The sequence below is a fragment of the Pseudobdellovibrionaceae bacterium genome, assembly GCA_023898385.1.
Classification (GTDB): Bacteria; Bdellovibrionota; Bdellovibrionia; order Bdellovibrionales; family UBA1609.
Genome location: CP060220.1, coordinates 1,557,129 through 1,787,814 on the forward strand (window position 1 = coordinate 1,557,129; position 230,686 = coordinate 1,787,814).

The 230,686-nt window shown below is 46.5% G+C and carries 212 protein-coding genes and 5 tRNA genes (1 of these 217 running past the window's edge); 92 read left to right on the forward strand and 125 right to left on the reverse strand.

From position 1 onward, the window contains the following. Window positions 1-454 precede the first annotated feature (454 nt). A complete protein-coding gene (locus H6626_06900) occupies window positions 455-2,050 on the forward strand; it encodes a hypothetical protein (protein ID USN48811.1) in 1,596 nt (531 codons plus the stop codon). 36 nt (window positions 2,051-2,086) lie between these two features. On the opposite strand, the gene H6626_06905 is transcribed toward H6626_06900, so the two are convergent. Next, window positions 2,087-2,422: a hypothetical protein gene (locus tag H6626_06905; protein USN48812.1), complete on the reverse strand. Its 336-nt coding sequence runs from the start codon at window positions 2,420-2,422 to the stop codon at window positions 2,087-2,089. Continuing rightward, a complete protein-coding gene (locus H6626_06910; GenBank protein USN48813.1) occupies window positions 2,412-3,401 on the reverse strand; it encodes a hypothetical protein in 990 nt (329 codons plus the stop codon). Before H6626_06910 ends, H6626_06905 begins: the two co-directional genes overlap by 11 nt. A gap of 151 nt (window positions 3,402-3,552) precedes the next feature. Here H6626_06910 and H6626_06915 point away from each other — a divergent pair, with 151 nt between their 5' ends. From H6626_06915 to H6626_06935, 5 genes are read left to right on the forward strand one after another with little or no spacing between them, the layout of a single operon-like run. Continuing rightward, complete coding sequence (locus tag H6626_06915; protein USN48814.1) at window positions 3,553-4,137, forward strand: hypothetical protein; 585 nt, start codon at window positions 3,553-3,555, stop codon at window positions 4,135-4,137. 12 nt (window positions 4,138-4,149) lie between these two features. After that, window positions 4,150-4,809, forward strand: a complete 660-nt coding sequence (locus tag H6626_06920) for a hypothetical protein (protein ID USN48815.1) — start codon at window positions 4,150-4,152, stop codon at window positions 4,807-4,809. Window positions 4,810-4,811: 2 nt separating this feature from the next. Continuing rightward, complete coding sequence (locus H6626_06925; protein ID USN48816.1) at window positions 4,812-5,786, forward strand: hypothetical protein; 975 nt, start codon at window positions 4,812-4,814, stop codon at window positions 5,784-5,786. After that, window positions 5,780-6,649 (forward strand): hypothetical protein, encoded by an 870-nt coding sequence (locus H6626_06930; protein USN48817.1) that lies wholly within the window; start codon window positions 5,780-5,782, stop codon window positions 6,647-6,649. Before H6626_06925 ends, H6626_06930 begins: the two co-directional genes overlap by 7 nt. Beyond that, on the forward strand, window positions 6,649-7,893 hold the full coding sequence (locus H6626_06935; protein USN48818.1) for a hypothetical protein: 1,245 nt from the start codon (window positions 6,649-6,651) through the stop codon (window positions 7,891-7,893). Before H6626_06930 ends, H6626_06935 begins: the two co-directional genes overlap by 1 nt. 62 nt (window positions 7,894-7,955) lie before the next feature. On the opposite strand, the gene H6626_06940 is transcribed toward H6626_06935, so the two are convergent. Next, window positions 7,956-8,032 (reverse strand) — tRNA-Met (locus H6626_06940). Window positions 8,033-8,203: 171 nt separating this feature from the next. Here H6626_06940 and H6626_06945 point away from each other — a divergent pair. Further along, entirely contained in the window at window positions 8,204-9,778 is a 1,575-nt protein-coding gene (locus H6626_06945) for a hypothetical protein (GenBank protein USN48819.1), read from the forward strand. After that, window positions 9,717-10,247: a hypothetical protein gene (locus tag H6626_06950; protein USN48820.1), complete on the forward strand. Its 531-nt coding sequence runs from the start codon at window positions 9,717-9,719 to the stop codon at window positions 10,245-10,247. The genes H6626_06945 and H6626_06950 overlap by 62 nt, the downstream gene beginning before the upstream one ends. 55 nt (window positions 10,248-10,302) lie before the next feature. Here H6626_06950 and H6626_06955 read toward each other — a convergent pair whose 3' ends face one another. Both H6626_06955 and H6626_06960 read right to left on the reverse strand, forming a co-directional pair. Further along, the gene (locus H6626_06955; GenBank protein ID USN48821.1) at window positions 10,303-11,007 is read right to left on the reverse strand and encodes a HEAT repeat domain-containing protein; all 705 of its coding nucleotides are present in this window, start codon (window positions 11,005-11,007) and stop codon (window positions 10,303-10,305) included. A gap of 40 nt (window positions 11,008-11,047) precedes the next feature. Beyond that, entirely contained in the window at window positions 11,048-12,328 is a 1,281-nt protein-coding gene (locus H6626_06960; protein ID USN48822.1) for a hypothetical protein, read from the reverse strand. Window positions 12,329-12,466: 138 nt separating this feature from the next. On the opposite strand from H6626_06960, the gene H6626_06965 reads away from it, so the two are divergent. Beyond that, window positions 12,467-13,831, forward strand: coding sequence for a dihydroorotase (locus H6626_06965; GenBank protein ID USN48823.1), 1,365 nt, complete (start codon window positions 12,467-12,469; stop codon window positions 13,829-13,831). Here H6626_06965 and H6626_06970 read toward each other — a convergent pair. The 3 genes from H6626_06970 to H6626_06980 form a co-directional block, all read right to left on the reverse strand. Then, window positions 13,809-14,273 (reverse strand): hypothetical protein, encoded by a 465-nt coding sequence (locus H6626_06970; GenBank protein USN48824.1) that lies wholly within the window; start codon window positions 14,271-14,273, stop codon window positions 13,809-13,811. The genes H6626_06965 and H6626_06970 overlap by 23 nt on opposite strands. 336 nt (window positions 14,274-14,609) lie before the next feature. Then, a complete protein-coding gene (locus H6626_06975; protein ID USN48825.1) occupies window positions 14,610-15,695 on the reverse strand; it encodes a hypothetical protein in 1,086 nt (361 codons plus the stop codon). Between the two features lie 576 nt (window positions 15,696-16,271). After that, window positions 16,272-17,429: an ATP-binding protein gene (locus H6626_06980; protein USN48826.1), complete on the reverse strand. Its 1,158-nt coding sequence runs from the start codon at window positions 17,427-17,429 to the stop codon at window positions 16,272-16,274. A gap of 231 nt (window positions 17,430-17,660) precedes the next feature. Here H6626_06980 and H6626_06985 point away from each other — a divergent pair, with 231 nt between their 5' ends. Beyond that, window positions 17,661-19,172 carry a hypothetical protein gene (locus H6626_06985; protein USN48827.1) on the forward strand — a complete coding sequence of 504 codons (1,512 nt, stop codon included), beginning with the start codon at window positions 17,661-17,663 and terminating at the stop codon, window positions 19,170-19,172. A gap of 47 nt (window positions 19,173-19,219) precedes the next feature. Further along, on the forward strand, window positions 19,220-19,705 hold the full coding sequence (locus H6626_06990; protein ID USN48828.1) for a hypothetical protein: 486 nt from the start codon (window positions 19,220-19,222) through the stop codon (window positions 19,703-19,705). Between the two features lie 599 nt (window positions 19,706-20,304). Here H6626_06990 and H6626_06995 read toward each other — a convergent pair. Next, a complete protein-coding gene (locus tag H6626_06995; protein ID USN48829.1) occupies window positions 20,305-21,519 on the reverse strand; it encodes an RsmB/NOP family class I SAM-dependent RNA methyltransferase in 1,215 nt (404 codons plus the stop codon). Window positions 21,520-21,537: 18 nt separating this feature from the next. After that, window positions 21,538-22,197, reverse strand: a complete 660-nt coding sequence (locus H6626_07000; GenBank protein USN48830.1) for a hypothetical protein — start codon at window positions 22,195-22,197, stop codon at window positions 21,538-21,540. Between the two features lie 215 nt (window positions 22,198-22,412). Between H6626_07000 and nrdR the strand changes: the two genes are divergently transcribed. The 4 genes from nrdR (at window position 22,413) to H6626_07020 (ending at window position 24,831) form a co-directional block, all read left to right on the forward strand. After that, window positions 22,413-22,868, forward strand: a complete 456-nt coding sequence (gene nrdR / locus H6626_07005; GenBank protein USN48831.1) for a transcriptional repressor NrdR — start codon at window positions 22,413-22,415, stop codon at window positions 22,866-22,868. 15 nt (window positions 22,869-22,883) lie between these two features. Continuing rightward, window positions 22,884-23,306 carry a transcription antitermination factor NusB gene (nusB, locus tag H6626_07010; protein USN48832.1) on the forward strand — a complete coding sequence of 141 codons (423 nt, stop codon included), beginning with the start codon at window positions 22,884-22,886 and terminating at the stop codon, window positions 23,304-23,306. A 104-nt stretch (window positions 23,307-23,410) separates the two neighbouring features. Then, a complete protein-coding gene (locus tag H6626_07015) occupies window positions 23,411-23,992 on the forward strand; it encodes a hypothetical protein (protein USN48833.1) in 582 nt (193 codons plus the stop codon). Continuing rightward, window positions 23,989-24,831 (forward strand): kinase/pyrophosphorylase, encoded by an 843-nt coding sequence (locus tag H6626_07020; GenBank protein USN48834.1) that lies wholly within the window; start codon window positions 23,989-23,991, stop codon window positions 24,829-24,831. The genes H6626_07015 and H6626_07020 overlap by 4 nt, the downstream gene beginning before the upstream one ends. Here H6626_07020 and H6626_07025 read toward each other — a convergent pair. Next, window positions 24,828-25,685, reverse strand: coding sequence for a LysR family transcriptional regulator (locus H6626_07025; protein ID USN48972.1), 858 nt, complete (start codon window positions 25,683-25,685; stop codon window positions 24,828-24,830). The two genes, H6626_07020 and H6626_07025, sit on opposite strands and share 4 nt — an antisense overlap. A 395-nt stretch (window positions 25,686-26,080) precedes the next feature. On the opposite strand from H6626_07025, the gene H6626_07030 reads away from it, so the two are divergent. From H6626_07030 to H6626_07040, 3 genes are all read left to right on the forward strand, one after another. Continuing rightward, entirely contained in the window at window positions 26,081-27,841 is a 1,761-nt protein-coding gene (locus H6626_07030; protein ID USN48835.1) for a S8 family serine peptidase, read from the forward strand. 286 nt (window positions 27,842-28,127) lie between these two features. Next, a complete protein-coding gene (locus H6626_07035) occupies window positions 28,128-28,898 on the forward strand; it encodes a hypothetical protein (protein USN48836.1) in 771 nt (256 codons plus the stop codon). A gap of 169 nt (window positions 28,899-29,067) precedes the next feature. Continuing rightward, a complete protein-coding gene (locus H6626_07040; GenBank protein ID USN48837.1) occupies window positions 29,068-30,396 on the forward strand; it encodes a dicarboxylate/amino acid:cation symporter in 1,329 nt (442 codons plus the stop codon). A 548-nt stretch (window positions 30,397-30,944) separates the two neighbouring features. On the opposite strand, the gene H6626_07045 is transcribed toward H6626_07040, so the two are convergent. The 4 genes from H6626_07045 to H6626_07060 form a co-directional block, all read right to left on the reverse strand. Continuing rightward, window positions 30,945-31,580: a transposase gene (locus tag H6626_07045; protein ID USN48838.1), complete on the reverse strand. Its 636-nt coding sequence runs from the start codon at window positions 31,578-31,580 to the stop codon at window positions 30,945-30,947. A 383-nt stretch (window positions 31,581-31,963) separates the two neighbouring features. Next, window positions 31,964-33,355: an insulinase family protein gene (locus H6626_07050; GenBank protein USN48839.1), complete on the reverse strand. Its 1,392-nt coding sequence runs from the start codon at window positions 33,353-33,355 to the stop codon at window positions 31,964-31,966. A gap of 13 nt (window positions 33,356-33,368) precedes the next feature. Further along, window positions 33,369-34,676, reverse strand: coding sequence for an insulinase family protein (locus H6626_07055; protein USN48840.1), 1,308 nt, complete (start codon window positions 34,674-34,676; stop codon window positions 33,369-33,371). Window positions 34,677-34,829: 153 nt separating this feature from the next. Continuing rightward, window positions 34,830-35,327, reverse strand: a complete 498-nt coding sequence (locus tag H6626_07060; protein USN48841.1) for a flagellar basal body-associated FliL family protein — start codon at window positions 35,325-35,327, stop codon at window positions 34,830-34,832. Window positions 35,328-35,509: 182 nt separating this feature from the next. Between H6626_07060 and H6626_07065 the strand changes: the two genes are divergently transcribed. Then, window positions 35,510-36,568: a L,D-transpeptidase family protein gene (locus H6626_07065; protein ID USN48842.1), complete on the forward strand. Its 1,059-nt coding sequence runs from the start codon at window positions 35,510-35,512 to the stop codon at window positions 36,566-36,568. A 14-nt stretch (window positions 36,569-36,582) separates the two neighbouring features. Here the strand turns inward: H6626_07065 and H6626_07070 are convergent, their stop codons facing one another. The 7 genes from H6626_07070 to cmk all read right to left on the reverse strand — a co-directional run bounded on the left by H6626_07070 (window position 36,583) and on the right by cmk (window position 42,328). Continuing rightward, window positions 36,583-36,789 (reverse strand): hypothetical protein, encoded by a 207-nt coding sequence (locus H6626_07070; protein USN48843.1) that lies wholly within the window; start codon window positions 36,787-36,789, stop codon window positions 36,583-36,585. Between the two features lie 18 nt (window positions 36,790-36,807). Further along, entirely contained in the window at window positions 36,808-37,566 is a 759-nt protein-coding gene (locus tag H6626_07075; protein USN48973.1) for a rhomboid family intramembrane serine protease, read from the reverse strand. A gap of 7 nt (window positions 37,567-37,573) precedes the next feature. Further along, window positions 37,574-38,008: a methylmalonyl-CoA epimerase gene (gene mce, locus H6626_07080; GenBank protein ID USN48844.1), complete on the reverse strand. Its 435-nt coding sequence runs from the start codon at window positions 38,006-38,008 to the stop codon at window positions 37,574-37,576. Then, entirely contained in the window at window positions 38,008-38,580 is a 573-nt protein-coding gene (locus H6626_07085) for an HIT domain-containing protein (GenBank protein ID USN48845.1), read from the reverse strand. Before H6626_07085 ends, mce begins: the two co-directional genes overlap by 1 nt. Window positions 38,581-38,590: 10 nt before the next feature. After that, entirely contained in the window at window positions 38,591-39,511 is a 921-nt protein-coding gene (gene sppA, locus H6626_07090) for a signal peptide peptidase SppA (protein USN48846.1), read from the reverse strand. Between the two features lie 152 nt (window positions 39,512-39,663). Beyond that, a complete protein-coding gene (locus tag H6626_07095; GenBank protein ID USN48974.1) occupies window positions 39,664-41,493 on the reverse strand; it encodes a 30S ribosomal protein S1 in 1,830 nt (609 codons plus the stop codon). Window positions 41,494-41,647: 154 nt separating this feature from the next. Next, entirely contained in the window at window positions 41,648-42,328 is a 681-nt protein-coding gene (gene cmk, locus H6626_07100) for a (d)CMP kinase (GenBank protein ID USN48847.1), read from the reverse strand. A gap of 1,109 nt (window positions 42,329-43,437) precedes the next feature. Here cmk and H6626_07105 point away from each other — a divergent pair. Then, on the forward strand, window positions 43,438-43,974 hold the full coding sequence (locus tag H6626_07105; protein ID USN48848.1) for a hypothetical protein: 537 nt from the start codon (window positions 43,438-43,440) through the stop codon (window positions 43,972-43,974). A gap of 6 nt (window positions 43,975-43,980) precedes the next feature. On the opposite strand, the gene H6626_07110 is transcribed toward H6626_07105, so the two are convergent. Further along, window positions 43,981-45,069 (reverse strand): histidinol-phosphate transaminase, encoded by a 1,089-nt coding sequence (locus H6626_07110; protein ID USN48849.1) that lies wholly within the window; start codon window positions 45,067-45,069, stop codon window positions 43,981-43,983. Between the two features lie 63 nt (window positions 45,070-45,132). Between H6626_07110 and H6626_07115 the strand changes: the two genes are divergently transcribed. Both H6626_07115 and H6626_07120 read left to right on the forward strand, forming a co-directional pair. Then, on the forward strand, window positions 45,133-46,548 hold the full coding sequence (locus H6626_07115; protein ID USN48850.1) for a hypothetical protein: 1,416 nt from the start codon (window positions 45,133-45,135) through the stop codon (window positions 46,546-46,548). After that, entirely contained in the window at window positions 46,545-48,041 is a 1,497-nt protein-coding gene (locus H6626_07120) for a hydantoinase B/oxoprolinase family protein (protein ID USN48851.1), read from the forward strand. The genes H6626_07115 and H6626_07120 overlap by 4 nt, the downstream gene beginning before the upstream one ends. 61 nt (window positions 48,042-48,102) lie before the next feature. Here the strand turns inward: H6626_07120 and H6626_07125 are convergent, their stop codons facing one another. The 4 genes from H6626_07125 to H6626_07140 all read right to left on the reverse strand — a co-directional run bounded on the left by H6626_07125 (window position 48,103) and on the right by H6626_07140 (window position 51,349). Continuing rightward, window positions 48,103-49,305, reverse strand: a complete 1,203-nt coding sequence (locus H6626_07125; protein USN48852.1) for a threonine ammonia-lyase — start codon at window positions 49,303-49,305, stop codon at window positions 48,103-48,105. An 8-nt stretch (window positions 49,306-49,313) separates the two neighbouring features. Then, on the reverse strand, window positions 49,314-49,595 hold the full coding sequence (locus H6626_07130; protein ID USN48853.1) for a hypothetical protein: 282 nt from the start codon (window positions 49,593-49,595) through the stop codon (window positions 49,314-49,316). Between the two features lie 350 nt (window positions 49,596-49,945). Continuing rightward, the gene (locus H6626_07135; protein ID USN48854.1) at window positions 49,946-50,695 is read right to left on the reverse strand and encodes a triose-phosphate isomerase; all 750 of its coding nucleotides are present in this window, start codon (window positions 50,693-50,695) and stop codon (window positions 49,946-49,948) included. A 297-nt stretch (window positions 50,696-50,992) separates the two neighbouring features. Continuing rightward, a complete protein-coding gene (locus H6626_07140; protein ID USN48855.1) occupies window positions 50,993-51,349 on the reverse strand; it encodes a hypothetical protein in 357 nt (118 codons plus the stop codon). A 122-nt stretch (window positions 51,350-51,471) separates the two neighbouring features. On the opposite strand from H6626_07140, the gene H6626_07145 reads away from it, so the two are divergent. Beyond that, a complete protein-coding gene (locus tag H6626_07145; GenBank protein ID USN48856.1) occupies window positions 51,472-52,485 on the forward strand; it encodes a hypothetical protein in 1,014 nt (337 codons plus the stop codon). 16 nt (window positions 52,486-52,501) lie between these two features. Here H6626_07145 and H6626_07150 read toward each other — a convergent pair whose 3' ends face one another. Genes H6626_07150 through tmk form a run of 5 tightly spaced genes read right to left on the reverse strand, consistent with a single transcriptional unit; the run spans window position 52,502 to window position 57,112 of the window. Then, window positions 52,502-53,743: a phosphoglycerate kinase gene (locus H6626_07150; protein USN48857.1), complete on the reverse strand. Its 1,242-nt coding sequence runs from the start codon at window positions 53,741-53,743 to the stop codon at window positions 52,502-52,504. Next, entirely contained in the window at window positions 53,743-54,750 is a 1,008-nt protein-coding gene (gene gap / locus H6626_07155) for a type I glyceraldehyde-3-phosphate dehydrogenase (protein USN48858.1), read from the reverse strand. Before gap ends, H6626_07150 begins: the two co-directional genes overlap by 1 nt. A gap of 18 nt (window positions 54,751-54,768) precedes the next feature. Further along, a complete protein-coding gene (locus tag H6626_07160) occupies window positions 54,769-55,548 on the reverse strand; it encodes a TatD family hydrolase (GenBank protein ID USN48859.1) in 780 nt (259 codons plus the stop codon). Then, window positions 55,545-56,489, reverse strand: coding sequence for an AAA family ATPase (locus H6626_07165; protein ID USN48860.1), 945 nt, complete (start codon window positions 56,487-56,489; stop codon window positions 55,545-55,547). Before H6626_07165 ends, H6626_07160 begins: the two co-directional genes overlap by 4 nt. Then, on the reverse strand, window positions 56,474-57,112 hold the full coding sequence (tmk, locus tag H6626_07170) for a dTMP kinase (protein USN48861.1): 639 nt from the start codon (window positions 57,110-57,112) through the stop codon (window positions 56,474-56,476). The genes H6626_07165 and tmk overlap by 16 nt, the downstream gene beginning before the upstream one ends. Window positions 57,113-57,214: 102 nt before the next feature. Here tmk and H6626_07175 point away from each other — a divergent pair, with 102 nt between their 5' ends. From H6626_07175 to H6626_07185, 3 genes are all read left to right on the forward strand, one after another. Continuing rightward, on the forward strand, window positions 57,215-58,213 hold the full coding sequence (locus H6626_07175; protein ID USN48862.1) for a response regulator: 999 nt from the start codon (window positions 57,215-57,217) through the stop codon (window positions 58,211-58,213). Window positions 58,214-58,319: 106 nt separating this feature from the next. After that, window positions 58,320-58,742: a preprotein translocase subunit SecG gene (secG, locus tag H6626_07180; protein USN48863.1), complete on the forward strand. Its 423-nt coding sequence runs from the start codon at window positions 58,320-58,322 to the stop codon at window positions 58,740-58,742. Window positions 58,743-58,750: 8 nt separating this feature from the next. Beyond that, a complete protein-coding gene (locus H6626_07185; protein USN48864.1) occupies window positions 58,751-59,653 on the forward strand; it encodes an AgmX/PglI C-terminal domain-containing protein in 903 nt (300 codons plus the stop codon). Window positions 59,654-59,671: 18 nt separating this feature from the next. Here the strand turns inward: H6626_07185 and H6626_07190 are convergent, their stop codons facing one another. Next, window positions 59,672-60,748 (reverse strand): hypothetical protein, encoded by a 1,077-nt coding sequence (locus tag H6626_07190; GenBank protein ID USN48865.1) that lies wholly within the window; start codon window positions 60,746-60,748, stop codon window positions 59,672-59,674. Between the two features lie 81 nt (window positions 60,749-60,829). Between H6626_07190 and H6626_07195 the strand changes: the two genes are divergently transcribed. Both H6626_07195 and H6626_07200 read left to right on the forward strand, forming a co-directional pair. Further along, window positions 60,830-61,669 (forward strand): hypothetical protein, encoded by an 840-nt coding sequence (locus tag H6626_07195; GenBank protein USN48866.1) that lies wholly within the window; start codon window positions 60,830-60,832, stop codon window positions 61,667-61,669. After that, the gene (locus H6626_07200) at window positions 61,657-62,790 is read left to right on the forward strand and encodes a radical SAM protein (protein ID USN48867.1); all 1,134 of its coding nucleotides are present in this window, start codon (window positions 61,657-61,659) and stop codon (window positions 62,788-62,790) included. Before H6626_07195 ends, H6626_07200 begins: the two co-directional genes overlap by 13 nt. Here H6626_07200 and H6626_07205 read toward each other — a convergent pair. The 8 genes from H6626_07205 to H6626_07240 form a co-directional block, all read right to left on the reverse strand. Next, on the reverse strand, window positions 62,750-63,700 hold the full coding sequence (locus H6626_07205; GenBank protein ID USN48868.1) for a hypothetical protein: 951 nt from the start codon (window positions 63,698-63,700) through the stop codon (window positions 62,750-62,752). The two genes, H6626_07200 and H6626_07205, sit on opposite strands and share 41 nt — an antisense overlap. Window positions 63,701-63,713: 13 nt before the next feature. Further along, a complete protein-coding gene (locus H6626_07210; protein USN48869.1) occupies window positions 63,714-64,730 on the reverse strand; it encodes a DUF429 domain-containing protein in 1,017 nt (338 codons plus the stop codon). Then, complete coding sequence (locus H6626_07215) at window positions 64,670-65,668, reverse strand: galactokinase (GenBank protein ID USN48870.1); 999 nt, start codon at window positions 65,666-65,668, stop codon at window positions 64,670-64,672. The genes H6626_07210 and H6626_07215 overlap by 61 nt, the downstream gene beginning before the upstream one ends. 3 nt (window positions 65,669-65,671) lie before the next feature. Further along, complete coding sequence (locus tag H6626_07220; GenBank protein ID USN48871.1) at window positions 65,672-67,111, reverse strand: DUF4340 domain-containing protein; 1,440 nt, start codon at window positions 67,109-67,111, stop codon at window positions 65,672-65,674. Further along, window positions 67,108-68,703, reverse strand: a complete 1,596-nt coding sequence (locus H6626_07225) for a GldG family protein (protein USN48872.1) — start codon at window positions 68,701-68,703, stop codon at window positions 67,108-67,110. The genes H6626_07220 and H6626_07225 overlap by 4 nt, the downstream gene beginning before the upstream one ends. A gap of 5 nt (window positions 68,704-68,708) precedes the next feature. Further along, window positions 68,709-69,479 carry an ABC transporter permease subunit gene (locus H6626_07230; protein USN48873.1) on the reverse strand — a complete coding sequence of 257 codons (771 nt, stop codon included), beginning with the start codon at window positions 69,477-69,479 and terminating at the stop codon, window positions 68,709-68,711. A 1-nt stretch (window position 69,480) separates the two neighbouring features. Next, window positions 69,481-70,425 (reverse strand): ATP-binding cassette domain-containing protein, encoded by a 945-nt coding sequence (locus H6626_07235; protein ID USN48874.1) that lies wholly within the window; start codon window positions 70,423-70,425, stop codon window positions 69,481-69,483. Window positions 70,426-70,596: 171 nt separating this feature from the next. After that, window positions 70,597-71,892: an NFACT family protein gene (locus tag H6626_07240; protein USN48875.1), complete on the reverse strand. Its 1,296-nt coding sequence runs from the start codon at window positions 71,890-71,892 to the stop codon at window positions 70,597-70,599. Window positions 71,893-71,973: 81 nt separating this feature from the next. Between H6626_07240 and H6626_07245 the strand changes: the two genes are divergently transcribed. Continuing rightward, on the forward strand, window positions 71,974-72,249 hold the full coding sequence (locus tag H6626_07245; GenBank protein ID USN48876.1) for a hypothetical protein: 276 nt from the start codon (window positions 71,974-71,976) through the stop codon (window positions 72,247-72,249). A gap of 24 nt (window positions 72,250-72,273) precedes the next feature. On the opposite strand, the gene H6626_07250 is transcribed toward H6626_07245, so the two are convergent. The 3 genes from H6626_07250 to H6626_07260 all read right to left on the reverse strand — a co-directional run bounded on the left by H6626_07250 (window position 72,274) and on the right by H6626_07260 (window position 75,536). Then, window positions 72,274-73,506, reverse strand: a complete 1,233-nt coding sequence (locus H6626_07250) for a hypothetical protein (GenBank protein ID USN48877.1) — start codon at window positions 73,504-73,506, stop codon at window positions 72,274-72,276. A gap of 164 nt (window positions 73,507-73,670) precedes the next feature. After that, a complete protein-coding gene (locus tag H6626_07255) occupies window positions 73,671-74,828 on the reverse strand; it encodes an ATP-binding protein (GenBank protein ID USN48878.1) in 1,158 nt (385 codons plus the stop codon). A gap of 234 nt (window positions 74,829-75,062) precedes the next feature. Beyond that, a complete protein-coding gene (locus H6626_07260) occupies window positions 75,063-75,536 on the reverse strand; it encodes a hypothetical protein (protein ID USN48879.1) in 474 nt (157 codons plus the stop codon). A gap of 144 nt (window positions 75,537-75,680) precedes the next feature. Between H6626_07260 and H6626_07265 the strand changes: the two genes are divergently transcribed. Next, window positions 75,681-75,757, forward strand: a tRNA-Arg gene (locus tag H6626_07265). Between the two features lie 154 nt (window positions 75,758-75,911). On the opposite strand, the gene H6626_07270 is transcribed toward H6626_07265, so the two are convergent. From H6626_07270 to H6626_07305, 8 genes are all read right to left on the reverse strand, one after another. Continuing rightward, window positions 75,912-76,445 (reverse strand): hypothetical protein, encoded by a 534-nt coding sequence (locus H6626_07270; protein ID USN48880.1) that lies wholly within the window; start codon window positions 76,443-76,445, stop codon window positions 75,912-75,914. Window positions 76,446-76,785: 340 nt separating this feature from the next. Next, window positions 76,786-78,189 (reverse strand): sigma-54-dependent Fis family transcriptional regulator, encoded by a 1,404-nt coding sequence (locus H6626_07275; GenBank protein USN48881.1) that lies wholly within the window; start codon window positions 78,187-78,189, stop codon window positions 76,786-76,788. 42 nt (window positions 78,190-78,231) lie between these two features. Next, window positions 78,232-79,911, reverse strand: coding sequence for an ATP-binding protein (locus H6626_07280; GenBank protein ID USN48882.1), 1,680 nt, complete (start codon window positions 79,909-79,911; stop codon window positions 78,232-78,234). A 6-nt stretch (window positions 79,912-79,917) separates the two neighbouring features. Further along, window positions 79,918-81,141, reverse strand: a complete 1,224-nt coding sequence (locus tag H6626_07285; GenBank protein ID USN48883.1) for a type II secretion system F family protein — start codon at window positions 81,139-81,141, stop codon at window positions 79,918-79,920. A 15-nt stretch (window positions 81,142-81,156) separates the two neighbouring features. Then, a complete protein-coding gene (locus H6626_07290) occupies window positions 81,157-82,227 on the reverse strand; it encodes a type IV pilus twitching motility protein PilT (GenBank protein ID USN48884.1) in 1,071 nt (356 codons plus the stop codon). Continuing rightward, complete coding sequence (gene pilB, locus H6626_07295; protein USN48885.1) at window positions 82,224-83,945, reverse strand: type IV-A pilus assembly ATPase PilB; 1,722 nt, start codon at window positions 83,943-83,945, stop codon at window positions 82,224-82,226. Before pilB ends, H6626_07290 begins: the two co-directional genes overlap by 4 nt. A gap of 109 nt (window positions 83,946-84,054) precedes the next feature. Then, entirely contained in the window at window positions 84,055-84,882 is an 828-nt protein-coding gene (locus H6626_07300; protein USN48886.1) for a hypothetical protein, read from the reverse strand. Beyond that, window positions 84,879-85,820, reverse strand: a complete 942-nt coding sequence (locus tag H6626_07305) for a bifunctional riboflavin kinase/FAD synthetase (protein ID USN48887.1) — start codon at window positions 85,818-85,820, stop codon at window positions 84,879-84,881. The genes H6626_07300 and H6626_07305 overlap by 4 nt, the downstream gene beginning before the upstream one ends. Before the next feature lie 71 nt (window positions 85,821-85,891). On the opposite strand from H6626_07305, the gene H6626_07310 reads away from it, so the two are divergent. From H6626_07310 to H6626_07320, 3 genes are all read left to right on the forward strand, one after another. Then, a complete protein-coding gene (locus H6626_07310; GenBank protein ID USN48888.1) occupies window positions 85,892-87,778 on the forward strand; it encodes a CHASE2 domain-containing protein in 1,887 nt (628 codons plus the stop codon). Beyond that, entirely contained in the window at window positions 87,768-89,183 is a 1,416-nt protein-coding gene (locus tag H6626_07315; GenBank protein USN48889.1) for a sigma-54-dependent Fis family transcriptional regulator, read from the forward strand. The genes H6626_07310 and H6626_07315 overlap by 11 nt, the downstream gene beginning before the upstream one ends. A gap of 118 nt (window positions 89,184-89,301) precedes the next feature. After that, a complete protein-coding gene (locus tag H6626_07320) occupies window positions 89,302-89,715 on the forward strand; it encodes a response regulator (protein ID USN48890.1) in 414 nt (137 codons plus the stop codon). On the opposite strand, the gene H6626_07325 is transcribed toward H6626_07320, so the two are convergent. The 16 genes from H6626_07325 to H6626_07400 all read right to left on the reverse strand — a co-directional run bounded on the left by H6626_07325 (window position 89,704) and on the right by H6626_07400 (window position 107,410). Then, window positions 89,704-90,750, reverse strand: coding sequence for a glycosyltransferase family 9 protein (locus H6626_07325; GenBank protein ID USN48891.1), 1,047 nt, complete (start codon window positions 90,748-90,750; stop codon window positions 89,704-89,706). The genes H6626_07320 and H6626_07325 overlap by 12 nt on opposite strands. Beyond that, entirely contained in the window at window positions 90,690-91,844 is a 1,155-nt protein-coding gene (locus tag H6626_07330; GenBank protein USN48975.1) for a glycosyltransferase family 9 protein, read from the reverse strand. Before H6626_07330 ends, H6626_07325 begins: the two co-directional genes overlap by 61 nt. Before the next feature lie 95 nt (window positions 91,845-91,939). Continuing rightward, a complete protein-coding gene (locus tag H6626_07335) occupies window positions 91,940-93,070 on the reverse strand; it encodes a DUF3108 domain-containing protein (protein USN48892.1) in 1,131 nt (376 codons plus the stop codon). Next, window positions 93,054-93,971: a lysophospholipid acyltransferase family protein gene (locus tag H6626_07340; GenBank protein USN48893.1), complete on the reverse strand. Its 918-nt coding sequence runs from the start codon at window positions 93,969-93,971 to the stop codon at window positions 93,054-93,056. Before H6626_07340 ends, H6626_07335 begins: the two co-directional genes overlap by 17 nt. Then, a complete protein-coding gene (gene lpxK / locus H6626_07345) occupies window positions 93,943-94,941 on the reverse strand; it encodes a tetraacyldisaccharide 4'-kinase (GenBank protein ID USN48894.1) in 999 nt (332 codons plus the stop codon). The genes H6626_07340 and lpxK overlap by 29 nt, the downstream gene beginning before the upstream one ends. Next, window positions 94,938-96,140 (reverse strand): lipid-A-disaccharide synthase, encoded by a 1,203-nt coding sequence (gene lpxB, locus H6626_07350; GenBank protein ID USN48895.1) that lies wholly within the window; start codon window positions 96,138-96,140, stop codon window positions 94,938-94,940. Before lpxB ends, lpxK begins: the two co-directional genes overlap by 4 nt. Then, window positions 96,076-97,020 (reverse strand): Gfo/Idh/MocA family oxidoreductase, encoded by a 945-nt coding sequence (locus H6626_07355; GenBank protein USN48896.1) that lies wholly within the window; start codon window positions 97,018-97,020, stop codon window positions 96,076-96,078. The genes lpxB and H6626_07355 overlap by 65 nt, the downstream gene beginning before the upstream one ends. Then, entirely contained in the window at window positions 97,017-97,799 is a 783-nt protein-coding gene (gene lpxA / locus H6626_07360; GenBank protein ID USN48897.1) for an acyl-ACP--UDP-N-acetylglucosamine O-acyltransferase, read from the reverse strand. Before lpxA ends, H6626_07355 begins: the two co-directional genes overlap by 4 nt. Next, complete coding sequence (fabZ, locus tag H6626_07365) at window positions 97,799-98,230, reverse strand: 3-hydroxyacyl-ACP dehydratase FabZ (protein USN48976.1); 432 nt, start codon at window positions 98,228-98,230, stop codon at window positions 97,799-97,801. Before fabZ ends, lpxA begins: the two co-directional genes overlap by 1 nt. 68 nt (window positions 98,231-98,298) lie before the next feature. Next, window positions 98,299-98,814, reverse strand: a complete 516-nt coding sequence (locus H6626_07370) for an OmpH family outer membrane protein (GenBank protein ID USN48898.1) — start codon at window positions 98,812-98,814, stop codon at window positions 98,299-98,301. A 43-nt stretch (window positions 98,815-98,857) separates the two neighbouring features. Then, window positions 98,858-101,311, reverse strand: a complete 2,454-nt coding sequence (bamA, locus tag H6626_07375) for an outer membrane protein assembly factor BamA (GenBank protein USN48899.1) — start codon at window positions 101,309-101,311, stop codon at window positions 98,858-98,860. Window positions 101,312-101,388: 77 nt separating this feature from the next. Continuing rightward, a complete protein-coding gene (locus H6626_07380) occupies window positions 101,389-102,066 on the reverse strand; it encodes an ABC transporter ATP-binding protein (protein USN48900.1) in 678 nt (225 codons plus the stop codon). Next, complete coding sequence (locus H6626_07385; protein ID USN48901.1) at window positions 102,059-103,282, reverse strand: ABC transporter permease; 1,224 nt, start codon at window positions 103,280-103,282, stop codon at window positions 102,059-102,061. The genes H6626_07380 and H6626_07385 overlap by 8 nt, the downstream gene beginning before the upstream one ends. Before the next feature lies 1 nt (window position 103,283). Beyond that, on the reverse strand, window positions 103,284-104,363 hold the full coding sequence (gene prfB, locus H6626_07390; protein USN48902.1) for a peptide chain release factor 2: 1,080 nt from the start codon (window positions 104,361-104,363) through the stop codon (window positions 103,284-103,286). A 162-nt stretch (window positions 104,364-104,525) separates the two neighbouring features. Next, window positions 104,526-104,954, reverse strand: coding sequence for an rRNA maturation RNase YbeY (gene ybeY / locus H6626_07395; GenBank protein ID USN48903.1), 429 nt, complete (start codon window positions 104,952-104,954; stop codon window positions 104,526-104,528). Continuing rightward, window positions 104,951-107,410 carry an HDIG domain-containing protein gene (locus H6626_07400; protein ID USN48904.1) on the reverse strand — a complete coding sequence of 820 codons (2,460 nt, stop codon included), beginning with the start codon at window positions 107,408-107,410 and terminating at the stop codon, window positions 104,951-104,953. Before H6626_07400 ends, ybeY begins: the two co-directional genes overlap by 4 nt. Before the next feature lie 161 nt (window positions 107,411-107,571). On the opposite strand from H6626_07400, the gene mazG reads away from it, so the two are divergent. Next, complete coding sequence (gene mazG, locus H6626_07405) at window positions 107,572-108,375, forward strand: nucleoside triphosphate pyrophosphohydrolase (protein ID USN48905.1); 804 nt, start codon at window positions 107,572-107,574, stop codon at window positions 108,373-108,375. Window positions 108,376-108,553: 178 nt separating this feature from the next. Here the strand turns inward: mazG and H6626_07410 are convergent, their stop codons facing one another. Beyond that, complete coding sequence (locus tag H6626_07410; GenBank protein USN46057.1) at window positions 108,554-109,813, reverse strand: HNH endonuclease; 1,260 nt, start codon at window positions 109,811-109,813, stop codon at window positions 108,554-108,556. Between the two features lie 1,049 nt (window positions 109,814-110,862). Here H6626_07410 and H6626_07415 point away from each other — a divergent pair. Then, window positions 110,863-112,623: a hypothetical protein gene (locus H6626_07415; protein USN46058.1), complete on the forward strand. Its 1,761-nt coding sequence runs from the start codon at window positions 110,863-110,865 to the stop codon at window positions 112,621-112,623. A 107-nt stretch (window positions 112,624-112,730) separates the two neighbouring features. On the opposite strand, the gene H6626_07420 is transcribed toward H6626_07415, so the two are convergent. Then, window positions 112,731-113,054, reverse strand: coding sequence for a hypothetical protein (locus tag H6626_07420; GenBank protein ID USN46059.1), 324 nt, complete (start codon window positions 113,052-113,054; stop codon window positions 112,731-112,733). 190 nt (window positions 113,055-113,244) lie between these two features. Here H6626_07420 and H6626_07425 point away from each other — a divergent pair, with 190 nt between their 5' ends. The 3 genes from H6626_07425 (at window position 113,245) to H6626_07435 (ending at window position 115,953) form a co-directional block, all read left to right on the forward strand. After that, window positions 113,245-113,448, forward strand: coding sequence for a hypothetical protein (locus H6626_07425; GenBank protein ID USN46060.1), 204 nt, complete (start codon window positions 113,245-113,247; stop codon window positions 113,446-113,448). Between the two features lie 147 nt (window positions 113,449-113,595). Then, on the forward strand, window positions 113,596-114,165 hold the full coding sequence (locus tag H6626_07430; GenBank protein USN46061.1) for a 4-phosphopantetheinyl transferase family protein: 570 nt from the start codon (window positions 113,596-113,598) through the stop codon (window positions 114,163-114,165). A gap of 18 nt (window positions 114,166-114,183) precedes the next feature. Beyond that, the gene (locus H6626_07435) at window positions 114,184-115,953 is read left to right on the forward strand and encodes a SulP family inorganic anion transporter (GenBank protein ID USN46062.1); all 1,770 of its coding nucleotides are present in this window, start codon (window positions 114,184-114,186) and stop codon (window positions 115,951-115,953) included. Here the strand turns inward: H6626_07435 and H6626_07440 are convergent. From H6626_07440 to H6626_07450, 3 genes are all read right to left on the reverse strand, one after another. Beyond that, window positions 115,945-116,727 carry a hypothetical protein gene (locus H6626_07440; protein ID USN46063.1) on the reverse strand — a complete coding sequence of 261 codons (783 nt, stop codon included), beginning with the start codon at window positions 116,725-116,727 and terminating at the stop codon, window positions 115,945-115,947. The two genes, H6626_07435 and H6626_07440, sit on opposite strands and share 9 nt — an antisense overlap. A gap of 157 nt (window positions 116,728-116,884) precedes the next feature. Continuing rightward, the gene (locus H6626_07445) at window positions 116,885-117,070 is read right to left on the reverse strand and encodes a hypothetical protein (protein USN46064.1); all 186 of its coding nucleotides are present in this window, start codon (window positions 117,068-117,070) and stop codon (window positions 116,885-116,887) included. A gap of 3 nt (window positions 117,071-117,073) precedes the next feature. Beyond that, window positions 117,074-118,531, reverse strand: a complete 1,458-nt coding sequence (locus H6626_07450) for an NAD(P)/FAD-dependent oxidoreductase (GenBank protein USN46065.1) — start codon at window positions 118,529-118,531, stop codon at window positions 117,074-117,076. Between the two features lie 511 nt (window positions 118,532-119,042). Here H6626_07450 and H6626_07455 point away from each other — a divergent pair. Next, window positions 119,043-120,416: an ATP-binding protein gene (locus H6626_07455; protein USN46066.1), complete on the forward strand. Its 1,374-nt coding sequence runs from the start codon at window positions 119,043-119,045 to the stop codon at window positions 120,414-120,416. Window positions 120,417-120,682: 266 nt separating this feature from the next. Here the strand turns inward: H6626_07455 and H6626_07460 are convergent. From H6626_07460 to H6626_07480, 5 genes are all read right to left on the reverse strand, one after another. Continuing rightward, window positions 120,683-120,758, reverse strand: a tRNA-Glu gene (locus tag H6626_07460). Window positions 120,759-120,767: 9 nt separating this feature from the next. After that, window positions 120,768-120,843: transfer RNA gene (locus H6626_07465), tRNA-Lys, on the reverse strand. An 81-nt stretch (window positions 120,844-120,924) separates the two neighbouring features. Further along, on the reverse strand, window positions 120,925-122,223 hold the full coding sequence (locus tag H6626_07470; GenBank protein ID USN46067.1) for an adenylosuccinate synthase: 1,299 nt from the start codon (window positions 122,221-122,223) through the stop codon (window positions 120,925-120,927). A gap of 12 nt (window positions 122,224-122,235) precedes the next feature. Then, complete coding sequence (locus H6626_07475; protein USN46068.1) at window positions 122,236-123,201, reverse strand: phosphoglycerate dehydrogenase; 966 nt, start codon at window positions 123,199-123,201, stop codon at window positions 122,236-122,238. Beyond that, a complete protein-coding gene (locus H6626_07480; protein USN46069.1) occupies window positions 123,202-124,374 on the reverse strand; it encodes an alanine--glyoxylate aminotransferase family protein in 1,173 nt (390 codons plus the stop codon). 133 nt (window positions 124,375-124,507) lie between these two features. On the opposite strand from H6626_07480, the gene H6626_07485 reads away from it, so the two are divergent. The 3 genes from H6626_07485 to H6626_07495 all read left to right on the forward strand — a co-directional run bounded on the left by H6626_07485 (window position 124,508) and on the right by H6626_07495 (window position 126,611). Further along, window positions 124,508-125,080, forward strand: a complete 573-nt coding sequence (locus H6626_07485) for an LptE family protein (protein ID USN46070.1) — start codon at window positions 124,508-124,510, stop codon at window positions 125,078-125,080. Next, window positions 125,080-126,078, forward strand: a complete 999-nt coding sequence (holA, locus tag H6626_07490; protein ID USN46071.1) for a DNA polymerase III subunit delta — start codon at window positions 125,080-125,082, stop codon at window positions 126,076-126,078. The genes H6626_07485 and holA overlap by 1 nt, the downstream gene beginning before the upstream one ends. A 176-nt stretch (window positions 126,079-126,254) precedes the next feature. Further along, complete coding sequence (locus tag H6626_07495; GenBank protein USN46072.1) at window positions 126,255-126,611, forward strand: PilZ domain-containing protein; 357 nt, start codon at window positions 126,255-126,257, stop codon at window positions 126,609-126,611. Window positions 126,612-126,619: 8 nt separating this feature from the next. Here H6626_07495 and H6626_07500 read toward each other — a convergent pair whose 3' ends face one another. After that, a complete protein-coding gene (locus H6626_07500; GenBank protein ID USN46073.1) occupies window positions 126,620-126,886 on the reverse strand; it encodes a 30S ribosomal protein S20 in 267 nt (88 codons plus the stop codon). 115 nt (window positions 126,887-127,001) lie between these two features. On the opposite strand from H6626_07500, the gene murJ reads away from it, so the two are divergent. Both murJ and H6626_07510 read left to right on the forward strand, forming a co-directional pair. Next, window positions 127,002-128,612, forward strand: a complete 1,611-nt coding sequence (gene murJ / locus H6626_07505; protein USN46074.1) for a murein biosynthesis integral membrane protein MurJ — start codon at window positions 127,002-127,004, stop codon at window positions 128,610-128,612. After that, on the forward strand, window positions 128,612-129,040 hold the full coding sequence (locus H6626_07510; GenBank protein USN46075.1) for a hypothetical protein: 429 nt from the start codon (window positions 128,612-128,614) through the stop codon (window positions 129,038-129,040). Before murJ ends, H6626_07510 begins: the two co-directional genes overlap by 1 nt. 420 nt (window positions 129,041-129,460) lie before the next feature. Here H6626_07510 and H6626_07515 read toward each other — a convergent pair whose 3' ends face one another. Continuing rightward, window positions 129,461-130,822 carry an ATP-binding protein gene (locus H6626_07515; GenBank protein ID USN46076.1) on the reverse strand — a complete coding sequence of 454 codons (1,362 nt, stop codon included), beginning with the start codon at window positions 130,820-130,822 and terminating at the stop codon, window positions 129,461-129,463. Window positions 130,823-131,502: 680 nt separating this feature from the next. Here H6626_07515 and H6626_07520 point away from each other — a divergent pair. From H6626_07520 to H6626_07550, 7 genes are all read left to right on the forward strand, one after another. Beyond that, complete coding sequence (locus tag H6626_07520; protein ID USN46077.1) at window positions 131,503-134,322, forward strand: VCBS repeat-containing protein; 2,820 nt, start codon at window positions 131,503-131,505, stop codon at window positions 134,320-134,322. Window positions 134,323-134,841: 519 nt separating this feature from the next. Further along, window positions 134,842-136,494: a hypothetical protein gene (locus tag H6626_07525; GenBank protein USN46078.1), complete on the forward strand. Its 1,653-nt coding sequence runs from the start codon at window positions 134,842-134,844 to the stop codon at window positions 136,492-136,494. Window positions 136,495-136,886: 392 nt separating this feature from the next. Then, on the forward strand, window positions 136,887-137,861 hold the full coding sequence (locus H6626_07530; protein USN46079.1) for a hypothetical protein: 975 nt from the start codon (window positions 136,887-136,889) through the stop codon (window positions 137,859-137,861). Next, window positions 137,851-138,999 carry a hypothetical protein gene (locus tag H6626_07535; protein USN46080.1) on the forward strand — a complete coding sequence of 383 codons (1,149 nt, stop codon included), beginning with the start codon at window positions 137,851-137,853 and terminating at the stop codon, window positions 138,997-138,999. Before H6626_07530 ends, H6626_07535 begins: the two co-directional genes overlap by 11 nt. A gap of 362 nt (window positions 139,000-139,361) precedes the next feature. Continuing rightward, a complete protein-coding gene (locus H6626_07540) occupies window positions 139,362-141,062 on the forward strand; it encodes a hypothetical protein (GenBank protein ID USN46081.1) in 1,701 nt (566 codons plus the stop codon). Window positions 141,063-141,073: 11 nt separating this feature from the next. Further along, window positions 141,074-142,228, forward strand: coding sequence for a hypothetical protein (locus tag H6626_07545; protein USN46082.1), 1,155 nt, complete (start codon window positions 141,074-141,076; stop codon window positions 142,226-142,228). Window positions 142,229-142,569: 341 nt separating this feature from the next. Further along, the gene (locus H6626_07550) at window positions 142,570-144,441 is read left to right on the forward strand and encodes a hypothetical protein (GenBank protein ID USN48977.1); all 1,872 of its coding nucleotides are present in this window, start codon (window positions 142,570-142,572) and stop codon (window positions 144,439-144,441) included. Window positions 144,442-144,529: 88 nt separating this feature from the next. Here H6626_07550 and H6626_07555 read toward each other — a convergent pair whose 3' ends face one another. From H6626_07555 to H6626_07565, 3 genes are all read right to left on the reverse strand, one after another. Beyond that, on the reverse strand, window positions 144,530-145,801 hold the full coding sequence (locus H6626_07555; protein ID USN46083.1) for a S8 family serine peptidase: 1,272 nt from the start codon (window positions 145,799-145,801) through the stop codon (window positions 144,530-144,532). Window positions 145,802-145,815: 14 nt separating this feature from the next. Continuing rightward, on the reverse strand, window positions 145,816-146,826 hold the full coding sequence (locus H6626_07560) for a hypothetical protein (GenBank protein USN46084.1): 1,011 nt from the start codon (window positions 146,824-146,826) through the stop codon (window positions 145,816-145,818). 285 nt (window positions 146,827-147,111) lie between these two features. Next, window positions 147,112-148,221, reverse strand: a complete 1,110-nt coding sequence (locus tag H6626_07565; protein USN46085.1) for a GGDEF domain-containing protein — start codon at window positions 148,219-148,221, stop codon at window positions 147,112-147,114. Window positions 148,222-148,483: 262 nt separating this feature from the next. On the opposite strand from H6626_07565, the gene H6626_07570 reads away from it, so the two are divergent. Further along, window positions 148,484-149,449, forward strand: a complete 966-nt coding sequence (locus H6626_07570; protein ID USN46086.1) for a deoxyhypusine synthase family protein — start codon at window positions 148,484-148,486, stop codon at window positions 149,447-149,449. 71 nt (window positions 149,450-149,520) lie between these two features. Here H6626_07570 and H6626_07575 read toward each other — a convergent pair whose 3' ends face one another. Then, complete coding sequence (locus H6626_07575) at window positions 149,521-149,934, reverse strand: YjbQ family protein (GenBank protein USN46087.1); 414 nt, start codon at window positions 149,932-149,934, stop codon at window positions 149,521-149,523. A gap of 145 nt (window positions 149,935-150,079) precedes the next feature. Between H6626_07575 and H6626_07580 the strand changes: the two genes are divergently transcribed. The 8 genes from H6626_07580 (at window position 150,080) to H6626_07615 (ending at window position 155,925) form a co-directional block, all read left to right on the forward strand. Further along, entirely contained in the window at window positions 150,080-150,640 is a 561-nt protein-coding gene (locus H6626_07580; GenBank protein ID USN46088.1) for a redoxin domain-containing protein, read from the forward strand. 8 nt (window positions 150,641-150,648) lie between these two features. Continuing rightward, window positions 150,649-151,098, forward strand: a complete 450-nt coding sequence (locus tag H6626_07585) for a FixH family protein (GenBank protein ID USN46089.1) — start codon at window positions 150,649-150,651, stop codon at window positions 151,096-151,098. Further along, window positions 151,082-151,975 (forward strand): hypothetical protein, encoded by an 894-nt coding sequence (locus tag H6626_07590; protein ID USN46090.1) that lies wholly within the window; start codon window positions 151,082-151,084, stop codon window positions 151,973-151,975. Before H6626_07585 ends, H6626_07590 begins: the two co-directional genes overlap by 17 nt. 104 nt (window positions 151,976-152,079) lie before the next feature. Continuing rightward, window positions 152,080-152,715, forward strand: a complete 636-nt coding sequence (locus tag H6626_07595; protein USN46091.1) for a hypothetical protein — start codon at window positions 152,080-152,082, stop codon at window positions 152,713-152,715. Beyond that, window positions 152,715-154,319 (forward strand): DUF2341 domain-containing protein, encoded by a 1,605-nt coding sequence (locus H6626_07600; GenBank protein ID USN46092.1) that lies wholly within the window; start codon window positions 152,715-152,717, stop codon window positions 154,317-154,319. The genes H6626_07595 and H6626_07600 overlap by 1 nt, the downstream gene beginning before the upstream one ends. Window positions 154,320-154,447: 128 nt before the next feature. Next, window positions 154,448-154,987 (forward strand): biotin transporter BioY, encoded by a 540-nt coding sequence (locus H6626_07605; GenBank protein USN46093.1) that lies wholly within the window; start codon window positions 154,448-154,450, stop codon window positions 154,985-154,987. A 105-nt stretch (window positions 154,988-155,092) separates the two neighbouring features. Beyond that, on the forward strand, window positions 155,093-155,638 hold the full coding sequence (locus tag H6626_07610; protein USN46094.1) for a hypothetical protein: 546 nt from the start codon (window positions 155,093-155,095) through the stop codon (window positions 155,636-155,638). Continuing rightward, a complete protein-coding gene (locus H6626_07615; GenBank protein ID USN46095.1) occupies window positions 155,635-155,925 on the forward strand; it encodes a hypothetical protein in 291 nt (96 codons plus the stop codon). The genes H6626_07610 and H6626_07615 overlap by 4 nt, the downstream gene beginning before the upstream one ends. A 111-nt stretch (window positions 155,926-156,036) precedes the next feature. On the opposite strand, the gene H6626_07620 is transcribed toward H6626_07615, so the two are convergent. Genes H6626_07620 through H6626_07630 form a run of 3 tightly spaced genes read right to left on the reverse strand, consistent with a single transcriptional unit; the run spans window position 156,037 to window position 157,531 of the window. Beyond that, window positions 156,037-156,282: a DUF1543 domain-containing protein gene (locus H6626_07620; GenBank protein ID USN46096.1), complete on the reverse strand. Its 246-nt coding sequence runs from the start codon at window positions 156,280-156,282 to the stop codon at window positions 156,037-156,039. 45 nt (window positions 156,283-156,327) lie between these two features. Next, window positions 156,328-156,726 (reverse strand): hypothetical protein, encoded by a 399-nt coding sequence (locus H6626_07625; GenBank protein ID USN46097.1) that lies wholly within the window; start codon window positions 156,724-156,726, stop codon window positions 156,328-156,330. A 55-nt stretch (window positions 156,727-156,781) separates the two neighbouring features. Then, window positions 156,782-157,531, reverse strand: a complete 750-nt coding sequence (locus H6626_07630; GenBank protein ID USN46098.1) for a Type 1 glutamine amidotransferase-like domain-containing protein — start codon at window positions 157,529-157,531, stop codon at window positions 156,782-156,784. A gap of 23 nt (window positions 157,532-157,554) precedes the next feature. Between H6626_07630 and H6626_07635 the strand changes: the two genes are divergently transcribed. Continuing rightward, complete coding sequence (locus H6626_07635) at window positions 157,555-158,160, forward strand: PilZ domain-containing protein (protein USN46099.1); 606 nt, start codon at window positions 157,555-157,557, stop codon at window positions 158,158-158,160. 12 nt (window positions 158,161-158,172) lie between these two features. Here H6626_07635 and H6626_07640 read toward each other — a convergent pair whose 3' ends face one another. The 4 genes from H6626_07640 to H6626_07655 are packed head-to-tail and all read right to left on the reverse strand — an operon-like array spanning window position 158,173 to window position 161,594. Beyond that, a complete protein-coding gene (locus H6626_07640; GenBank protein USN46100.1) occupies window positions 158,173-158,772 on the reverse strand; it encodes a YceI family protein in 600 nt (199 codons plus the stop codon). Then, window positions 158,769-159,461: a rhomboid family intramembrane serine protease gene (locus H6626_07645; protein ID USN46101.1), complete on the reverse strand. Its 693-nt coding sequence runs from the start codon at window positions 159,459-159,461 to the stop codon at window positions 158,769-158,771. Before H6626_07645 ends, H6626_07640 begins: the two co-directional genes overlap by 4 nt. A gap of 1 nt (window position 159,462) precedes the next feature. After that, window positions 159,463-160,134 carry a leucyl/phenylalanyl-tRNA--protein transferase gene (locus H6626_07650; GenBank protein ID USN46102.1) on the reverse strand — a complete coding sequence of 224 codons (672 nt, stop codon included), beginning with the start codon at window positions 160,132-160,134 and terminating at the stop codon, window positions 159,463-159,465. Continuing rightward, a complete protein-coding gene (locus H6626_07655; GenBank protein USN46103.1) occupies window positions 160,131-161,594 on the reverse strand; it encodes an ATP-dependent DNA helicase RecQ in 1,464 nt (487 codons plus the stop codon). Before H6626_07655 ends, H6626_07650 begins: the two co-directional genes overlap by 4 nt. A 182-nt stretch (window positions 161,595-161,776) precedes the next feature. On the opposite strand from H6626_07655, the gene H6626_07660 reads away from it, so the two are divergent. From H6626_07660 to H6626_07675, 4 genes are all read left to right on the forward strand, one after another. Further along, on the forward strand, window positions 161,777-163,885 hold the full coding sequence (locus tag H6626_07660; protein ID USN46104.1) for an elongation factor G: 2,109 nt from the start codon (window positions 161,777-161,779) through the stop codon (window positions 163,883-163,885). A gap of 5 nt (window positions 163,886-163,890) precedes the next feature. Then, entirely contained in the window at window positions 163,891-164,430 is a 540-nt protein-coding gene (dcd, locus tag H6626_07665; GenBank protein USN46105.1) for a dCTP deaminase, read from the forward strand. A gap of 134 nt (window positions 164,431-164,564) precedes the next feature. Beyond that, the gene (locus tag H6626_07670; GenBank protein ID USN46106.1) at window positions 164,565-165,590 is read left to right on the forward strand and encodes an HlyC/CorC family transporter; all 1,026 of its coding nucleotides are present in this window, start codon (window positions 164,565-164,567) and stop codon (window positions 165,588-165,590) included. Between the two features lie 2 nt (window positions 165,591-165,592). After that, window positions 165,593-165,925: a divalent-cation tolerance protein CutA gene (locus H6626_07675; GenBank protein ID USN46107.1), complete on the forward strand. Its 333-nt coding sequence runs from the start codon at window positions 165,593-165,595 to the stop codon at window positions 165,923-165,925. A gap of 8 nt (window positions 165,926-165,933) precedes the next feature. On the opposite strand, the gene H6626_07680 is transcribed toward H6626_07675, so the two are convergent. Beyond that, complete coding sequence (locus H6626_07680; protein USN46108.1) at window positions 165,934-166,098, reverse strand: hypothetical protein; 165 nt, start codon at window positions 166,096-166,098, stop codon at window positions 165,934-165,936. A gap of 182 nt (window positions 166,099-166,280) precedes the next feature. On the opposite strand from H6626_07680, the gene pyrE reads away from it, so the two are divergent. Then, window positions 166,281-166,805, forward strand: a complete 525-nt coding sequence (gene pyrE, locus H6626_07685; protein ID USN46109.1) for an orotate phosphoribosyltransferase — start codon at window positions 166,281-166,283, stop codon at window positions 166,803-166,805. Window positions 166,806-166,955: 150 nt separating this feature from the next. Here the strand turns inward: pyrE and H6626_07690 are convergent, their stop codons facing one another. From H6626_07690 to topA, 5 genes are all read right to left on the reverse strand, one after another. Beyond that, window positions 166,956-167,783 (reverse strand): class I SAM-dependent methyltransferase, encoded by an 828-nt coding sequence (locus H6626_07690; GenBank protein USN48978.1) that lies wholly within the window; start codon window positions 167,781-167,783, stop codon window positions 166,956-166,958. A 50-nt stretch (window positions 167,784-167,833) separates the two neighbouring features. Next, window positions 167,834-168,889 carry an alpha-ketoacid dehydrogenase subunit beta gene (locus H6626_07695; GenBank protein USN46110.1) on the reverse strand — a complete coding sequence of 352 codons (1,056 nt, stop codon included), beginning with the start codon at window positions 168,887-168,889 and terminating at the stop codon, window positions 167,834-167,836. Next, window positions 168,889-169,962 (reverse strand): thiamine pyrophosphate-dependent dehydrogenase E1 component subunit alpha, encoded by a 1,074-nt coding sequence (locus tag H6626_07700; GenBank protein USN46111.1) that lies wholly within the window; start codon window positions 169,960-169,962, stop codon window positions 168,889-168,891. The genes H6626_07695 and H6626_07700 overlap by 1 nt, the downstream gene beginning before the upstream one ends. Before the next feature lie 109 nt (window positions 169,963-170,071). After that, window positions 170,072-172,120 (reverse strand): carboxy terminal-processing peptidase, encoded by a 2,049-nt coding sequence (locus tag H6626_07705; GenBank protein USN46112.1) that lies wholly within the window; start codon window positions 172,118-172,120, stop codon window positions 170,072-170,074. A 95-nt stretch (window positions 172,121-172,215) separates the two neighbouring features. Next, window positions 172,216-174,978: a type I DNA topoisomerase gene (gene topA / locus H6626_07710; GenBank protein USN46113.1), complete on the reverse strand. Its 2,763-nt coding sequence runs from the start codon at window positions 174,976-174,978 to the stop codon at window positions 172,216-172,218. An 81-nt stretch (window positions 174,979-175,059) separates the two neighbouring features. On the opposite strand from topA, the gene H6626_07715 reads away from it, so the two are divergent. The 3 genes from H6626_07715 to H6626_07725 all read left to right on the forward strand — a co-directional run bounded on the left by H6626_07715 (window position 175,060) and on the right by H6626_07725 (window position 177,928). Further along, complete coding sequence (locus tag H6626_07715; GenBank protein USN46114.1) at window positions 175,060-175,830, forward strand: HAD-IIB family hydrolase; 771 nt, start codon at window positions 175,060-175,062, stop codon at window positions 175,828-175,830. A gap of 246 nt (window positions 175,831-176,076) precedes the next feature. Further along, window positions 176,077-176,940 (forward strand): TIGR02147 family protein, encoded by an 864-nt coding sequence (locus H6626_07720; protein USN46115.1) that lies wholly within the window; start codon window positions 176,077-176,079, stop codon window positions 176,938-176,940. Continuing rightward, the gene (locus tag H6626_07725) at window positions 176,924-177,928 is read left to right on the forward strand and encodes a hypothetical protein (protein USN46116.1); all 1,005 of its coding nucleotides are present in this window, start codon (window positions 176,924-176,926) and stop codon (window positions 177,926-177,928) included. The genes H6626_07720 and H6626_07725 overlap by 17 nt, the downstream gene beginning before the upstream one ends. Here the strand turns inward: H6626_07725 and H6626_07730 are convergent. From H6626_07730 to H6626_07745, 4 genes are all read right to left on the reverse strand, one after another. Further along, window positions 177,903-178,550, reverse strand: coding sequence for an acyltransferase (locus H6626_07730; GenBank protein USN48979.1), 648 nt, complete (start codon window positions 178,548-178,550; stop codon window positions 177,903-177,905). The two genes, H6626_07725 and H6626_07730, sit on opposite strands and share 26 nt — an antisense overlap. A 145-nt stretch (window positions 178,551-178,695) precedes the next feature. Then, window positions 178,696-181,083 (reverse strand): RNA-binding transcriptional accessory protein, encoded by a 2,388-nt coding sequence (locus tag H6626_07735; GenBank protein ID USN46117.1) that lies wholly within the window; start codon window positions 181,081-181,083, stop codon window positions 178,696-178,698. An 18-nt stretch (window positions 181,084-181,101) separates the two neighbouring features. Further along, the gene (infA, locus tag H6626_07740; protein ID USN46118.1) at window positions 181,102-181,320 is read right to left on the reverse strand and encodes a translation initiation factor IF-1; all 219 of its coding nucleotides are present in this window, start codon (window positions 181,318-181,320) and stop codon (window positions 181,102-181,104) included. Window positions 181,321-181,343: 23 nt separating this feature from the next. Continuing rightward, window positions 181,344-181,874: a hypothetical protein gene (locus H6626_07745; protein USN46119.1), complete on the reverse strand. Its 531-nt coding sequence runs from the start codon at window positions 181,872-181,874 to the stop codon at window positions 181,344-181,346. 91 nt (window positions 181,875-181,965) lie between these two features. Here H6626_07745 and lpxD point away from each other — a divergent pair, with 91 nt between their 5' ends. Together lpxD and metG are read left to right on the forward strand one after the other, a co-directional pair. Continuing rightward, complete coding sequence (gene lpxD / locus H6626_07750; protein ID USN46120.1) at window positions 181,966-183,057, forward strand: UDP-3-O-(3-hydroxymyristoyl)glucosamine N-acyltransferase; 1,092 nt, start codon at window positions 181,966-181,968, stop codon at window positions 183,055-183,057. Beyond that, on the forward strand, window positions 183,054-184,583 hold the full coding sequence (gene metG / locus H6626_07755; protein USN46121.1) for a methionine--tRNA ligase: 1,530 nt from the start codon (window positions 183,054-183,056) through the stop codon (window positions 184,581-184,583). Before lpxD ends, metG begins: the two co-directional genes overlap by 4 nt. Here the strand turns inward: metG and H6626_07760 are convergent. Next, window positions 184,477-185,577: a DUF2156 domain-containing protein gene (locus H6626_07760; protein USN46122.1), complete on the reverse strand. Its 1,101-nt coding sequence runs from the start codon at window positions 185,575-185,577 to the stop codon at window positions 184,477-184,479. The genes metG and H6626_07760 overlap by 107 nt on opposite strands. 130 nt (window positions 185,578-185,707) lie before the next feature. Continuing rightward, the gene (locus tag H6626_07765; protein ID USN46123.1) at window positions 185,708-187,747 is read right to left on the reverse strand and encodes a sodium-translocating pyrophosphatase; all 2,040 of its coding nucleotides are present in this window, start codon (window positions 187,745-187,747) and stop codon (window positions 185,708-185,710) included. A 295-nt stretch (window positions 187,748-188,042) separates the two neighbouring features. Here H6626_07765 and H6626_07770 point away from each other — a divergent pair, with 295 nt between their 5' ends. Beyond that, window positions 188,043-188,471 carry a hypothetical protein gene (locus H6626_07770; GenBank protein ID USN46124.1) on the forward strand — a complete coding sequence of 143 codons (429 nt, stop codon included), beginning with the start codon at window positions 188,043-188,045 and terminating at the stop codon, window positions 188,469-188,471. Between the two features lie 256 nt (window positions 188,472-188,727). Here the strand turns inward: H6626_07770 and H6626_07775 are convergent, their stop codons facing one another. The 6 genes from H6626_07775 to rpmB all read right to left on the reverse strand — a co-directional run bounded on the left by H6626_07775 (window position 188,728) and on the right by rpmB (window position 192,129). Continuing rightward, complete coding sequence (locus H6626_07775) at window positions 188,728-189,858, reverse strand: RNA methyltransferase (protein ID USN46125.1); 1,131 nt, start codon at window positions 189,856-189,858, stop codon at window positions 188,728-188,730. Window positions 189,859-189,909: 51 nt separating this feature from the next. Then, entirely contained in the window at window positions 189,910-190,179 is a 270-nt protein-coding gene (locus tag H6626_07780) for a hypothetical protein (protein ID USN46126.1), read from the reverse strand. A 67-nt stretch (window positions 190,180-190,246) separates the two neighbouring features. Beyond that, a complete protein-coding gene (locus tag H6626_07785) occupies window positions 190,247-191,083 on the reverse strand; it encodes a carbon-nitrogen hydrolase family protein (protein ID USN46127.1) in 837 nt (278 codons plus the stop codon). Window positions 191,084-191,107: 24 nt separating this feature from the next. Beyond that, a complete protein-coding gene (locus H6626_07790; protein USN46128.1) occupies window positions 191,108-191,506 on the reverse strand; it encodes a hypothetical protein in 399 nt (132 codons plus the stop codon). A gap of 42 nt (window positions 191,507-191,548) precedes the next feature. Then, complete coding sequence (locus H6626_07795) at window positions 191,549-191,821, reverse strand: KOW motif-containing protein (GenBank protein USN48980.1); 273 nt, start codon at window positions 191,819-191,821, stop codon at window positions 191,549-191,551. Further along, a complete protein-coding gene (rpmB, locus tag H6626_07800; protein ID USN46129.1) occupies window positions 191,821-192,129 on the reverse strand; it encodes a 50S ribosomal protein L28 in 309 nt (102 codons plus the stop codon). The genes H6626_07795 and rpmB overlap by 1 nt, the downstream gene beginning before the upstream one ends. A gap of 182 nt (window positions 192,130-192,311) precedes the next feature. On the opposite strand from rpmB, the gene rpsR reads away from it, so the two are divergent. Beyond that, window positions 192,312-192,584, forward strand: coding sequence for a 30S ribosomal protein S18 (gene rpsR / locus H6626_07805; GenBank protein USN46130.1), 273 nt, complete (start codon window positions 192,312-192,314; stop codon window positions 192,582-192,584). 17 nt (window positions 192,585-192,601) lie between these two features. Here the strand turns inward: rpsR and H6626_07810 are convergent, their stop codons facing one another. The 4 genes from H6626_07810 to H6626_07825 form a co-directional block, all read right to left on the reverse strand. After that, a complete protein-coding gene (locus H6626_07810) occupies window positions 192,602-193,003 on the reverse strand; it encodes a hypothetical protein (protein ID USN46131.1) in 402 nt (133 codons plus the stop codon). After that, a complete protein-coding gene (locus H6626_07815) occupies window positions 193,003-193,611 on the reverse strand; it encodes a hypothetical protein (GenBank protein USN46132.1) in 609 nt (202 codons plus the stop codon). The genes H6626_07810 and H6626_07815 overlap by 1 nt, the downstream gene beginning before the upstream one ends. Window positions 193,612-193,631: 20 nt before the next feature. Beyond that, the gene (locus H6626_07820) at window positions 193,632-194,147 is read right to left on the reverse strand and encodes a hypothetical protein (GenBank protein ID USN46133.1); all 516 of its coding nucleotides are present in this window, start codon (window positions 194,145-194,147) and stop codon (window positions 193,632-193,634) included. A gap of 76 nt (window positions 194,148-194,223) precedes the next feature. Beyond that, window positions 194,224-195,495 (reverse strand): alginate export family protein, encoded by a 1,272-nt coding sequence (locus H6626_07825; GenBank protein USN46134.1) that lies wholly within the window; start codon window positions 195,493-195,495, stop codon window positions 194,224-194,226. Between the two features lie 893 nt (window positions 195,496-196,388). On the opposite strand from H6626_07825, the gene H6626_07830 reads away from it, so the two are divergent. Together H6626_07830 and ltrA are read left to right on the forward strand one after the other, a co-directional pair. Continuing rightward, window positions 196,389-196,465 (forward strand) — tRNA-Pro (locus H6626_07830). A gap of 764 nt (window positions 196,466-197,229) precedes the next feature. Beyond that, complete coding sequence (gene ltrA / locus H6626_07835; GenBank protein ID USN46135.1) at window positions 197,230-198,585, forward strand: group II intron reverse transcriptase/maturase; 1,356 nt, start codon at window positions 197,230-197,232, stop codon at window positions 198,583-198,585. A 201-nt stretch (window positions 198,586-198,786) separates the two neighbouring features. On the opposite strand, the gene H6626_07840 is transcribed toward ltrA, so the two are convergent. Beyond that, on the reverse strand, window positions 198,787-199,302 hold the full coding sequence (locus H6626_07840; GenBank protein ID USN46136.1) for a hypothetical protein: 516 nt from the start codon (window positions 199,300-199,302) through the stop codon (window positions 198,787-198,789). A gap of 280 nt (window positions 199,303-199,582) precedes the next feature. Here H6626_07840 and H6626_07845 point away from each other — a divergent pair, with 280 nt between their 5' ends. Both H6626_07845 and H6626_07850 read left to right on the forward strand, forming a co-directional pair. After that, on the forward strand, window positions 199,583-200,002 hold the full coding sequence (locus H6626_07845; GenBank protein USN46137.1) for a TM2 domain-containing protein: 420 nt from the start codon (window positions 199,583-199,585) through the stop codon (window positions 200,000-200,002). A 90-nt stretch (window positions 200,003-200,092) separates the two neighbouring features. Further along, the gene (locus H6626_07850; protein ID USN46138.1) at window positions 200,093-201,823 is read left to right on the forward strand and encodes a hypothetical protein; all 1,731 of its coding nucleotides are present in this window, start codon (window positions 200,093-200,095) and stop codon (window positions 201,821-201,823) included. Between the two features lie 270 nt (window positions 201,824-202,093). On the opposite strand, the gene H6626_07855 is transcribed toward H6626_07850, so the two are convergent. Then, entirely contained in the window at window positions 202,094-203,632 is a 1,539-nt protein-coding gene (locus H6626_07855; protein ID USN48981.1) for an ATP-dependent DNA helicase RecQ, read from the reverse strand. A gap of 216 nt (window positions 203,633-203,848) precedes the next feature. Between H6626_07855 and H6626_07860 the strand changes: the two genes are divergently transcribed. Beyond that, a complete protein-coding gene (locus H6626_07860) occupies window positions 203,849-204,772 on the forward strand; it encodes a PAS domain S-box protein (GenBank protein USN46139.1) in 924 nt (307 codons plus the stop codon). A 19-nt stretch (window positions 204,773-204,791) separates the two neighbouring features. On the opposite strand, the gene H6626_07865 is transcribed toward H6626_07860, so the two are convergent. Beyond that, window positions 204,792-205,784: a hypothetical protein gene (locus H6626_07865; GenBank protein USN46140.1), complete on the reverse strand. Its 993-nt coding sequence runs from the start codon at window positions 205,782-205,784 to the stop codon at window positions 204,792-204,794. 279 nt (window positions 205,785-206,063) lie between these two features. Between H6626_07865 and H6626_07870 the strand changes: the two genes are divergently transcribed. The 5 genes from H6626_07870 (at window position 206,064) to H6626_07890 (ending at window position 211,373) form a co-directional block, all read left to right on the forward strand. Beyond that, window positions 206,064-207,725 carry a hypothetical protein gene (locus tag H6626_07870; protein USN46141.1) on the forward strand — a complete coding sequence of 554 codons (1,662 nt, stop codon included), beginning with the start codon at window positions 206,064-206,066 and terminating at the stop codon, window positions 207,723-207,725. A 103-nt stretch (window positions 207,726-207,828) separates the two neighbouring features. Beyond that, a complete protein-coding gene (locus H6626_07875; GenBank protein USN46142.1) occupies window positions 207,829-209,271 on the forward strand; it encodes an undecaprenyl/decaprenyl-phosphate alpha-N-acetylglucosaminyl 1-phosphate transferase in 1,443 nt (480 codons plus the stop codon). A gap of 106 nt (window positions 209,272-209,377) precedes the next feature. Beyond that, the gene (locus H6626_07880) at window positions 209,378-209,962 is read left to right on the forward strand and encodes a LemA family protein (GenBank protein ID USN46143.1); all 585 of its coding nucleotides are present in this window, start codon (window positions 209,378-209,380) and stop codon (window positions 209,960-209,962) included. After that, window positions 209,962-210,717 carry a TPM domain-containing protein gene (locus tag H6626_07885; protein ID USN46144.1) on the forward strand — a complete coding sequence of 252 codons (756 nt, stop codon included), beginning with the start codon at window positions 209,962-209,964 and terminating at the stop codon, window positions 210,715-210,717. Before H6626_07880 ends, H6626_07885 begins: the two co-directional genes overlap by 1 nt. Before the next feature lie 2 nt (window positions 210,718-210,719). Continuing rightward, window positions 210,720-211,373, forward strand: coding sequence for a hypothetical protein (locus tag H6626_07890; GenBank protein USN46145.1), 654 nt, complete (start codon window positions 210,720-210,722; stop codon window positions 211,371-211,373). Here the strand turns inward: H6626_07890 and H6626_07895 are convergent. Next, entirely contained in the window at window positions 211,356-212,018 is a 663-nt protein-coding gene (locus H6626_07895; protein USN46146.1) for a hypothetical protein, read from the reverse strand. The genes H6626_07890 and H6626_07895 overlap by 18 nt on opposite strands. 69 nt (window positions 212,019-212,087) lie before the next feature. On the opposite strand from H6626_07895, the gene H6626_07900 reads away from it, so the two are divergent. Both H6626_07900 and H6626_07905 read left to right on the forward strand, forming a co-directional pair. Continuing rightward, window positions 212,088-212,759 (forward strand): hypothetical protein, encoded by a 672-nt coding sequence (locus tag H6626_07900; GenBank protein USN46147.1) that lies wholly within the window; start codon window positions 212,088-212,090, stop codon window positions 212,757-212,759. Between the two features lie 30 nt (window positions 212,760-212,789). After that, window positions 212,790-214,403 carry a mechanosensitive ion channel family protein gene (locus H6626_07905; protein ID USN46148.1) on the forward strand — a complete coding sequence of 538 codons (1,614 nt, stop codon included), beginning with the start codon at window positions 212,790-212,792 and terminating at the stop codon, window positions 214,401-214,403. On the opposite strand, the gene H6626_07910 is transcribed toward H6626_07905, so the two are convergent. Further along, a complete protein-coding gene (locus tag H6626_07910; GenBank protein USN46149.1) occupies window positions 214,400-214,984 on the reverse strand; it encodes a PilZ domain-containing protein in 585 nt (194 codons plus the stop codon). The genes H6626_07905 and H6626_07910 overlap by 4 nt on opposite strands. Before the next feature lie 174 nt (window positions 214,985-215,158). Further along, window positions 215,159-216,343, reverse strand: coding sequence for a hypothetical protein (locus tag H6626_07915; GenBank protein USN46150.1), 1,185 nt, complete (start codon window positions 216,341-216,343; stop codon window positions 215,159-215,161). Window positions 216,344-216,992: 649 nt separating this feature from the next. Between H6626_07915 and H6626_07920 the strand changes: the two genes are divergently transcribed. The 3 genes from H6626_07920 to rdgB are packed head-to-tail and all read left to right on the forward strand — an operon-like array spanning window position 216,993 to window position 219,075. Further along, a complete protein-coding gene (locus H6626_07920; GenBank protein ID USN46151.1) occupies window positions 216,993-217,706 on the forward strand; it encodes an N-acetylmuramoyl-L-alanine amidase in 714 nt (237 codons plus the stop codon). Window positions 217,707-217,730: 24 nt separating this feature from the next. Then, window positions 217,731-218,468 (forward strand): ribonuclease PH, encoded by a 738-nt coding sequence (gene rph / locus H6626_07925; protein ID USN46152.1) that lies wholly within the window; start codon window positions 217,731-217,733, stop codon window positions 218,466-218,468. Between the two features lie 10 nt (window positions 218,469-218,478). After that, window positions 218,479-219,075: an RdgB/HAM1 family non-canonical purine NTP pyrophosphatase gene (gene rdgB / locus H6626_07930; protein USN46153.1), complete on the forward strand. Its 597-nt coding sequence runs from the start codon at window positions 218,479-218,481 to the stop codon at window positions 219,073-219,075. On the opposite strand, the gene H6626_07935 is transcribed toward rdgB, so the two are convergent. Beyond that, on the reverse strand, window positions 219,064-219,444 hold the full coding sequence (locus tag H6626_07935; protein USN46154.1) for an STAS domain-containing protein: 381 nt from the start codon (window positions 219,442-219,444) through the stop codon (window positions 219,064-219,066). The genes rdgB and H6626_07935 overlap by 12 nt on opposite strands. A 42-nt stretch (window positions 219,445-219,486) precedes the next feature. Between H6626_07935 and H6626_07940 the strand changes: the two genes are divergently transcribed. Genes H6626_07940 through ychF form a run of 4 tightly spaced genes read left to right on the forward strand, consistent with a single transcriptional unit; the run spans window position 219,487 to window position 222,858 of the window. Beyond that, a complete protein-coding gene (locus tag H6626_07940; protein ID USN46155.1) occupies window positions 219,487-220,431 on the forward strand; it encodes a ribose-phosphate pyrophosphokinase in 945 nt (314 codons plus the stop codon). 39 nt (window positions 220,432-220,470) lie between these two features. Next, on the forward strand, window positions 220,471-221,106 hold the full coding sequence (locus tag H6626_07945; protein ID USN46156.1) for a 50S ribosomal protein L25: 636 nt from the start codon (window positions 220,471-220,473) through the stop codon (window positions 221,104-221,106). Between the two features lie 30 nt (window positions 221,107-221,136). Further along, on the forward strand, window positions 221,137-221,724 hold the full coding sequence (locus H6626_07950; GenBank protein ID USN46157.1) for an aminoacyl-tRNA hydrolase: 588 nt from the start codon (window positions 221,137-221,139) through the stop codon (window positions 221,722-221,724). Window positions 221,725-221,754: 30 nt separating this feature from the next. Beyond that, the gene (gene ychF, locus H6626_07955; GenBank protein USN46158.1) at window positions 221,755-222,858 is read left to right on the forward strand and encodes a redox-regulated ATPase YchF; all 1,104 of its coding nucleotides are present in this window, start codon (window positions 221,755-221,757) and stop codon (window positions 222,856-222,858) included. A gap of 113 nt (window positions 222,859-222,971) precedes the next feature. On the opposite strand, the gene H6626_07960 is transcribed toward ychF, so the two are convergent. The 5 genes from H6626_07960 to H6626_07980 form a co-directional block, all read right to left on the reverse strand. Continuing rightward, window positions 222,972-225,806: a hypothetical protein gene (locus H6626_07960; GenBank protein ID USN46159.1), complete on the reverse strand. Its 2,835-nt coding sequence runs from the start codon at window positions 225,804-225,806 to the stop codon at window positions 222,972-222,974. A 526-nt stretch (window positions 225,807-226,332) separates the two neighbouring features. Continuing rightward, window positions 226,333-227,265 carry an ABC transporter permease gene (locus H6626_07965; GenBank protein ID USN46160.1) on the reverse strand — a complete coding sequence of 311 codons (933 nt, stop codon included), beginning with the start codon at window positions 227,263-227,265 and terminating at the stop codon, window positions 226,333-226,335. Between the two features lie 8 nt (window positions 227,266-227,273). Then, window positions 227,274-228,248, reverse strand: coding sequence for an ABC transporter permease (locus tag H6626_07970; protein ID USN48982.1), 975 nt, complete (start codon window positions 228,246-228,248; stop codon window positions 227,274-227,276). Window positions 228,249-228,358: 110 nt separating this feature from the next. Further along, window positions 228,359-229,948 (reverse strand): peptide ABC transporter substrate-binding protein, encoded by a 1,590-nt coding sequence (locus H6626_07975; protein USN46161.1) that lies wholly within the window; start codon window positions 229,946-229,948, stop codon window positions 228,359-228,361. A gap of 131 nt (window positions 229,949-230,079) precedes the next feature. Beyond that, window positions 230,080-230,686, reverse strand: the final stretch of a protein-coding gene (locus H6626_07980) for a DUF3857 domain-containing transglutaminase family protein (protein ID USN46162.1). 1,286 nt of this gene lie beyond the right edge of the window; only the last 607 of its 1,893 coding nucleotides appear in the window; its start codon lies off the right edge, out of view; the stop codon is at window positions 230,080-230,082.

The following is a 230,686-nucleotide window of genomic DNA, read 5'->3' on the forward strand; positions in this document are numbered from 1 at the left end:
GCCATTCATATCTAATTGCTCGGATTCCCACCCAATATTTCGCTCTATCGTCATTTGTAGTCGAAAAATGAACTCTAACTGCTTTTTTTCGGAGTTTAGTAAATGGTTTGACGTATGAACAGCAAAATCGGCCTTATGAAAATACGCCATCAACTTCTCATGTCGGCTCGCGACTAAAATAAAACAAATTCTTTTGGGGATTAGGCTCCTCACTTTTCTTTCGAAATCACTTTAAATCTGCATCAATTTGAGAAATATGAAACGACATACGAACCCCCTGTTGTCGTTTGTGTTTTTTGGATGAAAACAGTTCTAATAACGATACTTGGGGTTAGTAACCTTTTATTCTCGCTTAACTCCGAGCAATAACCGGACATTCATTCTCAAACTCCGTAAAATACGCCATTGGAACCAAACCACTAAAGTTTTTCATGATTTTGCCGAAGAAACTTACATGATTAGACGTAGAATAATACTTTGTCTTATTTTGAGACTAGCGCTCATTGGGTTGGTTTCTGGCTGCCAACTGGCAGACAACCGCATAAAAGGTCAGTTTGCCAGAACGCTACCTCTAGCTGTGACACTGCAATTTTCAAGTGGCCTCAATGATAAAACATATCTTTCGTCTTTTACTGCTGAAGTGGAGTTCAACCAAGATGTCGATTCCGTTCAGGCCGAAGACTTTTCTGTTACAAATGGCCTCATCACCCACATCAGTGGTACCGGCCGGCAATATATTATTGAAATCACACCCTCTTCCTACGGCCCGGTGACCGTGTCCTATGTGGGCACAGGCAATCGTCTGCCAGCATCACCCGTGCCCCCTATAAACATTGAATTCACCCGCTACCCCTACCCGATTCGCACACTCACTTTGGGCATAATAAGCTCCACCGTTTCATCGGTGAGTGCCATACCCGGATCATCTGACCAAATAGTGGCGGGACATTATTCGGATTCGTTAGGTTCAGGAATTTACTTGAGACGAGAGTCTCTTGAAGGCGAAGTCGTTTGGGAAAAGGCCGTTGAAGCGTTGGCATTAGATATTCAAGTAATGTTTATAGAAGACGGAGTCATCTACACAGCGGGCGCGACAGCGGCTTTTACAGGATCTATCTTTGCGTATGATGTCGATACGGGTACACCACTATGGGGTCGAGCCATCGGGAACAGTGCGGGCGGCACACAAGACAACGCCACTGGCCTTATTCGGTTAGACAACGGCGAGTTTATGTATTTTGAGTATTCGCAAAACGTCACTATGGGAAATCGGGGCGGCACCGTGGTAAAAACAGATTCAAGCGGAGTAGTAATTTGGCACAAACGCTTTGATGGGGATACGGCCAATAGTTATATTTGGCATGCCACAAAAAGCCCCACAAATGAGGGCGTGGCCATTGGTGAAAGCCAGGGGCACTTGTGGTTTCTGAAAATCGACGATTCAGGCAGTGTCCTGCAAAACAAAATACTGACACCTAGCTCTGGCGGCCTGCTAGGTCTTGCCACGACAAACGCTGCAGGGGGCGGATATTTTGTCAGCGTAGGAACGGGCCTCCCTTTTGGAATTGTGAAACTCGACGAAACCGGTGAAGTGGTTTGGTCATGGGTTTCTAATGGGAGTTTTGGAGGAAGCCTTCGGAGCATCACCCAATTGGATAATGGCACCGTGGTCGCGGCAGGCACTGTTACCGGAGGACCTGGCTACGGACTCGTGATTGCGATTAGCCCCGCTGGCCAGTTTCTTTGGGGCAAAACCCTCAATCAGACAACCGTGATCGAAAGCGTGAAAGAAACCCAAAATGGGGCCCTTATCTTGGGGGCCACGAAAGGTATCGTGACCCAAATTAATATTGATGGTTCCCCCATCCAGTATGATTGCACCGAGTGGAGTGATTGGACCCCTAGCGAAGTGGCCATCACTTTCACAAGCTCCGCAGGTCCATCAGAAACCACATCAAATATCAACTCAAACTACTTAATAGACCAAGCCTCGATTCAATCCTTTGAAAAGACGCCTACCTACACGGACACAGTAACTTGTGAACCTTAGGCGTTCTCCAACATCGTGATTAGAGCGAACGTTTAGCTAGTTGACGGGAACCATTCGATCGATAATTTCTTTTCGAATACAGTCTCGATAGATTTTTTGAGTGTCAGCAACCGACATCGATGCCAATCGACCTTCTTTGTTTTCAATTTGAATCGCCAAGATGTAATCTTTGACTTTCTGACCTTCAATTGACGCTGGCATTTTAATTGTCGCCCCTTCACAGGCTAAATCTTTAGTTGATACAGCATTCAGGCTTCGATCTAGATATCGTGGACTTTGTTTCTCTTTTGGCGTGTCAACGTCTGGACCACATGCCGACAACAGGCCACTGGCGATCGCTATTACAGCTACTAATGACTTATTAAAGATCATAATCTTTTACCTCAAGTTTTCTAACAATCAAATAATCGTTTGCGGGCTGAGCTGCACTCATATCTTTTTTCAAGAACTCGATCTCAGGTCGCCCCTCGATTCGATCCACCACAAATTTAACCAAGTAAAAGACAAAATCTATGATTGAATCTTCGGATACCGAAGAAAAGTGCTTTTCAAGGTCTGGATCAACATGGATAGCCGATGAGGCCAAAAACCAAACCTCATCGTCTGTTCTAATGTCTGTGGTTGGACTTGAAAAATAATCTATAAAAGGTCTGGCAATGGGTTCGTAGGGCTTTATGATACCTTTAGACTCAGCCACCCGCAGAGTTTTCACCCCAATGGTTGAAGCTTTCGGGTCAGCTAGCACTGCCAATATGTTAACATCCGTTCGTGATATCGCCTGCAACCGAATACTGCAGATCTTATCTGAAACCACTGATTCTAAATAATCTCCAATATTCAACAAATCAGCGACCTCTGGAGGTGGCATAGTTGATTCAATTGGAAATCGATCAGAGTGTTTTGTCACCACTACATCTTTCACATCTACGCCACGTGCTTTCAAATAAGGCACATCCACACTGCAATTCACGGGGAAGTGTCCATGGGGCACAAGGCTATCTAATTGATCAGGCCTTAGCTCCATTTTACTTTCATCACTTGATATGGTCGACTCTTCCATGTATTTGGCCTCGGCCAAATGAATAGTATAGGTGCTGTACCCCGATGACGATGATTCCGAGGCCTTCTCCGCTGTTCTTATCACCTTCGGCAAAAATACTGTTCTAAGACCAGGGCGAAGGGATTTTGCATTAGACCAATCAAACAATATTCCGTTGTTAAATACTTCTATGGGAGAAGTGGTCTCAACATAAAGGGTTTGTTGATCCCCTTGGGCATCTGCAACGGCCTGAACGCTAGAACCTAAAAACATACTAACAATTATAGTGAATGAACTTACACGCATCGACATATGTCCTCCTGGGCCCATACCCTTTGCAATCCGTGTACCCATCTCTTTTGTCACTATTTTTACTCTCAGGTCAAAATTGTCCGAGTTCTACCACGGTAAGTTCTCCAATCTCGGACTCTGCCCTTAAAAAGGAGCTTAAACGCCCATTGTTTTGATATACAGCAGCTTCGAAAAAGACCTGATCATTGCACGGGCTGCGAACTATGTGGCGGCCACTCAATGCGCCACAGTAATTGATGACGAGTCCCCTCATGTGGATACCGACGAATACTGTGCCAGCCTTAACTCAATGCATGGATTGTCTGTAAACTCTGTCATCAAGAGCTTTTCAGGTGGACTCAAAGAAAAAATTGCCGAACAAGAACAACAACTTCAAGCCAAGGAGTATATTCAGGCTTCAAATGTTTTCTTGGAACTTTTCGATCAATTTGTAAAAGCAAAGCTCAGTTCGTCCATTTTATACCAAATCGAGCAACCCGATAAACTCTTATTAGATCTCTACCAAAGTTACAAGAGAATACTCAGAATACCCAAGCAGCTCATTGATTCAGAAACGTCACAACAAGTGGATGTCTACAACCTGCGACGTCACCTTCGCACGGTGGATCAATTGTCGGTACCCAATGATGACGTTCAAAATTATTTTGACCTGCCTGCTGACAGCAGTTTCTCGAAGATAATGAGCCAGGCCATTTCGCAAATTGAGAACAAATTATTCTTAAGATCACTAAATTAAAAGGAGAACGAAATGAAATTTATTGCACTCATTGCCCTAACCCTACAGCTAAGCGCAACAGCCCAAGCGGAATCTCTTGCTAATAGCGCGTTTGAGTTTATGACCTCACGATACAGGGATGCCAAACTTGATGCCTCGACAAACAACGGTGAGATTCGACTGGCTTGCTTAGGCGAAGTTTTCAAAGGTTGGGTCCGAAAATACGACCAAGTCGTTGAAACAGAGCGCCTAAACAAATCAAAAATCACTAACTACGACGAAACACTTAAGTTGGTCGAGTTACACAGCCTCGACGTTGATAACATCTACCACATGCTTCGATCCAATATGATCGATGTGTTGCGTGATTCACTTCGAGAAATGCGGGCGTCAAAACAAATTCCAGATATTCCTAATATGACCGTCCAGCAGTACCACTTAGAAAAATACGACCACAATCTTTCCATTTGCAATGATGAAAGATTTGTTCAGAAAGTGGCCATGGCCGCTCCTATTTCAAACGGGCTCGACACAGTGGTTGAATCCACCACTGTGATTGCTATGGATGACGACTTCAGCGACTTCGACGGTATTTTGAGCGGCGAAAGTCCAACGACTACTGGCCCAGGGGTTGAGTATAAACAAGTATCTAAGACCCTTGAAGAGTGGCTATTTGAGATTTCTAAGAGATAAAAATGAAACACTATTTACTTGCAATACTCATGTTTTATTCAATTTGCCTTGGGCATTGGGCCCAGGGCAGCTCCCGAGACGGAAAACCCAAAGGTAGTTCTCCGGCAAATCCGTCAGTTTCGTCATTTGCACAGGCGAACTACCTGAGGCTGAAGGCTAAACTTTACTCCTATGACACTATTCAAAATACCACAGGTAGGACCTCAGAGTTCAGTGTGACCGAAGTTTTAGGCGAATTGCACCCTTGGTTTAAAACCCATTTATCGCTTAAAAACTTTGATAAGGACCGGCCCATTTATCTCGTGTCGCCAATCCCAGAAACTGTGATTCAAGACCTCGCCCACCTACAAGGTCGATTTAAAAGCGGGATTGGAATCTTAAATGCAGACTTCTGGAAACAAGTGGGTCAAATTCAAAGTACTGGTTTGAATGTCGGTTTTTTTGTACATGAAAAAGGTTGGGAATACGGTGGGTTTTTCTCTTCCGAACACAACCTTATTGCTTTTGATATTTTCGCAAACCCTGGCACACCTAAACATGAATGGCGCCATTACTACCAACATATTTACAGCGTCACCCCCTATTTTTTTGAACTCTATAAAAATGGGTTTTACACAAAGTCCTGCTACGAACAATTCAGCAGTCACCTTAAAGAACTCGACGCCAACACTCACCAAATGGACTCATGGGTAGGCAGCTTTGAATTCACGGCCGAACTGAGCCAAGTCCCCATGAATCGAAGACTGTATTTACCACAACTCATTAATTTGAAGGGATTTTTTGAGTATCCCAAAGCGGCAACCACGAGAATTCCGCATCAAGGGTGTCCTGACGAAGTCTATAACCTTGTTAGCGCGATCACTAACTCCGTCGATGCGTTCATTCAGCCGACCGTGCGTCTGGTCAGTCAGTTGCGGCAAGGTCTTCGACGCACTCAAAAGTATTCGCAAACTTTGATGACGCTACTGGTTTGCTAACTTCAAAATACAACTACGAAAAACTGAATGAAACACTCGAAGGGAAATTTCAGTATTCTGAAAAAACCAAGGATGGCGGTAGCAACCATGCTGTTGCCGTTGTTGGATTTGACGATGATCTCTATAAAGATCATGGCTATGAAGTTGGACCTGGTGCATTTATTGTTAAAAATTCATGGAATGAAAATGACGAAATCCATAAGCTTCGGCAGGAATGGCCATTGAGTAAACGTGATCAAGAGAGCTTCAACAAATTTCGAGCCAAAATAAATCCCCATTCTAACGAAGTGGGTTATTACGCAATACCCTATCAATATATTTATGACCTCATCCATAGGCATCAACCCAATAGATCAAATGTGGCCGGCACTGGCGGGATTTCTATCTACAACATCAACTACAATGCGTTCTATCATTTTTACACTGAGTATGAGCAAAAATATGAAACTGTAAGAGTACCTTTCACCTGCAATAACGAGGGCACCAAGGAGTTTATAAAACGACTTTACCCATCCCTTGCAACAAAGCTCGACTCGGGCGATGAAAAAGAGAAAGCCAACGCTGTCAGTGCCTTGATGAAACTGGTGCGGCCGGTGACCTTGGGCCAACAGAGATCACCCTTTTACTTTGCGTATGTCTCAAATCATCGGGGCATATCTGAAAATCGGGTTCAAAACCTTTATGAGGGAGATTTTTTTAAATATTACTGTGGTGACAGATATACTACTGCAGGCCCCCCTGCCGACATACTTGTTCATCCAGACTTTGACATGGTTACAGACAGAGCCACCCTCGACCCCTATGGACTCGGCACAGGGTTATATTTTTTAAGAATGTTATTTGACTACTACGGAGGTCACTAATGAAATTAAGATACTTACTCGCAGTAAGCCTGGTATTTCCAGCTATCGCGCACGCAACTATTCTAGACGTTCATGATCGCAGCGAACTGCGACTGGGATACGGCGTAGACCCGTTAACAGAACAAATTTTTGATCAATGCATCGAATTCACCAGTGCCGACGTCAAACCTGAATCCGGCATCTTTGAATCCGAAAAGTTTTCTTCGGTCAACACACCGGTGACTGTGGAACACATTACTAGCATGGATCAAATGTCGAAGTACTCTTCCTCTTCTATGAGCGGAAGTGTTTCATACACTTTTGTGTCAGCGAGCATGTCTGAATCAAAAACCAATGCGAGCTCCATGTTTTCTGACAGAGCGTCAGTGGGCCTGGACATGTCCGCTGATTACGGCCGCCGGTATATTACTAATGTTAACGTCAAACCCTATTACGAAGAGCTCTTTAAGACAGATAAAGAAAAGTTTTACGAACTCTGTGGAAGAGAATACGTGGCCGGTTACAAACTGGGTCAAGGCCTTCGGGTGCTTATGAGTGTTTCTGCATCGAGTGCCAGCAGTTACGCCACGTTGAATCGATCAATTGGCGCTGCCGTCCAATATGGCGGACTGGGCGCCGGAATATCAGGAGCATTTTCAAACGCCTCAAGTAGCTTAATGACATCATCAGCTCTTGAAGTCAGCCTCTACGCCTACGGAGCTGGGCCATTGAAGTCTGTGAGTCAAATTGTCAAAACTGAAAGTGACGCCAACCAATTTAGGGCTCTGCTTTCGAGCTATGTCGATCTAATGACGCCTGATTTGGCCGTTAAAACTCACTACATAACCATGCCTTACTTCTTAGATGAAAGCGGAGGAGGCCCGATACTGCGAGAAACCCAACGACGGGTGGTACGGTCACTCTATTCGGATTTCTTACTCCTAAATGACCACTTAAAAAGATTAGACAATTCACTCAGGTCTAACAGCTTAAGAAGCTACATTGGGAACAAAGTGTGCGACAAGTACTCTGATCAATGTGACAACTATATTGCAAGCATCAAGCTGTATCGGGATGAAACCGAATCAGCCATACAGGAAGTTGAAACCTTGTTTCACCAATGCAAAAACGCAGAGAAGGTGTCTGACTGTAAAACATTTAGCGAGATCCACACTATGAATGACATGTTAATGAAAATCATCTGGCCCAATCATTTTCGCTACAAAATGCTGCAAACGTACCTAGAGGAAATAAAAAATCGGTAAAACCGTAGAGTCGGAAAAGCTCTCAAACTGTAGAACCCCAAATCTGCAAGGAAGCAGAAATTTGGTAGCGGGAGAGGGACTTGAACCCCCGACACCCGGATTATGATTCCGGTGCTCTAACCAGCTGAGCTACCCCGCCATGGTTCTTTGAAAAGAGGCGTCATTTCTACCGACTAAGGCGGTTCTTTGTCAACTCCTGGGCGCTCTGTGGTGAAATTCGCGGCCGCACAGCGGCGCATCAGACGGGCACCTTGACCCCCATCTATCAATGCCATTGAATTGATAAAAACCTTTCGGGGAGGGGATAAATATGAAACATCTCATGCGGATTTTGTCGTTAGGGACATTCTTTGCCCTGGGCCTTGCCTCAGCTCATGCCGGGCCCATCAAACACCAGGCCAACAGCCTCACCATTGTTGATATTCACCAAGAACCCATTGCCAATGCGCAAGTGCTCATTGGGCGTGCCGTCGACAACCCTTTTCCTGGCAATCTCCTCGTATCTGACGACAAAGGTGAAATCAGCTTGCCGCTAAATTGGAAAACACCTCTACCCGTCACAGTAATGGTCAACGGCTTTGTAAAGACCACATTTTTGGAGGTCAGCCCCGAACAAACACTCCTTGAAGTGAACTCGGGCGACGGCCAAGATCGCATCGAAGTGAAAGGGATCACAAAAGACTACGGCCGACTCCGTCGCGACGGAAAAGTGGATTTTGGCCTCGTCATTCCAGCACTTTCAAGACGAACCATGCTGAATTTTGACGTATCCTCTGTGATCAGCCCCGAGGCCGATGTAATTAAGGTCATCACTAAGCGCATGAATGTACCAAGTAACATTTCTCTGCCAAATCAAAAAGAGTCTTATATTCTGCCCATCACCCTCGATAAACCACAATATCGCATGTATTTTAGGCAGCCGGGTGAATACACAATGACGGCCACACATGGGCAATTTCCGCTTGAAAAGGTTGTCGATCGCTTGCGAGCTGGCGATTCATTTTTTGATGTACTCAATGAATTTCAATTTTTTGGCGGCGGAGAGCTTGATGTCTCTGCAGGCAGCTCTCTTGCTGGGCAAGACATTTCTGTGAATCAATACCAGTTTGCGGGCGTTACAAAACTGCAAGGCCCCTCTTACACCAACGACAAGGTGATGCTCACGCTCGCATTAATGAATGAAAATGGTCTCATGAAACCTTCGGACCTAAAAAAGGTGGGACCTGGCGAAACCGTCGAGCTAAAGACCCATCCTAAAGGAGGCGATCGCCTTTTGCTTTCAGCCCTGTTGCCACGACCGGCCTCTGTGGTAAATAAAGTAAAAACATTTCTAGACGAGCTTTTTGCCGTGCCCGATCCTATTAACCCCGACAATGTTCTAAGCCTATCTCCATTTGGCGACTACGACCATTTGTTGCCTTCTGATGGCGAAGAAGATGATATTGAGTTGGACCTCACTGTCGCTCTAGAGCGGGCCGGCCAAGTCAGCCTAGTCATGCAATCGGATATCGGCGTAAACGGACCACCCCAATTTTTGCCATTGGTTGATCGACCACTGGTTGGAAACAATGTCGTATCAGTGACACCACCGACAATTCCTGAAGGACTATACCAAGTGGGCACCTATGTGACACTTTCGCAAATTGAGTCCACAGAAAAAGACGGCTTTGTCAGCGAAAAGAAAACTCGTCTTTGGGAGTTTGTTGCCAACTCTTGGGTGGACCAAATAGTCGTGCCCGATACAGGCAACACCCTGGGCAGCACGGTAACTCGGCGCTGGGAAGTGATGTTCCTGGCATCACCAGAAGGACAACTCAAATTGCATGATGGTTCAGTTGCCATTGATTCAATCACCCATGTCACCCGTAATTCAATTGATCTTTAAGATCATACCCTTATTGATTTTCGTTGGCTGTGCGAGCGTGGATTCCACGCCGCACGCCAAAGTTAAATCTCCATTGACTAAAGTTTACGTGGGCCCCTTCGAAAAGGTCTGGCAAAGCGCCCAGCTTGTAATGGCCCAATACCCCATGCGAGTGAACAATATCGACCTGGGCCTGATTGAAACCGATGTGATCACTGGGGAGTCCACATTCACAGCCCCTGAACAAGAAAACCGACGTCCGGGTGGCTATCGTTACAATATTCGCTTACACCTTGTAAAAGGGCGCACACAGGGGCAACCCTCAGTGAAAGTTAGCGTGAAAAAGTCCATTTCTTTGCAAAGAGACTTTTTTTCAGCTGAAGAAGATCTGCCCACTGACGGGCTCGAAGAGACTGTCATTTTGTATCGCATTCAACGTGAACTTGATATTTCTGCAGCTCTTGATAAAGCCCATTCGGCGTCCAATTGAATATTTGAGACGCATATAAACGAGCACTCGGGTATAAAACAAAGGCCGGTAGGCCTTAGCTGTATCTCGACCACCAGGCCAACCACACTCGCCGCTTTTCTTTTAAATCTTTAGCCCGCGTTTTGTGCTTCATGATCTTCTCTAAGCCTTGTATGGCTAGAGCATGAAGAGATTCATCTTTATCTTTTAAAAGGCCAATAAACTTTGGCTCATCGCCAGCTCCACCCATCTCTACCAACGCTTTTGCAATATGACGACGCACCCAAAGACTTTTTCCATTTCTGTAGTTTTCAGCACTATAAAGTTTATGCCATAAAAATGGTGATAGTTCGCTACCGTTGTGCTTAGAAATTGCATTCACGGCAGCGGTTCTCACAACCAAAGCAGGGTCGTCTAACAACACCTTTGCCTTTTTTAGCGCCCATGAACGATCTGAATGAACCAATGCCACTGTGGCGGCATTTCTCATAAACCACTGTTTGCTTTCAAGAGCTTTTGCCAGAATGGGCTGTGATTGCTTTGGACCAAATTGACCTATGGCGGTGATGGCTCTCCAACGAGACTGCAAATTTTGGTTTGGAGAAAAGGCGATCTCTTCAAGGTTTTTAATTGCGCCGCCGCCTTGTTGTTTCAAGGCCGACATACGATTCTCAAAGGGTAGCTTTAAAGCCATTGCTACTGTCGACTTTGATGCCGGAACTGCCGCCATCGCAGCGACGGGGGTTATGGCAACGACCAATGCAGGTAGAATTTTTATCATAGCCCACTCCCTAATATTGAAGTTTTGGGTTTATTTTAAATCAGTCAGAAACTAGCTTTGTGGCCTCGGCAGCCATTTTATCCACATCGAAATCTTCTTCGAGCGCGTTGCCGGCGTCGTCTAATGGTTCTTCGGCAAGGCCGGCCACCTCTGACAGCATCTTGTCAGTATCGATTGCTGGCGCTGCAACTTTCTCTTCCATCGCTGGAGCTTTTGCTGTGACTGCCCCTTCGATCTCTTCCATCACGGCCCGAGTCAATGCTTCCGTATCGTCATCATCTTCAGATGTAAATTCCGCCAAAATATCATCTTGAACCGCATCGTCATCATCTGAAGCTCTGCCGTCTTGATCTTTACCGCCAGCGTCTCCAGAGATTTTTTCGTCCCCTTCCATGATCGCGCGTAGCAAGTCGGCAGGATCACCTTCGTCAGAAAGATCTTCATCATCATCTCCGGCCCCAGACACGGCCTGCTGAAACTCACTGACAAGTTGATCATCGTCGGCGGAAGGAGCTGCCTCCTCATCGTCATCATCAGTATCAACTTCATCCACACCATCGATGGATTGATCGGCTTCTGCAATAGCACTGGCAAAAAGATCATCCACTTCATCTTGCGCCAATGATGCTGGCTGCGGTTTTTCTGCAACGATATCGTCTTCTGCCTCGTCCACCACCTCTGAATCTGGCTCAGCTGTTCGAGGTGGTGCGGGTTTTTCGCCCGATCCCGCGCCAAGATTTTCAAGCTCTGCTTTCAGTCGGGCGTTTTCTTCTTTGTACCTAGACAGGTCAGCGATGTCGTCTTCGATGATTTCATATTCGAGCAGCTTAGATTCTAGATCATGCAGCTTTGTCATTAAAACTGTGCGTTCTTCGGCGACTTTTTTGTCGACACTGTCGTGAAGGGATTTAATTTCTTCGTCGCGCTTTTTTAGTTCGGCTTTAAGTTCTGTGACCTGTTTTTGGGCTTCAGCTACCTGTTCGGCCGTGAGTCCAGAGGACGCTGCCGCAGGAGCCACACCCTCGCCGGCATCAGCTGCCGCCACCGAGCCCTCGGCCTGAGACTGTGCAGCCACCGCGTCGCCGGCTTGGGCTTCAGGCGCCGCCATGGTTGGCCTTTGCTTAGTTTGCGAAAGGACTTTTCTGAGCGTCTGTTCGAGTTCAATCAACCCAGCTCGTGTGTTTAAATCAGGTTCGTCACTGGATTTAAAATACCGCTGAAAAATGTAGTAGGCGGCAACTAGCAACAAGCCAATGACAGAAACCAGTATGGCTGTCTCATGCGAGCTATCTATAAAATGAACGACCTGACCCGTATCCATCCTTTTTATTGTCGGCTAGCCCAGCAAAAAAGGTCAAGAAATCCATAGCCTTACAAAGAACCCTGGCCTTCCGCCTAGCCAATGCTTTAGACCTGTGTTATCGCTCAGTGCACTAATAGCTCAACCGGGGAGCCGTTTATGTCAGACACATGGGATTTACTCATTAAGGGCGGAACTTGCGTGATGCGCGGTCCAAACGGCCACTGGCAAGAGGTTGAGATCGATGTGGCCATTCTTAACAGGCAAATTGTAGCCCTCGGGCATCTCGATGAGAAAAAATCGCAAAAAGTTATGCCAGCCAAAGGGCTACATGTATTACCTGGCCTTATTGACACTCAAGTTCACTTTCGAGAGCCCGGCCTTGAACACAAAGAAACACTCTCGTCAGGGTCAGCCGGCGCTGTCAAAGGCGGTATCACCGGTGTTTTTGAAATGCCCAACACCAATCCGTCTACAACATCGGCCATCGCCATACATGATAAACTAACTCGGGCCAACGGCCACATGTGGTGCCATCACGCATTTTATGTGGGGGCAACGGCTGAAAATGCAGAACAACTTGGTGGCCTCGAAAAATTACCTGGCGTTTGCGGTGTGAAAATATTTATGGGAAGCTCCACTGGCACACTGCTTATGGCAGACGAGGTTCACCTTAAAAGAGTACTCTCAAATGGACGCCGGCGCGTGGCCGTTCATTGTGAAGACGAAGAACGCCTTAAGGAGCGCCGCCATCTCGTTGATGAAAACCCTGGTCAAGTGGCCCTGCACCCCGTTTGGCGAGATGAAGAAACAGCCCTTCTCGCCACTCAAAAGATCACCCGACTCTCTCAAGAAACCGAGCGACCCGTTCATGTATTGCACGTCACTACAAAACAAGAAATGCAGTATCTCAAACAGCTAAAGCCATCGCTGCCCCATCTTTCTGTTGAATGCACGCCCCAACATTTAACCCTTGCCGCTCCAGAATGCTATGAAACTCTTGGAACTTATGCGCAAATGAATCCGCCCATTCGAGACAAATACCACCAAGAGGCCATTTGGCAGGCGTTGAATGATGGTACGGTGGATATTCTTGGCTCTGACCACGCGCCACACACCAAAGAAGAAAAACAAAAGCCCTATCCTCTGAGCCCCTCAGGAATGCCTGGCGTGCAGACCACGCTTCCACTCATGCTCGACCACATTCATCACGGGCGATTAACACTTTTCCGGCTTTTAGAGTTGATGGTGGAAAACCCTGTTCGACTGTTTGGAATAAAAGATCGAGGCGCCATTGCCGTCGGTAAGTGCGCCGACCTCACTATCGTTGATTTAAAAGCACAACGAGAAATCACCAACCAATGGATGGAGACCCGAAGTGGTTGGACTCCCTTTGCCGGAATGAAAGTACACGGATGGCCCATTGCTACCATAATCGATGGCCAGATTGTTATGCGAGATGATCAGATTTTAGGAAAACCGCTTGGACAGCCCTATGAGTTCACCGAGACTGAGCGGTCTTGATCGGGTCACAACCTCGGCGCAGTGTGGCCTCGGCCTGACCTTCAAGGCCCTCGGCTTGAAGCAAATACATATGGTTGCAACTTAGGCCTTGAATGTTTTCAAGTTCAACTGCAAAGCCCCCGCGCTCACACAAGGCCTCACCAGAGGCCACGACTTGGCCGTCTGTATCTAAAAGGTGCCAATCGATAAACTGATTGTAATTCGAACGCGCACACCAACCAGCAACCACAGCATCGTTACCTTGTTCTGGCAAAGACATTTCTGATTGTACAAAGAGAACTTTTTGCTCGCTCCATTGGTCAACAAGGCGAACTTCTGTGGAAGCAGCCTCACCTGGCAAAGATGCCACATCCGCCTGCCCACAATTTTGAAATTGGGTCAAGGCCAATGTCAATGATGCAATGATCACGGACACTCGCATTTGACGGCTGAGCTTAATCACATTCTACTCCTGCTTGTAGTATTCAAAAAAATTATCGGTCGCGATGCGTATTCTTATGCTGCGGCCAATTCTTCTTCAGAACACGGACAAACTGAGCCTGTTTGTTGTTGAGGCTCATAAGCATAATTCCTACGCCTACAGAACCTACTAAAATTGCACTTATTAACTCCATGCCCCTTAGTATACGCCCGCCAAAAGCAAACCAACGTAGTCTTTCTAGACCGCGTCTCAGCTTGAGACAGAGATTCTCAACTTTTTATCGGCATTTATTGTGGTCGTTCTCACTGTTGCGGCTGGCAACATTCGCGGCGCGGCAGTTTTCAATAGGAATACTATTTATAGGTACGACTCCACTCGCGGAGTCCAGCGCGGCAATGTGGCTGGGGCACCCGTCACCGTTAAAACTCGATCATGCCACTGGGCTAAGCGCAACAGGTGAGGGAGAATATCATCGAACGCCTGAAAACCATTGGCCTCTTTGTCGAGCGACAATTGAGCCTGTTGATTGAAATCATCCAACACCCTTTGTCCCTCCTCAACCAGCGCCAATTGTTTCAAGCTCATTGCAGCACCGCTAGTATCTGTATGACCCACTGGGGGGCGAGCTAACTCCAATCGTAAATCCATGGGCAACGGCTTTATCGAAATCGTCGGAGCCTGGGTACGACCGCGCTGTTTTGCCAATTGAACACGATCCATACTTAGCATGATCGAAGTGAAGGAGTTTCCAAAGCGATGCCTTAAATTTTCTATAAAACGATCATCGCTCAGAATGTTGGGCCGATCATTTAGGCCCGTTTCATTGTTCCGTGTGGCCTCCGCCCGCAAAGCCGTACGTGATTGAACAAGCTTCGCATAGAGACTGCTACGATGGACCTGACCAAACACTAAAACTTCATCGTGATACCGGCCCAAAGCTATAACCACTGGCCAAAGCGCATTGTAATACTCAGTTTCACCTGCGGTCGAAGACGTTAGTCCCTCCACCACTTGGTTGTATCGGTGGATTAAATGTTGTCCTCGTCTAATGAAGTTTAATTCGTCGTTTGTGAGTGGTCCTTCGTCAGCTCCTCGAGCCGCTATACCCATACGGACTGTCTTCAACAAGTCGATGTCTGCGAAAACGATATCATCAACGGGCATTATTTGACGGCTCGGAAAACTCAAGGTGGCCTGCAACCCAGCCAAGTGCCCCAATTGATCTAGTAAATCCATAGCTACCAGGTTTCGATTTATTATTTTTGGAGTCGCCAACACGGACCGACATTCATTGAGCAGATTTGCAGGATCCGCCTGGGCCGGCCCCAGATAGGGAGGATTTGCCAACGCCCCCTGCCCAAACATTAATGACAACACAAGACCTAACGCAGAAAACACGTTGATACAAAATCTCACTTTGCGGGTCTTTAGGGTCAAATACATTTCTTCGCCTCCACAGCCAAAACTGAGCAAAATCAATGCCGTACAAGCTATAATACAAAACGTCCCCAGCCCACCCGAGGCAGGTCAGAGAGCTGAAAATTGTCATTTTTTTAGAAATTTACTCGCTGAAATTGCCAAACCCTAGGTGGCCATGAGCTACTTCGGCCCGACTTATCTGATGCGGGACTTAACACTTTTGCTCTTGGTTTATCATAGCAGATCTCAACTCTGCTGGCGGGAGCGTTCAGCTAGGGACTTCTGGGACACGGCATGTGAAGCTGTACAGCTGCAGCATGTGGCCGTCCTTCGTTTTAGACCCTAGTGCTCGTTAATATACCTCTCATGTCCTTGAAATCTACCGCTGGCCCCGAGGCTCGCCGACTCTCGTGCTGGAGTGGGCACTTTCTCCTTTCTTAATTCAGCACCGCTTTATTTCACTGTTTCCCGAAGGCACCTTAGCATGTTGTGTGCTATTAGATTGACTGCCAAAACTGGGGTTGAACAGAAAAAAGGCCTGAATTAGAGCCTCAAAGAATCTCTTTGTTTGAAACGCAGGTCGAGCGAGTAAATTTCTAGCTAAGAAAAAAAGATTTCGTCGATTCCCTGTTGCCAGTGAAGACAGCGAACACCATCGACTTCTCGGGCGGTTGGGTCATTTGACAACAAGTAAGCCACTTCAGATTTGAATTCTTTAGAAATCCGAAAATAAGATTCGACCTTTTCACGATCAAACTTTGAGAAAGATTTGATTTCTACCAGGACTTTTTTGCCCCGAGGCTTTTCGATAATAAGATCCACTTCAACATCATTACTTGTGCGATAGTAGGAGAACTGCCAGCGTTTATTTAATGCCTTTGCGCTCTTAACAAACTCGTTGACAACAAAAGTTTCAAATAAATCGCCGTACTCGAAGGTGGACGCAATGAGTGACTCTCCAGCCAACTGGTTCAAGGCTCGGATAACGCCCGTATCGAAAAAATAGAACTTCGACTTAAGCGTTTGTCGTTTTCTGATTGAGGTATCGAAGGGCTCCAAGTAAAAGCCCATCAGCGTATCTACAAGTATTTCGAAATGCCGCTGAGACTGCTTGCTGGAAACACCGGAATCTCTTTCAATCTTTGAATGATTGATAATTTTGCCATTACTCTGCGCTGCTGCCACTAAAAACCGGCGAAATGGATCAAGGTTTCGAACTAATTGCTCAGCAGCAATTTCTTCTTTCAAGTATGTGTTCACGTAGCTGTACAGGAAGTCGGTTTTTTCCTCACGATTCCAATTGCTATCCCATATTGTAGGTAACAGGCCAAACTCAAGTGCCTTCTGTAATTCGAATTGATCTCCAAGTTCAATTGACGAAAAAGGATAGAGATGTTTTTCAACCGCTCGTCCGGCCAACAAATTGGCCCCGCCCCTTTTTAGCTTTCGTGCGCTTGATCCAGTGAGTGCGAACTTGATTTTGTGTTCCTCTATGGCTTTGTGTACCAGGTCCAACAACTGCGGTTGCTTTTGAACCTCATCGATGACAATCCATGGGCTTCTTTTGCCCTTCCACAACTCGAGAATTTCGTTGGGATTTTGGGCAATACGAAACTCAAGTCCTGGATCCAAAAGATCAATCCAAAGCGGGTCCTTTCCTGCAAAATGCTGCCTAAGGAGAGTAGACTTACCGCTGCCACGCGGGCCGAAAAGAAAAAAGCTTTGTGATTCTGGTAACTTAATGGATCTCTGTATCATATGTCTAAAATACTATGCAAAATAGACATAAATGTCAAGATTTTGCGTTAGGGTGAAAATAACCTAGCCCAGTCGGTGGTTCTGAAAAGAGTACTTTGTTTGTCTAGAACTCGCCAGATAACCCAGAGCATTCAATATGACCAATGCATTTGCCTTTTGCTTTGCGAATAGGTTGACTGAACAATCTGAAACGTTGTTGACGCGTCGAGGGCAGAACCATACTGTTTGTTAATGACCAGACTATTTTTGTTGTCGTTTGCTGCGCTATTGTCTATCGGTTGCCAATCTTTGGAGTTAGAAAAAGTACCCACATCGCGATCGCTTGAGGTCTTGACCAACCAAACCACAAACACCATTGAGATAAAGCCTTTCCGTAAAGAAAAAGTAAAAGAATTGTTGCGAGACTTCAAGGTCACTCTGGCGAATAAGAAAAAACTGAGTCGAGAAGATTGGAGTGTTCACGATAGGCTATTAAGTGCCTATATTTCAATGAAGTACACTGGCCGAGCGAGCGTATTAGCAATTCCGCCAAAAAGTCGAGTGGTTTTGTATGCAGACTCGTATTGCCTCAACCCAACAAAAGGTGTCCCCACAGAAAATGAACATTATTTCTTCTCAAAGAAACAAGTTGTTCCGTTTCAAAAGGATTTGCTTAATTATTCAAGGTCGAATCCAGGGGACTGGGAAACGGTACAAGAAATAATATGGAATCTTCACAATGGTGTAAGATGGGAAAGCCTACCAGAAAAACATAAGAATATTCTAAAGGGAATTGATCCAAGGGCTCCAATTATACTCCCGTCTAAGATTAAGGATTTGATCGGTGAAAACCTGGGCCTCTCCAAGGTTGAAGACCTTGTGCCAGAGGAGTTTTATGATTTTGAAGAATTTGCTTCAAGACTGAAGCGTCCTTCAGGCAATAAATCCGCTTTGAAAAGCGAACCTTTTTCAGTGGCTGATTCATCGATATTTAGCTCATCAACAAGTGATGGGTTCGAGAGCCAAAGGATTACTTTTTTTAACCCGACCTCAGAAACTGTCGAAATTGATACCACAGACTATGTCCTTGCCCCAGTGAGGAAGGAATATCAGTATGTAGGGTTTTATCACTCTGTGCCCTATGACAATAAGCTGTTTAAAGAACTTGAGGAGGCTCTTTTTACAGAGATGTTGCGAGTTGGTTTGGGAACAACGCCGGTTATCGGTGACCTCATTGACCTCTATGAGGCCATGGCAAGTAAAGATTTCTTTACCGGGCGAAAGCTGACAGCAGAAGAGCGGCTTCTGTCGACCTGGGGGCTTCTAGTTGGCAGTGGACAACTATACCGTTCTGCTAAGAAGGGACTTTCCGCGCCTGGTTACTATGTGCGCGAGATGAGTAAGCGCTATAAGGTGCCAGCAGATCCCGAGCAGGCACGGGCGCTTAAAGAGTTGGCGGATAAACTACCTGGCAAGGTGCCAGACGATTGGCCGATGGTGCCTGGTAAAGTCAAAGTTAGACATGGCAATAAGAAATCGCAAGGGTTGGTTTTTCGAGATCCTGAAAATAGTAGTAATTCTGTACGTTTTATGCCGGGTGACCCGAATGCAAAGTATGCCCACCAGAGGCAACCATATGTGGTGGCACGCAAAGGCGGGAGGGCTATGGACAAGAATGGGAGGCAATTGGATAGTGCGGAAACTCCAGATGCACACATTCCACTCGGGGGCTTTGATTTCGATAAAGTGTGGGGTAAAAAGTAGTGAGCCAATCGGAAGGAGAAAGGCTGTGCGTTCAAACTAGATTTGTAATGAGCGCTATTAAAGATTGCAGGGCTATCTTGGACGTGGAGTATCAAGAGCGAGTGTGGATACGTCAAGAGGGGCCGGAATGGGACACCTTTTACGAAAAATCCATATTCTTGGGTGAAACGCTGGATGTGCTTTTGCAGGAGCCGGAAATTGCATGGTTTTCTGAGCAGCAAATTCACCTTATGAAATACGTCAATTCTCTTCTGGATGAAACCGAGGTGGAATTTGCCGATGGTACATCCCGAGGGGGATCTAACGATAGAGCACCTGACTGGTTGAAGTTACAAAAGGCAGCAAAAGATCTTATTCGCGCGCTCAGCCCGTACTTTTTAGATCGTAGGGTAGAAGAAAACTTCAAGGTCTACGCCGACGGCCCCATCGACGTAAAACATTGGATGGACACGGCAAACAATCCCTTTTGCGGATTCAGTGCCGCCGAAAAAGCCTCCCTGATGTCCACTTTTTCAAATGAGGCATCACTGTAAACGCCTTTCCAAACTAGAGCCGACTCAATTGTTATCAGACCTTGCTTTTTCTTTGCAATCAGCCAGTTCGCCGCTAGCAGATTTTATTCCCGCTTTCAGGCGGCCATGAGCTACTTCGGCCCGACTTATCTGATGCGGGACTTAACACTTTTGCTCATGGTTTATCATAGCAGATCTCAACTCTGCTGGCGGGAGCGTTCAGCTAGGGACTTCTGGGACACGGCATGCGAAGCTGTACAGATGCAGCATGTGGCCGTCCTTCGTTTTAAACCCTAGTGTTCGCTAATATACGTCTCATGCCCTTGAAATCTACCGCTGGCCCCGAGGCTCGCCGACTCTCGTGCTGGAGAGGGCACTTTCTCCTTTCTTAATTCAGCACCGCTTTATTTCACTGTCTCCCGCAAACACCATAGCATATTGTGTGCTATAAGATTGACTGCCAAAACTGGGGTTGAATAGAAAAAAGGCCAGAATTAGAGCCTCAAAGGATCTCTTTGTTTGAAACGCAGGTCGAGCGAGTAAATTTCTAGTTATTTTTAGACGCCTTGAGCGCCCCCTCGATATCGAAGGACTCTAACCGAATAGATAGAGATAAATGATCAATTGCGCTCCAACCGAGCGGCATAAAAACCATCAAAATCGGTCTGATGTGGCCAAACTCTTATCTCTTCTGCGAGTTTCCAGCGGCCGTCAGATCTCTTTAAAAAGCTCGCCACCTGCTCTTCATTCTCTGAGGGCAAAACACTGCAAGTGGCATATACGAGAGCCTTTCCCGCCTCGTCTTTGACCATCTTGCTGTAATTATCGAGAAGTTGCATTTGCAATCCCCGAACTCGCTGAATCTCGTCCATAGTCAGCTTCCACTTTAGGTCGGGCTTTCTCCTCATCGTGCCTGTGCCCGAACAAGGTACATCAAGCAGCACCACATCGGCTGTTCCATGTAGGCGCTTGATCACTTTTGTGCTATCTATGGTGCGAGTTTCCACGATATCTACCCCAGCGCGGGCCGCCCGCTTTTTTAGCTCCTTAAGCTTCCACTCATGAACATCCAATGCCACTATTCGACCCTTGTTCTTCATTAAGGCCGCCAAATGCAGTGTCTTTCCGCCGGCCCCCGCACAAGCATCGATGACGCGATCACCACTTTTGACCGCGGTCAGCGGTGCAATCAGCTGCGAGCCCGCATCTTGCATTTCAAAATAACCCTTCTTGTAGGCCTGGGTAATAAACACGTTTTTTCGTTGCACGAGCTTCAAAGCATCGGAAACATCCGGCACAAGGTCCACTTCCACATCCTCTTTGGCCAATTCTTGTATTAATCCCTGTGGATGAATTTTCAGCGTGTTTACTCTTAAATAAGGTGAGGCCTGAATATTGAGGTGATGTAAAACGGGCTCCCAGACATCGCCAAGCTCCCGCGCCCCCATCTCATCCAATGCATCAGGAATGGACTCCCGAACCGCTCGTTCATTTGCGGTATCCCAGCGAGCGAGGTCATAATTTACTTTTAAACTGGGCTCTATACCCTGCAGAGAATAACCCTTCTGCTCCGCCCACAGACTCACTATTGCTTTAAAGTGGTCTGTTGAAATTGATTTTGAACCGAAAACATTTTCATCAAGACAAAAACACAAACGCCGCCACCACCTAACAATATCATACAAAGCCTCAGCAAATTGCCGGCGATCCCGGGCTCCCCACCGTGATTTTTCTTTACCGATTTGCTCAACAATCTTGTCGGCATACAACCCTTGATTGAAACACTGATCGAGGGCCTCAACCAAGGCTTCATAAATTGGACGATGGATTTTCACAAACTGGGTCCCTTTATCCTAAAACGTAAACACCGACCCCACGGCCATAAAATAACCATTGGATTGACCATCGCTAAGAAAGTGCACATGGTTTTTTAACCCGCCCTCGATGGTCAAGCCCACACGATCAATCACATCAAAAAAGCGAGCTCCTGCAATAATCTGATAATCTAGTGACAAGTCGCTCTCATCGGGAATTTGCTTAAAGAATATACCAAGCCCCAGCCCGCCACCAAAATAGAGGGGAAACCCACTTTTTGCGTCTGGAAAAACAATCATGGGCATGAGACTCATCTTAAATGGCCGACCTTCGTTCAACTCATAGGAAATAAAATCAGCCCGAAACATTAAGTCCATGGATTGAGACCATTCTCCAATACGGTAGGTCACGCCGGTGGTTAAATTACCATGCCGACCGGAGTTATTTTGACCCCAAAAATACACATCGCCAGCCACAAAGCTGCCCAAATGCAGAGCCAAATACCTTGGAGCATTTGAATAGCCAGGATTGTTGGCCACTTGCCGATCTGTAGTGGTCGTTTGAGTTTTCTGACGAGCCGAAAAATATTTTCGGGCGGCGGCCTTCCCGGTCACGCCATTAGCCTGAGCCGGATGAGCCACCGGCCCCACCAGCACCCACAAAAAAGCAAACCGTGCCAGGAATCGGAAATGATCCATTCACTATCTCCCTGTTCAAAAAAGTTGAAGCCCTCGAATATTGCATTGTGACAATGAGATTTTCAAGAAAATTGCCCCGATGATACGGTGAGATACCAGTCTTCCTGCCGCAGTGCCCACTGATGTTACAGTTGTGCACACATTAAAAACCCACCAGTAGCCAATGGTCTCCTTTTTTGGCATAAACACATGATCAAAGGTAGGTTTTAAGAAATATGCTTTGCCCCCATTGTGCCTCAGAAAATAACCGGGTTCTCGAAACTCGAATGCAAAAAGAAGGCTCCATTCGGCGCCGCCGTGCTTGTAACGACTGCCAAGAGCGATTTACCACCCTAGAGACTGTTATTCGACAAATGCCCTATGTGGCCAAAAAAGATGGTCGCAGGGAGCCCTTTGACATCGAAAAATTACGAAAGAGTCTGCGCTTAGCCTGCATGAAGCGGCCCGTGAGCGTGAAACAAATCGACGACATTGTGGAGAAAATCACTCGACAAGTGCTCAGTAATAACGATAAAGAAATCGGCACAATGACAGTAGGACAAGCCGTAATGCGGGCGTTACGAGAGCTCGACGATGTGGCCTATGTCCGCTTTGCGAGCGTGTATCGCAACTTCAAAGATGTGAATGAGTTCTTGAAAGTTCTCGAACAAGATAAAGACGTAACCCTTTAGTTGGAGCCTGTGAATATGCCTGCCACAAATGTGAGAAGAAAATCTCGCGAACTTGCCCTGCAGGTAGAATTCCAACGGGAATTTGTTAGCGACGTCGATGTAAAAACCAGCCTTGAATATTTTAAAAAAAGTTTTTCAGCCCCCATGGAAGTGTGGTCGTATGCCGAAGAACTTTTACAAGGAATTTATCAGCACAAAGAAGAAATCGACAATCTCATTCAAAGCCACAGCTCAAATTGGAAAATGGAACGAATGGCAATGGTAGATCGAAATCTTTTGCGGATTGCTGTTTTTGAAATCTGCTTCAGCCAAGGCCAAATTCCTCCCAATGCAGCCATTAACGAGGCGATTGAGATTGCAAAAAAATATGGAACCACAGAGTCGGCGGCCTTTCTCAACGGCATTTTAGATGAAATCGCCAAAGGTTGCGTCTCATAAATCAATTAACGATCACTAACATCTACCTCGATTTGAAATAACAACGTTTATTAAAGCGGCCGCAATAATTTTAACCGAAATTCGTTATTGGTTTATGATGCTTTTTGTTTACGGCTTCTGCACCTGATGCGGCAAAGAGTTCTCGCCACTCCGTCTTTAAAAACCTAGCCGACAATAATGACTTGACCGCGGAAGCTTTTAAGAATTTCATAGCCCCTATGGCTTACAAAACTCTATACAAAGGCGGCTCCCTAGGCGCCGGGTCGCATCTATGGATTGTGCCCGCTTTAGGTGAGTCCAAATGGTCACGAAATCTGGATTGGTACTGTAACTTTCAAATGCACCGGGCCCACCACTACCAGCCAAAGACCATCAGCGAAGAACTTGCAACTATCATTAAAGACGAAGAAATACCTGTCGAAAATTTTGTACAATCCAGCAAAGTACCGCTGCTTATTTCTTGCGCCCATTTGTTACCGACAAAGATGCTGGTAGAGCTTCCTGATACGGAAAATTGTGACGATTGGTGCGAGAGCGCTCATCGGGCCTGGACCCAACTAGGACAACCCAGTTTACGGATATTTTTACCTAAAAATATTTCTGTGAATGAGTTCGCTGACCTCTGGCCTGGCAAAGACTCGGACCGGTTTGACATCACTCTGGTTCCGTCCCACGAGGACTTATGAGCGAACGAAAATTTACAGTTTACATCATTTCGGACGGCACCGGCGAAACGGCCAGTAGCATTGTAAAGGCCGCGCTGGTTCAGTACTCTGAAAAAGACATCAATATCGTTAAGTGCAAAAATGTTCGTCGCACCGAGCAGGTGGAAAACCTCGTTGATGAGGCTCATCAAAGACATGGAATCATTGTTTTTACACTTGTCAGTGAAGATTTGCGGCAAAAAATACGTGAATCGGCATCCAGTAAAGGGCTGCCATGCGTAGATTTACTTGGCCCCTTGCTTGAAGGTTTTGATAGCTATTTCGGAGGAGCTGGCAGCACATCACAGGCCGGTCTGTTGCGAATGGTTGATGAACGATATTTCAAGCGCATCGAAGCTATTGAATACACGGTCAAACACGATGACGGAAAACTACCTGCTGATTTAAACCAAGCCGACATCGTGCTTGTTGGCATTAGCCGCACCAGTAAAACTCCACTTTCTATTTTTTTGAGTCACAAAGGATGGAAGGTGGCCAATGTGCCCTTGGTCCTAGATCAACCACCACCAAAAGAGCTTTTTGAAGTGGACCAGCGAAAGATTGTCGGCCTTATTATTGACAGTGACAGTCTTTATCACATTCGCCGAACTCGACTTGAGAAATTCAATCAAGATCCGGGCGGACATTACGCCAGTCGCGAGTACATCCAAAAAGAAATTGATTACGCCATGGATCTTTACAAAAAAAATAAGCGATGGCCGGTGTTTAATATCACACACCGTGCTCTTGAAGAAACAGCTGGAGAGATCATTCGGGTGGTGGCCTCTCGAATGGATCTCCCCTACGAAGCTCTGCTTTAGTTGGCCGTCAGGGCTTGTTGTTGAATCGCCCGATAGAACACTTCTACCATCTGCGATAATCCTTCGGCCCGACGAGCATACATGTTCACGTTCACCGAGTAGTTCATTTCATCCACCCGTATATGGGTCATCCTTCGAGCCCGCACCTGCTTTTTAATACTGTGCGAAGGTAAAAATCCCCAGCCCAGACCAGATTCTACAACACGCTTTAAGGTACCCACGTTGTCTGATTCAAAAACCGGTTTATAGGGCACTTTTAATTCTTCTAAGCGGCGATAAAGTTTTTTACCAAATCCAGGGTAATAATCCGTCTGGCCAACTATGGGCATTGAGGCAAATTGATCCATAGTGATTGACGGTGGTATGGTCGCATCTTTTCCCGAAGCCACAAGCCACATTTCATCTTTCAATACAAATCGGCCTTCGAAATCATCTAACTCTATGCCGTACTCGTTTTTCAAATCCGGCAAAACAGCCACATCCACCCGGTTGTGGCGCATGTCTTCGATAATATCTCGTGCGGTTCCGTAAGTGAGCTTCATGTTAAGGCTCGTGTTGTGTTTTAAAAACAACCCCACAATAGGTCCAATTAAATAAAGACCAAACGAATTTGTCGTGGCAATTCTTAAATCACCAGAAATATCTTGTGATATTGTTTGAATGGCAATTTCGGCTTGTTGGGTGAGGTGTAAAATGCGCTTGGCATAATCGTAGAGGAGTTGCCCCTGCATAGTGGGCTTAACCTGCCGCACTCCTCGCACAAGCAATGACACACCCATTTCATCTTCCAGGGCTCTGATTTGTTGGCTCACTGCTGGTTGAGTCAAAAAAAGTTTTTCTGCTGCGGCAGTCATACTGCCTTCGCTCAAGACCTTACAAAAAGTAGTTAATTGTTGAAGATTCACCGTATTGTCTCCTTATATCCCCTAAACATAAGGGCTACTTATACAAGAGGACCCCCACGTCTGTAAAGCGGCTCGTTGCATCATTTTGTGTTAACACCCGGTGACCCCTGAATTTTTTTTCCAACTCAAGCTTCTCGGCTAAATTATCTATTGCAGACTTTTGAAAATAATTTATGAAAAATGACCGTGGATTATCAGGCTCGCCTCCTCCCCACACTTAAGTGGTTGATTTAAAACAACAATTTGCGCGTCATAATGATCATTTATGGATCAAGTTAGATTCCTTGAATTGATTACAGGGTAAAAAATGTAAAAGTGGTTGCTGTCTCTGGGGGGGACTCAATATGAATACAACTAGCCATCACAATCCGTTGCGGATTTGGATCGCGGCCAGCATAGCCGTTATCTCAACCGCCTGCTCACAAGCCATTGTTCCATCACACCAAATACAAAAGGTCGCGCCGCTATCGGCTGACGGCGTTGGTTACATTGTTTCCAATGCTGATGAAGGTGATATCGCGCTAGTCCTTATTACCTATCCGGAGGCGAAGGTTCGCTTTATCAGTGCACAACACGATACTTATGAATTATTCAATGTGGCGCGCGAGGAAATCAAATCTCTTTTGCCAGATTCAACTGTTCAAAAGAACCGATTCTTTAAGCCGACCACGATTAATGATCACAAAGACCCAAAAAGTGTTTATAGCCTGCTTTCCACCCAATTGTTGAGTAGCGAGACGGGGCTCCCTGATATCAACAACTGCAAAGAGAGCAACAAAACACCAATCATATCTGTTGATACAAGCGCCACATTGGCTGACCTTTCTTCCGGCACACTAGAGCTAGGCGAGACACTTCACATTTCCACAGCGGCAAGTGCTCCGCACTCTGATATTGCTGGCGCTTTACGTTCGGCTTGGGTGGTTCTACCTCCGGAAGATTCCGAACAACAAGACTCTATTTTAGTGGGATCAGACCTTCACTATAAACCTGACTCCTATGGGCTCTACATTTTTGCCGCCATTGTGCAGGATCAAGCAGGGGTCTGTAATGACTTTGCTATTCCGCTTGTGGTGACCGGCAACGACCCGTACTTGCAAACCGCGCCTTCGTTGCCAAGCACCCCGGAATGGTCGCTGTTCACACATCTTCCTTTGATCCAAGCCGAGGCGTCCTGGAAACTTGGACAGGGTGAAGGTACAATTATTGCGATTATTGATTCTGGTGTGAATTACAACCACGAAGCCATCAATTCAAATGTTCACGTAAACACACTTGAGATATCCGGCAATGGCATCGATGACGACAACAACGGTGTTGTAGATGATATTGTGGGATATGATTTTGCCAATGGCGACAACTGGCCTTTTGATGATCAAGGTCACGGAAGCCATGTCGCCGCATTGGCCGCATCTCCCCTTTTTGGCACAGCTCGAGAAGCAAAAATTATGAGTCTAAAAGCACTCAGTCCATTGGGCGGTGATATTGCCAGTATTGTGGGAGCCATTTACTATGCCGTGGATAACGGAGCCTCTGTCATCAACATGTCGTTTGGCGCCTACGATGAGTTGATCGATCCAGATATGCAAAAAGCTATGGACTATGCTATGAGCCGAGATGTGTTACTTGTGGCCGCTGCGGGCAACGGACACCCTGAATTCGGCTACGGGCTAGATACGGACACTAGACCCAATTACCCATCAGCCATGGCCAATGAAAACATTCTCGCTGTTGCGGCAACGACAAAAAAAGATCGCCTTACGTTTTACTCCAACTATGGGCAAAAAACAGTGGACCTCGGAGCCCCAGGCGGTGCCGGTGGAGATGAGTTGATCTATTCGGCCTACTACAAAAACGCCAAGGGCATACTTTATAAAGGTATGGCAGGCACATCAATGGCCTCTCCCATTGTGGCCGGGGTGGCTGCGCAAGTGCGAAGTGCTAACCCAAAACTGTCAGCCCTTGAAGTGAAGCAGATTTTGATGGAAACAGGAAAGCCCGCGCCAGGCCTTGAGACAACCACGGTCTCTGGCCGAAGGCTCGATGCTCTAGCGGCTATGAAAAAAGCCACAAGTTGGACCTCAAAATTGTGGACCGCTTTGTAATTGCCTTTCAATAAGGCACCCAAAGGTCTCCGTCGAAGCAACCTTTGCACCCATCGGCGGAGATCTCGTTTTGGCAGACTAAATAGAAGTCACCAATATCCTAGATATAGATAACGTAGCCAAAAAAACCGTAAATTTTTTCTTTCGCTGTAAACCAGATTTTAAAGGGGTGCCTTCGCCCCGCCTCACCCAGACCTTGGCCTCGATCCAATCCTAAACACTCCACCTTCTGTATTGTTTTACGTAAACTGATACACATAATAATGTCTGAAAGTGGAGCCCCCCTATGACCCTTCGAATTTTAATTTTGTTGTCTGCGCTAATGGCTTTTGGTTCTCTTGCCCATGCCGAGAAATTTCGAAATGCCTATGTTAGTTTCGATTTGCCAGACAACTGGTCTTGCCAGCACGAAGAAGTCACTTGGGTGTGTGTCAGTAACGCCAATCAACCTCGCGGCAAAGAAGCTGTGATCGTACTAACCGCAAAAGAAGCGGGCCCTAGCGATACAATCGCCGCTTACGCTGCTAATCTAAAATCTCCGCGGACTATTCCTGGCCCAAATGGCCCCCTTCGTTCTGAAGTGAAACACTTTGGCGAACAGAAGTTCAATGGGCAACCTTGGCTAGACAGTATGCACCTGCATGGAGAACTTCCTAATCACTACACTAGGTATCTGGCCACCGTTAAAGACCGCCTCGGAATTTTAGTCACTTTCACAGCCCATCGAAAATTCTATACTAAATACAGCCATCAATTTGCCCGAGCGATAAAAAGTTTAGCCGTGGTGGCACCCAAAGACATGCTATCTGGTCAACCCAATCTCGGAGTGCAAGGCCCCACCGGCACCATCTCTGGACCTATCGGAACAGCACTTCCTGCAGATATGTACCAAGACGAGTACCCCGCAGAACCAGGCAGCGGCGGCAGTTCCTTTGGTAGCGGGGCCCAGTACCTTGGGCTTTTGCTCATTTTATTGGCCATTGTTTTGTATTTTGTTTTGGTGAAAAAGAAAAAAAGCAAAAAAAAGAAATCAAAAAAGCCCAGTAAAAAATTGTAATTTATCCCTATCTATGGGGGCGATCACGATCCAGGTCCCCCATAAATCGGGCAAAATAGCCCGTGCTCGCCTTGCGCAGAGTTTCAATTTTTCTCGCCACTTGCGGTTGCCCCTCATCTTATCCTAATAATGACCTCTGTTTTTCTACTTCACCTCAGGGGTCTTATTCATGCCGTGGTATCGAAAGCTACATTGGAGAATCATTTTAGGTCTAGTGTTCGGCCTATTGTTTGGAGTGATCGCCGCTGCTAGTGGCTGGGGCTCATTCACCGCCAATTGGATTGCGCCTCTTGGCACTATATTTATTAATCTTTTAAAACTCATCGCTGTCCCATTGGTGATTGCTTCTTTGGTGACCGGTGTGGCGTCGCTATCTGATATCGGCAAACTCTCTCGTATTGGTGGCAAGACCATCTCCATTTATATACTGACAACGGCGGTGGCCGTGACTATCGGGCTTGTGGTCGTCAATATCTTTGAACCTGGGTACAGTGTGCCGGCAGACCTTCGCGATAGCTTGCAGGCGTCCTATGAGGGTGCGGCCACATCAAAGTTTGCGGCTGCAGAATCTGCAAAACAGCGCGGGCCGCTGCAACCTATTGTGGATATGGTGCCAAGTAACTTTTTTGAATCAGCGGCAGATAATCGCAATATGTTGCAAGTGGTGTTTGTTGCCATACTTCTAGGGATTGGTTTAATTCAGGTCAGTGAAAAGCGGGCTCAACCAGTGGTAGATGTGTTTCATGGCCTCAACGATGTGGTGATTCGAATTGTGGACATTATCATGCTTATGGCGCCAGTGGGGGTATTTGCTCTGATCGCCGACACAATCACTTCAGTAGCTGGCGACGACTTAGGAAATGTTCTCGCGCTGCTGCAGGCGCTTGGCTACTATTGCTTCGTCGTGATTATCGGACTAGCCATTCACACTTTTGGTGTTATCCCTGCCGTGTTGAAATTATTTTCACCGATGAAAGTCTCCACTTTTTTTAAAGGCATTGCCCCGGCCCAAATGCTGGCATTCTCCACGAGCTCAAGTGGAGCCACTCTCCCCTTAACCATGGAGCGCTGTGAAGAAAAATTGGGCGTTTCCGAAGAAGTGTCATCCTTTGTGCTGCCTTTGGGTGCGACGATCAATATGGATGGCACAGCCTTGTATCAAGCTGTAGCCGCGGTGTTCATTGCACAAGCCTTGGGAATAGACTTAACTCTTGGCAATCAGCTCACCATTGTCTTAACGACGGTGCTCGCTTCCATCGGCACAGCCGCAGTGCCTGGCGCCGGTATTGTGATGTTAATTATAATCCTGGAATCCGTCGGTGTCCCCAGTACAGGTATCGCACTCATACTCGGCGTTGACAGAATACTCGATATGCTTCGAACAACCACCAACATCACGGGTGATGCCATGGTTGCAACCATTGTGGCTGCCAGCGAAAATCAACTAGGTACTCCAAGCCTCGATGAAAAAGAAGACGAAGTGCGCCTGCACCGATAACCAAAAGGTATCGGATTACTTTTGGTAGCGCTCCCGCGTTAACACCGAAAGGTATCAGACTCCATGCGGTAGGTGAGGTCAGTCGAACCTAGCGTTACCACCAAAAGGTATCGGATTACTTTTGGTAGCGCATCCGCGTCACCCTTTCTTGGCGCATAGGACACCTACTGAGCCGGCAATTGCGGCACTTTTTTCTCTCCACTTACCCTTTATAGTATCTAAATTTATTGGTCGAAAATCTGCGGCACCATTTGCCTCGCCGCTAACCCTATTTATTCTGGTCCCTTATTGATGGAAATTCCAAAAAATCAACAAATGGCTAATGCGCTCATAATTGAATTTTTCTCAACTAAAGAAACAACGGTCGTCACCAGGGTGCTTCACTCTAGGCGAATTCCTATACCAAATCAGGCAACAAAATCAGGAGTTTTCCGATCGCCTACAGGTATGAAATTGACTGTCCAGCGGTTGAGGACCGTCCATGCCTAAGTCACATTTAAATCGTTTTTCTATTTATTGGTCACTTGATCTCACGCCATCAAAAATCACTAATATCTAACAATCTCCAGAGGGTTACTTTCTCGGGTGCTTCTGATTTTGGATAACTTAAACACTGGACGCGATAAGGCTGTTTTCACAAATTGATAACTCTCTATATCCGGTTTTTCATTCAGCCAATCTAAGGTGCATTCAACATTTTCAAAAAGTATTTCATCATCAACTACAGGAATAACGATTTGTCGCATCCCTAATAACCCAGACAAAGTCGAAAATTCATATTCTTCAACATAACGACAGCACCCTGCCTCCACAGGATTTCGATACACGTATTTGTAAGCATGAGTGAGGTAGTGAAATGAAGTTAAACATGACCTAAAATATCTGCTGCTATAGACCTGATTGATTCGACCAGCATCTTTGGCTATTTGGCGACTTGTTTCTCGTAGAAAGTATTGCATCGCTGGAGCCATGTTGGATCCTGGAAATCTGGCGATCAAATGAAAATGGTTTGCCATCAACACGAAGCTGTATATTTCTATGTCAAACTGCCTACTGATTAGATACAGGAAATCCTGCATTATGGCCCAAGTGTGATCAAGCCGCAAAAACCACTCTCGGTTTATGCATCTCGCAGATAAATGAAAAGGATAATCTGGGTTTTCAATGTGTTTTTTTCTTGCCATAGGGCCCAGTAGTGCAAACTGGAGACCTAACCTCTTTGGCAATAAAAGCCAATCACAGAATAATTAAACGTCCGAGTGGTACCTCAATATTCCGATGCCACGGACATAACAAAACACCACATCCATGCCAATAATCTATTGTCACCAATGATAACTGGCCGTCTAACATTGAGCTTGCAAGGTCTTACCTACCGAAGGGAATCTGATACCTTTCGGTGTTAACGCGGCAGCGCTACCAAAGGTGATCCGATACCTTTTGGTTGGCCTCACCTACCGCAGGGAATCCAGCACCTTTCGGTGTTAACGCGGCAGCGCTACCAAAGGTAACCCGATACCTTTTGGTGACGCGGGAGCGCTACCAAAAGTAATCCGATACCTTTTGGTTATTGCATTACTGAGTCGTATGAAATGGAGCTTGCTTCGCCTAAGGGGTTTAGCTGGTCTGTCACTTTTTCTTTTGGCGCATGCACGACGATTTTCATTTTATCGGGATGAAAATAAGCTTGAATCACTCGATTCACATCACTTCTTGAGATGTTGTCGATGTCTTCTAGAAAATTTGACAAGTACGAATCCGGTACCCCGTAATACCTAAGCTGTAGCAGGTTGCTTGCCGTGAGTTCTGCTGTTTCAAGGGCCCTTGGAAATTGGCCTTTGATTAATGCTTTGGCATTTTCCACTTCTTCTTTGGTGACGCCATCTTTTTTAAATTTATCGATGACTGCCAAGCTCTCTTTCACCGTGTCCCCCACCTTATCAACACGAGTGAATGTGGACACAATAAATGGCCCCTGGTCCCTTCTTGCATCAAACTCTGATGAAACTCCGTAGGTCAGTCCCCGCTTAATCCTTATCTCATCCATGAGTCGGCTAGCAAAACCTCCGCCGAGGATGGTGTTGGCCACTTTTAGAGCCAAATAATCAGGATGTTTTCTTGGAATACCAATGTGCGCCAATCGAATCTGGGCCTGCCCCAGATCTCCTTTGTCCACTATTTGAATTTGGATTTTGTCGATCTGCGGGATGCTCGACAACACGGGACCCGACACAGGAGCTTGATCCCAGCCATCAAAATACCCCTCTAGTCGCATCATGATGTCATCATCAAAATCACCAACCACCGCAAGATCCACATTGTTCGGCCGAATGAATTTTTGATAATGGTTAACAATGTCCTGGCGCTTAATGGCGACTACACCATCTTTTGTTCCTGATGAAGAATAGCTGTAAGGGTGGGTCTCATAGAGGTATTTCTCTATGGCCAAGCTCGCCACAGAAGAGGGGTCATCTAAAATCGATGCAAAGGCTGAAAGAGTTTGTTTTTTATATCGATCCACTTCTGTTTGCGTAAACACTGGACGAACGATCACTTCAGAAAAGTTTTTGAGAAGTTCAGACTGATGGGATGACAGCGTGGAGGCTTGAAACAGCGTAAAATCACTTGTTACTGATGCCGAAAATTCACTTCCAATTTGACCAAAGGACTCGGCCACTTCTGTGGCTGACATGCTCTTCGTCCCTTTACTCATTAATCCCGCCACCATACTGGTCAAACCTTTTTTATCTTTAGGGTCAGACACGCTACCGGTCCTCACGAGCATCATCATTGTAAAGTACGGCAATCCACTATCTTTAATGAGTAGAACCCTCATTCCATTTTTGGTGGTCAAATCTTTGTACGAACGAAGCTTAAAATCCTTGTGAGATTTTGAACCCGAGGCACATCCTTGAAGCAAAACAGAAAATGCAAAAATAATACTAACAACTACTTTCATCGCCCGGTTCCCCTTATTTTTTTGGTAATACTTGAATCACTGATTGTTTCTTTGGAACCAAATACTTATTTGCTACTCGCATAATATCTTGCTTAGACACGGCATTGTACCGGTCAATGTCCTTAAACATCTCTGAATAGTCGCTAAACAAAATTTCGTTTAAAGCCATCAACCGAGCCTTGCCCGCCACTGTTTTCATAGAGTCCACATATCCCTTAATGACCATGGTCTTTGCTTTCTCTAGCTCTTTATCTGACACCGGGGTGGTTCTGAGTTTCGACAGCTGGTTCTGATAGTGCCGGAGCGCCGTGGTGGAGCTTTTGCCTGGCTTTAGCGACAAAATGGATGCACACACACCCTCCTCGGCCATACTGTAAGCAAAGGAACTGGTCGAAGAAGCCAATTGTTTTTCATAGACTAAATCTTTATAAAGTCGGCTCGACGAACCTTCTCCGAGAATACTTGACATTAAGTCAAGGGCAAAAACGTCATCCTCGCCAGACTTCGGACACAAATAGCTCACGGCCACAGTGGCATTTTGAACATCTTTGCGAATTGTGGTTTTTCTTGGGGCACCCTGCTCTGGTTCTTTAACGAACTTGGGGGCTGGTATGGACTGCGCGGGGATCTTTGAATAGTATTCTGTGATTAATTTTTTGGCCTCTTTTGTGTCTACCGCACCTGCAACCACAACTACAGAATTATTAGGAGCATAATAAATACGATAAAAGTCTTTCATATCTTGCATGGATGCCGCATTGAGGTCTTTCATTGAACCCACCACGGGCCAACGATAAGGATGAACTTTATAAACCGTAGAAAATAATGATTCCCAGATCGTGCCCATGACATTATTTTCTGTTCGAAAACGTCGCTCTTCTTTAACAACTTCTCGCTCGCTATTGATTTCAGACTGTACAAAATTCAGGTTAACTAAACGATCCGACTCGATATCTACTACCAGGGGGAGCTTGCCAGAGGGGAGATTGGTGTAATACCCCGTATAGTCTCGATTGGTGAATGCGTTGTTTGACCCCCCATTGCCTTGAATTAGTTTTTCGTAGTCTTTTCCGGGATGCTTGTCGGTACCCTTGAACATAAGGTGCTCAAAAAAATGGGCTAAGCCCGTGCGACCTGGTTGTTCATGCCTTGATCCCACCCGAAACCACTGGTGATAACTAAAAATGGGCGACGAATGATCTTCGTGAATCAAAACAGTCAGGCCATTGTTCAATTTAAATTTTTCTACAGGAAATCGAATTTGATCTGCCACTGAAACCGTATGGCTAGACTCTATATCAGCCCAAGTTGGTAATCCCAAGAAAACACCAACCCCAAGTACGAATAGGCACGTAAAAGCTCGTTTCACCCTCTCCCCCGTTCCTTAAAAAAACAACACAAGTCAAACCGTTGCATTAAGCCACTGAATAGAGCCAACACATTAATGTTTTAATATTGTACTTTTTTTTATTTGTTATTGTATCACAAAGTCAGAAAAATAGACGTTCTTCACCACACCCCGGTCTAACATACTGTTGACCTGTGTGATGATTTGATTTTTCAAACGCAATTTACCCTGAACTGACTCAAGGTCTGTTAGCTTTTTACCATTAAGAATTCGAACCACTGAATCCTGTGATTCTGAAGCTTTGCCCATAGCCTCTTCAAACCCTTCGGCGTCGAGCATTTCAAGGTTCACTTCAACCCGCACAATTCTACGCGGCAAGCCGTCAAGGTTGGTTGTGAACGAGCCTAAGTTATACATCACCGGTGTTCCTTGCAGACTCTCCCTGAACGAGGCCAATTCTCGGTTCAAATCGCCTTCTGACACTTCAGGTGTTTTGTAACCCAGCGTTGATGAGTAAACCATAAATCCACCCGCACCCATTACGGCCAGATTAAGGGCTAAAAAGGCAAAACTCAGGATTTTAGCCATGTTTCGTGGTTTTGCTTGTTTTTCTTCTTCAGCCATAGGTCACCTCTAGAGTATTTATCGGACCTACGCCCTAGGACTTAAGCACATCTAAAGGTTTTTTTTACTTTTCTTTGGTCTGTTTTGTTCAACTTATGGCCAGTTTAAGTGAATTGTCTCAAACCGACACGTGACGGGCCTACTTCTTGACTTCTACCATCCCCTCTCATTTAAATGGTCCTATGGGTTTATTATTTGGCCAATTATTGATTTATGCACTATTAGCTGCGCAAGGGATGGGGCTTTCGCAAGCCTTGGCCGAAGACCCGCCATCTCAAGCGGCCGAGGCACCCCTCTCAATAGAGTCAGACCCTGAAGCTGTGATACCACCCAAGGGACTGGTCCCTACAAGTTTATTGCGGCTTGGCAACAAACAATATGCCTCCCGCTTTGCTTTACTTGCAGACAAAAGCCAACGCACACTGTCTGTGTGGGAACAGCAAGAGGACAAGCTTCATTTTGTATCAGCCTACCCCATGGATTTTGGAAGATCTGAAGGCGACAAACTCGTCTCTGGCGACAAAAAAACCCCTGAGGGAATCTACTTCTTTGAAGAGATGCTTGAGGGTGAGTCCCTTAATTTTGATGAGTACGGCAAGCGGGCTTTCACCATGAACTACCCGAACTTTTTTGACTTACTTCAGGGCAAATCAGGGTCTGGAATATGGTTGCACGCGATTCCTGAGTCAAAGTCATTAAACCGAGGCTCAAGAGGCTGTTTGGTCGTAAGGAACGCCGTCATCGATACTGTTGGCAAGTACATTGATCTTTCGAATACTCCCATAGTTGTCCAGCACAATGTCACTTATGTGTTCCCTGAAGAAAGAATTCAAAAGCAACAAACCCTGCAAAGTTGGCTCGACCGATGGCGCCTCAGTTGGCAAAGCCAAGACCTAGATAGCTATATGACTTTCTATAGTGAGAAGTTTCGGGGCAATAATATGTCAAAGGCTCAATGGCGCCGCTACAAAAAATCTCTCAACGAAAAATACAGTTCTATAGAGGTCAAAGTCGAACATCCCATAATATTGGCCAATGACTCTGAAGTTTTCTTTCGGTTTTTGCAGAAATACAAATCTGATCGGCTCAATGACACCGGAGAAAAACAACTTTTCGTGACAGGCCCTAACCAACAGAGTCTCGAAATTCTTGGCGAGATCTGGTCACCTGTGAAAATCAAAAATGATGAAGTTGTAGCCCATCAGCAATCTGCAACTAGCAGCACGGCTGAAAATCTGTAAAAAAAATATCAAATTTAGTTCATGGATTCGGGCTCTCGGTATGATCCCATAAATGGAGAGTCTGTGAACTCAATGGCCATTTTCTCAACACGGTCAGAAAGATCCGTAAGACTCTCTTTGTGTTTTTTGTAATCGCCATCGGTGATATGACCCTGTCGGACATTGAAGGCAATGAGTCTCTTATCAAATTTTAGTTTATCCAAATGTTTGCGTAGGCTCATAGGTCTCCTCACCTCGTTTTAATTCCAGTACCTCGGAGGACGATCGCCTTGATCATCGCCCAAGCGATCATTGTCTACCACCAATCGAAGCTTCCGTCCATACTTGCGCTTGGGCTTTTTGCGACCCGCACTGCCACCGCCCCGCCTTTGCGCCAAATACAGTAAATACAAAAAACCCGTGGCCAGGCCGCCCAAGTGACAAAGGGTGGCTACTGGCCCCGTGGGCCCCGATGACAACAGGGTCACAAGCTCTATGCCCCCCAATATCATAACCAAATGCTTGGCCTTCATGGGGAACATCATCATAAAATACATGACTCGATCCCCGAAGATCATCCCGTAGGCCAACAATAACCCGTAAACCGCTCCAGAGGCCCCAACTACAGGAACCCCAAGCACATAGGCCTGATTGGTTAACCAGAAGTAGAGAATGGCTCCCACGGTATAAATCACTGCAGCACCCACTCCACAGACGAGGTAGTAGGTCAGAAAAAAGCGAGAACCCCATCGAAGCTCGAGCTCAGCCCCCAGCCACCAAAGTAGCAGCATATTAAACAAGATATGAAAAATCTCTGATCCCGAATGCAAAAACATGTAAGTAAATGGCTGCCATAAATAAAAGCGAAACACTGTCGAGTCTGGAATAAGGCCAAAATACTCAAACACCACCCTAGAATGTAAAACCAGCTCCTGCAGACCAATTACAAGCAACAGCCAAATACCCACGTTTAATATCAGCAGTTTTTTGACCATTGGAGTGACCGGCGCCGGTTGCATTGCATAATTACGCAAGACCTTCTCCCTTCGGAGGCTGGCTCAACTCGACCAAGACACCGCCTGCCGCTGACGGGTGAACAAATGCCACTTGGCAACCATGGGCCCCTGGGCGCGGAATATCATTTATCAAACGAATATTTGATGCCACTAACTTTGAAATGGCCTCATTGATATCAGCCACTCGCAAACAAAAGTGATGAACCCCTGGGCCTCGCTTAGCCAAAAATTTTGCCACGGGACTGTCTTCTGACATTGGCTCTAAAAGCTCAATGCGGGCCTGATTGGCCAGCTCAAACATGCCCACTCGAACTTTTTCGGTGACCACTTCCTCCACGTGCATTTCTTTAAAACCTAAAGCTTCATAAAACTTTTTGCCTTCAGCCAATGAGGCTACAGCAATTCCCACGTGATCAAAGGCGTATTGTATCGGCAGATCAAACATTACAAATGGACCTCTCTAAAAGAGTCTTTCAAACGTTCATAAGTTTGTTCCAATGTTTCTGGCAGCACTTTGGTTTCTGCAATCACTGGAAAAAAATTAGTATCTCCGTGCCAACGGGGAATCACATGCCAATGAAGATGCTCGGGGATTCCAGCTCCGGCCACAGAACCATGATTCAATCCCACATTGAACCCTGGACATTCAAAAATGTTCTCTACCGTTTTCACAGTAAACAGCAATAACCGACTCAAATGGTCGTATTCCTCAGCCGACAGATCCGCCAGCCGACCGCAATGTCGATGGGGCAACACCAACAGATGCCCTGAGTTGTAGGGAAACTTATTAAGAATCACCATGGCCTGATCGTCGAGGTACAGACACAAACTCTCAAAGGAGACTCCTGCCTCGCGGGCATTGCAAAAAACGCAACCGTCTGGCTTCAACAGCTTTCGAACGTACTTGAATCGATCAGGTCGAGTCATATAGTCTCGCTCCTGCGGCCAAATGTCTTTGGTGGACACATTGGGCGACCCGCTAATTTCACCAGTGGTCTTTGTTTTTTTAGAACCCATATGTTTTACTCTAATTCCCTAAGCTTCCTGGGAGCAAGTACAGAGGTTTACCCACCAAATTTAAACTGAGCCATCCCTCCACGCGATTGGCCAAACTTCCTTGAAACTGGCCTTCAACCATTGTTTCAAAAAAACTCGCGTGCTTCTCTGGTGGTTCAAATATCTCAGGATCGTCACCCAACCCTGATAGCTCACCAGCCACCCGTACGCCATCCAAATAGGTGCCCACTTTATCAGCAAAACCCAACTTGACTGCCGCCTCTCCCGTAAACACCCGGCCATCGGCATATTTATCGACCAAATCCGCAGGAAGGTTTCGCCCTGAAGCCACGGCTTGCTTGAACTGCACCTGCACTTCGTCAATTAAATCTTGGAAGAGCTCTTTTTCATCTTCACGCATGGGCCGATAGCTCGCACCAGAATCTTTATAGGCTCCGGTTTTAACCACATACCGTCCCACCTTCGCCCATTCATAGAGTTTTTCAAGATTAGCAAACTGCATGATCACACCAATAGAACCCAACATAGTTCCTGGGTTAGTTACGATGCGATCGGCGGCGACGGCGGCATAGTAGGCTCCGCTTGCGGCCACCGCTGAACATACAGCCACCACGGGCTTTTGAAATTCATCGCGCGTTCTTTTGATCTCGGCATAGATTTCTTGGCTTGGCCCCACAACTCCACCTGGTGAGTTGATGTGAATCACAATGCCCTTTACGTTTTCGTCTTTTCGAAAATATCGCAAGTCTTCTAAAAACCGACTGGGCTCACCAATGATCCCCTCAAGCTTTAAAGACAATATTGATGGCTCAGGAACTTTGATTTTATGTTCAAACTGAAGCTTTCCGATGATGGACCCCATGGCCAACAAAAAAGCCCCAAATGAGATAATCGCAAATATCATAACGGTATTGAGCAAAAATTTTTTCATGATCGACACTCTCCATCTTCGTCACCACGTCAACCGCTGATTATAACTATGATTTTACTCCCGTGTCTAAGTACGGTTGATTTTCGCAACCCCGTGGCAAAAAAAAAGGGAGTCCTTAAGACTCCCTTTTCCAACTTAAATTCGATTGGAGATTAGTCCTCTGTGGATTTTGCCTCAGCTGGTTGTGCCGCAGCATCCTTTAGAGCATCGCCGAAAAGCTCACCCAAGCTTGTTTTAGAAGTGCTTGTGGCCTTTTTCACATAATCATCCACATCCGCCTTTTGCTCACGCAATGTCACAAGTTTCGCGCTGAGGCCAATCTTGCGGGCATCTTTGTCGATGGTCATGATTTCGGCTTTAATGGTGTCACCCACTTTAACCACTTCTTCTGGCTTTTCTACGCGCTTCGTAGAGAGCTCGCTAATATGGATAAGACCTTCTATGTCTTGATCCAACTCAACAAACACACCAAAGTCAGCTGTCTTTGTAACCTTCACTTCATGCTGAGAGCCAATGGGGAAACGATCTTCAATGTTTGCCCACGGGTCATCTTCTAGCTGCTTCAAGCCCAAGCTGAACCGCTCATTTTCGATATCCACGCCCAATACAACGGCTCTCACTTTGTCGCCTTTATTGAACATTTCTGAAGGATGGTTCACGCGCTTAGTCCAAGAGAAGTCAGAAATATGGATCAATCCATCAATACCCTCTTCGATACCGATAAACACACCAAAGTCAGTGATCGATTTCACTTCACCTTCAATGATGGTTCCTGGAGGATAAGTGCCTTTCAGTTCAACCCATGGGTTTGGCTGAAGCTGCTTCATACCAAGGCTAATACGTCGGTTTTCAGCATCCACTTCTAGCACGATGACATTCACTTCGTCGCCCACATTGACCACTTGAGACGGGTGCTTCACTCGCTTCGTCCAGCTCATTTCACTCACGTGAATTAAACCTTCGATTCCATCTTCAAGCTCAACGAAGGCACCGTAATCAGCCAACGTCACTATCTTGCCGCTCATTTTGCGGCCCACAGGGTATTTCTCGATCACGATATTCCATGGATCATCTGAAAGCTGCTTCAAGCCAAGACTGACGCGTTCTTTGTTTTCATCAAACTTAAGAACCTTCACTTCAACTTCGTCACCCACGTTGAGAACTTCTGACGGATGCTTCACTCGGCCCCAGCTCATATCAGTGATATGCAGAAGACCGTCCATACCGCCAAGATCAACGAATGCACCGTAGTCGGTGATATTCTTCACAAGACCGCGAACGATAGAGCCTTCTTTCATTGTGTCGAGTGTTTGACTTCGAAGAGCTTCGCGCTCCTCTTCAAGAAGGGCTCTACGAGAAAGAACGATATTTCCTCGTCGCTTGTTGAACTTAATCACTTTGAACTTCAATGTTTTACCAATAAAGTTGTCCATGTTCCGCACGGGACGGAGGTCAATTTGGCTTCCCGGCAAAAATGCCTTCACTCCAATATCAACACTCAAGCCACCTTTAACTTTTGCAATCACTGTTCCTTCAATGACTTCCTCGTTCTCAGCAGCTCTTGAGATGTCGTCCCAAGCGCGTAGCATATCGGCTTTGTCTTTTGACAACACGACCATGCCGTTTTCATTTTCAATTCTATCAATATATACCTGAACTTCTTGCCCAGCTCTGATGTCGCGCTGGCCTTCTACCAGTCTAAATTCACCGATCGGGATCAGACCTTCACTTTTATAGTTGATGTCTACAAGCACAAAGTCTTCTTGCACATCAACCACTCGGCCGGAGACCACATCACCGACGTTAAAATCACGTTCGCCAACAGATTGAGCAAATAGTCTAGCGAAATCTTCACCGGCTGCGGTGTCATTCACCTGGCCTGGATTATCTGGAACTTCCTTATCGGCCTCGTCTAAAATCGCGAGAACCTGCTCACGCGCGATCTGCGCTTTTGATTTTTGCGAACGGTTACTGTCTACCATGTTCAATCAATACCTCCTTGGGGAAAGCGCACGTCAGCCTGCACTTTCCGATGAATTCCTCACTTGTTGGTAAGGTTGAATCTGTTTATAGAAGCTAGAGAAACATTGTCAAAGGTAATTTACACTTTGAGCCATAACGAGAAACCCTGACAGATCAAGGATTAAGCGTTTTTTCAACGATTTCACGAACCGCGGCCACCACCTGCTCCAGGGTGAGCTCGCTGGTATCCACCACCGTTGCACCTGCCGGCACCTGCAGCGGCGCCGCTTGGCGTTGACTGTCTTGGGCGTCGCGCTGCACCTGGGCTTCTAATGTGGCGCCAAGGGACTCCCCCTTCTCTTCAGCCCGCCGCTGAGCCCGACTTTCTTGGTGGGCGGTCAGGTAAATTTTCACCGGCGCTTGCGGAAAAACCACAGTGCCGCAATCTCGCCCCTCTGCCACAAGGCCTCGAACGCCAACAGCGCATTGCCTTTGCGCCTCAAGCAGGCTCGATCGGACCAACGGGTACTGGCTTACTTTGCTGGCATAAGCCCCCACGTCTTCACCATAAATGGCCGAGGACACATCTTCTTTGCCCAAAAAAACCCTGGTCTTATCGGCACCCAATTGCACACTCCAGCGGTCTGACTCGGCCAGCTCCGCCAAGGCCCGCTCATCATCCAGGACCACGCCAAGGCGCTGAGCTACATAAGCCAGACCCCGATAAAATGCGCCGGTAGACACCCACTCCCAACCGAATTGGGCTGCGATCTGGCGGCTGACGGTGGATTTACCTGAGGCTGCGGGGCCATCAATCGTCACCAAATAGGATGTGTATTTTGATTTCTGAACCATGATGCCAAACCTTAGCCGTTAGGAGTTTGGGCCTTAACTTAATTCGCCAGCGGGATTGTTGTCAAAGCCTGGGGCTCCAGAAAGCATTAGTGTTGAGGGACGGGCCGACCCGTTGCCCCGGAGTTGCAGATTGGTCGCTAAGAACCGACAGGATTCGGGTGACACGGAATTCCCATCACACAGCGGATGATTGCAACTTGGAACCCCTCAAAATTATTTAATCTGACTTAAATCATGACGTGGTGGCTAAGCAATAAGTCTATCTAAAGTCTCCACGTGAGAAATAGAGTCCCACAACCTGTAGACAGTGGCCTTCGAGCAAGACAAAACCTTTAAAGCTTCAGCAGGAGTTTCAACCCGACCAGAGAACTTGAGATAAATTAAGTCCGCCCTATAGTTGGCGCCAACGAGAGCTCGCACTTTTAACCAGGGGTTTGCGTCGAGTATTCCCTTGAGGCTGTAAAATTTTTTTTCGGGCTGCTCGAAATACTTAGGTACTTCGATCTTAAACTTAAGAAAGTTCGGATCTAGACCTCATTTTTTTATAAAATAGGGCTGAGAGTGGATCTCCGGAATGGAGGAAACTTGCTGACGTCTTTGTTTTAATTTTTTTATCAATAAATTAAATCTTCTATCGCCAAGTTCAACCATCTTGTCCGCTATAACCATCAAGACAATTTTTTCATCATCCGAAATATTTTCCGCAAAAGATAGCAGCCTTTCAACGTGAACCAATGAATGGATACGGTGAACAAGAACTGACAATAACATCGTAAATAATTTGTGGTCAGTCCAATGCTGGCACAGTCTCTGGCAACTACGGTAAGGGTTGTGTGGTTGCATTCAAGATCGGTACGCTAATTTTAAATGACGTTTACTTTGACTCAACAACCTGCACTCACAACGCAGTCGACTCGGGTCCTTTTACCGGCGCAACGGGGCAAAACACAACGCTGATGCAATCCAATTCGCCGTTTACCAATTGGAGCTCCGGCATAACGACAAAAAATGACACCCTTGGAAAATCTTTTCATTTCTGGCCCGGCCTTATTCAACGATGGAATGGCATGGATTTGCATGCCTGATGGTGAAGATATCAAGGAGAGCTCATGTTTACACGATCATTTCGGCAAATCCGACTTCAGATATTAATCGCTGCGATAAGCTTGATTACCTTTAGCGGGCCGGTTTTGGCGCAGACCCTTGTGGTGCGGCCCTCACCGACAAGCGATCAGAACCAAATTTTGGTCACTATTTATGAGCCTGGAGGCTCTGCAAAAACCATTGAATTTGTTGAACTGGACTCTGTTGGGCGGGAAACAAAAAAGTTTGCACTCCCCTTTGATGAGCTCTGGCGCCGAATTTCTAACCAAGATCTAATTGCTGCCGCCTCTGTGCCACTGACCCCTTTGATCCTCCTCGTTGACGGTATTGGCAATCTTGTCTCGGACAACGAAGACCAGATTTTTTTGGGGTTGCATGGCCAAAGAGATTTTCGAGCCGTACGGGTTCTTGCCATTTTGGCAAAAGAGGCCTTTGATCGTGAGGAAATTACTGAGCAATACTATACACCAGAGTATTTTGCGGAGTTGCCGGATCTGATAAACTCCTACTCAGAAAAACTTTTAAACGAATTATCTGATTAAGGAAACCTACAAAACTTTCTTTAAGGCTTCAATGGCCGCGTGGTTTTCTTCTGGCAAACCCACACTCATGCGCATGTGCGTGGGAAGTCCGTAGCCTTTAACAGGACGCAAGATCACACCTTGTTGTAGCAATTGCTCGTGTAACTCCGAAGAATCAAGTTTTGAATCTAACAACACAAAGTTGCCCTGCGATGGCCAGTGCTCTAGCCCCATTTTTGACAACTCGTCATAAAAGTAATCTAGCCCCTGCCAGTTCACTTTTTGCGCCTCAGTTAAAAACTGCGCATCCGTCACTGCCGCTATGGCTGCCACTTGCGCCAGAGAATTCACATTAAATGGATTTCTGACTCGATCTACAAAATCAATCACTTCCGGATGGGCCACCATGGTGCCCACGCGAAGTGCCGCAAGTCCATATACTTTGCTCAGCGTTCGCAGAACAATCACGTTGGAATGGCGTTTTACAATGTTGATGCTATCTGGGTAATCAGCGGCCCGCACAAACTCACAGTAAGCTTCATCTAAAACCACAAGTGGCGGATCCTCCTTGGGCAACGACATCAAAAACTCATCGAGCTCTTTTGCCGTTACATAGGTGCCCGTGGGATTGTTCGGATTGGCAATAAAAATCAATCGCACACCACTCTGCACTTTTTCTGACATTGCTTTAAGATCAAACCGCATCCCTGTTGTCAGTGGAGTTTCTATGGTGTTCACGCGAGCCGCTTGCGCACAGATCTTATAGGCAATAAATGCAGCCTGCGAAGTCAAGATCGATTCACCCGGCTCACAAAAAATTCGAATGAGCAAATCAATCAATTCGTTGGACCCATTGCCGAAAGTCAAAAATTCAGGGGCCACGTCGTAGTACTTCGACATGGTTTGACGCAAATCGAAAAAAGCGGCGTCTGGGTACCTATGAAGTTCGGATAGGGCCATTTTAACAGCTTCAACGGCTTTTGGACTTGGACCCAAGGGGTTTTCATTACTGGCTAATTTATACACCTTGTTTAAACCATACTCGCGCATAGTCTCGCCAATGGGTTTTCCGGGAATATATGGCTTTAGGCTTTGGATCTCTGCTGAGACTTTCACCACATGCGTCCTTTCCTTAAACGGGAAATTGAGTTAGACTGGCTTTTCATATTAGGACTTAGAATGACGTGGTCAATTGGTTTAAATCTTGGAGACTCTTTTGCGGAAGTGGCGGCCACGCAAGACGGTCATACTGTATCCCAGCGCTGGTATTTGCCGCAATGCCCACTCCCCCAACAGCTTGCCAGCTTTTTGACGCAGAATAAAATCGACGAGGTTGTCAGTTTTCGTGTGGCCACCAAACTGGCCGGTCAAATACTTAATCGACGTCTCGGCACTCCGCCGGCCTTTTTAACCACCGCTGGCTTTGAGTCTTGGCTCGACATGACGCTCCCTGTGCAGCCTTCCTATTTTAGTATAAGCGCAAAACGGGTTCGCTCACCCTTAAATCAGGATCTGGTTTTTGGGCTCTCTGAACGCTTAAGCCCCAAAGGTGAAGTGGTTAAACCGCTTGATGCCGCGGAAGTGGAGTTTATAGCCAGCAAATTGAAAATGAGCGAGGTTAAACATGTGGCGGTGGGCCTCCTTCACTCCAACAAGAATCCAGATCATGAGAAACAAGTGGCTGAAATCCTTCGAAACGAAGGGTTTATTGTTCACACCAGCTTTGACAGCCTGGTGGATCGCGATGAAAAGGCAAGATGGTGGGCGGCCATTCTCGATGCATATGTAGCCCCCGCCTTTTACGACTATTTTTCTAATCTGCGTGAATCGCTTTCGACTCAGATGCCACAATTGCCGGATTTTATTGTTCATCGGGGCTACGATGATACGACCCTAACTGCCGATACTGAGGTGCTCTCCACATTGATGGGTCAAACCAGTTGTCTTGCCAAACACTTTCAAATGAGTTCAAAACGCAAGGGGTCCACACTCTTATACTGCGGCCTTGAAGACTTCATTCTAGTGGATAATTCAGGCGAGATGAGTTCCGTTTGGACCAATGCCCTCGGTCCCATCGCACTAAAGGGGCCCTTGCACAAAAGAATGGGCGTGCAGCCCACTCAAGTTATAGGCAAAAGCTTTTGGGGGAGCGCCAACTACAAATCTGAAGAAAGTGGTTATAAGCCTGGCCCCATGTGTTTTGGGCGCGGTTTAAATCCAACGCTGATTGATATTTTAAATGCTCAAAGTCGACTGCCTGATGTTGAAGGGTTTACTCGACACATTAAAGACGGCATGAGAGGCCGACTGATCGAGACTCTATTCACGCTTTCACGCCAGGCCAACGAGATAGAATCTTTTGACCAAACGGATATGCCCGAATGGTTTGAAACCTGTGCGGCCAATAAATTGTTTTTCGAACTCAATTCGTTGGGAGTGGAAGATCTGACTGTCTCCGGTCCGCTGGCGCCCACCGTTTTTGCCTTATTGAAGTCCCGCCTACCTAAAGTGCGCCAGGCGAAATCAGGACATCTCGCCATTGCTGAGTGCCTCTCGCACTCAGTGGACACCCCGCGCCCAGGTGATTCCCTATGAATAAGTGTTTTCGCTACTGCCAATACCCGTGTTTTTTTGAAAATCTGCTAAAGGATTTTCCCGCTGCAGCCGTAGTGACTCCCGAAGGTGAAAGTTTATTTATTAAATATGAAACGCTGGCTGATATCGGGACATTGCCAGTCGTTGCACAAATAGCCCATCAGTATTTGCAACTTAAAGACGGCGAGATTGTGATTGCCAACGATCCTTATAGCGGCGGCACCATTCTCTCTTCCTACACATTGATCATGGGGCTGTCGGTTAATGAAAAAAAATATCGAGCAAACAATCCGCAAGGTGCCCCGGCGGATCTGCTTGTGGTCTACCGCATTGCTATGAAACCTCGAGTGATCATGGCACAATCCGTTGATGATGAGGGCATTCGTATACCGCCCACGCCCTTGTATCAGCCCCTTGCACCTCCTCACGAGCGTTTGAACCAACATATTTTAAGTGCCCTTTGCGAACACCCGCTATCACACCCAGAACTGGAAACTGTTTTGGGCAAAGCCATTGAGCAGCTCTCTCGTTGTGGTGAGCAGTTTAAGGTTATGAGTGAAGCTCTGGGGTTCAATTGGAGCAAGACGACACTGAAGGACTATTTTAAAACTTCCCATCGATTGATGCAGGATAAGATCCATGAAATGGCTCTGGGTGAATGTCAAATTGACCTTCCCTATGATGCCACAACCACAATTAAACTGCGTCTGGAAGTGACCGACGGCAAAGTTCTATTTGATTTTAATGGCACAGACCCCTCAAGTATACTGAACCTCACCGATACAGCCACATATGGGGCCTGTGTGGGTGCATTTTTATCATCGCTGGATGAAAAAGTGCCCCTCAACTCTGGTGTCTTTCAGGTGTTTGATATTTCGGCTCCCACAGGGGCTTGCGTAAATGCAGCCTATCCTAAGGCGGTGAACTTAGGCATGACTGACGGAGCGAGCCTCATCGGTAACCTTGTGCTTCGAGCGCTAAGCCAAGTGGACCGCTCTCATGACGTGGCTCTTCCAGGAATTTCTCAGTGTTCATTTGAAATGGAGTTTGCCTACGATCGTCGGTTTTATGAAACACTCTCTCCAGGTTCGCCGGCCACGAAAGATCATAAAGGAACAAAAGGCTTAAGCATGTGGCGCCGCTACCATCTTGATCGGCGCATTGAAATGATGGAAGCTCTCTACCCGATTACGGCGTTGAATTATTCTTTTCGTCCTCAGTCGGGCGGAGGCGGAAAATACTCCGGCGGAGATGGTGAAATTAAATCGCTTCAGGTTACAGAACCCGCAGTGTTGCGTTGGCAGCTGACAATGCCCCTGCATGGAGCCGAGGGAGCCTATGGTGGCAAAAACGGAAATCCTGCAGAAATTACTGTTCAACGAGTGGGGAAAAAACCTGAAAAACTCTCAGCCCATGGGGAACTCAACTTAGAGCCCGGCGATGTGGTATCTGTGAAGTCTGCTGGTGGTGGTGGGTTCGGAGCCGATGCCTAGCCTGAATGCCGACTTGACTCCAACGGCTATCGATCACCAGACAAGCTCAACCGCTATAAGATTAGCGAACAATTGCTCCCACGGTTTTTAACGCGGCAACAATAGATGCCACATGCTGATCATCTTTTGTTTCTAATAAGAAGTCGATAGCCGTTTGTCTGATCTCAACATGAGGACTCAGTCGGTCATGCCGAACCTCGAGGACATTCGCTTCTTGTTCGGCAATAATATCAGTAAGTTCATTTAGTGTGCCCGGGCGATCACTGACGATAACTTCGATTCTTGCAATTCTTCCTGATTTGGAAAGCCCTTTTTCAATTACCTGAGCCAACAAATTAAGGTCAATATTCCCGCCAGAAAGTATCAGGCAAGATTTTTTACCCAAGTCCCAGCCCGCCTTGCTGGCCGCAGCCAGGCCCACCGCACCTGAGCCCTCTACCATGGTCTTTGTACGTTCCAATAAAAATGTGATGGCTTCAGCGATTTCAGCTTCATTCACCGAAACAATGTCATCCACCATATGTTTGATGTAGTGATCAAAAAGCTCTTGGCTTGGATTTTTTACGGCTATCCCGTCAGCAATGGATGGCCTTGCCATTTTTCGATCGTAGGGTTCACCTCTGTACAACAACTTCATACCTGGAGCATTTTCTGCCACCACGCCATACACTTTGCATTTCGGCAATAGAGATTTAATTGCCGTGGCCACGCCCGAGATCAATCCACCACCGCCAATGGGAACAATAACAGAATCTAAATCTTTTAAATCTTCAACGACCTCCAGCCCCAATGTTCCCTGACCGGCAATAATATTAGGGTCCGAAAATGCCGGCACAAAGATGTAGCCATTTTCTTTAGCCAGTTCCTGAGCATAGGCGTAGCTTTCATCAAAGTAGTTTCCTGCCAAAATGACATTGGCACCGTAATTTTGTGTGGCCTGTATTTTAACAATGGGTGAGCCCTCTGGCATGACAATATGAGATGTGGCTCCCACATGTCGGGCACTAAACGCTACCCCTTGGGCATGGTTTCCGGCCGATGCGGCGATGATTCCTTGGGCGCGTTCTTTTTCAGTAAGTTGCAGTATTTTATTTAAGGCCCCGCGAATCTTAAAGCTACCAGTAGGTTGCTTGTTTTCATACTTCAAATAGACTTCAGCACCTAACCGCTGACTCACGCCTGAGGAAAACTCCAGCGGAGTTCTATTAGCGATATTGGCAATTCTCTTCTGGGCTTCTTGAATCTTATCTAAGGTGATTTTCATAGCCCTATTCAGTAGTTTTCCCAATAAACGGTCAAGCCCTGAATGGGGGTAAAGTGATTTTTCATTTGAGGGGGCCTTAAATGACGGTCGCTGACCGTGGGCACCAGGCGTTCATCGAAATAATGAAAGGCCGCCAGTGTTCGTCCGCACTGCTGACACTTTTCTACCTTATCTGCTTCATTTTGATTGAGTGTGCCGCAGTGGTGACAACGACGAAAGTGCACAGAAAAAGGAATTGTTTCGCCCGCGACGGACCACTTACTCTTAGGGGCTCGGCCAGATTCATCCATTTTTCACCTCTTAATAGAAAAATTGGTATTTTCAACTCTGCCCGTTGCCGGTCCCGCTTCCCTCAGGCTCGACATTCTCTTAAGCTTTCTTTTATAGAATACCATCACAGACCTTCATCCAGCAATACACAAAATTGATACAAGTGCCCGATTTAACAAGGCTTTCTGTATAATGACTTTACGCATTAAGGGTGCTGACTAAAAAGACCCGTTGTATCTCAGGGGGTTAACGCAATTGCCCTAAATTAAAAGGTACCTGCTTCCTTTTGTGGCGACAATGCGTTAGGCAAGGTGCCTCAAGCGGGCACCTTGCCTAACGCATTGTCGCCACAAAAGGAAGCAGGTACCTTTTAATAGGCTGAGCGCAGAATCTTGAGAAAACTGCCCACTTCTAGACTTGCTCCCCCCACTAAGAAACCGTCCACATCGAGCATTTTTGAAAGCTGGGCCGCATTGTCGGGCTTCACACTGCCACCATACAATATTTGAATTTTTTCAGCTGTTTTAGAGCCCTGCCACGATTCAATAAATTGGCGAATATGTTTGTGAACTTCATTGGCCTGCTCCGGTGTGGCCACCTTACCTGTGCCAATGGCCCAAACCGGTTCGTAAGCCAATAAAACGGATTTATCAAAATTGACTAGGGCCAAACTTTCTTTCACCTGAGTTAACACCACGTCCATCGTTTGACCGTTTTCTCGCTCACTCAGTGACTCACCCACACACACAACAGGTGTCATACCTAACCCCTGTACCAACGAAGCCTTGTTTGCCACTTGCTCACTTGTTTCCGCAAACAGCGAACGCCTCTCACTGTGTCCCAGCAACACATGCGTTGCACCCATTTCATGCACCACTTGTGCAGAGATTTCTCCAGTGAACGCACCGGAAGTTTCCCAAAATACGTTTTGTGGTCCCCAACCCACGCTAGTGTCACCCAAAAGTTCTGAGGCCACATACAGATTTGTCGCTGGCAAAAAAAGCGCGAGCTGGGCCAAATCACTGGGCGTGGCCGTTGAGTTCAATTCCCCAAAAAAGGCCCGAGTGGCTTCTGGGTTTTTGTTTAATTTCCAATTTCCGGCACACAAAAATTCTCGCACAATGAATCCCCTAGGGTTGACAGCCTCATCTCTAATTCACTGGATTCTGCCCTATGGCGCACTGCAAACTCAAAGTTAAATCCAAGAAAATTTTCAGATTGAAACAAAAAATTCACCCATTTTTAAAAACCCCGTGTCCTTTTCAAGGGGGGCATGTTAACCGCATGACAGGCTTATGGCTGGTCTTTGGTGGTGTTGGTAGTACTTTTGAAGTCAATACTAAGCACTGACTAGATTGAAGCTTGAGGCCTACGTTCAGCATGGCCTACCCTGGACACGGGGTAGGTTTTTTTTAATTTACAATATTAAGCACAAAAGAATCCCACTTGGTCTTGCTATTCGCCGGAGGAGCCCCTCTGTGAACTGGCGGCGAGTTCCGCGAAGCGGATGTTTGAGTCCGCCCACCCACAGAGGGGCTCCTCCGGCGAATAGCAAGACCAACTGGGATTCTCCACGAAGCTGATGTTTAAATCCACCCGCCCACAGAGGGGCTCCTCCGGCGAACAGCAAGACCAACTGGGATTCTCCACGAAGCTGATGTTTAAATCCACCCGCCCACAGAGGGGCTCCTCCGGCGAACAGCAAGACCAACTGGAATTCTCCACGAACCGGCTGAATGGGCCCCCGATAGAAACGAGTACTACCTAGCGCCACAGCATCGCTGCTATGCAACGCAAAAAGGAAAGGGATACCTTTTTACGGCTGCAGGATGAAAGGCCTGCCTGGTTACAGTTTTTTTGAACCCCTGCCGATCTATATGCCTGGAGAACAGACTTATGGGTGAACCCGCAGAAAAAAATGACCTGATAGCAGGTGGTATTGAATTTCGCCTGTTTGATGCCGTCTTAGACGTGGTCTTGGTCGTCGATTCGACTCGGTCTGTGGTTTACTGCAACCCGTGGGCTGCCCATTTTTTTTCTGTGTCAGAAAAGCGGATTCTATCGGGAATACCGTTTGATCAAATTCTTAGAATTGATGATGTGGATATTTTTTCGAACACTGAAAATCTAAAACCCTTTGAATTCACACCGTACACCGAAATCACCTATAAAGCGCTAACTAACGATCTCGATGGCCGAATGCAAGTTTGCGTACAAAAACTGCAAGCAGAAAATGGACACATTTTTTGGGGTGTGTTCGGTCGAGATATTTCTACGGAGGTCTCGCTTCATATCAAATATCAAGAAAAAATCCGCGAAGCTCAAAACCTGTATGAAGAATTAGAAATAACTCAACGTACGCTACTGAGTGAAATTTTAAAAAACGAAACCAATGAATCCATGCCACCCGCTCCCACGTCTCAGCCCGCAGTGCCAACACCGCCTCCCACACCTGTATCACCACCACCAAATCTTGTTAGCGACAGCAGTGACGGCCCTGCTGGGTTGAATCTGCAAATCGCAAAAGATCCCAATGCAGGATTTGTTCAAGCGGAAAAGGTTCTTTCTCAAAATCCAAACAGTCAAAATGAAAGACCCCTCCCCTATTCTGTAGCGGCGACACTCCATACCTCAAATCGGCAAGTGTTTAAAATTAAGACGCTAAAAATATTTAAGACTTTCATTGAAGTGTCGGGAAATGATCTGCCCATAAATCAAAACGACCCCGTGGTCATTGAAGTCCTCGGCACCCCGCAACTGAAGCCATTCACAGCTCAGTGCCAAGTATCGATGGTCATGAGTGGGAACCCGCGACTAGGAATTTACAACAACTCCTACCGCCTCAAATTTATTAAACTCAGTGCGCTCTCGCAAAAGTTGATCGACGAGTTTGTGGACCAACATAAGTAGGCCGGAATCCCGATAACTACAAATACGGGTTACCCTTTTCTTTTTCAGAGGTTTTTCGATTGGGCCGCAAAACTTCTATTCCAGGCAAATGGTCCCCTTGCAGAAATTCTAAGCTGGCTCCGCCACCCGTGGAGATGTGGGTCATCTTGTCGGCATATCCCGCAGCCTGAGCGGCTGCCGCTGAATCTCCTCCGCCCACGACGGTGAAAGCTGATGACTCGGCCACAGCCTTGGCAATAGCAAAAGTTCCGCTGCTGTATTCAGGTGTTTCAAACACACCCATAGGGCCATTCCAAAAAATGGTTTTTGCAGAGCCAATAACTTTTCTGTATTCCTCTACAGTTTTTGGCCCAATATCCACGCCCATAAACCCTTCAGGTATGGCCTCACTTTTTGTCGTTTGCAGGCTCTCGATCTGAGTCAAACCGGAGACCACAATGTGGTCCACGGGCAGTAGCACCGACTTCTTACGGGCCTCTAAGCGATCCATCAATTGCGCTGCAAACCTAATACGAACCCTTTCTACCAATGAACTTCCAACGGGAATATTTTTTGCGGCCAAAAAAGTATAAGCCATGGCACCACCGATAATAAATAAATCCACTCGGTCGATCAGATTCTCGATCACACCAATTTTATCGCTAACCTTTGCTCCACCTAAAATAGTCACAAAAGGTTTTGCCGGCGGCTCCAGCAGCTGTCCCAAAACGGAAAGCTCTTTTTCCATAAGAAAGCCAACACCCCGCTGCTCAACCAGACTCGGCAATTTCACCACACTCGAGTGGGCTCGATGACTGGCGCCGAAGGCGTCGTTAATATAAATATCAACATATTTTGAAATCTCGTGGGCCAGGCCTTCTCCATTTTTAGTCTCATCACTATCAAAGCGAAGATTCTCAAGCATAATTACTTGCTTGTCTTTCAGACCACCCAAAAGAGCTTTCGGCGCATCACTTCTCGGATCATCAACAAGTATGACCTCTAGACCCAGTTGCTGATTCAGTGCCTGCGCCACCGGCTCCAGTGACATAGTTTCTCGATCCTCTGGTCCTTTCGGTCGACCAAGGTGAGAGGCAATCACCAGGTGCGCACCCTGCTCCAATGCATATTTAATCGTCGGCAGCGCAGCTTGAATACGAGTGTCATCAGTGATCTTGCCATCCCTCATAGGGACATTAAGATCTAACCTCAAAAACACTCGCTTTTCTTTTAACGAAAAATCTTTAATGGACTTGATGCCCGTCAGCGCTTTTACCATTAATCCATTCCTTTATCTGCCATATAAAGCGCAAGATCGATCATCCGTCGGGAGAATCCCATCTCATTGTCGTACCACGAAAACACTTTCGCCATTCGATCACCCATGACCATGGTGGAAGCTACATCAACAATTGAGCTTGACGTATCACCTACAAAATCAATGCTTACAAGCGGCTTATTTTCACATCTTAAAATCCCTTTAAGCTGACCAGACGCTGCTTCGGCAAAAGCCTCGTTTAAAGATTCTTTAGTTAAGGATTTTTTTGTTTCTACGACTAAATCCACCAGGCTCACATCGGCTGTGGGAACCCGCACAGCAATCCCGTCAATTTTACCCTTCAAGTCAGGAAGAACCAATCCCACGGCCTTTGCCGCACCCGTTGTGGTGGGGATCATGCTCATGGCCGCCGCACGGGCCCGCCGCAAATCCTTATGAGGAGCATCAAGAATCATTTGATCGTTGGTATAAGAATGAACCGTGGTCATCATTCCCTTTTCTATCCCAAAGGTGTCATTAATCACTTTGGCAATGGGAGCGAGGCAATTGGTTGTGCAAGAGGCATTACTAATCACATCATGGGCTTTAGAATTGTAAAGTTCGTGGTTGATCCCATAAACCACAGTCAAATCGGCATCGGGAGATGGCGCCGACACCATCACTTTTTTTGCCCCACCTGATTTGTGCTTCAGAGCATCGGCTTTTTTTGTAAATACTCCCGTACATTCAAAAACGATATCTGCACCCCAATCACCCCAAGGAATTTCTTCTGGATTTCTGAAGCTCGAATAATGAATGGACTTTCCATCCACCACCAGTTCAGTTTCAGAACACTCCACTATTTTTGTATACTGGCCATGGGTGCTGTCATATTTCAAAAGGTGGGCTGCTGTTTCGCTGCCACCTAAATTGTTAATACCGACAATTTCAACGTCATCAAACCCCGCCCGAAAAGCCAGGCGACCAATTCGACCAAATCCGTTAATTCCAATTTTTAAGCGACTCATTTATGACTCCTTTAATATTCAGCTATCCCATTTGATCTTCGGAAACATTTTTTTTGCATTAGCCTTTGTCTGAGCGGCCAACTCCGCCATTGTCACGCCCTTAATCTCTGCGACCTTCTCTGCCACATGCACCACATACTCTGGGCTGTTTTTTTTGCCACGAAAGGGCACGGGTGTCAAAAATGGAGCGTCAGTTTCTACATGCAATCGATCTAGCGGCACCGACTTCACAACTTTGCGCAATTCGTCTGCATTTTTAAAAGTGACAATTCCAGAAAACGAAATATCAAACCCCAGGGAAAGAGCGTGATCCGCCAGCCACTGGGTGCCGGTAAAACAATGAATCAGACCGCTCACCTGACCTGCAAAGGGTTTCAAAATATCTATGGTATCAGGCTCCGCGTCCCGAGTGTGTATCTCCACCGGCAGCCCAAACTCTCTCGCTAACTCTAGCTGTCGACGAAAAATTTGCTTTTGCTGATCGCGCGGAGAGTGATCGTAATAATAATCCAACCCGATTTCGGCCACGGCCACCACTTCTGGGTCATTCAAATGGCTTCGCATAAATGTCTCGACGGCATCGGTATAGTCAGCCGCATCGTGGGGATGCACACCGAGAGTGCAGTAAACATGGGGTTGAAGTTTTTTTGCTAGCTCCACAACCACAGGATGGTCGTCTGCACAGGTGCCAATTGTCACCACACGTTCCACACCACTGGCCAAACATGCCTGCAGCGTTTCTTCAGGCGGGGCCTCTAGCATATTCAAGTGGGCATGCACATCAATCCACTGATTCAATTTGCCGTTCCTTCTAGTTGAATAAAAAAGTCTTCAAAAGCCAAGCTGCGCTCGGCATTAGACAAAATACTCTTTTCTAAATCGAGCACCAACTGCCCCACCCAGCCCACTCGACCATCAAGAGCTTCACCCAATTCACGAATAAGACCCAAATGATCACCATGGATAAAACCGCTTTGACCTTTTTTCATAAAATGCACATCTCGAATCAATTGCTGCCATAGTCGTGTCAGCATCAATGTTTTTTCTTTATCTTTCAGAGGATCATTCAATGCATTTACCACACTGTGGTTTCGCTGCACCAACCACTGACGCCAAACACCCAATGCCTGGTCTCTAAATTCAGTCATCTGCTCCAACTGCATAGCCACATCCGCCCGACCCTGGGCGGCTTCAATGATCCAGTCATCCGCTGATGAAACTCTTCTCAGCTGTGATGTGGACAAGGCCCCAAAGCGCAATACCTGGGAGCGGGATCGAATGGTTGGAAGTATTCCTGACACGCTGTTGGCGATTAAAATGAAATAAGTGTCTTCAGGCGGTTCTTCAAGAGATTTTAACAGCGAGTTGGCAGCCTGCGGGTTCATCAAATCGGCTCGATCGATAATCACCACGCGAGCCTGCCCCAAGCCGCGAACAGAAATAAAGCGAATGATCTGACGGGCTTGCTCCATTTTTATTTGTAGGCCCTCAGGCTCAACATACAAAACACTCTCGCTTTGATTTTGTTCGATCCGCCGGCAGCTCGCACACTGACCACAACCCAAAGGGTTCTCTGTACAGATCAATGCCTGTGCCACGCCTTGGGCACATAGTTTTTTTCCAACACCTGATGGCCCCACAAATAACAACGTCATGGCAAGCCGCTGCCGCTTCAACGCACTTTCTAACTGCGCCACTTGTTTGTCGTGTCCTACTAACCGATCTAAACAACGAGCCACTTTCGCCTCTTTAACTCACTCAGCAGCTCCTGCAACAGCTCCTCTGGCGATTGCGTTGCTGAAAGCACAAACCACCTATCCGGTGTCTTTTGTGCCTGCTGTATATAACTCATTCTCACTCTCTCATGAAAGTCTTTTGCCTCTTGTTCAAAACGATCCGGGCTGTCGCCTTGAATGCTTTCGCGCATTCGCATTCGCTGGGCAGAATCCTCTACCGAAAGATCCAATAACACAAAAAGATCGGGCTTCAGCCCCCCGGTGGCATAATCATTGAGTTGATCAATGGAATCAATGTTCAGCTGCCGCCCACCAGACTGAAACGCCACCGTGCTGGCCGTAAAGCGATCACACAACACCCACTGTCCCTTTTCCAAAGCCGGCGCAATAATTTTTTCGACATGTTGGGCCCGATCGGCCAAATACAATAGCAGTTCGGCTTTCGCAGTTGGCGGCTCGCCTTCCAGCCGTAACAAAAGTTGTCGAAGCTCGCCGCCGAGGGCTGACCCTCCCGGCTCCCGGGTCATCACACAAGAAATATTATGTTTCTCAAGTACTTGACGAAGGCCCTGGGCCAAAGTGGATTTTCCGGAGCCATCCAGCCCCTCAAAGACAATAAAAGACATGGGTTGTTTTTCACTCGACCACAGGACAGTGTCACTGCATTTTCCGCCCAAAAACGCACTGCATTGTTAAACCTTTTTCTAAACTCTGCCGATCGAGTTTTCATGAGCAAAAAAACGCCAAACCCAAAAATGCGCGTGGAGAAAATTAAAGTTCTGGTTGCCGATGATGACCGGCAAATGGGCCGTCGACTCACCTCTGAACTGCGCTCCAACGACTTTGCGGCGGAGTTTGTCGACAACGGGCTCGATGCCAAACAAATGATTCTCGCCTGGTACCCTCGGATTGTGCTCATCGACCTAATGCTTCGCGATGGCAATGCCTTTCAGGTTTTAAAATTCATCAAAAGCCAGCCCGCCCTCAATCATCACAAAGTGGATGTTTGCGTTCTCTCCGGTCACAATGACCATGACAATGTTCGTCGCGCCTTTCAACTAGGGGCTAAAGATTACGTGGTGAAGCCCATCACCATCGACGAGCTCATCGCGCGACTTGTATTTATAGCTCGTGACCACAGACACATTGAAAAAATCATGGCGCCGGACTCCCCATCGGAAGAGGGCACCGCCACCAAGAAGAAAGGCCCCAATTATTGGCTGCAACTTTCTGATTTGCTTTTGACACAAGGACTCTCACAGACGGACATCATCGAGCGACTCTTCAACCTGACACGTATGACAGCCATTAAGGTTGGTGGCGTACGATGCTCGGTGGTTCGTTTTGTGGACCAAAACTCTGGCGTCGTCATCGCGTCAAGTGACGATCGAAGCGTTTCGGGACTCAACCTCGATCTCAACCGTTACCCTGAAATTCGCCTGGTGGTGAACACCAATTCAATGGTGGCCGTGGAAAATATAACCAAACACCGCCAACTCAAGTACATTCAACAACACTTTGAAAAGATCAACTTTAACTCTCTCATTGTGGCCCCCATCATGCACAAAGACCAAGTCTTTGGAGTCCTCTCCGTGCGCATGCCCACCAAAAAGACCACGCTGACAGATAATGAGATTCTGTTTGTGGAAGTTGTGGCCAAGGTTATCTCCTTGACCCTCAACGGAGAAGACACCTCGGCCCTAGAAAAAATCATTCGCGCCGCCTAATTGCTGCACCACGCTATAAATTTCACTGATCGGAAAAACAGTATGGAATTGATGGTGGACTCATCGCCCCTATTACCCTATATTGTCGGGCCGCGAGGTAATTTACATGTTTACATTTATTACAGTTATCCACGTCATTGTGGCTTTGTTTTTAATTCTTTTCGTGCTTTTGCAAGACTCCAAAGGCGGTGCCATGGGCTCGCTTGGCGGAGGTGCTAGCGGCTCCAGCTCTGTATTTGGCTCAACTGGCGCTTCAAGCTTTCTGGTGAAAGCCACGCGGTGGGTAGCCATTTTGTTTGCCATCACTTGCATTTTACTGACCATGAAGACGGTGCAGTTGGCTGGAAAAACTGGAACCAGCGTTGTGGATGATGTGGCTCCCTCACAAGAAGACGCCGCGGCCATGGCGCCCCTACAAAACGACAGTGCTGATACAGCTCCGGCAGCCAATTCAGAAGCTGTATCTGAAAAAGCCCCTGAAAGTGGTGAAAACTCCGCCCTTCCTGAATCCACGCCTGAGGCAGAATAGTATTTAGAATGTCATCACGATGGACATGGATTTTTGGTATTACCCTTGCCTTTGCCGGTTTGATCGTTGTGTTTTTTTCCCATGAAATTTCGTTGTGGATCAGTCCCCCGAAAAACGAGGTGGCTGTGGGACCTGTGGTGGCCAAGGTGACTCGCGCCGAGGGCCCCGTCTCAGTCCTTCACAGAGGCAAACTTGCCGCTGAAACAGGGCTCACCGGCCAACCCTTGCACCACCGCGACCGCGTTGTGGTGGATCGCCGGGGCGTATTGAGCCTCTCTTTTGATTCTGGTTATGAAATTGAGATTTTGCCCCAAAGTGAGTTTGTCATTGAGCTGTGGTCAGAGACCCACTCCAGCTCACCGATTTATATCAACATGGTCCAAGGTGACTACAGAGTCATTAGTAACGGGATCTTGGGTCAGCTTTATATGGTCATGAACCGGCAAATCTTTGTGCCCTCACGAAGACCAAAGACGCCGCCCCTCCCCTTAGTGATTTCTCAAACCACAGGCAGCCCATCTTCTGATGTAAAAACAGAAACCTCTCCTGAGCCCGAACCGATCAAAGGATCTTTTGTAGAAGATCTGGCCACGGAAGATCAAATTAAAGATGTCCCAGCCACATTAGATACGCTTTCTGATAAATACATTTCAGAGGTGATTGCGGCCCAACGAGAAGCCTTTAGCCGGTGCCAGGCCAACGCCGTTAGAGATAACCGCAATGCCAAAGGTAATTTGCTGTTTGGGGTGACCATCGATCCTCGCGGGGTTATTGAAGACGTCAAAGTACTTCAATCTGATATTGATAACCCTGAGCTGGTTGAATGCGCTCGAATGGTTTTCACGCGGGCCCGATTTCCCAGTTTTTCTGGTCCTCCCATAAAGCGGAGCTTTCCGTTAAATTACGAATAAGCACCAGGGATTTCGCTGTCAGCGATAGTCATGCATATAATCAATGCGTTCAGGCACCCAAGGTTCGAAACTGCCTTCCAGCTCATACACCCTATCTCCTACTTTTTGTGTGATTTCACGGGGCTCAACGGAGGGCTTATAATCTTCACGCAATAAATTTTTGGCAATGAGACTGGGAACCAACTCTGCCACAGTGGGAGCTCCCAAGGCGCGCCGCCGAACCAAGTCGTCAAAGCTTCGCTCAATTTGCTCAGGTGTGAACCCGTAGTTGGCCACCATATCTTGAGCCACATCTACTACTTGATTTACACCCAGTCGACCGTCTTGAAACAAATCAGCCGCCATCTGCAAGCTATTAAAACTCGGCATGGTTCGACGACCAAACTTTATATAGTATTCAGAGTCCGTATCGTCTTCGAGATTGATATAGATCTTTTCCACAGGATCATTGTTCGGAACCCGAGCCTGAAGATCAAGAATGGCATCCATTTGCTGACCCACAACCCGAAAGCTTTTCATAATATTGCGAACCTCTGACCGCTCTAATCGGCGCGCACAGATATCAGAGTACAACGAGTAAATCACAGCATCAGACTCACTGTCGTCGCCAAAAAGCACTTGGCGCACGTCTTCTGCGAGTAAAAGTCGCATCTGCAAAAGGGCTTGTAACTTGTAACCCACCTGCTGAGTTAATCTCCAGAGCCTTTTCGGCCGAAGGTTTTGAAGATTGTCCTTACAAAAAATGGCATAGGGTTGAATGCCGTCAAGATTCAATTTTTCAAGTACACGCCCGGCGATTTGCGGCGGTGAGGCGGTGATAAAAAATATAGGAAAGTCTGTCGAGGGGTGTTGCTGCAGCCAATGATCGCGAAGACTTCGCACCAAAGTCGCTGTCCCCGGCAAATTGCGCTTTTCGATGGGCTTTTCAAATGCCGTTCGCACCAGCCCTTTTAATGTCTCAAACTTCGTATCGAGGTAGGTTTTATCCAAATCCCAGACGTAGACCTCTTTGGCCATTTTCACTTTTTCCGTGGCCTTATAAGGGAAATGCACCACATCGGCCGTGATCTTTGCTGTTTTTCTCCAATCCGTCATAAATCTCTCCCTGAAACTGAGCTATTCTAACAACGCTCCTGCAAAAAAACCAACCTCGGCGTTGCCCTCAAATTGAAGCCTATGGTAAACGGCTACTTGATGACCACGCACGTTAAAAAACCGAGTCCAACGAGCTTGGATTTCAAGCCTGTGGGCGGCTGGCCGGCGCCCTTACCCACTATGAGCTGGGGCCGCTGGCAACTAACACACTTTCAGAATTTAGCTCGGCACAATTACGACCTGAGCCAGGGCGGCTTTTCATTTGAAGAAGTTTTCTTTTCGCTCTACCCCCGCCTCACTCTCTCGGAGCTGGCTCGCATTTACACTGGATGGCCGGAATCATTTAAAAGTGAAGTGGGAATCAACTGGACCCTGTTTTTTGAAAATTACCGATTAAATTATAATTCCACGCTAATTCACACACTAGAAACCCTCGCCTCCACCCCGGAAGATTTTCAAAACTGGGTGAGCCTAAAAGGGTTGTCCATTGGCGACTTGGCACCCCTATTGAGCGTTCCCAATGATTTGGATTTGACAGCCCTTTACTCTCGACTGTCGGTAGCAAATCCCAGTAAATCCATTGGTGTGCAGATTCTGGAGTGGATGATTGAGCTGTCTCTCATGGGGCATGAAATACCACATATTAGCCCGTCCCCAATGGATGCCAATGAATGGTGGCAGCTCTTAAAATCACTTCGATATAATAACACCGTTTTGCTAGATAATACTCGATCTCACGCCACCAAGTCCCTACCGTGGCCTTCGCACACTCAGGCCCAATGGCAACGACGCGGTGACGAGGGAGGCATCGATGTTCGCTTTTTTGTCACCTCTGAAAAAGATCTGGAACAAAAAATAAAGGGCCTAATGAAAGTTCAAGAAAAAATCCAAACAAACAGTGACGGCCTGTGGAAGTCTTAGAGCAGATCAAAACTTTTTTTATTCATAATGATAGTGCAAACTCCACGCTTGCCAAGCGCATTGTTGACATAGTGCCCGCTGAAAAAATTCAGTGGGTAAACACCAGGCCCTTTGCCGATCGAGACGGACGACTTTCTTCAAAAGAATTTTCTGAAAGCAAACAACATTTATTCGTTGCCCCCTTCCGTGGAAAGTTCTTTAAACGTTGCCCTGGCTCACGCCCAGGGCTCACCTGTTGCAACTATTTTGTGCTTAACCTGGGTCTGCAATGTAATATGAACTGCTCTTATTGCTACTTGCAGAGCTTTATTAATACCCCCGTGATGACAGCCTATTCAAATTTACAGGATGCGCTTTGCGAGCTAGAGGATATTGGTCGATCCATGGCCGACCATATGGTTCGCATCGGAACCGGAGAGGTTATAGACAGTCTCAGCCTTGACCCGATCACGCTCTTCTCTCACGACTTGATTCATTTTTTTCGCCGTTATCCGAAATGGCGCTTGGAGTTTAAAACCAAATCCGATGCTGTGGATCAGTTTTTAGATGTGCCTCATGCCGGCAATATCATTGTCAGCTGGTCAATCAACCCGCAAAATATCATCGACAAAGAAGAACATGGGACTGCCAGCTTAGATCGTCGACTTAGAGCGGCCGTAAAATGTCGCGACAAAGGCTTTCTGATATCTTTTCACATTGACCCAATGATTTGGCACAAAGGCTGGGAAAAGAATTATTCTGAGCTTGTTGAGAAAATCACAACGCTGTTTCGCCCCGAAGAAATCCCGGCCATTTCGGTGGGCGCGCTGCGGTTTCAACCGGAGCAACGCCATATGATGCGGGAGCGGTTTGGCATGGATAGCTTGGTCAATAGTGCTGAAACATTCAAATGCAGTGACGGAAAACTTCGCTATGACGGCCAACTCCGGCGACGGATGTACGAACATGTGGTCAACGCGTTTAAAAACAAAGATTCCAAATGGAATATATTCTTGTGTATGGAGACTCCCGAAACCTGGCTTCAGTCCATGCCCTCACTTCCGGGCACAGACCCTGGGCTTAAGGATTTATTTTACAATATTAAAATGCCAAAACCAGCATCAGAGCTAGGTTGCCAATAAACGCCAATGCCGTGTAGAGGGGGCGTTTCTCGCGCTGCTTTTCTTGAACTTCTACCATTTTTGCCGACAAGTACTCGCCCCCAAGCCCCCCGTAGATTTTTTGTTCCGTTGCAAACTGTTCGCGAAGGCGTTTGAATTCATTTGGAAATCTAACTAGCGAGTAAGCTTTGATTTTCTTAAAATCCTCGGCTCGAGTGATCGTCACCACCACTTGACCCGACTCTTTTGTTATCACGGTTCCTTCAGCAAAAACTTCCATGGTCATACCATCGGGCAATTGAGGTTTGAGACTCTCACTGTGCAATCGAATGAGCTGCACCGGATCGCCTACCTCTATTTGCGAGACTTGACCTACTTTTATTTTCACTACCTTTTTGGCGTTTTCTTCGTAAACAGGTCGACCCTTTAGAGGATCCACGACCACGTAACCCTGATAAGGCAGTGAGGCCACAAAGTCTTGCATAAGTTTTTTACCGGTGGCCTCTATTTGCTCAGATACAGGTAGGGATTTTTGAAGGCTGATTTCGTGTTGCCAAAGCACTCGACCAAATTCACCTTCATAAACATTCATTTTCATTGTGTTTGCATGCACCTCAGTTGTGACCAACGCATGGGCATCCAAAAGTTTTGCCAAAATCAAAGCATCGGCGGGCTGCAGCTCTCCCCGCGCCTGATAGAGATCTTTTTGCTGGAGAAAACTCTTACTGGCCACCAAAAATCGATCGGATTCGGTAAGGGCCTCGCGCATTGACCACCAGGTGTTTTCTGCCGATTTCTTTAGCTGCCGCTCCACTTTTACCGGAAACACCGCCACTCGATGAATCAACTGATGTTCAACCTGGGCAAAGGACACCAATGGAAATACAAACATCAAAAAGACAATTCCCAAAAACCGAAGATTTCTGCTCATAACTTTGCCCCCTCTATTTGCCTTTCACACCTTTTCGAGATTTCGAACCAAAAGACCAATCGATTTGTTCTTTTGGAAACGATAGCCAATTTTCTTGTTTAGGAAAATCAGCAGGACGAGGTTCACACTGTCCCAGGTGTTGTAATACGGCTGTTATGCCTGACAAAAAAGCATCAAATGCATAGCCATTTTCAATCATAGCTCTCACATCCTGATCGTAAATAAACGCTATGTCCTTTTCAATCAGCCGGCTCACAATGGCCTCTCTGGCCTCTTCGCCATGCGTCGAATGCTTGTGATACCGTAAATGACTTTTCTGGATACCGAGTGAACGCCCCACTCGCCAAAGACTTAACTTAGGAAACACTTCCAAAGTGGGCACACTGATCCGACGTTGAATAAATTGAGCTCTGGCCATAACTGGTGCCGCATTGGCTCCCATGGCATGCGACGGATGAAAAGGTTCTTCCAGTTGACTTGAAATATGCAATTCGGCGCAACGTTCGGTGTAGGGCGTGAATAGCTTTTGCACCTTTCGACGTTTAGACTTTTGCTGACGAAAATGGTTCCACATCCACCGAATGTGGGGCTCTTCACAGTTTTCATAGCCAGGGCAATCCAACTGGCAATTGAGGCATAAAGGCGCACTCAAAGGTGCATTGATGGCCACCGAATGTAGGTTGCTGCGAAATTGATTGATTAAATAATGCAGCTGAAGGTCGGCAGAAATTTCACCTTCTGATTTGATTCGCTCCACGAGTCGAGCCAAAAAAACTTTATGTTGAAAGGGGTAGTATTCTACCACGGCCAAACAAGAGCGGTCCGTTTTGCCGCCGGTCAGACACAAGCCAAGAAACACGTGCCGCTTGAGGGCGCGGTCCGTAGGCATTTCTAGCGGAGCTTTCTTTGCCCCAGCTACGGTTTTTTTGGCTTTCTTCTTGCTGACCTTCTTCTTTGACGAGTTCTTCTTTACTCTTGTGGACGAACCACTGGCTTTGCGTCGAGAACTTGAAAGTTGTTTTTCTGACATGCTTGCAAAACCTCACTTCGTCGATCTGGCTCCGTCCAAATCATCACACAACCGCCGCCACCAGCTCCACAAATTTTAACAGCCTTGGCGCCGGCCTGCAAAACATGCCCTCTTAATTGCTCAATTTCTGGGCTAGAAAACCCTGCACTGAGGCGAACTCGCGCTTGAAACTCCCTTTCAAAAAGGGGCGCCAACTCATTCCATTGCCCCTGCCGACATACTTGAGCCACCTGATCGGCGATGTCAGCCACTTCTTCCAGGGCCGAAAGAGTGTTTTGGTTTCGGGCTATGGACTCTTTTATTACCTGCCAGTTGTTAATGCCTGAATGATGCGGCACTCCCGTGTAAACTAAAACCATTCGCTCCTGAAGGTAGGTGGCGTCAGGCTTGAGGATTTCAGACTCGGGGCCCTCCACTGAATAGTCAATAATATGTAGTCCGGGTTCTGCCGCGGGGAAATAATCCTGTGTACCGGTGGGTGTTTGCAACACTCGGGCTTCAATGTTGTGAGCAAGATAAACCAACTTATTGATTTCAAGTGGCCGCTCTTGCCATTTTGAAAAAGCCTTCAGCAAACTAATAGACAAACTGGAGCTTCCGCCCAAACCTCCACCCACGGGACTTTGCGATTGAGTGGTCAGGGTAAAACCTGTTTGAGGCATCCAAAAAGCCACATGCTCCTTAATAAGGACTAGGGCTTTATCATTGCACTGAAGCAACTCATCCAAGTTATTAAATGTTTTCGAGTAATTGTAATCCGAAATCGCCACATGTACGACTGAGTCTTTGCCAGGCACAAGCTCTACATTAGTGTTTATATCAATCGACAGGTTTACAGTCTGACAACGTCTTCGTGGCAACAGCAAAAATAAAGGCCAGCAATCAAGAGTACCACCAGCCAAATCCACCCGCGTGGGTGATGTAATGGAGATTTTCAATGGTTACTTTCCGGTTTGTGAAACTTCTGTTGATTGCTTTTGATCGGTTTTCTTTTCTGGCTCTTTTTTATCTTCTATCACTTCCTTCACCGGAAGGTCCTTGATACGAAACCCACTTAAGCTAAACAGTTCAGGTGACAAAGAGCTTTTTGCATAAAACTCATCCTGGTCTGTGCTCTTCTTTTTTTTCAGTTTATCACCCCAAACCAACCGCATCAATGAAGTGCCCGTTTCGTCGGAGAACTCAATAAACTTGTCTTCTTTGGCAATTGCTTTATTTTTGTCTTTGCTAAAATATTCTTCCACCCGAAATTGATTGACCGTTCGAATCATCTTCTTAACGCGATCTTGATTCACTTGCTTTTTCGCATCCTGCTCAGCCAGCTCCCAGTGATCACTGATTTTCTTCAAGTGAAATTTTTGATCACCATCGGCATAGCGAATTTCAGCCACCTTTTCTTTATCAAATGAAAACGGATACTTCTTGTCACGGAACTCAGCTAATCCCTTGTCAAACAAGTTCAACTTGGTACCGGCCACTTCATAGATCACAGGGGACACACTGGCCTTCACATAAACCTTGCTATCCATAGCCGGACTCATCACCACGTCAGCAGTTGAAGAGCTTTCACCTCCCTCAAGGTTGAGAGATAGAACTACACTGGGCTTGTCGAGTCCAAATTTCTTGGCCTGAGCTTTATCAAATGATTCTGAGGCAAAATCATTAGCTTCAAGATCCTGCAAGTTTCGCACATAACTGTTCACCAGGGCTTGTTCAATGATGAGATCTTTTGAAGAACCCAGCGACCACTGCCCCTCTTTGTCTTTCTCAAAGGTGATTGTGCCACCGGCCAATTTGGGCGCTGATTTGACTGTGAACGACGAGATTTTTAACTCATCTCGAAACACTTTTCGAGAGCGAAGGTTTTTAACTTCTTTTTGCGAGTGGGTTTTCCAGGAGTTTTCGCCCAAATACAGTTTTTCAGAATCCCCTTTTTTAAGAAAAATCTTTCCATCAAAAGATTCTTTCGATCCCACTTTTATTTTATGAGTGACTCCATCTTTTGTTGAAAGCTCTACTGTCGATTGGGGCTTATCTAGGCCATAGGCTTCCCATTTTATTTGACCTTCCACGGGAAGCTCGGTGGCTTTTTCTCGCAATATGGCCGTAATTAAGCCTTCCACTCGATCATTGTCAGCCGAATCATTCACTGGCTCCTCAAGGCCCCACTGACCTTCGGCATTTTTCTTTAAAGCTAAGGTCTTTCCATCGACCTCAAGCTTCAATTGAACAACGTCGTTATAGTCCAAACTCCCAAACACTTGGGCGGCCGCTTCTTCTTGAGCCTTTTCTGTTTCGGCCTTTTCCGAATCAAAATAAGCAAAGTAAGCGAGCCCAATAACAACAATCGCAAAAACCAAAGTGGATCGAAATGGCTTCACGCGCTCCTCCTCCGCTGCCAGGCAAAACCGCTAGCAATGAGCAACAACAAGGGCAAACTTAAACCCGCTATCACGGCCACACGCTGGCTAGACGACGTTAACTTCAACGTGGTGCCCTTAGGAACTTTTGGTCGAATACTAATCAAATCACTTTCTTCGCCCAAGAAGGCAATAGAGTTCATCGCGATATCTCTATTGTAACCGACAAAGATATTTCGTGAGTTCAAAAAGTCACTATCACCAAAAACCACGGCCGCTGTTTTGATCACTTCCGTGGGTTTTTCCTTGGCCTCTTCGGCATCTTTTGCTGCTTCAGCCGTGTCCCACTCAACGGCCATACCTAACACAAAAGACTCCCTCTCCACCTTGGTCCCCGGCTGCGGCCGAAGATCTGGTGATGAAAAGGTACTCGGTGAAGTTTTCACAAGTTCTACGACTTTTTGCCCGGGCGTTGAGTCACCCGCAGACTTCGTGAGAGAAGATGCCACATCAAATAAAGTGATCTGATCTTCAAACGGTCGAAAGGGGTTCATTTGAAGTTTGTCAGTAATGGGGTGAGCTTTGTCATAGATGGTCCCCAGCACAGTCGCTGGGCTACCGCCGGCCACGACGGTTCGAACATTCAAAATATACTTGTCGTCAAAATGAACGCCCAAATTTTCGGTTAACCGATTTATGCCATGACGCAAACCCGGATCCGCAGCGATAAACAACTTGCCGCCTTTTTTCGCCCAACTCGTTAAAGCCGCAATCTCACTGTCAAGAATCTGCCCATCCGGGCCGACAATGGCAATGATTGAGGCATCTTCAGGAATGTCCTCACCCTTAAGCAGATTTAACTTAGCCACTTCAAAACTTGCATCCTCTAGCAAGGTCTTAAACTCTTGCATTCCTTGAGTGTCTTGCGAGTCGTATGAGCGCTCTCCGTGTCCTGTTAAAAAGTAAACCTTTTTCACTTTGTCACGAGTGGCCTTGACGATGGCTGATGTGAACTTTTCTTCGGCTCGCTCGGAGTTGGGCTCTTCCACCCGGACTTTACGGCCTTTGTACTCAACAAATACAGCAAACCGATCGCCTCGCTTGAGATACTCTTGTGCTTCAGCCTGGTTCACATAGGCGTTAACAAACTGAATTTTTACCTTGTTGCTGTTTTCTTGGTACTGCTCCACCAAACCTTTAACGGCCTGCTTGTTTTGCTGATCTTTCTCATCAAGATAAAACACCTTAACGGTTAGATCTTCCTTAAGACCTTTTAGTACTGACAGTGTCTGATCGGCCAATGAATTGATTTTTTCTTCTGTCATATCAAATGTTTTATTGTGACGAAGACTCAACACATTCACTGACACAATCAACACCAGGGCCAAGACAATCATCAAGCCCATATTCATGCCACTTTTTGTGGTTCGCATTGTGAGAAATTCAAGATAAAATCTGAAGTCCACCACAAACGCCGCAATAAAAGTGAGCAACCCGATCACCAAGGGCGCCCATAAAAAATCATGCCAGCCACCCAAGATATAGCGAGCCACCACGACGATAACCAACGAGAGTCCACACACTAGCCAACTGATTGTTCCCCATCGACTCATATCTGTTACCTCCAGCGAGACGCTTCAACCACTCTTTGAGTGAGAAACACGAAAAGTCCAATAACACTGACAAAGAAAACTATCGAGCTGACTCGAAAGCCGCCCTTTAAAAAGCTAAAAAAGTGCTGACCAATTGATAGGTGCTCTAATACAGCCATTACCGTGGCGTTATCGGACATATCTGATCCTTGTCCCAAAAACCACATGATCAGATTAAATATCACTCCCATCACCACACTCAAAACCACTGACTGGGTGAGAGATGAGGCAAACAGTCCGGCAGCCACATAAGCCCCCGTCATTAGCGCCAACCCCGTGAAAGATGTCACAAGTGGCCCCACGGGAAAGTCTGAAATAAACGTGGTCGCCAACGGATAAAGCAGGGCCACAGCCATGAGTGCCATAGCTCCTCCGAACCCGGCTAAGAATTTACCTACAGCAATGTCAGTGGCGGTAATGGGTGACGTGAGCAGCAAATTAAATGTGCTCAGTTTTTTCTCCTCAGCAATTAACCGCATGGTCAGGGCTGGAATAGCAAAAATAAAAATAATGTTCACATAAGAAATATGCTGAACAAACAAACTAAAGTGAATGTTCATGCTTCCTTGCATGCCATGGGCCCCAGCCATTTGCGACGACCGCTGAGCAAACATAACTAAATTTCGAAGGTAACTGTAACTCCAGATGACCGAACATAATCCGGCGATCATAAAAAACATGGGACTTGTCACCATCAGGCGAAAGTCTTTCCAGGCTATGGTAGTGATGGCGCGCATATTACACCTCCCCGCGGGCGTCCATCGCCCCTTCTGATGACGTCAATTTAATAAAGATATCTTCAAGGCCCATGGTATCTGAACGAAGTTCTAACAGCCCCGCTCGTTTTTGTACCACGTGATCCGCAATGGCCTCGATGGTGTCTTCGTTTTGATCTATATCAATATGAATACCGTCCTGATCTCGACCAATGTTGCTGACTCCAGATACCTGCTGCAAAGTATTGACAAGTTCATCAGCAGATCGCCGCACTCGCACAGTCACACGCCGGTTACCCGAGAGCCGGTTAGACAAACCTTGAAGAGAATCTTCAGCAACAATTTTTCCTTTGTTGATAATGATGATGCGTTCACAGTTGGCCTGGACCTCAGGCAAAATGTGAGTGGACAAAATAATTGTGTGTTGACCCTTTAGGTTCTGGATGAGTTTTCTGATCTCAGCCATTTGCTTGGGGTCAAGGCCCACCGTGGGTTCATCCAAAATGAGAATATCTGGATCCGATACCAGAGCTTGGGCAAGACCCACTCTCTGCCGATACCCTTTGGACAAATTTTGAATCAGCCTCTTGTGTACGTCTTGCAAACCCGTTTTTTCAAGAGCTGCATCCACTAATGAGTTCACCTTTTTTCGTGGCACTCGCTTGAGTAACGCCGCAAACTTTAAATAGTCGCGCACATACATATCGCCATACACAGGCGGCAACTCGGGCAAGTACCCGATACGCTGTTTTACCTCTATGGGGTTTTCAAATACATCAAAGCCGGCCACTTTTACGGACCCAGAAGACGGGGCCATAAATCCGGTGATGATTTTCATGGTTGTGGATTTTCCCGCACCGTTTGGACCCAAGAAGCCGACCACTTCCCCCTTACGCACGGAAAAATTAAGACGATCAATAGCCAGGCGATCGCCATAACTCTTTGATAAATCACTGACTTGAATCATAGGCTCTCCCATCAGCATAGGACTAAACTGAGAAACTTTCTCAGAACTTTGAAATATCAAAAAATTTACTGCCATGAAAAAGTTAGTCAAGGTCCTAAAACGATATGATGGTTTTGGATACCGCTGCGCAGTATGCGGCGCCTCTGTCAAAATCCACAAAATGATGGTGGGCTATAGTTTTATCTGAAGCGTTCGCTCATTGCGGTAAGTGACTCTCCCGGCCTTTTCCCCTTTGATAGGTGTCACATACCGCCGTTCTGTGACAACAACAGCAAAGGTCTGCCCCCGATAGAGGTCGGTTTTTTCTTGGAACTGCAGCTCCAAAAGCCAATGTGCCACTTCATTAAGCACTTTTTCGGGCACTTTTTGGGACTTGTTGCGCCGAAGGATGCCATGCCGGCCGGGAATGTCCTTCACGTGAAACCAAAGATCCCAAGCCCGGGCCGCGCGCAAAAGCTTGAGGTTCTCTGGACCTGATCGCCCAGAGTAGGCTTCAAAGTTCTCGTCAAATGTACGAGTGCGGCCTTTTGTCTGGGCCGCCCGCAATAAATTGGTGCCAGTTTGTAGCGCACTCCCGACTTGCGCCAACTTTTTGATTTGATCGGAGGTTGCTGTTTTCCATGTCTCCAGCTCTTCACGCAACGACCAAAGTCGCTGCTCTTGCCCACCTTGTTTTCTTTCGTTCTTTTTCGCCCGCTCAAAACAATGCTCAATGTTTTCAGCTAACGACATATTTGGGTCGATATAGCCCGACCACGCCTCAGGAACGTTAAGTGACTGGTGCACTTTCACCCACTCTCCCACCTCACGCCAAGGGGTCTCCTGTTTTTCCGTCAGCCCCTGCTCCACTCGACCAATGGCTTTTTCTAGCTTTTTAATTTTCTGATGGCGAAGGGCCTCAAGATTTTTCGGACTATCCACTTTGGTATTTATTGACGGTTTTTGTGAACCACGCTCTTGCCACTGCTTGAAGATTTCGGCAACGGACCGGGCCTGAGGGTCGTCGGAGGCCTCGGTGGTCTCCAACAGGGGCTGCAGATCGCGAGGCTTAGCCCAAGCCATTTTTTTTTGACCTGCTGAAACGATGACATTCTGACCGTGGGGAAATAGCCGCACATTAAGTTCACACTCAGCCCCGTCAAAACCTTCAAATTGCAAGCTAACCACCCGCCCATAGGTAACATCTCGCTCCACATGTACAAGGCGTTGACCCTGAAGGTGCGCGCGAAGAAATAATACAATGGGCTTGGTGGCCTTGCCTAGGGCATAGGACAAGGCCTTTGCGAACACTATTGCGGGGGCGTGGGCATTCATGTCGATAACCAGCCATGCCTTGCCTGTGGCCGTTGTGAAAACCCCTAAAACAAGCGCGTCACCGGCAAGCTTGATTTCCTGCACCTGAGCACCGATTAAGGTCTTAAGCATTTCTACAAGAGCGTCGATCTCTAAGACAGTTAAGGGTTTCATAATGAGAAGTTTTATCCAACAGTCTAAATCTTTACTTGGCCTCTTCATTTCTTAACTGAAGCTGCCGATCTACACTGTACTATGAAAGTTGTAGATCAATCACTCTATAAATGTTTTACTCGGCATCTTTATCGATTAGATATCGATCAAGAGTCTGACCAGGCATTTGTGCGGCAAGTGGCCACCACTTACCTGCGTGAGCTCGTTAAAGACGGAGCTCACATTAGTCTAAAACATGTAGATGAAGTCATTTTAGATGTGGAAGAGGAGATCACTCACATGTTGCGAGTGAAGCTCTATGGGTATTTTGATCTCAATGCTTTTCGACGCAATGAACGCAGTCGCAAGGACTGCTAAAGTCCATTTTTAAACCACACTCGATTAGTAATTGGTTTCTAAGCCCCAATTTTCAACTGTGGGAGTAACGTTTTCTAACTCACCTTCACCATCACTTGAGTCTGCACCTGACTCCGTTGTTGATGGAGTATTCGCCTCATCGGCGCTGTCGCCAGCCACAGGCGCATCCACCGAAGATGCAGCTTGAGCGTCTGCCGTGGCACTGCCTACTGCACCTGAATCCGCGTCACTTGTTTCTGCGCCATCTGCCGCAACGGGTGCCGCAGACACCTCGCCTGTGCCACTCACATCGGCCGCGCCCGTGTCAGTCGCAGCCGCCTCGCCCTGAGTGTCTCCAACGACTGCAGAGCTTTCATCGGCAGCCGGAGCCTGAGCGGATTGCTCGATCGCCTGAGCCGCATCAACGGACTCGGTAGCTTGAGCGGCGTCTGCACCTTCTGTCATTTCTCCACTTGCATCGCCAACGGGGGTCACTTTACCTGAACGTCGATCACTTTCTTTAAATAGAGCTTCAAGAATATCTACGCTCATAGCCACTTGCGGCTTACTTGCGACAAAGGGAAGTCTTCCCGTCTCTTTATCCGCTTGCATAGAAAACACATAACCGCCAGCGGCTTGCGGAAACCCACAATATCCTTCTGCAATTACAATAAGAGCTGTGATCGTAGAACATTGACCTTTTGCATCTGTGGCCGAGCAAAAAATATTTGTAATCACCGAGGGCATTTGGACAGCCGCATTTTCATCATCTGTCACTTCGGTGATCTGATAATTTTTAGATTCAACATATTGAGATTTTTCGGTGATTTTAGAAACTTCAATTTCAGAACGAACTTCATACAGTTTTCGACCACTAAGAAGGGCTTGCAACATCAGCTTAGGGGCACCGCCATTTTCGCTGTAGATTCCAGCATCCACCTGCAAAAGTGTGCGAGGAGTGATGGCATTTGAGCTTTCTGAATTAACAAGGCCTTCAAATTCATTACTCATAAATTGTTGCCCATTCACTTGTTGGCAGCTGCTATCTGAAGGGATCTGGATATTCTGACCGCGCACGATGTTCTCAATCACCACACCATTTATAGGATTTCCGCCCGCATTCGGTGATGATGGGATTTCCGGAATCGGCTTGCGATGTGCTTGGGGTTTTAATAGCCCATCCACAGGCTCAAAACCTTTTTGATCACAGGCTACAGCGCCAATAATAACGCCAACAATAGTGGCACTTACTAATAAACGGTCTTTCCATTGTTTCATTCTCTTCCTCGCTTAAGAAAAATATCCGATCCCCAACGGAGCAAGCTCGGTGCCAGGCTTAGATCACACAAGGGCCTCAAATTGATTAAAAGAGTGCCCATTGAGGCGATGAAGGGCCGATTTTTGTCACTTTTTGCCAAAAGGTATCGGATTCCCTTTGGAGATCACCGCTCGAGAAAGGCCAAAGGGTCCTTTTCAAACTGTATATAGTTATCTTTGGTGATGATTACGGGGCTTGCTTGGGGGAACTCAGTTTTGAATTTCATTAAGCCTTTGGCCGACTTTTTTCGACCACTTTTTACTTCAATCGCCCACAGGCGCCGACCTTTTTTCAATACGAAATCCACTTCATCCTTGCCCTGCCGCCAGTAGTAGAGGGGCCAACCTGTTCGCACAAGTTGTGCGCCAACGAGAAGCTCGAAAGCCCTCCCCTGCTCATCGCTCTGATAATCGTCAATTACGGTGAGGTAATACAGGCAGGGTGCCAAAGGCAGAATTTTGGGCGAGGAGGTTTTTGTTTTCACGATTTTGTTAGAGTATTTCTCAATGGTCTTAATGAGGAACGCCCCTTCATAGAGGCGAAGGTAGTGTTTTACGAGCTCCACATTACCGCGGTCCTGAATCTGACCAAGTAGTTTAGTATAAGATATTTCTTGGGCCGGATAGCCCACAATGATCTCAAAAGCTTGCCGAAACAAAGCCGGGCTGCGCACGCTCTGGTATTGCAGAATATCTTTTTCGACCACAGTACCAACTATTGAATTTTTCAAGTACTCGACCCAACTATCGTGCTGCTCAATGAGCGGATAAGAGCCCGGGTAGCCACCAAACTTAAGACACTCATCAAGGCTCAGTTTGTATCCCCTATTTGACTCATCAAAGTTCCAGTGATGGGCTTGGATCAACTGAAATCGCCCAGTGAGACTTTCTGTAAGGCCTTTTTGAATTTCCAGTGAACTTGAACCCAGCAACACCACACGGGTCTTGATGCCGAGACGTTTATTTTCGTCGTACAAAAATTTAATAGTTTCTGACCAGCTCTCACATTTTTGGATTTCATCAATAACAAGAATCTTTTTGTCCTTGTGAGCCCGGCTCCAGTTTTCAACGATAAACTCTGGACCAGGATTAAACACCTTCTCAAGGCTTATGTAGTCTGAGGTGGCCTTGAAGTGCTGCGAAAGTAGATGCAATGTTGAAGTGGTCTTTCCCACCTGTCGCGGGCCCAGAAGCACCTGAATAAAGCCATTGTCGGCCTCCATATGACCGTGTAACTTCTTAATATAACTTAATTTTACTAGCTTTTTCACATTTGATAGCATAACCTATCATATTTGATAGGTCAACCTATCAAATATCCAGTCCCAGGGGCAACCCATTCAAAGGGGCTTTGGCCCATCGGCGATTTACCAACTGGACTAGCTGGGCTTCTAATATCAGACCTACGCCACACCTAACCCGCCGATGTGACTATGAAACAGCCAGGGTCCGAATCAGCTCCGTTTTGAGGGCTGGATGCCCGCAGTGGCGTATCCAACACTCAACCGATCCGACTTTCAGTGTCTGCTCAACTCATCAATCTGATAATAGTCATCAGTGATCACAAACCGCTTAACGAGTCCGAACGGTACATCGCCGGCATACCAAGAAGTCTCACTTCCATCACCACTTTGGACTTTGCAAGTCTTGAACCGCCCCGCTCTAATCACTAACTCTTCAAGGTTGGCGGCCTCACCCTGAGGCCGAAGGTTTTTGCAGAAAACTTCAATGTCGTCGATATAGCCCAACTGATCTAGTGGCACCCACGCCTGAGAGAATTCACCGTGATTATTTTCAAGCTGAACTAGGGCCTGATTATCATCACTTGCGACCGCCAAAATTTCTTTGGCCCACCTCGTTCTGCTTATGATCTGTTCGGAATTGTCCTTGGCCATATTAAGCGACAAATAGATCACTCGATCACCCACGGCCACGTCGGCCATCGCCAAACCGCTATACACCAATGCCATTGCGATAAATATAACCTTCATAGATTACCCCACAAACAATATCCCCAATGAAGTCCGCACACTATCGATGCCGGCCAAAATTTCAAGTTCTTCATTAAATATGACAGGATCGAGCTTGAAATATGCGTCAAATCGAGGGAAAAGGGCCCTAATCAAATCTCAGTGGACCACGTAGCTCAGTTGGATAGAGCGGTAGATTCCTAATCTGCAGGTCGCAAGTTCAATCCTTGCCGTGGTCACCAAAGGTACCCGGTTCATTTTTGATTTGCACAGCGTTAATTCTCGCCTCACCATAAATAGGGCGTCCGGATCTAGCCCCGAAAAACCGTTACTCAGATGAGACCAGACCTAAATTGTAACTCTAAACCGCAACCGGAAGTGAACGGTGTTCACCCCTCACATCTCGATCACTTCCACGGAAGAAAACACGGCATTGATTTCTAGGTGAAGCACATCCTTGGCCGACTTGGCTTGATCTGACTCATAGCTGAACTTACCAAGGGAACTTGTGTTTTTGTCAGGCAACTCGATACTGCTAAAAACAGAATTGGTTGAAATGCGTACGGGCAATCCTTTTGCCAAGCGAATCACCGTATTTCCAAAAACAGTGTCAGATTTCACCCGCTGAGAAGCTTTTGTGAGGTCTACCTCTCGCAAATCCAACTGGCCTTGCCCAAACACAACTACATATTCGGGGATTTCGCCTTTAACTTTAGACGGAGGAAACGAAAACTCTGACTCACCAAATACGGCATTACTATCATCGATTTTTTTTGTAAATTGAAAGTGAGAAGATCCAAAGATCATCTTCACTCCAAAGTAAACAACAATCAGCCCCAAAATTGTGCGGCCAATAGGGATGCTAAAATGAAATGCGTCTTCTACGATTAAAGAAATCCCAATAACGGTAAATATTAAACCCCAGAACATGATACCCCCCAGTGATGTAAGTTAATCATCTATCAGGGGCGGACTGGGAGTGCACCCCGAAAGGTATCCCTTTCCTTTTTGCGTTGCAGATCGTCATTAGCATGGTGCAAAACCTTGAATTCATGCCATTACTATCGGGTACATATTCATGTGAGCGTCGGACATCCACCGTTCCGATCTGCCAAGAAATAATGAACCCAGCTATTAGTGACCTATGAAATGATATTTTCCGACGACGGCATGCAACGCAAAAAGGAAAGGGATACCTTTGGGGCGTGGTGCGCTGCAAATCAATGAACCGGGTACCTTATTCGAAAATGAACCGGGTACCTTATTCGCCTTATTCGTCGAGGTCGTCGTCGTTGGGTGAGCCTAGACCGTACTTTTCTACTCGGTAGCGCATAGATCTAAAGCTTATGTGCAACAACTTGGCGGCCTTTTTTTTGATACCGCTGGAGGCGTGGATGGCTTTCACCAATAGTTCTTTTTCAATCTGGCCCATCACCTTATCGAGGTCTATTCCCTCTTCAGTGATTTCGATTTCGTGACTGGAAGCCAACTTTCTACCAGAACTTGTATTGACCAGAGGTGGCAAACTTTCTGGCAAGATGGTGGCTCCCCCCTCTAAGGCAACCGTTCGCTCGATAATGTTCTCTAGCTCTCTCACGTTACCGGGATAAGAGTAGTTCTTAATGATGGCCATGGCCTCATCGCTTATTCCGCCAATGGCTTTATTCAGGCGCTCGTTGTATTTCTTTAGAAAGTGGTTGGCCAGAATGGGAATATCTTCTTTTCGATCTCGAAGCGGCGGAGCTTTTAGATAAATCACATTCAATCGATAGAAAAGATCTTGGCGAAACGTACCATCTTCGACCATCTCGTGGAGGTTTCTATTGGTGGCAGCAATAATTCGCGCATCAATCTTTGTGTCATCCACAGCTCCCACACGACGAATCACCTTTTCTTGTAGGGCTCGCAACAACTTCACTTGCATGCTCAGCGGCAACTCGCCCACCTCGTCTAAAAATAGAGTTCCGCCGTTGGCCGCTTCAAAGAGACCCGCTTTATCCGCAACAGCACCGGTAAATGAGCCTTTTTTGTGACCGAAAATCTCTGACTCTATGAGGTTCTCTGGGATGGCTCCGCAGTTAACGGGAATAAATGCCTTATCTTTTAGTGGTCCATTAAAATGAATCGCCTTGGCAATCATTTCTTTACCCGTTCCACTTTCGCCGGTGATCAATACATTTGTTGGTGTCTGAGCCACTCGCTGAATCATTTCAAACAGCTGGTGCATGGAATCGGTATTTCCGACCAGGTTCGAATAACTATTCTCTTTAACCAAGACTTTCTTAAGTTGTCGGTTTTCAACTTCAAGATTTTTACTCTTTAGCGCGTGGGCAATGTTGATTCGCACTTCATCAATTTTGAACGGCTTAGTAATATAGTCATAGGCACCCAACTTCATCGCCTCTACGGCTGTTTCTGTAGTGCCAAAAGCAGTGATCATCATAAACAAAATATCTGGGTTTTGCTCACTCACATGCCGGAGCAGTTCAATCCCCGTCACGTTAGGCATCTGCAAATCAGAAATGACCATATCAAATGTTTTTTTCTTGAGAGTATCAATGGCCTCTTGGCCATCTTCGACGCAAGTGACGTCATAGCCCTCTTTTCGCAACATGATATCTAGAAACTCGCGTATAGACTCTTCATCATCTACGACCAGAATACGTGGTTTCATTACGCTCTCCTCACAGTTGTTGTTTCTCGATGCCCATTAAAATTACGCCTGTTTTCGCAAAGCCATTTCATCAGGGTGCGGTTTTGTCTCAATAGGAAATTCTATCGTAAACGTCGTTCCTGAATCCACTTCACTATCTACTAAAATTATGGCCCCATGGGCCTCGAGTATCTTGTTTGTAATAGCCAATCCCAAACCCGTACCCTTAGGCTTTGTTGTATGAAAAGGTTCGTACATTCGCCGAATGGTCCCTTCACTCATACCACAACCATTGTCTCTAATGGATACAATCACTCCGTGTGAACGATCATAGGAGTGAACAGAGACCCTTGGTTCCTCTGCATGAGCCACCGCCTGGTAGGCATTAATTAGAATATTCAATAAGGCCTGTTTAAGTTTGTCTTTATTGCCAAGAATCAACTTTTTTGACTCCAACCGGAGATCCAGCTCCACCGCCTGTGGCAGTGATTTATTGAGCTTTACTATTTCAACCACATCCGTGAGAACCGAGTTTACACTGATAGGATCTTCAACAATATCACTTGGCCTGACGTAATCTAAAAATTCAGCGATAAGATTGTTTAGCCTGTCGATTTCACGAACAGTAATGGCCAACAATTTTTGATCTTCTTCACTTTGAGCTGAAACCGAAGTAGCCAGCATTTGAATGCTTCCACTAATACTGGCCAAAGGATTTCGAATCTCATGAGCAATGCCCGCTGCCAGTTGCCCGACCGCAGCTAATTTGTCTTTTTCCATCAACTTTTGCTGCATACGCTTGATCTCAGTAAGATCTTGAACCAAAAGAATATGGCCTTGATCGCCAGATTCCCTCTCTCTCAGAGGCGATATCAGTACCTCTAACACCATCCGCTCTTGATCTTTATTCACGTAGTTCACTTCTAAGCGCTGCGCTTGCCTGTCAGAACCTGAAAGATCACCTGCCTTTAACATCGCCGCAACTTCAGGAATCACCCGATCAAGAAAAAACCCATTTAAATCGTCTTCTTGAAACAAATCTAATGAAGGCTGATTTGAAAATGTAATTTCTCTTTTTGAGTCAATCATCAATAGACCTGTAGAAATGTTTTTAACAATAAGCTGATTCAAATGCTGAAGGGCTTTTACATCTTCTTCTTGTTCTTTTACCCGCTCACCGAGTAAATTCAGCTGCTCGCTGAGCTGACCGCTCAAAAGAGCCACCGCAAAAAAAGCCAAATTGTTCAACACTACAGTGAGGTAAATATTCTCTCCCTGAAGCTCCGGATTAGCTAACAGAAGCACGCTGTATACTACAGACGTCCATAGAGCGACCCACAAGCCACCCACCCGCTTAAGCATGAGGCCGGCCATAACGATATTGCCCATGAATACAAAAAGAAAAATAGGCTGCAGCAATCCGATAAAATAATAAAGGCCGGCAAAAACCAAAGTATCTACTGCAAATACGGCGTACTCGGCAGAGGCACTGTGTGCCCTTTCACCACTTCGACTTAAATACAATAGATGCGATAAAAACCCCAGCGACAAGATGGCCAGCAGAGAGGTCCAGATCTCAAAATTTACAAATTCCGTGGCTCCCATGAGAACCAGAAAAAAAGTCAACAGGGCCAAAGCCAAAATGCAAACCCGCACGGCCTCAACAAGTGGCCCTATCACCACTGGGTCCACAGATCTTTTCTGCCTACCCTGTCGTACTGCTAACAAATCAATCACTTCCATCTACGATCAGCCTCCCGCAGCACCGGCGAGTTTGAAAATGGGTAGATACATTGCCAATACAAGTACGGCAATAATGCCGCCGAGAACCACCATCATTAATGGTTCAATTAGGCTGGTCATGGCATCAGCAGTGGCTTCCACTTCGTCTTCGTAAAAATCGGCTACTTTTTCAAGCATCTGATCCATGTTACCAGTTTGCTCACCGATAAAAATCATCTGCGCCACCATGTCTGGGATATACTTTGATTTTCGAAGCGGCTCAGCCACAGTTCTACCACTGCTAATTGACTCTTTTGCGCCAAGAATTGTTGATTCAATCACATAGTTTTTTGCTGTGGAGGCAGCAATATCCAAAGAGTCAATGATTCGAACACCCGCCCGTAACATGGTTGCTAGAGTTCTCGAAAACCGAGCAATAGCACCTTTTTGCACTAGCGCTCCCATTATAGGCATATCGATAAGCACTTTATCCAAAGTTTTTCGTCCGTCTTCTGTTTGGTAGTACTGCTTTAGTGCTATGGGGATAGCAATCATCACGGCAAGGTACAAATACCAATTCGACCGAAAGTTATCACTGAGATCAATAACCATCTGGGTGAGCGCCGGCAACTCGCCACCGCTTGATTGAAACATCTGAACGAAGTTCGGAATCACAAACGTGAGAATCGCACCAATCACTATGATAGCCACCACAATAATCACCGCCGGATACATCATTGCACCCTTCACTTTGCCGCGAATTTTCACAGATTTTTCAATATAAGTGGCCAGACGGTTTAAAATAGTATCCAGCACACCGCCTTCTTCCCCGGCTCGCACCAGGTTAACATACATACGGTCAAAAATCTTAGGATGCAGCGTGAGTGCATCGGCAAGGCGACGTCCCTTTTCAACTTCCCCCAGAATATCTTTTAATGCTGAATTCATTGCTGGGGTTCGACCAGGGCCAATCATCGCCTCAAGACTTTGCACAACTGGCACACCGGCACTAATCAAAACCGCGAACTGCCGGGTGAAAACCTGCAGCTCCTTTGGTGTGACGCCTTTGCCGCCAGTCTTTTTCCGCGAAGCAGCTGATATACCGACGGCCGTACCCTTTGGTATGATTTTTAATGGCACCAACTTCTGGGCACGAATCTTGACCTTTGCTTCCGCTTCATTGGCAGCTACAACCTCGCCCTTAACGAACTTTCCGTTTGCGGCCTTAGCTTGAAAAAGAAATGACGCCACTTATTGCCCCCTCAATTAAACGCCGGCCTTTTTCATTAACCCATCAAGCTCTTCCGGATCTGGTGAAAATGAAAATGCATCTTTAATTGTAATTCGCCTTTTTAAAGTAAGATTCAATAGCGATTGATTCAGGGTCTGCATGTGGCTTTTATTTTGCCCGACTTGCATCATACCGTAAACTTGATGCAGTTTATTTTCTCGAATGAGGTTTCGAATACTTGGATTCATTACAAGAAGCTCACAAGCCACGGCTATTTGCGAATCCATTGAAGGAACAAGGCGTTGACTAATAATCGCATTGAGCACAAAACTCATTTGCACGCGAATTCTTTCTTGCTGGCCGGCCGGAAACGCGCTGACAATACGGCTGATCGTCTGCACAGCTGAATTCGTATGAAGCGTTCCAAAAACGAGATGTCCTGTTTCTGCAATAGTTAAAGCAGACTCTATGGTCTCAAGATCTCGTAGCTCTCCTATGAGACAAACATCTGGATCTTGTCGTAAAATATATTTCAGGGCATCTTTAAAATTTTCAGTATCGGCACCAATTTCACGCTGGTTGATTATGCAGCTTTTATGTTCATGCACATATTCAATGGGGTCTTCAAGAGTAATAATATGGCCCCGCGTTTCTCGATTGATCTTGTCAATAATGGACGCAATAGTTGTGGACTTTCCGCTTCCGGTGGGGCCGGTGACCAAAACCAAACCGTGAGGAAAGTTAGCGATATCTCGCACAGCCTTGGGCAGACCCAGTTCATCAATATTCGGAACCTGAAAGGGCACTCGCCTAAAGGCGCCTGAAACCTCTCCTCGCTTTTGAAAAAACAAGTTGGCTCGAAAACGGGCCATGTTTTTTACTTCAAAACTAAAATCTAACTCTTTTCGCTCTTCAAAGCGACTTCTCTGAGCATCTGTAAGTACCGAATAGCAAAGCCGTCGAACATCTTCGCCCGTTAAATCTGCAGACTTTACGCGCACCAATCGCCCGCCAACTCTAAGCGCCGGAGCAGAGCCCGCCACCAAATGCAAATCCGTTGCACCTTGCTTGACAGTTGCTTTCAACAACTGGTGCAAATTTATCATTTCTCATCCCCGATGGTTACGTTCAACACTTCTTCAACACTCGTCATGCCCGCTTTCAACTTCAACAACGCTGATCCTCGTAGTGTCACCATATTATCGTGAGCTACAGCATGACGCTTCAGTTCTAGGGGCGAAAGACCTTTAAAAATACCCTCTTTTACCGGAGTTGTTACTTTCAAAACTTCAAAAATCGCCATTCGACCTGCCAGACCCGTACCGTTACAATTGGGGCAACCTTCGCCGCGCTTTAGATCGTTATACTCATCCAGCTCGCTTTCCGGGACACCCATATCTAACAATACTTCAGGCGTCACAGAGTGATCAACAATACAGTATCCACATATTTTCTTAATGAGGCGCTGAGCTATAACAACCTTTGTCGCTTCGGCCACCATATAGTTGGGCACTCCCATATCAATGAGACGTGTCACCGTTGAAGTGGAATCATTCGTGTGTAATGTGCTCACCACTAAGTGACCCGTTGAGGCCGCCTTAAAGGCAATAAGGGCTGTTTCAAGATCCCGAATCTCCCCCACCATAATCACCTCGGGGTCTTGCCGCAAAAACGCTCTTAATGCCTCAGGAAACCCAAATCCAATGTCTGCATTGACCTGCACTTGGTTGATTCCATCCAAGTTAAACTCCACCGGATCTTCTGCTGTTTGGATGTTTTTTTCTGGCTTATTTAACTCAGCCAATCCTGAATAAATAGTTGTTGTTTTACCACTTCCCGTGGGGCCGGTAATTAACAACAATCCCTGCGGCATTTTTAATGCACTTTGAAAAACCTTAAGCTGTTCTTGCTCAAAACCAAGTTTAGTCAAGTCCACCTGCAAATTTGATTTATCTAAAATCCGAAGTACGATTTTCTCACCAAATAAAACAGGCAAACTGTTCACACGAAAATCCACATCTTGACCATTTTTAAGACGTACTTTTAGGCGTCCATCCTGCGGGCGACGACGTTCTGCAATGTCCATTTTACTTAAAATTTTGATCCGACTAGAAATGGCATTAGCAATACCCGGAGGGGGTTGAGTTCGCTCTGTTAATACACCATCAATTCGATACCGAATTCTAAATCTTTTCTCGTAGGGCTCAATGTGAATATCCGATGCCCGCATTTTAATGGCTTCAGCCAACATGGCATTTACAAAACTGACAATGGGGCTATTGTCACCCGTTTGGTCATCTATGAGTTCGGCCTGCGCCGATACCGAGGGCCCTGAAGCATCCGCTTCTTCAGATCCCACAAAGTCTGACATGATGTCATCGACAGTGGCCGTCGTGCTACCGTAGTATCTATTGATTGCATTTTTAATCGAAGTTTCTGAGGCGACGACCACTTCAATTTTTAATCGAGTTAGTAAACTTAAATCGTCTTTTACAAAAATATTGCTGGGATCGGCAAACGCCACAACTAAACTTCGCCCCGATCGCTGTACGGGTATCACCGTATTTTTTTTGCAAACATGTGCCGGAACTAAATTGATAACATCAGTGTCGATTTCAAAGTTATCAATATCGATGGTCGGTAAATTGTATTGCTGCCCCATGAAGGCTGCGAGATCTTTTTCTTTGACATATCCAAGTTGCACGAGCGAAGTGCTCAATCGCCCACCGTGCTTTTTTTGCTCTTTACGAGCTTGTTCAAGCTGATCAATAGAAATTAAATTTTCTCGAACTAAGAGTTCGCCAAGGCCCTTCCTTGCTGCCACGGTCTCCCCTTTTTATCTTAGTTATTTAAAATACTTGGAGATCAGTCTCCACCCCACTAGATTACCCTTGGGTGACATTTTTTGTAACTAGACTTCGGTCGCGGTTTATTCAAATTAATGCTTGTTTCAGAAGTTCTTCATACTCGGTATGGTCCAGCTTCAGGTCCAAGTACCAATCCGCCCACAAGACATCTGCCCAGCTCGCCACCTGATACCCACAAACCACCGTGGCTTGAATGCCGAGAGCTTCTTTTATCAAAGGTGTTTCTGGCGGTGAAAGCACCAAGTCCATCGCTACTCCCGGCCTCTGTAGAAAATTAAAGTAATACAATTCGTTCAGCACATCGTTCTCTGGAGAAAACGGCGTGGTATTAATCACTATTCCATTGGTACCGGGTAATAAAATGAGCTGATCTTTGGGCACAAAATTAAATTTTACATCAAAGTACTTGCGCTTTACGTCTCCAATTAAATCCTGCGCCTGTTCATCAAACTGATTTGATATATTAACGGTTTTAAAACCCATTTTTACAATAGCGCCAACTGCCGCTCGCGCACTGGCACCCGCGCCCACAATTAACGCTTCACTTGAAATATTAAGCTTAGTACCAATTTCACTGAGTTCCCTTTGCAGTGCCGGAAAGGTCACATTGGCCAGCCACCACTCGCCGTCCACTTTAACAATGGTATCCGCCGCCCCTAAATGCCTGACATCAGCGGTATTTTTTTTAAAGTACTGCATCACAACGCTTCCAAGTCCACGCCCAATTCGTATGATGTCATAGGTTTGCATGGCACTAGTCAGTTCGTCTTCGAATCCTGCGGGGGTCGTATCGACAAATGCGAGGCTATTTTCAAACCCCTTAGCATTGAGGTGGTCGCTAAGAAACTGAAGCCGTTTTGTTGAAGGATAGGCAGAAATTTCAACCCATTTCATAGTGTCTTTAACAACTCCCTGGCCACCTCAATGTCGCCTTCAATTTGTTGCATAAGCGCTTCCACAGAGGAAAATTTTTTTTCTTCTCTTAAGAAAGAGTAAAACATGATCTTCACAGTTTTCCCATAAAGATTCATATCTTTATCTAAAATATGAGTCTCAATAGACAATGGTTGCAAATTTTCAGACGTCTGAAAGGTGGGATTGATTCCGATGTTGGTCACTGACGGATAGCACTGATCACCGAAGCAAAGTTTCGTGGCATACACGCCCGAACGCGGTGACAATGTATGATTTGACGGAACAATATTGGCCGTAGGAAACCCGAGTGATCGCCCTCTTTGAGCACCGGATGTCACATCGCCCACCACATAAAAAGGCCGCCCCAACAATCTGGATGCCTCCGCCACTTCGCCTCTCACTAGGGCCTGCCGAATTCGGCTGCTTGAAACAGCCTCACCATCTAACGTCACAGAAGGCACAACCCGCACATCTACCCCCAATGGGGTCCCAAATTTGGTCAGGGCACCGACGTCACCCGAACGATCTCGGCCGAAGGCAAAATCCGGCCCCACGACGATTTGTTTTGGCTGAAGCTTTGCCCAAAGAGACTCTTCAAAAAACCTCTCGGCGGCCTGTCGCGCAAACTCATGGGTGAACGGCTCAACAACCAAAACGTCCACCCCCAATTCGGGCAACACATTTTTTAGATCATCTATGGCAAAAAGCCTGCGAAAGGGCCTATCCGGCGCCAAAACCTGAATAGGATGGGGGTCAAAGGTAAAAACCACCGCCGGCACTCCAAGGCTTCTGGCCGAAGCCACAGCCTTTGAAATAAGCTCCCGGTGCCCCAAATGAACCCCATCAAAATTGCCAAGGGTGACCACTGACCCCGGAATCGGGGTTTTTATGCTTTGAGTTCCATTAAATGTTTGCATGTGGCGGTAAAATACCAAGTTTTTCGCTCTAACCAATTGAATTCTTTATGACTTTTTGATACGTAGCGTTAGTGAAAACTCTCAAACAACAGCTTCTACGCTCGATCGAGCAACTCAAGGCCCTTGTTGGCAGAAAAAAAGACCTTTGGCTTCGTGCCGGTCTTTGCTTGGCCACGGGCTTAGCGCTCGTCATGGCCGAACACGATGACGGTTATGATTTGCGCTTTCAACTGCGCGGACCACAAAAAATAGATAACAACATTTTATTAATTTCAGTGCCGCAGGATGATTGGCTCAACTTACTTGGCCGCAAACAATCTTGGATTCGACCGCTTCGTGAATTGGTTCAGTTGAGCGATAGCTTTTATTGGGAGCCCGATCTTTGGCACCATTTTTTAGAAACTTTGCTCGCACAAGACCCAAAAGCCATTGGGATATCTTTTTACTTTGGCAATGAGACCCGCGAAACTTACACAGAAACCTATCACAGTGAGGTCTTCGATAACCCCCGAGTGATTTGGGCCTCCCGCCTAGATCGCGACGGCCGCCTTTTGTATTCAGCGTTTTCAGGATCCCTCGGACAGGGCACGGGCCTCAATGAGTTGATGACTGATAACGATGGCGTATTTCGACGGTTTGTCTCTCCCCTGGTGCAAATCAGACACTTAGCTCTTCGCCTCACCGATTTAGTTAGCCCCGCCCAAGACTCTACTACGCCATGGCTTGCGGGCGTGGAGCGGGTTATAAACTTTCGTGGCCCGCGCGGAACCTACCCCCAACTCACCATTCAGCAGATCATTGACGGCGACTTCTCCGTTGAACAACTGCGCGGAAAAATCATTCTCATTGGGGGCACAAATGATGAAGATCACCAGCTTCTTACCCCACTAGGAAAAATGTCTGACACCGAAGCCTTAGCCAATATAGTCGATAGCTTAAAAAATGACCGATGGATTGAACGCCTGCCCCTTGAGTGGTCGTTGATTTTGTTGTTTGCCATTCTTTTGCTCAGTATTCGCATTATGAACTCTTATCCGCAGTCAGTGGCACTGGTGCTGTTTTTTTGGCTGGGCATGGCTTTTACGGTTTTTTCAGTTTGGCTTTTTGACACTTATAATTTCTGGATCCCAACCACCCCGGTGCTGGTTCAATTGGGTGTGACTTATATTGTGTTTTTGAGCTACCAATTGACTGTTTCTGACTATGAAAAATGGCAATTGGAACTGGAGACGAACAAGCTTCTCGAAGTGGAACAATTAAAACAAAACTTTGTTAGCCTCTTTAGCCATGACCTAAAGACGCCCCTTGCAAAAATTCAAGCCATTTGTGACCGCCTCCTCTCGCAGCCCCTAGATACAAAAATTGGCCAAGACATTCAGAGTTTGAGAGACGAAAGCGTTGAACTACACCACTATATTCAGAATATTTTGAAGCTCAGTCGTGTTGAAGCCCGGGAATTTCGCCTCAATCGTAACGCAGAAGACCTTAACGAGATTGTCGAAACGGTCAGCCAAAAGCTTGCGCCGCTTGCTGCTGCAAAGTCGATTACCCTGCAACTTCGCCTGGAGCCCTTATTTCTCATTGATATTGATGGGCAATTATTGCTAGAGGTCATCTTGAATCTTGTTGAGAATGCGATTAAGTACACGCCTGAAGATGGTCATGTGATTATTTCAACTTCAGAGGTGGATCAGCAAGTGGTCCTTGTGGTTGAAGACGACGGCCCAGGAATCCCAGAAAGGGAGCAAAACCGAGTCTTTGAAAAATTCTATCGAACATCCCGCGAGGTGGATACCACAAAGGGTTCGGGATTGGGCTTATACCTAGTTAAATTTTTTGTAGAATTGCATGGTGGATCTGTGTTTTTAGAATGCCCCGAAACAGGTGGCACAAAAATTGGCTTTAGCTTACCCGTAGATGTGGAAGCTGAAGAAAAGGAGCAGTTTGATGAGCAATAAGCTTAGTGTGTTAATCGTGGATGATGAAGAGCAACTTCGAAAGAGCGTGGCTTCAATCTTGATTTCCACACTGCCAGAATATGAATTTGAAATTGTTGAGGCCGAAAATGGACGTAGAGCCCTTGAGGCCACTCAACAGAAAAGTTTTGATTTGGTTCTAATGGACGTCAGAATGCCCGAAATGAGCGGCCTTGAGGCCCTTGAGAAAATTAAAGAAACAGATCCAAGAATCTTTGTGGTGATAATGACCGCGCACAGTAACCTCAATGATGCTGTGACAGCCATTAAATATGGCGCCTATGACTATCTTGAAAAGCCGGTTGAACCAGAGAAGCTCACAGAATTAGTAAAGCGGGCCCTTGAGACTCGGCAAATGGTGTCTGATCTTGCGATATCAAACCCGATTTTTGATGACGACATTGACAGTGAATTTGTCGGTTCATCGCAAAAAATGCGCGACATTTTCCAGCTCATCAATAAACTTTCACAAGTAGATACCACAGTTTTAATTCGCGGTGAAAATGGTACTGGCAAGGAGCTAGTTGCAAAAGCGATTCACTACAATAGCCCGAGAAAACATGGAAAATTTGTCGCCATCAACTGTGGAGCAATTCCAGAAAATCTGCTTGAAAGTGAACTCTTTGGACACGAAAAAGGAGCTTTTACGGGTGCTCATGAACGAAAAATTGGTAAATTTCAGCTGGCAAATAATGGAACTATTTTTCTGGACGAAGTGGGCGAACTTCGACCGGAGATGCAGGTAAAACTACTCAGAGTTCTGCAAGAACGAAAGTTTATGCCTGTAGGAAGTAATCGAGAAGTCAAAACCAACGCTCGCGTTGTGGCGGCAACTAATCAAAATTTGGAGAAAATGATTGAAGAGGGAACTTTTCGAGAAGACTTCTTCTATCGCCTTAATGTGATGCCTATTTTTATGCCGCCCCTTCGAGACCGCCTGGATGACCTCGATGGTTTGGCACAATATTTTGTAAAGAAATTTGCCAAACTACAGACTTCTGTCATTCGGGGAATCGACTCCGATGCCCTAGATGCTCTTAAACGCTACGATTGGCCTGGAAACATTCGCGAGCTTGAAAACACCATCGAACGAGCCTTTATTATGGAATCATCGTCGAGCATAACCCTCTCTAGCCTGCCAGAGGCCATTCAAGATAAAGCCAAAGACAAGGTGAAAATAGATATTCCAAAAGAATATTCAGGTCCCATGGATTTTGATCGATTTAAGGAAGTCACAGAAAAAGAATTTATTGAAAATGCTTTGCGGGCCAATCAGGGTCGAATCAATAAGACCGTGGCCCATGCCAATATCCCAAAAAACACATTGCTTCGTAAGATTAAAAAATACGGCATCGATGTGAAGCAGTTTGTTACTGGACGAGAGTAGAGGCTCCAACGATCCCACCCGACCGCCCCTGCGGCCAAACACGATCCAAATGAAATTTCTCATTGGCAGGAATTTCATTTGGATTGTATGATGATCAGATAGACCCGGGGGGGAGATAATGTTTCCACAAGATTCTAAAATATTGGTTGTTGAAGACTCTGAGTCACTCCTTCGACTGATCGGCGAAATTTTAAACGCAGAAGGCTATGGCAATGTACACTTGGCTAAAGACGGCAGCGAAGCCATTGGCCAACTGACTATGGCGGCCAAGGTTGGCGAGCCATTTAACCTGGTTATTACTGATATCACCATGCCCAACTTAGGCGGTATGGAACTCTTGGACGCTTGTCGAGAATCTAATAATCTTAAAAACACACCCTTTATGATGATCACCTCAGACAATTCAAAAAACACCGTGGTTCAAGCCGTCATCAAAGGCGTGATTGGCTACATCGTGAAACCCATTGAGCGTGAAGACTTTATGAACAAAATGCGAGAAGCCTATGAACGCCTGATGGGTTCAGTGGGATAAGGTCTTTGCCGCATCCAATACACTGTCCACAGAGATTTGCTTCATACAATCATGGGTACCAATAGGACATTTCTTACTGCCATGCCGGCCACAGGGGCGACAGCTTAAATCTTTCTGAACAACAATGGCCTGCTCTTGCCACGGACGATAACCCAAACTTAACGTGGTCGGCCCAAACACCGAAACCACTGGCAAACCCACGCAGGCTGCCATGTGCATGGCACCACTGTCATTTGTCACCATCAGGCTGCCAAACCGAAATTCCTGCAATGACTCAAGTAAAGATTTTTCACCGGCCCAAAGCAGGGCTCCTGGGATCTGTTTTTGAACGCTCTCGCAAAGGGCCCGCTCATCCCGGCCACCGGTCACAATGATTTGACGACCTTCTTCTGAAAGGCGCTTCCCCAATTCTACAAATTTATTAAACCCCCAACGTTTTGTGGGCCACACACTGCCAGGAGATAAAAACGTGGCTCCGGCGTGCGCCGATTGAAACTCGGGCAAAAGATGATCAATGCGCATTTGGCTCCAGGTCGGCACACTTCCCGACGGCCACGGCCCGACGGTGTTGTTGTCGGTGATATTTAAAACACTGACCTCACCTAATATCTCATTCCAGTTTGAATTCAATGGAGCCAACAGCTGCAACTGCCTTAGGGCATCAGGCCGCTGCATGGGACGCTCCACACGAGAGTCGAAAATCCATGCATTCCACCATTTTTTAAAGCCTACCTTTTTGTTAGCCTTCAGTGACTGCACCAGCAAACCGGAGCGCATACTTTCGTGGGGACTGAGCACCACATCATACTCGTATTTTAACAGTTTTTTACGAAATGCCCGCACCGATGGCGAATTGGTTTTGTTGACTGAAATCACTTCATCAACAAGCCCCGCTGCAAGAAACGGCTCTTCAAAACCGGCACGACAGCCTAATATTAATTTATGATCTGGATATAGTTTTCGAAACTCACGCATCAAAGGGATGCTGAGAAGGAGGTCTCCGAGATAGGCTGTTTGTAAGATGAGGTTAACCACTGAATTCCCTCTTCAACGGCGTGCACAAGATGGTCAAAATCGACCCGATCGTAACACATTACTGATTTTTGACAAGCCCGCTTCCAGCAAGGGCTACAACTCACTTGAGAAAGCACTCTTCTGCCGCGGCCATAGAGATCAATCTCATGGGCACAGGTGGGTCCAAACCAGGCCACCACCCATTTTTTTAACGCGATCCCCATGTGCATTCCCAAACTGTCCCCGCTAATCACAATATCACAAGCCGCAATACTGATGGCGCCATCACGTAAACCCGCCTCGGTCGGCGATGTGATCACATCCAATCCTGCGGCTATTCTCAAGTTAGATGCGGTCTCACTGCCGCCCCCCAACAACACAACCCTAACCTCATCCAAGGACAACATTTTTCTGACTAGCTGCTGATGGCCCTCTTCAGTGAACTTTTTGTATGGAATTGTGGGGCTGCATCCGGTGTTGATACCAACTAACAATTTTTTACCATTTAACCAATGTTGGCGTCGCTCGCGCATCTGATGTTTTTCGTTCTCAGTTAGGGAAAGTACGTACTCGTCTCTTTTAAATGGCCCCAACTCAAAGGCCTCTATCATCAACTGAGTCTCAGGTTTATTATTTTCAAAAAACTTTTTTTCATTTGAAAGGCCCAGTTGCCAAAGTTCATCAGCTGCATTTGTTTCTGGTAAAATGACCCCCGTTTTTGAATCAACCCCAAAACCAAATCGCTCTTTAATAAATTTTGGTTTGTTTAGAACCCCACCGGCGGCGAGCGATTTATCAATGCAATAGCTCACATCAAAAGAAAGTGTAGATAGCGCCAGCAAATCCTCTTCTTTAATAGTCAAAATGCGATCAATGAACGGGTTGTTTTCAAGAAGCGGTTTGGCACTTCCCTTTGTCACCCAAGTCACATGCGCGTCGGGGTACTTTCTGTGAATGGCTGGTAACAAGCTCGTGGCTCGGAGCACAGCCCCTAAAGCCTCGAGGTGGACCACCAAGATGCGAGTTTTCGGCACCGACAACTGGGGACATTTCTCATCACAGTTTTCTGATCGATCACATGGTTTGTAGCCGCTGAAAAAGCGGCACTGAGTCATTGCCATGATTTTATTTTAGCGAATCCCGCTTAAGGGCAATAACACAAACTCATAATAGCCCAGCGTTTAAGACTATAGAACGGGCCAGTTAAAGGCTAAAGGCCAGGGCGCTCAATCTTTGTGGCCTCGGCTATAATTGTGCCTATTTTTATTTTTGATTCGAGCCGAACCATCGTTCGATATTTGTCGTCTGTGATCCACAAATAAACATCTCCCACCGGCTTAAATACACCATCCAACTTCAACTCAGGCTTAATAACAAAACAATTAAATGTGCCGGCCTCCGTGGTTAAAACTTCTTTTCGCAACACTTTGCCCGAAAATACAAAATTCTTACCATCATCAGAAACTGGAAAAGCTATGGTTTTACCCACTCGAAGATTAAAATTTCTTAAATAAAAAATGGCGCTCACCACATTCTGAGAATAGGGAGCGAGCTTCCAAACTTGTTTTTTCTCTTCTTCCCCTTTTTCTTTGGTGACTTTTTTCTCCCAGAATGTGGCCTCCAGTTTTTTCCAATCAAAATACGAGCGAATGTCACGCGCCTGCTTGCTTTCATTCACATGTATTCCCATGGTCAAAGGGACCAACTCTTCATAATCTAAAAATGTTTCGGCCCAATCGTCCACTTTATAGAACATGGAAAATACGCTGCTCGATTTAATAATCACAGCAAAGTGATAGGCCAAACGATCATTGACCTCTGCCATTGGTCTCACTTCAAAGGTCATATAACCAGCAGCCACTTTGAAGTACTTTACCGCCATCGTCACCCGCTCCCCCAAAACATAAGGGTCGACTTCTGGTCTTCGCCCAACAAAACCCTCGCTGTCTTCAACTGGAGGCAAACGTTTTTTAGCTGTTTTCTGTTCAGCCTTGGGCTCAGTGGTTTCTTTCACTTTTTCGCTCTTCTTGTCCGGCACTTGTTTTTTTGACAAAGGGTCATGCACTCCATCTGCTTTAGACACATTCTCTTTTTGTTTTTTAATTTCTGATTTTTTCTCTGCACGTTTTACTTGATTGGCCGCCTCCGGCGAGACGATCTGCGCCTTTTCAGAATCAGTGGCAGGTAATTCTTTCACCTTTACCAGATTTTCAAACTCTTTGTTCTGATGAAAGGTCTCTTGTTTTTCTTCTTCAAGAATTTTTGACGCACAAGAAATCAACAAAAATAAAGCTGCAGCCGCAGTTACAGATTTTTTTATTTTGTTAAACTTCGTTGTCACGCTCTAGCTCTCGATGATCAATAAATGGTTTCCACCGGCGGTGCACCCACATCCATTGCCCAGGGTACTGACGCACAATCTCCTCAATCTTATCAGTGTAAACCTGAGTCATAAAGGCCACAGTTTCATCTTTATCTTCTTTCGAAACATATTCTATTTCAGGACCAAATTGGACTGTGGTCGTGCCGTCAATTTCTCGAAGAGTGTAAACGGGAACCACTGGACACATCGCTCTCCCTGCTAAAACTGCTAGACCCATAGCTGTACCAGTTTCATGCCCGAAAAATTGAGTTCTCACTCCAATGGGTGGACCCATAAATTGGTCCAAAACAAAGGCCACAATGCCACCCTTTTTTAGCTCTTTTAATACCGCATAAGAGCTGTTCCTTGGTGGAATAAATCGAGTGCCCAGCCGCTGCCTCAGCCCAAACCAAAGATCATTCAACCATTTCGCTTTAAACTCTTTCGATATAATAGACATGGGGACGTCATGGAGTGCCAATCCCACTGTACCAAGGTCGCCGTTTCCCAGGTGAAGGGTCAGTAGGCACACTCCCCGGCCTCGCTGCACAGCTATATCCAGGTATTCGCGACCTTTTATCTGGAATTCATCTCGATGTTTCTGTTTTGAATAGAAGGGAAACCGACAAAACTCCACAGCGCTACGACCCAAATTAAAACAGGATTCACGGCCCACCTTCATCCGCTGACTTTCTGTCCATTGGGGGAATGCCAATTTGAGGTTGCCTAAAATAACATTTCGTCGAATGCGAAATACATCAAACCATAAAATGCCAATGCCGTCGCCGATCAGTCGCTGCCACGACCAGGGCAAAAGCGTCACCACCCAACAGGCGCCTACGGCCACAATTTTAAAGAGTTTTTGAGCTAATTTCTTCATGCAAAATCTCGACGTCCGATGAAAATCCCAATTGCAGGGAAACCACCTGAACAAAGTCTTTCAAATTTTTATGCCTATCTAATTTTACAAAGTCTTTTTCCGTGGTCAAAATCACCGATGCACCCAATTTTTTCATTTCAGACACAATGCGAACAGCATCAGTTTCTGAATAAGCATGGTGATCCGGAAACAACAAACTTCCCACCACATTGAAGCCCTTCATTTGAAGGCTCGCCAAAAAGGCTTCTGGCCGCCCCAGGCCACACACCACAAAACAACATGCTGACAAATCATTCAACTCAGAGGTCACAAGGTAATCTGCACGTATGGTCTTAAAATCACCGTTCACAGCAGATAGTTTATTCTCAATAAATTTCAAGTTATCACTAGAAGCCAGGTTCACTTTTGTTAGAATCACAAATTGAGCTCTGCGAAGACTCTCAAATGACTCCCGGGCCATGCCCCACGGCAAGGGGTGATAGTCGCTGGTTGGCGCCGTGGCGTCGATCAATACAATATCAATGTCTCGTTTAAGTTTTCGATGTTGAAAGGCATCATCGGCAAAGATGAGATTCACAGGATGTTCCGACACTAACTGCATAGCCGCCTGCACTCGATCAGCCCCAACATAGATCGGCACATTAACAAACTGCTTTTTTAACATGGTTGGCTCATCCCCAAACCGCTCTGCGGATTCATCATCTGCATGCACAGCTTGTACGCCATAACTTTGTCGACCATATCCTCGCGAAACAACTCCAGGTCGATATCCGCTTTGAATGGCCCATTCAATGAGTGCGGCAATAACTGGTGTCTTGCCGGTCCCCCCCACTGTGAGGTTGCCCACACTCACCACCGGAACGCCTACGGACTCTGCAGGTTTCACTTTCCAATCATAGAGCCGCCCACGGGCCCCACTCAGAAAAGAAAACAATAACCCCAAAGGAGCCAACATATCTCTTTTTTTCATGAAAAATAGCCATCCAAGGCTTTGGCAACTCTCGTTGTCGCCCCCTCACTGCCCAATCTCACTTTGGCCTGTTTCAGGTCACAAGCCATCTCTTCGGCCGCCGTGGGTTCATTGATCAACCTTCGAAGTGCCCCCGCGAGACCCTCTACACTTGCTGCCTCTTGAAAAAATTCGGGCGCCACCATTTTGCCAAGAACCAAGTTAATCATTCCAAAAAAGGGCGTGTCTTTAACAAAGGTTTTCGCAATCCACGCTGTCATGGCATTCATTTTGTACATAATAACCATGGGCTTTTCGAGGAGACCCACCAACAAAGTGGCCGTCCCTGAGGCACACAAAACTACATCCGCAAGACGAATCATACGAAAAGGCTCATCCTGCAAAACAATCAGTGGAAACTGAAGCGGCGGCATATTGCTTTTGAAGGTCTCTAGATCAAAAGTGGGCGCCACAAACAACGCCACTTGCAGGTCTTCATTTTCTCCATGCAAGCGTTCAGCTACAGCCAACTGAGTTTCTAAATGGTTTTTAATCTCTGAGTGCCGACTCCCTGGCATCAAAGCCAAAAGCGTTTCGTTGTCTTTTATGCCATATCGCTGCCGATCCTTTTTGATCTCGTTTTGATCAAACAGGTCAGATTTAAGTTCATCCAACAGCGGGTGCCCAACAAACTCCGCCGACACACCATTTTTGTCATAAAAATCTTTTTCAAACGGAAACAACACCAGCATCTTATCTACTAAGCGCCTAATTATTTTCACCCGTGACCGTCGCCAAGCCCAAACTTGAGGTGAAATGTAATAGACAACGGGTATTCCCAGTTTTTTAAGTTTCTTTGCCAATCGCAAATTGAAATCGGGGTAATCTAGAAGCAAGGCCACTTTCGGTTTGCGCTCTTTTGCAGCTTCGACTAATCGATCAAACGCCCCTTTAATATCACCCCAATGAGCCATGACTTCTTGAAACCCAACCACTGCCAATTCTTCAGAGCGACCTAAGATTTCAAACCCCATGGCTTCCATGGACCGACTGCCAATACCAAAACTTGCAATAGACTGATTCTGTTGTCGCCAGTATTCAAGCAAACGTTGAGCATAAAGTGTACTCGAGGCCTCAGCAGCAACGATTAAGATCTCATTTGAGGCGGGATTGGATTTCGCCAATGATCTTCTCCGCCAATCGAAGTGCAACAAGCCCATCTCGGCCAGACACACGACAGGGTTTGTTTTCAAGAACTGAATTTACAAACGACTGAGTTTCAGCCAGTAGTGCATCACCTTTTTCAAGGTTCCATGATTCGTGCTCTATGGGTAACTCCGCATCGGGCTGCCACTGCCCTGTCTTCGTCAACAAGTTCACATCTCCAGATCCAAAATCCAAAGACAGGTATTGATCTCGCTGAAAAACTCGGAACTTTCGCTGAGCACTTGTTGATACCCTCGAGGACGTTACATTTGCCACCGCACCACTTTTAAACTCGATGCGAGCATTGGCAATATCAATGGTATCGGTAATCACCGGAGTCCCAACGGCTGCGATGTTCACAGGCTCGCTGTCAACAAGACTGAGAATGACATCCAAGTCGTGTATCATTAAATCAAGCACAACATTGACGTCCACACCTCTTGGCTTAAATGGAGCCAATCGGTGGCACTCAATAAACCAAGGAACCATCATTTTTTTATGAGCAGCCTCAAAAGCAGGATTAAACCGCTCGACGTGTCCCACCTGCAGTTTAAGCCCGTTCTTTTCGGCTAAACTACATAACTCCTCACCCTGCTGGCTGGTGGTAGTAATTGGCTTTTCAACGTTAACGTGGATTCCATTTTCTAAAAATGTTTTGGCAATTTCATAGTGGGTGGGAGTAGATGAAGCTACAGTGACCAGGTCCACTTTACCTATCAAATTTCGGTAGTCCGTTTCAGCAGCACACTCTAACTCTTGAGCCACCTCAGCCGCCCGCGCCGCACTGGCATCACAGACGGCGACCAAATCGACATCGGCAATGGCTTTGTATTTTTGTGCATGAAATCGACCTAAGTAACCCACACCTACGACGGCGGCTCTCAGCTTACTCATCTTGCCAACCCTCTCTTTGAGGAATGCATAAAATCTAAAAGATATTGAACGCTTTCAGGTAAATGGGACTGAGCTTTCAACTCTGCCATAATCTCTTCAATGGTCCCCGCGCCTTTTAAAACCATTCTTATGCATTTATGAATAGCAGCAATATCGTCTTTACTAAAGCCCGCCCGCTCAAGGCCCACTTTATTAGTGGCCCGCATGGTGGCCCAATTGCCTTGGGCAATCGTAAAGGGCAATACATCTTTGTTTACCGATGAGTCGCCACCGATATAACAATATTTGCCGAGCCTGCAAAACTGAGTGATTCCACAAAGCCCACCAATTTTAACGTGATCTTCTACCTTAACATGACCCGCAAACTGGGTGGTGTTGGCAATAACTATGTGGTCACCCAGCTCACAATCATGGGCAATGTGTACGTAGGCCATCAAAAGGTTGTGGTCGCCAATACGGGTGACACCGCCACCTTGAGCCGTGCCCAAGTTAAGAGTCACAAACTCTCGAATCACGTTATTATCACCCAATATTAACTCGGTTTTTTCACCGTCATACTTGAGATCCTGAGGAGGGCCACCAAGCACGGCCCCTGGCAAAATATGATTGTTCCTGCCAATTGTGACTTTGCCAAAGGGGCTACCGATACACACATGGCTATCAATTCGTGATCCGCTGCCAATAGTGACATCACCTTCAATCACTGAAAAGGGACCGACAATCACGTCATCGGCTAGCTTAGCCTGAGGTGATACGACCGCAGATTCATGTATATTCATTATTGCTCCCGCGGAGTGAACCAGGCCAGAATTTCGCTTTCAGCCACGATTTCGCCACCCACCTCGGCACGGCCAGAGATCAGCACCATGTTGCCTCGATCTTTTTTCACTTCACAACACAACTCTAGAACATCTCCGGGAACCACTGGCTTTCGAAAGCGGGTTTCTTTTACCGACCCAATGGTCATATCCATAGGCGGATCTTCCGGCCGAAAACACGACAATCCACCGGCTTGAGCTAGAGCCTCGATGATTAATACACCTGGCATAATGGGTCGGCCTGGAAAGTGGCCGTTAAAAAAGGGTTCGTTAATACTGACATTCTTAATCGCACGAATGGTGCTGCCCACACGATTCTTCCCTGAAGACAAGGTACGCTCCACCACCCTATCCACAAGTAAGAATGGATAGCGATGAGGGAGGATTTTCATCACATCAAGTATATCGTGAATGGTTTGCTCAGCCACTCTGGGCCTCCACAACAAAAAGAAATGTTTCCTTATTTGCCTTTGTCATAGCGCTTGATGACCTCATCTGTCAGATCAAGTTCTTCATTGGCCCAAAGTACACTTTGCTCGGCTTTTTCAAGCACCATAGTGTAGCCCTTTTCTTTAGCTACATCTTGAATCACATCGCGCAAGCGCCCCAATATGGGCATCATCAAATCGCGTTCTTTTTGGCTGATGTCCACCTGACTTTCACCCAACATTTTTTGATACTTCAAAACTTCTTCCTGAAGACTTTGTTGCTTTTTTATCCTCACATCTTCTGATAACACCATGCTCTTTTTCTCAAAGTCTTGTGTCATCTTCTCAATGTCGGCTTTTCGCTTCTCAAGCGCCGTCTTCTTTTTTGCAAACTCTTTTTCAAGAGTCTCGCGGGCTGACTTACCCGCCTTGGTGGATTCTACGGCTTTTTTCATATCCACGTAACCAATCTTCGTATTGGCAATAGCTGAAAGTGGCAGCATTAAAAGAGTGCACGTAACCACAAGGCGACTTAAAGGATTCATCATAAAATCTTCTCCTCATTAAACATTGGCAGAATTAAACCATAATTTAAAACGGTGAGCCAATGGCAAATTCAAATTTGTAAGGGGGATCATCAAACTCTTCTCTGCGATCCAAAGGAAACCCCCACTCAAACCGCAGCGGACCTATGGGAGAGAACCAACGAAATCCAAACCCCAAGTCACTGCGCAACTGTCCGAGATTCAGCTGATCTTGCGCGTCACCCACATCTAAAAAGGTCACGCCCATCACTCCAGCCTCTTTAATCAAAGGAAATTGAAATTCCATGTTGTAATAAAGTTGCTGCGATCCGCCAAAAGGACGCATGGCCCGATTTTGTATCTCTTCATCGGTTAGGCCTGGCACCACTGAGGCCGCCTCATCCTTGGCTGCTTTCGAGAATTTTCGCTTTCCCACAGTGAACCAATCATAGCCTCGCAAAGTGTTGGGTCCGCCCAAGAGATAGAGCTGGTTAAAGGGTGGGGCCAAATTGTCTAGATTCGAAGAGATAAACCCATAGGTGATGTTGTTTCGCCACACCAGTTCCCAAAAAACGGTTTTGTAATATCTGAAATTGGCTCCACCTTTAGTGTAGTTCAGATCTCCCCCAAGCCCCGCGTACTCCACAGACACATTTGAGTAAACACCATCGGTAGGGGCAAAACGGTCATTTCGTTTGTCATAAACGAGGCTTGCTGTAAGGGAGCTAGTGATTCCATTGGCCGTATCCACGGGAAATAGCGCTGGGTCCCCCGAGGTCAACTCTAGGAACGTGTCATCTAACTTATAACTCAAATATCCGTCTAAATAAGGCGCCAGCGGGTGCCCCACACGCAAGGCTCCCCCACGCTTTTGCTCGTTATAGTCAATCAGCACTCTCTCAGACTGATAGGCGTCCACCCCTACTGACCACTCCGTATCTAGTAGATACGGCTCCGTGAAGTTTAGGTTAAAGCGAGTTTGGTTCTTATTGTAATCAAGTGTAGCACTTAACTTTTGCCCACGGCCGGCCAAGTTGATCTGCTGAATCTGCCCATTTACGACCATTCCATTCTGCGAGCTGTACCCAGCGCCCAGTTGAATGCTTCCCGTATTGCGCTCTTTCACCATGATATCAATATCCATAATGTCAGAGCGGCCTTTTGGAGTTTTCACATTGAAATTAACTTCATCAAAATACCCAAGCCGCTGCACATTTGCCAACGACTCTCGTTTTCGAGTTTCGTTGTAAAGTTCTCCCTCGCGAATTCGAAGCTCACGGCGAACCACTTTATCGCGAGTTGTGGTGTTACCGACCACATTGATTTCGCCGATGAAAACCTTTTGACCCTTGTCGATCTCATAGGTGATGTCCACCAATTGATCTTTTTCTCGAACTCTTGTGCGGGGTATGACGTTGGTAAACGCATAGCCCAAATCACCATACTTTGCCTGCAATGAGCGGAGATCTTTTTGCAGATCTTCATAGGTAAATTGGTCACCCTCTTGGACCAAAGTGGCTTCTCGCAACTCATCGTGGGTGAACAACATGTCACCCGCGAAGTCTACAGAACCAATATTGAAACGATCGCCCTCTTCCACTCGAATCGTAATGTAAATGCCCTTTTTATCTGGAGTCACGTACACCTGGGGCCGATCAATCTTGACCTGCACAAAGCCTTCGTTGAAGTACAAGAAATTCAAACGCTGGACATCTCGATCAAAGGCATCTTGCTTGTAGGCACCACCACCAAAAATCGCGCTAAAAAAACCACCTTCTTTGGTTTCCATAGCTCCTTGCAAGTTGCCGCTGGGAAGCTGACGATTACCAAGAAACCGAATGCTCTTCACCATAACTTTGTCGTTTTCAACGATATCGAAAATCACCCGAACATTGTCGCTTTCCGAATCATCCTCAACGCGCACTTTCACTCGGGCTAAAAAGAACCCTTTATCTTCATAAAGTTTTTCAATTTTCTCAGAGGCCACCCGCAATCGCGACATGTCCAAAATTTCAAAGGCCTTAAGCTCAGCCACTTCAGATATGTCATCGTCGCTCAATTCATCATTGCCCTCGTAGGAGATGCTAGCAATAGATGGTTTCTCCACCACCGTGTAAACTAAAACAGCCTTTCCATTTTTATCCAGTTGCTCCACGCGAACGTCGTTAAAAAAACCAGTGGCAAAAAGTTGTTCCACGTCTTTTCGAATGGTTACACGGTCTACGGAGTCACCCACTTTTGAAGCCAACTTGCCGCGAACAGCAGCTGACTCAATCTTTTTGGGCCCTTTAATAACAATCTCGCCAATTATACTGGACGCGGCGAATGCTGGTACGGCTAATATGCCGGCAAAAATGAATGGAATGCAACCTCTAAGAAGATTTACCAAGCTAAAATTCCCTAATTGTTTTAAGCACTTAGTCAAAAATAACGGCTGAGCGTAGCCTGCTTTCGAAACCTTGTCAAAGAGAGCCTGACGAGCCGTGGAATTATAATCGGCCCACTGGAGGTGCAGATTCAATTCTAACTCTGTGAGCCAGACGACAGCTGCCTATCAATTAAGCACACATGGCCGGGGATAGGAATCCGTGGAGCTCGCTAGGCACTCCACCGGCCGTCTTTTAAAGTCATTTGCCTTGGAAACAGTGACGCAAAATTTTGATCGTGGGTCACCACCACTAAGGTTAACCCCATTTGCTCTTTCAGCTCGAAAAAAAGCTTTTGGATGTTCCTACTATTTTCAGTGTCCAGATTTCCCGTGGGCTCATCGGCCATCAACACTTCAGGTTTCTGCACCAGGGCTCGAGCTATTGCAACGCGCTGCTGCTCTCCACCACTGAGCTCTGTGGGATAATGAGTTTTTCGGTCACTCAACCCAAGCCGTCCCAGCAATTCTTCCGCTCGGCGTCGAGCTTCTCTATGAGGAACTCCTCCAATGCGCGCAGGCATGGCCACATTTTCAAGAGCGGTGAACTCCTTTAACAAATGATGAAACTGAAACACAAATCCCACGCTTCGATTTCGAAAATGAGCTAACTCGTCATCGGTTTTTTTAAAAAGATTTTCGTTCTGGTAGATCACCTGACCCAAGGACGGTTTATCAAGGCCGCCCAGCATATGCAGTAAAGTGCTTTTTCCGGCCCCCGATGGCCCAAGAATACAAAGCGCATCACCCCTATGCACCATTAGATCTATGCCTTGAACCACGGTCAATTGGTTTCCGCCATGGCTATAGACCTTCTTCACGCCCTTGGCTTGAATCAAAACCTCACTCATACCTTAACCCCTCAACAGGTTTTAAGCGGGCCCCTCTGAGTGCCGGAGCCAGCGTGGACAAAAAGCAAATCAACAAGGATGCTGCAAATACCGCTAAAACATCTGTTCCCCTCACCTCTACCTCAATACTTGTCAGCGTGTACACTTCTGCAGGCAAAATGTTCCATTGACCTTGCGCAAAGGAAAAGGCGTAACAAGCCAGCAGACCCAATAAAAGACCTAGAAACGAGCCCACAACTCCAATGATCAATCCCTGTTGAGCAAAAAGACGTAAAATAAAACTTTGAGACGCACCGATGGTTTTAAGAACACTAATGTCTGCAAATCTCTTTAGTACGCTAAAGTATAACGTGCTGGACACGTTAAATGCAGCGGCAATGATCATGACTGATATCACTAAAAAGATGATCCATCGCTCCCACTTTATAGCCTCAAATAAATTGCGATTTAAATCCGTCCAATCCCGAGTCCAATAGGGAAAACCCAAATCTTCTGCCAATTTTGCAGCCACTGGCCGAGCCTGATCATCCTCCGGGAGGCGTAGTCGCACGCCCATCACCTGATCGCCAATTTCCGCAAGCTCTTGAGCCGCCTTAAGATCGGCAACAATGTATCGATTGTCGTAATCATATCTACCCAGATCCAAAACACCAGTGAGCCTGAAACGACGCACGCGGGGCCGAAATTGAGTGGCATCATATGGGTCAGATTGGGGCATCACCACTTTAAACTCATCGCCTAATTTTAAATCAAAGCGTTTCACAAGACCACGTCCCAGCAAAACGCCTGGGATATCATGAATGACTTCGAGGTCGAATTTCCCCTGAATGATTCTCTTTTCTAATTTCAAAACCTCTGCCACCGTTTGCCTTTCGACGCCCTCGACGATGACGCCTGACAACTGGCCCTTTCGCGCAAGTACGGCTTCAACAACTACAAATGGAGTCATTTTTAAGTGTGAACCCACAACTGTTTTGATTTTTTCAGTAAATGAAATCACATCGCCAATGGCTGCCCCACGCTTTGACACAATCACATGGCCCACCACATCGACAATCGACTTTTTCAATGTGGTCTCATAGCCACTGACAACCGCCATGGCCACAACCAACGAGGCCACACCTAAAATCATACCGAACATGGCAAACGAAGCCGTGATGCCAAAATAACCTCGACCACCCCGCATCTGTCTCCATGTCACCCAAAGACCGTACAAATTAATCTCCACCCCGAGCTTGTTGCTTCAAGTACCCCTCGACAAAAACATCAATATCGCCATCTAAAACTTTTTGTGGTGAGCCTGACTCCACATCTGTTCGATGATCCTTCACCATCTGGTAAGGGTGCAACACATAAGATCGAATTTGACTCCCCCACTCAATGGCCTTTTTCTTCTTATTGGCCTCGTCTTGTTCTTGCTGCCGCTTTTCCATCTCGTGTTCGTAAAGGGCCGCCCTCAACATTTTAAAAGCCTTATCCCGGTTGGCGTGTTGACTTCTTTGGCTTTGACACTGCACCACAATACCCGTGGGCTCATGCGTGATTCGCACCGCAGAGTCCGTTCGGTTTACGTGCTGACCGCCCGCGCCGCTGGCTCGATAGGTGTCCAGTCGAATATCTTCGTCCCTTATTTCAATTTCAATATTGTCATCCACTTCTGGCCACACAAAAATAGACGCAAAACTGGTGTGCCTTCTGGCATTAGAATCAAAAGGGCTTATCCGAACCAGGCGATGAACGCCTGTTTCCGTCTTGAGATAGCCATAGGCAAAAGGACCTTCAATATGCAAAGTCGCCGACTTAATCCCAGCTTCTTCACCCTCGGTCATGGCCATAATTTCCACTTTAAAGCCCTGCTTTTCGCAATATCTCAAGTACATTCGTAAAAGCATGGAGGCCCAGTCGCTGGCCTCCGTACCACCGGCACCAGAGTTAATAGACAAGTAGGCACTATTCGGATCTGTTTCGCCCCCTAAGAGGCTTTTAAGCTCCAATCCGTCGACAAGCTCCTGGATTTTTGCCACTTCCACCTTTACTTCAGAAAAAACACCCTCGTCATTTTCTTCCTTGGCCATATCTAAGAGAACAAAGGCATCGTCCACCTTGCTGTTAAGATCATTCCAGTCTTGCACCGAACGCTCTAACACCACTCGCTCTTTATTAAGGGCTTGCATTTGCTGGGGGTTGTTCCAAATTTCTGGGTTTTGCGATTGAGTTTCTAACTCTTCGAGACGCTTTTCTTTAATATCGATGTCAAAGGTACCTCCGCAAATCTGCGGTTTTTTGTCGGCTATCAACCAACTGCCCTTTTACATCAGCTAACTCTGTGGCCATGGACATGACGAACTCCTTAAGTGCCAAACTTTTTTAAAAACTCATGATACAAAGCCATTCCTGCAAGGGATACCTGGGAATGCCTAACGCCACGAGTTGCAAAAAGAAACTTGGTACCTAATTCTTCACAAAGATTCAAATATTTCGTCTTGAAGGCGGAACATTCTACGCGCCTCGGCTTCACTTCGCTCATGGTCAAAGCCTAGCAGATGCAATATTCCATGTAGGACCATATAGCACAACTCGTCCCGGAAGGTGAGATCATGCTCCAAAGCCTGCTTTTTTAAAACTTGCGGGCAAAGCACCAACTCACCCAGGCTATGTTGTTCAATGGGCAAAAAACTTAAGACATCGGTGGCATACTTTTTACCGCGATACTGATGGTTTAACCTTTTAGCTTCTTTAGGATCTAAAAATACGATCACAAGCTGCTTGTCTTTTAATTGCCTTGCGAAACCTTTTCGTTTGAGCTTCGCAACAACCTGCTCAACGCAATTCTGCAAATAAACCCGCGGCATTCGCAATTTCGATTGGTTGATACAAAGTAACGTCATCCGACGTGAGAACCTTTTTTCGATGAGCCCTTCGGGCGGCTACCTGGCTGCGGCACCGATACCACTTTACCATCTCGCATGTGGGGATAATCCATACGTTGGTGATAAATGCCAAGTAGAATTTTACGAAAGGCCGTTTCAATGGTCGATAAATCTCTTAAGGTCAAATTACACTCATCCAGTTGACCATCGATAAACTTACTTTGAATAATATTCTTAACAATATTCTGAAGCCTCGATGGCGTGGGCTCATCGAGAGTTCTAGCTGTGGCTTCAATACTGTCAGCCAACATCACAAGTGCGGCTTCTTTAAATTGCGGCTTCGGACCAGGATATCGGAACTCATTTTCATCAACATGGTCTATGTTTTCGTCCATTTCTTCTACAGCTCGGTTGTAAAAGTACGAAATTAGCGTGGTACCATGGTGTTGCAAAATCCCATCAATAATGGGCGTTCCGAGCTTATGTTTAAGCCCCAGTTCAGCGCCGTCTTTTACATGCGCTACCAAAATTGTCTTACTCATGAATGGCGAAATGTGATCGTGCGGATTATATCCACTTTGGTTTTCAATAAAATACTGGGCGTGTTCCATTTTTCCAATGTCATGATAAAGAGCCATAACTTTTGCAAGCAGTGCATTGGCACCAATTTCTTTTGCCGCCGCCTCAACCATGTTTCCTACAGATATACTGTGATGGTAGGTCCCCGGGGATTTCATCATCATCTCTTGCATGAGTGGATGGTTCAGGTTGGCTAACTCCATCAGCTTGATATCCGTGGTGTAGTTAAACCCAGATTCAAGAAGAGGCACCAACATCATCGCCACCATTGATGATAACACTCCACCCACAAATCCGGCCGGCGCTGTCCAAAGCAGTTGGCGCAATAATTCATCTAAACCAGAAGACGTCAAGAAGGCCAAAAACACTATGGCAGCCATATTCACAAGACCCGTGCGCAGACCAGCCCAATAGATGTCATTACGACGTGTACAACCATACACCCCGCGGGCAGCAGCGATGCCACCGACTACGGACACCATAAGGAATCCATAATCCATATCCACCATAAATCCTAAGGCTGCTGCCATAAACACCGTAAACACCCATACCACTTCGCCGGATGTGATTAAAAGACCCACCAACATGGGACCCGCGGCCACTGGTGCGGCAAACATAAACACAGAGGGAGGTATCATCGAGCCGAATCGATCTAGGAAGGCGGCGTGCGTAGTGAATAAAAATAGTTTTGTAATAATGCCCACTATGATGGTCACCGTACCCATAACCAAAAGGTCTTTATCGGACACTCGGACTCGCTTAAGGCTAAAACGTCGCAAGTACGAAAAGAACACCATAGCCATCAACACCAACAGGGCTGCCGTCATCACCGACATCAAGTAAGTGCGTTCTTTGCTTTGTTTGCTGTGTATTTCATTTAGAATTTTCACATGAATGGGCATCACCACAGCTCCTGCAGCCACTATGGTCTGATTGCGACGTAGTGAGATCTGCACGGGCAAAACCGACTCGCGAGCGGCCGCTTTTCGGGCCACAGTTTCTTTTCGATTAAATGTCAGGTTAGGTACCATTAACTTTCGCGCCAGTCGGGTGAGGCGTTCTCTGGGCACGGGCCTTAACGCTCCAGCTCCCCGCACGTCTTTCAACGTGAGATCCTGCCGTTTTTTAAGATCCACTATGGAACTAATAGGGAGCATAAATTCATTTCCCGCTCCCCCGACAGGCACGATACTTGCGGATTCGGCTGTCGCTGAAACCAAGCTTAAGCTATCGAGGCTATCGATGGTTTTTTCTCCGCCCCAAAGCCCTATAGCTCGAATAAGAATATTCTCAATACGAGCGCTGAACCCCTCTTCCACCAACCACTCAAAGGTGCGACCAGACACTTCAACACCCAAAAGCTGTTCAAACTTCGCCCGATGCTGGACGAATTCTTTGATTTGCTCTTCTCGTTCGTATTCGTTCTCAAGCCATCTTTGCTGCCTAACCAAATGGCGCATTTCCTGAAAAGCCCTAGAAATCCGGGCATAAACACCCTCGTAGACCTCATAGTCAAAATCGAGAACTGCCGGTATGGCATCGGCCTCTTCCTGTTGCTTCTGGGCCGTGGCGTCTTCATCAACGATCTGTAGAGCAATGGGTGATTTGATATCAACAATGGCCACTTCCCCCACATCAACCCGCTCAGCAAAATCAAACTCATAGTACAACAGGGGCGCTAATATTAAACAAAATGCCGAAACCAGCGTCACTCGTTGTAAGTGAAACCGCTCTTCGGCAAACACAAGCCAGCGACCAAAACGACTTTTGCCAAAGCCAAGGCTATTGACCCAATTTAAAAATTGTAGGGAGGGGTCTACATACTTGCGTCGCAAGTGAATTCCGTCTTTTTGATTAAGACCCTTTTTTTGTTTGTTTTGACCCGGTAATTTCATTTAAATCAATCCATTGAGTTACTAGCCATTTTATCGGTTTTATAGGCGTCAAACCTGAGTCTGCTCAATTGGCATCCCGGCGAAACCAGACTTGTATATAGGCCAGTAATTCACTGCAAGAATAAGTAACTTTTCATATGTTGTCGACAGGAGTCCTACTTATGCCCCTTCCACCGAAAAACTTTCGCGATTTCAGTAGTTTTTTACAGATAGTGACTGACCTGAGAGGGCCTGAGGGCTGCCCCTGGGACAAGGAGCAAAATCACCAAACTTTAACCCAGTTTGCTTTAGAAGAGGCTTTTGAGCTGGCCGAAGCCATCGATGAAAACGACAAAAATGGCATGGTCGAGGAGCTGGGAGACGTGTTGCTGCAGGTGGTCTTACATGCAGAGATTGCGCGTCAAGAGGGTGAATTCGACATTTTTGATGTGATCGAGGGCATTGGCCGTAAAATGGTTCGACGCCACCCCCACGTATTTGACGACACCAAGGTGGCTGACTCGGATGAGGTCTTGCAAAATTGGGCAAAAATAAAGGCCAAAGAATCTCCCAAAAAAGCGCATGAGTACATTTCAACCCCCAAGGGCCTTCCGGCGCTGATCGAAGCCCAAAAGATTGGAGCCAAAACAAAAAAATTTGGTTTCGACTGGAATGAAGTCGATGGCGTATTGAAAAAAATAGATGAAGAGTTGGCTGAGTTCAAGCAAGCCCTTACTGCCGGCACCGTGGAAGAACAACAAGCCGAGCTGGGTGATCTGTTATTTACCATTGCACAAATGGCGCGGCATTTGAATTTTGATTCAGAACAATCCCTCAGAAAAACCAATTTGCGCTTTCGCAAACGCTTTCAATCAATGATGACCCTGGCCGCTGACGCGGGCTTTGACCCGCATCACACACCGCCCGAAAAACTTGAAGAGTTTTGGAGTCAGGCGAAAAAGAGCGAAACCTCGACCGGCGAATAGGGATTTGGCGGCCGGTATCGAGGTTTCCGAAGCACGAAGCATCAAGCACGAAGCATCAAGCACGAAGCATCAAGCACGAAGCATCAAGCACGAAACATCAAACATCAATGCCACAAACTGAATGCACGATAGCATTCATTTCACATCTCTGCCGGCGAAAAGCCAAGCCGGCCATCGCTTAAGTTATTTTCAGGTGGGTTTGCATGAACTGCTGCCCCAGTTTTTCAATGGCAAATCGCTGATTGCACGATCGACAAGTCAGTCGCAAGTTTGAAACATCATTAGCCCCACCCAAACATTGGGGCTGAATGTGATCGTATTCCAACGCATAACCTGAACCACAATGAACACACCTCCCCTGATCACGATGAAACACCAGACGCTTTATTGATTGCGGAATTGCAGACCGTTGGTATTTTTGACGCAAACTTCCTTGTTGCGCCGTAGTTTTGTTGTTGTTTTGGTGATCCTTTTGATTTGGCGTTGCGACCTCAACGCCTTTAATAGCTTTATTGCAAAGTGTGCGAAGATACGATTGACGCGGCCCCCCTTGTGGCGCCGTAGTTTCACCTAGGTTTTGATGGCCATTTGGCTTTAGAATTTTGGCTTCATCGTTTTTATTGGTTTCGCCATGAACCCTATTTAGATGTGCTCGAGGCGCCGTAATGTCGCCGACACCCGGTTGATTCTGTTGGTGGCCTTGAGGCTCACCGTTTTTGTTGATTTTACTTATCCTCATTGGCAGATTTTTTTGATGTTTCTTTTCTTTATGCATCATAGTGGTGACAAGACCTGGCTGATTATTTTGTTTTGGCTTTTTGGGCTCAATTTCTTTAATGGCCACATCGCAAAGCATATGCAGAAGCTCACAATGGGATGGGAATGGATTTTTGTGCGCCAATAGCCCGCGAAGTTTTTCAAGTTTTTCCATAAGGGCTTGGTCGGCAATAATTTTTAACTCCGTCAATTCGGAGGAGACAATTCGGGTGGATTCTTTGGCCTTAATGGGGCTTGAACTCAACGCCACCAGTGTTCGCTCGCTTTCTCTGGTGGATTTGTTTTCTAGCTTTTCAAGGACTTGCTTCTTTTCTTGGCAATTGAGTTTGGTACCCAATGATTTCTCCTCTTGGCGGAAGAACTTTCTGGCCTCAGCCACATTGGTTAAAGTTAGTTTTCCTTCTTCCAGCTTTTGCTCCACTTCTGGCACTTCGAGAATCATTCTCATGGCACTGATGCGTCGGTGAGCTTGACTCTCTGAATATCCAAGTAGCCGGGTCGCATAATCAAACAACGATGAACACTTAAACGCACTAAATAACCTTCGGCGCTCAATTTCAGCTAAGTGATGCAAAACTTTTGTCACAAGCTCCCGCTCCCTACGAACGAGATCTTTGGTGTGTAAATGTAAATCGTTGTCTGAAAGGTATTTTAACTGCATGGGGCCTCCTTTTAAATTCAACTCCTGAAAAGGAATGAACTCTTATACCACGGCATTTTTTTTGGTCTGTTCTGTGTCGAACGAGTCAGAATATAGAAGTTGCATGTAATGCATCATACGCCCCAACCTGCGGCTTAAGGACCAAGACGATACTTTAAAGTCACAAAGGTCAACGTAAGTTCAACACAAGGGCAATGATGACGTCAAAAACGGCGTCAATACTATTTTTTCTTTAAGTGTATTTTTAATTGGCGCGGACTACCTACCAGTGAGCTGAGGCTATCGAAGTCCAGTCCATTTTCGGGACGTCTTGAGATTCGTATCGACCCATTTACTTGAGCTACATTCCTACATTCCTACATTCCTACATTCTTACATCCTTTCATTTTGAGGCCATTCCCTCCGTTGTCTCAAGCCCTTAACGAAAACACAGGTTTGATGACCGTATTTATGAGCCAGCGGAGCTGTTTTTCAAAATACCAGAGTCCCTCTGATAACCCGTTAAAGCAACTAGCAACTAGCAACTAGCAACTAGCAACTAGCAACTAGCAACTAGCAACTAGTAACTCGTAACTCGTAACTCATAACTCGTAACTCATAACTCGTAACTCGTAACTCGTAACTCGTAACTCGTAACTCGTAACTCGTAACTCGTAACTCGTAACTCGTAACTCGTAACTCGTAACTCGTAACTCGTAACTCGTACGTAACTCTCATTTTGAGGCAGTTCGATAACCAAAAATAACTAAAAATAACTAAAAAATTGCCAAAATAACTAAAAAAACAGTCAAGTTTTGGGCCAAACTGCCGATCAATATCTAACCGATATGGGCCTTTAGAAAGGTCGAAGAGATTTTGTGATGAATCAAATTTTGGACAAAATAGCTATTTGCAGAAAAACGTCGTGCTTAAAGGCGCTTTTTTATCCTGCGGCTAGCTACCGCAGACTCTTTGTTAATGGAGCGCTTAATAGGGAGGTAAAATGTCGGCCTACAAAAATGGTACGCCACCTCTTTGTTTTATTTCGTCTATTTTTGCTTAGCAGTCTGGTGGCTACAACAGCATGTCAGCTGGCAGATAATAAAATCAACGGATCTATTAAAGTTTCATCAGAACCGCCTAGCCCAAACCCACCCGCGCCAACAGGTCCTCCCGCACTCAGCCTTGCTCTCAGTGAATTTTCACTTAGTGAGACCACTTCCGTTCGAAACACGCCCGTAGATATTACCATTTCAACTCGCGATCAATATGGTGATTTGTTTTACGACCCTTTAGCCACAGTCACCGTGTCGACTTCAGGAAGTGACGCTCAAGCCTGGCTGACCCAAGTTGTCGACAATTTAGATGGCACCTATTCACTCAAATTCTTTTCTGAAGTTGCAGCCATCACCGAGACCATCTCAGTTACTGTGAATGGAAGTAGCATTAGTGCCGCAAGCAATCAGATCTCGGTGAACGAACCACGCTTGTCTTTTACGGGGGACTCCTTGCCTTCAGCCACTGTCGCAGCCAGAACCGTCGATGAAACCATGTCTCCGGCATGGACATTGACTGGCGAGTGCGACGTCGGCCTCGGCGATGTTCTGATCACTAGCCCCACAGCATCTGAACAAACTGTCAGTTGTGATACCGCCGGTGGTGGCACTTTTTCAGCGACCTATAACTACTCAACCACATCTCCCTATTTGTCTTTCGACACAAAAATCTTAACTGTGCATTTTTACATCTCTCAGAGCAGTCTTCAGCCAAAGAGAACGTGGATCTATAAAACACAACTGGCTTCACCCCCTATTATTATCAATGACTTGGCCGGCTTGCAGGTCATGGCTACCAGTGACGCGTCTAAGTTTTACATTCTCGGGTCAGATATCACTGCCGTTGGCACTAACAATTGGACCTCCATTGGAGACCCCGGAGGTGTTTCTTTCACCGGAGCCTTCGATGGCAATGGGCATACGATTGATGGATTAAATCGACAAAACGCCAGCTACCCTTCACTTTTTGCGTTCCTAGAAGGCAGCGTGAGTAATTTGAAAATGACGAATATTGATCTGAGAGGCGCCTTTGAGGCCGGCGCCATTGCGTCGATTGTTAACGATCCCCAAATTCATCACATTTCTGTTTCTGGACACGTCCAATCCAATGGTTACCCCGCAGGGGGTATTACAGGTTTGGGTTCGCATGGCCATATTTCTTATGTGTCCTTTAGCGGTTCTGTAATCGGAGTCACCGCTGCCGGGGGCGTTTCCGGTACTGGCAGCGGGAACATTTCATTTGCGATAACGTCCGGCACGGTAGATGGCGATCGATTTGCTGCGGGAATCAAAAAATCCACATCTGGAACCATAGAGAAGTCGACAAGCTCGTCTGTGATTACGTCCACGGATGCCGGCACAGCCACTGACTATGGTAGCTCCGGAATGAGCAACAGAATGACTGTGAGAAATAGCTATTTTACGGGTGCCGTGACGGGCGATGATCATGTGGCTGGCCTGGTCAGTCACGATTGGGGCAAGGCCTATTTGTCCTACTCTTTGGCCTCTAACATCACGGCAACAGGCGCCGCATTGGAAGTGGGGCCCGTGGCGGCAAAGCCTCTCATAGTGGCACCCCTTAGCACATATTTCTCTGACACAGTCGTTTGCACTCCGGCATGTACAAACACTGACGGTAACCAAAAGACCATGGCCGAACTCATGCAGCGAAGCACCTATACAAACTGGGATTTTTTTAAGGTATGGCGTATGAACAACGGTTCTGAAACACCGCAATTGCGATGGATGGATCATCTTTCAGAATATTTGCCTTAATAGCGTGCTTGCTGAGTGACCCCGATCATAACTTCTGGTTTGGCCACAGACCGCAGCCATCAAACTCTCCGACTTCTAAAATTTATTAGGCCCAATAGCACTCCTCATCACAACTCCAAGTTAAACCGCAATCCCTTGCCATCAAGTTCTTCGACTTTTGAAAACAGCGTTTCGTATCGCAATACTAAATGCCGCTGCCGCGATGGATTCGCCTTCGGGGGTTTGCCATGATAGCGCTTGAGAAACTCGCTCAGACGGAGCACTCCACCAGACACTCCTGCATTGGTGGAGCTATCTAAACCTTGCTCTAATCCAGCGCCGCTGGCCGGTGCCGCTTGCTGGTGTTGCATGTGGAGCCGACGAGCCACTAGGGCCACTTCCGTATCCACAGCTGGCTTTAGAATGAATGGTTCCATGCGAGCTAGTTTCAAGACTAAAGTCCCCTCCCCTCTAGATCTATCGGCAGAAATGGCAAAAACTTTATGCGTCGCATAATATTTTAAATATCATAATGAAACACTAATTTATGCAGCATTTATCTATATTTACCGTTGACTCCCCCGGGCCAGGGTCGAACAATCGAGATTAACCTAAAACCTAACTTATTCTTGGAGGCTTCCAATGAAGACAGCAAAAATACTAATACTCGGTGCACTGATTGCCGCATCTGTGGGTTGCTCTTACGGCGGAGTGGCTCGAGTGGGAAAAGGTAAAGCCATTGTGCTTCGAAACGACGGATTTCTTTTTGGTCTACTTCGAAAAGCTATGGTGTGTGATGTAGACAGCTCTGGGCTTTCTAACTGCCAAGAAAACGAACAGCCATAATCGCCTCCCGACTTCAGTGGATGAGAGCACGGACTCAATGTCTGCTGATCTCATCCACCTCAATTTCAAAAAACCAGTGAATCACCTCTTTGCCCCAATGGGCCCGCTCGTTGCCCATCGCCATGATCAGTGGTAGTGAGCATTGAAATGATAAGCCTGACTATTTGCCTCAACGGTTCACCCGAAACTCCCATCTTGATTTGTGTCTCCCCGCAGTGGGGTTCCGACCAACCTGACTTCCGCACTAAAATTCGAACACAGATTCAACAAAAAATTGGCGCAAGTGACGACGCCAATATGCAAAGCCTGGAAGACCTTTCTCAAATTCCCCACCACCCTGATTTTAAAATATCAATCAGCCATAGCCCCATGCTCGGGGGCTTTGCCCTTGTTGAATCATCAAAAGGGCTGGGATTTGACCTTGAAGTGCAATCCCGGGTGCGTTTGCCGACCATTCAACGCATGGCCTCGCCTGAAGAAATATCTCTAGCGCCCTCGCCCGCCCACTTGTGGTCGGCCAAAGAAGCTGCCTTTAAGAGTTTATGGCCGGCCAAGCAACCTCTGACTCTTTCTGAAATTTTTGTTTTAAACTGGAGTGAAGATTCTTTCGAAGCCACCACTCGTAAGGACAATGACGTCATCCACGGGCGCACGGGACACATCGGTCCCGACGACCACATTTTTGCTGTGGCCCTGTCCTTGACTTCAGCACCCTAAGGTTTCAGTGTGGAATTCATGAAGGTCTCAACTCAATCATTGTTTCCCTTTCTTAAGTGGTTGCCTTTACTCAAAGACAAAAAAACAGTTCAAAATGATTTTTGGGCCGGCCTCACTGGAGCCATCATTGTGCTACCCCAGGGCGTGGCCTTTGCTGTGATTGCCGGCATGCCTCCGGTTTACGGATTGTACACAGCCATGCTGCCCGCCGTAGTGGCTGCATTATTTGGAAGCTCTTATCATTTGGTATCAGGACCAACCACTACGGCATCTATCATGATGTTTGCTTTCTTGACCAAATATGCTTCAGCCGGATCTCCCGAATTTATTCAACTGGCCCTCACCCTGACCTTTTTGGTGGGAATCACAAAACTTATTTTTGGGCTGGCTCGACTTGGAACATTGGTAGATTTTGTCTCCAACTCGGTCATTGTTGGGTATACGGCCGGTGCCGCTTTACTGATTGCGTTTAAACAACTAGAGAATTTCACCGGTGTGGCTATTCCCCCAGGACTAGGTTTTTACGAAATACTGTTTCAATTTACCACTCACTTACAACAAGTAAACCCCCATGTGCTTGCCGTCAGTGTGTCGACGTTGCTCAGCGGAGCGCTGGTGCGCCGATTTTTTCCGCGGGCTCCATTTATGATCGTTGCCATGTTAGTGGGATCGGTTGTGGGCTACTTGTTGCAAATCAGCTTTGCTCTACCACCCGAAGTGATTAAAACTGTGGGGGCCCTTCCGGCCCATTTCCCTCCGCTAACGGCTCCCGATCTAACCTACGACACGTTTATTAAACTGCTGCCCGCGGTGATGGCGGCCACTATTTTAACTCTCACTGAAGCCGTGAGTATTGCGCGTTCGGTGGCCATAAAGAGCGGTCAGATTCTCGACATCAATCAAGAATTTATTGGACAGGGCCTATCGAATATCGCAGGCACTTTCACTTCTGGTTATTTATCCACGGGATCATTTAATCGCACAGGCGCTAATTATGAAGCCCATGCTCGTACTCCACTGGCTGCTATTCTCGCCGGGCTATTATTGATGTTCATATTGGCTTTAGTCGCTCCACTTGCGGCCTATCTACCCAATGCGGCCATGGCCGGAATTTTATTTTTGGTGGCTTATGGCATCACCGATATAAAAAGTATCAAGACCACAATTAAGACCTCTAAAGGTGACACCGTGGCCATGGCCATTACATTTTTAGGGACTCTGTTTTTAGATCTCGAATTCGCCATTTTGACAGGGGTTATTGCTTCACTTATCTATTACCTTTCAAAAACCTCCAGGCCGGCTATTCATACGCGAATTCCTAACCCCAGTGACAGCCGTCGAAAGTTTATTTCTGATCCAAACCTACCAGAGTGTCCCCAGTTAAAATTCATTCGAATTGATGGCTCCATTTACTTTGGAGCTGTCACCTCAGTCCGTGATGCTATCTGGAAGACTGTCGATGAATCGCCTGACCTTAGACACCTCACTATAGTGGCACAGGGAATTAATTTTATTGATACCGCAGGGGCTGATTTACTGAATCAAATAAAAATGGATTTACAGTCGCGAGGCATTCAACTCTACTTTTATAGTGTGAAGCCCTGTGTTCTAGAAACCCTTAAGAAATGCGGATTCTTAGAAAATAACGAACCACCCATCATCTATGATTCTAAAGGTGAAATTATCAGTCATGTGATTTCTAAGATGAACGCCGACGTTTGCAGATCCTGCAAAGCGCGAATCTTTAATGAATGTGCCGGATTGCCTGGCGCAACATCCTCACGGTAAAAAATCCGCGTCACTCAGCTCTGACACCCAATGAAAGGCTTCAATAAAAAATCGAGACTCCTGATTTTGCCAATGCTGCCACAAGCTATCCATTTTTTCTTGTGGCAAATATTCAATGGGCATTTGATTGGCCGGAAGTTTTAAATATTCCAACTGTTCACAAATCTCTTCCCAGCTGAAACCCCTAAACAGAAGATATTCTTGAACAAGATGCATCTCTAGCTCATACAGATCATCGTAAAGCTCTGCCCAAGCATCGAGTCCGGCTTGCCCCCGATCGCTGCTACAATAAAAAGTGGTACACGCGCTATTTCTGGATTTCCAGATCGTGCAATTGCGAGTCGACTTCTGAAAAAAGGGACACAAAAGGTCTTCTCGCTGTCCAAAATCGGCTCCGCCCATGGACTTGTGTTTTGTGCGATATTGCCAGCTTGGAACCACACCAATGGGCAATACAAACTGGCGGTTTCGAATCATATCATTGACCACAGAGGCCCCGGGGCCGCCGCCGGCTAATACCCCACCCACAGAAAAACAGGGCAAAAATGGAAAATAGGTGCAGCACTTTAATGATTCTTTGTATTGACCAGTTTGGGCCATTTTGCATTGGCCGCAATCAACACTCTCTTTGAACCCACCATGGTCAATGGCTTTGAGGTCTAAAAATCTACGAAAAACCACGGGCCAAGAGTCAAGCGCCTGTTTACTGCAATGCCCTTCCCCCATCTCTTTTTGCCTCGCTTTAAAAGTCCGTAGAGCTATTGTTAAATTCATCTCCTGGCCTTATTGATTTGTATTAAACGCATAAATGGCAACAATCTGTGCGGAACTCACCGCAACTCCCAACCCGATAAACCACCGCGAGAAATTTTGATTGGATTCACGCCTCCCCGTATAGCCGGCCCGACAAGAAGTTAACACTCTCTCGCTCTTAGTCTTTCTTTTTACTGTGTGACCGACTGATCATTCGAATCATTTTGATATTAATGACAATAAACCGAAAAAACTGCCACGGCCAAAAAACGCGAAAGAAACGAACCACAGCCGTAGGCGTCACTGAATAATACTCTGGCTGATAGGCGTCTTTTTTTTTCACCTCTTCGTGATTTTCACTCATAACTTACTCCGGAATCAAAAACCAACCCGGTTTACACTGGGCTTTGTATATAAACATATGATGCAAGAGACGCTTGATCCAATGGCCGGCAAGACCAATTTCTCCGAATGTGTATTTTAAACTGCGACCATGCTCAGGATACCTGTCAAAGTCAGGAATGATTGGAGAGATGGTCATCGACGCTGCACTGCCATTCAAAAAACTCGCACCAGCTGAAGCCACGCAGGCCACGCTGAGATCGGCAAACGGGGCTTCACGTGTAGGGTCACTTGCGCCATGTAAGATCATATCAGCCACCGACATGGCCGCAGCCCTGCCCATAATCCCCGACGGCATCCCCGTCCGAGGGGGCGTCGGATTAATTGGAGTTCCATTTTTATTTTTCATAGGCTTTGAAATGCCATGGGGTGGAGCAAATGCAATTCCCACGGCAAATATATTTTTATAAGTTTGATTCTGGTAGGTTCGCGGCCAATCGCTGGCTTTCCATTGATCGAAGGCTTTTCCCGAGTAATCTGCATCGACTTTCATAAATCCATTGGGGGCAAACAGCTGATCGGTGATATCTACACCCGCTTTTGATTGAGCCTTTAATCCTACCCCACTGAATGGCGGAAGCAGCATGGCAAAATCGTAGTCGATTTCGCCGGCTTCGTTGGCCAGATTTTCAAATGCAATTCGGTTAGACGTAACTTCAGACACATGAGCCCGTTTTATCCAGTGAATGCCCCGCTCTGCAAATAGGGACTCAGCAAATACCTTACTGTGGATAATATACCCACCTCGTCTAAAATGGGCTCCACCAATGCCAAAATCCCCTAACTCATATTCGTTGGTGAGAAATGTCAGCTCCGCCTTATCTCTCACCCCATGTCGTCGCAACTCGTACTCCACATTAAATATGTACTCAAATGCAGCACCCTGGCAGGTGCAGGTGCCATGCCCAGAACCCACCACAATTTTTTGTTTCTCACCCTTTTTCATTCTTTCAATAGCATGAATAAACTTTTGCGCCGCCTGTTCGGCGTGAGGCGCCGTACATACCGACGCTGTGAAATGATCCGGCCCCAATCCCTTGGTGGCTTCAAACTTCAACTTAGGTCCCGTGGCGTTGATCAGATAATCATAGGGGATGGTTTCTTCACCAGCTGATTCCAGATCTGTTCGCTGATAAACCACATACGGGCTACCGTGATCGGGACCCCCTTCAGGAAAGATCGACAGGGCTCGGCCCTGAATAAAATCTATTCCTTGTTTGTCATAAACTGGCTTCAATGGAAAACACACATCTCTGGCCGACATAAGCCCCACACCCACCCAAATATTAGACGGAATCCAGTTCCAATCAGATCGTGGGTTGATCACCGTCACCTTATGATTTGCAGAACCCAAGCGACGCCGCAAAAGAGTCGCAGCCGTATGCCCAGAAATTCCTGCTCCTAAAATAACAACATTTGCCATGCGTTCACCTACCAATAAAAAGTGTCGCCACTTCAACAGAATAGTGCGAAGCACCGATGATGTCCAGGTGCGCGATGCCGTTTATAGGCGCTGAACTTCTCGTATTTATTATCGAAAATTAACATATTTATCGCCTAGATGCCGGCCTCGATTCCAATCTCCCAGGAGGCAAAATGGCAAATAGCATCCAGGCAGACTCCCATGAAAAAAGTGAAGTTCGTGTGTTCCTGTATCACCATTTTACAGCAGGCTACTAAATTTTCTGGTAAACGGTACGGGATGCTACAATAAAGAATAGAATTGGAAGTTTCTTGAGGTGTCACAAATTACCCACCTTCGCCCCAAATATTGCTAATGTGGTGATCGTTGCCCTCTCCGTTTGCTGGAGTTGGGTGCTTGCTGGAACTCTTAAAAGAAAAACCTGTCATGTTGATCGCCTTTTGTCCTGTAACTCCTTATTTTTACGCGCATTATTGACATTAACGCTCACAACGTTAATAATAATAACGCTATGAACGTTAACCAAAGAAACAGACTATTTCGTCAAGGTGAGATCGATCGATTGGACCTTTGGCCCAAAATCGAAGAGTACGAGGCCCATGCCCGTACTTTTCGATTTAATTTTGGATTAGATGAACTTCCCACCGAACCGGGGATTCTTCTTGTGAGAGGACCGCGGCAGTTCGGTAAAAGCACCTGGATGGAGCTTGAACTCAAGTATACATTGGAAGATTTCGGTAAAGGTACAGCCTTTTATCTCAATGGCGACGACATCATTGATGCTGATGAACTTGAGCAGCGTATTGTAGAATTAGTGCCTATGTATGCCAAAACAGCACCAGTTAAACGGCTATTTATCGATGAGATTTCGGCTGTCGCCAATTGGGAAAAAGCCCTAAAACGAATCGCAGACCGAGGGGAAATTAAAGATGTACTGGTTGTAACGACTGGCTCAAAGGCCACCGACATTCGCCGTGGTTCAGAGCGTTTACCCGGAAGAAAAGGCAAGCTGGGTAGAACAGACTTTATCTTTACCGGAGTTTCATACAAGGACTTCTACGTTCAAAACCATCAGGATCTAGGCGAAGACACATGGATAGCTTATTTACTCAGTGGAGGCTCGCCCATTGCAGCCAACGAGATCTGGCAGTTGGAAAAGATACCCGACTATTTTTACGAAATAGTTCGAGATTGGATCATTGGGGAACTCATTAGAAGTGGGCGATCGAGACGATTTCTTTTAGCCCTTTTACGAACTATTTTCAACCAAGCCGGTGCACGTACCGGTTACTTGAAATTGGCTCGCGAATCGGGCCTGGCAAATAATACATTGGCGGCCGAATATATCGAGCAACTTTCGGATTTACTTGCTGTGGTGCCCTCGCCTCAGTGGGATTCGCACAAACAAATTTACCTTCAAAGAAAACCTGTGAAATTTCATTTCGTCAATTTGGCTGTGGCTCTGGCATTTTCTTCAAACCGAATGACATGTGTACACGACTTCAAACAGATTTCGTCAAATGACCAATCAAAATGGCTCGAGTGGCTAGTTGCACAAGAACTTTTTCGTCGACAATGCATTCGCGGCGTTGAAAGCCCAGAAGACATTGGATTTTGGGCTTCAAAAGAACATGAAATTGATTTTGTAGACGCCGAAGGCACATTTATCGAAGTGAAGCTTGGCAAAACAAGCCCATTGGATTTTGCTTGGTTTCCTAAAGTATTTCCTAAAAAGAAACTCTTGGTAGTGAATCAACGTGAGTTTCAAACTGAGCAAATCAAAGGAATCACGGTAGAACAGTTTCTGCTATCCGACGGATTCCCCCACCCGTATCCCGGAATGGTCGAAGACATAGACATCTACAACAACTACACGCGATTCTAATAAAAACCCTCGCAGGTAAATTTATTTTTCGGCCATAAAACTCAAGCAGTTCCCACGATTTTCGAACTTATTAAGGGAACCCATAGATGTTTTACATATATCAAGAGATCCCGTCTGCCTGTAGAACCCTGCCTGTACGCAAAAATCAACTTTTTAAAAACGAACGTTCTTCGACAAATCGGCTGCGCCGATGTTCGACTCCCGAAGGAGCTTACATCTCTGAACGACTGTGAGTGGTAAAGTCATAGAGTCATCTTCGGACGAAGTGGCGTTCCCTACGGGAGTCGAACCCGTGTCTTATCCGTGAAAGGGATATGTCCTAGGCCTCTAGACGAAGGGAACTTAGGAAATTGGTGACCCGCGATGGACTCGAACCATCGACCCTCTCCTTAAAAGGGAGATGCTCTACCAACTGAGCTAGCGGATCAACCTGAGCCAGCCAATTTCGAAGATCTGGGCTTATCTGTCAACTCTCAATTGGAGAAATTTTAACAATCTCTGGCGTAAATCAATTGAAAAGTGGCTTAATCCAGAGGGTTTGGTTGCGCCCTGGGCCAACTGAGATCACGTCTATGGGTATCCCCAATTCCTCAGAAATGAACTGGACATACTCATGGGCCTGCCGGGGGAGATCATGGGGCGAGTTGATTTCATCCACTTGCTCAGACCACCCCTTTAATGTGTGATAAATGGGCTTTACACGACCCAAACTGCCTGGAGTGACCGGGTACTCGGTGATCGACTCGCCATCAAGCTCATAGGCTGTACAAACTTTGATTTCATCTAGACCGCTTAATACATCAAGCTTCATCAGTGCAATATTCGTGATTCCGTTGATACGAATGGCATACCTTAATGCCACCAAATCCAACCATCCGCAGCGACGCTCTCGACCTGTGGTGGCGCCATATTCTCGCCCCACATCGCGAAGCCGCACTCCCACCTCGTCAGTGAGCTCTGTGGGAAAAGGACCACTGCCCACGCGAGTGGTGTAAGCCTTAGTAATTCCAATGACCTTGTCCACCATTCGTGGACCAACGCCCGCTCCCACACAAGCTGATCCCGCAATTGTGGATGAGCTTGTTACGTATGGGTATGTGCCATGCAATAAATCAAGCAACGAGCCCTGAGCACCTTCAAATAGCACCTTTTTGCCGGCCTTTAAGGACTTATGCACAAGGAGCGAGGTGTCTTTACAGCGATAGGGTGCAAGCTCTTCGGCAAGTTTTTGCACAAACTCAATGACCTCATCCACATCAACGGGTTTTTCGTTGTACATCTTCTCAAGCAGAAAATTCTTTTCTTTTAAAGACTCTGAGATTTTTTTCTTAAGACCAACCACCTCACCAAAAAGATCACCAAAAAGAATAGCTTTCCTCGCCGCTCGATCCTCGTAGGCGGGACCAATGCCTTTGCGGGTGGTCCCTATTTTCTCAAGTCCTAATGAATTTTCTCGGGCTTGGTCTAAAAGACGATGGTATGGCAGCAATACGGTGGCTCCATCTGATATGAGCAACTGACTGGGATCCTTTAATAATCCATTGGCCTTAAGAGCGCGAATTTCATCGGCCAGGTTTTCTACGTCCAAAACCACGCCACTACCAATCACACAGGTGGTTTTAGGGTGCAGAACACCCGAAGGCACTAAATGTAAAACCGTCTTTTGACCGTCAACAATGAGAGTGTGGCCGGCATTGGCGCCCCCTTGATAGCGGACAACCATATCGGATTGGGCAGAGAAAACGTCAACGACCTTTCCCTTTCCCTCATCACCCCACTGTGAACCTACAACAACTATTCCTGGCATAACCTATAACCCTTAGCACAGCGTTTCGTCCTCTGGCCAGCCCGACCTGCCCTGCTGAAAAAAATTGATGATTTTATCCACGGCCATATCCGATGCCCGCCATTGGGCCTCATGGGTGTACGCCCCAATGTGTGGAGTCATGACCACTTGCGGAAAGTCACGCAGCCGAGATCCCGGTGCCAGCGGCTCCTTGACGAATACATCTAATCCCGCACCGGCAAGGCGTTGCTCGTCTAGTGCATCAATCAAGTCATTCTCATTCACCACCCGGCCTCGGCTAGCGTTGATCAAAACGGCATCAGCGGCAAAATAAGCCAAGGTCTGCCGGTTAATCAATTCTCGGGTCTCGTCAGTCAATGGCACATGCAGACTCACCACTTGCGCCTGACGCAGTAGCTCCATAAGTCCGCAACTCTCCACGCCTAGCCGTTCAAAATGACTCTCTGAAACATAGGGATCGTAGGCCACCACGTGCATATAAAAAGCCTTCGCAAGCTCTGACACTCGCGACCCAATTCGCCCAAGCCCTACAATGCCCAATGTCTTTCCCGCAAGTTCATGGCCCACAGAAACCGACGACCGCCATTGTTTCTTGTTTATGGCAACCGCTGCCATCTGCGCCTTTCGCAAAACAGAAAGTATCAACCAGATGGTTAGTTCGGCCGCACTTTCGGGATTAGCCATGGGAACAAACCCCACCTGCACGCGATGCTCTTTACAATGTCCTAAATCGATATGATCAAACCCACTGGTGGCCGTGACCACAACCTTTAACTCTGGAAACTGTTTTAATATTTCTGCATCAACGACCGTACCTGAACGAATTAAAAGGGCCGCCACATCTGGACGCTCTCCCACTAAACACGAAGGTTCACATTTTTCTATAATCATCTCTGGAAGCGAAATCTTCAGCCTCGTCAGTGATTCAGCCGTATAGGGGGCCGCGACCAAAATAGTTTTAACCGGAGGGCTTATCACTTAGATCTCACCTTTGAGCAGCGCTGTTTGCGCACCCTTGACAGCTTCATTTAAGCCCTCAGCAGTTGGCGTGGCTAGTCCCAAATCTATTAAAGATAGACCCAGTGCCTCGATGGTTGCGACCACATCGTCATCACTAATATTGCCTAAATGTCCCACTCGAAGAATTTTTCCTGTCAGCATACCCTGCCCGCCCATTACGGTAATATTGTATTTCTCTTCGATGTGTTTTCTTAACTTCTTGCCATCGATCTCTTCTGGCAGTAGCACTGCCGTCACCGCTGGAGTGGGAGCCTTCGAATAAAGTGCAAGACCCAAAGCCTTCACGCCCGCTCTAAACACATCGGCCATCAACTGACTTCGTTTGATGGAGCGCTTTAGCCCCTCGTCAGAAAAGAAATCCAGTGCCACATCCAAGGCCCTAATATGACTCACCGCTGAGCTAAAGTGAGTCTGGCCGCTGGAGTTGGCCTCTTTTTCTGCCGCAAGATCAAAATAATATCGAGGGCAAGTGGAAGTCTTTTGAAACCGCCAGGCTTTTTCTGATAACGCCACAAATGCAAGTCCCGTGGGAAGCATAAACGCCTTTTGTGAACCCGCCACCACCACATCAATCCCCCATTCATCCATCGGTAAAGGTGTGGACCCGATGGCCGTAATAGCGTCCACCATAAACAGGGTGTTCTGGTGGGCTTTTACAATTTCTGCGATTTCTTGAATGGGATGCAACACCGCTGTGCTTGTTTCGCTCGCTTGGCAAAGCACTGCACGAATCTGTGGACGCGCTTCTAGGGCACTGCGCACCTGAAATGGATCGACGGCCTCACCCCAAGGCACTTCAATAGTGTGGGTTTTCATGTGATAAGCCATTGCAATGTCCCGCCAGCGCTCACCAAACTTCCCTGAAACCACACATAGCACCTCATCTCCCGGCGACAGTGTGTTAACAAGGGCCGACTCCATTCCGCCAGAGCCCGTTGATACATGCATCATAACTGGCTGTTTTGTTAAAAAAGCTTCTTTTAATTTTTTCAGCACTCGCTCTAAGATTTGCGTGAATTCGGGAGTTCGATGATGAATCATAGGCTGCCCCATTTGTTCAAGGGCCAGTTGAGGTAATGGAACCGGACCAGGGGTCATCAATCGATAACGCGAAAAATCAGAAATCGACATGTCAAGCCTTTCTTTAGCTCACATATTTTGTTGGCAGCCACTGTCATAATCGCAAACGGATTAGCAAGCAACAACCGCTAAATACTTGCCACTATTCTGGCTTTAACGGTAGGTTCAATGGGTGTTTAGGGTCATGCGGTATTTCATCATTTTAGCACTGAGTCTTTTTTGGGCGGCTTGCGCCTATAGGTTTGGCTACGGTGATCGAAGTCTGCCAGGTGGTCATCAAAAGGTGGCCATTCCTGTTTTTGAAAATCAAACCTCACTGGTCGGTGCCGAGACTTATTTCACCAATGCCATTATTCGCGAGTTTGTTCGATCTAAAGTGGCCGAAGTGACCTCTAAAGACCAATCCCAGGCTGTCATTGAGGGTATTATAACAGAAATTGCGTATAAGCCTGTGGCACAAAAAAAAGGCGGCGACTCCGAAGACCGCGTGACCCAGCTGCCCAGCGATACTGTTTTGACTACAGAATACCGCATAGAGGTATCAGCCACGGTCCGACTTCGTCAAAAAAGCGACAATCAAATTATTTGGCAAGGTGGTTTTAAGAAGGAAAAAACATATTCTGCGCCGCAAATCGGCTTAGAAGTTGTGAACACGGCCAACCCTCTTTATAATCACAGTGCTCGACATGAGAATATTCGATTAATGGCAAAAGATATGATGGCCGAAGCTTACGGACGTATGACGGAGAATTTTTAATGGCAACCTGGGACCTACGGCGACTGCAACAAGCCTTAGACAAGCGCTCGCCGGCTCCTGTGTACCTTATCTTCGGTGAAGAAACCTACCTAGTGAACGAAGCCGTAAAATTGGTTCGCGACAAAGTGCTCAGTGAAGGAGCGGCTGACTTTAATTACGACCAATTTTTTGCAGACGAAACCGACTTGAGCCAAGTGGCTGACACTATTGAAATGCTTCCAATGATGGCCGAACGGCGGCTCGTTGTTTTAAAAAATACTGAAAGCCTAAAAGATAAAGACTGGGATAGTTTATTTCATCTACTTGAAAATCCACTAGATACAGCTTGCCTGGTGATGGTGGCTGAAAAAGTGGATAAAAGAAAAAAGTTTTTCAAAAAAACTTCTGACAACGGCATTGTCGTGGAGCTCAGGCGCCCCTTTGAAAATCAACTGCCGGCTTGGATTGACTATATCGGACACAATCATGATTTAAAGTTCTCACCCGATGCGCGCACAATGATCTTGCAACTTGTGGGACAAAATCTAAGCGAAATCAACAACGAGACCATGAAGCTTAAGCAATACCTTGGCGACAAAACCGAAGCCACAATTGATGATGTGCTAAAGGTGGTCTCGCACGCAAGGGTTGATAGTATTTTTGACCTCACTAATGCCATTGGACGCAGAGACCGCAGTGGTGCCCTTGTCTATTTAGCGCACCTTCTCGAAAATGGACAAAGTGAAGTGGGTGCGCTTTCACTGATTTTACGACACGTTCGAATTTTGGCCGCCCTTCGAGAGGGACAGAGCATTGGCCTGACTGGTGCTAAACTGAGTGCTAAAGTGGGGATTCCCAATTTCTTTTTAAAACAATATCAGGAACAGGCCAAAAAGTGGGATGATCGCAAGATTACAAAAACTTTAAATGCCCTCCACAAAACAGATCTAGCCTTGAAGTCGTCGCCCGTCTCCTCGCACATATGGCTTGAAAACTTTATTGTTCAAACTTGCCAATAAAAATGGGGTGAGCGAACCTCTTCGGCAAGACGGATGTGCTCATTGTGAGACACTTTGTCTCAAAGCGAGACAACCCATTAAATTTTCTTGCCATTTCACTGACAAAATCAACCGAAGCCTAAACAAATATCCAACTAAGACCTTAAGAGTTTTTTTGTAGATTCCGATACCAAGGTATGGGCACAGACCAACATTTTTTACGACGAAGGCGCACTCCCAGGCGAGCTATTCGACGCCGCGTGGGCCTTCTTATTAAAGGCAAATATCATATCAACACCGCTGTTGAAATCGGTGAAGGGGGTATGATGATTTTGTCAGATGTTCCACTGAAGGATGGAGATCGCCTTGTGGTGACCTTTAATATTCCGGGTGTGATACACGTGGTTATGGGTGCCACGGTTCGATACCGTATTGAACCCGATAGCGAATTTAGCCAAATTCGCTACGGCCTACACTTTGATCATATTGATTTTAAAACCCGCCGGAAGATCCGAAACTATGTGGCCTCCCGCGGGATTCATGACGTGGCCTAAAAGGCCAACTATTTTGAAAGCGCGCTGATTTGTTGGGCTAATCGACCGATCCGACGAGCGGCTTTTTTACTATGCACCACACCTTTTTGAGCGGCCTTGCTAACAACGCTAGTGAATTCTCTGAGCAACGACTGTGCCTCATCCACTTTTTTGGCCTCAATAGCCTTTAAGACCTTTTTTTCAGTGGTACGCACGCTGCTTTTTGTGCGTGAATTTCTCAACTGCCGACGCTCGGTTTGTCGGGCTCTTTTTGCCGCAGACTTATGGTTTGCCAACTGCAACCTCCAATGATTAACTAAATGTGTTACCGTAACCGGTGGTGCATAGCATACTGCATTTGCAGGTGCAAGGCCCAATCCCGCACAAATACTGGCTACAGGAGCCACCAACTTGAAAAAACATCAGCCAAAACAATCAGTTATACGGTCTGCCGCGTTCATGTCTTTAGGCACCCTAAGCAGTCGCATCTTGGGGTTGGCCCGGGATATCGTGCTGGCCGCCTTTTTCTCACGCACTGTGACTGATGCTTTCGTTGTGGCCTTCCGCCTGCCCAATATGTTTCGAAGGCTACTGGGCGAGGGATCGCTGGCGGTGAGTTTTATCCCAGTTTTTGTGGGGCAACTCAACGACGGCCGTGAAGATGGTGAGGCGCGGGCTCGCCGCTTGAGTGATGCGATTTTTACCTTACTGCTTTCAGCCACTTCGGCATTAAGTGTGGCCGGGTTCGTGTTTATGCAGCCCCTATTATCTTATTTGGTGGGTGGCCAGGGCTATATGGCTATTCCTGGTAAATTCGAACAAACGGTGTTTCTAGCGAAAATCATGTTCGCCTATCTTTTCTTGGTCACAGCCTATGCCTTTTTTATGGCTTTGATGAATTCACTAAAAAAGTTTTTCTTACCAGCACTGGCTCCCGCCGCATTTAATTTTGTATTGATTCTGTTTGCGCTCATACCGAGCGCTTGGGCTGAAGTGCCGGGCACCTTTTTGGCCTGGGGTGTGATTGCTGGCGGAGTGGCTCAGGTTCTTATCGTTGCCTGGCCGCTATGGCGGCAAGGCTATCTCCCAACACTTCGCATTGATTTCAAAGCTGAAGGCGTGAAGACCGTATTACAAAATATGGTCCCTGGGCTCATTGGCCTTGGGGTTTTACAATTGATGAGTTTGATAAATATTCAGTTTGCCAGTCGTCTTGGCGAAGGGTCTCATTCTTATATTTATTGGGCCGATCGAATTATGGAACTACCTCAATCTCTCATAGCCGTGAGTCTTGGCGCGGCCCTTCTGCCCACGTTGAGCGAAGTCTGGAGTCAGAGCCGCCATGATGAGGCACGACAGATTACGCAAAGGCACATGCGACTTATCATGTTTTTATCTATCCCAAGTGCGGTGGGTATGTGGTCTCTGGCCCAGCCTATTGTGGAAGTGTTATTTATGCGCGGCCAGTTTTCCGTTGAAGATGCCGAGCTTACCGCTACCGTAGTGAAGATTTATGCTTTTCTTTTGGTAGCCACCAGTTTTCACAGAGTAATTGTCACTAGTTTTTATGCCATTAAAAATACATGGCTTCCGGCGGTGGCTTCGGTGGTCGCCCTTGTAGCCCATGTGATTATTGCCAGCATGTGGGTTGATAAATATGGCCTTGCCGGACTTGTGGCCTCAACCACCGTTTCTGGTATTCTCAATGTGGGTATTGTGCTTGGTGCCTACCGGTACTTTATTGGGCCCGTGGGCATCTGGCCGCTCGTTAAGTCTATTTTGCACCTATCACCTGCAGCTATCACCATGGGTATTTCAGTGTTTTGGATTTATAATTTATTGTGGCAGATGATCACTCTACAAAACCTGCCCTCATTGGGCCTTGGCCGAGCCGTAGCCCTTTTCACAGCCATTTCTGCCGGCGTTGTCATATATTTTGTTGTGAACAAAGTTATAAAACAACCGGACACGGCAGCAGTGATTTCTCTCATCAAGAAGCGACGCCAAGCAAGGAGGCCTTAGTGAGTCACAAAAACCCAATCGTTTTGAAAATCATATGGATGTCTTTCTTTTTGACCCTGTTTATGTATGCCTATGTTGTTGAAATGCAGGTGGGGCCGATGCCGGCGTCATTTGAGATTGATTTGTCAAATCCCGTAGCCATGGCGTTAAGTGTTGTGTCCCTTGTTATTTTGATGATGAGTTTTGTGATGCCCGCGATACTTTCGCGCGCAGCGCAAACCCCGTCGAAAGAACAAACGCCTGTTCCTCCGTCGGAATCCGCGCCTAAAGGCAACTCTAATGTGCCCCTAATTATTCGTTGGGCTTTTCTTGAAAGCATTGCAATCAATGGAATGGTGGCGTCTTTTTCATCTCAACAAAATATGATTTTGCCGTTTTTGGCTGTGTCGGCGGTTGGGTTTCTTTTGAGTTTTCCAAAGGGTCAGTGAAAATCTGCCTTTTTCGTGTTTCGTACCGTCACTCCCGACACATCATTCTTTGAGGGTTTCGACCAAAGTAAACACACAACTAAATGGATTGTACCCACTCATTTTTGAGCGCCTGACCGATGCACTCCAAGTCCCTGATTCAACTGAAGCCAATCATGTATTCAGCCTTCAATCTGTATGATCTTCTCGAATATTATGCGGACGTACTTGTGGCGCCGTAGTTTTGATTAAATTTTGCTAGTGATTGTGAATACTCCCGCCTGTGAAGTGTAGACCCGCCACGGCAAGCCAAAGAGAAAAAGTATTTTGCCTCCCCGAAAAAATAGATCGAAAAGTAGTGCTTCTTGTCCAATTTGGTTTTCGCAAATATTTCTATTCCACTTCAACATTTGGAAAATTTCTTTTTGATACAACGCCCGGTCATATACAATAAAGAGGCAGGCTTTTTAGGCGAAAGGTTACCGACTCATGCGATCCCTGCCAACGGTAGGACACGGTTTCTTCAAGCTGAGTGCGAAACTTTAAATCATAGCGAATCGCTTGATCCGTGACCTTCTGATGTTCACCCATAAACCGAATCAATGACTTCAGGCTACCGGCTTTTCCAGACTTGATCTCCACAGGAACCACTTTGTTGTCCATAGGGAGTACAAAATCCACCTCTGCGTTCTCAGGTACCTTATCCCGCAACCAGTAGTAGGTATTTGTTTTTTGTGTCTTAAAGCTATCTAGATAAAGGTGCTGGGCAGCAAATTGCTCCGCCATGTCGCCTTTGCTAAGAAGCAGATCGGGACTTAGCTCAGCGAGCTCAGACCACTTAAGGCCCATGAGACAATTATATAAACCTACATCCAGAAAAAATGTCTTAAAGACATTTCGATCTCCGGTTTTGCTTAACGGTAAGCCTGAACAGTTTGAATGAAAAACCTTTTGGGCCAAAAAGATACCCTCAAAAATGTCCAAGGCTTCCTTAATATACGGTGTTTTTGCTCGTGATAGGCGCGAATAAATTGTTTTTTTGCCTATCTCGTAAGGCAATGAATTGAGTACATCGTGCAAGACCTCGCCTTGTTTGCCTGAAGCATACCGCTCAATGTCTTCATGGTAGGACTGCAACAAGTGTTGCTGCAGCTCACGGGCCGCCACATAGCTCCCATTGCTTTGATTAAAAGCCACTATGGCCTCCGGCATTCCACCCACAAAGAAAAAATCGGTCAGCTGTTTGACTAGCTCATTATGAATGGACTCGGTCAGTGCCGCAAAATCGCCTTGCCTGAACTGGTCAACAAATTCTGCCAATACATTTTTGCCCCTTGCCTTCAAAAACTCGTCGAAGGTGAACGGTCCAATGTAAAGATATTCTACTCGGCCCACCGGCGCTTTCAATTTCAATTGCCGCAGCACCACTTCAAGCAGGCTACCGGCAGCAATCACCGGCAATTCTGGTTTCTTTTCTTTGAAAAAACGCAGCCTGCTATAAGCTTTTTGGCTCTCTTGAATCTCATCAATAAATACTAATGAATTGGATTTAAGCTTCTTGTTTGCCACAGCCATAATTTCGTTTAGGCAACGATCTACATCGAACGAATCTTGATCGAACTCACTTATGAAGCTTTCCTCTAGGTTCACCTCCACAAGGTCTAGACCATTCACCGCAGCAAATTGCCTCACCAATTCTGTTTTGCCGACCTGCCGGGCACCCCGAATCACCAAGGGCTTACGCGAGGCCTTGATGTGCCAATCATTTAGGTGTTGAAGAGCTCCTCGCGCCAGGTAATTCATAAAATCCTCTTGTCTATTAACTACTTCATAGACATTATGACGAAATACCGACCTGTTTTCAACATTTTTGGACAAAATACCGACCTGTTTTCACTATTTTTGCTAAAAAGCCGACCTATTTTAAGGTTTTTTTGTCAAAATTCCGACCTATTTGCTGTTGCTCAAAGGTATCGGTAAGATAAACCAAGCCGTCGCAATTTATCTTGCTGGATATTTTCGGCATTTTTGGCAGGTCAATTCAATTAGCGGCGAACATCGGGACATTTTTCTTAGAGCTACGAGTTGTATACGCCAAAAGATTTTGATTGAAATTTAGCAATCCACACGCGATGGCAATCTTGATGCGGACGTACTTGTGGCGCCGTAGTTTTGTCGACATTTTTTAAGCCCTTTGATGGTCTTTTTTTTAGGAGGTCATGAATGACATTCAGAAAATACAACGGGCTTCCCCTAAAAACACTAGGGTGAGGATGTCGCGGTTAAATTTAGGTAACAGTATCGCTGTAAAACAACAGAGCCAGACAAAATTGTCTTAAAATAAGACGATTCTGCCCACAAATACTAAATTTTTGCGGTATACCGCAAAATAAAGCTAAATTAATTTCGAACCCCACCGATAAGACTTTAGGCTAAGTCACCGGATAGGTGGCATTTTTTATCGAACAAGGGTGATAACGCAATTGAAAAAAATGATGTTCGGAACGTATTTCAATCAGTCTGTGCTGCTTTACTCTGCAGTTTCACTTGTTTTTCTTCTTGGCTGTCAACTGGGTGACAATCAAATCCACGGCCGCATCAGTGGTGCTAGCGGGGCTGGTCAGTTTCAGCCCAGTTTTTTGATCAATGGCGGTAGCAGCTATGTGTCTGCGACCAGTGTAACTTTGCAAATCGAGCCCGATGGCGCAGTGGAATATTCTGTCCACCAAGACGCCTCTCAATGTGAGTCTACCCAGAGCTGGGAGCCAATCAGTGCTTCAGCCACAATTCCCCTTGAGCATCTTAATGACCTCGTGTCGGTTTTTATTAAATTTCGCACCGCCGACGGCCTTGAATCGACCTGCATTAGTCAATCAATCACTCATGACAGTTTGGAACCCCTTCCGCCAGATACTTTGACGTTCAATTTAAGCTCCAGCTTTGATGCGAGCACTACACCTGAACTAAACTTCTCGGCCGCCGCTGACCAAGGCAATGGCGATATTCATCACTACGAAGCTAGAATCGTTGCTGCCGATGGCGTCACTGAAGTGGAACCATGGGTCACTGTGGAGACAGGCTATTCATTTTCGGGCCTAACTAGTTTAACACCGGGCGATCGATATCTTGTCGAAGTTCGGTCTGTGGATAAGGCTGGTAATGTGAGCGCGGGAAATTTATCTGATATTTTCACTGATAAAATCATTGAGTCCCGAATAGAAGGCCTCACTGACGTTGTTCATGCAATCACCCCCGTAGATCTTGATGGCGATGGTGATTTGGATATTGTTTTGTCGGCGTACGACCAATACCTTTGGGCGGAAAATCTGGATGGCCTTGGAAAGTACAGCACATTTAAGCCTGTGAGCCTATTATCAAAAACTTACGGCGGAGCCGTCACAGTTTACGACTTTAATGGTGACGGCACCAAGGATGTGGTAGCACCCCTTAAAAACCAAATCGTTTGGTTTCCGAACCAAGTTGCAGCCTATGGTCGATTTTTAATGCCCGTCCAAATAGTCGACCTGCCGGAAGCTCCGTTTGCAATAGATATGGGAGACTTTAATGGCGATGGTCAGCCTGACTTTATTTATTTTTTAGCCGTGGCACAGGAACTAGGCTGTGTCCTCTCAAACAGTGACGGCAGCTATTCCACCCAACCGATCCATACCGGGTTCACGATATTTCCTTATAGCAATCCCATGATTGTGGATTTTGACTCTGATGGTGATTTAGATATTGTCGCCAATTTAGGATCTGACACCGTCTTGTTTCGCAACTCCGACGGACTTGGCGCCTTCTCGGGACCTGAAGTATTGGTGTCGGGCGCTCTCCAACTGGCCCACGGTGATCTCGATGGTGACGGTGACCCTGACTTTATTTCGTCATTGCGAGTTTACAAGAACAACGCCGGCACATTGGTACCTATGGCTGATTACGAAACAGTTAATACCTATTTTACAAACTATATAAGTCTCGTGGCTGATATGGATAGCGATGGCGATTTAGATTTTGTTACAAAAAGAGCTACGGGCAATAATCAGGTGCAATGGCATGAAAATACTGATGGCTTAGGCACGTTATCGGCAGGTGTCACTCTGGCCACTGAACTGATGGGCCAAGATATCGATGGCTTTAGTGTTCTTGATTATGATGGCGACCTGGATCTAGACGTTATAGTCGCTTTTGATGACCCATTTGATTTAGTCATGATTGAAAATACAGATGGCCACGGCGCTTTTGGACCGGCTGACTCTGTCACCAACCAACTCACTGGGGTCTATCTTCACGACGTTGTAGATTTTGATGCCGATGGCGACCTGGACATTATTGCATTAACCGGCACCAGTGTTGTTTGGGTTGAGAATACCGATGGTCAGGGTAAAATGAATGCCAATCACAATTTGGTATCAGATTATTTGCCGATACAAAAAAACTTGCGGGTTGTTGACATGGACGGCGACTCCGATTTGGATATCGTGACTGCTAGTACCAGTCAGATTTTTTGGTATGAGAATCTCAACCCTGGTTTCTCTGGCCGGATTGTTATTACTTCTGCGGTAAACAACCTAAAAGACTTTATCATTGCAGATATTGATAACGACAGCGATCCAGATATTTTTTCAGTTTCAGATGGCGATGAGAAAACCGCCATGTACCTCAATAATGGCGATGGAACATTTGGCTCGCAAAATGTGATCACCACGTCGTTAATAGACCCACTTTCACTACGACTGGAAGACATTGATGGCGACTCGGATTTAGATTTGGTTGTGCTAAAATATCACTACGTCAACTTTTCTACCCAACACAGAGGTGTCCATTGGATTGAAAATACCGATGGCGCAGGCACTTTTGGCACCATTCGCAACATCATGACTGGTCAGTTATGCATCAACAATACCAATATCCCTCACCCCGGATTGGAGTTTGCTGATTTAGACGGTGACGGCGACCTCGACATGGTTTGCTTTGGACTGGGTGCCAGTACGAATTCTTGGGTGAAAAACACTGACGGTGCTGGAACATTTTCAGCTCCCACGAGTTTGGGCTTCACCTCAGGGTTTTTAGAATCGTTGGATTTTGACAACGACGGCGACCTCGATTTGGTGGCTTTCAGAGCTTCAGGCCTCAATTGGTATGAGAACACTGACGGCCTGGGAACATTCGGAGGCGAAAACCTGATCTCTAGTGGGCTAATATCGTTGTCCTATCCCACCACAGCTGATTTTAACGGCAACGGAAAATTGGATCTCCTCGGCGTGGTCGGCAACCTATTCTCGCCCTACATTGTTCTTCGGTAGACCCTCGAATGATTTTTTACAATCAATATTCTCAAAATGATATAAAATGGACCATGACTCAATACCATGAATGTCAGCAGACAACGTGAAATCTCATTAATCTGGTGCCGACTCACCATGTCCACAACTGAATCTCAGTCTAATTTGGCTAGTACGTAAATTCTCAATTTAAAACAAAATCAAAAAAATCTCTATCGCACGCCTAAAACCTCTCAAGAAATTCCATATTTTTCCGATAAGACTTACGGCTGATTATTTATTTTACTAATTTTAAAAGGATTGAACTTGAGATGCAGAAATCTTAGATTCTTCACTTCTGAAGCTCAGCTGCCAAAAACTGGCCGCTGTTACCCAACAATGGTACGTTATGGAGCCCTGGTCCGTCTGCTCTTTTCGATGTTTTTCATTGCATCGACTTCTTGCCGTCTTGGTGACAACCGAATCTATGGAGTCATAAGATCGGATTCATTGCCGTCAACTCCGACAACACCTCTAGTTGTTGCAGCAGCACCTGCACAAATGGGGGTCGGAACTACAAATAATATCGCGCCTAGCGGTGGAACACCGCCATACACCTATGAAGTGGTTGCTGGACAGGCCACTGTGGATAGCAATGGTACTGTTTCATTGAATTGGGGCCTCGGTGACGTACAAATACGAATTACCGATAGCAGTGGCAACGAACAATTCTGGAACACAGAAGTGACGGGGGCAAAGCTCCATCCTGACGTGGTGATTGGCGGCGACCTGGATACCTACTATACGTGTGCCGCAACAAACAAGGTTTACTTTATTGGTGATGTGTATACTGACGGAATCAATGAACTCTTCGAATCTGATCTCAACGGCGGCAACTTTCGAAAGCTCAATCAGACTCTTGCCCCTGGCCAATCCGTATTACAATTTAGTCTTTCGCCAGACTGCAGCCACATCACTTATTCCGCCGACGACAATGGCGATGGCTCACGCGATGTGTTCACGCTGGACCTCTCTGGGGGGACGCCCGTAAATGTGAGTGCCTTAACCGGTACAGTTTCCACTTTTCCGCGATTTGCTGATAGTGGGGCAAAAGTTGTGTTTTTAGCCCAGTATTCAGGGCCCTTAAAATCAGTGGTGATGGCTGCTGTAGTTGGGGATGATGATAGCGCCTATGTACTCAATGGCCCGTTAGCGTCAGATAACCCTGGTGTTGATAACATCTTTATGCTGCCTGACGACCAGACGGTTGCCTACTGGGGCACACAAGATGACAACGCTAATAAAGAGCTCTTTACTGTGTCTATTAATGGAGGCGCCTACACAAATACCACAGCCCCCGGAACAGGTGATTGGGTTTTTTTCACCGGATACTCAGCTGGCGGCAATCGATTGGTCTACGGATCTAGCCAACCGGTGACCAATTGTTATCTTTATGGAGCCACGGCGGGAATCCAAGGCGCGATAGATCTCACCTCTCCAAGCGTTAACTATGCCTCACAAGTGGATTTCTCCTGCTCCCAATTTAAAATCAGCTCTGATGGAAATACAGTGATATATTTCGGAAAAGAATCGCCATCTAACCAATTTGCCCTTTACAAATCATCGACGACATCGACCGGTAGCACCCGCCTCACCCAACTAGAAACGGTGCCTTCATCCTATTCGGTCAACAGTTACGCATATTCACGGGACCAGTCACATGCCTATTTTGTCGGCAAACTATCAGGCGAGACTATAGGTCAACTGTACAAAGTTCCTTTAGCAGGAGGACCCTCAACTAAACTTACCAACTATGCATCGGGCACAGGGGTAACAAGTTTTCAGGAGTCAGTTGATCAAACAAAAATCGTCTACAAATTCAACACCGGATCAGGTCAGCACCTTTACTCGATGGATGTCGACGGCGGCTCGAACACGCCATTGATGAGCTCCGGAGACGTTGGTCAGTTGCAGATTACAAGTAGTAACCGAGTGATATTCTCACATCGACCGTCTACGTCGGGTTCATATGATCTTTATTCAGTGAACCTCGATGGCAGTGATATAAAAAAGATTTCAGGTGATGCCACATCAGGGGGGGGAATGCAATGGGGTACGGAATTTACAGTCTCCGCCGACGGGCTAAAGGTTGTTTATAAGTCAGACCAAGAAGTGGATGAGCAATACGAGATTTACGTAACTGGCGCTAAATAACGAGATCTTTGTAGGCATTCCGACCATTTTTTAGTCGTCGGGCAGACACCTGAATAATCCATTTCTAGTTTTCGAAAAACCAACGACGCAACCATCAACCGCTATTAATAATTCACAAGGGTTATTGGTGAAACACCGAACCATGGACCCACTTTACACTGCGGCTTAGGTCCGAATACGAAAATCAAACGTATCGTTACTCAACCTATATCTAGTTTGCCTGGATGGATCCGACCATGGTCTAAATGAAATTTTATTTTATCAGGTTTTTATCCGATACTAAGACTATGAAAAGGTTCTATCTATATATCGCACTTTTTCTAATTTACTTTGTTCCACACGAAGTATTTGCAAAGGTTTGTTCACACCTAGTGCAGCCCTACGAGCACACAATGCACATACTAAGGGTTTATGGGCATACTAGCCCAAACAAATCTACCCTTGATCAATTTAAAAAGCTCAATCGGGATTTAAAAAGCATCAACTACCTCATACCTGGTAAAATCGTGTTCGTTCCGGTAGCGAAAAAGTTTGGCGAAAACTTCCAGTGCTATAGCCGAATATTTGAAAATTATCCTGCCGTACAAGTGACTCCAGTTATACATGTGAACCTACCATCAAACGGTTATGGGACGGTGACGGCTCCGCCCCTGGCTAAACACTATGGCTCTGTGCAACGGCAATCCGCCTCCGCCAGCCCCCTCCCTGCACGCATGGCAGGTCCCATAGACGATTACAAACCCTTGGATTACTCTTTATCTGCCGAGTACTACCCCTCATTCGGCACCATCACGTCCATAGCAAAATCAGATAGTTCAAAGGCCACCGCAGTTTCGAACCTTAATCATGGTATTAACGTTACAGCATCACTATTCCCAAATGAAGATTTCACATATTCATTTAGCGGAGGGTACCAAGCGCATAGTTATGCTGAGTTCGAAAATCGAATTTTTGAAAATAGAAGTCACCAACTCACAAAATTGCACATTGGTGCGAGCTACAAAATCTCTGCCATTCACAGCATCTCAGGCCGTGTGGGAATCAAAACTAGTTTATTTTTAGTCCCAAATGACACCACCACCATTACAATGAAAAAGCTGTCTCAAAATGAAATGGTCGTAGGCTATGCCGCGAAATTGGATATTCTTAATGGATCATTTTATAACAATATTTTCCTTAAATACGATTTACCAGGGTCATCTGAACTAAATCCTGAAAATGGATTTGGGATAGAGTATAATAATAAATGGATAGGCATCGACCAGCACATTTATTTTGGTGGCCTATTCGAATATTTTTCGCAGGAAATTGCCAATTACTCGCAATCGACTGTGAATTACGGATTGTTGGTAGGCTATGAATACTAAGACCGCTATCAAAATCTCACTTATTTTTCTATGGACTCTTTGGACCGGTGCGTGCAATCCAGCCGGCACAGTCAGTACGGCGGATACATCTTATGGATCAAGTGAGTCTGCCGCACCCACTCCCGAACCACCAGATTACCCTGAACTCACCGGCACCATTGGAATCAGTAGTGACGCAAACAACAAGCAGGCTCCCACAACTGATTTTACGTCTCTCATTAATGATGATGCCGATCAGATGAATATCTCTTCTATTGAAATAGCTATCACGACAGAGACGGTCACTCCAAATAGCGATTTATCTGATGAAACCATTGGCAACGTACTCGATTGGACAGACATTACAAGCTCTCTGAACGGTGGCAACAGTGCAAACAACCACGATCCTGGAGATTGGAGCACCTTTCAACCTACCGAAGCGGGTCTGAGTCTCGATTTTGACGGCCTCGGCGATGGTACAATTGACGACCTCGCCGCAGGCACAGATTACTACATTTCCATCCGAGTCACCAACGAAGACGGCCTCACCTCAACCGTATCAACCACCCCCGGCTCTGGCTCCACTTCGAGCGCATGGAGCTTTAGCCCCCTTATTGATGGTCTAGCCCCTGTTCAGTCTTATGCAGAAAATACCAACTTTGGCACCTGGGCCACAAATACCGATGTTCTTGATCACATCTTTCAAGTCTCCTTCATCACCCCAGCATCAATGCCGGTATCAAGGACTCTTATTTTTGAATCTGGTGGCTCAGGCAAAGGTCAAGGGCTTTTAGTCGATGCCAGTGGTTACCTGGAGTTTCATTCAGGATCATCCACAGCTGCTGGATCGCCGCGAGTCACAAGTTCCCAACCCCTTTTACCTAATCAACAATATACAGTGATTATTTTTGTAGATAACGCCGCTGGGGATATTTTTATGTGGGTATCAACCCTAGCTGATGGCTCCCAGGTCAACCTTCCTGTTGACGTAGAAGATACGACCTATAATCAAACTGACCACTGCGGTACAGATGGAGGCGCCTATGGCCAAGCCACAAATGGCTCAACAGGCGGCGTCAGCTCTGGCACTTTTGCTGTATTTCCAGCAACCTACACATCAAACCTATTTATCTATAACGGTCGACCCTCTGGGTACTGATTGTGACAAAATAACCAGAGAGAAAGTTGCCGCCAACAGCGAATCCCCACATCCCCGCAAATCTTCTCCACCCACTTAAGGCTCTAAGAAGCCACCTTTCCTGGACAACACCAGTCGAAAAATTTAATGCTGGCCTTAGCGCTGCAATACCTAGTAGGAAGGCACGCACCCCACAGATCTAGAACGAGAGGGGCCATTTAAGGCTGACAAAAAGTGTCACTTTTTTCTCCATTGGACACTCCCCACAATCCCACTCAATTGAAGGCCCCACAACATACTCCCGGCTAGGGAACTCTTTTTGCAAAAACCAATGGAAGCTATTAAGAAAGTCCAAATTGGTAATACCGCCCCAGGAGGCCTAAGTGAAATTGACCGCTTTTCGTTGTCTCATATTTGCAGCATCTACTCTGGCGACAAGTGCCGCCTCCCTTAGGGCCATCGCCTCTGACATTACGGCACCCCCCTACGACCTCACTGATAAGTCTGCTATTGAACAGAGATTTGACGAAATCCTACCCAGCCATGGTCATGCTGTCGCCCAAATAGATCTCGGCGTTCAGACCGAAATCGAACTCTTTAATCAATCCCTGGCTTCCATGAAGGTCTTTCGATTGAATGCGCTTAACTTTCTGTCGGATGTAGTAAAAAAAGCGGATGCAGCTGAAGTGAGTGGTGAAGACTTTGTTCTTGATCAAGAATTTAGCCATCGCCTCATGGCTGGAAGTCGACAGATCTTAAACTATCGCTACGACATTTGGTCAACAATCAATAAATACCGTTCAATCAGTGATATACAAAAACATTCTAGACAAAAACTTTATATCAATGAAAAGCCTCCTTGGTTTGGATGGAAGACCGATAAAAAGTATGTTTTCGACACCAAAACTCCACGTGGAAAGCTTCTAATTAAAGAACTGTCTCTTGGCGTGGCAGCAGCTCTTTCACTTTACGATAATTACTTTTTGTTGATCGAATCCTTCGAGAACATTGGGTACGTAAGACGTCGACTCAATCATGGCGACCAGTCTTTCTCAATCCCATCGGATCAACTTGATGAAATATCAGATGGAATTCGAAGTTTCTCAAATCGGGCTGCGCTTCGCGACACTCTTGAAATGCTTGATTCTTGGGCTCAAGGAAAATCAAAAGAAGAACTTGAGCAAATGGGTGTCGCAGAATTAGTTGAAATTATTAATTCATCATTCTCGGCTTCGATTTTTCGAGCGAACCTGTTTGAACGATCAGCCATGATGCTTCAACACAGTCTTGACAAAGGATTTTTTAATGAATTGCGAGATGGTCGCATTGATTCAACAAATTCAATTACAAATTCTTTAAGCAAACTATTTGGCAACGCTGTCGGCCTCGTCGAATTCCGAAAAGGAAAACTCTTTAATGACAGCCACGTTACAAGTATGGTTCGCGGAAAACTCAAACCCCTTGATATTTTACTTGAAAAAACCCCCTTTCGCGTGACAGACCGATTTATACCTGGGCACTGGGGCCATGTGGCCATCTGGATTGGCAGCCTTGATGAACTAAAGAAGGATGGAACCTGGGATCAACTCACTAAGACAGAACAATGGCAGAGCATCCCCGCCGATCGCAAACAAACCATTGTTAAGAATTTGCAAGATGGACATGTAATATTAGAAGCGCTTCGCACTGGCGTTGAATTAAACTCACTGGAACACTTTCTAAATGTCGACGATTTTGTGGCCCTCAGAGTTAACAACGAAATGACAGAGAGTGATAAAGTTGAAACCTTAGCGCGAGCACTATCACATTTTGGCAAAGAGTATGATTTCAACTTCGACATTTCTACGACCAGCAAAATAGTCTGCTCTGAACTGGCCTATCAAACTTATTTTGGTGTGAAATGGCCTACAGAAAAAACTTTAGGTCGATATAATATTACGCCCGATCATGTGGCTCAGCTAGCCATTGAAGGGGTGCCGTTCTCAGTGGTTGATTTATGGCATGATGGGCTTCGAGTGTCTGGCACACAGACTGAATTAGACTACGCATTTAACTCATTGATGATCGATAGCACCATTCAATAGAGGATATCAGAATGACGGTTACAAAAAGAATCTCGTTTTCGCTTTGGAAAACCCTCTTAGCGGCAGGGTGTGCTTTTGTACTCATGCCACTGGCGCAGGCTCAAACACCTGAGAATGGCTCTTTTAATTTAGCGCCATTAAAAGAGTATTTTCAATTTGATAGCAAAAACAAGTCCATCACATATGATATTGTGCCTGAGTTCAAAACAAGTCTTGGTGAAGAGTACGCACTACGAAAGACAAAAAAGGCTTTCTCCACGGCCCTCAATCGCACGTTTAGCGAAGGAGCTCTCAATCAATTAAAAGGGCACCTGCAAAAAGCCTTCATCGAGGAGTTTGTCTACACTTTGCTGGTAATGAAGTTAATAAATAGCCGCACTCAGATTGATTTACATTTTATACCCAGGTCCGATTCAGCCAGTGACTTTTCGCCAGAATTAAGTAGCAATGATTTCGTCCACTTTGCCCGCCCCACGAAATTGTCTGAACAGATTAAATCGAACGCAAACACAGATTTGGAGACAACATTAAAAGAACTCTCAAAGTCTCACTCTATCAATGGGTACGTGGCTGGCGTGATCTCGCTGCAAGTAGACATTGCTGATGTAGATTTGTCTAACTTTAAGTCGCTGAAGGATCTTAAACATGGAGCCGTTAAGGGCATGGTGCGATTAAGAAAGTATATCATTGAGAACGCGACAACCCAAAGTGTGGATTGGAAACATGGCCATCTTTCTATATCAGAAATTGGCACTTCACCACGATCACTCGATAAAATCAGCACCGTGGATGTTCAATTGAATTTTGACTTAGGGCATCTCATACCCAAAGCCTCAACTATTAATGTTTTTCCTGGGCGGCTAGTTCCAGTGGAAACCAAAGAGAATTGGTGGTGGCCCATTTGGTCTTCATTACCTAAAGGTAAACCACTGTATTTTCAAGGCCATGTTTATGACGGCTTTTCATCAAAAGCCATGGGTGCATATTTAGATATGGTCAGCTATGATCTTAGACAAAAAACCGTCTCAACAAAATTGAGATCCTGGGGGCCGCTAGAAGATCAAGACAAACAACAACTACAGGGCCTCATCGAACGACAGATCCGACAATTGGGTTCAGAAATACTTGGCCTTGACAACTATCTTCCGTCACTGAGGCAACCATGAAAACATTGAATATTTTTTTATTTTTAAGTATTGCGATCTCGTCTTTTACCTCGGCAGCCCAAGTGCCTACGTTCTCGCTGCAAGATAGAATTAAGACTCAAGAATTTTTTAAAAAAAGCCACCCTATTCTATTTGGAAAGCCCGAGCTGCGAAGTGTAAAAGCATTCCAAGAGGCGCTTAAAATAGAAAAAGGCTTTTTAAAAAAATCGCATTGGTTGCGAGCCATTGCATTGATTGAAAAACTTGAAGATCGGGTCCCTGAGTCGATCCTACTTCCAATTGTTTACTGGCGCATTATCGAGCCGAGCTCGGCAAATTTAGAAACCACTCTTTCCTATTTAATGCTGTCAAAATTATTAATGCTTCGAGACAACATTGACGCACCTAATAGCTCCAGTAAAGCGGAAGCTTTAGCGGCTTTAGTTGAGGCATCGGGCGACAATCGTATACAAACGGCCAATATTTTTTCTAGAACCATGACCAGCGGTCTTATCCCCCAAATGGCTGCCCGGCTAGCGAAACTGAAAAAGGACGACGACTTTACCGATCAGGTGATAAACAATCGAATTGTCGGCTATCCGTTTGAGGACATCGCACCGCACATCACACCTTACTCTCTATCTCATCTGGGATACATTCCCGGCAACGAAGTGGAACTGGTCAGCGAAAACGATCAATCTCCAGAACGAGTGCAGTGGTATAATGATCGAATCATGTTTAATGGGGCTCAGCTGGACTGGAGCAAGCCTTACATGAAGATGCCCACCAGAGAAGAAATCGCCCGTTATGATCAAATTCCATCTGATTTGCGCCCACACATAGCTTTTGCCAAAGACCCAATCTTTATGAAGATTCGCGATATGATTGATTGCGCTGAGGATTCCATTTTTATCGATATATTTCTGTTTGGCGGCACTTTAGGGGGAACACTGGCTAAATACTTGATCGATGAAACAGTAAAAAAACGCGCTAAAAATCCCAAGTTTCAAACAATCATACTTCATGACTTTGCAACAAACTATAATATGAAAGATGAAATGATGCCTGTCTTTCGCTACATCCGCGATCGAATTAACGGCAAGTCCGCAGTACCCGGTGAGGCGGTTGTTCCAGCTGGTTCGCTAATTTTACTCCAAGCAAATATTCAACGGCATACCCCAGGAATACCCTTTGGTCTGTCTGAACTCATTGAAAAAAATGTCGATAATTTTAAAGAAATAGAAAAGAGAAACACCTACTACGAATCAAAAATTGACCACAGCAAAGTCATTGTCATTGACGGAAACACCGGGCGTGCAGAGGCCTATTTTGGGTCAAAAAACTGGACTGACCACAGTGGTGGGTACTATTACGACAACGCCCTTTGGATTAAAGGCCCGGCAGCAACATTGGTACAATACAGCTATTATGATGATATCGATGCTGCTTTGACCACAGATGAAGCTGAGCAAAAATGGTTTTTCTTTAAAGAAGAGGGCTTCGGCAACGAGAAATATATTGCCCAGAGAGATTCCATCTTAGCCTCTATTCAAATCACCTTAGACAATATTAAAACTGCTGGCGAAGATACTGTGCAGCTAACAGAAGCCAACGTCGACGGTCGGATTAAAAATACTCGAAATATGATCATCGACATGATCATAAAAGCGAAGTCACACATCTACATGGAGCAGCTGTTTATCTATGATAAATACATCAACGATGCATTTATCAAGGCTAAGATTCAAAACCCCACTTTGGACGTCCGCATTCTGGCCGACCATAATGGTAATTTTGGCATGAACGGGCTGCCAAATACCATTTTTATGGAAGAGCTCAATAAATATGGTATTCAAATCCGAGCTCGTCAAACTCAGACTATTCCAGTGACTTACCCTGATGGCAGCACCGGAAAATATCACCAGGAAAACCATAGGAAAATTATTTCTGTGGATGGTAAAACTCTGCTGGTTGGGTCTTCGAACATGAATCCAGATACTTTTCAAGGAAGCTTTAGAGAATTTGGCGCCCAAATGTTTAACCAACAACAGATTTCTAAATTTGAAAGAGACTTTTTGGGTGACTGGCAAGACTCTTCGAAAACCGAACCCTTTGACGTCGCAGGTAGAAAGTTAGTCGTGTTTGGCAAAGAACTCTCTGAAGAAACATCTTCTTTGATTAACTCCATTTTAGGCCAGATTCTGCGAGTGAAAGACCAACTTGAGTTTCGATAGAAGTGAATATTTGAACATCTCACTCTTTTATAATTCGCAGTCTATTACCTGAGGCCATAGTATTTTTCTCTGGCCCTGAGCCCAAACCTCACTCCTTGGCTGGCATGCGGGGGGCTTGTTTTTCGTTTAAGTAGGCACGTAGTATTTTTGCTACTTCCACCGACCGGTCATGACCCTCTGACGCTGACACACCCTCGACTCTCTTGACAACCTGGCCTTCTGCATTGAATTCATCTCCCTTCATTATGAGGGCCCGGTAGCTGTTGAGTTTGGTTCGATACCGATAGTCCAATCCCTTTTTGGTGCTTTTGTCGGCTGTGGCCAGAAGATAGGGCACCAAGATCTTGGGGTCGTTCAGGTGCGGATGCATGGCAATGAGCAATGCCGCCACTCCTGACACAAAAGCCGTGGCTTGAGAAGTACCCGTCATGTAGCCATATTGTCCTCCATGCAAAGTGGAGTAAATCTCATTTCCTGGTGCCGCAATATCTACTGTATGTTTTCCGTAGTTGCTTGTTGGCAACAATTTACTTTGGTTGTCGATGGCCGTCACTGACAAGATATTGGGTAGATCATAGTCCGCAGGATAAAAGGGTTTGTGGTCTGAATTGCTGGCCTCATTTCCAGCAGCGGCCACCACCAACACATTTTGATCAGCGGCTTTTTTAAGGGCCTGGTACTCCATTACGGAAGATGTGAGGCCACCACCTGAATAATTGATGATGTGGGCCCCCATTTTTATAGCATACTCAATGGCCCTCACCGTATTAAACAGCGTTTGCTGACCCATAGCTTTCGGATCATAGTATTTTAAAATCATTAGGCTTACATTGGGCGAAACACCACTAACGCCCACACCATTTCCGCCATCGGCGCCGATAATACCTGCGATATGACTGCCATGGCCGTGATGATCTGTAATATCACTATTGTTAGAGGCGAAGTTCCAACCATGTACATCATCGACAAAACCGTTTTTATCATCGTCAACTCCATTGGTTTCTTTGTTTCGTCCTTTGGAGTCCACGCCAGTTTCTCCTGGGTTCTGCCAAAGGTTTTTTCGTAAGTCCACATGCCATGGATCAATACCCGTATCGATTACAGCCACAACCACCCGACGACTGCCCTGCTGCAACTGCCAAGCTTTGGAAGTCTCAATATCTTTTAGACCCCATTTTAGTGACATGGCAGGATCGCTCTCAATAACTGATACCTGTTTGATTGATGGTTCTTTTTGGATTTTTGGCGACTCTAACTGAACAGGTCGTTCAATCGCCCTTGCAAATACTGATGTGAAAAGAATAAAGATTGTTCCTCCGACGTGCCACCGCAAAACTAAAACTCGCGGCAGGCTTTTCATAAATAGACCTCCTTTTATAGATTGATCATTTTCAATAAACGGGCTGCCGCCTCAAGCTCCCTTCCCGGCTGAGAACTGAGAATTCCAGAGATTTGCCCGGCCCGATCAAAGGCCACTGAAACTCCAAGCTCTCCTCCGATTAAAGAGACCCTCTGCGGCAGCCCCACACGAACATCATAAATAGTTTCAATGAGTTCAGTTCCATGTTGCACTCGCGACTTCGATAGTGTCCGCGACTTTGAACCATCAAGCTTGTACCAATATTCATGCCGAGACTGACTTATCGGGTGGCTATGGCACATTTTCTTTCGATCAACAAAATGGTGATCCGAGCCACCCCTATGATACTCCAACACCTCTCGGCACTGGGTCTTTGGGTCTTGAATCTCGATTAACCGATCATGGACCAAATCATAGGTTAATCTTAATTGAGATTCATCCGCCCGGATCACCTCAGTTAAATTGTTATATAGGTCATATTTGTATTGAGTTGTTTCCATCGAAGAGTCGGTCACGCCCAACAGTAGATCATTCTTATAGGTGAACTTTCTTACCTGTGATTGCCATTGAATTTCCATGACCCTATCCAAGTCAGGGTCACGCAGCATTCGAAAGGTATTGCCCTCGCTGTCTTTAACATTTTTCAAATGACCCTTAGTTGTAAATTGAAACTTAAATTGATTGTTATCTGTGTATAAAAAACCCTGGGCATTGGCTGTCATCACCGCACCATTGACTGGTTTTCCGCACCTGTTAAGTTGGGGCTTTATGTCTGGCGACAGTTCAATATAAGTGTCTAGCCGAGAACACCATCCGAAACCAAACACTCCTACAAATAACGAACGACTTGAGTAAGTGCGTTCTATACCGAAATCAGATGACGACTCAGTAAAACTCCCACTTTGATAGTCGACGGAGGCTTGAGATTGAGTGGCCACTGTTAGAAGAAAGAGGCCAGCAAACGTTCGGATCAGGTTAGGGTTGGGGGAGGAGAGGCATTTGGGGTGTACTAAAAAATTTTTCATAGTACACTCACCCCTATTGCAAGGGCGAGACCAGCTCTTCACTTAAAATTTTGCTTGTAGAGATTTATTGTTTTTTCAGTGCATGTACAAAATTGCGAACTTCAAAAATGTGCACATTTTCAAAAAAAATGTTCAAATGATTATTTGATTTGCCAAAAGCCCACTCAGAGAACACCTGTTTACCAGGTACACAGGTGTCTCATTTTGATACTGCTTTGGTACCAGGTCCTGAACATGGTACCAAAGCATGATGCCCTGTGACCAGGTTCAGGACCTGGTACCCAATCAGGCGGCTCGGTAGCCACCGTATTCGCCCTCGGCTACGGTGAACTTGTTTCGACCTGAGTTTTTCGACTCATATAGGGCCGCATCGGCTCGCTTCATCCATTGGTCTACGGATTCACTGGATTGTAGCTGAGCAACCCCTACAGACACAGTAAATGACAGTTTCTGTCCGTCCTGCACAAACACTTCTCCCCTGACTTTTTCTAGAAGCTGCTGTGCCCGCTTCACGGCATGTTCGACCTTATGATCAGGCAGAATGACGGCAAATTCCTCACCACCGATTCGGGCCACAAAGTCGGCGTCGCGGTGAAAGAGAGCATGTAAAAGCTTAACCAGCTCGACTAAGACAAAGTCACCAATGGCGTGACCATAGGTATCGTTAAATTTTTTGAAGTGATCAATATCCAACATCAACAAGGATACGGAGTTCTGACTCAATTTGTGGAGCTTGTGATGCTGCTGCATCTGCTCGTCAAAACTTTTTCTATTGTAAGCCGACGTTAAATGATCCAAACGCATATTTTGATTGGCTTCAACGAGCTGTTTCTTCACCAATGATAGATTATCTCTAATACCTTTTATCCGCTGCAAACGGCGCTCGTCTTTCTTAGTCTGATACTCAGTATAAAAATCTATAAACAAGCGAGATTGGGTCCGAAGAATGTCAATAGAGTTCGCCTCGACGGCCTCCTTGAGTTGGTCGAGACTGGATTTCACTTCGCTGTCCGCGCTTCTTTCGTAGCTCATATCTTCGCTCAGTTGATCGACAAAGTCCCAGATGATGCTACGAAAATCATCAAAGGTTTTTTGCATGTAGCTGACCTCGTCAATTCGGTAGCTTGAAAAAAACTGACGAAATCGAAAAAGTACTCGCTCAAGATTGGCTTGATTGGGTTTAACCAATTCTTTCGCAAACTCATCAAGAGTCTCGCGCACCTTTCTCACTGGATGCTTATCCACTTCGATAAGGTGTTTATTTAGAATGTCGATGATATAAATCAAAGTAGCGCGCTCTTCATTCATTTCAACACTTACAGGACTGCCCCCCTCTGAGGTCTCGCGCCAGTCAAAATCAAATTGATCTATGAGTTTTTGCATCCACTGTTTCAAAGGGCCCGCCTCCTGATTGTTGCTTCAAATCCCGTATCGGCGCCTCTTTTGAGAAATTCAACTGGACCTTAGGGGCACAACCAGTTCACCCCCCGGCATTGCCTTTACATACCGCATCGAATCGAGAAAAAATCACCGTAATTGATTTCTTAAATGGACAATTGCCAAATCCTATCTAAATTCTATAGCCCCCTTTGTCCGTCGGCTCTAGGGGAAGAGGCTAGACCTCTTTTTGATTTATAAACCAAACTCAGGAGAGTTCATGGGACCGATTAGCCAGTTTATTGAAAGTCACTACCACCATTTTAATGCGGCATCTCTTAAACAAGCCGCTCAAGGCTACAAGGTTCACGTTGAGTCTGGAAAAAAAATGTTTGTGACCCTTGCCGGTGCCATGAGCACGGCCGAGCTCGGCCGAAGTCTGGCCGAGATGATTCGCCAGGGCAAAGTCCATGGTATCTCATGCACAGGAGCGAATCTAGAAGAAGACGTGTTTAATTTAGTGGCCCACTCCCACTACGAACTGATTCCCAACTATCGAAACCTCTCCGACCAAGCCGAATGGGATTTGAATCAACGCCACCTCAATCGCGTGACGGATACTTGCATCCCTGAACACGAAGCTATTCGTCGAATCGAAGGACACATTTTAGAGATGTGGATAGACGCCTCTAACAAGGGCGAAAGCTTTTTTCCGCACCAATATTTTTATAAAGTGCTTCTGGAAGGTAAGCTCAAAGACCAATATGAAATTGACCCTAAAAACAGTTGGCTATTGGCGGCCGCCGAAGCCAATTTGCCTATTTTTGTTCCGGGCTGGGAAGATTCAACTCTAGGAAACATCTTTGCCGCCCGAATAATGGAAGGGCAAATCAAACCCTCTTGCATGAAAACCGGCATAGACTACATGATCGAACTGGCCAAGTGGTACCCTGAAGCCGCTGGCAATAGTGGCATTGGTTTTTTTCAAATCGGTGGCGGAATAGCCGGAGACTTTCCTATTTGCGTAGTTCCTATGCTTGAACAAGATATGGAAGTAAAAACTCCGCGGTGGAGCTACTTCTGCCAAATCAGTGATTCAACCACGAGCTATGGCTCTTATTCTGGCGCCGTACCCAATGAAAAGATCTCCTGGGGCAAACTAGATATGGATACACCGAAGTTTATAGTCGAATCCGACGCATCAATTGTGGCACCACTGGTTTTTGCCTACGTGCTCGGCTGGTAGTAAAAAATCGCTACGGTTCAATGCGAGTCAGGTGGACCTGACTCGCTCCCCGTCGTGCTGATAAAAACAATCTAAGACACCACAGTAAGCATGAGATTTCGAATGTGGGGCTGATCGCGGTGCTCCCAAAGGTATATGCCCTGCCAACTTCCTAGCGCCAGTTTGTTTTGATGGATCGGCACATAAAGACTTGTCGCCGTAATTGATGACTTCATATGTGAAGTTGTATCATCTGGCCCCTCAGTCGTGTGCCGATGCCAATCTTGATCTCGCGGAACAATGCGTTCGATAAATTCCTCAAGGTCGGCCTGCGCTGTTTGATCGGCATTTTCTTGAATGACCAGCGAGGCTGAGGTGTGCTGTACAAAAATGTTTAACAAGCCCGTTTCTGGCAAATCCCCTTTAAGGGCCCCATTCACAATTTCAGTTATATGGTAGAGACCTCGTCCATCCGTCGGTACCTCCACACGCGTTTGAAACACCATAGACACCTCCAAAACCTTGCCAATTCAGGCCTTTAGAACCCTCTCCTACCACGAATGCCCGCTCAAATCCATATCCGCCGGAGAAAGTATCTGGTCTAATTGTCCCTTGCCCCCTGCGGCAATTCATACTAAACGCAGTGGAACCATGATTCAAAAAATTGCTATTCGCCTTCTTTTTCTGGGGGCTGCTTTTGCCATTAGTATCCTTGCTTTTGCTGAAACTCCTCCAGCCGAAATTTCAGGGCGCGACCTCGTCACAGGAAAAGATTTTCACTTTGATATCAAACAAAAACCGACGGCTTTGGTATTTTTGTCGGCCCGCTGCCCTTGTTCAAATAGCCACATTGAGCACATTAATAAATTGGCAAAACAACACCCCTCTGTGCAGTTTGTGGGTGTTCATTCCAATCAAAATGAGTCCGTCTCTGAATCCCATGCTTATTTTTCAAAATATCACCTATCGTTTCCTGTCATTCATGATAACGATGCCGCTTTAGCCAATGCCGTCGGGGCTTTGAAAACGCCCCACGTGTTTGTGTACGATACGACGTTGACTCTACGGTATCGCGGCGGCGTAACCAGCTCTAGCCAAATGGAGAAGGCAAAAAAACTTCACCTTTCTGATTTTTTATCTGAATTTGAACGTGGTTCAGCAACTTTGCTCACCGAAGTTCGATCGTTGGGCTGTTATATCAAAAGAAAGTAGGTCAAAATATGAAGGGGTTTTTCGTACTGATCGGAATACTTGCGCTTGCTATTAGCGGCTGCCAGGCAAAAGCACCAGTTCAACCCACAAAAACACCGATTTCTGTGAACCAAACATGCGCTTTGTTTTTTTCAAACTCAGGTTTGTGTGCTGAACTCACCTGGATTGAAAAACCACAGGGGCCGACCAAAGCCACTTTCGAAATTCGCTTTTTTCAGTCGAGCGATCCTCAACAATTGACCACTTCAATCAACTACAACGTAAATGTTGAATTCCTTATGCCTTCCATGGGGCATGGGTTAGGATCTAGGCCCTTTACAATGACTGAAACATCTCCTGGCCTATTCACTGTCACTGATGTTTACTTTTCCATGCCCGGCGACTGGGAAATCACCATTTTATTGATTTCAAACGAACAACAGATTGTAGATCAGTCTACCTATGCGTTTATTCTTTAAGCTTTTACTGATTTTTGCTTCATCCTGTGTGGCAAGCCCTGCATGGTCCGCCTCGTGTTGTGGTGGCGGCACGAGCTTTCCATCCCTTATCAGTGGCGATTTTGAGTGGCAGTTTTCATCATCCCTCTCTTCATCACAGGTGCTTGCAGACTCGAACATCAGCGGAACCACAATTGCCCGTACGGATGATTTTCGTTTGTCATCAAACACTTTGAGCCTAATGGGAAGTTATTTGCTATCGGATCTTTGGCAAGTGGGAATAGTTTTGCCCGTCACTGAAAACTCGTACAAAGCGTCAACTCATAAACACTATTCATTGGGTGACACTGAAGTTTTTCTTGGTTACGAAGCCCTTCCTGAAACGACATTTTCTCTTTGGAAACCGAGAGCCATTGTTTACCTGCGTATGATTTTGCCCACAGGCCTTTCCATTTACGATTCGGTCAACCCCCTTGAACAGCCTGCAACAGGACGAGGATTTTTCACTCCAAGCATGGGGGTTTTTATTTTTAAAACCTGGTCGCACTGGGACCTTCAAGCACTTGCGGCCATTGAGACACCCCTTGAGCAAAGGTTTAATGAAATTCTGTATCGTCCCCAGTGGAATTATCGCGGATTGATCGGCGCCGGCTATAGCTTTGCCAAGGGACTTCGAATCGGAGCAAGTGTGGCCCCTTCCTATGTGGGTGGTGTTGAAGTTCCATCACACCATGCCACTTCTAGCTCTTATTTTGATACATCAATAGTAACAAGCTTTATGCCCAACCCCAGTTGGTTATTTAGCGCGAGTTACACGGATCAGACCCTACTTCCCTCTTGGAACCAACCCCTGAGCCAGACCTTTAGCCTATTCATACAAAGACGAACGATGCTGTAGGCAACATTTTCCCAGTCACGCGCCTAGAACTTTTTTGAAACAAAACTAACTGTGCCCCTCTTGGCGGCTTTATTCGTAAAATAATATAGATGCCAGGTGCTATCTTGAAACGGAATATTTCTATATATGTCCTTTGGATATCTGTGGCTGTTCTTGCCGGAATAGCTTCGCCTGCTTTTGCCCAAAATCAACAACAAAAGGCTGGAGACTCGCTACAGAGTCGTGTGATTTTCTCACCGGGTTTTTTTATTCGCGATGAATATAAGAAAATGTCTGAGACCACGTACCAACAAATCATGATGTGGGATGTACACCTGGGCTATCAGTTTAGCCAACGTTGGTATCTCGGAATGATGTATAGCTACGAGAGAGAGAGGGTGAACGCCGTAGATTACCCCATCGATGATATCTCGACGAAATACGAATACTCTCGAAGCGCCTATGGCGTCAGCGGCGGTTATATTTATTATTCCTACTACACCCGCCTTCACTACCTGTTCAATGCCGAATGGCAAGTGGACGAAAACAACGAGTCACTCACCTATGGTGATGGCTGGGGCATCCAAGCTGATGTAGGAATCAATTTTGAGTTATTTGGTTTTTTTCTGCTCGGGCCAAAACTTTCTTTTAAGCACATGGTGTACACTTCCCTCAAGCAAGCCACGGGCACATCACAACTGAGCCACGATCTTATAAAACAAACTTGGGATCCCTATTTTAACATTTGGGTGGAGTTTTGATGGCGGCTCTAATATCAGGACTCCTATTAGTTTTGATTGTGGGATGTGGACAGTTCCCTACCGATACGGGTCTTCGGGCGTCGAATGCTCTTTGTAGCGGAGTTAACCCCGTAAAACCCCTTCCTGGCCTGCCAACACTTTTGAACAACATTTTTTATCCCATGGCGGGAATCCAAGACCCCAGCGAAGACTGTGACTTCACCTATCGGCGTACCATCACGTTAGATACTGCCACAGATCAAGACGACAAACAGGTGAAAATCATAATTGATAGCTCCAACTTTGATTACGCCAATGCACTCAGTGATGGTGCGGACCTTCGCTTTTTGGATCAGTCGTATAATATCTTCGATCATTGGATCGAAGTTTGGGACACCACGGGTACCTCTATCGTCTGGGTGAGAGTTCCAACGTCTGGCACAGATGAGTTTTTCATGCACTACGGAAACACATCTGCCACCGATGCATCTGATGCAGGTGCCACTTTTAGCTACACCTCAGCCCGCGCCATTTATTGGGAACTGCAAAACAGTGGGACGCACACAAAAAGTATGGCCAGTTATAGCCAAGCCAATACGGTCACGGTGCAAACATCAGGTGGCCCATCCACTGTGGTCATTGGCAAAAACTCTGTGGGTGCCGTGGCCAGCGCCATTCAAGGCGCGATCAGTGTTACTGGCGCCATTTCCGGCCGAGCTTTAGATAGCGGTGGTGGTCGCGATACCATTTCTGCACTCACTTTGCGTGGCCAGATCTTTGGCTATCCCATCTCTCGGGGAACAGATCGCTGGGAAATTCTAAACCCCGGCACCGCAGATGCAAACATCTCGATTACAAATTACAACGGCTCTGGCGGACTTCTTGGCACAACCAACACGGTCATCACCGCAGGGCAATTGTTAGAAGTCGCAGCTGACGTGACCTTCGGAATTTTAGAGAGTGATCAAAATATTCTTGCAGGGTACTCCGTCAATAATGCCACGGACGGAATGACACTGGTACCAGCCTCTACTCAACTCGTAGGGGTTAACTCAAACACGGGATCTCTGGGTGTGACCCAGGACGGGACCACCGGCACTATTTACTATAGCACGGGAGCCATTGTTCCCTTCTCAGGAGATCGCGGTGACAGTATCACAGTCAATGTTGGTACTGCCACTCAGGGGCAGGCGGCAGCAGTGAATATCATTGCCAATCAACCCATTGTGGCCGTCGCCCAGGCCGACTCGGATGGAAGCGACACCTGCAGTTTTTGGCCCCCCTCAGAGTTTAGCCGCGACTATGTGTTACCCGCAGATAGCCAATATATCGCAGCCGCAACTCTCTATGACAGCACCATCACTGTGTATAATGCCGACACCACCGTTTATGGAAGCTGTACGGCCACCTCTGATGGACTCACGCCGCACAAATGTTGGTTTGGGCGCACAGGCTCGGGAATAGAATTCAACGCCGGTACACGAATTTCTTCAGATAAACCCTTTTACATTTATTACGAGTACTCCGACCAAGATGAAACAAATATACTTGGTCCCAAGCAGGGGCGGCTTCTTTCAGACATTGAGCCCGTAGCCACTGTGGGGCCCGAGTATGAGGTCTATTAACGAGTCTCTGTCTGTCTGAAGGGGTCCGTGGTACTTGTCGCATTGCATTTAGCCCTTAACAATTCAATTTCCGTTGTCTATAACCGCTGGGCCAGTCCATTTTTGATCGGCACCCAAAGGAGGGTTCCATGGTTCGAAGTCAAGCGTGGTTAAAATTAGATAGCTGCTCGATTGTGACTCATTTAGCAGTCATCGGTCTCGGCGTGGTTTTTGTCAGTGCCCTGGCACAAGTTAAAATATTTCTTCCATGGACTCCCGTGCCCATCACCGGCCAAACTTTTGGGGTTTTGAGCCTTGCCCTCTTGCTGGGGCGAAAAAATGCCCTCATCACAACGGGTCTCTATTTGTTGGCTGGCTTTTTGGGTGCGCCCATATTTGCTGGTGGTGTGGGTGGCTTTTCCGTCGGCCCCACCTTTGGATATTTAGTGGGCATGTTGGCCGCTTCTATTGTTGTGGGAACACTGGCCGACCGCGGATGGAGTTCTCGCTTTAGCACAGCTCTTGTGGCTACTCTGGTAGGGCACCTTTTGATTTTTGGTTTTGGACTTTTGGTGCTAAGCTATTTTGTACCCCGCAGTCATTTGCTTGGTGCGGGTCTATGGCCATTTTTGCCCGGAGCAGGAGTGAAGTCGCTGCTAGCTGCTTTGATTGTTTCTAGATTTCGTTAATCTATTTTCTAGACTGGGTTATTGATTAAATGGCCCAGCTAAAAGGCGTTGTTTGTCTTACCGGCTTGTCTCTGCGTTCAAAACAGTGTTAACTTGAAAGCATATATGGCCATTTCCTTACAAAGTATTTTAGATCAAATAATTAATGGCTCCATATCAATGAGCCAGGTCGACCCAATTACGGATCAAACTCTATTTGACCTTATGGCCAGCTTAAACATCAAAAGTCAGGATCTTCTCATTGTCCTTGAAGAACTTTTAATGAACTCGATGGAGCATGGCAACAGTTCACCTACTTTTTTTTATTCAACGGGCGAGGTGTTGTTTTTCGTCCTACGTGATAAGGGAATGGGCATCCATGAAAATATCCCTCAGAACCCGAGACTGAGTGATACCAAGGGTAAATCTACGACTTCCATTCTAAGACTCGCGTTGGAAGAAGGCATCACTGGCACGGGAACTGTAGGACGAGGTATGGGTCTTTTTTATCTATCAAAATTTGTGTCTGAACATGACGCCGAGGCCATTGTTGCGAGTAACCAAGGGTACATTCACCAAAATCGACATCAGTTTTTAGAACACACGACAGCAAACGATACGGGTGGCACTATCGTTATACTGAAGGTAAAGGCGTCTGAGGTGGGACTGTGAAGATTCGACTGGTTGAAATTGGTGGTGAATTTTGCACGTCTAGACGATCGCCAGCTCTGGAAAAACTCCGAGCTCTGACAAAGGAATGCCTTGATAAAGGAGAGTACCTTGAAATCTTAACCGAAGGAGTAAAGATACTGACACCCTCCTTCATAGACGAATGGATTCCGCCGCTGATCATCGAATATGGGGAAGAAACATATCAAAAATTTATTCGTTTTGAGCCTGCGCTAGAAGGTTATTTAAAAGAGCAGGTTCAAAGAGGTGTCGCTGCCCGATTACCCTAAGTCCCTGAATAGGAATTTGCTCGGCGGCGCAAGGTCTCTATACTTAAAAGTAGTGAATTTGGTTTTGCTCACAGATTTATGGTCCTCTTTCAAGGTCGAAAATTTTAGACGCTAGATTTTTTTACCAGAAACCGGTGCAAGATCTCTGTACTTGAAATTAATGATCTTGGATTTCCCTTCAAAAGCATGGTCCTGCTGCAAGGCTACCCTAAAACCATCAATGGCCTGGATTTCCTGTAAGCCATCCACGTGCATTCGTTTGGCCTTAAACTCTTCGTGCGTTTTGATTTTAGATCTAGCTTCTGCAAAAGACTCTGCTGCTACAAAAAAAATTAGCATGTGATTCATATAGGCCATCACACACATCCTGATCGTAAAAACCACAATGGACTAAATAGAGATTCACTTTTTTCTCTCCTTTCGTGGAGACTTTGCTCCAGTTTTTTTCTTTTTTCGGGGCTTCGGCACAGAGCCAAATCTTAAATCATTTTGCGATATTTTCTCACCGATACTCATGGCTACTTGTTCAAAATCTTCATCCGACGATGGCAGATACAACCACTTGGCCAAAACTTTATGGGGCGATAATTGGGGAAACTCCCGGATCAGCGATTCGTGATGTTCTCGCTCCGTGGGCAGTAAAATGCCTTGCCAGTTTGGGTCCGAATCATTTTCGGCAAGACACATCACGATTTTTCCTCGCAAATAAGCTGAGCGACACCCAAACATATGACGAGCTTCAAAAGTCATGTCATCCTCAAAGGGTTCAAATGCCCATTCTGTGTCAAATTTCTTCGCCAAACAGAAGCTCCCTTCTCGAATCTGAAAAAAACCGAAGGCCAACACCCGTCCGTATTCAAAGGCTCAGTTTTTTGCCTTTAAAAAACACATTGGCTGGCCCCAAAAAACTTCTCTTGTTTCCGTCAATAATCAGGCCATGGCCATCGGCACACGCCACCACCGGATATTTTGAGATCAATGAATACATCAACATGGCCTCGTTCATGCGTTTTGAGTTCACATAGTGCGGATAAAATTCAAAATTAACAAGATTCATCCCTTTCAGATTTTTAAGCCCCACGTCGTTATCATCGACCTCATAGGGGGGAAAGTGCGCCATCTCTATGTTGGGTGTTAAAATAATAGCCCCTGCACTCAGACCAGCTAAAACTCCGCCATTTTGCGCAAAACTTTTGAACCTTTTCAACAGCCCTGTTTTTCGCAAATGTTTTAAAAAATAAAATGTATTGCCACCAGCCAAGTAAATGACGTCACTGGAAAGGGCTTTTTGCAAAGACTGGTCGGTGATCGGCTGATCTGGCGCCAGGTAGTGAAAGTCCGTGGCTCCAAATCCTCGATAGCGCCGCTGAAAACGGCTGTAATAAACTGCGGCGCCCTCATGACAGTAAGGGATATAAGTCATGCGGATTTTTCGCTTTGGACCCACGAGATCCATCAGGCCCTGGTGCAATTGCCGGTTTGCCGCCAATTGCCCGCCTGAATACATTACTAACTTCACCTGATTGGCCACAGTGGATGCCACCCTTTCTGACTCTGGAGGTCCAGTTTCACCTGGTCCTTTATCCTGTTTCCATAATTTTCCCAAGTCAATTCACCGAAAAGAACGGTATGACCGACGAAGCAAAAAAGTTTATCTCCCGCGCGCCCAGGTACTCTCTCCGGCCTGGCGACGACCAGTATTTTAGATATGCCTTTGCCGGCGATCGGACCCACACCTTTACCACCCGATTTGTGAATATATCGATGTCGGGCCTGGCATTTATCACTGATCTAGAACATTCTCCGCAGATGGGAGATCGAATTAAGGTGGAGTTCCCCATCGATACGGGAGAGCATGTGGCTTGGTGGGCTCGAGTCATTCGAATTGAAGAGTACATTGAGAAGAAAAAATTCCCTGACCCTCTGAATGAGGAGCCACCTCAGGTCATCGTGGCCGTTACCTTTGATCACCTGCCCGAGGGTCACCACGAGGCCGTTCGCAAATCGGTAGAACATAAATTTGCGGAGATTTCGCGGCGAGCGCGACAAGAGCGCATGGATCAAGCTTTTGAATATCTCGAAGACAACGGGAAGCAACTTTTTATTATGGTCGCAGCCCTTTTGTTTACAGCCTTCGCCCTTTGGTGGCTGGCTCAGCCCTCAGACAACTATGACCCCTCTATCGGGACACCGTGGGGCGAGCGCTTTAGGAACTCGCCCAGCGACAACAAATAAGCGGCAAAAGTTTTAACCCGCTTTGCTTGTTGGGGCGGCTTTTTTATCTTCGGCCTTTTCAGACACTTTAAATTGCAAAATGATTTCATCTTTAATCACTTTGTCGGCAGCCAGCTTAAAAAAGTTTGCTGAACCATAAGTGATTCCAAATTTTGTACGGTCAAATTTTAATGTTCCCAAGTAGAGAGATCCATTTTTAGCAAATCGAACCACCACGGGTAGGGTTTTGTCTTTTATTGTCATTTGTGCCTGCAAAGTGTTGTCGTTGATTTGCTTTTCAACCACCAGTTTGGCCGTGGGATATTTTTCAACTTCGAAAAAGTCACCGCTTTTTACGTGGTCCATAAATTTCTTTTTCCAGTCTCCGGTAAGATCCATCACGGTAAAAGAAGCCATGTCCATCACAAACTCCCCACCAACGATTTTGCCATCTTTCACTTTACCGGTGGCCGACTTTAAAAAAATATTTCCAGAGTGACCGTCGCCCACTTTTTTTGAGGCTGACCACTTGAAGCTACTTTTTTTAAGATCAAATTCCACAGTCTGCTCGCTGGCAAACACAGTCGACGAAAATAATGCTAAAAATAAAACTGAAACCCATTGAATTTTCATTGAAGCTCTCCTCTTGCTAATTGAGCCATTATTCTACGGCGTAAATGCCCACGCAAATAAAAAAAGTAATAAAGAATTCCCGTAAATGCACCCCCAAGGTGCGCACCATGCCCAATGGGCAACCCGCCTCCTTGCGTCTGCTTAAATAATCCATACAAATCCAAAGCCACAAAGGCCATCGCACCAAAAATGGCTGGCACGGGAATCAACCCAAAAACCAATATGGTCTGGCGAGGAAACACCAGAGAAAACACCAATAACACACCGGCTATGGCGCCGGACGCACCCAGAGCCGGGAGTGCCGGATTGTCTAAAAAGTAGGTGCTCACAAAGCAGTGACTCAAAGAGCTAATGATGCCAGCCAGCAAGTAGAAAAACATAAAAGACCGGCGGCCCATCACCTTTTCCATAATTGTGCCGAAACTCACTAACACAAACATATTCAAAAACAAATGCCAGACCATATTGTGGGAGAACACCGAGGTGATCGCGGTCCACCACAGACCCAATTGAAGGTGGAGTGCGCTGACCAAGAAATTCATTTTCATCAAGTTTTCAGCTCTCGGCGTGGCTGTGGTCGTCCATAAAATAAACACCACAATGTTGATGGCCACAATCAACGGTACCAGCTTAAAGCGACGCTTGGGACGCTGGTGTTCTATGGGCTGTCGGTAAGTTACAATTCTCATATCATTTCCATACTATGGGTTTGGCATTTCGCTTACATTCTTCCACCCGGTCGAGATAATCTTCACGGTCGATGTATTTTCCACCCAGCGCTTCAAGATTCGGTGTGACCATCTGAATGTCCATCCAGCTTAGCCCCTGAGACTGCAAATTGTCTATTATGTGCAACAAACAAATCTTTGAGGCATCTGACTCTGTGTAAAACATGCTTTCACCGCTGAATACACCCGCCACATAAACACCGTACACTCCCCCCACCAATTGATCATCTATCCAAGCTTCCACACTGTGAGCATAGCCGGCTCGATGAAATTCAATATACGCGCGGATCATCGGTTCGGTGATCCAGGTTCCATCTTGCCCAGGCCGATGGGAGTGGGCACACGCTCTAATGACTGACTCAAAAGCCCGATTGGTTGTCACCTTTAGGTTTTGCTTTTTTCGTTTTTTTGCAAGGCTTCTTGGAATTTTCAAATCTGCAAAATCCAAGACTCCCCGTGGGTCGGGACTAAACCATAACAATGGGTATTCTTCATGAGGCCACGGAAAAATCCCAAAACTATAGGCCTCTAACAATATCTCTGTGTCCAGATGGTCCCCGATGGCCACAATGCCGTCTCGATTAGCCAACCGCGGATCCGGAAAATGCCGACGTTTTTCAGAAAATAACTTCATTGGCTGCTGGCTCTACAGTTGTCGCAGTGGCCACAGGGTTTCGCATCGGGCACTCCAAAATAAGTGTATACAAACTGCATCCGGCACTGCGGAGTCTGGGCAAAGCGAACCATCTCTAAAAGTTTTTCGTTTTGGCGTTTCAAACGGGCCTGAAATAAATCCGGCTGCAGGTATTCCTCTGGCAGCTCACCACATACGCTGAGATGCTTTCGGTTATCATCCGTCCGCGCCACCGCACCCCAACGCTCTAAAAGATTCACCGATGTTTCCACGCGAAAATCTCGACTATGATAAAAATGCATTTGCTCTCGCAGATAATCAAGGCCGCCAGCTCTCACCCGATCACCGTGAGTTTCAATGAGCCGATAAATTCGCCGTATGAATTCGGGGTCGGGATTAGCCCACTTTATAAAATCCAGTTGAATTTGCACGTCATCTTGATCGTACATCAAAACGCAACCCGCCGGCTGGCCGTCCCTGCCGGCGCGACCAATTTCTTGATAATAAGCTTCAACGGACCCCGGCACTTCCGCATGCACCACCAAGCGAACATTCGGCTTATCCACGCCAAGGCCAAAAGCGGGAGTAGCCAAAATCAGTGGATTTGCCCCGTCGATGAACTGTTCTTGCGCCTGTTTTCGGCGACGATCAGGCAATTGTCCGTGATAAATGAGAGGCGAAAGTCCCAAGACCGCTAGCGGTTCAGCGATGGCTTCAAGAGAACTAATCAACGAAAAATACACAATGGCGGGACCGGGAAAGTGATGTCTCAGCGCCACAATATTTCGAATTTTTTCATCGCTCCCCACAACGTCGTGGACCTCCACCTCTAGATTTGGGCGCTCCACGCCCGAAACATAAACAGCGGTCTCGTCCGCTGGCAGGTGTAACTGTGTTAAAATATCCGCTTGCACATCTGGCGTCGCCGTGGCCGTCAACGCCAGCGTCGGAGGATCGCCCAGTAATTTTCGAATATCCCCAAGCCTCGTGTAATCGGGCCTAAAATCATGGCCCCACTGAGAAATGCAATGGGCCTCATCCACCGCCAACAGGGAAATCTGATTTTTCAGTAGGGCCGCTCGAAACTCGTCTTTGCGAAATCTCTCAGGAGTGACGTAGACCAGATCATACTGGCTGGCTGCGAGATTGTTATAACGATCTTGACGCTCATCGGCCGACAAAGAGGAGTTGATAAAACAAGCTTTGACCCCCTTCTTTTTAACCGCATCCACCTGGTCTTTCATAAGAGCAATTAATGGGGAGATCACCAGCGTCAAACCCGGTAAAAACTGACTGGGCAGTTGATAACAAAGGCTCTTGCCCTGACCGGTGGGCATGACCACCAGAGCACTGTGTCCTGCCGCAATATGCTCGATCACGGGCTTCTGCACGCCGCGAAATTCATCGAACCCAAAGGTGCTTTTTAGAATGCTATAGATTTGACTCTGCACAACCTTCATTGAGTATCGTTAAGGCGAACAAAATCATAGGATTTTTTCTCCTTTATCGCCGATGGCCAAAATCTTTTTTTTGCACTTCGGCAGTGATCATGTTAGGGAATCGGACTTGGTAAATCATTGAAAATTGGGGCTGTTTGCGGCCTCTACGCACCCCTTAACTTAACAGACGAGGAAAAGCACAAATGGCAAAGACATGGGATCTTGATAAGGTTCGCAATATCGGTATTTCCGCCCATATTGATTCGGGAAAAACCACACTCACTGAGCGTATTTTGTTTTATGCGGGCCGGATTCACGCCATCCATGACGTCCGTGGCAAAGATGGCGTGGGCGCCAAAATGGACTCCATGGAACTTGAAAAAGAGCGTGGAATCACCATCCAATCAGCCGCCACAAACGTCCACTGGAATGACATTGAAATCAATATCATCGATACCCCAGGACACGTGGATTTCACAATCGAAGTGGAGCGATCTCTTCGAGTTCTTGACGGTGCCATTCTCGTCCTTTGCGGTGTGGCTGGCGTGCAATCGCAGTCGATCACTGTGGATCGACAAATGCGCCGGTACAACGTTCCACGCGTGGCTTTCGTGAATAAACTGGATCGGCAAGGGGCCAACCCCTTCCGCGTAATGGAAGCCCTTCGTGATAAACTTCGGCACAACGCCGTTATGGCTCAGATCCCCATCGGCCTTGAAGAGAAACACGAAGGTGTGGTGGATCTTGTGACCATGAAGGCCTACTACTTCAAGGGCGAAAACGGTGAAACCGTTGAAGAAGCTCCAATTCCAGCTGAACTTATGGAGCAGGCCAAGAAGTACCGACACGAACTGATCGGTAAGGCGGCCGACTTTGACGACGATTTGGGTGAAAAATTCCTGATGGAAGAGGAGCCCACTGAGGAAGAATTAAAATCGGCCATTCGAAAGGGTGTAGTTTCCCTTCAATTGACTCCTGTTTTTTGCGGCTCGGCCTACAAAAATCGCGGGGTTCAAAAACTTCTTGATGCCGTTCGTGACTATTTACCAAACCCAAAACAAGTGGAAAACGACGCCCTTGATCAGGACAATAACGAAGAAAAGGTTATCTTAACCACAGATCCTGAGGCCCCACTTGTGGCCCTGGCGTTTAAACTAGATCGTGGCCGTTATGGTCAGCTCACGTATATGAGAATTTACCAAGGTACACTGAAGAAAGGTGAATTCATCTATAACCAAAGCACTGGCGATAAAGTGAAGGTTCCACGAGTGGTTCGTATGCACTCTGAAGAAATGGAAGATATCGAATCCGCCTCTGCCGGTGACATCGTCGCCCTGTTTGGTGTGGATTGCTCTTCCGGTGACACCTTCACAGATGATCGCGTTCACTACACCATGACCTCTATGCACGTTCCGAATGCTGTGATTTCGCTTGCAGTTCGTCCAAAAGACAAAACTCAAGGCGATAACTTTTCTAAAGCTCTGCAGAAGTTTATGAAAGAAGATCCCACCTTCCGAGTGGGTCGTGATGAAGAGTCCAACGAAACTATTATCTCCGGAATGGGAGAGCTTCACCTCGATGTTTATATTGAGCGAATGAAGCGTGAGTTTAAAGTGGATGTCATCGCCGGAGCTCCCCAGGTGGCCTACCGTGAAACCATCGCTGGCACCGGTGAGTTTGACTACACTCACAAAAAACAAACGGGTGGTTCTGGACAGTTTGCGAAAGTTGTTGGAACCATTTCGCCACTTCCTGAAGGCAGCGAAAAAACATTCTTATTTCAAGATAACATTACCGGTGGCCGAATTCCCCGAGAGTACATCCCTGCTTGTAACAAGGGCTTTGAAGAGGCCGTTGAAAAAGGTACGCTCATTGGGTCTCCCATTGTCGGCGTAAAAGTGGATCTGAATGATGGTTCTTATCACGAAGTGGACTCGAGCGAGATGGCCTTTAGAATTTGTGCCATTGCCGCCTTCAGACAGGCCTATGACCGCGCCACACCCACAGCTCTCGAACCCCTGATGCGCCTTGAAACTTCAGCACCTGAAGAATTCCAAGGTAACGTCATGGGTCAGATCAACCAGCGACGGGGTATGATTAACGGTACCACGACCATTGAAGGTTATGTGACCGTTGAAGCTGAAGTGCCGTTATCTGAAATGTTCGGGTATTCAACGGACCTTCGATCGGCCACCCAAGGTAAGGGTGAGTTCACAATGGAATTCTCGCGATACTCTCCCTGTCCACGCAATATTCAAGAAGACCTTGTGAAGAAATATCAAGAAAAGCGTGCTGAAGAAGCAAAGAAGTAACCTCGATGATTCTTTCTGACGTGACCTTAAAAAAGATGCTGGATGCCGGTGATTTAGTGGTGGAGCCCATAAAGGATAACTCCATCCAGCCGGCATCTATCGATTGCCACCTCGGCCGCCACTTTTTGGTGGTTGAGGACCGTCAGATGCACACCATCGACATGGACACCGAGATTATTTATCGCGAAATTGATGAAGAATTCATTACAATTCCGCCCCATTCTTTTTTGCTCGCCACAACAGAGGAATACATCAAACTCCCCGACAACCTGACTGCCTTTGTGGAAGGCCGAAGCTCCATTGGGCGCATCGGTCTATTCATCGAAAATGCGGGGTGGGTCGATCCTGGCTTTGAAGGGCAAATCACTTTAGAATTGTACAATGCCAACTCCCTTCCCATTCGCCTTCAAGCCGGTCGAAGGGTGTGTCAGCTGGTTTTTTGTGCCATGGATCAGGCGGCCTTGAATCCCTACCGGGGCAAGTATCAAGGACAGCGGGGAACCACCGGAAGTCGAGTCTTTAAAGATAATGAAACCTTACCCTAGCCGTTGGTGCGGCGCGCCACACATGCGGTGTGGTAACTCGTACCGCCTATGATATACTGATTGAACATGGACCCCAAGGAACCCCCGTCTCAAATCTTAAAACCCGTTAAATCCAGCCAATGACGCTTTTGATTGTGTACCTTTTTTTGGCCGTGGTTGTTTCGTTTGGATGCTCACTTTTAGAGTCAGTGATTTTATCCGTAACCCCGGCCTATATTGCCGTCAAAGAACGCGAAGGACGTCGCAGCGCTTTGGTGCTGGCGAAGCTTCGGCGCAATATTGACCAGGGCCTGGCGGCCATTCTCACTGTGAACACCATTGCAAACGTGATTGGAGCATCAGGTGTCGGCGCCCAGGTGCTCCGGGTTTACGGCGATGAGCATGTGGCCCTAGCTTCTGGAGTTCTCGCCTTTGTTATTTTGTTTTTTTCTGAAATCATACCAAAAACTATTGGGGCCCTTTATTGGAAACGGTTAGCCCCCTTTTGTGCCTACCTTATTGCGGCGTTGGTAAAACTGACCTACCCCATTGTCATAATGGCTCGCTATGTGAAACACCTCCTTGGTGCTGACAATTTGCCTCAAACTTCAAGAGAGGAAATGATTGAAACGGCTGAGATCGGAGCGAGTGAAGGAGTTATCCGCAGAAAAGAGAGCATGGTTATTCGCAACCTGTTGATGTTGGATAAAATTACTGTTGCTGAAATTATGACCCCACGATCAGTGACGAAGGCCTTTGAGGCCAATCAAACTGTAGAAGCCATCGTGGAAAAAGAAAAACAAATTCGCTTTTCACGATTACCTGTCTTTGAAAAAGATATGGACCATGTTGTGGGCTTAGTTCACCGCTATAAAATACTTGAAGCCATCTCGCACGACTTAGACACCTTGCCCTTAAAAGAGCTCATGTCCCCTATCCACACGGTACCAGAGACAATTTCGGTATCGGCGGCTCTTGATCAATTTATTAAACGAAATGAGCACCTGTTTTTAGTTGTGGATGAATATGGAATCCCTGCTGGGTTAGTGACCCTGGAAGACGCCATTGAAACCCTACTGGGCGTTGAAATTCTTGATGAATTTGATTCTATTGCCGATATGAGGGCCTACGCCAGAGAACAGTGGCAGGCCAAAAAAGAAAAAATGAGAGGCCAAGCTTAATCATGTCGGCGGTGTTTTTATACGTGACTGCACCCCACAAAGACCTTGCCGAACACATAGCCTTGCAGCTGGTGGACGAAGGCTTGGTGGCTTGCGCCAATATTTTTCCTAAAATGATTTCAATCTACCGTTGGAAAGACAAAGTACAAGAAGGAGAGGAAGTGGTCCTCATCCTAAAAACTCGAACCGAGCTTATAGAAAGAACATCGACACGAGTAAAGGAGCTTCACTCGTATGAGTGCCCATGTGTGGTTGCTTTGCCAATTGTTGGCGGCAATGGCGACTTCTTGCAATGGATACAAGAACAGACCGCCTCACCAACGCCGATGAAATAAATCCCACCCTATCCATGAAACCGCACCAAGACCTTTAACAAGGCCACCATTAATAGCGTCAGCACTACAAGTACACCTACCACAAACTGCGGCTTTAATGTTGTCACACTCCTTGCCGCGGCGTCCGTACTGGGCGCCCTGGGAGCGACATCTTGTTGATTTGACTCTTTCATCGTCATCGACCTCCAAAGAGACAGTTTGGGACCACCTTGTCCCTCATTAGTGAAATAAGCATCTCCCATGCCAAACCACCAATGACATTCAGTTTGAATTGAGCTATTTAGAGCTGACATTTCGACACCACTTTCAGGACGCAAAGTGCCAAAATCTAACCAGTTTTCCCTGTGAGGATTCTATGACTCGAGCCGAATTGAACCAAGCCATCTACGAGGCTTCCCATCTCACCGGAGAATTCACTTTGCGCTCTGGCAAAGTTTCAACAGAGTATTTCGACAAATATCGATTTGAGGCGCAGCCATCCATTTTAAAAGCCATTGCCAAGTTGTCAGCCCCAATGGTCCCAGCTGACGCCGACTACCTCGCCGGCCTTGAAATGGGCGGAATTCCCCTGGCCACAGCCCTTTCCCTTGAAACGGGTCGTCCCACTGTTTTTGTACGCAAGGAAGCCAAAACCTATGGGACCTGCCAATTTGCTGAGGGTAATGATATTGCCGGTAAGAAGCTGTTTATTATTGAAGATGTGATCACTACTGGGGGCCAGGTCTTCGAAAGTGCGGCCATGCTTAATAACGCTGGGGCTGAAGTTGTTGGCGTACTCTGTGTGATTTTTAGAGGCGACCAAAGTGTTAAAACTCGATTTGAAAACGAGAACTTACCCCTGCAGCACCTTTTTACCATGGAAGAGTTAAAGGGATCTTGAAGCGCACCTATTTGCCCTTTGGCCATGTTGAGATAAAATCTCTCGCATGGTCGGAATACAAACTTTGGTTTAACAACACAGGGTTCAAATCGGTGACCTATCACCAGGGCCTTCCCTTAGACCACGGATATATTGTCGCAAAAAAATAGTCTACTTTTCGGCGATGATGTAGGCCACCCAAGCCTCACACTCTTCGCCCACACTCACGGGTTTGAATTCACCGTCGCCTTCGCCGTCTTTGTCGGTCCCTTCCCAGTAGACTTGAACCTTTTTGAAGCCCACCTCTTCGAGCAGATCTCGAATCTCTGGGATCGACCACATTCGCCAATCGTAGGTAAAGACCTTCTGTCGTTTTTTCTCGCCCTTCACTTTAAAGTGAATATAAAACATCGCATGATTATTTACCGGGTCGAAACTATCTTGATCCCAAAAATAACTAAATTTATCGTGCTCTGTCTCTTCTTCATTGGGCTCTTGGCACTGACTGCCACCAAAACAATCTAAAAACAACACCCCATCTTTTTTTAATCTGTGGTGGCAACTTTTTAAATAGTCTTTTAACTGCTGTCTTGTTTTAAAAATAAAATAAGAAAAGTTCAGCCCCGCGATGATATCTGCCTTTGGCAGCTCGGGATTTAAGACATTGTCATTGTATATCGTCACGCGCTTTTGTTGGTCTTTATTTAGCTCCGACAAATAATGCTGCTTTCCGTATTCAATGGGCTCAGGGTCTAAATCCACACCGATAGCCTTGTTATCCTTGTGCCTCTTCACCCATGAGCAGGAGTTGGCAAATGTACCACAAAAGTCCTCGCAAAAAACGGTGGCTCGTTTCTTTTTTAATTGCTTGTAGGTGGCCTCAAAGAACTCCACATCTGTATCTGACGACTGTACAGAAGCATGGTAGTAAAAATACTTGTCGAAGGCTTCTTTCTTTTTGTGCTTTGTATGAATGCCGTGAGCTTTGTTCTTACTCATTTCTGATCCTACCTTAGTTGTTTCCATTTTAAGCTTTCCAAATCAAAATTTTATGGGACTTCTTCTAAAGTCTCACGAATTGAAGAAATAATATCGTTCACTTGCGGCACTGAGGCCTCTTCGAGGCTCGCATGCAGACCTATGCCCGGCAAATTCTTACCGGCTACTACTCGAGGTCTCGCATAGAGATCATAAAACAACTCTTGTACCACTCTATAAACCAAGTGTTCGGCAAAATTTGTAACTTCGGTGTCCTCGTTCACGAAAACCACTCGCTTTGTTTTGGTCACAGAGGATTTAATGAGCTGCCAATCATAGGGATAGATTGAACGCAGATCAATGACCTCCACCGATACGCCCTCAGAAGAAAGTATATCTGCCGCCTGATTCGCCATCAAAACATGACGACCGTAAGTGACAACGGTAATGTCTTGGCCCGCCCATGTCACCGCACCTTTACCAATGGGCACTGTGTAGTCTTCTATCTTTGGCCACTTCGGCTTCCACTTACTACGATCACCCACCGGGGCATCAATCATGGCTTTAAGTGTTTTTTCGTCCTCTGGCTCACCGGGGATCAAATCCTCCCCGCGCACTCGCATCAACGCTTTGGGCTTTAAAAACAATACGGGATTGGGGTCTTTAATCGCCGCCAGCAATAGACCATAAGCATCTCTCGGGTTCGAAGGCATGACCACTTTCCATCCTGGAAGCCTTGATGCCCAAGCATCAAAGCTATGGCTATGGTACACCGATCCCCGAATTCCGGCTCCCACGGGAGTCATCACAACCATGGGCAAATGGTAATTGCCATTAGTGACCCAATGGGTGTTCCCGGCAATCTTCAATAAATCAATGGTGTTAAATATGTAATCACAAAACTGAATCTCAGCCACACACCGGTCCCCTGTCATCGCAATGCCGATGGCAGCACCAATTATGCCTCGTTCGTCTAATGGGCTGTTCCACGCTGTTTTTAAGCCCTGAGTGGCGGTGAAAACCCCACCCAGAGGGGCACCCACATCTTCACCAAAAATATCTGTCACACCTAGCTGGCTTTCACCATAATGAAGGGCCATACGAATAGCTTGCGCCATGTTTGCCATTAGAACTCCCTCCAATTTCCATTTTCATTATCTACGTAGCAATGATCCCAAACACTATCGGCCGATGGCGATGGTTCTGTGCGCACAAGTTCTTGCGCCGCCCGAGCCTCTTTTTCAAATGCCTCCCAAGTGGATTGCACATCTTTGGCCGTAATCACACCTGATCGCAACAGTTGTTCTTCAAAATCAAGTAGGCAATCGGGTTCATCAACGCGATTTGCACCTGACGCCGAGGAGTGTCCGTATAACCGAGAAACATGAGCTTCTAGCAACACTGGCTTTCCTGTTTTTCGAATGTACTGCATTTCTTCCTGCAATCGAATGTAAGATTCAACGGGATCATTCCCTTGAATAACAGCTGTTCGAATATTAAAGGCCTTCCCGCGATCAGCAATGCTGTCTTCACCATGTTGACCTTCATAGGACGTAGAAATACCCCACTTGTTATTCTGAACTGTGATCAACATCGGCAATTCGTGGCCCTTTCGGCTAGCCCACACTAGACAAGAAGCAAAATCACCCTCTGCCGTTCCTGCATCGCCACCTGTAATGATGGTGATCCCTTTGGCTTTCTTACGGTGTTGAGCCCAGGCCGTGCCAATGGCAATGCTGTACTGAACCTCAATAGGCGAAGATACGGGAGTGACATTCCATTCAGGAAAGCAATAGTGGTTTGAAAAGTTTCGACCACCCGTTGACGGATCTGTGGAGCGATTCATCATCAATCGAATAGAGTCTACCGACGACATACCCATTGCCACCAAGGTGGGCGTGCATCGGTAATGTAAATGCAAGTAATCGTGATTGTGACCTTGACCCTTGTTAACCAATAAACCCAATGGAACTCCAAAGGCTTCTTCCCCAGGGGCACCAATCCAAAAATAGGACTCCCCACCTTTGTAAATCTTAATCAGTCGCTCTTCGAGAACTCGTGACTTGACCATTAACGAATGTATCTGCCGCAAAAGGTCCTTCGACAGTGCCGAATGGCTGCTACCTTTTTTAGAACCTTTGTTTTTCGATCTTCCTGACTCTGATGAGGATGAAGATGCGTTGGAAGTTAATCTCGCCATAACCCCTCTTATGAACAATCTACAATGATTACTAAGGGGTACTAACGAGCACAGACAAAGTCAAAAACTAAACCCGTCGGCTCAGCTTAAATTCAGTGGAATCAAAGCGTTATTGGTCTTCTGATTTTGAACCGACCTTTATGTCAACTTTACCCAGTTCGGCGGCCAAATCAGCTGCAATATTTACGGCTTCTTGAATATCAGCACGCTCAAGGTATTTTTTCTGTTTTTCTTCTTTTGATAAGATGCGATCAGGGTCCACGCCCTTTTTCTTTTCTTCGGCCCGCTTCTCTTCACGCTCCTTCAGGATCTCACCAACTACAATAGTGCGACCTTGCTTTTTGGCCTTTTTGATTTCATCTTCAACTTCTTTAAAATCCTTGTTTTTTGCCACTCGTTTTTTTGAAGCTTGCTTCAAATTGCGGATGATTTTTCCGTCAATGGGATGCCAATACCCCACTCCCGCAGGAACAAACGCCTCTGCCGACAAAAAGGGTTTAATGCTCTTAGGTGGCAATGAATAGTCTAGAGTTTTCTCGCCAATTTCATCGGTTGAATAGGGACTTGGAAACTCTATATCTGCATCAACTCCCCGATGCTGGGTAGAGTTACCCCCTGGAGTAAAAAACATTCCCACCGTCGTCTTTAGCGCGCCAAATGCCCCACCCCTCAAAGGTTGCACAGACTGCACACTGCCCTTACCAAAGGTGTGGTCGCCGCCCACAATAATCGCCCGCTTGTAATCCTTAAGGGTGCCAGAAACAATTTCAGAAGCACTGGCAGAAATTCGACTGATCAGCACCACAAGTGGGCCTGGCCAATCCACTTTTGGATCTAAATCAGCCAATTCTTGCGCCGGCCGACCGATGTCGCGGCTGGATTGCTTCACCACATTCCCCACTCTAAAAAACAAACCTGCAATTTTCACAGCATCATCGAGTGATCCACCACCATTAGTTGACAAATCAAAAACTACTGAGTCCACATTCTTATCACGCACTTCAGCTAGAAGCTTCTTAACGTCACTTGCCGCCGAACGGCCACCCTTTCGCGTATCCGCGTAAAACGATGGAAGATCCAAAAGAGCTATTTTATAGGTCTTATCCCCCACCTTACGATCTAAGTAAGTAACCGCAGCGGCTTCGTCCTCCAGATCCACTTTTTGCCGAACCAACGTCACAGTAAGTGTTTCATTCTTCTTGGCCGATTTTCTTAAAACCCGCAGCCGCACCTTTGAGCCCTTTGGCCCACGAATTCGGCGAACCACATCACGCAATTCCATTTCAATCACATTTTCAAATTCACCCTGTTCGCCCTGGGCCACTGCGATGATTTTATCTTGTGTTTTTAACTGATTGGATTTGTAAGCCGCCCCACCAGGCAATAAATTTTCGATCAGCGTAAACCCGTCTTTTGAACTCAGGGTAGCGCCAATTCCCTCTAAGGAAAGATTCATATTGATTAAAAAATCCTCCCAGCTGTCCCGTGAAAAATAACTCGAATGAGGATCTAGTGCGTGAGCAAAGGCATCGATATAAGTAGCCCAAAGATCTTCTGTTTCATAAGTGCGCACCCGGCGCTCCACTCGTTCGTAGTTTCGCTCCACATACTTCTTGGCTTCGGCCATTTCCATATCCGTGGCCAAATAGTTGGCGACTTGAAACTGAAGATACTGCTTCAGAAATTTCTCGGCTTGCGCTTTACTCGCTGGATAGGCCCGCTCATCGGCATCCAGGTTTAAAGAGGTTTTTGGATCAAACTTAAAACCCTTATTTAAGTACTGCTTAACAAAAGCCACGCGTTCAGCCACTCGCTTCACGAGCAAGTCTTGGGCCTCCACAATGGGTGTACACTGCTTATTGGCTGTGGCTTTTACAATCCCTTTTAACTTTCGCTTAAGTAGAGATACGTCCTTATTTAATAAATAAATCTTTGACCCATCCAATTTTTCAATAAACTGATCAATGGTTCGGTCTTCGATTTCTTTTGACGGCTGATCGTGAAGAACATGATAGGCCAAAAAACTCCGTTCAATATCCCAAATGTGGTCACAGCTGAGATTACTGGTCGCCGCTTTCTGTGCAAAAGCCTGATATGATATTAAAAAACCAATAACAATAACTGATAGTCGACTCAAGAAACCTATGGAATACCGCATGTTGGACCTTTCCCGTTGATCAATCTGGCGTTTCGAATTCTAGATCTTATCGGCCCTAGACTCAAAAATTAAACTCCACTTCAGTCGAGGACTTTTCAGTCTGCCGAAGTCGACGCACTACTGCCAGACTTTTCTCCAGCCCGACGCCTGATAACTGTAGAACTTTTTGCCGCCTTTTTCTTACCCGGCGCCTTACTCGAGGCCTTTTTTCCAGCCACTTTTTTATTTGCCTTCTTTGCCGCCACTTTCTTTTTAGCAGGACCCGATTTTTTCTTAGCTGCCTTTTTCTGTGGCTTCTTCTTGGTCACCTTCGATGCCAACAATTCAATTGCCTGCTCTTTAGTCACATCTTCAGGCTTAATATCTTCTGGCAAGCTGGCATTTACTTTTCCACATTTGATATACGGACCATACTTGCCCGTGAGTACTTGAATTTCATCTCCCGAATCCGGATGCGCACCCAGCTCTTTTATGGGCGCCGCTCGTCCACGAACTTTTTTCGGCTGCATGAGCAACTCAATAGCTCGCTCCAAATCCACTTCAAATAAGTCGTCCGATTTTGGAATCGAACGGTAATCGCCATCACACACTACGTAGGGGCCAAAACGCCCGAGTCCTTTCTTAATGACTTTTCCAGTTTCTGGATGCTCACCCAAAGTTTTAGGCAACTCAAGAAGGCTCAAGGCCTGACCAATAGTTACTGTTTCCGGGTCCATTTGAGGTGGCACTGCAATTCGTTTTGGTTTTGACTCGGCTCCATCGCCTTCTGCTTCACCCAGCTGCACATAAGGACCATAGCGACCACTCAATACATACACCGGCAAACCGGTTTCTGGGTCTTTCCCCAGAGCATCGGCTCCATTGATTTTTTGATCAATCAGCTTATTTGCCGATTCCTCTGTCATATCGCCCGGAAAATAATTATCGGGAAGAGAAGCACATATCTCTTCTCCCTTTTGTTTTCGGCAAACATAGGCGCCATATCGACCAATTCGAAAGCTTAAACCCTTTAGACCAGGTAGCTCAATATTTCTCGATGTTTCGTCACTAATCACCGACTCTTGCTTTTCAACTTTTGTTTTTAAACCCGAGTCGCCAAAATATACCGATTTTAAATACTTTTTGTACTCAAGATCACCTTGGGCGATGTCGTCCAAACGTCGTTCCATATCTGAGGTAAAATCAAGGGCTACGTAATCCGGCAAACTCTCACTCAGTAACTTTGTCACTACCATAGCGGTGAACGTGGGCACCAAAGCGTTGCCCACTTTCTTAACATACCCACGATCTTGAATGGTGCTAATAATTACGGCGTATGTTGACGGACGACCAATGCCTTCTTTTTCCATAAACTGAACCAAAGACGCTTCAGTAAATCGTGCTGGCGGTTTAGTTTCGTGAGGCAAACACTTTAGATCTTTGCATTGAACGACTTCGCCTTTTTTGAGCTGAGGCAACCGAATTTCACGATCATCCAATGCCGCCTCTGGATCATCTTTACCTTCAACATAAGCCTTTAAAAAACCCGGAAATTCTATAGTCATCCCTGATGCACCAAACTCAGCATCGCCCACCCTTATGCGAACGCTCATTTGTTTGTGTTCCGAATTGACCATCTGAGAAGCCACGGTTCGCTTCCAAATTAAATCGTAAACCTTTAGTTGTTCACCCAACAACCCTGAATCCTCTGGGCGTACAAACTCCGTGCCTGCAGGACGAATGGCTTCGTGCGCCTCTTGCGCGCCTTTGACCTTTTTCTTGGTGTACGTCCGCGCCTCTGGGGGCAAATAGTTTTTGCCGTACAAACTCGTAATGCAATCGCGGGCCGCTTTAATCGCCTGGTCAGAAAGTGCGGTGGAATCTGTTCTCATGTAAGTGATAATACCGCGCTCGTAAAGCTTCTGCGCCACTTGCATGGTTTGCTTGGAGCTCATCCCCAATTTTCTGTTGGCCTCTTGTTGCAATGTGGATGTGATAAAAGGCGGTGCCGGCTTTCGCGATACAGGTCGCTCCTCGACAGAGGAAACCTTCCACTCTTTTTTATCAATGCTTTTATAGATTTCTTTGGCATCTGCCTCTTCAAGGTGAAGAACAGTGTCTTTGCGGTCGGCCAGTAGCTTACCCGTTTCGCTGTCAAAATCCTTGCCAGTTGCAATGCGCTTTTCCTTATAGCTAACAATCTTTGCATCAAACCCCACGGAACTTTTACTCAAAGCACCCACAAGATCCCAATACTCAGCTTTGTTAAAACGCAATCTCTCTTGCTCTCGTTCAGCAATCAGGCGCACCGCCACTGATTGAACTCGTCCAGCAGAAAGACCGTAGGCCACTTTTTTCCACAACAAAGGAGAAATTGTATACCCCACCAGACGATCCAGAATTCGGCGGGCTTCTTGCGCTCGGACCAAATCAAGATCCACTTCTCGCACATGTTTAACCGCGTCCTCGATGGCTTCTTTTGTGATCTCATGAAACACCATGCGCTTCACAGGAACCTTGGGCTTTAACACCTCAACTAAATGCCAACTGATACTCTCCCCTTCGCGGTCTTCGTCCGTTGCCAGAATCAGCTCGTCGGCATCTTTGAGTTTGTCTTTGAGATCTTTGACAATGCGTACTTTAGTTTTAGGAATACAATATACGGGCTCAAAACCCTCTTCCACATTCACGCCCAAGTTGGCCCAAGGTTGCTTTTTAAATTTCTCAGGAATATCTTTTGCCGATTGCGGCAAATCGCGAATATGACCCATACAGGACTCAACAATGAAGCCTTTGCCTAAAAATTTGCGGATTGTGCGGGCCTTTGTCGGTGACTCCACGATAACGAGCTTGGTTCCACCGCTGGTATTTTTTGCCATATTGTTATTCCATTCCTGTATTTGACTCGACGCCTCTATTACCACTATGGGCTTCACTGTAGTTTATGATAGAAACAAGGCATGAAGCCAATCACAAATTTCAAAAACCCTGGAATCAAAGTACTTTTTACTGATATCGACGACACGCTCACACACCAAGGTCGATTGCAAGCTGAGGCCTATGATGCCCTTTGGCAATTGCATAATGCGAACATTGCGGTGGTGCCGGTAACGGGTCGACCAGCGGGTTGGTGCGAACTCATTGCCCGCCAGTGGCCCGTAGCGGGCGTCATTGGCGAAAACGGTGGATTGTATTTCCGGTATCACGAAAAAAAGATGCACAGGCATTATGCATTTCCGGCCACCACACGTAAGGATCATCGAAGTCGCCTCGAACTCGTAAAGGCGGAAGTTTTGCAACAGGTGCCAGGTGCGGCATTGGCCTCTGATCAGTTTTGTCGCGAAATGGATTTAGCCATCGATTACTGTGAAGATGTTGCCCCACTTGACAAAGGCCAGGTGCAAAAAATCGTAGATATCTTTACGAAACATGGAGCCACGGTGAAAGTCAGCTCTATCCACGTCAACGGGTGGTTCGGCGACTATGACAAGCTCACCATGTGTAAGGCATTTGCCGAAACCGAACTGCAGATCCGTTTAGATACGCAAGGGTCAATCTGCGCTTTCGTGGGGGACTCCCCCAATGACGAGCCTTTGTTTGAGTATTTCGAAAACTCCTTTGCCGTAGCGAATGTGAATCGATTTGTGGACGACATGAGTCACTTACCCAAATACGTGGCCAAAAAAGAAGGCGGCCTCGGGTTCGCAGAAATTGCCAAGCGAATGTATTAAACATCGGCATCCCCAAAAGGTATCGGATTACTTTTGGTAGCAATAGTGCGTCACCAGAGTGACGCGCCATTGCTACCAAAAGTAATCCGATACCTTTTGGGGATGTCTTTTCCGGAAAACCATTAACGTAAACTCTTGCCCTGATATGGCCTTGGACAGAACGAGCCTTTATCACTTTGGTTGACGCAGTGTCGCCACTAAAGGAAGCAGGTACCTATTGCGAACAACACCGGGTAGCGTTTTTACATGACCCCTAACGTTCGCACCTATCAGGACTACCGACAGTTTTTGAAGGATTTTGCTGAATATAAGCGCCGGCAGAATTCCCATTGGAGCTATGGGACCTGGGCCCACTCCTTGGGACTTAAGGCCACCACATCTATATCCATGATCATCAATGGACAGCGGCATCCTGGCGAACAGATCCTTCACTCTCTGGTTGAATACTTTGGTTTTAGTCCCAATGAGGAGTCTCACTTTCGAAACTTGGTGGCGCTGGCGAAATCCAATGAAACCCATCTAAAAAATATTCTTAAAAAAGAAGTGCATACATCAAGCCTTAAACAACCTCGTCCACCCATTTCTCGTCATTTGTTTTCACAAATTTTTGAATGGCATTTTATGGCTTTACGGCAATTGGCCCGTATGGGACGCCTCACTACCAACAGTCAAATCACAAAACGCCAACTTCTCCATCGACTTTCAGAAAAAACCATTCAAATGGCCACAGAAAAACTCATCCACCTCAGATTACTTGAACTCGACAGTGAACAAAAACTGGTGGCACCGGCCTCACCCCTGTCTACACAGCAAGACATACCAGATGAGAACATTCGAGCATTTCATCAACAGATGATTTCCCTGGCCGCGCAGTCTGTCCAACGTGTTTCCGTAAAAGAAAGAGAGATCGTTGGACTCACCATTCCGATCTCTCGCGCTAAATTGAGACAAGCTAAAGAACTCATTCGAAAATTTGCCTCCGAATTTGACGCGCTAATGGACGACACCCAGGGCGATGCCGTTTATCAATTAAATGTGCAGTTTTTTCCGTTAGCCGAAGGCGTCATCAATGATCACGACAAGGAACCATCTAATGAAAAGAATCACTAGATCACTTCTCTTTGCATTCACTCTAACACATTCTTTATTTGCCGCTGCCGGCGGAGACTTCGTAGGTAATGGCGGCGGGCTTGGCGAACAAAACGTCAGCCATGCACTATTGCATCTTAAAACCATTCTCCCCCTGTGCTTGGCTTCTGAATTCTGCCTGACCCGAAGCGATCACAAAGATTTAGTTCAGAAAATTCGCGGGCAACTAGACAAACAACTCACTGCCACGAAGCCACTGGAGTTTCTTTCTGGCCGCGTGCACCCAGAAATTTTTCTCATTAACGGAGAATATAAGACGGCCGTGACCGGCAACCGTGTGGGCGACACCATCTATATCAATATTGATTTTCTTTACCGCGATGCTGTTGGCGGAGGACGAATTCCCATGAGTATTGCCTCAGCCATGGGCCTTATTGTGCATGAACTCGGCCATCACCAGGGAATCACAGATCATGACTACCTTGATCTTGTGGGAGCCCACGTGAAGGCTTTTGCCCTTTCAACTATGGACATTCTTTATGTCGATCGATATCTAGATGGCTACACCACTCGGCCCCCACGTATAGGCCTTACAGCGATCCACTCAAAATCTTCTACGGGCGATGCACTCAAAGGGGCCGAGTCCACCTTGTTGTTTGCTGATGAATTCAAAGTCAATAACCTCACTCAGAACATCACACGGACGCTGGCCACTTGCCCTGCCACCCACAATTTTCCAGAGGGCAAAACCATCGGCTATCGCCTCTACAACCTGCATTTTGACGGCTATCGAGACACTAAGGATTTTCGATTTGGTCGATACTACCGCTTGGTGGCATCAGTGGAGCTTTACTGCGAACACTTTGAGGATAGGTCTTACCCCGTACGATTTGATGTGGGTAGTAAACTCATTGTTGATCTTTATTTACTTTTTGACGGTAACGAAAACTCATCGGGCTGGATATATAAACCTGAAAAAACAATTATGAAGTTGCTTTTAAGGGACTAGCATGGCGTTCTCCGAGCTTTCGTGCCGGCACGCCTCCCCATATTTCCCCTTGCCGAATGTGTTCCCCTTTCCTCACCACAGCATTTGCTGAAATAAGCGCATCATCCTCAATGACCACTCCGGCCAATATGCGGGCACCCGTACCCACAGTGACATTGCTGCCCACCTTAATGGGGAAGTGAGCCAACTGTTCATTTTCTATTATATGTGGAGTGAGAAGGGCGCCCTCACCAACGAGGGTGTTATTGCCAAAAGACACAAACAGGGGATCCAACACCAAACCAGCGCTGTAACTGTTTTCACCAAACTTTGCGCCCAAGGCCTGATAGAAAATTCTCATGAGTGGCAACGGAAGAAATGCCCCACGCATCACCGGATGAAAAAATATAAGAAAAAATAAAAGGTGCATATGATAAATACACTCTACTCGGGAACCTTTTTCAATGGTCCCTTCGGGCAATGGATTGATCCATAGACCGATTCGGTAGGTCCCAATTGCAAACGCCTCTATCAACAAAACAGATAAAAACACGGTCAATAGTGGCCCGTACGCGCCAACCGAAAACACATTTACCAGTTCGATGGCAGCGTATACTCCAAACCCGCAAACGACAGTTGCCATACCTAAAAATACAAATATCTGAAACCCCGTAATTTTTCTCATACCTCTATGGTAATGGGGCGAACCTTCAATATCCAATTTGAACTGATCCTGAAAACGAAGAAGCGTGAGCAGACTTGCTCACGCCAAACTCTGATCTAACAAACTATTTTTTAAGGCCCGTCAATGCCGCAAAGGGATTATTAAAAGGCTGAGCCTGAGGTCGCCTTGGTTTTCCACCTTTTGAAGGACCTCGTCCATCAGGCATTGGACCCTTTTGACCTTTACCACCACGACCTTTGTCTTTGCTGTCTTCTCGCCTGCCCGATAATTTACCCTTACCTTGCGACTTACGAACTTTTGCCTGCTTCTTTTCTGTACCCGTCAGCATAGATAAGGAGATCTGATTTTTTTCTTTATCGACCTTTAAGACCTTCACCTGCACTTGATCACCGGGACTGACCACTAACTTTGGGTCGTCCACAAATTTTGTAGTTAGCTCAGATATGTGAACAAGGCCGTCCTGGTGGACACCGATATCCACAAAAGCCCCAAAATTGGTGACATTGGTCACTATACCGGGGCAGAGCATACCCTCAGCAAGATCTTTCACTTCATGGATATCCTCACGGTATTTAAATACCTTGTAAGGATCTCGAGGATCTCGCCCCGGCTTTTTTAATTCTTCAATAATATCTTCAAAGGTGTACTCACCAATAAGTTGCGACCACTTCGTTTTGAGTGGCAACAACTTCTGAGCCCCTTCTCCTAAGGCCTGCGACAGCGTCAATCCAGCTTCGTGCAACATGTCTTTCACAGCCGCATAGCGCTCCGGGTGAATTCCGGTTTTATCAAGAGAAGTTTCTCCACCGAAAATTCTCAAAAAACCTGCGGCTTGTTCAAATGTTTTTGATGAAAACTGACTCACCTTTAAAAGCTGTGAGCGATCTTTAAACGAACCATGTTCTTTTCGGTAATCTCTGATTTTTTTTGCTGTTGCGGGGCCAATTCCAGCCACGTATTGCAGCAACGACTCAGAGGCGGTGTTGAGATCCACACCCACTTGGTTCACGCACGACTCCACCACTTCGTGAAGGGAGCGTTTTAAATGACTTTGGTTCACATCATGTTGGTACTGACCCACACCAATACTTTTTGGATCTATTTTTACAAGCTCGGCCAAGGGGTCTTGTAAACGCCGAGCAATGGAAATAGCTCCTCTCACTGTCAAATCGAGCTCAGGAAATTCTTCCCGTGCCACATCAGATGCGGAGTACACACTGGCACCTGCCTCATTCACCATAACAATAGGAGTCTCTATTCCTAGCTCCACAAAAATCTTGCGAATAAAGGCCTCAGCTTCGCGGCCACCAGTGCCATTACCCACCGCCACGGCCATGATCTTAATTTGCTTAGTCACTTCTGCAAAAAGAGTTTTTGCGTTTTCTTCAGCCTTTTCGCCCTTTAATTGCAGCACGGTATGAGACACAAAGTTGCCGTTTTGATCAACTAGTGCCACCTTACAGCCGGTTCTAATACCAGGGTCGATACCCAAAACAATGTTGGGCCCAAAGGGGCTTGCCATCAAAACCCGTCTGACATTTTCAGCAAACACGTGAATGGCATGTTGGTCAGCTAGCTCTTTAAGTTTGGCGTGCAGCTCGTTACTCACAGAAGGTTCTGTGTGTACGGTCAACGCCGTCTTAGCACAATCCACCAGAAATTCATTGGCTTGAGATTTCGAGACCGTGCAGGCTTTTTGCGTATACACAGCCATAAGCTTATCTTCATCTGCGGTGAAGTTGACTTTCAGTTCGCCTTCTTGCCATCCCCGCCGCAATGCCAGGTAACGATGGGAAGCTTTCGATTGAAAAAGCTTTGTCACATCTTCTGTGTAATCACCATATGTTTCGTATTTTGAATGGGGCTTAAATTTTGTGGTTTTTGACGAGTGAATTTTAGCACGATTAAAATACTCATCCCTTACAACCAAACGCAACTCAGGGTCGTTTGCCAAACGCTCCACAATAATGTGATGCGCTCCCCTTAGTGCTTCTTCATAGGTGGCAAAACCAGCGGTAGGATTAATAAACTCCTTGGCTTTTATCGCAAGCTCCGTGCTGTCGCTGATTTCTCCATGCCCAATGGCCCAAATCCAATTGGCAAGGGGCTCAAGCCCGGCCTCTTTGGCCATCTTAGCTTTCGTCTTTTTCTTTTTCTTGTACGGACGGTACAGCTCTTCAAGGGTGCTCAGGTCAAATGTGCCCTCAATCTGACGACGAAGCTCTGTGGTCAGATTTCCCTGTTTTTCAATTTCCTGAAGAATAAACACTCGGCGGGCCGAGGCCTCTTTCCAGGACTCAAAACAATGAATCACATCTCGCACTTGAACTTCGTCAAGGTTGCCCGTCTTTTCTTTTCGATAGCGGGCAATAAACGGTACCGTGCCGCCTTCAGCCGAAAGCTCTAGTACCGCACCTACGGAACGGGCAGATATGTTCGATAACTTTTCACTTACGTATTTTTGAAATTCTTCTGGTAAAGCAAATGCCATAAACTAGTGATTAAGCACCTATTTGTGCCGGTACATGATTAATCCATGTGAAGGGTCGTAAGGAGAAACTCCCACCGTCACCCGATCACCTACCACCACACGGATGTTAAAACGTCGCATCTTTCCACAAAGCTTGGCTGAAACAGCCACCCCATTGTCCAGTTCCACCTTATACAGGCCTCCCGCACCTGCATCGACTACTTTTCCTTCTAATTGGGCCAAATCATCTTTTGCCATAGATTGCCACTTACTCCTGCGGTTTATTTATAGTTTGATATCAGAACTTTTATTCCACTTTCAAACAATACTTCAAGGCGATCGTTTTTATTGCTGAGAATAAAACCCCAGCCCAAAACTTTATGCTCAAGGCCTGTTTGAGCTTCGTAAGAAGATCTCATGTTATAAGGGGCTGATTTAATTTGCCCGGCTTTTGTATATAGATTTTCCCATTTTTTGTTGAGAACTTCTTGTTCTTCCATGGCGGCCTGTTGCGCCTTGGTCACCCGCTTTTTCTTTTTCTTGGCCTTCTTTTTTACGGGTTCTGCCCCAGACAAGGTGGCTGGCTTGGCTTTAACTACGGGAGCCTCTGTTTTTTTCGCTGCTGGCGCGCTGGCCTCAGTGGCCTTCGCTGTGGTCTTAGCTGTGGACTTTTTCACAGCCTTCTTCGCCGCTGCCTTTTTTTCTACTTTTTTTGCAGTAGGCTTTTTAGTGATCTTCTTTGCGACCTTTTTTGCCGCTTTTTTTGCCACCTTCTTGGCTGCCTTTTTAGCCGTTTTTTTCTTTGCCGCCATATTGACTCCCCTGATCAAAAGAAATTGTATTACATGACAAAGGCGCTTTTGGCTAGATAGAACGCCGATAAACTTTCACTAAGGAGTATTCATGGGTGTAAGTTGTGCTCAAATTCAATCTCAGTTTCCCGATTTGCTTCAATTTGTCGCCGGCAACAAGGAGGCTGTGGCCCAACTTCCAAGCTCAGTGGAGTCTTTGCTTCCAAATAGTGTGGTTTTTGTCCCAAAAGCCGACTCGTTCGTGCGGGCCCTTGAAAGCCACGTGGCTATTATTGTGACCCACGAGTCTGTTGCAGAACATGCCACCTCACACTCTTTGGGTGATAAAGCCGTATTTTCAACTAAAAACGTGTATTTTACCCTCTCACAGGTTTGCTCTAAGCTGTTTCCGGTCCTTACAGACACCACAAGCGCGGGGTCAGATATACATCCGTCTGCAGTGATCGGGAAACACGTGACTCTAGGTGAAGGCGTAACGGTGGGCCCGCACTCGGTGATCGGTGATCATGTGGTGATTGGGACTCACAGTCGCATCGGAGCCAATACCACAATTGAAAGTGGAGCTATCTTGGGCGCATGGTGTCATATTCATAGCAATGTTTATGTTTCTGGATACGTCACCGCGGGAGACCGGTGTGAAATCAAGCCTCAGTCGGCCATCGGAACTGAAGGTTTTGGATTTGCCCCGGACAGCAAGGGGCTTCACCACCGCATTCCCCATTATGGACGTTTAATTTTGGGCGATGACGTTTCAATTGGATCTAACGTCAACATTGACCGTGGCACTTTTGATAGCGTGAAAGTGGGTTCCGGCACCAAAATTGATAATCATTGCCACATTGCCCATAACAACAATCTCGGAGAAAACTGCCTGCTTACGGCCGGATTCATCTCCGCTGGTTCGACAAACATCGGTGATCGCTGCGCATTTGGTGGCCGCTCGTCAGTGAATGGACACATTAACATCACCAATGATTGTGTTTTTTCTTACCCCACGACAGTACACAACGATGTAAACAAACCAGGCCAGTATGGTGGGTTCCCTTTAATGAGCCGGGTGGAGTCAATAAAGACCTATGCTGCATTTTCTCACTTACCAAAAATAAAACGCACCGTAAGTCGAATTGCCAAACATTTAGGTCTTGATGAAGATGGTCAGAACATAGCCGGAGATAGCCAATGAGTTTTTACATCACTACACCCATTTATTACGTCAACGATAAGCCTCATTTGGGCCATGCCTATTGCACAATCACTGCCGATGTACTCAATCGCTACCATCGTCTTTTCGGTGAGAGCACCTATTTTCTAACGGGAGTCGATGAACATGGTCAGAAATGTGCACAGGCGGCAAAAAAACGTGGCCTAGATCCACAAACCCATTGCGATGATATGGCTCCAAGGTTTGTTCATGCCTGGGAAGAGATGCATGTTGAGTATGATCAGTTTTTTAGAACCACATCTCCATTGCACAAGGCGGCTGTGCAAAAAGCCCTTCAACAGCTCTTTGATTGCGGCGACATTTACCCTGACACCTATGAAGGCTGGTACAGCGTCAGCGAAGAAATCTTCTACACCGAAAAAGACCTCGTCGATGGAAAAAGTCCCACGGGTAAACCTGTTCAAAAAATTGCCGAGAAAAACTATTTCTTTAAAATGTCCAAGTACCAGGACCAACTTATTCAATATATCGAAAAAAATCCCCAATTCATTCAGCCAGACAGCCGACGCAATGAGGTGCTTGGATTTTTGAAAAAACCTTTGGGCGATTTGTGTATCAGCCGTCCCAAATCGCGCCTGGAGTGGGGCATTGAAATACCCTTTGATAAAGATTATGTAACATACGTGTGGTTCGACGCACTCCTCAACTACGCCACAGGCGTGGGGTACAATCAAGAGGGCCGCGAGCAAGAATTTGATACTTGGTGGAAACAAACAGGATGTACTCACCTTTTAGGTAAAGACATCCTTACCACTCATGCCGTGTATTGGCCCACCATGCTGTTTGCGTTGGGTGTGCCACTTCCCAAACAGCTTTTTGCCCATGGCTGGATTTTAAACAAGTCCCAAGAAAAAATGAGTAAGTCCGAAGGGGACGTCGTTAATCCTTTAGATATGAAAGATGTTGTTGGGGTTGATGGACTTCGCTATTGGTTGGTTCGTGACATTCACCTGGGCAACGACGCCCCATTTGCCCCTGATTTGGTCATCAATCGTATCAACACCGAGCTTGCAAATAATTTAGGAAATCTTCTTAGCCGCACGACAAATTTGATTCACAAATATTTTGATGGCCGCACGCCCAAAGGATGGCTTGAAAATGATGCCGCCACCGATCAATTGCGTAAGATCGCGCTGGAGGCACCTGATAAACTTCGGGCCGACATCGAGCGCATGGCACCGAGCTATGCCACCGAACATGTTGTGCAGATGTTAAACGAAGCCAACCGTTATCTTGAAGAAAAAGCACCCTGGAAACTGGTGAAGACTGACGTCGCTGCCGCCGGAAAGGTTCTCTATGCTGCATTGGATGTTGTTCGAATTGCCGGTATCCTTTTGCAGCCTGTTATGCCAGTGAAAGCCAAAGAGTTATTAGACCGCCTTAATTGCGATAAGCGGGATTTTGATGCTGCAAAAATTTGGGGCGCCATTGACGAGGGCACTTTAGTTGAAAAGGGTGATCCGCTTTTTCCCAGAATCGAAAGTTAAAGGCCTGAGGATAGGTGGCTTTGATAAGGGCCGCCAGCTGCAAGACCGCTCCTCGTTTTCGATCTAGAAGTAAAAACCTCGGTCGTTCAGTAGTACTAAATTTTCGCTTAAAGCGGTATATGCCTTGGCTATTGTAAATTCTCTCTCGCTTTCCAATAAATCGAAGGAGACGATCCACGGGACGCGTTCCACTGAGGTTTTTGAAGGCGCTTAAGCCTAAACTCATTTCGCTCACAGCCTCCCTCTGCATCTGTATTGAAAGTTGCACCAATAAAAAATCCAAGGCGAAACGATTTCCGGATGGGTCTTGTACAAGGTGATCCACATATATACCGCGGCCCTCAGTCGTCGCATACGAAAACGTCGAGACCATGGCGTGAATTTTCTTGCCCTCAGAATCAGTAACTATGAACCAACGCTCTTCATCAGCCCCGGGGTATTGCCACTTCGGTGCACTCAGCAAAAATTGGATCGTGGGCCCAGAGCGTTTTTTCTTCCACCGACATATGAGATTATCAACAAAAGGTTGCCATTTTCTTTTCTCTGCCTTTGGGATTTCACCAAAGATCAGGCGCCCCCGTTGCCCCTGATTCAATGCTCGGCGAACATCCCTTTTTCGATAACCCGACCAGGTGAAATTTTTCAAATCGATAAAGTGAGAGACACCCGCATGATAAGATGAAAACTCAGTGGACAACCTGAAAGCCAAATCTTGCGAAAAGTAATAGCCACAAACGCTTACACCTAGTGAATGCGCCCAGCTCACAAAATCTTTCACTAATCTATCTGCGTCTTTTCTTTCAAATACAAGCGGATCACCTGCGACCACAAATTGCCCCAGGTGCATTTCATAGGCCACAGCACCACGGACAGTGCAGAAAAATTGTTTTCCTGTTTTTAGATGCGTCTTATGAAGTGGAAAATGGCTATAACCATGTATCAGTGTTTGTACCCACTGCGATTCAATTGGCTGAATGCTGAATTCTGAAGACATTTACCACCTGTAGCACATCCTTACTAAAGGCGAAAATATTTGCCTCAAAAAGGTAAAAAAAAGCCCAACTCAAAGTCGGGCTTTTTTTTGCAATACATCCATTGCGATATATTCTTATTAGCAACTGATCTTAGACAATCAAAGGTGCCATGATCAGAGCCACAATAGAAATCAACTTCACCAAAATATTCATAGCGGGTCCTGTGGTGTCTTTGAATGGGTCACCTACTGTATCGCCAATTACAGCTGCCGCGTGGGTTTGCCCGCCTTTTTTCTCGCCTTCTACAGCGCCGGTTTCAATAAATTTCTTGGCATTATCCCAAGCGCCACCAGAGTTTGACATGAGAAGAGCTAGTACAACACCTGTAAGCAGAGAGCCTGCCAGCATACCACCAAGTGCTGCCGGTCCAATGGCAAAGCCAACAATCACCGGAGAAATCACTGTGACCAACACCGGCAATACCATTTCACGCAATGCTGCATTGGTTGAGATCTCCACGCAACGAGCGGTGTCGGGTTTTCCGGTTCCCTGAAGAAGACCAGGAATTTCTTTAAACTGGCGACGAATCTCGCTCACCATGTCAGCGGCCGCTTTACCAACCGAAGTCATCGTCATTGATGCTGCAATCAACACCACCATGGCACCAAGCAATAAACCAATCACAACTGTGGGTTCACCAATATCCATAACAACTTCACCGCCAGCTGCTGAAACGGCTTGCTTAAACGCCACAAACAGAGCCAACGCCGTAAGGGCCGCCGATCCAATGGCAAAACCCTTACCAATGGCGGCCGTGGTGTTACCAATGGCGTCTAGGCCATCTGTGATTTTACGAACTTCAGGACCAAGTTGAGACATTTCAGAAATCCCACCTGCGTTATCGGCGACGGGACCGTAAGCATCAATGGTCATGGTCACACCCACCGTGGCCAACATACCAACAGCAGCCATGGCAATGCCGTAAAGACCGGCTGAACTGTATGACAAATAAATAGACGCTGCGATCAAAAACAACGGACCCGCACATGATTCAAGGCCCACTGCAATTCCGGCAATGATGTTTGTCGCAGGACCTGTTTTAGATGCCTGAACAATACGAAAAACTGGCTTTGATGCTGTGTAAAACTCTGTGACCTTTCCGATTAAGAAACCGGCCACTGATCCGCCTAAAATGGCCCAAAACACGTTCATTCCCAAGTTGGTCATCTGCAAATAAACCACAACGCCAAACAAGAACAACAAGCCAGCTACAACTTCAGAAACCATAAGGGCTTTTGAAGGCTCCATACTTTTGAAAACATTCATTCCAAAAATACCAATAATTGAAGCCAACAAACCAAATACCGCCAACAACAAAGGCAGACCCATCAGAGCCGATCGCTCCACACCGGGACCAAACAGTCCGGCCATATCAGCCGCTGACATAGTTGCTGCAATGGTAATAGCAGCAACCATCGCACCCACATAACTTTCAAAAATATCTGCACCCATTCCGGCCACATCACCCACGTTATCACCCACGTTATCAGCAATAACACCTGGGTTTCTGGGATCATCCTCAGGAATACCGGCTTCCACCTTACCCACAAGGTCAGATCCCACATCGGCGGCCTTTGTAAAAATCCCGCCACCGATTCGAGCAAACAAGGCAATCGAGGACGCTCCCATGGAGAATCCAGTAATTACAGAAGTCGTTTCAACATACTGGCCAAACACATAGTAAAGTGCACCAAGGCCAAGAAGGCCCAAGCTAGCAACAGCAAGTCCCATCACGGCGCCACTGTTAAAAGCCACAAGCAACGCGCCACCAACACCTTTGTCTTTAGCCGCCGCTGCAGTACGAACGTTTCCTTTTGTTGCGGCCTTCATTCCAACAAAACCTGCAAGGGCTGAGCACAACGCACCCACAACAAATGACAACGAAGTCTGCCAACCTAAGTTTTCTCGGCTGAATACAAAAAACAAAATGGCAGCCACTACCAATACAAACACACTGAGCTTTGTGTACTCAGCACGAAGGAAGGTCATAGCACCAAGATGAATCTCATCAGCAATTCCCTTCATTTTGTCAGTTCCAGCGTCTTGTCCTGCTACTTTTATATAAAGAACAAACGCGATGACCAGACCAATCACACCCGATAGGGGGGCCAAAACGGTTACATCTAACATGAGCTACTCTCCTTACCTCGACGGGGTAATATGTGGTTATATCTAATATAAGTTAAACAGTGGGTTTTCATACACTTTAGGCTTTGGGCTGTCTAGCTTGGGTTCGATGTTAGGTGCCATACACCCGGGCCCGTGTTGCATAGCGATGCAGATATGTCTCGCCCCTTTTGTCCTTCACGATTGCCACTTCCGCAGTGGAGCGTTGAACGCCAGGGGCCAACAGCGAGCTCACTCAATTTTCGTGACACTTGGCAGTACAGTAGGTAACTGTTTTTCACCACAAGGAGAGGGTTTGATGTCGTACACCTTTTATAAAGTGATTCATTTTGCAGGAATATTCATGGTGTTTATGGCTTTGGGCGGTTTGCTGATTGAGGCCATGAGCAAAGAAGAAAACGGTAAAAACATGCGCCGATGGGCGATGATTAGCCATGGCCTTGGCCTTTTGCTTATTTTCATTGCCGGGTTTGGACTGATGGCCCGTCTTGGGTTTATCTCTGGGTGGCCTTCATGGGTTTATGTAAAAATTGTCGTGTGGACCATCTTAGGCGGAATCAGCCCGTTGATCTTAAGAAAACGGCAATGGGCCAAGGCACTCTGGGTTTTGATCATTGGACTGGGAGTTGTCGCAGGTTATTCGGCCACGAAAAAACCCTCTTTTTCTCAAAACCCGCCAGCCGCAGAAGAAGCCGTCCCTGACTTAGAATCGGCCACAGATCAGTAACCACAAACTTCTGAGGTCGCACCTAAAACCCAGTCGGAAAGCGACAGTCATTAATCCACTAAATCACTATCGTTTGTCCGTTGAAAAATATCTGGACCGTGGACTCATGCGCGGCACCATACGGATATGCCTTATCCGCCTCGGCTGGCACTCACGGTGCAAACAATCTAAACCTGGCATTTGTCAGCCTACTTGTTGTCACCTTCCATATAGCTCAACATGAATCCAAAGTAGATATCTTTGCTGAAAACTTGCTTTACCTAATCTCGTACTTTAAAAATCGGCATTCGATGTTGCCGTTAAATACAGGTATCTTTCGCTCCGCTTTTAAGTGCAGATGTTGAGTCAGATCTTCGCTGCCCGAAAGTAACCACAAAGTCCAACCCTTAAATCGTTCTTTAAGCACTCGCGAAAAATCCCCATACAATCGAGTGATGTCCACTGACGAACTTAACCGTTCGCCATAGGGAGGATTCACGATAATGATCCCCGGATCCGTTTTTGGTGGCTGCAACAATCTAAAATCTGACTCTGAAAACGAAACATAGTCTGACACCCGAGCCATGCGTGCATTGCTTTCGGCATCTCGAATGGCCCTGCCACTAATATCTGATCCAAACAGCCGGGGCTCGGATGCGGGCATGTGTTTCAACTGCCGAACTTCACGCAAAGCAGTTTTAAACTTCTCGTCTTCGTAGTTTTTTAACCGCTTAAAACCATAGTCTCTGCGAAACAACCCTGGCGCCATGCCCAGCTCTTGAAGGGCTGCCTCGATGATAAATGTACCCGATCCACACATGGGGTCGACCAACGGCACACCCGGCTGCCACCCGGCCAGTTGCAACAAACCCGCGGCCAAGTGCTCTCTCAGCGGAGCCACCCCGCCGGCATCACGGTAGCCCCGCATAGACAATGTCTCACCTGAGGTGTCTATGGCCAAAGACACTTGATTTTTTACCACTCGCACTAATACTCGAAGGTCAGGATTGTCTTTATCCACATCTGGACGCCGACCAAATTTATTAGAAAATTGGTCTACAATGGCGTCTTTAATTTTCATAGCGACAAATCTCTGATCTCGAAACGAACTATCTCGCACGCTCACATCAAGAACCAAGGTTTGGTCTGGATCAATGTATTTTGTGAAATCATGTCGCTTGATGTTGTTATAAAGATCGTCTGGCTGATAGGCCGGAAAATCCAAGATGGGCAATACTATCCGAGTTGCCGTTTTCAAGAGCAGGTTGGCGCGATAACACTCAGCCCAGCTGCATTCAAAGGACACACTATTGCCTTCCACACGGACACTCTTCACCGGTAACTGAGCAACTTCTTCATGGAGGACATCAACTAACCCGCGTGACGTCAATGCGGTAAAACGTGCCATACAAACTCTCTAAAAATTGGGTTTCTTCCTTCTAGACAGGAGCGACGGTGCCTATTCGTTGGATGTGGACTCTTGGGCCCGCTCTTGCTTTTTCACGAGCGCGTCTAGTACTTGCTTGTGAATGTGGGTTTTATAAACCTTTTGCTCAGGTTCATAAAGATCTTCTTGAACTTTAAGATCTTCCTCGTCGATGGCACCAGGGTAAGTGGCTCGACTGCCCTCATTCGGAGTGAAGTTTGTGTTTAAATCTGCACTCACCGATGAACAGACAAATAGGCCTATGACTAAAATAAACCACCGTGGGAAAATCACCGCTCTCATAACCCCACCTTAAGGGCCTCATGCCGCATGTGGCAAGGGATTATCTGATTCTAGGTGGAGATATTTTTCACAACCTTCGATGTTGATCCATTGGAATTTGGCGCCGCACTTGTCGAATAACAGCAGGGTCTAGTGTGATCACCAAAACTTCTGGCTTAGGCTCATCAATTGCGCCTATTACTCTGCCCCAAGGATCCACGGCCATTGTGTGCCCATAGGTGGTTCGAGTCCTGTCGCCTGAGATTGAGGTGTGAACACCGCCTTGAGCAGGAGCCAATACAAAAGCCTGATTCTCAATGGCGCGCGCTCTTAACAAAACTTCCCAATGGGCCTCGCCGGTTGTGGCCAAAAAGGCTGAAGGAACCAACAACGCTTCGACCTGCCGCCTACCATACTCTAAATAAAGCTCTGGAAACCTCAGGTCGTAACAAATACTCAAGCCCAAGCGCCAACCTTTCACTTCGAGTATCTGCGGCCCGAAACCATGGGCAAACTGATCCGACTCCCGAACGGGCTTTTCACCCTCAACCTCCACATCAAAGAGGTGAGTCTTTCGGTACACCACACGTGGGTCACCATTATCATCTAAAAACACACTGGCATTGAAGACGCGATCACCCTCTTGAAGGGGCACTGAACCCACCAGTAGAGCCACATTTTTGGTTTTTACCATTTTATTCCATCGCTCAAAAATGGGATTTTTTAGTGAAAAAAGGGTTCGGTTCTGAAGGTCGAAGGGGCCCACCTGAAAAAACAATGCATTTTCAGGCAACACCACGAGATCCACATCCGAGCCTTGCAGGGCATGATCAATGAGTTGAAAAATCTGCTTTTCATTGTGGTCAACACTGTCGTTTGATTGCAATTGAATCAGGGCCACCCGTAGGGGTTTTAACTCAGGCATAATAATGGCCCCCTGTAGCGCTGGCTACTCGTCCCACTCCCCGTCATCTTCAGACAGGGACTCCTCGGGCTCTTCAGCACTTGAACTTTCATCGGTGGCCCCATTATCAGGAACCGTGATTTTCATGTTAGCTAAACTTTGACATCGCCAATTGGCGTTTTCTAGGTTGTTCTGCACATTGTCAATAAAGGGCTTACAGCTTCGAGCCTGACGACCATAACCCACCACCTGGTCTTTGCCCCCTTTCGAGTAAAGGGCTTTGCAGCTTCCATTGTCGTCAGCCACTTTGATTCGAAGGGTTCTAACCGTTTTGCCATTGCGGCACATAACAAAATCGGTGCTATTCTCTGTGGCTGCTTGAGCCTCCACAAATGGCACTAAGGCTACGGCACTCACAAATAAAAAAAGGCTCACGTATTTCATGAGCCTTACTTTAACAAAGCATTGTACCTTGCTCAACTGCTGTTACTTCCGGGCCGTGGCCTTTTTAGCCTTTTTCTTGGCTGTTTTTTTAGCCGCAGCGGCCTCAACCAGCTTCACATTGGAATAGTCAATAAGACCTTCTTTTTTAAATTGGCCTTCTTCTTTATCAAAGTGCGTCTGCATGCGCACTCCGCGAACTCGAATCTTAAGACGACGACGATCTAAATCCATCACCTCGCCTTTTTTGCCCTTATCCGCGCCTGCGATCACTTCTACAGTATCGCCTTCTTTGATCTTCAATTTAGTCGTGATCATCATTTTTCGCTCCCTTGAGCTTTCTTAGTGCCATTGAGTTGTCGACGGATTCGATTTTTTACCGTCAACGCCCTTTTCGACAACTTGGTGTCTGGCTGATTTAAAATAAAGGCATCAAAACCACCACGGTGCTCCATATCTCGAAGCGTGCTGGCAGCCATTTTTAAATTGACCATCTGTCCAAGAGCTTTGCTAAATACCCGTTTTTGCTGAATATTTGGGAAAGCAGTTGATTTAGTTTTAATATTTGAGTGGCTAACCAGGTTTTTTACGACTGGTCCTTTTCCTGTAAGTTCGCAGCGAGACATTTTGTGCTCCTAATACGCTGTCCATATTTCTTCGAAATCCGGGCCCATGGCACGAACCACGACGTATAGTGAAAAAGGCCCTTGTTGGCAACCCCATTTTGTCGTATAAACCCCGGTTTGTGGACAAAACCAGATCCCTACCAACTAGGGATCACTATTATAAACACAAGTAGGTATTGAAAATGTTGAAAAAATCCACTCGTTCTAAGTTCCGGCCTGAGTATCCCGTAGACTTCGTTTTTGACTATAAGGACCCTGCCACACTGCAAAGATTCCTAATGGAAGGCGGAAAAATCGTGCCCTCTCGCATTAGCAAACTCAGCATGAGCCAACAACGTCGAGTCAACAAGGCTATTAAAAGAGCACGAAGTCTGGCTTTACTTCCTCAAGGCACAACCGCGTCTGATACCTTTGGCCGCGTGGACAACGTTTCGCCAAAGCCATTTGAGATTTAATCCGTATCAATTTTAGGCTAACGGCCTGTTCGGAATTTCTTTAGCGCCACCCTCATTATATCAATGACGGTGGCTGCCAATAATAAATAGAAAATCGTTGTGGCATATTTGTGAATCACGGCCACCGGCAAACCAAACACTTCGTTTTTTGTAAAATCATTGCCGTACACCAGCCGATTGAGAAAAAGCGGTAAAGACGTGAGCCACAAATGGGCGTGTCCCAACCAGAAGGTGAGCGAATAATACTTATCAAGCCACCGCCATGACTTGATCACTACAACCAATCCCACAATCATAAAGCCCGTGCCGGCCACTAAAATGGCCCCGAGTCTGTCGTGGACAAATCGAAAGCCCAGAACTGCAGTCACCGCAGATAGAATTTCTAAAATTAAAAATAGAATTAAATGTTTTAGATTCATTACATCACCCTATTGCAATTGGTTGAAACAATGCTATTGGACCAAAACTTTTCCCATCCCATGTCTTTTGCGCCGTCCAGCTTTTCAAATAGTTGGGCGCGAAAATCTTTCCACGCCTCAAGCCCAACAGCCGCAATGGTCATTTGCTTCACTTCGCAAAAACGACTCAAGTCAGCCATATCATACCACCCATTGGTGGCCACAAAATTTTGCCGACGATTTTCAATCCAAGCTAAACGAACCATTAAATCAAGAGTGCCCCACAAAGCTGTTTTAACCTCGGGTAGTTCTGCAACTTCTGACAGGCACTGATCAGAAACAGCTCCAAGCGCTCGCACCAGTCGCCCCACGCGGCCAAACAGCTCCGCACACCCACCCGGACCAGGCGCCTGCAAACAAAACTCATAAAGCTCTTTAAATTTTGTAGTCTTAATGCCCTTTTGAGCAGGATCCAAAAACAAAAACCCCACCTGTTCGGATTTAAATAGTTCAGCCTGAGTGTCGCAGACCGTGCGCGGAGGATCTAAAAGCACAATCAACAAAATGGCCCCACCGATCACCAACAGAGCCAACGTGGACCGAGAAAGCGACGCCAACCATTGGTTCATAGGTACACATGACCTTTCTGCTATTGAGCAATACGCCCGCAGTTTTTGTATCGTTGCGGATTAAATGGGTTCTGTGGCTTCAAGCCTTTTTGCAACCACACCGTGCGGTCTTTTGAACAAAAATAGATTTTGTAGTCACCAAGATCAAAAATTCTGTTTAACTGAACCAATTGATGAAAGGCCCCTTGCAGGCTTTTACTTCGATCTGAACCCGATTGAATCTGCCCCATCTCTAAATGGCCACGAGCCGCATCTAATATTTTTAGAAGGTGGGTTTGCCCCGAAGGTGACAACGACGATTTCTGCTCGGAACGCTCTATACGAATTAAGATCTCCTTAAGCGCCACGTCCACTTCCGCCTCGTTTTGCTGAAACAGGGCTTGATGAAGACTTACTGATGAGTCCAAAACCGCCTGCAGCTCAACCTCTAGCGCTGGCTCTACACTCATTTTTGCAGAAGCCTTGGCATACACGCTTGTATGAAATCCAAAAACAAAACCTACTGCTGCTACCAATAATATAAATCTGTTCCACATAGAGTTATCTTAAAACAAAAAAAGCCGGGCGGCAAAGGCCCGGCTTTCGATAATCCAAGTCATCATCAAAGGATGATTAGAAGTTCATTTTGCCTTGGATCCAAAGTTGACTGTAGGCATCCTCGTTAGCACCCTCGAAAAGCTCGCCAGGAGTGAACATGGCGTATCGAGTAGCAATTTCGAAATTATCGTCATACTTTTTTGTCAAAGTTAGATCTAGCTCTGAACCCAAGCCGCTTTTGTCACGAGTGCTATCAGCACCAACGCTAAACGCTGTGTTCATAGCGGTATAAGCACCTTTGGCCTCTGACAAGCTAAACATATAGTAGCCAAGACCAAGATTCATGCCTTCAGCAACATCAAGTCCAGCATTGAGGTACATATAAGTCAGGTTGCCCCACTTCATGACATCCATCAAGCCCGCGTTATAGTGCTTATCATAGTGGAAGCCATCATAGGTCTTTACGGTGTCATCAGTAGCATCGTCATCACCTGAATCCATATGATAACCGGCTTTAACCATAAGGTTCATCATGTCGGGCATTGCATAGCCAACATAAAGGTCCATCATGGAGCTGCTGATAGAAGTTTCTGGCGTAGAGTCTACAGTTCCAGTCACTCCGGCATAAGTTAAGCCGTACATCACGCCAGCCATGTCACCGGCTACAGTTAGGCCGTAACGCATTTGACTTTGTTTGGGTGATACTGCACCAGCAAAAGCTTGGTCATCAGCATTAACTTGAAGCACATGCAAGTTAGCCATTTTAATCACTTCAGGCAATGATTTGAAATCAAAGCTCAATCCGTAAAAGTTGATTTCGTTATCGCCAGGGGTGTTTCCTGTATCATCAGCTTTAACACCAAAGAAACTGAATCGCGCAAACTCAGCATCATAGGTGCCCATAAAACCATCAAACGCCTTTGCGACATTGTAATAGTCGTTAGCGTCAATCACTTTACCATCGGCAAGTGTAAAGCTGCCACGGCCGGCACGAAGCATGAACTCATCAGAGGCCATCCACGAAGCATAAGCTTCGTTAACCAGAATTAGGTTTTCACCCGTTGCTGTTACATCCGAAGGCGTTTGATCCTGGTAGTTCAATCCCCACATGGCGTTGTGAACCAATGTCGCACGAGCTGTGAGTTTTTCGCCTGCACGAAAAGTCATGCCCCACTTCAATCGTTGCTCAAAACTTTGAGCTGTGTCTTTTACTGTAGCGTCGCCATCTTTATCCATATCGTTTTTATAACGAAGACGAAACTCAGCGTCGTGCGAAAGCTCAGCGCTATCGGCAAACGCATTTGGCATAAAGGCACATAAGGCCAAGAATGCTATTATCTTTTTCATAATGTTGCTCCTTAGTTGAATACTTAGTTGTTCTAAACCTTTTAAGTCTTATGCAAGCGCCACCAGCCTACCTTAGACTTAGGCAAAATTTTCCCAGTCTTAAAGAGGGCCGGACAACGCGTTTGGTTAATCGTAAAAACGATCTTAAAACGAAAGCAATTGTTTTCGGTTCACATTGCAGTGTGCGTTAGGACCTAAGCCCCCGACTTAACAGGCCTTAAGTCAAAATCCCAGACCCCTGAAAGCCAAGCCCCAGAAGATCTGGAAGAAAAACCATGGCCACATCTAGCACCGCAATACTTCACTAAATGCCCAAAATTTACGCTAAAAACTGGCCTAAAAAAACCAAACAATTTAGCATCCCACCCCAATAATCCACCCAAAAAGACCACCCCTATTGGGTCCATCCATGGCATCACAATGGTCAATCCGCCCAACTGCACAACAACTATGGAGGCAGCAGGGCGCCCAAGCCTGTCCCATTCCAGTTTGCGCCCCCGCTTGATTACGCTGCCGGCTCTCACTTTTTTTGTATTTCGTGGACAGATTCACCCACTACAAACCCTAAGATCCATTGCCAATTGACAGTTGACCAAGACCCACATAGGTTACCCCATCATCTCTTTTTCCCAAGTTCACGTCGGGGAGTAGCGCAGTCTGGTAGCGCATCTGGTTTGGGACCAGAGGTCTCGAGACTGCGGCAAAATGGGCCTGTGGCACGTTTTGATGCGGCTCGTGCCGGAGGCCGCGGCGACAGCCGCGTGTTCGAATCACTCCGTACTGCAAATCAAACGCCCATTTCACCCTTTACAAACACTAAGATCCATTGCCAATTGACAGTTGACCAAGACCCACTTAGGTTACCCCATCAACTCTTTTTCCCAAGTTCACGTCGGGGAGTAGCGCAGTCTGGTAGCGCATCTGGTTTGGGACCAGAGGGTCGCAGGTTCGAATCCTGTCTCCCCGACCATTATGACCAAGATGACACATACATCTTACAGACACCATCAAGAACGAACCATGGAAGCAAGACGAGCGACCGAGCCCCAAGGGGGCGAGGGAGCGAAGCCTGCCGGTTCGATTCCTCATACCAAGAAATTTCCCACTCAAATCACGGATGCAACAAGAGTGATGCGAACCGAGGAGGCTAGCCTCCTGGACGGTACGAGTAGGATGGGAACGTCCCAGAAGGCCCCAACGCCACTGGGTAAAGCTTATCGCCGCCTTTGGATGGTGACATCGGGGGTGAAATTGCGATGGAAAAGTATCAGGAGGTACTCTGAGAAAGCCAAACCTATCGGCCCGAGGAACACGAACACTCTTAATGTGAGTTAATAGGAAGTTGAGTCTGTGCCCAAGCGTATGGTGGCGTGGAAGGCTACATCTTTTAGGGTGTCTGGTTGGGTGATCGTCAGGCCCCACTAACTTCGTGGAACTTAAAGCGATCACATCTTAAAGGACGGCTCCTTGCACAGAGTGCGGGCAGGTAGGATCGGATGTATGAGGATGATGTTAACTGGTGAGACCTGACTGGCAGGAGGTGGCTGGGTTGGTAAGCCACCCCACTCAAAAGCCGAACACATAAGGCAACAGAGGCCAGGGCAGGAGTCAGAGACACCCATAGTACTCAGAAGCTGGGGAAAGCCCACTACACTTCAAGGAGGATAAGGGGAAGGGGTTGTCAGGTTCAACGCAAGTTCGTTGTTCCACTCGTAGGTAAGGAGGAAAGTGAAAATGAACACAAATACCGCCCGGGCGAAGAAGCGCAAGTCCCTTCACCCGCAAACCATTCGAGTGCAACACCGACTGGCAACTCAAACAAAACAAGGGCGCAAACACTGGGATCTTTTCAGGTGGTTGTGTGACCCGTTCTTACTATGTGACGCCATACAAAGGGTGATCGATAACTCCGGCTCTGCCGGTCTCGATGGTCTGGGTGTGGAAGAACTTAAAGGTAAGGAATGGTCCTACGCCACGAAGCTTTCCAAACAGCTTAAAATGAAGACCTATCAACCAGGTCCGGTCCGCAGAGTCTACATCCCTAAAGCGGATGGCAGAGAGCGTCCCTTGGGAATACCTAACATCGAAGACCGGGTGGTGCAGACAGCTCTTCTCATTTTACTAGAGCCTATCTATGAGCAAGAGTTCCTGCCTTGCTCCTATGGGTTCCGACCGAATAGACGAGCCGTAGACTGCGCCGCAGATGTGGCAAACACGGTCTTCAAGTATCGCCACGTGCTAGATGCGGACATTGAGTCTTTCTTTGACCGCGTCTCACACAAAAAGCTCATTGGCATGCTCAAAGAGCAAATCGTCGATCCAAGAATCCTCCATCTTATCCACCAAATCCTCAAAACAGGATTTAAAGAGGTCAATAAACCCTGGCAGCCGACACCAGAAGGGACACCACAAGGTGGCCCCCTGTCGCCCCTGCTGGCCAATATTTACCTCCACTATGGATTGGATAAGAAAGTCGAGGATGTGAAAGCGCAAGGACTGGATATACATCTTTTTCGCTTCGCTGATGACTTCGTCATCGCGGCCAGAACAAAGAGGGATCTGGACCTTGCTAGTAAGTGGCTCAACTACTGGATGCGGGAAGTAAAGCTCACCCTTAAGGGATCAAAGACCACCAGGGTGAACATGAAAAACCGCAGCCGAAACCATGACGCCAAATTTACCTTCCTTGGGTTTAAGTTCCACTTAAGAGCATTCCGTGACAACCCCAAGCGTTTTTGGGTGGCCAGACAGCCCTCGGAGAAAGCCCGTAAGCAACTGCATCAGGCCTTGAGGGAAAAGCTTTTGCCCCACCACACTCTGGAGCAGGCTCGCAAGCTAGCAAAGGAGATATGGCTGGGCTGGGCCAACTACTTTAGGTACAGCAATGCCAATCGGGTATTTTACCGCGAGGTCAGGTCTGTTCACAAAGCTTTGGTGCGATACCTCAGACGCAAGTACCGCCAGCAACGACGTCCAGTGGCTTGGCGCAGGCTATGGCCACTATTGCGGCACCTCAAAGCCGGGCTTCGGCCTGTTAGAGTTATTCCTGATTTAGTTCGCCAGAGGCAGGTCCAAACAAACCTGTTTTAAGTTGAAAGAGCCGGATGCATTCAACGTGCACGTCCGGTTCGGTGAGGGCTGGGGCTTCGCGCCCTGGCTACTCGGTTTTTGTCAAAAAAAAGCCACCCACCGGGTGGTTTTTTTTTGGGTTCTACGGTTCTACTCGGTAGATGGTGGAACTGCGTCTAAAACCCTTCAAACTCCAGTATTTAAGAGCCCCTCATCCTTGAGCTAATTTAGAATCCCGCCCAGTCCCAAAGGCTCGGTCAGATGCTCTTGTTTGCCAGAACAAATAGATTCTCCTAATGAGTTGCCAATTTTTGCTTTTACAATCGCACCAAGACCATCGTGCTCAAAAACAAAAAAGTGATAATAGGGATCATCTGAAAAAAATGTCAATCGCTCGACAACTCCCCCCTCAGGAGAGTCGAGAATCTCCCTTTCAGCATCACATCCTAAATTAAATGCGACGACCCAATCAGTTTCTCCATAGTAGCTTGGTGACTTCAGTTGCACAAAAAGCGTTTTCGTTGAACGCTCGCCGCTTGAGAAATTTCGTTTCTCCACAGATAACTGGGTCACTATGTTACACTCCAAGTACGGAGCCACTTCTCCAAAAGACAGTCTGGCATGGACAAAATCTAACAGCTCACTAGTCACTTTGATATTTTCAGCCGCGGTCACCTGCCAAGGTACAAATATTCCCCCTATGAACATGAAAAAAAATTTCGTGATCCATTCCTTCATTCCTAAACTCCTGTTTGATAGGCTCTCCTTTCTAGCACCACCAAAAAATACTCAAAAATTGAATTATTTTATTTGAGCCATAAACATATCGAGCCGGCCCCCCTGAGGCTTCCCAACTTTTAAACAAAGACTCACACTCGAATAGGATCAACCTCTTCACCTGCAACCATGACCCGATGACACTTGTCGTCAACATGCTGCCACGAGCCCCTTTACTCCCCTCCTTGATCACGCTAAACCAGGTTCACGAGAGTGAACGATTCCTACCTTGGAGGAAACCATGTCTAGTACACGAGTTGTTGCAAATGATTCGCACAGTTTGGTGATGGGATATGTGGCGTGGGTGTTTGGATTTATGGGGGCTCACCGCTTTTACTATGGAAAACCCGTATCAGGGACCATCTATTTTTTCACTTTAGGATTGTTGGGCGTGGGTTGGGTCATCGATCTCTTTCTCATTCCGTCAATGGATCGAGAGGCTGACCGGTCGTACAAGAGTGGCAACATTAACTTCGATGTAGCTTGGCTACTTTTGATTTTTTTGGGCTATCTTGGCGCCCACAGATTTTATATGGGAAAACTCTTAACTGGGCTTTTGTGGTTTGTAACCGGAGGAATGTTTGGGCTGGGCTGGCTCTATGACCTGTGGACGCTCAATGAACAAATCAGTGAGGTCAATACACAGAACGTTCTGCCGTAGAAGAACTTGTCTTCTCTGAATTAGAGTTATAGACGTAGCTCAAATCCTCTTCGCGGCCCCTTGGCACTTCAATTGAATATGTTTACCGCCATGAAATTAACGAGTTTTCTGTTGTCATTTAATTTAAAGTTCATCGTCAGAATCCTAACAGTAACCGCCGTATTTTGTTGCCTGATTGCAAACGCTGACACTAGCGACGATTTATTGGGATTTGGCTGCAATGAGGCACCCAAAAGTGCCGGTCGAGATTTATCGACAATGACGGTATTATTTCAAGACTCCTATGCCCAACTTGATTCGTCTGATTTGAATATCCAAGACCAGGCCCAACGGTGCACCGTATTTTTTGCGGAAGAAATCAGCCGGCGGCTTTTAGGTCTCGCTGATCATCGACTCGCAGGGGATCTAGAGTCCGACGCCCTTCATCCCTATATCGCAACAATGCGAACTGTTTATGGACTGCTAGATGAAAACCCTGATGCCCAAGAGTATCTCGTCGCTGTACTCACCGAAAAGTGGCTACATGACTACCTCCCCATCCTGCTATCTGAACAAACTGCAGATGCTAAATCAGAAACGTACATGGTTCTCGGCGTGGTTGGAGGAAGTGCAGGTTTCTTCGCTCTTTCTAAAAAATTGCGCAAAATAGCCACAAAGGCGATTCGCCTCATACGCAAATCACTCGGCCATAGCTTTAAATCAGGTGGCATACGCCATTTTGCAATTAATGGATCTCGGCCCATCGCACTTTTTAGCGGCACCGGCGCTAGTACGATCGGCCATGAGTCGTCAAAAAGTCGCCTCGAACCTTTGAATCTCCCAAGCTTTCCTCCTGAGGTACTAGACGTTCCCGATTCGGAGGAATTATCTAAGCCCCAAAATCTAGGCAAAGACAACGCACGAGTGGAGTTACTTTGGCTAGGCGGAGCACTCGGCACTGGGCTGGCTGTTACTCCACTCATTGTAAATGGAGTCCTCACCGCAGGCCACCGAGCCAAACAAGTGATTGGCCCTTTGGCTGTAGCCACAAAAGCAAGTGGTGGCTTGCAGGCTGCCAGGGCTAGCGTATCAAACGCGACCCTTTCTGCACTTGCACGAATTGACAAAGCCCAACGCCTTCAAACTTTGGCGCAGTCGTTGCGTAAAACTAAGCTTTTTACATCCACAAATCTTCTAACGGTTTTGGTAGGAGCCGTAGCGGTCAACAAACTCGCAGATCTTGCAGACTCTTACGCCATTCAGTCTAATCTTGATCGAATTGACAATGACCTTGAGCGTTCTTTTGAAAAAATTCAATTGGCGCAAACAAATGATGACATGTTTGTTGCTTACCGTGAGTCTCTGAATCTAGCCAATCAACTTTCCATTTTTATGGCCATCATGGGCCTTGAACGATCGGCTACCATATCGGAATTCTATTCCGACATCCGCCGTCGCTACCTACATCCACAGTATTGTCCTTTAGGTCGTCCCCGCTTTATTAAACTATCACAGCTCATCGCAGATGGCGCCGATGACTTTAGTAAGGACTTAATAGCTCTCAATGACGACTCAACGGCAATTCAGTCGCGACTGTCCCAGTTTCATGAACGACTACTGCAGATTGATAGTCGGTACGTGTATTCAGCCACCAATCAGATTGGGCACTTGGGAAGACTGAACCAATGGCGACGCGACCCCAACCGGATTCTCCTAGCCATTGAATACCAGCTGAAAGAAGAGGCTGCTTTTTATAAAAACCAAATTCGAAAAAACACTCTCTCTAGACAACAAATAGAGACCTTGATTGAGTGCCCCGCCGCTGATCCTGGTGGCGCATAGAATTGGTAGAAACTGCACAAACCAAGGCCTTACAAACTCTATAACCGTTGAGTTAGTGACATTCTTTAAAACGTCAAAGCAATAAAATGCGGGCGTGCCGGTGACGAACTGCAACGCAAAAAGGAAAGGGATACCCTCCTAGAAACTGCACAAACCAAGGCCTTACAAACACTGTAACCGTTAAATCAGTGACATTTTTAAAACGTCAAAGCAATAAAATGTGGGTGTGCCGGTGACGAACCGCAACGCAAAAAGGAAAGGGATACCTTTCTAAAGTAAGCTTAGGAGCTCTTCACCAAAATCTTCTATTTTTTTTGCGCCTAAACCATAAACTTCGGCGAGTGAGGTTTCACAGGACGGGCGCTTGAGAACTAAATCCCTCAATGTTTTATCACTAAAAATCATAAATGCCGGCTGGTCATTTTTCTTTGCGTATTCTTTTCGCCACTGCCTGATCGCATCCGCCAGCAATTGCTGTTCGGCACTCAAATCAGTATCAAGCACAGTTTTTTTGGCACGTCTTTTTGATACGCGAGAAATCTTAGCCTGCACCATCTCCACACGAGGCCAAACACCTTCCGGAATATACACTTTCCTCGCATCCTCAGGAGAACAAGTGTCGCAGTGCCCGCAGTTTTCAATGCGCTTTTGATCTCTAAAGTAGGTCAAAATATCCGCATGCCGGCACTCCGAACCTTCTGCATAATGAACCATGGCATTTAGTGCAGACCACCTCTGGTTTTTAATAGTCCCGCTAGCTGTGGATTGGGTGATAAAAAATGACTGTAAACCCCTGTCCTTTTTCGAGTAGGCCATCAGACAAGTGGCTGGCTTACCGTCTCGACCCGCACGACCAATTTCTTGATAGTACGATTCAATATTGCCTGGCATTTGCGTGTGCACCACCAGTCGAACATCTGGATGATCCACGCCCATACCAAAAGCGTTTGTGGCGGCTAGAATTCGCGTTTTGCCTTGGGCATAATCTTGTTCCATTTGCGTTCTCTCGTTACTTGAAAGACCCGCATGATAAAATGCGACCGACTCTCCCTTATTTGATAAAAAATACGCCCACTCTTCGGTCTTTTTTCGGGTGCCACAATAGATGATGACTCGCCCCTCGGGATTTTTTTCAATGGCTTTTAAAACCAATGCCTCTTTTTCAAAGTCGTCGGCGCAAAACTCCACTTGATAATACAAGTTTGGGCGATAAAACCCATAAACATGTTGGTCTGGTCGATTTAGACCCAACTGCCGAATGATGTCCCTTTTCACAATCGGAGTGGCCGTGGCCGTTAACCCCACCATAGACACACTCGGCTTGACCTGCCTTAATATTTGAAGCTGAGAGTACTCGGGGCGAAAATCATGCCCCCACTGCGAAACGCAGTGGGCCTCATCTATGGCAAATAGATTTACGGTTTGTCTGTAGAGCCAAGGGGCAAACCCCGGTTTTTGAATGCGTTCCGGAGACAAGTACAACAAATAATTTTCGCTCTGAGCGATGTCTTGAAAGACTTTTTTGCGCTCATTCAGGCTCAGTCCTGAGTGTATGCAGCCGGCCGGAATGCCGAGAGCATTTAACCCAGCCACTTGATCATTCATTAATGCAATAAGTGGCGACACAACAATGGTCAGACCCGACCGCATGACGGCTGGGAGTTGATAACAAAGCGATTTCCCTCCGCCCGTGGGCATAATTGCCAAGACGTCTTGCCCAGATAAAATGGACTCAATAATCTCCCGTTGTCCTGTTCGAAAAGAGGAGAGCTTAAAATTCTGCTGAAGGCTTTTTTCTAACTGGTCGATTTAGTATTCTTCAAACACTTGTGCGAAAAACTCAAGGAACTTCCGAAGATTTTCATACAGTCCGTAGCCCGACTCCATGCGGACGCTCTCTGCCAATAACTTGGTGCCCATGCCTACACCACTTCCTGCCGCTGTGCATTTAAAGCATAAAATCTTTCGATAACGCCAATATGTACTTATACTAGAGCCGTTGACGGATTTCACAGTGAGGGATTTTTGAAAACGGCTGCCGACTTGATGACAAAAAATCCAGATACGTTTCAATCTGGCCAAGAGCTACGTGAAGTCACCACTATTTTTTTAAATCATAAAATTGCTTCTGCCCCGGTGGTAACCCCCTTTGGAGAAACCCTAGGGGTCCTTACAGAACTTGGGGTCATTCGAGCTTTTCTTCGCCTGCACCTCAAAGAGGATAAACATACAAAGGTCATTCACCACAAAGACCTACTCACCCCCGCCACATTTGTTAGTGAAGATGCCCCTCTCACTGAAGTGGTCGAGGCAATGATTAAATCAAAAACCCACAGGGTATTGGTTCAAAATGCCAGCCAAAGATTAACAGGTATTATCAGCCCAAAAGACGTTATTACTTTTTTAATCGGTGAGGACAAAGCGCAGATCACGCTTAAAGATCAGCTTCGACTGGCCGATGAAAAACTCAAGGCACTCACGGCGCAGGTGACAACCCTTAAAGATTCTCTACACAAATACCACGAGCTCTTTGAAGATAATCCCGCCATGGTTCATTCCGTAGATGCCAACGGACATATTGTTATGGCCAATCGAAGAATTCACGAGGTTTTAGGCTATGAGCCCGGAGAAATGTTAAATCTCACCATGTATGATATCTATTCAGAAAATGTGCATGGCGAAGCCGAAAAGGGATTAAAAACAGTCATGGAGACGGGGTCTCATAAAAGTGTTTACTCCACCATGATCACAAAAACGGGACAAAAAATTCGCGTTGACCTCGCCTCATCGGCATTGCGAGACCCGTCAGGTAAATTTATGGGATCAATATCTGTGTCTCGGCAAGTGGACTCGGAAGCCCTATTGCGAGCCCTGCACGGTGGTTTTTCCAGAGACACTCTAACGACTGGTGAGCTTTCAGAAATCCTCGATCGGATCGAAGAAGACTAAATGCTCACCCGCTTTAGAATTAAAGGGCCTCGTAACTAAAATTAAGAAGCAGATAATTCGAAACCTGTTCTGCCTCTTGCAGCAGCGGTTGCCTTTTGTATCGGTATTCATAGACAAGTTCGGCCCACTCATAAATTTTTGACGACAATTTAAGACCCACAGAGCTGTCTAAAAGATCTAAACCAGAACGCTCATCACCTGCGTCGAGCTTTGGTGAAAACGGCTGAAAAAGTTCTACGTCCATTTGATACTTTGTTTTTTTATCTATTTGACCCTTCCATGTAACCCCCACTTCGCCGCCTGACTGGGTATAACTGCTCAGCTGCTTCACCACCACCGTGTTGGTAGCCGCATCGTAAGATTTCACAGCCAGTTGCCCGTCAGCACTCACTTGCTGGGCCCCCAAGCCCACGCGGCCTTCTAAATCCATGTCTTCTGATTTTACAAGCGAAGCAAAAAGCCCCACAGACTCTTTCGTAGTGAGGGGTTTAAAGCCTTCTGTTAGCGGCAGGCTTGTGGATGTGGCAATGGTACCACCTAAAACATCTTTGTAAGTGGTTGTTGCTGCTCGAACGTCTTCGCCCTTAAAAATTGATGTTTGCAAACTGGCCTTGGCATAGGGTCCAAGCCAGGACGTCTCTTTGAGGCTATACAGATAAATGGTGTCATACTTTAAATCATCTTGTGACTTTACATAGCGGGGTAAACTTGCTGTGGACGACGTGGCCTGATTCAAGTCTAACGACTGCCTCCACTCCTGCTGGTCGGCAAACCATGTGACGCCACTGTTCACTGTGAGTCCAAATGTTTTGGTTTCGCCATCAACTTGACCAATTACTTTTGCACTCGATCCATAAGACAAATTGGCTCCGAACTTAAGTTTTGGATACCAACCCGCTTTCTTGTCTTTGGTCTCAGCGGCTTTTGGCTTTTCATTCTCTACCAACTCACCTTGCCCCCAAGAACTAACCCCAGATACCAACAGCCCAAAAACTAAAAAAAATCGCAACATGATTATCACCTCGACAAAAGTTATGGCTGTTCCTTAGCCTAATTTTTCGACGCGAACAACCCCATTCTCCCGGTCAAACTCACTGGATTGGCGGTTGTGTTAAAAAATTCAACATCTTGAATAATTTCAACACGATGAACACGGACTTTGGACTTAACTTCCGTCCTCCTGGGATTGGCAAAAATGCCCTCGACCTGTGTCCAGCGTTTTTGAAAATAACCAAATAATTTTAAAGGTTTTTAGCATGTGCGCCGATGAAATTTCAAGACACGGATATATATGTTTATGCAGTTTTACAAACGGACTTTATTTATATTCATCCATTTTGCTATCTACGGATTGGCAATGGCGCCGTGTGCCCTCACCCTCGCACAAATGGAAGATAACGTAAACAGCGAACCCACTGGGGCTGTTGATGGCAAAGATTCACGCACAGAGTTTTTTAAACTGATCCACGGCTCGCCTGAACTCACTCGCGTCAAAGATGATAACCGCCTCAAAGACGAACCGACCAGAGCTCCTGCGAGTAACAAAAACGACACGTATGATTTCCTACTTGGAGCCGAACACGCCCAAAATCCCGAAGAGCGAGTGACCTATTTTCTCGAAGTAAGAAAACACGACAATGTTCTTCCTGTACTTTTGCGGCAAAACCCTAGTCATTCAGCTCCCCTCTCGATGCGTTTGATGCCTGGCCAAATCATTCGTGTGGACGATACAGCCAGCGACTACCTTGCGACTTTACGCTTAGAGCAGCGAAACAATGGCGCCTGGAAAAAAATTGACGTGAGTTCAGCCCAAGAAAATCTAACCATTCATATGTATTATCAATGGCAAACCATGTTTTCAATTGGGGCAAACCTTCAGCCCGTGGAACTAAAGCTAAACATTCCGCCAGGGCGTAATGTGATCACAGTATTTAACAAGCCCGGCAGGTGGACTCCCACCGACTGTCAAGCCAGTGAAGATCTCTGTGTGGGATGGCCAGACCAATATGCTAAAGTCTTCTTGTTTGACACGAAGATCATTGACTTAAAAGAACACGTGCCCGGAGAACACGAGTTTGCATTGTTCTACAATGTTGGCTTTTCCTACAAAACCGCAAATGGCGATTATAAAAACGGCATGGGATGGATCCCGGCTTCGCAAGCTGTACGCAATCTCAATTTCTTGCCTCAATCTTTAGACAAGGTGAGGTCACTTGCGGCGACCGGCTTTATGACAGAAAAACAACGACGAGAGCAATTTCAAAGTTTCTTTCTATTTAAAAAGAATGCCACGACGTTGGACAGTCAAAATACAAGGTGGACCCGCTTTGACAAGAACAATCGTGGCCAGGGGCTCTTCGATGTTAAAATTGCCTGGGATGCCATCTTTAAAACAGGATACAACAACCTGAACCAGACTTTTCTTACTGATCCGCTGGTGCAGTACGTGGTCACACCTGGTGTTCGTGCGTCGGCCCCTATATTTATAGATTTGGATATCTCTGGCGAAGCTAACATCTCAATGCCCGTGGCATCTGAAGGTAGCCTCGAGCCAGCCTATATTTTAAAGCTCGACCAATGGCTCACGTACACGGCTCCCCTGAGGCTGGGTGATACGCCCTTGCGATTTGGGTTCGGGGGATATTACACCACCATGCTAAACTCCAACTCTAATTACGGATTTCGGTCACTGGTCGGATTTCAAGGCAAAGTCCAATTGGAAAATGCGACAAATTGGTACTACATTCGATATGGCGCTGTTGGCGCGGATTTAAATTTTGAATTTCGTAACAGAGAAGTAGGATTCGGCCTCGGATACAGGCTCGACCCCGACCGTCGTTTTGACGGCTGGTCCATATTTGCCGAAATTTCGGATACTCAGTACAAGTCCCCTAATACTGAAACCGTCACCGATCTGGATCAAATTGCCATTGGCGTGATGCGCGGATTCTAGAACCAAAACCTTGCCCTTTCACGTTCGGCACACAAGTTCAACTTAAATCAAAATCAACAAAGATATGTTCAAGTTTTTCTCACTTTCTGCCGATATATAAGACATGGGTTTTACGGAAGAACTCCCCTTTTTAGCCGCTCCAATGGCTTTGGCCATTGCCAGCCTTTTTGTGCCAATTATTATTAGGTTAGCCCATCGCTATGGCTGGTTATCGGCTCAAGATTTTAGACGAAAAGAAAACACCCGAGTTCCACTACTCGGAGGATTGGCCGTGTATTTGAGTTTTGCCATCTCAAGCTGGGTGTTTCAGATTGAATCTTCTTATGCCTTGATTGCCGCGGGCTTACCCCTTGTCCTTGTTGGAATTAGCGACGACATTTTTGAGTTGGGACCTAAGTTTCGATTTCTCACGCAGGCCGTTTCTGTGGCCATTTGGTTGGCACTGACCCCATCTTCTCAATTGTTACTTTCTCAAATGGGCGCCCATGAATGGGTCAGTCTGGGGATCACGGCTTTTTGGATCATTGGTATTATCAATGCCCTTAACATGATTGATGGGGTGGATGCCCTAGCCGGCGGCTTTTCCACCATTGCCTGTTTGTTTTTAGGAGCCATGGGCGGACAACTCGTATCAAGCCCCATAAATCTCGCAGCAGGTATTTTAGGGTTTTTATTATTCAATCGTCCCCCTGCTAAAATTTACCTCGGTGAAAGTGGCAGCACATTTTTGGGTCTCTCTTTAGCAACGATGGGCGCCACGCTATCGCCAGAAGCTGTAGGCCCGCCATCGGTACTCATTCCCCTTTTTCTTTTAGCGTTTCCTGAAGTCGATGCGATAGCTTCAATCATTCGACGAAAGAGGGCCAAATCTTCGGCCCTTAAAGCCGATCACGATCATATCCATCACAAATTAAAAAAGGTGGGCTTTGACACTAGACACGTACTTGCTGTAGTTTACGGCGCCACCGTCTACAGTGGGTTAACCGCATTCACTATCTTTTTTCTTGGCAATCATTGGGCCACTTGGGCCATTGGGATACTTGCAACGGCGGGGCTATCCACACTGCTATGGGCCATACTCTACCTTGAACATCGACAAGCCCATCAGGTTTATCGATTTAGTCGTACGCTCCTTGAAAGACATCTCCCCATGGATCGCCCCTTCTTATTTGATCCTGAAAACTTTCACGCCACCATTTACGACTTGCTCCCCTACTATAAAGAACTTCAGTATCGCGGGGTCGCTGAAGTAAATAACTTCATTCAAGATTTTTCAGCGTATGTTTTAGAAAATCACCCCCATGCCTCACTCAAAGCCGTGGGATCTTATTCTGTAATGGTGGTAGAACCGTTGCGAGACGACCATAAGAGTCTAATCCCCGCACTGCCTGAAAAATATTTCGATCTACTGGTCCGGCACAAGGTCAAGAAGAACGACGATGTGGTGCCCTGGGGAATGTCTTTTTATTCCTCACAGTTTCAAACGGCCGCCTTTTTTAAGAAATTTGACATTCCGACGGAAAAGCCCCTTCGCCAAGCGGCCTAGCCCCCCATCTAAACCAGACAGACTTTTCCTTATGCCCTTATGCTTCGTGGCATTTACAAATCCCAACCACTAGATATAGGATGCCATTCACATAAGGAGAACCCCTATGAGAATATTTAAAGCTATAGCCTTAACGATCATCGCCCTAAACCTCACCGCCTGTGGCGTTCGCTCCATTCCGAAAGCCAAACTCAATGTGGAAGAAAAAGCTGCCGAGATCACCAATCAATACAAGCGCCGCAGTGACTTGGTTCCTGCTCTTGTCAAAGTTGTCAAAGGTTATGCCACCCACGAAAAAGAAGTCCTCACTCGGGTGACAGAAGCTCGGGCAAAAGTTTCACAAATGAACCTGGATGTGAGCCAACTTGATCCGCAAAAACTAAAAGAGTTCCAAGCGGCCCAGGGTCAGCTGTCGCAAGCCTTAGGGCGTCTACTTGTGAGCGTGGAAAGATATCCTGATCTCAAGGCTAATCAAAATTTCCGCGACCTGCAAGCCCAACTGGAAGGCACTGAAAATCGAATTGCGATCGCTCGCCAGAGATACATTGAATCTATTAAGCTATTTAATGAGCAGATCTTAGTATTCCCGACGAATTTGACCAATAAAGTATTTTTTCATTATGAGAAAATGCCACAGTGGGAAGTTGATGCTGCTGAACAGGTAGAGAAAATGCCTGAGGTTGACCTCTAGTGCTAGTGAGAATTTTTCTCAGCGCCCTACTCACCTGGGCCTCTATGGCCTGGGGTGCCGAGTTTTCGGTGCCTCCACTTAGGGGCGCCGTAAATGATTATGCAGCTATCATTAGCCCCAGCGACGAACAACAACTAGAACAGTTATTGCGAGCGGTTCACTCAAAAGCTCATATCCAAATGGCCATCCTCACCGTGACTAGCCTGCAGGGCTACGCCATTGAGCAAGCCTCTATTGCCATCACTGATCAGTGGAAACTGGGCGACAAAGACCGAGACGATGGACTTTTATTGCTCGTAGCTCCAAATGAACGACGGGTTCGAATTGAAGTGGGCCAAGGATTAGAAGGGCAGATACCTGATGCCATCGCAAACAGGATCATTCAAAACGTGATCTTGCCTGAATTCAAATCGGGACAATTTTCACAAGGCGTACTGCTGGGGACAACCGCTCTGGTCAATGCCGCTGACCCTAGTCTTGATTTGTCGAACATTGTCAGTTCTTCTACGCTAAAGAAAGTACGATCCAAGGAAGCTTCGCCATTTAAAAAACTCATTTTCAATTTTATTGTTTTTATCTTTTTTATTTTGTTTGTTCTCGGAGGGCATCGCCGAGGCGGACTTGCGGGATTTTTACTTGGGTCCGCCCTTGGACATGGCATGGGACGCGGTCGACACGGCGGGTTTGGCGGCGGCGGTGGCTTTGGTGGCGGTGGCGGCGGATTCAGTGGCGGCGGCGCTTCGGGAGGCTGGTAGAAATGAAATGTCCAAAATGGCTCAATGATTATATGACTGACGAGGAACTCTCTGAAATCGGTGGCGCCGTGACCTCGGTAGAAGAGCGCACAACGGGCGAAATCGTGCCGGTGGTGGTTCGAAGATCTTCCACCATTGGGCATGTGCCAGTTATTCTCATGTTGGTATTTATATTGGTCGGCATGATTGCCTACAGTGTGGGATTCCTCTCTGGCCACCTCGATGAACATTGGTTTCTTTCGCTCGCCTATCTCACTTTGGGGATAGCGCTCGTTCGATGGCTGGCATCAGTGCCCGCCGTGTGCCGATGGCTTACATCAGCACAAGATCAGGTGGAACAAGTCGAGCAAAGAGCGCTTATTGAGTTTTATAATCATGCCGCTGATCGCACAAAACGCAACACTGGCATACTGTTGTTTATTTCGATGCTAGAACATCGAGCCGTGGTTTTAGCCGACAAAGCCATCGCAGACAAACTGCCCCCTGAAACCTGGGATCACGTTATAGTTGATATGCTAAAACTTCTAAAACAAAAGAGACTAAAAAGTGCCATGATCTCAGGCATTGAGTCCTGCGGAAAAATCCTTTCAGAACACTTTCCAAAATCCGCCGATGACAGCAACGAAATCTCGAATGGTTTAATTATCATAGAATAATGAAATTGATTTCACATTCACCTTATACTTGGACAAAGTGTCGTCCCCGTCTGAAGACAACCAAATCGCCAACACATCGTGAGGCCCATCGAGCTTGGCTTTTAACGCGAACGGCTCAGTAGACTCGTTGTGCTCAATTGACCACTGCATATTTTCGCTGATTAATTCGCTCAATGGGTGCTGGCGGGTGTTGCCTATTAAGTCAGTTTGATCCACCAAATTTAAAAAATAGATTTTGTCGATTCCCACACCCTCGGGCGCTAAACTATAAAGCTTTTTTATCCAATCCGCTGCGATGGCTTTTTGAAAAAAGTTAAGGCGGTTTTCTCCCTTTAGAACCAGCCCCAAACGAAAGCGAAAGTCATCCGCCTTTTTTTGACCCTGTCGCATTTTTTGTTTAAACTTCAGATCACCCTCGATTTTCAATTTAACTTCTACAGCATTTACGGCAAGTGCTTTTTCAAGCGGATAAATCAGCGGACTTGCCGATTTATCCACGTCAATTGTTAAACCTTCGCTATCAAAAACCACTTTGTTGGCCGGAATTTTTCGGTAGGTCAAATTTTGCCAGCCATTTGAAGATTGCAGAGGAATGGCCAAGACTGACCAAAGCACCGTGAGCCCCTTATTTTTTATCCACATCACCTGAGTCGACCTCTCCTTAATTAAATTATTCTAATGCAGAAAAGAATATATGATGTAAGAATATGTTCAATGTTAAGTTCTATGCGCGCAAGTTTTACTCCGACGGGAGGATTTTTCTACCATTACTCGGCATGGCGATACAATCGGTCGCTATGGGGGCCTTTTCGGCATAAACTCAATGGCTGGCTAAAGCGTTGGAACCCTCAACAGAAAAATCTGGTGTTAGTGGGTGCCAGTGGCGGCTACTCACTGAATGAAGATTTTTTGTCTCGATTTGACAACCTCACCTGCATAGACCCAGACCCATTGGCGCGTCTTCTTTTTAAACGACGGTTTTCTGATCTCTCTGTGCATTGGGTGGAGCATGATTATTTTCGACTCGACACTTCTAGTCCCCAACCTCATGGATGGAAACAGATTTCCAATGACTTCTCTGACCACGCCATACTCATCTGTAATTTTCTCGGACAAGCTCCACTGCTCCTTGCAAAACAGTTTAAAAATGAAACATTTAATAAACAATATGTAGAATGGAAGACCTACTTGAACCTGGCCCTAGAAAATCGCTCTTGGGCGTCTTATCACGATCTCTATTCAGCATCAAAACCTGAGCGCACCTCTGCACCCACTGTCATCGATCATTTGACCGCTGACCTATTCATTCGATATAGATCAAAAGAACAATTCATGTGGCATCGGCTACCGACGGAAGTTCACTTGATTGAAGCTCTCTACAGCTAAGTCGGGCCTGCTACTTTAAAGGACCTTGAAATGAAAATTTTTTTGAACACCGTCTTTTTTTTAGTATTGGCACTAGCTTGTTTGGCTGATTCGCCATTGGCGCCTCTGAAGCTCGATCATCCGCGAGATACGGTTCATTCTTTCATACAAGCGATGAATGACTACAAACATGGCCTCGATACTGGTGACAAGGCTCTCCAATCAAGAATTGATGATGCTGCTCGCACACTCGATCTCACGGATGTCCCCTTTATCGTCAGAAAAGAAAAAGGTCATGAAGCTGCAAAATTACTAAAAGAAGTCATCGATAGAGTGATTGTTATTAACTATGATTTGATACCAGACAATCCCAACAGGGACACGCCCTGGCGCCTTAAGGATACAGAAATCAAAGTCTTTAGAGTCGACAGCGGCGAACACAAGGGTGAGTTTTTGTTCTCCAAAGAAACGGTGGAACGGGCCAAAGAGTTTTATGAAAAAGTAAAAGACCTTCCCTACCTGGCCAACAGCGGACAAGGGGCCGGATACAAAGCGCCGTGGACAGAGCGCATGGTCCCTCACTGGGCGAGGGGAAAATTCTTGGGCTTAGAAAAGTGGCAGTGGCTGGGTTTATTTCTTGCTATTTTAGTTGGCCTTATTTCAAAATTCTTAGCCTCAAAGGTCGTCAAGGTACTCAAAAAGTTCGCGCCCCAACGAGCCGACTCACAACGGCAAGTGCTTCTGGATGCTATCGAAAAGCCTTCTGGGCTTTTTTTGGCATCCTTATTTTGGCTTTTGTCTCTACAGCTTCTGCAACTCGAAGGATTGACTTTGAAACTTTTGACCTTTGTTGTGCAGGTCATATTGAGTGTCAGTATTATTTGGGCGGCCTACCGTTTGTGTGATGTGGTTACTGCCTACCTTTTGGGCTTGGCACAGAAAACGGAGTCCGATTTGGACGACCATTTGGTGCCACTGGTCTCAAGGAGCCTTCGAATTTTCGTTGTGGTCATGGGAACTTTATTAGCCATTGATAATCTGGGCTTTGATGTCATGTCGTTGATAGCTGGTCTTGGTCTGGGAGGCTTGGCCTTTGCTCTTGCCGCCAAAGACACAGCGGCGAATCTCTTTGGATCCGTAATGATTATACTGGATCGCCCGTTTCGCATAGGCGATTGGATCAAAGTGGGAGACATGGAGGGGACCGTTGTAAATATTGGCTTTCGATCCACCAGATTGCGCACATTTTATGATTCCCTTGTCTCCGTTCCCAATAGCGCATTGGCTAATATGAATATCGACAATATGGGATTAAGGCAGTACCGAAGGGTGCGCGCGACCCTGGGTTTAACCTACAACACTCCACCAGATAAAATAGAGACGTTCACGGCAGGCATTCGAGAGCTGTTGATAAAACATCCAGCTGTGCGAAAAGATAATTTTCATGTAGTATTTCAGGGATACAATGACTCAAGTCTCGATATTATGCTTTATTACTTTTTAGACGTACCTGACTGGGCTTCAGAGCTTAAGTACCGACAAGAATTGTATTTAGAAATCTTAAAACTAGCCCAAAACATCGGCGTGAGCTTTGCGTTTCCATCGCGCAGTATTTATATGGAAAGTGGAAATATAGATTTGGCGGCTAAAACTCCGACAATTTAAGCGGCCGAAAACCAATGCTCTAGACGTTGCTCATCGGTTTTGCTTCGAAGCGGCAGAATCGCAAGTCGGCGACGCTGTTCGGGCTCTTGATTTTCAATAATATAACAAGTGAGCTCAACGGGTTTACCACCGGTGAGCTTACTCATTCGCACCTTAAAATATCCCGCCACCCAATCAGGCAAAGCGTCTCTCACCAACACTCCACCCACCGAAATATCAACTGAAGTGGTCTCAAAACGTCGCCCACGACCCAGAATTTCTATTTTCATTTTTTTTCGATAACGCTTAAATGTCCGCGGTATAAAAGACTTATCTATGTCATGAGAAATATCAATCTCATTAGAAAACTCATCCACATCAGGAAGATTATCTACCACACTCTTAGGCTGGTGATCCACTTTATCGACCCGATCCAACTCGATCAGGTCAGCCAGGTCTTCTTTTGAATGAATGGGCGGTTTTGGTTTTGCAGCTTGCGGCCGGCGCGGCACAGCCGCCACTCGCCCCGGACGCGGCGGCATCTGATTTGAAAAATCTATCTGCCGACTGAGAGATTCTGTCAGACCAGGTACCTCTTCCACTGGCTGCCATTGACGCCATCCCTCTCGCCACACGAACCATGACTGCAACTCTTCAGAACCTAAAGCTGTACAAATGGCTCTGGCCTCATCAAAAAAGATTCCGTCAACCTTATGACCTGAATCTGTATTAAAAAGACACCAAAGGTGTTGACGTCGTTGGCTAATAGGATCCCCCTAAAAACACTTTTTCGAAATAAAGCCCTTGCCGTTCTTCATTGGTACGACATACCAACTGCTGCTGTGAGAAGACACCGACAACTGCTTGCCTTGTTTTGCTGAGAACAGAACTTTACCCTTAGACGATGGGGTTGATCTCACATTGCAAGTTCGCTTTAATTTCAAGCGGCTACGCGACTGCTTTTTCATGGTCGTGATTCGTCCTTCTCCGGAAGCCATCGCCGCCTGTCGTACTTTATCATCATTAAGTTTTGACGACTCTGAACGGTTGGCTGTTTCTTGCGTCTCGTAGTTTTTACGAGAGTCCAAAGCTTCTTTCCGCCGCTGATTGAGGTCTTGCTGCTTGGCTTCTGTTTGTTTTCGCAAGGTTTCTACTCGAACTCCAGAATCCTCGGCTCGCTGCTCTGCCTGCTCGGCTTCTGACTCCGCCATCGCCACATCTTCGGACAAGCGATCCATCTTCGTACGCATGGCACGCATTTTTGCTTCATTGTCTAGAGCGGCTTTTTTGGCTTTGTCTAAACGCCCTTTGTATTCACCTATTTTTTTATTCAACTTTACTGACTCTTGCTCCGACTCTTTTGTGGTCTTAATTAGCCTTGCGGCACTGTCTTGTTGGTGACGCTTGGCCTCTTCAAGAGCCGCAACAGCATCATCCCGCTCCCCTTGCACTTTTTGAAGCTCTTCTTCAAGCACCCTAACTTTAGAAATAATGGTGGCCGTCTTGGCGTCTTGGCGCTCTCGCTCTTGCCTGGCCACCTCAAGCTCTGTTTTCACTTTTAAGAGTTGATCATTCACCGTTTTTACTTTTTTCTCGTAGGTGACATATTGCCGCTCAGCCTCTTGTTTTTTCTGTCCTTCTTTTTTTTGCTCGGCCTTTAACTTTTCGATCTCGCGCATCAAGCGATCGGTTTCCTCTTTTGCATCGCGCTCTTTGGATCGGGCCTTGGAAATAGCCTGCTGGGCGTCTTCTCGGGCCTCGTCTAATCGTTCTTGCTCTTCTTGGCGCATGCGCTCGGCGCTTTCTTTGCCAGCAATGGCAGCGTCTGATTCTGCCAATGCCGCGTCGACACCCGCTTCTACATCGTCGAGATCCTCAGCTTGAGCTGGTAGGACCAACCCCAGTCCCAAACAAACCATCAAGGAAATTAGCCATTTTTTGCATTTATCCATTTTCCACATTGTCGTTGCCCCTTTTGCCGTTGAACCAATGGTCTTTTCGGCAACATCCGCAGAATCATTTAGAAAAATTGAAAAAAAAAGCTGAGTGACAATGAGCGCCATCTACCTGGCTGAAGTTTTTTCACCGCCAACCCCAAAATTGAACCCCTACTTTGGGCCAAGGAGGTACTGGCAAAAATAAAATTATTTTAACAATTTCAATACTTTACTGAGATTGAGCTTATTCCAAAGCGTTTTTGTCAAAGACTTCACCACGGACTGGAGCGTTCCAACTTGGATCCACACCAAGATCTTGCGGGTCTCAAATCCAATAGAAGGCCACCAAATAGGTACCTAAAGTCTGGCACGGCCGTTGCTATAGTTAAAGGTATCCCCCCTTAGCGACCTGGCCCCCCCCCATTACCCTCCAGGTCGCTTTTTTTTTGCCTAAAGCTGATCAGCCCCAACTATTCCCTGCCTATCGAGCCTTTTGACGAGCCTGGTTCTCTTCGCGTGCCCGCCCCTCACCGAACAATAGTCTTTTGTTGAGGATTGGTCGGGGGTTATCGCCGTCGCTGCCAGAATCTCTTACACTGATTGAATGAATCGACTCTTGCTATTTTTATTCCCCATGGCCCTCATTGTTTTTAATAGCCCACGAGTGTTTGGGATGCACATTCTTCTGGATCCCGGCCACGGAGGCAATGACCGAGGCGCTGTTCGTGGCCATTTAAGGGAAAGTGAAATCACACTGGAAGTGGCCAAAAAACTGGAGCGACTGCTTAAACAAGACACGCAGTTTCAGGTGAGTCTCACTCGAAGCGAAGATCGTTTTGTGTCGCTTTCTGAACGCACAGAGATTTCCGACCAATCCAATGCGGATTTGTTTTTAAGTATTCACGTGAACGCATCACCGGACGTGAGAGCGCGTGGCGCCGAATTTTATTTTCAAAACCAGCTGCCTCCGGATGAAGACTCCCTCTTCCTGGCCAGCCTTGAAATGGAAGGTCATGGCCACGAAACGGGGACCAAAGACAAACCCCACGAAGAAAATCCACGAGGCGTCGCCCTAACAGATCTAAAAAGTGATGTGGCCAACATTGTGCGCGACCTACATAGAAATAGTAAAATTTTTCTGAGCAGCCAATTGGCAGAAAATCTAATGCTCAATTGGGCCGGCACCAAAAAGTCGCGGCGGCACGTCATTCGGCAAGCTCCCTTTTATGTGGTCAGCCACGTTAACGTTCCTTCAGCCCTTGTAGAAATTGGCTTTCTCTCTCATAAGCGCGAAGGGCAGCAGCTGGCCGACTCGGCCTACCAAGATAAATTGGCCGATAGCATTTATCGAGGCCTGGTAAATTTCAAAGAATTCGTAGACAAATAATCCCCCACTGCCTACAAGACTTCTATGCGTACAGACGGAAGAAGCCCCCAAGAAATTAGAAGTTTAACAATAACCCCTGAAGTCATTCGAAACGCCGAAGGCAGTGTTCAGATTGATCTTGGCCACACCCGCTTGATCTGCACGGCCAGTGTCGAAGCCAATGTCCCCAAATGGCTGTCGGGCTCAGGGCAAGGTTGGATCACCGCTGAATACGGTATGTTACCTCGCTCTACCCATACCCGGTTGCAGCGCGAAAAAGCCCTGACCGGCGGACGAACCCAAGAAATTTCACGCTTAATTGGGCGCAGTTTACGTGCGGCCGTGGAATTAGCAGCACTAGGTGAAAAACAAATTTATGTGGATTGTGATGTTATTCAAGCAGACGGCGGCACGCGTACGGCAGCCATTACAGGTGGCTTTGTCGCCTTGGCTTTGGCGTTAAAGTTCATGCATGATCAAGGTCAGATCAAAAGTATTCCCCTAAAAAGCTACGTTTCGGCAATCAGTGTGGGTCTTAAGGGTTCAGATTTACTGCTAGACCTCAATTATGACGAAGACTCTTCTATCGATACAGACATGAACTTTGTGATGACAGACTCTTTTCATTTTATCGAAATCCAGGGCACGGCCGAAGGGCAACCTTTTGATAAAGATCAACTAGATGCTATGGCTGATCTCGCAAGAGCCGGCTGTCAAACGCTGTTTGCGGCACAAAGAGAACTTTTGGGCCAGTTTTTATTACTGGGAGCACAAAATAGTTAAGGAATTACTCATGGACATTTGGGTCGCCACCTCTAACACGGGAAAGTTGAAAGAGTTCAATTCACTGCTTGGTCCGTTGGGCTACACTGTGCATGGTCAAAAAGAACTCTCCTACTTTTCTTCTCCTGAAGAATCCGGAGAGACCTTCATTGCCAATGCTCGCATCAAGGCCAATGCTCTTAAAAAAGTGAAGCCTGGAACTTGGGTTATTGCAGATGATTCCGGCCTTGAAGTGGAGGGCCTGAATAATCTTCCGGGGGTACACTCGGCAAGGTATGCAGGTCCACACGCGCGTGATGCCGAAAACACGGCCAAACTTTTGAAAATGGTGGGGCTTCGAACAGCCAACAATAGAAGTGCGCAATTTCGATGTGCGCTCGTCGCCTATTCGCCAGAGGGTCATGAAATCGTTTGCGAAGGATTGTTGAAAGGGGAAATTGCCCGTGGCATGAAGGGCTCTGATGGCTTTGGCTACGACAATGTTTTCATACCTGAAGGCGAGTCAAAAACCTTGGCTGAGCTAGGACTTCTCTTTAAAAACAAGCACTCGCACCGAGCCGTGGCGTTGAAACAACTTATTCTACACCTCTCGGAACTAAGAATTTAAAGGCAAATGCTGTTGCCATTGCGATTGATCCGGCCAAATATCAATAGGATCGAGTGAAGCAAAAATATCAATTTGTCGTTTTATTTTTTGCCCGGGGCCGATCAAGGCCAAACGACCGCCACGTCCCTCGAGCTCAACCGCCAGCGAGTGAATAAATTTGATGCTCTGTAGACTTAGAAAAGGCGCTTGCGTTAAATCGATGGCCATAAATTTTCTGCCCAATTCGTAAGCTTGTGTGAATCGAGCTTTCGCTTCGTCAAAGTTAAAGGCATCCACTCGCTCTTTGACATTCACGAGCACTCCAAAATCTAAATCTGAGTATTCCACCACCATATTCAAATTATTTGAAATGCCTGCATTTGTTGTCAACGCTACCTAGACTTCATAGTTATTCTGCGCTAGAACCCCGATATGCCTGAAATGAAGATATTCTCCGGAAACACCAACCCAGAATTTGCGCAGCGAGTGGCTGAGCACGCAGGTGTGGAGCTCGGAAGGTGCCAATTCGGCCGGTTTGCCGATGGAGAAGTACAGGTGGAGATCCATGAAAGCGTGCGCGGGACCCATGCCTTTGTAATTCAAAGCACAAGCCCGCCTGTGAACGAGAGCTACATGGAGCTTTTCATGATTCTCGATGCGCTGCGGAGAGCGTCCACCCACGAGATCTCAGCCGTTCTGCCCTACTATGGATATGCCCGGCAAGATCGGAAAGTGGCTCCAAGAGCTCCCATTTCAGCAAAATGCGTGGCCAATCTACTCCGCACGGCGGGTGCAGAGCGTCTGATTACCTTAGATTTACACTCATCTCAAATTCAGGGCTTTTTTGATGGCCCTGTGGACCACTTATTTGGAATTCCCACTCTGGCCAGGGCTTGGCGGGAACGCCACGGCACCGGCGACGATTTTGTCTGCGTTAGCCCCGATGCGGGTGGCGTGGAGCGTGTAAGGGCCTTTGCAAAACGCATTAAGTGCTCTCTGGCCATTATCGATAAGCGTCGTTCTGGCCCCAATGAGGCCAAGGCCGTGAATTTAGTGGGTGATGTCAAAGGGAAAACGGCCATTATTTTAGATGACATGATCGATACCGCAGGAACTTTGACTCAGGCTGTTGACAGTTTGCTGAACAATGGGGCAAAAAGGGTCTTCGCTTTGGCCACCCACCCGGTGTTGTCAGGCCCGGCCATCAGTCGCCTCAAAGAAAGTGGCGTGGAGAAGGTGTGGGTCACTGATACCATTCCGTTGCGTGCCGAGGCTCGGGAGTGCCCTAAGTTTGAAGTCATTTCCGTAGCCCCAGTGGTTGCTGAAGCCATTAAGAGAATTACTAATTATGATTCGGTGTCTGCTCTTTTTGATTGATGAGCCAGGCCGACAGAGAAACACGCTACGAGGACAAACATGGCACAAGTACAAATTGAAATTCACACTCAACCACGCAAAACGGGAAAACATTTCTCCAGAGCTTATCGACGTGACCGCCAGGTTCCAGCCGTTGTTTACGGCCCCAAAATCAACAATATGATTTTCAACATCAGTGAATTGGATGCCACCCGCTATTCAAGCCACGAATTTGAAAACACAATTTTCGTATTAAAATCAGATGATGGAAATTTGAATAATCTTAAAGTCCTTAAGAAAAGCACTGAGGTCAACCCTCTAAGCCAGCGCCCCGTTCATATTGACTTTTTTGCCGTTGATATGGATCAAACGGTGCGAGTTCCCGTGGAAGTGATTTTTGAAGGAAAGCCCGAAGGCCTGCGCGATGGTGGCGTTCTAAACATTTCTCGTCGTGACGTGGAAGTAGAGTGCTTGCCGTCAAACATTCCTCATAACCTCACCATTGATGTTTCTGGATTGAAGCTCAACGAAAACATCCACGTTTCAGATTTAATAATTCCTGAAGGCGTAAAGCTTATCACGAGCGGTACAGAAACCTTGGCCGTTTGCGCTCAACCTAAAGAAGAAGCTGCGGCAGAAGAAACCGTGGCAACTGAAGGTGCTGAAGGCGCTGCTGCTACTCCAGAAAACAAATAATATTTTAGCTGCCTATAAAGGGGCCTTTCCATGCACCTGATCGTAGGCCTCGGAAACCCGGGCGCAAAATACTCAATGACCCGACACAATGTTGGGTTCATGCTTATTGATGTGCTGGCTCATAACTGGCAAGCCCCTAAATTTCGACAAGAACACAAATCAGAAGTGTCTAAAGTGCAGTTGATGGCCGAGGGGCAACAGATTTCTGCCCTACTGGTTAAGCCGCAAACCTTTATGAACAACTCAGGGCAGGCTGTTGTATCCCTATGTCAGTATTATGAGGTAGACCCTACCCATGAGTTGCTTGTCGTCCATGACGACATCGACCAGCCTTTTGGTGCTGTTCGCTTTCAAAGCCAAAGGGGGCATGGCGGCCATAACGGCATACGAGATATTCACCAGCTGTTGGGCACAAACAATTATTATCGACTAAAACTAGGCGTGGATCGCCCCTCTCATCCTAAAATGGACGTGGCTGATTATGTCTTGCAAAGCTTCTCTAAGAATGAAGAAAAAGAACTGCCACCATTCTTGGCCTATGCCGGTGAGGCTGTGGAAAGCTATTTAATTGATGGGTTTCAAAAGGCAGCCACTCAATTTAATCGAGCAGGATTTTGAAAATTAACAGAATGAGAATGAGGTTTTAACATGGCTCTTCAATGTGGAATCGTTGGACTACCCAATGTGGGGAAAAGCACCCTGTTCAATGCTCTAACCAGTGCGAAGGCGGAGTCGGCCAATTACCCCTTTTGCACCATCGACCCCAACGTGGGAGTGGTCACCGTGCCAGACCCCCGCCTGCAAAAAATTTCGCAATTTATTAAACCACAAAATTTAGTGCCCACGGCTATGGAATTTGTTGATATCGCCGGCCTGGTTGCGGGTGCGAGTAAGGGTGAAGGCCTTGGAAACAAGTTTTTAGCAAATATTCGAGAAACTGACGCCATTATTCATGTGGTAAGATGCTTTACAGACGATAATGTCATTCATGTAGCCGGAAGTGTTGATCCCATTCGCGACATTGACACAATCAATACCGAATTGATGCTAGCCGATTTGGAAACTGTAGAAAAACGTCTGCAAAAAGTGGAAAAAGTCGCAAAAACCAGCAAAGACAAAAGGCTATTGGCCGAGTATGAAGTCTTCAAAAAAGCACACACCGCCTTGTCTGATGGTAAACCAGCTCGATCCGTTGAATTTACTGATGAAGAGTTGCCGCATTTACGCGACTTGCATCTTCTCACGGTGAAACCGGTTCTCTATGTTTGCAACGTCAGCGAAGATGAGTTCACTAGCGGAACCGACAGTGAATTTGTCAAACTGGTTCGAGAGAGGGCCGCCTCAGAAAACAACGAAGTGCTGACCATTTGTAGCTCTCTTGAGGCAGAAATCGCTCAACTTGATAAAAGTGAGCAAATTGAATTTTTGCAAAGTCTGAATGTAGAAGAACCTGGCTTAAATCGCCTGATTCGAAGATCTTATCAATTACTTAACCTAATTACCTATTTTACTGCCGGCGAAAAAGAAGTTCGCGCCTGGACAGTAACTAAGGGTTCAAAAGCGCCCCAGGCCGCCGGCGTGATTCACTCTGATTTTGAACGTGGATTCATTCGTGCAGAAGTGTACCACTGCGACGACCTTTTTGAACTGAAATCTGAAGCCGCAGTGAAAGACGCCGGCAAGTATCGTTCTGAAGGTAAAGAGTATTTGGTTAAAGATGGTGATGTGATCTTTTTTAAATTTAATGTGTGATAATAGATTTAACTGTCCCGCAGGAATCTTAAGACTTTCTTTGAATTTTGATTCTAAAACAGTCAACAATTCCAAAATCACGGTCCATGTAAAATCCCATTTCCAGAAACGGATTATCTCAGGAAGGGAAAATCACCATTTTGACCAGGCTGAATGATCCAAATATTGAGAAAGTCCCAACCTTTGTTTGTATACGTGCTTTCAGTTTTTAAATTGATGAGCATTTCACCTGAGATCTGATCGGCATCCCCTACGTCACCACTGATCCCAATGTCGAATAACGTGGGATTTTCCTCCTTATTCCAGAAGTTGCCGGCATAGGTATTCACACCGGATGTGGTACCCAAATAGCCGCCCACGTTAGAACCAGATCCATTAACTTGGCCGGCCGCAAAACTTTGACTCACTGTTGAAGATTGTGCGTTGCCGGCCAGACCGCCCACGGCATTTGTCCCGCTAACACTTCCAGTGGCGCCACAATCGTTGATTTCACCATTTTCGAAAGACCCCATTAAACCACCAGCCTGGTCCAATGAGGCGATAACAGAAGCACGACTTTCGGTCTCCTGAACTTCTGATCTGGTCGCTATTCCCACAAATCCGCCGACGTTTCCAGTGCCACTGACAGTTCCTAAAATCAAATTTTTAGATGAAACCAATCTCTGAAATGGGCCTGAAGTAATATTTAACTGGCCAACTCCCCCACCTGTTATGGAGGCACCACTGACAACACCTGCATAGGATGAGAAATTGATGGATCCAGTGATTCCTGCAAGACCTCCGGTGTAGAAGTTAGCGCCGGTAACATTGCCACTGGCAAGCGTAACATTAGAAATTGAAAAGCATTGCCCACAAACGCCGCCCACACCGTTATTACCCGCCACGGCTACACCATCGAGACTGATATCAGCAACCATAGAGCCTTCTCCCTGCCCCAAAACACCCCCCACATAGTCCAAACCTGTTACGCTAAGTCCATTGAATGAAATATTTTTGATAATAGGCTCTTCTTTGTAGGCCTGAGCGCCGATCCCAATAAATCCCATCTGTGAGGAACCTGGGCTGTTGATGGTGAGATTTGAAATTGTATGATTATTGCCGTCAAGTTGTCCCGTAAAATACTGAAGCGGCCTAAACCCCGCAGAGTCTGCGATCATGTTGATATCGGAAGTTAGTCTGAAGTACTTATTTGAAAATACCAAGCGCGGGCCAATTTGATTGAGTTGAGATGGATTGGCGATAAGAAATGGGTCTGCTTGGGAGCCAGTCCCTCCAGCAAAGGTGTACATAGAAAAGTTCGTTGTATATGCAGAAAGCTTCGGATATTCGCCAGCCTGCAGCTCCCAGAAATCTGTGTCATCATCCCCGCTATCAGCATGAAATGCCCAATTCGTAGAGTCTACGGAGTTAAATGTAGATGCCGTTTTCATTTCGGCTGTGGTTTTACCATAACTGTCGTTGCAGGCTCCCGCGCCGCATTGCAGGTTCACTCCATTGGTCTGCTTGTCCCAAAAAACATGATCGATAGTCCAAAATGATCCCGGCACACCTACAACTCCTCCGACATAGTTGGCGCTGGTTATGACTGGCGAAACACTGTAGCTATAAAAAACATGACCCTGAAAAAGATACCCAATGAGCCCGCCAGACTGACCGCCTGTAGTGCTTGTCACTGACCCGGTGGCATAACAGTAAGCCGTTCTGTGGCTCGGACCAGATTGATAGCCAATCAATCCACCTGCTGAACCCGTGCCTGTATTCACAACGTCACCTGTAGCATAGGAAAAGTAAATATTTTGATTAGTACTACTACCAATAAGGCCCCCTACACGAAAGCCACCTGTGACGTTGCCGGTTGCATAGGTCATATAAATATCAATCGAAAAGGCATCTTGGTCATCCATTTCTCCAATAAGACCGCCGGCCCGACCGGTGGCATTCACATCTCCCGTGGCATGACTAAAACTGATATTTCCGTTATGTACATATCCAACAAGACCCCCAATATAATTGGCGCCTGACACCGCGCCCGACGCCGAGGAGTTTGTTACGACAAACAAACATCCATAGCCCCAGGCTGAATTCATCTGCCCAACTAGCCCGCCGGCAACATTGCCAACGGCCACCACATCATTGTGAGTTTGCACGTTATTGATAATTGCCCGCTCCTCAGAGGTACGACTACAAGTTGCCGCATCGTAAATTGACCCAACGGCGCCGCCCACAGTGGTATTTCCATTCACCTGAGAGCTGGCATCTACGGTGGAGTCTTTTAGCTCACCACGAAAATCACCAACTATTCCTCCATAGTAACTTCCAGTGCCTGTTACAATCCCGCTTTCGACGGTGACATTGGATATTTTGGTTTGAGTGGCTTTTCCTATAAGTACCCCTGCCCAGTCCTGGCCTTGAGCATCGATCATGCTGTTTTGGAGGGTTATATTTTTTATCACTGCCCCATCGGTGTAGCCAAACAGTCCGATGCCATGGGAGCCTGAGGAAGTTATGTTGATGCCACTGATTGTATGGCCATTGCCATCCAGTACTCCAGAAAATGGAGTGATGCTGTTACCAATCGGAGAAATGGGACCAGTCATTGCCAGATCACCTTGTAGCTGAAAATACTTATCCCAAAGATGGCTGTTGCCTGGATCACTCAGGGCCGCTAATTGCCCCGCTCCACACAATACGAAAGGCAGCTGTTCCGTGCCTTGCCCAAAGCTTTGAGGGTCAGAAGCATCAATATTTACCGCACAAGAAAAGCCTGGTGGCTCGCTGTTGGGCCCAGATGTATTGGCAATCTGGCCGCGAATACGATTATCTGCCAGTTGACAAGACACAAGACCGAGAAAAAAGCTGAGAAGAATAAAACGTGTTATAGCGAAGCAGGATGCCTTATCCTTTTTAGCAAACAGCGTTCGTTGATTTTGGCACTCACATTCTGCCATCTTTTCCCTCTCAATTTTTCTAGACTGACCTTAGTCATATCGGCAATGATCGTTAATACTTGATAGGCGTACAATAAGATTTTCAATGATTATCAATATGAGACGGGCACGTATGGTATGTCAGTCATCGGAAGATTCGAAACCAATTTTTTGCGCCATACTTTCCACCTATTGCCTAAGATTCATATAAAAAACTAATCTAAGTTTTTCTCCACATAGAGCAGTATCTGCCAGAGGAGCTGATCGTCATAATTTCAACGCCGCATTGGGGACCGACTAAAATTTAGACATTATCTTGTCCGATTGTGAGACACCTATTTTCAGTCTTCATCTAAATCGAGGCTTATCAAGATCTTACGGATATTTTGTTTTTTTAAAAAATTCATCGCAACTTTGGGCCAACCGCCTGACCTACCAAGCCCAAGTGATTGAACAAAGTGAAGTCGACGCCATTGTCAATTCCCCTAGAGAACGATGTGGCCGGTAAACCCACAAACCGAGTCCATGGAAGGGCTCGGTCTTTATTTTAAACTTTTCCTCGTAATTTCGGATCTAGTGCATCCCGAAGTCCGTCGCCAAAAAACTGGAAGGCCATCATTGCAACAAAAATGGCAACCCCCGGTGAGATGATCACATGAGGATAAGATCGAATCAGCTTATATCCTTCACTGGCCAGCACACCCCAACTGCTGTAAGGGGGTTGCAATCCTAAGCCAATGAAACTTAAAAAACTCTCATACAAAATATTTGCAGGAATCTGAAATGTTAATAACACCACAATTGGACCTAATATATTCGGCAAAACATGACGAAACACGATTCCCACCGATGATCCGCCCAAGGCCCGACTGGCTTCCACATAAGCCATTTGTTTGACCTGCAACACTTGACCTCGCACAACCCTTGCCAACTGCACCCATCCAACCACACTCAAAGCTAATAATATGCTCGTCAAAGCTTTTAGCTCAGGGTTAGTAAATACATTCACCGAATCAAAAACCACTTTCACCAAAATCATAAGCACCAATGTAGGGATGGCATAGAGAATATCAACAAAACGCATCATCATGGCATCAACACGCCCACCAACCCAACCGGAAATGGCACCGTACACAAGACCTATTACCAAAGAAATTATAGCCGTTAAAATCCCCACGGCCATAGACATGCGAGCGCCATAGATAATTCTCGACAGCATATCTCGCCCCAGACTATCTGTGCCCAACCAATGCTCCGGGGTGGGCCCCACAAGAATCTTGTCCATGTATTGATCAGAAAAAGAATACGGCGCCACATAGTTGGCTAACAAGGCGATGATGCACAGTATGTAAATTATCACCGCAGAGACTATGGAAGCCTTATTCGCCTTCAACCGCCTGTAAGCATCATACCAAAGACTTCTTGGCGTGCTCTTTACTGGAGGTTCTACTACCGTTGCCACAACTTCACTCTTACCCATTTAAAAAACTACTTAGTTAAATCGATACGCGGATCAAAATACGAATAAAGTAGATCCACTATTAAATTTGCTAAAACCAACATGGCTGAAAACACCAAGGTCACCCCCAAAATCAAGGGATAGTCTCTATTACTCACGCTCTCGACAAAGTGTTTTCCGATGCCTGGAATATTAAAAATTAACTCAATCACGAATGACCCTGACAAAATTCCAGCAGCCAGCGGGCCTGAAAAAGTTAAAACCGGTATGAGTGAGTTTTTCAAAACATGCTTAAAGAGCACCATGGGCCATCCCAACCCCTTGGCCTTGGCCGTTCTAATGTAGTCAGCACTAATCACATCTAAAACATTGGCTCGAGTTAGTCGCGCAATCACGGCCGCTGGCCGCAACCCTAAAGTAATCACAGGAAGAATATAATACTCCGGCCCCTCCCAAAACGCTGGCGGCAACAGATCCAAACTAAAGCAAAAAATAAGAATAAGAATGGGGCCCACCAAAAAGTTGGGCAGTGACACTCCACTAATGGCTCCAAACATAGCCAAACTGTCCCACCAAGTATTATGTTTCGAAGCCGCAAAAACACCCAATGGAATACCCACCAAGAATGCCAATATTAATGAATAAAATCCGAGCTGAAATGAGGCCGGCAGCGCTTCTCCAATAATGGTCGTCACGTTACGACCGATATACTTATACGACTCACCCAGATCCCCGCGAGCCAGGCCTGCCATATATTGGAAATATTGCTCATAAAGAGGAGCGTCCAGGTTGTATTTGGCTTCGATGTTTTTAATCACCTCAGGAGGCAAAGCTTTGTCTCGATCAAAGGGACCGCCTGGTATAATTCGTAAAAGTAAAAACGTTGCCGAAGCAATTACGAACAGTACAAATAGCGCTTCTACAAACCGTTTTGCAAAGTACACCAATAAATGATGGCGAATAGAATAGCCTAAAAGGGCGCCACCCAAAGACAGGGCATCCATCCACCAAAGCCATGCCGGCACATCATAGCCAAAAAAACTCACAACCACTGTTAGAGCGAGTAGCAGTACCACCACTGCTGGCCCCACAGCTCGGCTCAAAAGGTCTAAAATCACTTAAGCTTAACCTCTTTGTACCTAAATTTTAGCATGCTATTAATAGGAAAGTTGTCCACCCGATCCGCCACTAGCAGCTGGCTTACATAGGCAAAAATAGGCATCACTGGTGAATCTTCTTCGACCAATATCTTTTGAGCCTTTGCGTACATACGACGCCGCTCCTGCTTGTCTGCCTCTGTTTTTGCTTCGCCAATCAATTTATCAAACTGCGAGTTGCCCCATAGGGTATGGTTGTTATTTGAGTAAGAGGTCATCAAAGCAAAAAAGTTGTCAGGATCCGGGTAGTCAGCGATCCAACCCATTCTAAAAATATGCGGAGGATCTGTTTTTAAGCTATCAAGATAAACCTTCCACTCGCCGTTTTTGAGTTCCACATTTATCCCTAAGTTTTTCTTTAGCTGCATCTGCACATTTTCAGCTACCCGCTTATGGTCTTCGTTGGTATTAAACCCAAAATAGATCGTGGGGAATGTGCCGCGGTCTTTATAACCGGCTTCGTCTAAAAGTTTTCGAGCCTGCTCCACATTAAATCCAATTCCAAAATCAGGTTCGTACCCAAACATCCCCGGTGGCACCCAACTGCTCAACGGCACTTGTCCGCCGCCTAACATATCCGTGATTTGCTTGCGATCGATGGCTTGAATCAAAGCTTTGCGTACACTTAAATTATCAAGCGGCGCTTTGTTAGCGTTAAATCCTAGGTAATAAGTCCCGAGAATTCCAGTTTCTCGGTATTCCTTTCGCTTTTTAAGGCTCGCAAGCTCCACTGACGGCAAGTCCATCAGCGCATCTAGTTTTTTTGCATCAAACAAATTCTTAGCCGTAAACTGATCTTTCACAATTCGAGCTAAGACATTCTTTACAAAAGGTTTCTGGCCATAATAAGTCGGGTTGGCCTCCAAAATGACTAAACTGTCATGCTCCCAAATCTTTAGTAAATACGGCCCCAAGGTGACGATGTTTTTGGGTTCCGTCCACGCATCGCCGCCTTTTTCAACAATGTCTTTTCGAAGGGGGTAGGTGCTTGTGTGAGTGAGCAAATAAGGAAAATAACTCTGTGGCCCGTCTAGCTCCACGTCGATTTGATGAGGATTTACAATCTTAACTCCCACTTGCGAAAAATCGGTGATCTTGCCTTCATTGTAGGCTCGACCATTTTTTAACCCATACAAGAAATACGAGTACTCCGAGGCCGTCGCCGGGTTCAGCAGCCGCTCCCAGCCATCGACCACATGTTGAGCTACAAAATCCTGGCCATCAGACCACTTAACACCTTTTCTTAGGTGAAATCGCCATCGACTGGTGTCTCCCACAAACTCCCATTTTTCAGCTAAAGCGCCTTTTACAGAAAGGTCTGGATCTGAAAAGTCATAATCCATCAAGCCTTCCATTAAATTTTCGATGATCAGGCCCGATTGAACGTCAGCCGCTCTATTCCAATCAAGTGTGGGTGGCTCGGCAGACAAATTCACCCGCAAAGTCTCTTCATATTTAAGATCATGTGGAAGTTTGTCTTTTCTTTTGGTGCAAGAAAGGAGGGTCAGTGTGGAAACTAAAACTAAAAGAATTCGAATCAATTGCATGCTCACTCCTGAGTAAAAAACAGCAAAGGGTTCAAGACTAAATAGAGCGCCCAAACATAGTATTTTGCCGCTCAAAGTCAATGGTTATTAAGCCGGCCGCTAGCAACTCTAGTGAGATGCGTTTTGGGGCCTTATTGGGCCTCATAGATAAGAGCAGAGTCTCTGAAACATTTTTCCACTTCGCGCCGAAGTTTTTTAAAGGGCCCCTTGCCGAGTTCTCGGGCCGGCACCACACGGGCTAGCACCTTAGACTCCACCGACACCACAACACCCGAATCTGTTGGCTCTATTGTGCGGTGAGCCTCAAGCCAGGGTGATTTAATTTTGCAGTTGAGCTTTGAAAAATCTCCCAACACCTTCACATTGTTCAGCCGAGTCACCCGACTTCTTTTTGAAGAATGTCCCAATTCAATATCCCCCACCCGATTAAACAGTGAAACAAGAAAGGGCTCCACCAAAGTAGGCATAGTCAATAAGTAGGCGCGTCCGGCTGAAGTTCGCATATCGTTACCATCGTGCTGGTATTTTACGACTAACTTCACGTCTTCTAAGATTCTTTGCACTTTATCAGGTTTTTCAATCAACTTAGCATCGGTCACATGGGACATGTCGGCCCCCACCTCCACTAAGTCGCGAGTCAAGTCACTTCGATAGAGGAGCAACGCCTGTACAAGATGTTGACCCGCCATTCCCCGCGTTTGATATGACAGGCGCTCTTCTCGGGGCCCAATTTTTGTC

Coding starts and splice junctions, on each gene's coding strand:
- H6626_06900 (USN48811.1), top strand. CDS start 455: ATGATTAGACGTAGAATAATACTTTGTCTTATTTTGAGACTAGCGCTC.
- H6626_06905 (USN48812.1), bottom strand. CDS start 2,422: ATGATCTTTAATAAGTCATTAGTAGCTGTAATAGCGATCGCCAGTGGC.
- H6626_06910 (USN48813.1), bottom strand. CDS start 3,401: ATGTCGATGCGTGTAAGTTCATTCACTATAATTGTTAGTATGTTTTTA.
- H6626_06920 (USN48815.1), top strand. CDS start 4,150: ATGAAATTTATTGCACTCATTGCCCTAACCCTACAGCTAAGCGCAACA.
- H6626_06925 (USN48816.1), top strand. CDS start 4,812: ATGAAACACTATTTACTTGCAATACTCATGTTTTATTCAATTTGCCTT.
- H6626_06935 (USN48818.1), top strand. CDS start 6,649: ATGAAATTAAGATACTTACTCGCAGTAAGCCTGGTATTTCCAGCTATC.
- H6626_06945 (USN48819.1), top strand. CDS start 8,204: ATGAAACATCTCATGCGGATTTTGTCGTTAGGGACATTCTTTGCCCTG.
- H6626_06950 (USN48820.1), top strand. CDS start 9,717: ATGATGGTTCAGTTGCCATTGATTCAATCACCCATGTCACCCGTAATT.
- H6626_06955 (USN48821.1), bottom strand. CDS start 11,007: ATGATAAAAATTCTACCTGCATTGGTCGTTGCCATAACCCCCGTCGCT.
- H6626_06960 (USN48822.1), bottom strand. CDS start 12,328: ATGGATACGGGTCAGGTCGTTCATTTTATAGATAGCTCGCATGAGACA.
- H6626_06965 (USN48823.1), top strand. CDS start 12,467: ATGTCAGACACATGGGATTTACTCATTAAGGGCGGAACTTGCGTGATG.
- H6626_06975 (USN48825.1), bottom strand. CDS start 15,695: ATGTATTTGACCCTAAAGACCCGCAAAGTGAGATTTTGTATCAACGTG.
- H6626_06980 (USN48826.1), bottom strand. CDS start 17,429: ATGATACAGAGATCCATTAAGTTACCAGAATCACAAAGCTTTTTTCTT.
- H6626_06985 (USN48827.1), top strand. CDS start 17,661: ATGACCAGACTATTTTTGTTGTCGTTTGCTGCGCTATTGTCTATCGGT.
- H6626_06990 (USN48828.1), top strand. CDS start 19,220: ATGAGCGCTATTAAAGATTGCAGGGCTATCTTGGACGTGGAGTATCAA.
- H6626_07000 (USN48830.1), bottom strand. CDS start 22,197: ATGGATCATTTCCGATTCCTGGCACGGTTTGCTTTTTTGTGGGTGCTG.
- nrdR (USN48831.1), top strand. CDS start 22,413: ATGCTTTGCCCCCATTGTGCCTCAGAAAATAACCGGGTTCTCGAAACT.
- nusB (USN48832.1), top strand. CDS start 22,884: ATGCCTGCCACAAATGTGAGAAGAAAATCTCGCGAACTTGCCCTGCAG.
- H6626_07020 (USN48834.1), top strand. CDS start 23,989: ATGAGCGAACGAAAATTTACAGTTTACATCATTTCGGACGGCACCGGC.
- H6626_07025 (USN48972.1), bottom strand. CDS start 25,685: ATGACTGCCGCAGCAGAAAAACTTTTTTTGACTCAACCAGCAGTGAGC.
- H6626_07030 (USN48835.1), top strand. CDS start 26,081: ATGAATACAACTAGCCATCACAATCCGTTGCGGATTTGGATCGCGGCC.
- H6626_07035 (USN48836.1), top strand. CDS start 28,128: ATGACCCTTCGAATTTTAATTTTGTTGTCTGCGCTAATGGCTTTTGGT.
- H6626_07040 (USN48837.1), top strand. CDS start 29,068: ATGCCGTGGTATCGAAAGCTACATTGGAGAATCATTTTAGGTCTAGTG.
- H6626_07045 (USN48838.1), bottom strand. CDS start 31,580: ATGGCAAGAAAAAAACACATTGAAAACCCAGATTATCCTTTTCATTTA.
- H6626_07050 (USN48839.1), bottom strand. CDS start 33,355: ATGAAAGTAGTTGTTAGTATTATTTTTGCATTTTCTGTTTTGCTTCAA.
- H6626_07060 (USN48841.1), bottom strand. CDS start 35,327: ATGGCTGAAGAAGAAAAACAAGCAAAACCACGAAACATGGCTAAAATC.
- H6626_07065 (USN48842.1), top strand. CDS start 35,510: ATGGGTTTATTATTTGGCCAATTATTGATTTATGCACTATTAGCTGCG.
- H6626_07070 (USN48843.1), bottom strand. CDS start 36,789: ATGAGCCTACGCAAACATTTGGATAAACTAAAATTTGATAAGAGACTC.
- H6626_07075 (USN48973.1), bottom strand. CDS start 37,566: ATGCAACCGGCGCCGGTCACTCCAATGGTCAAAAAACTGCTGATATTA.
- mce (USN48844.1), bottom strand. CDS start 38,008: ATGTTTGATCTGCCGATACAATACGCCTTTGATCACGTGGGAATTGCT.
- H6626_07085 (USN48845.1), bottom strand. CDS start 38,580: ATGGGTTCTAAAAAAACAAAGACCACTGGTGAAATTAGCGGGTCGCCC.
- sppA (USN48846.1), bottom strand. CDS start 39,511: ATGAAAAAATTTTTGCTCAATACCGTTATGATATTTGCGATTATCTCA.
- H6626_07095 (USN48974.1), bottom strand. CDS start 41,493: ATGGTAGACAGTAACCGTTCGCAAAAATCAAAAGCGCAGATCGCGCGT.
- cmk (USN48847.1), bottom strand. CDS start 42,328: ATGGTTCAGAAATCAAAATACACATCCTATTTGGTGACGATTGATGGC.
- H6626_07105 (USN48848.1), top strand. CDS start 43,438: ATGTTTACACGATCATTTCGGCAAATCCGACTTCAGATATTAATCGCT.
- H6626_07115 (USN48850.1), top strand. CDS start 45,133: ATGACGTGGTCAATTGGTTTAAATCTTGGAGACTCTTTTGCGGAAGTG.
- H6626_07120 (USN48851.1), top strand. CDS start 46,545: ATGAATAAGTGTTTTCGCTACTGCCAATACCCGTGTTTTTTTGAAAAT.
- H6626_07125 (USN48852.1), bottom strand. CDS start 49,305: ATGAAAATCACCTTAGATAAGATTCAAGAAGCCCAGAAGAGAATTGCC.
- H6626_07130 (USN48853.1), bottom strand. CDS start 49,595: ATGGATGAATCTGGCCGAGCCCCTAAGAGTAAGTGGTCCGTCGCGGGC.
- H6626_07145 (USN48856.1), top strand. CDS start 51,472: ATGGGTGAACCCGCAGAAAAAAATGACCTGATAGCAGGTGGTATTGAA.
- H6626_07150 (USN48857.1), bottom strand. CDS start 53,743: ATGGTAAAAGCGCTGACGGGCATCAAGTCCATTAAAGATTTTTCGTTA.
- gap (USN48858.1), bottom strand. CDS start 54,750: ATGAGTCGCTTAAAAATTGGAATTAACGGATTTGGTCGAATTGGTCGC.
- tmk (USN48861.1), bottom strand. CDS start 57,112: ATGTCTTTTATTGTCTTTGAGGGGCTGGATGGCTCCGGAAAATCCACT.
- H6626_07175 (USN48862.1), top strand. CDS start 57,215: ATGAGCAAAAAAACGCCAAACCCAAAAATGCGCGTGGAGAAAATTAAA.
- secG (USN48863.1), top strand. CDS start 58,320: ATGTTTACATTTATTACAGTTATCCACGTCATTGTGGCTTTGTTTTTA.
- H6626_07185 (USN48864.1), top strand. CDS start 58,751: ATGTCATCACGATGGACATGGATTTTTGGTATTACCCTTGCCTTTGCC.
- H6626_07190 (USN48865.1), bottom strand. CDS start 60,748: ATGACGGATTGGAGAAAAACAGCAAAGATCACGGCCGATGTGGTGCAT.
- H6626_07195 (USN48866.1), top strand. CDS start 60,830: ATGGTAAACGGCTACTTGATGACCACGCACGTTAAAAAACCGAGTCCA.
- H6626_07205 (USN48868.1), bottom strand. CDS start 63,700: ATGAGCAGAAATCTTCGGTTTTTGGGAATTGTCTTTTTGATGTTTGTA.
- H6626_07210 (USN48869.1), bottom strand. CDS start 64,730: ATGTCAGAAAAACAACTTTCAAGTTCTCGACGCAAAGCCAGTGGTTCG.
- H6626_07225 (USN48872.1), bottom strand. CDS start 68,703: ATGAGTCGATGGGGAACAATCAGTTGGCTAGTGTGTGGACTCTCGTTG.
- H6626_07230 (USN48873.1), bottom strand. CDS start 69,479: ATGCGCGCCATCACTACCATAGCCTGGAAAGACTTTCGCCTGATGGTG.
- H6626_07235 (USN48874.1), bottom strand. CDS start 70,425: ATGATTCAAGTCAGTGATTTATCAAAGAGTTATGGCGATCGCCTGGCT.
- H6626_07240 (USN48875.1), bottom strand. CDS start 71,892: ATGAAACCCTTAACTGTCTTAGAGATCGACGCTCTTGTAGAAATGCTT.
- H6626_07245 (USN48876.1), top strand. CDS start 71,974: ATGAAAGTTGTAGATCAATCACTCTATAAATGTTTTACTCGGCATCTT.
- H6626_07250 (USN48877.1), bottom strand. CDS start 73,506: ATGAAACAATGGAAAGACCGTTTATTAGTAAGTGCCACTATTGTTGGC.
- H6626_07255 (USN48878.1), bottom strand. CDS start 74,828: ATGCTATCAAATGTGAAAAAGCTAGTAAAATTAAGTTATATTAAGAAG.
- H6626_07260 (USN48879.1), bottom strand. CDS start 75,536: ATGAAGGTTATATTTATCGCAATGGCATTGGTGTATAGCGGTTTGGCG.
- H6626_07270 (USN48880.1), bottom strand. CDS start 76,445: ATGTTCTGGGGTTTAATATTTACCGTTATTGGGATTTCTTTAATCGTA.
- H6626_07275 (USN48881.1), bottom strand. CDS start 78,189: ATGAAACCACGTATTCTGGTCGTAGATGATGAAGAGTCTATACGCGAG.
- H6626_07280 (USN48882.1), bottom strand. CDS start 79,911: ATGGAAGTGATTGATTTGTTAGCAGTACGACAGGGTAGGCAGAAAAGA.
- H6626_07290 (USN48884.1), bottom strand. CDS start 82,227: ATGATAAATTTGCACCAGTTGTTGAAAGCAACTGTCAAGCAAGGTGCA.
- H6626_07300 (USN48886.1), bottom strand. CDS start 84,882: ATGAAATGGGTTGAAATTTCTGCCTATCCTTCAACAAAACGGCTTCAG.
- H6626_07305 (USN48887.1), bottom strand. CDS start 85,820: ATGCAAACATTTAATGGAACTCAAAGCATAAAAACCCCGATTCCGGGG.
- H6626_07315 (USN48889.1), top strand. CDS start 87,768: ATGAGCAATAAGCTTAGTGTGTTAATCGTGGATGATGAAGAGCAACTT.
- H6626_07320 (USN48890.1), top strand. CDS start 89,302: ATGTTTCCACAAGATTCTAAAATATTGGTTGTTGAAGACTCTGAGTCA.
- H6626_07330 (USN48975.1), bottom strand. CDS start 91,844: ATGACTCAGTGCCGCTTTTTCAGCGGCTACAAACCATGTGATCGATCA.
- H6626_07340 (USN48893.1), bottom strand. CDS start 93,971: ATGAAGAAATTAGCTCAAAAACTCTTTAAAATTGTGGCCGTAGGCGCC.
- lpxK (USN48894.1), bottom strand. CDS start 94,941: ATGAAAAAAAGAGATATGTTGGCTCCTTTGGGGTTATTGTTTTCTTTT.
- lpxB (USN48895.1), bottom strand. CDS start 96,140: ATGGGCTTGTTGCACTTCGATTGGCGGAGAAGATCATTGGCGAAATCC.
- H6626_07355 (USN48896.1), bottom strand. CDS start 97,020: ATGAGTAAGCTGAGAGCCGCCGTCGTAGGTGTGGGTTACTTAGGTCGA.
- lpxA (USN48897.1), bottom strand. CDS start 97,799: ATGAATATACATGAATCTGCGGTCGTATCACCTCAGGCTAAGCTAGCC.
- fabZ (USN48976.1), bottom strand. CDS start 98,230: ATGAAAATCCTCCCTCATCGCTATCCATTCTTACTTGTGGATAGGGTG.
- H6626_07370 (USN48898.1), bottom strand. CDS start 98,814: ATGATGAATCCTTTAAGTCGCCTTGTGGTTACGTGCACTCTTTTAATG.
- H6626_07380 (USN48900.1), bottom strand. CDS start 102,066: ATGAGTGAGGTTTTGATTCAAGCCAAGGGCGTGAAGAAGGTCTATAGC.
- ybeY (USN48903.1), bottom strand. CDS start 104,954: ATGACGTTACTTTGTATCAACCAATCGAAATTGCGAATGCCGCGGGTT.
- H6626_07400 (USN48904.1), bottom strand. CDS start 107,410: ATGAAATTACCGGGTCAAAACAAACAAAAAAAGGGTCTTAATCAAAAA.
- mazG (USN48905.1), top strand. CDS start 107,572: ATGCCCCTTCCACCGAAAAACTTTCGCGATTTCAGTAGTTTTTTACAG.
- H6626_07410 (USN46057.1), bottom strand. CDS start 109,813: ATGCAGTTAAAATACCTTTCAGACAACGATTTACATTTACACACCAAA.
- H6626_07425 (USN46060.1), top strand. CDS start 113,245: ATGAAGACAGCAAAAATACTAATACTCGGTGCACTGATTGCCGCATCT.
- H6626_07430 (USN46061.1), top strand. CDS start 113,596: ATGATAAGCCTGACTATTTGCCTCAACGGTTCACCCGAAACTCCCATC.
- H6626_07435 (USN46062.1), top strand. CDS start 114,184: ATGAAGGTCTCAACTCAATCATTGTTTCCCTTTCTTAAGTGGTTGCCT.
- H6626_07440 (USN46063.1), bottom strand. CDS start 116,727: ATGAATTTAACAATAGCTCTACGGACTTTTAAAGCGAGGCAAAAAGAG.
- H6626_07445 (USN46064.1), bottom strand. CDS start 117,070: ATGAGTGAAAATCACGAAGAGGTGAAAAAAAAAGACGCCTATCAGCCA.
- H6626_07450 (USN46065.1), bottom strand. CDS start 118,531: ATGGCAAATGTTGTTATTTTAGGAGCAGGAATTTCTGGGCATACGGCT.
- H6626_07455 (USN46066.1), top strand. CDS start 119,043: ATGAACGTTAACCAAAGAAACAGACTATTTCGTCAAGGTGAGATCGAT.
- H6626_07470 (USN46067.1), bottom strand. CDS start 122,223: ATGCCAGGAATAGTTGTTGTAGGTTCACAGTGGGGTGATGAGGGAAAG.
- H6626_07480 (USN46069.1), bottom strand. CDS start 124,374: ATGTCGATTTCTGATTTTTCGCGTTATCGATTGATGACCCCTGGTCCG.
- H6626_07485 (USN46070.1), top strand. CDS start 124,508: ATGCGGTATTTCATCATTTTAGCACTGAGTCTTTTTTGGGCGGCTTGC.
- holA (USN46071.1), top strand. CDS start 125,080: ATGGCAACCTGGGACCTACGGCGACTGCAACAAGCCTTAGACAAGCGC.
- H6626_07495 (USN46072.1), top strand. CDS start 126,255: ATGGGCACAGACCAACATTTTTTACGACGAAGGCGCACTCCCAGGCGA.
- H6626_07515 (USN46076.1), bottom strand. CDS start 130,822: ATGAATTACCTGGCGCGAGGAGCTCTTCAACACCTAAATGATTGGCAC.
- H6626_07525 (USN46078.1), top strand. CDS start 134,842: ATGGGGGTCGGAACTACAAATAATATCGCGCCTAGCGGTGGAACACCG.
- H6626_07530 (USN46079.1), top strand. CDS start 136,887: ATGCACATACTAAGGGTTTATGGGCATACTAGCCCAAACAAATCTACC.
- H6626_07535 (USN46080.1), top strand. CDS start 137,851: ATGAATACTAAGACCGCTATCAAAATCTCACTTATTTTTCTATGGACT.
- H6626_07545 (USN46082.1), top strand. CDS start 141,074: ATGACGGTTACAAAAAGAATCTCGTTTTCGCTTTGGAAAACCCTCTTA.
- H6626_07550 (USN48977.1), top strand. CDS start 142,570: ATGCTGTCAAAATTATTAATGCTTCGAGACAACATTGACGCACCTAAT.
- H6626_07555 (USN46083.1), bottom strand. CDS start 145,801: ATGAAAAGCCTGCCGCGAGTTTTAGTTTTGCGGTGGCACGTCGGAGGA.
- H6626_07560 (USN46084.1), bottom strand. CDS start 146,826: ATGAAAAATTTTTTAGTACACCCCAAATGCCTCTCCTCCCCCAACCCT.
- H6626_07570 (USN46086.1), top strand. CDS start 148,484: ATGGGACCGATTAGCCAGTTTATTGAAAGTCACTACCACCATTTTAAT.
- H6626_07575 (USN46087.1), bottom strand. CDS start 149,934: ATGGTGTTTCAAACGCGTGTGGAGGTACCGACGGATGGACGAGGTCTC.
- H6626_07580 (USN46088.1), top strand. CDS start 150,080: ATGATTCAAAAAATTGCTATTCGCCTTCTTTTTCTGGGGGCTGCTTTT.
- H6626_07585 (USN46089.1), top strand. CDS start 150,649: ATGAAGGGGTTTTTCGTACTGATCGGAATACTTGCGCTTGCTATTAGC.
- H6626_07590 (USN46090.1), top strand. CDS start 151,082: ATGCGTTTATTCTTTAAGCTTTTACTGATTTTTGCTTCATCCTGTGTG.
- H6626_07600 (USN46092.1), top strand. CDS start 152,715: ATGGCGGCTCTAATATCAGGACTCCTATTAGTTTTGATTGTGGGATGT.
- H6626_07605 (USN46093.1), top strand. CDS start 154,448: ATGGTTCGAAGTCAAGCGTGGTTAAAATTAGATAGCTGCTCGATTGTG.
- H6626_07610 (USN46094.1), top strand. CDS start 155,093: ATGGCCATTTCCTTACAAAGTATTTTAGATCAAATAATTAATGGCTCC.
- H6626_07620 (USN46096.1), bottom strand. CDS start 156,282: ATGGCCTATATGAATCACATGCTAATTTTTTTTGTAGCAGCAGAGTCT.
- H6626_07635 (USN46099.1), top strand. CDS start 157,555: ATGACCGACGAAGCAAAAAAGTTTATCTCCCGCGCGCCCAGGTACTCT.
- H6626_07640 (USN46100.1), bottom strand. CDS start 158,772: ATGAAAATTCAATGGGTTTCAGTTTTATTTTTAGCATTATTTTCGTCG.
- H6626_07645 (USN46101.1), bottom strand. CDS start 159,461: ATGAGAATTGTAACTTACCGACAGCCCATAGAACACCAGCGTCCCAAG.
- H6626_07650 (USN46102.1), bottom strand. CDS start 160,134: ATGAAGTTATTTTCTGAAAAACGTCGGCATTTTCCGGATCCGCGGTTG.
- H6626_07655 (USN46103.1), bottom strand. CDS start 161,594: ATGAAGGTTGTGCAGAGTCAAATCTATAGCATTCTAAAAAGCACCTTT.
- H6626_07660 (USN46104.1), top strand. CDS start 161,777: ATGGCAAAGACATGGGATCTTGATAAGGTTCGCAATATCGGTATTTCC.
- dcd (USN46105.1), top strand. CDS start 163,891: ATGATTCTTTCTGACGTGACCTTAAAAAAGATGCTGGATGCCGGTGAT.
- H6626_07675 (USN46107.1), top strand. CDS start 165,593: ATGTCGGCGGTGTTTTTATACGTGACTGCACCCCACAAAGACCTTGCC.
- H6626_07680 (USN46108.1), bottom strand. CDS start 166,098: ATGAAAGAGTCAAATCAACAAGATGTCGCTCCCAGGGCGCCCAGTACG.
- pyrE (USN46109.1), top strand. CDS start 166,281: ATGACTCGAGCCGAATTGAACCAAGCCATCTACGAGGCTTCCCATCTC.
- H6626_07690 (USN48978.1), bottom strand. CDS start 167,783: ATGAGTAAGAACAAAGCTCACGGCATTCATACAAAGCACAAAAAGAAA.
- H6626_07695 (USN46110.1), bottom strand. CDS start 168,889: ATGGCAAACATGGCGCAAGCTATTCGTATGGCCCTTCATTATGGTGAA.
- H6626_07700 (USN46111.1), bottom strand. CDS start 169,962: ATGGCGAGATTAACTTCCAACGCATCTTCATCCTCATCAGAGTCAGGA.
- H6626_07705 (USN46112.1), bottom strand. CDS start 172,120: ATGCGGTATTCCATAGGTTTCTTGAGTCGACTATCAGTTATTGTTATT.
- topA (USN46113.1), bottom strand. CDS start 174,978: ATGGCAAAAAATACCAGCGGTGGAACCAAGCTCGTTATCGTGGAGTCA.
- H6626_07715 (USN46114.1), top strand. CDS start 175,060: ATGAAGCCAATCACAAATTTCAAAAACCCTGGAATCAAAGTACTTTTT.
- H6626_07720 (USN46115.1), top strand. CDS start 176,077: ATGACCCCTAACGTTCGCACCTATCAGGACTACCGACAGTTTTTGAAG.
- H6626_07725 (USN46116.1), top strand. CDS start 176,924: ATGAAAAGAATCACTAGATCACTTCTCTTTGCATTCACTCTAACACAT.
- H6626_07730 (USN48979.1), bottom strand. CDS start 178,550: ATGGCAACTGTCGTTTGCGGGTTTGGAGTATACGCTGCCATCGAACTG.
- H6626_07735 (USN46117.1), bottom strand. CDS start 181,083: ATGGCATTTGCTTTACCAGAAGAATTTCAAAAATACGTAAGTGAAAAG.
- infA (USN46118.1), bottom strand. CDS start 181,320: ATGGCAAAAGATGATTTGGCCCAATTAGAAGGAAAAGTAGTCGATGCA.
- H6626_07745 (USN46119.1), bottom strand. CDS start 181,874: ATGGCGGCAAAGAAAAAAACGGCTAAAAAGGCAGCCAAGAAGGTGGCA.
- lpxD (USN46120.1), top strand. CDS start 181,966: ATGGGTGTAAGTTGTGCTCAAATTCAATCTCAGTTTCCCGATTTGCTT.
- metG (USN46121.1), top strand. CDS start 183,054: ATGAGTTTTTACATCACTACACCCATTTATTACGTCAACGATAAGCCT.
- H6626_07760 (USN46122.1), bottom strand. CDS start 185,577: ATGTCTTCAGAATTCAGCATTCAGCCAATTGAATCGCAGTGGGTACAA.
- H6626_07765 (USN46123.1), bottom strand. CDS start 187,747: ATGTTAGATGTAACCGTTTTGGCCCCCCTATCGGGTGTGATTGGTCTG.
- H6626_07770 (USN46124.1), top strand. CDS start 188,043: ATGTCGTACACCTTTTATAAAGTGATTCATTTTGCAGGAATATTCATG.
- H6626_07775 (USN46125.1), bottom strand. CDS start 189,858: ATGGCACGTTTTACCGCATTGACGTCACGCGGGTTAGTTGATGTCCTC.
- H6626_07780 (USN46126.1), bottom strand. CDS start 190,179: ATGAGAGCGGTGATTTTCCCACGGTGGTTTATTTTAGTCATAGGCCTA.
- H6626_07785 (USN46127.1), bottom strand. CDS start 191,083: ATGCCTGAGTTAAAACCCCTACGGGTGGCCCTGATTCAATTGCAATCA.
- H6626_07790 (USN46128.1), bottom strand. CDS start 191,506: ATGAAATACGTGAGCCTTTTTTTATTTGTGAGTGCCGTAGCCTTAGTG.
- H6626_07795 (USN48980.1), bottom strand. CDS start 191,821: ATGATCACGACTAAATTGAAGATCAAAGAAGGCGATACTGTAGAAGTG.
- rpmB (USN46129.1), bottom strand. CDS start 192,129: ATGTCTCGCTGCGAACTTACAGGAAAAGGACCAGTCGTAAAAAACCTG.
- rpsR (USN46130.1), top strand. CDS start 192,312: ATGTTGAAAAAATCCACTCGTTCTAAGTTCCGGCCTGAGTATCCCGTA.
- H6626_07810 (USN46131.1), bottom strand. CDS start 193,003: ATGAATCTAAAACATTTAATTCTATTTTTAATTTTAGAAATTCTATCT.
- H6626_07815 (USN46132.1), bottom strand. CDS start 193,611: ATGAACCAATGGTTGGCGTCGCTTTCTCGGTCCACGTTGGCTCTGTTG.
- H6626_07820 (USN46133.1), bottom strand. CDS start 194,147: ATGTGGAACAGATTTATATTATTGGTAGCAGCAGTAGGTTTTGTTTTT.
- H6626_07825 (USN46134.1), bottom strand. CDS start 195,495: ATGAAAAAGATAATAGCATTCTTGGCCTTATGTGCCTTTATGCCAAAT.
- ltrA (USN46135.1), top strand. CDS start 197,230: ATGAACACAAATACCGCCCGGGCGAAGAAGCGCAAGTCCCTTCACCCG.
- H6626_07840 (USN46136.1), bottom strand. CDS start 199,302: ATGAAGGAATGGATCACGAAATTTTTTTTCATGTTCATAGGGGGAATA.
- H6626_07845 (USN46137.1), top strand. CDS start 199,583: ATGTCTAGTACACGAGTTGTTGCAAATGATTCGCACAGTTTGGTGATG.
- H6626_07850 (USN46138.1), top strand. CDS start 200,093: ATGAAATTAACGAGTTTTCTGTTGTCATTTAATTTAAAGTTCATCGTC.
- H6626_07865 (USN46140.1), bottom strand. CDS start 205,784: ATGTTGCGATTTTTTTTAGTTTTTGGGCTGTTGGTATCTGGGGTTAGT.
- H6626_07870 (USN46141.1), top strand. CDS start 206,064: ATGTTTATGCAGTTTTACAAACGGACTTTATTTATATTCATCCATTTT.
- H6626_07875 (USN46142.1), top strand. CDS start 207,829: ATGGGTTTTACGGAAGAACTCCCCTTTTTAGCCGCTCCAATGGCTTTG.
- H6626_07880 (USN46143.1), top strand. CDS start 209,378: ATGAGAATATTTAAAGCTATAGCCTTAACGATCATCGCCCTAAACCTC.
- H6626_07890 (USN46145.1), top strand. CDS start 210,720: ATGAAATGTCCAAAATGGCTCAATGATTATATGACTGACGAGGAACTC.
- H6626_07900 (USN46147.1), top strand. CDS start 212,088: ATGTTAAGTTCTATGCGCGCAAGTTTTACTCCGACGGGAGGATTTTTC.
- H6626_07905 (USN46148.1), top strand. CDS start 212,790: ATGAAAATTTTTTTGAACACCGTCTTTTTTTTAGTATTGGCACTAGCT.
- H6626_07915 (USN46150.1), bottom strand. CDS start 216,343: ATGTGGAAAATGGATAAATGCAAAAAATGGCTAATTTCCTTGATGGTT.
- H6626_07920 (USN46151.1), top strand. CDS start 216,993: ATGCACATTCTTCTGGATCCCGGCCACGGAGGCAATGACCGAGGCGCT.
- rph (USN46152.1), top strand. CDS start 217,731: ATGCGTACAGACGGAAGAAGCCCCCAAGAAATTAGAAGTTTAACAATA.
- rdgB (USN46153.1), top strand. CDS start 218,479: ATGGACATTTGGGTCGCCACCTCTAACACGGGAAAGTTGAAAGAGTTC.
- H6626_07940 (USN46155.1), top strand. CDS start 219,487: ATGCCTGAAATGAAGATATTCTCCGGAAACACCAACCCAGAATTTGCG.
- H6626_07945 (USN46156.1), top strand. CDS start 220,471: ATGGCACAAGTACAAATTGAAATTCACACTCAACCACGCAAAACGGGA.
- H6626_07950 (USN46157.1), top strand. CDS start 221,137: ATGCACCTGATCGTAGGCCTCGGAAACCCGGGCGCAAAATACTCAATG.
- ychF (USN46158.1), top strand. CDS start 221,755: ATGGCTCTTCAATGTGGAATCGTTGGACTACCCAATGTGGGGAAAAGC.
- H6626_07960 (USN46159.1), bottom strand. CDS start 225,806: ATGGCAGAATGTGAGTGCCAAAATCAACGAACGCTGTTTGCTAAAAAG.
- H6626_07965 (USN46160.1), bottom strand. CDS start 227,265: ATGGGTAAGAGTGAAGTTGTGGCAACGGTAGTAGAACCTCCAGTAAAG.
- H6626_07970 (USN48982.1), bottom strand. CDS start 228,248: ATGGATGCCCTGTCTTTGGGTGGCGCCCTTTTAGGCTATTCTATTCGC.
- H6626_07975 (USN46161.1), bottom strand. CDS start 229,948: ATGCAATTGATTCGAATTCTTTTAGTTTTAGTTTCCACACTGACCCTC.